The sequence below is a fragment of the Salibacterium sp. K-3 genome (assembly GCF_054052005.1).
In genome coordinates this window covers 747,488-978,173 of the sequence record NZ_JBSVZE010000001.1, presented here as the reverse complement: position 1 = coordinate 978,173, position 230,686 = coordinate 747,488, and the positions used below count along the sequence as shown (strand labels likewise).

Annotated in this window: 234 protein-coding genes, 1 other RNA gene and 2 pseudogenes (1 of these 237 only partly in view); 43 read left to right on the top strand and 194 right to left on the bottom strand. The window is 48.6% G+C overall.

Annotated features, from left to right (window positions below; genetic code table 11):
* Positions 1–184 carry the 5' end (the start) of a TRAP transporter small permease gene (locus tag ACW9JV_RS04660; RefSeq protein ID WP_457331836.1) on the bottom strand. Its footprint begins 359 nt before the window's first position, so the window shows 184 of its 543 coding nt (coding positions 1–184); the start codon lies at positions 182–184; its stop codon lies beyond the left edge, outside the window.
* Positions 185–612: 428 nt separating this feature from the next.
* Between ACW9JV_RS04660 and ACW9JV_RS04655 the strand changes: the two genes are divergently transcribed.
* A complete protein-coding gene (locus ACW9JV_RS04655) occupies positions 613–1,095 on the top strand; it encodes a divergent PAP2 family protein (RefSeq protein ID WP_457331834.1) in 483 nt (160 codons plus the stop codon).
* Positions 1,096–1,147: 52 nt separating this feature from the next.
* Here the strand turns inward: ACW9JV_RS04655 and ACW9JV_RS04650 are convergent, their stop codons facing one another.
* The 4 genes and pseudogenes from ACW9JV_RS04650 to ACW9JV_RS04635 all read right to left on the bottom strand — a co-directional run.
* Entirely contained in the window at positions 1,148–1,756 is a 609-nt protein-coding gene (locus tag ACW9JV_RS04650; protein WP_457331832.1) for a 3D domain-containing protein, read from the bottom strand.
* A 96-nt stretch (positions 1,757–1,852) separates the two neighbouring features.
* A complete protein-coding gene (locus tag ACW9JV_RS04645; RefSeq protein ID WP_457334577.1) occupies positions 1,853–2,182 on the bottom strand; it encodes a YuiB family protein in 330 nt (109 codons plus the stop codon).
* Positions 2,183–2,310: 128 nt separating this feature from the next.
* A complete protein-coding gene (locus ACW9JV_RS04640) occupies positions 2,311–3,519 on the bottom strand; it encodes an NAD(P)/FAD-dependent oxidoreductase (RefSeq protein ID WP_457331829.1) in 1,209 nt (402 codons plus the stop codon).
* A 338-nt stretch (positions 3,520–3,857) separates the two neighbouring features.
* Positions 3,858–3,950, bottom strand: a pseudogene (locus ACW9JV_RS04635) (iron-sulfur cluster assembly accessory protein); the annotation flags it as partial.
* Between the two features lie 262 nt (positions 3,951–4,212).
* Here ACW9JV_RS04635 and ACW9JV_RS04630 point away from each other — a divergent pair.
* The gene (locus ACW9JV_RS04630) at positions 4,213–5,313 is read left to right on the top strand and encodes a flagellin N-terminal helical domain-containing protein (RefSeq protein WP_457331827.1); all 1,101 of its coding nucleotides are present in this window, start codon (positions 4,213–4,215) and stop codon (positions 5,311–5,313) included.
* An 81-nt stretch (positions 5,314–5,394) separates the two neighbouring features.
* On the opposite strand, the gene ACW9JV_RS04625 is transcribed toward ACW9JV_RS04630, so the two are convergent.
* From ACW9JV_RS04625 to ACW9JV_RS04615, 3 genes are all read right to left on the bottom strand, one after another.
* Entirely contained in the window at positions 5,395–5,640 is a 246-nt protein-coding gene (locus ACW9JV_RS04625) for a site-specific integrase (protein ID WP_457331825.1), read from the bottom strand.
* 157 nt (positions 5,641–5,797) lie between these two features.
* Positions 5,798–6,175 carry an iron-sulfur cluster insertion protein ErpA gene (gene erpA / locus ACW9JV_RS04620; protein WP_457334575.1) on the bottom strand — a complete coding sequence of 126 codons (378 nt, stop codon included), beginning with the start codon at positions 6,173–6,175 and terminating at the stop codon, positions 5,798–5,800.
* 54 nt (positions 6,176–6,229) lie between these two features.
* Positions 6,230–6,454 carry a hypothetical protein gene (locus ACW9JV_RS04615; protein WP_457331823.1) on the bottom strand — a complete coding sequence of 75 codons (225 nt, stop codon included), beginning with the start codon at positions 6,452–6,454 and terminating at the stop codon, positions 6,230–6,232.
* 234 nt (positions 6,455–6,688) lie between these two features.
* Here ACW9JV_RS04615 and mqnE (ACW9JV_RS04610) point away from each other — a divergent pair, with 234 nt between their 5' ends.
* Together mqnE (ACW9JV_RS04610) and mqnE (ACW9JV_RS04605) are read left to right on the top strand one after the other, a co-directional pair.
* Positions 6,689–7,768, top strand: a complete 1,080-nt coding sequence (gene mqnE / locus ACW9JV_RS04610) for an aminofutalosine synthase MqnE (RefSeq protein ID WP_457331821.1) — start codon at positions 6,689–6,691, stop codon at positions 7,766–7,768.
* A 27-nt stretch (positions 7,769–7,795) separates the two neighbouring features.
* Positions 7,796–8,893, top strand: a complete 1,098-nt coding sequence (gene mqnE, locus ACW9JV_RS04605; protein ID WP_457331819.1) for an aminofutalosine synthase MqnE — start codon at positions 7,796–7,798, stop codon at positions 8,891–8,893.
* A gap of 332 nt (positions 8,894–9,225) precedes the next feature.
* Here the strand turns inward: mqnE (ACW9JV_RS04605) and dapF are convergent, their stop codons facing one another.
* From dapF to ACW9JV_RS04590, 3 genes are all read right to left on the bottom strand, one after another.
* Positions 9,226–10,083, bottom strand: coding sequence for a diaminopimelate epimerase (gene dapF / locus ACW9JV_RS04600; RefSeq protein ID WP_457331817.1), 858 nt, complete (start codon positions 10,081–10,083; stop codon positions 9,226–9,228).
* 13 nt (positions 10,084–10,096) lie between these two features.
* Entirely contained in the window at positions 10,097–10,336 is a 240-nt protein-coding gene (locus tag ACW9JV_RS04595; protein ID WP_457331815.1) for a hypothetical protein, read from the bottom strand.
* A gap of 115 nt (positions 10,337–10,451) precedes the next feature.
* Positions 10,452–10,688 carry a YuzB family protein gene (locus ACW9JV_RS04590; protein WP_457331813.1) on the bottom strand — a complete coding sequence of 79 codons (237 nt, stop codon included), beginning with the start codon at positions 10,686–10,688 and terminating at the stop codon, positions 10,452–10,454.
* Positions 10,689–10,859: 171 nt separating this feature from the next.
* Here ACW9JV_RS04590 and ACW9JV_RS04585 point away from each other — a divergent pair.
* The 3 genes and pseudogenes from ACW9JV_RS04585 to ACW9JV_RS04575 all read left to right on the top strand — a co-directional run.
* A pseudogene (locus tag ACW9JV_RS04585) lies at positions 10,860–11,018 on the top strand (TetR/AcrR family transcriptional regulator); the annotation flags it as partial.
* Positions 11,019–11,429: 411 nt separating this feature from the next.
* On the top strand, positions 11,430–12,500 hold the full coding sequence (locus tag ACW9JV_RS04580; protein WP_457334573.1) for an NAD(P)/FAD-dependent oxidoreductase: 1,071 nt from the start codon (positions 11,430–11,432) through the stop codon (positions 12,498–12,500).
* 111 nt (positions 12,501–12,611) lie between these two features.
* Complete coding sequence (locus tag ACW9JV_RS04575) at positions 12,612–12,854, top strand: NifU family protein (protein WP_457331811.1); 243 nt, start codon at positions 12,612–12,614, stop codon at positions 12,852–12,854.
* Positions 12,855–12,920: 66 nt separating this feature from the next.
* Here the strand turns inward: ACW9JV_RS04575 and thrB are convergent, their stop codons facing one another.
* The 6 genes from thrB to hepT form a co-directional block, all read right to left on the bottom strand.
* Entirely contained in the window at positions 12,921–13,850 is a 930-nt protein-coding gene (gene thrB, locus ACW9JV_RS04570; RefSeq protein ID WP_457331808.1) for a homoserine kinase, read from the bottom strand.
* Positions 13,840–14,910: a threonine synthase gene (gene thrC, locus ACW9JV_RS04565; protein ID WP_457331806.1), complete on the bottom strand. Its 1,071-nt coding sequence runs from the start codon at positions 14,908–14,910 to the stop codon at positions 13,840–13,842. The genes thrB and thrC overlap by 11 nt, the downstream gene beginning before the upstream one ends.
* Positions 14,907–16,214 (bottom strand): homoserine dehydrogenase, encoded by a 1,308-nt coding sequence (locus tag ACW9JV_RS04560; protein ID WP_457331804.1) that lies wholly within the window; start codon positions 16,212–16,214, stop codon positions 14,907–14,909. Before ACW9JV_RS04560 ends, thrC begins: the two co-directional genes overlap by 4 nt.
* A gap of 107 nt (positions 16,215–16,321) precedes the next feature.
* Positions 16,322–17,362 (bottom strand): hypothetical protein, encoded by a 1,041-nt coding sequence (locus ACW9JV_RS04555; RefSeq protein ID WP_457331802.1) that lies wholly within the window; start codon positions 17,360–17,362, stop codon positions 16,322–16,324.
* 68 nt (positions 17,363–17,430) lie between these two features.
* Positions 17,431–18,210, bottom strand: coding sequence for a TIGR01457 family HAD-type hydrolase (locus ACW9JV_RS04550; RefSeq protein WP_457331800.1), 780 nt, complete (start codon positions 18,208–18,210; stop codon positions 17,431–17,433).
* Positions 18,207–18,662: a type VII toxin-antitoxin system HepT family RNase toxin gene (hepT, locus tag ACW9JV_RS04545; RefSeq protein WP_457331798.1), complete on the bottom strand. Its 456-nt coding sequence runs from the start codon at positions 18,660–18,662 to the stop codon at positions 18,207–18,209. The genes ACW9JV_RS04550 and hepT overlap by 4 nt, the downstream gene beginning before the upstream one ends.
* A 151-nt stretch (positions 18,663–18,813) precedes the next feature.
* Between hepT and glpX the strand changes: the two genes are divergently transcribed.
* Positions 18,814–19,788, top strand: coding sequence for a class II fructose-bisphosphatase (gene glpX / locus ACW9JV_RS04540; RefSeq protein WP_457331796.1), 975 nt, complete (start codon positions 18,814–18,816; stop codon positions 19,786–19,788).
* Positions 19,789–19,879: 91 nt separating this feature from the next.
* A complete protein-coding gene (locus ACW9JV_RS04535) occupies positions 19,880–20,161 on the top strand; it encodes a hypothetical protein (protein WP_457331794.1) in 282 nt (93 codons plus the stop codon).
* A gap of 41 nt (positions 20,162–20,202) precedes the next feature.
* On the opposite strand, the gene ACW9JV_RS04530 is transcribed toward ACW9JV_RS04535, so the two are convergent.
* Complete coding sequence (locus tag ACW9JV_RS04530) at positions 20,203–20,496, bottom strand: YutD family protein (protein ID WP_457334571.1); 294 nt, start codon at positions 20,494–20,496, stop codon at positions 20,203–20,205.
* A 141-nt stretch (positions 20,497–20,637) separates the two neighbouring features.
* Here ACW9JV_RS04530 and ACW9JV_RS04525 point away from each other — a divergent pair, with 141 nt between their 5' ends.
* Positions 20,638–21,249: a YhcN/YlaJ family sporulation lipoprotein gene (locus ACW9JV_RS04525; protein WP_457331792.1), complete on the top strand. Its 612-nt coding sequence runs from the start codon at positions 20,638–20,640 to the stop codon at positions 21,247–21,249.
* On the opposite strand, the gene lipA is transcribed toward ACW9JV_RS04525, so the two are convergent.
* A complete protein-coding gene (lipA, locus tag ACW9JV_RS04520) occupies positions 21,250–22,155 on the bottom strand; it encodes a lipoyl synthase (protein WP_457331790.1) in 906 nt (301 codons plus the stop codon).
* A gap of 186 nt (positions 22,156–22,341) precedes the next feature.
* Between lipA and ACW9JV_RS04515 the strand changes: the two genes are divergently transcribed.
* Positions 22,342–23,331, top strand: a complete 990-nt coding sequence (locus ACW9JV_RS04515; protein WP_457331788.1) for a M23 family metallopeptidase — start codon at positions 22,342–22,344, stop codon at positions 23,329–23,331.
* 304 nt (positions 23,332–23,635) lie between these two features.
* Here the strand turns inward: ACW9JV_RS04515 and ACW9JV_RS04510 are convergent, their stop codons facing one another.
* The 21 genes from ACW9JV_RS04510 to ACW9JV_RS04410 all read right to left on the bottom strand — a co-directional run bounded on the left by ACW9JV_RS04510 (position 23,636) and on the right by ACW9JV_RS04410 (position 42,518).
* Positions 23,636–23,743 carry a methionine/alanine import family NSS transporter small subunit gene (locus tag ACW9JV_RS04510; protein WP_457331785.1) on the bottom strand — a complete coding sequence of 36 codons (108 nt, stop codon included), beginning with the start codon at positions 23,741–23,743 and terminating at the stop codon, positions 23,636–23,638.
* 5 nt (positions 23,744–23,748) lie between these two features.
* Positions 23,749–25,269 carry a sodium-dependent transporter gene (locus ACW9JV_RS04505; RefSeq protein ID WP_457331783.1) on the bottom strand — a complete coding sequence of 507 codons (1,521 nt, stop codon included), beginning with the start codon at positions 25,267–25,269 and terminating at the stop codon, positions 23,749–23,751.
* A 150-nt stretch (positions 25,270–25,419) separates the two neighbouring features.
* A complete protein-coding gene (gene yunB, locus ACW9JV_RS04500; protein WP_457331781.1) occupies positions 25,420–26,262 on the bottom strand; it encodes a sporulation protein YunB in 843 nt (280 codons plus the stop codon).
* A gap of 64 nt (positions 26,263–26,326) precedes the next feature.
* Positions 26,327–26,818, bottom strand: coding sequence for a dihydrofolate reductase (locus ACW9JV_RS04495; protein ID WP_457331779.1), 492 nt, complete (start codon positions 26,816–26,818; stop codon positions 26,327–26,329).
* Positions 26,815–27,609, bottom strand: a complete 795-nt coding sequence (locus tag ACW9JV_RS04490; protein WP_457331777.1) for a thymidylate synthase — start codon at positions 27,607–27,609, stop codon at positions 26,815–26,817. The genes ACW9JV_RS04495 and ACW9JV_RS04490 overlap by 4 nt, the downstream gene beginning before the upstream one ends.
* A 62-nt stretch (positions 27,610–27,671) precedes the next feature.
* Entirely contained in the window at positions 27,672–28,772 is a 1,101-nt protein-coding gene (locus ACW9JV_RS04485; protein WP_457331775.1) for an HD-GYP domain-containing protein, read from the bottom strand.
* Positions 28,773–28,779: 7 nt separating this feature from the next.
* Entirely contained in the window at positions 28,780–30,219 is a 1,440-nt protein-coding gene (locus tag ACW9JV_RS04480; RefSeq protein WP_457331773.1) for a bifunctional metallophosphatase/5'-nucleotidase, read from the bottom strand.
* Positions 30,220–30,257: 38 nt separating this feature from the next.
* Positions 30,258–31,082, bottom strand: a complete 825-nt coding sequence (locus ACW9JV_RS04475) for a sulfite exporter TauE/SafE family protein (protein WP_457331771.1) — start codon at positions 31,080–31,082, stop codon at positions 30,258–30,260.
* Positions 31,083–31,148: 66 nt separating this feature from the next.
* On the bottom strand, positions 31,149–32,012 hold the full coding sequence (locus ACW9JV_RS04470) for a DUF72 domain-containing protein (protein WP_457331769.1): 864 nt from the start codon (positions 32,010–32,012) through the stop codon (positions 31,149–31,151).
* A gap of 80 nt (positions 32,013–32,092) precedes the next feature.
* Positions 32,093–33,490, bottom strand: a complete 1,398-nt coding sequence (sufB, locus tag ACW9JV_RS04465) for a Fe-S cluster assembly protein SufB (protein WP_457331767.1) — start codon at positions 33,488–33,490, stop codon at positions 32,093–32,095.
* 138 nt (positions 33,491–33,628) lie between these two features.
* Complete coding sequence (sufU, locus tag ACW9JV_RS04460; protein WP_457334569.1) at positions 33,629–34,087, bottom strand: Fe-S cluster assembly sulfur transfer protein SufU; 459 nt, start codon at positions 34,085–34,087, stop codon at positions 33,629–33,631.
* Positions 34,074–35,297, bottom strand: a complete 1,224-nt coding sequence (locus tag ACW9JV_RS04455) for a cysteine desulfurase (RefSeq protein ID WP_457331765.1) — start codon at positions 35,295–35,297, stop codon at positions 34,074–34,076. Before ACW9JV_RS04455 ends, sufU begins: the two co-directional genes overlap by 14 nt.
* Entirely contained in the window at positions 35,297–36,607 is a 1,311-nt protein-coding gene (gene sufD / locus ACW9JV_RS04450) for a Fe-S cluster assembly protein SufD (RefSeq protein WP_457331763.1), read from the bottom strand. The genes ACW9JV_RS04455 and sufD overlap by 1 nt, the downstream gene beginning before the upstream one ends.
* Before the next feature lie 19 nt (positions 36,608–36,626).
* Positions 36,627–37,412, bottom strand: a complete 786-nt coding sequence (sufC, locus tag ACW9JV_RS04445; protein WP_457331761.1) for a Fe-S cluster assembly ATPase SufC — start codon at positions 37,410–37,412, stop codon at positions 36,627–36,629.
* Positions 37,413–37,643: 231 nt separating this feature from the next.
* Positions 37,644–37,784 (bottom strand): hypothetical protein, encoded by a 141-nt coding sequence (locus tag ACW9JV_RS04440; protein ID WP_457331759.1) that lies wholly within the window; start codon positions 37,782–37,784, stop codon positions 37,644–37,646.
* 208 nt (positions 37,785–37,992) lie between these two features.
* Entirely contained in the window at positions 37,993–38,412 is a 420-nt protein-coding gene (locus tag ACW9JV_RS04435; RefSeq protein WP_457331757.1) for a carboxymuconolactone decarboxylase family protein, read from the bottom strand.
* 260 nt (positions 38,413–38,672) lie between these two features.
* Positions 38,673–39,557 (bottom strand): MetQ/NlpA family ABC transporter substrate-binding protein, encoded by an 885-nt coding sequence (locus ACW9JV_RS04430; RefSeq protein ID WP_457331755.1) that lies wholly within the window; start codon positions 39,555–39,557, stop codon positions 38,673–38,675.
* A 16-nt stretch (positions 39,558–39,573) separates the two neighbouring features.
* Complete coding sequence (locus tag ACW9JV_RS04425) at positions 39,574–40,242, bottom strand: methionine ABC transporter permease (protein WP_457331753.1); 669 nt, start codon at positions 40,240–40,242, stop codon at positions 39,574–39,576.
* A complete protein-coding gene (locus tag ACW9JV_RS04420; RefSeq protein ID WP_457331751.1) occupies positions 40,235–41,257 on the bottom strand; it encodes a methionine ABC transporter ATP-binding protein in 1,023 nt (340 codons plus the stop codon). Before ACW9JV_RS04420 ends, ACW9JV_RS04425 begins: the two co-directional genes overlap by 8 nt.
* A 493-nt stretch (positions 41,258–41,750) precedes the next feature.
* Positions 41,751–42,134: a glycine cleavage system protein GcvH gene (gcvH, locus tag ACW9JV_RS04415; protein ID WP_457331749.1), complete on the bottom strand. Its 384-nt coding sequence runs from the start codon at positions 42,132–42,134 to the stop codon at positions 41,751–41,753.
* A gap of 24 nt (positions 42,135–42,158) precedes the next feature.
* On the bottom strand, positions 42,159–42,518 hold the full coding sequence (locus ACW9JV_RS04410; protein ID WP_457331747.1) for an arsenate reductase family protein: 360 nt from the start codon (positions 42,516–42,518) through the stop codon (positions 42,159–42,161).
* 121 nt (positions 42,519–42,639) lie between these two features.
* Here ACW9JV_RS04410 and ACW9JV_RS04405 point away from each other — a divergent pair, with 121 nt between their 5' ends.
* From ACW9JV_RS04405 to ACW9JV_RS04390, 4 genes are all read left to right on the top strand, one after another.
* Positions 42,640–42,900, top strand: coding sequence for a hypothetical protein (locus tag ACW9JV_RS04405; RefSeq protein WP_457331745.1), 261 nt, complete (start codon positions 42,640–42,642; stop codon positions 42,898–42,900).
* Positions 42,901–42,914: 14 nt separating this feature from the next.
* Positions 42,915–43,250 (top strand): spore coat protein, encoded by a 336-nt coding sequence (locus tag ACW9JV_RS04400; protein ID WP_457331743.1) that lies wholly within the window; start codon positions 42,915–42,917, stop codon positions 43,248–43,250.
* Positions 43,251–43,516: 266 nt separating this feature from the next.
* Entirely contained in the window at positions 43,517–44,461 is a 945-nt protein-coding gene (gene thpD, locus ACW9JV_RS04395; RefSeq protein ID WP_457331741.1) for an ectoine hydroxylase, read from the top strand.
* A 129-nt stretch (positions 44,462–44,590) separates the two neighbouring features.
* Positions 44,591–46,021 (top strand): DUF2254 domain-containing protein, encoded by a 1,431-nt coding sequence (locus tag ACW9JV_RS04390; protein ID WP_457331739.1) that lies wholly within the window; start codon positions 44,591–44,593, stop codon positions 46,019–46,021.
* On the opposite strand, the gene ACW9JV_RS04385 is transcribed toward ACW9JV_RS04390, so the two are convergent.
* Together ACW9JV_RS04385 and ACW9JV_RS04380 are read right to left on the bottom strand one after the other, a co-directional pair.
* Positions 46,000–46,221: a hypothetical protein gene (locus ACW9JV_RS04385; protein ID WP_457331737.1), complete on the bottom strand. Its 222-nt coding sequence runs from the start codon at positions 46,219–46,221 to the stop codon at positions 46,000–46,002. The genes ACW9JV_RS04390 and ACW9JV_RS04385 overlap by 22 nt on opposite strands.
* A gap of 79 nt (positions 46,222–46,300) precedes the next feature.
* Positions 46,301–46,651 carry a hypothetical protein gene (locus tag ACW9JV_RS04380; protein WP_457331734.1) on the bottom strand — a complete coding sequence of 117 codons (351 nt, stop codon included), beginning with the start codon at positions 46,649–46,651 and terminating at the stop codon, positions 46,301–46,303.
* A 194-nt stretch (positions 46,652–46,845) separates the two neighbouring features.
* On the opposite strand from ACW9JV_RS04380, the gene ilvD reads away from it, so the two are divergent.
* On the top strand, positions 46,846–48,540 hold the full coding sequence (ilvD, locus tag ACW9JV_RS04375; RefSeq protein ID WP_457334567.1) for a dihydroxy-acid dehydratase: 1,695 nt from the start codon (positions 46,846–46,848) through the stop codon (positions 48,538–48,540).
* Positions 48,541–48,960: 420 nt separating this feature from the next.
* Here ilvD and ACW9JV_RS04370 read toward each other — a convergent pair whose 3' ends face one another.
* The 4 genes from ACW9JV_RS04370 to ACW9JV_RS04355 all read right to left on the bottom strand — a co-directional run bounded on the left by ACW9JV_RS04370 (position 48,961) and on the right by ACW9JV_RS04355 (position 52,684).
* Complete coding sequence (locus tag ACW9JV_RS04370; protein WP_457334565.1) at positions 48,961–49,956, bottom strand: siderophore ABC transporter substrate-binding protein; 996 nt, start codon at positions 49,954–49,956, stop codon at positions 48,961–48,963.
* Positions 49,957–50,041: 85 nt separating this feature from the next.
* Entirely contained in the window at positions 50,042–50,797 is a 756-nt protein-coding gene (locus ACW9JV_RS04365; protein WP_457331732.1) for an iron ABC transporter ATP-binding protein, read from the bottom strand.
* A complete protein-coding gene (locus ACW9JV_RS04360) occupies positions 50,791–51,741 on the bottom strand; it encodes an iron chelate uptake ABC transporter family permease subunit (RefSeq protein WP_457331730.1) in 951 nt (316 codons plus the stop codon). Before ACW9JV_RS04360 ends, ACW9JV_RS04365 begins: the two co-directional genes overlap by 7 nt.
* Positions 51,731–52,684 carry an ABC transporter permease gene (locus ACW9JV_RS04355; protein WP_457331728.1) on the bottom strand — a complete coding sequence of 318 codons (954 nt, stop codon included), beginning with the start codon at positions 52,682–52,684 and terminating at the stop codon, positions 51,731–51,733. Before ACW9JV_RS04355 ends, ACW9JV_RS04360 begins: the two co-directional genes overlap by 11 nt.
* A 261-nt stretch (positions 52,685–52,945) precedes the next feature.
* Between ACW9JV_RS04355 and ACW9JV_RS04350 the strand changes: the two genes are divergently transcribed.
* On the top strand, positions 52,946–53,752 hold the full coding sequence (locus ACW9JV_RS04350) for a ZIP family metal transporter (RefSeq protein WP_457331726.1): 807 nt from the start codon (positions 52,946–52,948) through the stop codon (positions 53,750–53,752).
* 341 nt (positions 53,753–54,093) lie between these two features.
* Here ACW9JV_RS04350 and ACW9JV_RS04345 read toward each other — a convergent pair whose 3' ends face one another.
* Positions 54,094–55,677 carry a catalase gene (locus tag ACW9JV_RS04345; RefSeq protein ID WP_457331724.1) on the bottom strand — a complete coding sequence of 528 codons (1,584 nt, stop codon included), beginning with the start codon at positions 55,675–55,677 and terminating at the stop codon, positions 54,094–54,096.
* Positions 55,678–55,750: 73 nt separating this feature from the next.
* Here ACW9JV_RS04345 and ACW9JV_RS04340 point away from each other — a divergent pair, with 73 nt between their 5' ends.
* The gene (locus tag ACW9JV_RS04340; protein WP_457331722.1) at positions 55,751–56,029 is read left to right on the top strand and encodes a hypothetical protein; all 279 of its coding nucleotides are present in this window, start codon (positions 55,751–55,753) and stop codon (positions 56,027–56,029) included.
* Here the strand turns inward: ACW9JV_RS04340 and ACW9JV_RS04335 are convergent.
* The 7 genes from ACW9JV_RS04335 to ACW9JV_RS04305 all read right to left on the bottom strand — a co-directional run bounded on the left by ACW9JV_RS04335 (position 56,019) and on the right by ACW9JV_RS04305 (position 63,714).
* The gene (locus tag ACW9JV_RS04335) at positions 56,019–56,960 is read right to left on the bottom strand and encodes an aldo/keto reductase (RefSeq protein ID WP_457331720.1); all 942 of its coding nucleotides are present in this window, start codon (positions 56,958–56,960) and stop codon (positions 56,019–56,021) included. The two genes, ACW9JV_RS04340 and ACW9JV_RS04335, sit on opposite strands and share 11 nt — an antisense overlap.
* 19 nt (positions 56,961–56,979) lie before the next feature.
* A complete protein-coding gene (locus ACW9JV_RS04330; RefSeq protein WP_457331718.1) occupies positions 56,980–57,999 on the bottom strand; it encodes an NADP-dependent oxidoreductase in 1,020 nt (339 codons plus the stop codon).
* 326 nt (positions 58,000–58,325) lie between these two features.
* Entirely contained in the window at positions 58,326–60,266 is a 1,941-nt protein-coding gene (locus ACW9JV_RS04325; RefSeq protein WP_457331716.1) for a BglG family transcription antiterminator, read from the bottom strand.
* 67 nt (positions 60,267–60,333) lie between these two features.
* A complete protein-coding gene (locus tag ACW9JV_RS04320) occupies positions 60,334–61,722 on the bottom strand; it encodes a glycoside hydrolase family 1 protein (protein ID WP_457331714.1) in 1,389 nt (462 codons plus the stop codon).
* Between the two features lie 17 nt (positions 61,723–61,739).
* Positions 61,740–62,045 carry a PTS lactose/cellobiose transporter subunit IIA gene (locus tag ACW9JV_RS04315; RefSeq protein WP_457331712.1) on the bottom strand — a complete coding sequence of 102 codons (306 nt, stop codon included), beginning with the start codon at positions 62,043–62,045 and terminating at the stop codon, positions 61,740–61,742.
* 28 nt (positions 62,046–62,073) lie between these two features.
* Positions 62,074–63,378, bottom strand: a complete 1,305-nt coding sequence (gene celB, locus ACW9JV_RS04310; RefSeq protein ID WP_457331710.1) for a PTS cellobiose transporter subunit IIC — start codon at positions 63,376–63,378, stop codon at positions 62,074–62,076.
* Positions 63,379–63,402: 24 nt separating this feature from the next.
* Positions 63,403–63,714, bottom strand: a complete 312-nt coding sequence (locus ACW9JV_RS04305; protein WP_457331707.1) for a PTS sugar transporter subunit IIB — start codon at positions 63,712–63,714, stop codon at positions 63,403–63,405.
* A 246-nt stretch (positions 63,715–63,960) separates the two neighbouring features.
* Here ACW9JV_RS04305 and ACW9JV_RS04300 point away from each other — a divergent pair, with 246 nt between their 5' ends.
* Positions 63,961–65,172, top strand: coding sequence for an NAD(P)/FAD-dependent oxidoreductase (locus tag ACW9JV_RS04300; protein WP_457331705.1), 1,212 nt, complete (start codon positions 63,961–63,963; stop codon positions 65,170–65,172).
* A 334-nt stretch (positions 65,173–65,506) separates the two neighbouring features.
* Here ACW9JV_RS04300 and ACW9JV_RS04295 read toward each other — a convergent pair whose 3' ends face one another.
* The 22 genes from ACW9JV_RS04295 to ACW9JV_RS04190 all read right to left on the bottom strand — a co-directional run bounded on the left by ACW9JV_RS04295 (position 65,507) and on the right by ACW9JV_RS04190 (position 83,843).
* Positions 65,507–66,517 (bottom strand): alpha/beta hydrolase, encoded by a 1,011-nt coding sequence (locus ACW9JV_RS04295; protein ID WP_457331703.1) that lies wholly within the window; start codon positions 66,515–66,517, stop codon positions 65,507–65,509.
* A gap of 10 nt (positions 66,518–66,527) precedes the next feature.
* Positions 66,528–66,653, bottom strand: a complete 126-nt coding sequence (locus tag ACW9JV_RS04290) for a hypothetical protein (protein ID WP_457331701.1) — start codon at positions 66,651–66,653, stop codon at positions 66,528–66,530.
* 337 nt (positions 66,654–66,990) lie between these two features.
* A complete protein-coding gene (locus tag ACW9JV_RS04285; RefSeq protein WP_457331699.1) occupies positions 66,991–68,007 on the bottom strand; it encodes a nuclease-related domain-containing protein in 1,017 nt (338 codons plus the stop codon).
* 265 nt (positions 68,008–68,272) lie between these two features.
* Entirely contained in the window at positions 68,273–69,526 is a 1,254-nt protein-coding gene (locus ACW9JV_RS04280) for an ABC transporter permease (protein WP_457331697.1), read from the bottom strand.
* Positions 69,519–70,418 carry an ABC transporter ATP-binding protein gene (locus ACW9JV_RS04275; RefSeq protein ID WP_457331695.1) on the bottom strand — a complete coding sequence of 300 codons (900 nt, stop codon included), beginning with the start codon at positions 70,416–70,418 and terminating at the stop codon, positions 69,519–69,521. Before ACW9JV_RS04275 ends, ACW9JV_RS04280 begins: the two co-directional genes overlap by 8 nt.
* Positions 70,419–70,593: 175 nt before the next feature.
* Positions 70,594–71,619: a hypothetical protein gene (locus tag ACW9JV_RS04270; RefSeq protein ID WP_457331693.1), complete on the bottom strand. Its 1,026-nt coding sequence runs from the start codon at positions 71,617–71,619 to the stop codon at positions 70,594–70,596.
* 29 nt (positions 71,620–71,648) lie between these two features.
* Positions 71,649–72,362 carry an OmpA family protein gene (locus ACW9JV_RS04265; RefSeq protein WP_457331691.1) on the bottom strand — a complete coding sequence of 238 codons (714 nt, stop codon included), beginning with the start codon at positions 72,360–72,362 and terminating at the stop codon, positions 71,649–71,651.
* A 15-nt stretch (positions 72,363–72,377) separates the two neighbouring features.
* On the bottom strand, positions 72,378–72,683 hold the full coding sequence (locus ACW9JV_RS04260) for a hypothetical protein (RefSeq protein WP_457331689.1): 306 nt from the start codon (positions 72,681–72,683) through the stop codon (positions 72,378–72,380).
* 608 nt (positions 72,684–73,291) lie between these two features.
* Positions 73,292–73,591, bottom strand: coding sequence for a hypothetical protein (locus tag ACW9JV_RS04255; RefSeq protein ID WP_457331687.1), 300 nt, complete (start codon positions 73,589–73,591; stop codon positions 73,292–73,294).
* 149 nt (positions 73,592–73,740) lie between these two features.
* Complete coding sequence (locus ACW9JV_RS04250) at positions 73,741–74,046, bottom strand: hypothetical protein (RefSeq protein WP_457331685.1); 306 nt, start codon at positions 74,044–74,046, stop codon at positions 73,741–73,743.
* Between the two features lie 142 nt (positions 74,047–74,188).
* The gene (locus ACW9JV_RS04245; RefSeq protein WP_457331683.1) at positions 74,189–74,494 is read right to left on the bottom strand and encodes a hypothetical protein; all 306 of its coding nucleotides are present in this window, start codon (positions 74,492–74,494) and stop codon (positions 74,189–74,191) included.
* Positions 74,495–74,630: 136 nt separating this feature from the next.
* Positions 74,631–74,936, bottom strand: a complete 306-nt coding sequence (locus tag ACW9JV_RS04240; protein ID WP_457331681.1) for a hypothetical protein — start codon at positions 74,934–74,936, stop codon at positions 74,631–74,633.
* A gap of 10 nt (positions 74,937–74,946) precedes the next feature.
* Positions 74,947–76,494, bottom strand: a complete 1,548-nt coding sequence (locus ACW9JV_RS04235; RefSeq protein ID WP_457331679.1) for a hypothetical protein — start codon at positions 76,492–76,494, stop codon at positions 74,947–74,949.
* Between the two features lie 24 nt (positions 76,495–76,518).
* Positions 76,519–77,241, bottom strand: coding sequence for a pilus assembly protein TadG-related protein (locus tag ACW9JV_RS04230; protein ID WP_457331677.1), 723 nt, complete (start codon positions 77,239–77,241; stop codon positions 76,519–76,521).
* Positions 77,189–77,587: a TadE/TadG family type IV pilus assembly protein gene (locus ACW9JV_RS04225; RefSeq protein WP_380712785.1), complete on the bottom strand. Its 399-nt coding sequence runs from the start codon at positions 77,585–77,587 to the stop codon at positions 77,189–77,191. Before ACW9JV_RS04225 ends, ACW9JV_RS04230 begins: the two co-directional genes overlap by 53 nt.
* A 34-nt stretch (positions 77,588–77,621) precedes the next feature.
* A complete protein-coding gene (locus ACW9JV_RS04220) occupies positions 77,622–77,843 on the bottom strand; it encodes a hypothetical protein (protein WP_457331673.1) in 222 nt (73 codons plus the stop codon).
* A gap of 61 nt (positions 77,844–77,904) precedes the next feature.
* Positions 77,905–78,846, bottom strand: a complete 942-nt coding sequence (locus ACW9JV_RS04215; RefSeq protein WP_457331671.1) for a type II secretion system F family protein — start codon at positions 78,844–78,846, stop codon at positions 77,905–77,907.
* 3 nt (positions 78,847–78,849) lie between these two features.
* Positions 78,850–79,782, bottom strand: coding sequence for a type II secretion system F family protein (locus tag ACW9JV_RS04210; protein WP_457331669.1), 933 nt, complete (start codon positions 79,780–79,782; stop codon positions 78,850–78,852).
* The gene (locus ACW9JV_RS04205; RefSeq protein WP_457331667.1) at positions 79,779–81,131 is read right to left on the bottom strand and encodes a CpaF family protein; all 1,353 of its coding nucleotides are present in this window, start codon (positions 81,129–81,131) and stop codon (positions 79,779–79,781) included. Before ACW9JV_RS04205 ends, ACW9JV_RS04210 begins: the two co-directional genes overlap by 4 nt.
* On the bottom strand, positions 81,128–82,252 hold the full coding sequence (locus ACW9JV_RS04200; protein WP_457331665.1) for an AAA family ATPase: 1,125 nt from the start codon (positions 82,250–82,252) through the stop codon (positions 81,128–81,130). The genes ACW9JV_RS04205 and ACW9JV_RS04200 overlap by 4 nt, the downstream gene beginning before the upstream one ends.
* Entirely contained in the window at positions 82,249–83,034 is a 786-nt protein-coding gene (gene cpaB / locus ACW9JV_RS04195) for a Flp pilus assembly protein CpaB (protein WP_457331663.1), read from the bottom strand. Before cpaB ends, ACW9JV_RS04200 begins: the two co-directional genes overlap by 4 nt.
* Before the next feature lie 17 nt (positions 83,035–83,051).
* On the bottom strand, positions 83,052–83,843 hold the full coding sequence (locus ACW9JV_RS04190) for a hypothetical protein (RefSeq protein ID WP_457331661.1): 792 nt from the start codon (positions 83,841–83,843) through the stop codon (positions 83,052–83,054).
* An 842-nt stretch (positions 83,844–84,685) separates the two neighbouring features.
* On the opposite strand from ACW9JV_RS04190, the gene ACW9JV_RS04185 reads away from it, so the two are divergent.
* A complete protein-coding gene (locus ACW9JV_RS04185; RefSeq protein ID WP_457331659.1) occupies positions 84,686–84,937 on the top strand; it encodes a hypothetical protein in 252 nt (83 codons plus the stop codon).
* A gap of 414 nt (positions 84,938–85,351) precedes the next feature.
* Here ACW9JV_RS04185 and ssrA read toward each other — a convergent pair.
* The 12 genes from ssrA to rpoN form a co-directional block, all read right to left on the bottom strand.
* Positions 85,352–85,693, bottom strand: a transfer-messenger RNA (tmRNA) gene (gene ssrA, locus ACW9JV_RS04180).
* Between the two features lie 83 nt (positions 85,694–85,776).
* A complete protein-coding gene (gene smpB, locus ACW9JV_RS04175) occupies positions 85,777–86,250 on the bottom strand; it encodes an SsrA-binding protein SmpB (protein ID WP_457331657.1) in 474 nt (157 codons plus the stop codon).
* 122 nt (positions 86,251–86,372) lie between these two features.
* Complete coding sequence (rnr, locus tag ACW9JV_RS04170; protein ID WP_457331655.1) at positions 86,373–88,682, bottom strand: ribonuclease R; 2,310 nt, start codon at positions 88,680–88,682, stop codon at positions 86,373–86,375.
* Between the two features lie 59 nt (positions 88,683–88,741).
* Positions 88,742–89,497: an alpha/beta hydrolase gene (locus tag ACW9JV_RS04165; RefSeq protein ID WP_457331652.1), complete on the bottom strand. Its 756-nt coding sequence runs from the start codon at positions 89,495–89,497 to the stop codon at positions 88,742–88,744.
* A gap of 162 nt (positions 89,498–89,659) precedes the next feature.
* A complete protein-coding gene (gene secG, locus ACW9JV_RS04160; protein ID WP_457331650.1) occupies positions 89,660–89,911 on the bottom strand; it encodes a preprotein translocase subunit SecG in 252 nt (83 codons plus the stop codon).
* Positions 89,912–90,020: 109 nt separating this feature from the next.
* Entirely contained in the window at positions 90,021–91,304 is a 1,284-nt protein-coding gene (gene eno, locus ACW9JV_RS04155; RefSeq protein ID WP_457331648.1) for a phosphopyruvate hydratase, read from the bottom strand.
* A gap of 15 nt (positions 91,305–91,319) precedes the next feature.
* Entirely contained in the window at positions 91,320–92,855 is a 1,536-nt protein-coding gene (gene gpmI, locus ACW9JV_RS04150) for a 2,3-bisphosphoglycerate-independent phosphoglycerate mutase (protein ID WP_457331646.1), read from the bottom strand.
* Positions 92,848–93,609: a triose-phosphate isomerase gene (gene tpiA / locus ACW9JV_RS04145; RefSeq protein WP_457331644.1), complete on the bottom strand. Its 762-nt coding sequence runs from the start codon at positions 93,607–93,609 to the stop codon at positions 92,848–92,850. Before tpiA ends, gpmI begins: the two co-directional genes overlap by 8 nt.
* 31 nt (positions 93,610–93,640) lie before the next feature.
* A complete protein-coding gene (locus ACW9JV_RS04140; RefSeq protein WP_457331642.1) occupies positions 93,641–94,825 on the bottom strand; it encodes a phosphoglycerate kinase in 1,185 nt (394 codons plus the stop codon).
* Between the two features lie 168 nt (positions 94,826–94,993).
* Complete coding sequence (gene gap, locus ACW9JV_RS04135; protein WP_457331640.1) at positions 94,994–95,998, bottom strand: type I glyceraldehyde-3-phosphate dehydrogenase; 1,005 nt, start codon at positions 95,996–95,998, stop codon at positions 94,994–94,996.
* Positions 95,999–96,103: 105 nt separating this feature from the next.
* The gene (locus tag ACW9JV_RS04130) at positions 96,104–97,123 is read right to left on the bottom strand and encodes a sugar-binding transcriptional regulator (RefSeq protein ID WP_457331638.1); all 1,020 of its coding nucleotides are present in this window, start codon (positions 97,121–97,123) and stop codon (positions 96,104–96,106) included.
* A 410-nt stretch (positions 97,124–97,533) separates the two neighbouring features.
* Entirely contained in the window at positions 97,534–98,889 is a 1,356-nt protein-coding gene (gene rpoN, locus ACW9JV_RS04125) for an RNA polymerase factor sigma-54 (RefSeq protein WP_457331636.1), read from the bottom strand.
* Positions 98,890–99,279: 390 nt separating this feature from the next.
* Between rpoN and clpP the strand changes: the two genes are divergently transcribed.
* Positions 99,280–99,858 (top strand): ATP-dependent Clp endopeptidase proteolytic subunit ClpP, encoded by a 579-nt coding sequence (gene clpP / locus ACW9JV_RS04120; RefSeq protein WP_457331634.1) that lies wholly within the window; start codon positions 99,280–99,282, stop codon positions 99,856–99,858.
* A gap of 39 nt (positions 99,859–99,897) precedes the next feature.
* Here the strand turns inward: clpP and ACW9JV_RS04115 are convergent, their stop codons facing one another.
* The 26 genes from ACW9JV_RS04115 to ACW9JV_RS03990 form a co-directional block, all read right to left on the bottom strand.
* Positions 99,898–100,155: an HPr family phosphocarrier protein gene (locus tag ACW9JV_RS04115; protein ID WP_457331632.1), complete on the bottom strand. Its 258-nt coding sequence runs from the start codon at positions 100,153–100,155 to the stop codon at positions 99,898–99,900.
* Between the two features lie 23 nt (positions 100,156–100,178).
* Complete coding sequence (gene whiA / locus ACW9JV_RS04110) at positions 100,179–101,156, bottom strand: DNA-binding protein WhiA (RefSeq protein WP_457331630.1); 978 nt, start codon at positions 101,154–101,156, stop codon at positions 100,179–100,181.
* Between the two features lie 47 nt (positions 101,157–101,203).
* On the bottom strand, positions 101,204–102,148 hold the full coding sequence (locus ACW9JV_RS04105) for a gluconeogenesis factor YvcK family protein (RefSeq protein ID WP_457331628.1): 945 nt from the start codon (positions 102,146–102,148) through the stop codon (positions 101,204–101,206).
* Positions 102,149–102,159: 11 nt separating this feature from the next.
* Positions 102,160–103,035: an RNase adapter RapZ gene (gene rapZ, locus ACW9JV_RS04100; protein WP_457334563.1), complete on the bottom strand. Its 876-nt coding sequence runs from the start codon at positions 103,033–103,035 to the stop codon at positions 102,160–102,162.
* A gap of 30 nt (positions 103,036–103,065) precedes the next feature.
* Entirely contained in the window at positions 103,066–103,530 is a 465-nt protein-coding gene (locus ACW9JV_RS04095; protein ID WP_457331626.1) for an NUDIX hydrolase, read from the bottom strand.
* Positions 103,531–103,768: 238 nt separating this feature from the next.
* Entirely contained in the window at positions 103,769–104,713 is a 945-nt protein-coding gene (trxB, locus tag ACW9JV_RS04090; protein ID WP_457331624.1) for a thioredoxin-disulfide reductase, read from the bottom strand.
* Between the two features lie 125 nt (positions 104,714–104,838).
* Positions 104,839–105,891 carry a tetratricopeptide repeat protein gene (locus ACW9JV_RS04085; protein ID WP_457331622.1) on the bottom strand — a complete coding sequence of 351 codons (1,053 nt, stop codon included), beginning with the start codon at positions 105,889–105,891 and terminating at the stop codon, positions 104,839–104,841.
* Positions 105,892–105,993: 102 nt separating this feature from the next.
* Positions 105,994–106,623 carry a bifunctional phosphoribosyl-AMP cyclohydrolase/phosphoribosyl-ATP diphosphatase HisIE gene (gene hisIE / locus ACW9JV_RS04080; RefSeq protein WP_457331620.1) on the bottom strand — a complete coding sequence of 210 codons (630 nt, stop codon included), beginning with the start codon at positions 106,621–106,623 and terminating at the stop codon, positions 105,994–105,996.
* On the bottom strand, positions 106,620–107,378 hold the full coding sequence (gene hisF, locus ACW9JV_RS04075; RefSeq protein ID WP_457331617.1) for an imidazole glycerol phosphate synthase subunit HisF: 759 nt from the start codon (positions 107,376–107,378) through the stop codon (positions 106,620–106,622). The genes hisIE and hisF overlap by 4 nt, the downstream gene beginning before the upstream one ends.
* Complete coding sequence (gene hisA, locus ACW9JV_RS04070) at positions 107,375–108,112, bottom strand: 1-(5-phosphoribosyl)-5-[(5-phosphoribosylamino)methylideneamino]imidazole-4-carboxamide isomerase (protein WP_457331615.1); 738 nt, start codon at positions 108,110–108,112, stop codon at positions 107,375–107,377. Before hisA ends, hisF begins: the two co-directional genes overlap by 4 nt.
* On the bottom strand, positions 108,105–108,749 hold the full coding sequence (gene hisH, locus ACW9JV_RS04065; protein WP_457331613.1) for an imidazole glycerol phosphate synthase subunit HisH: 645 nt from the start codon (positions 108,747–108,749) through the stop codon (positions 108,105–108,107). The genes hisA and hisH overlap by 8 nt, the downstream gene beginning before the upstream one ends.
* Positions 108,750–108,769: 20 nt before the next feature.
* The gene (gene hisB / locus ACW9JV_RS04060; protein WP_457331611.1) at positions 108,770–109,360 is read right to left on the bottom strand and encodes an imidazoleglycerol-phosphate dehydratase HisB; all 591 of its coding nucleotides are present in this window, start codon (positions 109,358–109,360) and stop codon (positions 108,770–108,772) included.
* On the bottom strand, positions 109,357–110,634 hold the full coding sequence (hisD, locus tag ACW9JV_RS04055; protein WP_457331609.1) for a histidinol dehydrogenase: 1,278 nt from the start codon (positions 110,632–110,634) through the stop codon (positions 109,357–109,359). Before hisD ends, hisB begins: the two co-directional genes overlap by 4 nt.
* Entirely contained in the window at positions 110,631–111,269 is a 639-nt protein-coding gene (gene hisG, locus ACW9JV_RS04050) for an ATP phosphoribosyltransferase (protein WP_457331607.1), read from the bottom strand. The genes hisD and hisG overlap by 4 nt, the downstream gene beginning before the upstream one ends.
* Positions 111,266–112,450 (bottom strand): ATP phosphoribosyltransferase regulatory subunit, encoded by a 1,185-nt coding sequence (locus tag ACW9JV_RS04045; RefSeq protein WP_457331605.1) that lies wholly within the window; start codon positions 112,448–112,450, stop codon positions 111,266–111,268. Before ACW9JV_RS04045 ends, hisG begins: the two co-directional genes overlap by 4 nt.
* 188 nt (positions 112,451–112,638) lie before the next feature.
* On the bottom strand, positions 112,639–113,124 hold the full coding sequence (locus ACW9JV_RS04040) for an acyltransferase (RefSeq protein ID WP_457331602.1): 486 nt from the start codon (positions 113,122–113,124) through the stop codon (positions 112,639–112,641).
* Positions 113,121–113,768 carry a pyrophosphatase PpaX gene (ppaX, locus tag ACW9JV_RS04035; protein WP_457331600.1) on the bottom strand — a complete coding sequence of 216 codons (648 nt, stop codon included), beginning with the start codon at positions 113,766–113,768 and terminating at the stop codon, positions 113,121–113,123. Before ppaX ends, ACW9JV_RS04040 begins: the two co-directional genes overlap by 4 nt.
* Before the next feature lie 24 nt (positions 113,769–113,792).
* The gene (gene lgt / locus ACW9JV_RS04030) at positions 113,793–114,668 is read right to left on the bottom strand and encodes a prolipoprotein diacylglyceryl transferase (RefSeq protein WP_457331598.1); all 876 of its coding nucleotides are present in this window, start codon (positions 114,666–114,668) and stop codon (positions 113,793–113,795) included.
* An 18-nt stretch (positions 114,669–114,686) separates the two neighbouring features.
* The gene (gene hprK, locus ACW9JV_RS04025) at positions 114,687–115,622 is read right to left on the bottom strand and encodes an HPr(Ser) kinase/phosphatase (RefSeq protein ID WP_457331596.1); all 936 of its coding nucleotides are present in this window, start codon (positions 115,620–115,622) and stop codon (positions 114,687–114,689) included.
* A gap of 177 nt (positions 115,623–115,799) precedes the next feature.
* Positions 115,800–116,156: a phage holin family protein gene (locus ACW9JV_RS04020; RefSeq protein ID WP_457331594.1), complete on the bottom strand. Its 357-nt coding sequence runs from the start codon at positions 116,154–116,156 to the stop codon at positions 115,800–115,802.
* Positions 116,156–116,356 carry a PspC domain-containing protein gene (locus tag ACW9JV_RS04015; RefSeq protein WP_457331592.1) on the bottom strand — a complete coding sequence of 67 codons (201 nt, stop codon included), beginning with the start codon at positions 116,354–116,356 and terminating at the stop codon, positions 116,156–116,158. Before ACW9JV_RS04015 ends, ACW9JV_RS04020 begins: the two co-directional genes overlap by 1 nt.
* Before the next feature lie 12 nt (positions 116,357–116,368).
* Positions 116,369–117,559 carry a DUF4097 family beta strand repeat-containing protein gene (locus tag ACW9JV_RS04010; protein ID WP_457331590.1) on the bottom strand — a complete coding sequence of 397 codons (1,191 nt, stop codon included), beginning with the start codon at positions 117,557–117,559 and terminating at the stop codon, positions 116,369–116,371.
* A 136-nt stretch (positions 117,560–117,695) separates the two neighbouring features.
* Positions 117,696–120,581, bottom strand: coding sequence for an excinuclease ABC subunit UvrA (gene uvrA / locus ACW9JV_RS04005; RefSeq protein WP_457331588.1), 2,886 nt, complete (start codon positions 120,579–120,581; stop codon positions 117,696–117,698).
* Positions 120,582–120,587: 6 nt separating this feature from the next.
* Entirely contained in the window at positions 120,588–122,564 is a 1,977-nt protein-coding gene (gene uvrB, locus ACW9JV_RS04000) for an excinuclease ABC subunit UvrB (protein WP_457331586.1), read from the bottom strand.
* A gap of 398 nt (positions 122,565–122,962) precedes the next feature.
* Positions 122,963–124,156 (bottom strand): PDZ domain-containing protein, encoded by a 1,194-nt coding sequence (locus ACW9JV_RS03995; RefSeq protein ID WP_457331584.1) that lies wholly within the window; start codon positions 124,154–124,156, stop codon positions 122,963–122,965.
* 30 nt (positions 124,157–124,186) lie between these two features.
* Positions 124,187–125,671, bottom strand: a complete 1,485-nt coding sequence (locus ACW9JV_RS03990) for a S41 family peptidase (RefSeq protein WP_457331582.1) — start codon at positions 125,669–125,671, stop codon at positions 124,187–124,189.
* Positions 125,672–125,870: 199 nt separating this feature from the next.
* Between ACW9JV_RS03990 and ACW9JV_RS03985 the strand changes: the two genes are divergently transcribed.
* A complete protein-coding gene (locus ACW9JV_RS03985) occupies positions 125,871–126,989 on the top strand; it encodes a cysteine desulfurase family protein (RefSeq protein WP_457331580.1) in 1,119 nt (372 codons plus the stop codon).
* A 237-nt stretch (positions 126,990–127,226) separates the two neighbouring features.
* On the opposite strand, the gene ACW9JV_RS03980 is transcribed toward ACW9JV_RS03985, so the two are convergent.
* From ACW9JV_RS03980 to ACW9JV_RS03935, 10 genes are all read right to left on the bottom strand, one after another.
* Positions 127,227–128,480, bottom strand: a complete 1,254-nt coding sequence (locus ACW9JV_RS03980) for a murein hydrolase activator EnvC family protein (RefSeq protein WP_457331578.1) — start codon at positions 128,478–128,480, stop codon at positions 127,227–127,229.
* Positions 128,481–128,520: 40 nt separating this feature from the next.
* Positions 128,521–129,414 (bottom strand): permease-like cell division protein FtsX, encoded by an 894-nt coding sequence (ftsX, locus tag ACW9JV_RS03975; protein ID WP_457331575.1) that lies wholly within the window; start codon positions 129,412–129,414, stop codon positions 128,521–128,523.
* Positions 129,404–130,090: a cell division ATP-binding protein FtsE gene (ftsE, locus tag ACW9JV_RS03970; RefSeq protein ID WP_457331573.1), complete on the bottom strand. Its 687-nt coding sequence runs from the start codon at positions 130,088–130,090 to the stop codon at positions 129,404–129,406. The genes ftsX and ftsE overlap by 11 nt, the downstream gene beginning before the upstream one ends.
* A gap of 386 nt (positions 130,091–130,476) precedes the next feature.
* Positions 130,477–130,809, bottom strand: a complete 333-nt coding sequence (locus ACW9JV_RS03965; RefSeq protein WP_457331571.1) for a c-type cytochrome — start codon at positions 130,807–130,809, stop codon at positions 130,477–130,479.
* Between the two features lie 36 nt (positions 130,810–130,845).
* On the bottom strand, positions 130,846–131,742 hold the full coding sequence (locus ACW9JV_RS03960; RefSeq protein WP_457331569.1) for a YitT family protein: 897 nt from the start codon (positions 131,740–131,742) through the stop codon (positions 130,846–130,848).
* A gap of 16 nt (positions 131,743–131,758) precedes the next feature.
* The gene (locus ACW9JV_RS03955; RefSeq protein WP_457331567.1) at positions 131,759–132,544 is read right to left on the bottom strand and encodes an SDR family oxidoreductase; all 786 of its coding nucleotides are present in this window, start codon (positions 132,542–132,544) and stop codon (positions 131,759–131,761) included.
* A gap of 64 nt (positions 132,545–132,608) precedes the next feature.
* Positions 132,609–133,713 (bottom strand): peptide chain release factor 2 gene (gene prfB, locus ACW9JV_RS03950; RefSeq protein ID WP_457331565.1). Its coding sequence is split into 2 segments (ribosomal slippage): positions 132,609–133,640 and positions 133,642–133,713, totalling 1,104 coding nucleotides; the frame shifts between segments, so codons are not numbered across the junction.
* 25 nt (positions 133,714–133,738) lie between these two features.
* Positions 133,739–136,273 carry a preprotein translocase subunit SecA gene (gene secA / locus ACW9JV_RS03945; protein WP_457331563.1) on the bottom strand — a complete coding sequence of 845 codons (2,535 nt, stop codon included), beginning with the start codon at positions 136,271–136,273 and terminating at the stop codon, positions 133,739–133,741.
* A gap of 419 nt (positions 136,274–136,692) precedes the next feature.
* Positions 136,693–137,292, bottom strand: coding sequence for a ribosome hibernation-promoting factor, HPF/YfiA family (gene hpf / locus ACW9JV_RS03940; RefSeq protein WP_457331561.1), 600 nt, complete (start codon positions 137,290–137,292; stop codon positions 136,693–136,695).
* A 160-nt stretch (positions 137,293–137,452) separates the two neighbouring features.
* Positions 137,453–138,880 (bottom strand): NAD-dependent succinate-semialdehyde dehydrogenase, encoded by a 1,428-nt coding sequence (locus tag ACW9JV_RS03935; RefSeq protein ID WP_457331559.1) that lies wholly within the window; start codon positions 138,878–138,880, stop codon positions 137,453–137,455.
* A gap of 232 nt (positions 138,881–139,112) precedes the next feature.
* On the opposite strand from ACW9JV_RS03935, the gene ACW9JV_RS03930 reads away from it, so the two are divergent.
* Positions 139,113–140,153, top strand: a complete 1,041-nt coding sequence (locus tag ACW9JV_RS03930) for a DUF6612 family protein (protein ID WP_457331557.1) — start codon at positions 139,113–139,115, stop codon at positions 140,151–140,153.
* Between the two features lie 168 nt (positions 140,154–140,321).
* Here ACW9JV_RS03930 and ACW9JV_RS03925 read toward each other — a convergent pair whose 3' ends face one another.
* The 17 genes from ACW9JV_RS03925 to ACW9JV_RS03845 form a co-directional block, all read right to left on the bottom strand.
* Positions 140,322–140,693 carry a hypothetical protein gene (locus ACW9JV_RS03925; protein WP_457331555.1) on the bottom strand — a complete coding sequence of 124 codons (372 nt, stop codon included), beginning with the start codon at positions 140,691–140,693 and terminating at the stop codon, positions 140,322–140,324.
* An 82-nt stretch (positions 140,694–140,775) separates the two neighbouring features.
* On the bottom strand, positions 140,776–141,138 hold the full coding sequence (locus ACW9JV_RS03920) for a flagellar protein (RefSeq protein WP_457331553.1): 363 nt from the start codon (positions 141,136–141,138) through the stop codon (positions 140,776–140,778).
* A complete protein-coding gene (gene fliS, locus ACW9JV_RS03915) occupies positions 141,139–141,696 on the bottom strand; it encodes a flagellar export chaperone FliS (protein WP_457331551.1) in 558 nt (185 codons plus the stop codon).
* A 174-nt stretch (positions 141,697–141,870) separates the two neighbouring features.
* Complete coding sequence (locus ACW9JV_RS03910; protein WP_457331549.1) at positions 141,871–142,710, bottom strand: MurR/RpiR family transcriptional regulator; 840 nt, start codon at positions 142,708–142,710, stop codon at positions 141,871–141,873.
* Between the two features lie 21 nt (positions 142,711–142,731).
* Positions 142,732–143,628 (bottom strand): ROK family protein, encoded by an 897-nt coding sequence (locus tag ACW9JV_RS03905; RefSeq protein WP_457331548.1) that lies wholly within the window; start codon positions 143,626–143,628, stop codon positions 142,732–142,734.
* A 70-nt stretch (positions 143,629–143,698) separates the two neighbouring features.
* Entirely contained in the window at positions 143,699–144,979 is a 1,281-nt protein-coding gene (locus tag ACW9JV_RS03900) for a TRAP transporter large permease (RefSeq protein ID WP_457331546.1), read from the bottom strand.
* Positions 144,980–145,447 carry a TRAP transporter small permease gene (locus ACW9JV_RS03895; protein WP_457331544.1) on the bottom strand — a complete coding sequence of 156 codons (468 nt, stop codon included), beginning with the start codon at positions 145,445–145,447 and terminating at the stop codon, positions 144,980–144,982.
* 26 nt (positions 145,448–145,473) lie between these two features.
* Positions 145,474–146,526, bottom strand: a complete 1,053-nt coding sequence (locus ACW9JV_RS03890; RefSeq protein WP_457331542.1) for a sialic acid TRAP transporter substrate-binding protein SiaP — start codon at positions 146,524–146,526, stop codon at positions 145,474–145,476.
* Positions 146,527–146,560: 34 nt separating this feature from the next.
* The gene (locus ACW9JV_RS03885) at positions 146,561–147,427 is read right to left on the bottom strand and encodes an N-acetylneuraminate lyase (protein WP_457331540.1); all 867 of its coding nucleotides are present in this window, start codon (positions 147,425–147,427) and stop codon (positions 146,561–146,563) included.
* Between the two features lie 5 nt (positions 147,428–147,432).
* Positions 147,433–148,131, bottom strand: coding sequence for an N-acetylmannosamine-6-phosphate 2-epimerase (locus ACW9JV_RS03880; RefSeq protein ID WP_457331538.1), 699 nt, complete (start codon positions 148,129–148,131; stop codon positions 147,433–147,435).
* Positions 148,132–148,701: 570 nt separating this feature from the next.
* The gene (locus ACW9JV_RS03875; RefSeq protein ID WP_457331537.1) at positions 148,702–148,854 is read right to left on the bottom strand and encodes a hypothetical protein; all 153 of its coding nucleotides are present in this window, start codon (positions 148,852–148,854) and stop codon (positions 148,702–148,704) included.
* A 114-nt stretch (positions 148,855–148,968) separates the two neighbouring features.
* Entirely contained in the window at positions 148,969–150,519 is a 1,551-nt protein-coding gene (locus tag ACW9JV_RS03870; RefSeq protein WP_457331536.1) for a flagellar hook-associated protein 2, read from the bottom strand.
* 162 nt (positions 150,520–150,681) lie between these two features.
* A complete protein-coding gene (locus ACW9JV_RS03865) occupies positions 150,682–151,044 on the bottom strand; it encodes a flagellar protein FlaG (RefSeq protein ID WP_457331534.1) in 363 nt (120 codons plus the stop codon).
* Positions 151,045–151,167: 123 nt separating this feature from the next.
* Complete coding sequence (locus ACW9JV_RS03860) at positions 151,168–151,368, bottom strand: YjfB family protein (RefSeq protein WP_457331532.1); 201 nt, start codon at positions 151,366–151,368, stop codon at positions 151,168–151,170.
* Between the two features lie 105 nt (positions 151,369–151,473).
* The gene (locus tag ACW9JV_RS03855; RefSeq protein ID WP_457331530.1) at positions 151,474–152,418 is read right to left on the bottom strand and encodes a DUF2920 family protein; all 945 of its coding nucleotides are present in this window, start codon (positions 152,416–152,418) and stop codon (positions 151,474–151,476) included.
* Positions 152,419–152,469: 51 nt separating this feature from the next.
* Complete coding sequence (locus ACW9JV_RS03850) at positions 152,470–153,615, bottom strand: sulfotransferase family protein (protein WP_457331528.1); 1,146 nt, start codon at positions 153,613–153,615, stop codon at positions 152,470–152,472.
* A 1-nt stretch (position 153,616) separates the two neighbouring features.
* Positions 153,617–154,912: a DUF4910 domain-containing protein gene (locus ACW9JV_RS03845; RefSeq protein WP_457331526.1), complete on the bottom strand. Its 1,296-nt coding sequence runs from the start codon at positions 154,910–154,912 to the stop codon at positions 153,617–153,619.
* A 78-nt stretch (positions 154,913–154,990) separates the two neighbouring features.
* On the opposite strand from ACW9JV_RS03845, the gene pseG reads away from it, so the two are divergent.
* The gene (pseG, locus tag ACW9JV_RS03840) at positions 154,991–156,049 is read left to right on the top strand and encodes a UDP-2,4-diacetamido-2,4,6-trideoxy-beta-L-altropyranose hydrolase (RefSeq protein ID WP_457331524.1); all 1,059 of its coding nucleotides are present in this window, start codon (positions 154,991–154,993) and stop codon (positions 156,047–156,049) included.
* On the opposite strand, the gene pseI is transcribed toward pseG, so the two are convergent.
* The 11 genes from pseI to ACW9JV_RS03785 all read right to left on the bottom strand — a co-directional run bounded on the left by pseI (position 156,040) and on the right by ACW9JV_RS03785 (position 166,951).
* Complete coding sequence (pseI, locus tag ACW9JV_RS03835; protein ID WP_457334561.1) at positions 156,040–157,074, bottom strand: pseudaminic acid synthase; 1,035 nt, start codon at positions 157,072–157,074, stop codon at positions 156,040–156,042. The two genes, pseG and pseI, sit on opposite strands and share 10 nt — an antisense overlap.
* A complete protein-coding gene (locus tag ACW9JV_RS03830; protein ID WP_457331522.1) occupies positions 157,067–157,675 on the bottom strand; it encodes a formyltransferase family protein in 609 nt (202 codons plus the stop codon). The genes pseI and ACW9JV_RS03830 overlap by 8 nt, the downstream gene beginning before the upstream one ends.
* Before the next feature lie 35 nt (positions 157,676–157,710).
* Positions 157,711–158,397 carry a cytidylyltransferase domain-containing protein gene (locus ACW9JV_RS03825; protein ID WP_457331520.1) on the bottom strand — a complete coding sequence of 229 codons (687 nt, stop codon included), beginning with the start codon at positions 158,395–158,397 and terminating at the stop codon, positions 157,711–157,713.
* Positions 158,391–159,194, bottom strand: a complete 804-nt coding sequence (locus ACW9JV_RS03820; protein WP_457331518.1) for an SDR family oxidoreductase — start codon at positions 159,192–159,194, stop codon at positions 158,391–158,393. Before ACW9JV_RS03820 ends, ACW9JV_RS03825 begins: the two co-directional genes overlap by 7 nt.
* The gene (locus ACW9JV_RS03815) at positions 159,188–160,069 is read right to left on the bottom strand and encodes an aldo/keto reductase (protein ID WP_457331516.1); all 882 of its coding nucleotides are present in this window, start codon (positions 160,067–160,069) and stop codon (positions 159,188–159,190) included. The genes ACW9JV_RS03820 and ACW9JV_RS03815 overlap by 7 nt, the downstream gene beginning before the upstream one ends.
* Positions 160,066–161,211 carry a UDP-4-amino-4,6-dideoxy-N-acetyl-beta-L-altrosamine transaminase gene (pseC, locus tag ACW9JV_RS03810; protein ID WP_457331514.1) on the bottom strand — a complete coding sequence of 382 codons (1,146 nt, stop codon included), beginning with the start codon at positions 161,209–161,211 and terminating at the stop codon, positions 160,066–160,068. Before pseC ends, ACW9JV_RS03815 begins: the two co-directional genes overlap by 4 nt.
* Positions 161,208–162,176, bottom strand: coding sequence for a UDP-N-acetylglucosamine 4,6-dehydratase (inverting) (gene pseB, locus ACW9JV_RS03805; protein ID WP_457331512.1), 969 nt, complete (start codon positions 162,174–162,176; stop codon positions 161,208–161,210). Before pseB ends, pseC begins: the two co-directional genes overlap by 4 nt.
* A gap of 13 nt (positions 162,177–162,189) precedes the next feature.
* Entirely contained in the window at positions 162,190–164,058 is a 1,869-nt protein-coding gene (locus tag ACW9JV_RS03800) for a motility associated factor glycosyltransferase family protein (protein WP_457331509.1), read from the bottom strand.
* A gap of 16 nt (positions 164,059–164,074) precedes the next feature.
* Positions 164,075–164,425 (bottom strand): hypothetical protein, encoded by a 351-nt coding sequence (locus ACW9JV_RS03795; RefSeq protein ID WP_457331507.1) that lies wholly within the window; start codon positions 164,423–164,425, stop codon positions 164,075–164,077.
* An 89-nt stretch (positions 164,426–164,514) separates the two neighbouring features.
* Positions 164,515–165,666 carry a flagellin N-terminal helical domain-containing protein gene (locus tag ACW9JV_RS03790; RefSeq protein ID WP_457331505.1) on the bottom strand — a complete coding sequence of 384 codons (1,152 nt, stop codon included), beginning with the start codon at positions 165,664–165,666 and terminating at the stop codon, positions 164,515–164,517.
* 130 nt (positions 165,667–165,796) lie between these two features.
* Positions 165,797–166,951: a flagellin N-terminal helical domain-containing protein gene (locus ACW9JV_RS03785; RefSeq protein ID WP_457331504.1), complete on the bottom strand. Its 1,155-nt coding sequence runs from the start codon at positions 166,949–166,951 to the stop codon at positions 165,797–165,799.
* Between the two features lie 297 nt (positions 166,952–167,248).
* Between ACW9JV_RS03785 and ACW9JV_RS03780 the strand changes: the two genes are divergently transcribed.
* Positions 167,249–167,737, top strand: coding sequence for a competence protein ComK (locus ACW9JV_RS03780; RefSeq protein WP_457331502.1), 489 nt, complete (start codon positions 167,249–167,251; stop codon positions 167,735–167,737).
* Here ACW9JV_RS03780 and ACW9JV_RS03775 read toward each other — a convergent pair whose 3' ends face one another.
* The 14 genes from ACW9JV_RS03775 to ACW9JV_RS03710 all read right to left on the bottom strand — a co-directional run bounded on the left by ACW9JV_RS03775 (position 167,738) and on the right by ACW9JV_RS03710 (position 179,137).
* Positions 167,738–168,436 carry a response regulator transcription factor gene (locus ACW9JV_RS03775; RefSeq protein ID WP_457331500.1) on the bottom strand — a complete coding sequence of 233 codons (699 nt, stop codon included), beginning with the start codon at positions 168,434–168,436 and terminating at the stop codon, positions 167,738–167,740.
* A gap of 208 nt (positions 168,437–168,644) precedes the next feature.
* On the bottom strand, positions 168,645–168,875 hold the full coding sequence (gene csrA / locus ACW9JV_RS03770; RefSeq protein ID WP_457331498.1) for a carbon storage regulator CsrA: 231 nt from the start codon (positions 168,873–168,875) through the stop codon (positions 168,645–168,647).
* A 1-nt stretch (position 168,876) separates the two neighbouring features.
* Entirely contained in the window at positions 168,877–169,332 is a 456-nt protein-coding gene (fliW, locus tag ACW9JV_RS03765) for a flagellar assembly protein FliW (protein ID WP_457331496.1), read from the bottom strand.
* Between the two features lie 29 nt (positions 169,333–169,361).
* Positions 169,362–169,952, bottom strand: coding sequence for a DUF6470 family protein (locus tag ACW9JV_RS03760; protein ID WP_457331494.1), 591 nt, complete (start codon positions 169,950–169,952; stop codon positions 169,362–169,364).
* Positions 169,953–169,971: 19 nt separating this feature from the next.
* Positions 169,972–171,033: a flagellar hook-associated protein FlgL gene (flgL, locus tag ACW9JV_RS03755; protein ID WP_457331492.1), complete on the bottom strand. Its 1,062-nt coding sequence runs from the start codon at positions 171,031–171,033 to the stop codon at positions 169,972–169,974.
* Positions 171,034–171,059: 26 nt separating this feature from the next.
* Positions 171,060–172,610, bottom strand: coding sequence for a flagellar hook-associated protein FlgK (gene flgK, locus ACW9JV_RS03750; protein WP_457331490.1), 1,551 nt, complete (start codon positions 172,608–172,610; stop codon positions 171,060–171,062).
* 30 nt (positions 172,611–172,640) lie between these two features.
* Complete coding sequence (locus ACW9JV_RS03745) at positions 172,641–173,135, bottom strand: flagellar protein FlgN (protein WP_457331488.1); 495 nt, start codon at positions 173,133–173,135, stop codon at positions 172,641–172,643.
* Between the two features lie 84 nt (positions 173,136–173,219).
* Positions 173,220–173,486, bottom strand: coding sequence for a flagellar biosynthesis anti-sigma factor FlgM (gene flgM / locus ACW9JV_RS03740; protein ID WP_457331486.1), 267 nt, complete (start codon positions 173,484–173,486; stop codon positions 173,220–173,222).
* 108 nt (positions 173,487–173,594) lie between these two features.
* Positions 173,595–174,020, bottom strand: coding sequence for a TIGR03826 family flagellar region protein (locus ACW9JV_RS03735; protein ID WP_457331484.1), 426 nt, complete (start codon positions 174,018–174,020; stop codon positions 173,595–173,597).
* A 27-nt stretch (positions 174,021–174,047) separates the two neighbouring features.
* On the bottom strand, positions 174,048–174,767 hold the full coding sequence (locus ACW9JV_RS03730; RefSeq protein WP_457331482.1) for a double zinc ribbon domain-containing protein: 720 nt from the start codon (positions 174,765–174,767) through the stop codon (positions 174,048–174,050).
* Complete coding sequence (locus ACW9JV_RS03725) at positions 174,764–176,281, bottom strand: DEAD/DEAH box helicase (protein ID WP_457331480.1); 1,518 nt, start codon at positions 176,279–176,281, stop codon at positions 174,764–174,766. Before ACW9JV_RS03725 ends, ACW9JV_RS03730 begins: the two co-directional genes overlap by 4 nt.
* Before the next feature lie 16 nt (positions 176,282–176,297).
* Positions 176,298–177,167, bottom strand: coding sequence for a DegV family protein (locus ACW9JV_RS03720; RefSeq protein ID WP_457331478.1), 870 nt, complete (start codon positions 177,165–177,167; stop codon positions 176,298–176,300).
* Positions 177,168–177,200: 33 nt separating this feature from the next.
* Positions 177,201–177,917, bottom strand: coding sequence for a response regulator (locus ACW9JV_RS03715; RefSeq protein WP_457331476.1), 717 nt, complete (start codon positions 177,915–177,917; stop codon positions 177,201–177,203).
* 50 nt (positions 177,918–177,967) lie between these two features.
* Positions 177,968–179,137, bottom strand: coding sequence for a sensor histidine kinase (locus tag ACW9JV_RS03710; RefSeq protein WP_457331474.1), 1,170 nt, complete (start codon positions 179,135–179,137; stop codon positions 177,968–177,970).
* Between the two features lie 229 nt (positions 179,138–179,366).
* Between ACW9JV_RS03710 and ACW9JV_RS03705 the strand changes: the two genes are divergently transcribed.
* Both ACW9JV_RS03705 and ACW9JV_RS03700 read left to right on the top strand, forming a co-directional pair.
* Positions 179,367–180,005: a YigZ family protein gene (locus tag ACW9JV_RS03705; protein WP_457331472.1), complete on the top strand. Its 639-nt coding sequence runs from the start codon at positions 179,367–179,369 to the stop codon at positions 180,003–180,005.
* A 240-nt stretch (positions 180,006–180,245) separates the two neighbouring features.
* Complete coding sequence (locus tag ACW9JV_RS03700) at positions 180,246–181,256, top strand: LCP family protein (protein ID WP_457331470.1); 1,011 nt, start codon at positions 180,246–180,248, stop codon at positions 181,254–181,256.
* A gap of 104 nt (positions 181,257–181,360) precedes the next feature.
* On the opposite strand, the gene ACW9JV_RS03695 is transcribed toward ACW9JV_RS03700, so the two are convergent.
* From ACW9JV_RS03695 to ACW9JV_RS03685, 3 genes are all read right to left on the bottom strand, one after another.
* The gene (locus ACW9JV_RS03695; RefSeq protein WP_457331468.1) at positions 181,361–181,600 is read right to left on the bottom strand and encodes a hypothetical protein; all 240 of its coding nucleotides are present in this window, start codon (positions 181,598–181,600) and stop codon (positions 181,361–181,363) included.
* Between the two features lie 36 nt (positions 181,601–181,636).
* Entirely contained in the window at positions 181,637–182,308 is a 672-nt protein-coding gene (locus tag ACW9JV_RS03690) for a nuclease-related domain-containing protein (RefSeq protein WP_457331466.1), read from the bottom strand.
* A gap of 229 nt (positions 182,309–182,537) precedes the next feature.
* Entirely contained in the window at positions 182,538–183,593 is a 1,056-nt protein-coding gene (locus tag ACW9JV_RS03685; RefSeq protein ID WP_457331464.1) for a glycosyltransferase family 4 protein, read from the bottom strand.
* A gap of 324 nt (positions 183,594–183,917) precedes the next feature.
* On the opposite strand from ACW9JV_RS03685, the gene ACW9JV_RS03680 reads away from it, so the two are divergent.
* Together ACW9JV_RS03680 and ACW9JV_RS03675 are read left to right on the top strand one after the other, a co-directional pair.
* A complete protein-coding gene (locus ACW9JV_RS03680; RefSeq protein WP_457331462.1) occupies positions 183,918–184,136 on the top strand; it encodes a hypothetical protein in 219 nt (72 codons plus the stop codon).
* A 42-nt stretch (positions 184,137–184,178) separates the two neighbouring features.
* Positions 184,179–185,618, top strand: coding sequence for a SpoIID/LytB domain-containing protein (locus ACW9JV_RS03675; protein WP_457334559.1), 1,440 nt, complete (start codon positions 184,179–184,181; stop codon positions 185,616–185,618).
* A 183-nt stretch (positions 185,619–185,801) separates the two neighbouring features.
* Here the strand turns inward: ACW9JV_RS03675 and ACW9JV_RS03670 are convergent, their stop codons facing one another.
* From ACW9JV_RS03670 to ACW9JV_RS03595, 16 genes are all read right to left on the bottom strand, one after another.
* Positions 185,802–186,335, bottom strand: a complete 534-nt coding sequence (locus tag ACW9JV_RS03670; protein ID WP_457331460.1) for a hypothetical protein — start codon at positions 186,333–186,335, stop codon at positions 185,802–185,804.
* Between the two features lie 208 nt (positions 186,336–186,543).
* The gene (locus ACW9JV_RS03665) at positions 186,544–187,326 is read right to left on the bottom strand and encodes an S-layer homology domain-containing protein (protein WP_457331458.1); all 783 of its coding nucleotides are present in this window, start codon (positions 187,324–187,326) and stop codon (positions 186,544–186,546) included.
* A gap of 26 nt (positions 187,327–187,352) precedes the next feature.
* Positions 187,353–188,651, bottom strand: coding sequence for a UDP-glucose dehydrogenase family protein (locus tag ACW9JV_RS03660; RefSeq protein ID WP_457331456.1), 1,299 nt, complete (start codon positions 188,649–188,651; stop codon positions 187,353–187,355).
* A complete protein-coding gene (gene murJ / locus ACW9JV_RS03655; protein ID WP_457331454.1) occupies positions 188,648–190,183 on the bottom strand; it encodes a murein biosynthesis integral membrane protein MurJ in 1,536 nt (511 codons plus the stop codon). Before murJ ends, ACW9JV_RS03660 begins: the two co-directional genes overlap by 4 nt.
* Positions 190,184–190,211: 28 nt before the next feature.
* Complete coding sequence (pssE, locus tag ACW9JV_RS03650) at positions 190,212–190,691, bottom strand: PssE/Cps14G family polysaccharide biosynthesis glycosyltransferase (RefSeq protein ID WP_457331452.1); 480 nt, start codon at positions 190,689–190,691, stop codon at positions 190,212–190,214.
* Positions 190,688–191,164, bottom strand: a complete 477-nt coding sequence (pssD, locus tag ACW9JV_RS03645) for a PssD/Cps14F family polysaccharide biosynthesis glycosyltransferase (RefSeq protein WP_457331451.1) — start codon at positions 191,162–191,164, stop codon at positions 190,688–190,690. The genes pssE and pssD overlap by 4 nt, the downstream gene beginning before the upstream one ends.
* The gene (locus ACW9JV_RS03640) at positions 191,161–192,270 is read right to left on the bottom strand and encodes a glycosyltransferase (protein ID WP_457331449.1); all 1,110 of its coding nucleotides are present in this window, start codon (positions 192,268–192,270) and stop codon (positions 191,161–191,163) included. Before ACW9JV_RS03640 ends, pssD begins: the two co-directional genes overlap by 4 nt.
* A 2-nt stretch (positions 192,271–192,272) precedes the next feature.
* A complete protein-coding gene (locus ACW9JV_RS03635; RefSeq protein WP_457331447.1) occupies positions 192,273–193,631 on the bottom strand; it encodes an O-antigen ligase family protein in 1,359 nt (452 codons plus the stop codon).
* The gene (locus tag ACW9JV_RS03630) at positions 193,624–194,766 is read right to left on the bottom strand and encodes a polysaccharide pyruvyl transferase family protein (protein ID WP_457331445.1); all 1,143 of its coding nucleotides are present in this window, start codon (positions 194,764–194,766) and stop codon (positions 193,624–193,626) included. Before ACW9JV_RS03630 ends, ACW9JV_RS03635 begins: the two co-directional genes overlap by 8 nt.
* A 403-nt stretch (positions 194,767–195,169) precedes the next feature.
* Positions 195,170–196,138 (bottom strand): D-ribose ABC transporter substrate-binding protein, encoded by a 969-nt coding sequence (locus tag ACW9JV_RS03625; RefSeq protein WP_457331443.1) that lies wholly within the window; start codon positions 196,136–196,138, stop codon positions 195,170–195,172.
* A 64-nt stretch (positions 196,139–196,202) separates the two neighbouring features.
* Entirely contained in the window at positions 196,203–197,147 is a 945-nt protein-coding gene (locus tag ACW9JV_RS03620; RefSeq protein ID WP_457331441.1) for an ABC transporter permease subunit, read from the bottom strand.
* Positions 197,140–198,648: a sugar ABC transporter ATP-binding protein gene (locus tag ACW9JV_RS03615; RefSeq protein ID WP_457331439.1), complete on the bottom strand. Its 1,509-nt coding sequence runs from the start codon at positions 198,646–198,648 to the stop codon at positions 197,140–197,142. Before ACW9JV_RS03615 ends, ACW9JV_RS03620 begins: the two co-directional genes overlap by 8 nt.
* A complete protein-coding gene (rbsD, locus tag ACW9JV_RS03610) occupies positions 198,645–199,043 on the bottom strand; it encodes a D-ribose pyranase (RefSeq protein ID WP_457331437.1) in 399 nt (132 codons plus the stop codon). Before rbsD ends, ACW9JV_RS03615 begins: the two co-directional genes overlap by 4 nt.
* Positions 199,040–199,933 (bottom strand): ribokinase, encoded by an 894-nt coding sequence (gene rbsK / locus ACW9JV_RS03605; protein WP_457331435.1) that lies wholly within the window; start codon positions 199,931–199,933, stop codon positions 199,040–199,042. Before rbsK ends, rbsD begins: the two co-directional genes overlap by 4 nt.
* Before the next feature lie 5 nt (positions 199,934–199,938).
* A complete protein-coding gene (locus ACW9JV_RS03600) occupies positions 199,939–200,934 on the bottom strand; it encodes a LacI family DNA-binding transcriptional regulator (RefSeq protein ID WP_457334557.1) in 996 nt (331 codons plus the stop codon).
* A 359-nt stretch (positions 200,935–201,293) separates the two neighbouring features.
* Positions 201,294–202,793: an S-layer homology domain-containing protein gene (locus ACW9JV_RS03595; protein ID WP_457331434.1), complete on the bottom strand. Its 1,500-nt coding sequence runs from the start codon at positions 202,791–202,793 to the stop codon at positions 201,294–201,296.
* 226 nt (positions 202,794–203,019) lie between these two features.
* On the opposite strand from ACW9JV_RS03595, the gene ACW9JV_RS03590 reads away from it, so the two are divergent.
* Genes ACW9JV_RS03590 through ACW9JV_RS03580 form a run of 3 tightly spaced genes read left to right on the top strand, consistent with a single transcriptional unit; the run spans position 203,020 to position 205,174 of the window.
* Complete coding sequence (locus tag ACW9JV_RS03590; RefSeq protein ID WP_457331432.1) at positions 203,020–203,559, top strand: GbsR/MarR family transcriptional regulator; 540 nt, start codon at positions 203,020–203,022, stop codon at positions 203,557–203,559.
* Positions 203,560–203,571: 12 nt separating this feature from the next.
* A complete protein-coding gene (locus ACW9JV_RS03585; protein ID WP_457331430.1) occupies positions 203,572–204,246 on the top strand; it encodes a cysteine hydrolase family protein in 675 nt (224 codons plus the stop codon).
* 1 nt (position 204,247) lies between these two features.
* A complete protein-coding gene (locus tag ACW9JV_RS03580; protein WP_457331428.1) occupies positions 204,248–205,174 on the top strand; it encodes a glycine betaine ABC transporter substrate-binding protein in 927 nt (308 codons plus the stop codon).
* A gap of 1,099 nt (positions 205,175–206,273) precedes the next feature.
* Here the strand turns inward: ACW9JV_RS03580 and ACW9JV_RS03575 are convergent.
* Positions 206,274–207,938 (bottom strand): N-acetylmuramoyl-L-alanine amidase, encoded by a 1,665-nt coding sequence (locus ACW9JV_RS03575; RefSeq protein WP_457331426.1) that lies wholly within the window; start codon positions 207,936–207,938, stop codon positions 206,274–206,276.
* 377 nt (positions 207,939–208,315) lie between these two features.
* On the opposite strand from ACW9JV_RS03575, the gene ACW9JV_RS03570 reads away from it, so the two are divergent.
* Positions 208,316–209,143 (top strand): tetratricopeptide repeat protein, encoded by an 828-nt coding sequence (locus ACW9JV_RS03570; RefSeq protein WP_457331424.1) that lies wholly within the window; start codon positions 208,316–208,318, stop codon positions 209,141–209,143.
* A gap of 391 nt (positions 209,144–209,534) precedes the next feature.
* Here ACW9JV_RS03570 and ACW9JV_RS03565 read toward each other — a convergent pair whose 3' ends face one another.
* Positions 209,535–210,953, bottom strand: coding sequence for an S-layer homology domain-containing protein (locus ACW9JV_RS03565; RefSeq protein ID WP_457331422.1), 1,419 nt, complete (start codon positions 210,951–210,953; stop codon positions 209,535–209,537).
* A 165-nt stretch (positions 210,954–211,118) separates the two neighbouring features.
* Here ACW9JV_RS03565 and secA2 point away from each other — a divergent pair, with 165 nt between their 5' ends.
* Both secA2 and ACW9JV_RS03555 read left to right on the top strand, forming a co-directional pair.
* Positions 211,119–213,488 carry an accessory Sec system translocase SecA2 gene (secA2, locus tag ACW9JV_RS03560; RefSeq protein ID WP_457331420.1) on the top strand — a complete coding sequence of 790 codons (2,370 nt, stop codon included), beginning with the start codon at positions 211,119–211,121 and terminating at the stop codon, positions 213,486–213,488.
* Complete coding sequence (locus ACW9JV_RS03555; RefSeq protein ID WP_457331418.1) at positions 213,488–214,411, top strand: accessory Sec system S-layer assembly protein; 924 nt, start codon at positions 213,488–213,490, stop codon at positions 214,409–214,411. Before secA2 ends, ACW9JV_RS03555 begins: the two co-directional genes overlap by 1 nt.
* Before the next feature lie 228 nt (positions 214,412–214,639).
* On the opposite strand, the gene ACW9JV_RS03550 is transcribed toward ACW9JV_RS03555, so the two are convergent.
* The 3 genes from ACW9JV_RS03550 to ACW9JV_RS03540 form a co-directional block, all read right to left on the bottom strand.
* Positions 214,640–216,862 carry an S-layer homology domain-containing protein gene (locus tag ACW9JV_RS03550; protein WP_457331416.1) on the bottom strand — a complete coding sequence of 741 codons (2,223 nt, stop codon included), beginning with the start codon at positions 216,860–216,862 and terminating at the stop codon, positions 214,640–214,642.
* Between the two features lie 145 nt (positions 216,863–217,007).
* Positions 217,008–217,886, bottom strand: a complete 879-nt coding sequence (gene galU, locus ACW9JV_RS03545; protein WP_457331414.1) for a UTP--glucose-1-phosphate uridylyltransferase GalU — start codon at positions 217,884–217,886, stop codon at positions 217,008–217,010.
* A gap of 30 nt (positions 217,887–217,916) precedes the next feature.
* Entirely contained in the window at positions 217,917–218,852 is a 936-nt protein-coding gene (locus ACW9JV_RS03540; protein WP_457331412.1) for an S-layer homology domain-containing protein, read from the bottom strand.
* A 535-nt stretch (positions 218,853–219,387) separates the two neighbouring features.
* Between ACW9JV_RS03540 and ACW9JV_RS03535 the strand changes: the two genes are divergently transcribed.
* A complete protein-coding gene (locus ACW9JV_RS03535; protein WP_457331410.1) occupies positions 219,388–219,816 on the top strand; it encodes a single-stranded DNA-binding protein in 429 nt (142 codons plus the stop codon).
* Positions 219,817–219,970: 154 nt separating this feature from the next.
* Here the strand turns inward: ACW9JV_RS03535 and ACW9JV_RS03530 are convergent, their stop codons facing one another.
* Complete coding sequence (locus ACW9JV_RS03530) at positions 219,971–221,752, bottom strand: SLC13 family permease (RefSeq protein WP_457331408.1); 1,782 nt, start codon at positions 221,750–221,752, stop codon at positions 219,971–219,973.
* 299 nt (positions 221,753–222,051) lie between these two features.
* Between ACW9JV_RS03530 and ACW9JV_RS03525 the strand changes: the two genes are divergently transcribed.
* The 7 genes from ACW9JV_RS03525 to moaD all read left to right on the top strand — a co-directional run bounded on the left by ACW9JV_RS03525 (position 222,052) and on the right by moaD (position 227,022).
* Positions 222,052–222,291: a DUF362 domain-containing protein gene (locus ACW9JV_RS03525; RefSeq protein ID WP_457331406.1), complete on the top strand. Its 240-nt coding sequence runs from the start codon at positions 222,052–222,054 to the stop codon at positions 222,289–222,291.
* A gap of 191 nt (positions 222,292–222,482) precedes the next feature.
* Positions 222,483–223,499 (top strand): GTP 3',8-cyclase MoaA, encoded by a 1,017-nt coding sequence (gene moaA, locus ACW9JV_RS03520; protein ID WP_457331404.1) that lies wholly within the window; start codon positions 222,483–222,485, stop codon positions 223,497–223,499.
* Positions 223,500–223,512: 13 nt separating this feature from the next.
* Entirely contained in the window at positions 223,513–224,568 is a 1,056-nt protein-coding gene (locus ACW9JV_RS03515) for a ThiF family adenylyltransferase (protein ID WP_457331402.1), read from the top strand.
* Positions 224,562–225,851 carry a molybdopterin molybdotransferase MoeA gene (locus ACW9JV_RS03510; RefSeq protein WP_457331400.1) on the top strand — a complete coding sequence of 430 codons (1,290 nt, stop codon included), beginning with the start codon at positions 224,562–224,564 and terminating at the stop codon, positions 225,849–225,851. The genes ACW9JV_RS03515 and ACW9JV_RS03510 overlap by 7 nt, the downstream gene beginning before the upstream one ends.
* Positions 225,815–226,351, top strand: coding sequence for a molybdopterin-guanine dinucleotide biosynthesis protein B (mobB, locus tag ACW9JV_RS03505; protein ID WP_457331398.1), 537 nt, complete (start codon positions 225,815–225,817; stop codon positions 226,349–226,351). Before ACW9JV_RS03510 ends, mobB begins: the two co-directional genes overlap by 37 nt.
* Complete coding sequence (locus ACW9JV_RS03500; RefSeq protein WP_457331396.1) at positions 226,338–226,796, top strand: molybdenum cofactor biosynthesis protein MoaE; 459 nt, start codon at positions 226,338–226,340, stop codon at positions 226,794–226,796. Before mobB ends, ACW9JV_RS03500 begins: the two co-directional genes overlap by 14 nt.
* Positions 226,789–227,022 carry a molybdopterin converting factor subunit 1 gene (gene moaD / locus ACW9JV_RS03495; protein WP_457331394.1) on the top strand — a complete coding sequence of 78 codons (234 nt, stop codon included), beginning with the start codon at positions 226,789–226,791 and terminating at the stop codon, positions 227,020–227,022. The genes ACW9JV_RS03500 and moaD overlap by 8 nt, the downstream gene beginning before the upstream one ends.
* Before the next feature lie 444 nt (positions 227,023–227,466).
* Here moaD and ACW9JV_RS03490 read toward each other — a convergent pair whose 3' ends face one another.
* From ACW9JV_RS03490 to ACW9JV_RS03480, 3 genes are all read right to left on the bottom strand, one after another.
* A complete protein-coding gene (locus ACW9JV_RS03490) occupies positions 227,467–228,474 on the bottom strand; it encodes a glycine betaine ABC transporter substrate-binding protein (protein ID WP_457331392.1) in 1,008 nt (335 codons plus the stop codon).
* A 94-nt stretch (positions 228,475–228,568) separates the two neighbouring features.
* A complete protein-coding gene (locus ACW9JV_RS03485) occupies positions 228,569–229,411 on the bottom strand; it encodes an ABC transporter permease (RefSeq protein WP_457331390.1) in 843 nt (280 codons plus the stop codon).
* Positions 229,404–230,603: a quaternary amine ABC transporter ATP-binding protein gene (locus ACW9JV_RS03480; protein WP_457331388.1), complete on the bottom strand. Its 1,200-nt coding sequence runs from the start codon at positions 230,601–230,603 to the stop codon at positions 229,404–229,406. The genes ACW9JV_RS03485 and ACW9JV_RS03480 overlap by 8 nt, the downstream gene beginning before the upstream one ends.
* Positions 230,604–230,686 lie beyond the last annotated feature (83 nt).

The following is a 230,686-nucleotide window of genomic DNA, read 5'->3' as shown; positions in this document are numbered from 1 at the left end:
CCATGAAAGTGGCTACATATAAAGAAAGTTCGCTGATTTCTTCGGCAAACGCCCAGCTGTTGCTGAAAAAGTTACGGCTGATGGCATTTCCGGCAACCATGACGGTAATTGTTAATATAGAAAGGCTTAAAATGAGTTCTTCAATGCGGGTCAAACCTCTATCGAGCGTTTTTAATACCTTCATAAACATCAGCATCCATTCTCGAATTACTAATAGTGTGAAAAAAGCAGCATGCTTTTTATCTTACCCGGCTGAACGCATGTATTCAAACTCCGTGAATCTGCAAATGTCCTCATTTCATCGGGTAAACGGAAATAAGCTTGGAAAAGGACTCCATATCTGTAATATAACTGAAACAAAATCGGTCTTCCTCCATGTAAAGGAGTATAAAACGATGGAACGCTGAACGGTGTTCCTGTGATACAATACTATATACCGGATTTTATGCAGCCTTGGATTCTATATGAAGAATGGGGCAATTTTCAAAAATGTGAAAAAATAAAGGTGTTTATAAGTATACCAGCATCCACTAAATTAATAAAGGATGACTTAGTGAAGTTGGATGCTTCCAAATAATACGATGCCAACCAGTGAAAGGACGTACACAGACTATGGAAATACTGCAGAATTTTCCTCTCTGGGCTGCGCTCTGCTCTATTCTTTTCGCGCAGGTCGTTAAGATTCCTCTATCCTATACTGCATCTAAAAAGTGGGACTTCACGCTTGTGACAAGCACAGGCGGCATGCCCAGTTCCCATTCCGCCGCTGTGACCGCTGTCTCCACGGCAATCGGTCTGGAACACGGATTTGATTCCGGGCTTTTTGCCATATGTATGGTTTTCGGCGTCATTGTACTGTTTGATGCCACAGGTGTAAGGAGGCATGCCGGGTATCATGCCACCGTGTTAAACCAGCTGGTTGTAGATTTCAATAAGTTTGTATCGGAAGCCAGGTCCTGGCAGAAAAAAGAGGATACAGAAAAACGGGAAGAGCTCAAGGAACTTCTGGGGCACCAGCCGATTGAAGTTTTCTTCGGCTGCCTCGTGGGTCTTGCTATTGCGTGGGCCGGGCAATATTTCATTCCCGTCTGGTAAGACGGGTTAAAAAAAGACAGCCCGTTCCACCGGGCTGCCGTCTGCGTTGTATTCAGACAGAAGAAGGAGTCCGGTTAAATACCGGTACTCCCCTTCTTTTATTTATCGCTTCCATTTCCGGTTCCGTTAAGGAGCCATCCCCTTTTTTCAGCACAAATACACGTATGTTACGTTTTCCCCATTCTTCATACACGTCTTCCACCGTATCATAGTAAAGATCAATTTTTCTTCCTTTTATAGCTGAGCCGGTATCAGCCACCACTCCGTACCCATAACCCGGAATATACATAACGGTGCCGATTGGAAAAAACGAAGGATCCGCAGCAATTGTCGACACACGGTCTCTTCTGGCTTTCACCCCGGAATAGGTAATGCCGTATCCGGGATGAGACTCCGTTTTTCCGGTGGATTCATATCCTGCCGTATAACCGGTCGCTGTTACCGTTTCCGTCAGTCCGTTCTCTACTTTAAAAAGGGATTCTGCTTCCGGTATCTTCCTCCCGGCATGTTTCACATCCCCTTTCAGCGGCAGCGGCATGCTGGTTTTTTCCGCAGAGGACTCCTGGAAATAGTCGTAAAAATAACGGGGAAGTTCCGCCGCTTGTACATTCGTAATATATGAAACGGTAGTAACAAGCGCTGCTGTAAAAAGAACACACATAAGTAATCTCCTGAAAAAGCTGTTTTGCATGAGACCACTCCTCTCACCAAAACAGCTTTTCCATAAAATCATGCAATTATGCACGCGGACAGTAACTTAAAACATCTGGTACCCGCGGTTCCGCAGCATCTTGATAACAATACCGGCCAATATGGCACCGATCAGTCCGAAGGTCAGAATCAAAATGTCCACCGGCTGAAGGTTGGTAATATGTCCTCCCAACGCGCCGAAGGAAGATACAGGAGAAAATATATAATCAAAAATCCCGACTTCATCAATAATCAGAATAACAATGACAGGATAAGTGACAGCCATCACCCAGGTGGAACGCAGAATCATGTTAAGTAAAAATCCAATACCGAAAAACAGAAGTAAAAACAGCATCATTGAAATAATGAGCTGAGGCAAACTTGCGATCCCGGACACTTCCAGTCTCACCTCCACAGACAACGTTCAGATTTCTTATTATACACAACTTTTTTGACGGTTTTGTGACAGAAAAGCAAAGCCCTGCGGGTGTTGTGTCGTACCGCAGGGCCGGAAGAAAACGTAACCTATAATGGATTTTTTCCTCTTTTCAGCATAAGACCGGTTCCGCCCAGAATCCATAGATACCGGTTGTCGATCATTTTTTTCATGAAATTGGCGGAAGAGCCGTACAGTTTCTTGTTTCCGACTACACCAATAGCTTCTTTGCCGCCAAGGGAAGCCACCGTACCTTTTATATCCGGTTTGAATTCCTTCAGCTCATGTCCTTTGATAAGAGCCAGCAGATTTTCAGCCACAACTTCCGCCTGCTGCATGGCGATCTGCGCGGTCGGCGGATAAGGGCGTTCCGTTTCTTCATTAATGATGAGAGAACAATCACCGATAATGAAGATATTGTCTTCACCAGGAGCGCGAAGGTCGTTTTCCACTTTCACCCGGCCGCGCATGTTTTCAAAGCCGGATTTTTCAATGACCGGATGGCCGCGTACACCTGTAGCCCATACGACCGTCTGGGATTTAATTTCCTCTCCGTCTTTCAGCACGACGCCGTCTGCTGTCACTTCACTGATCGGTTTATTGATTTTAAACTCCACGCCGCGGTTTTCGAGCAGATTCATCGCATACTCTACAAGTTCCGGATCAAACCCAGGAAGAGCTGTAGGAGCCGCTTCAATCACATACATCTTCACTTTGTTTTTCGGAACATCGTAAGCGCGGCAGAGCTCAGGAATCCTTTCACTAAGTTCGCCGATGAATTCCATTCCTGTGAAACCTGCTCCTGCCACGATGAACGTCAGATAATCATCACGCGGTTCCGGTTCATTGTTATATTTGGCAAACAAATATTCAATGTGCTCTTTCATTTCCCGCACACCGTTTACTGTCCATTTGCTGAAAGCATGTTCGAACACGCCGCCGACGCCAAAAGTCTCCGGAACAGCTCCCAGTGCGGTAACGAGGTAATCATATTCCATTTCGCCTGTTTCTTTAAGCAGTACTTTGTTTTCCTCTTTTTTGACCTCTTCGACTTCATCCTGCACAAACTTGATTTTATTTGTGTTAATTACAGAATCGATCGGCATGCGTGTCCGTTCAGGGTCCATGGTACCTGCTGCAGGTTCGTGCAGCCAGGTGGTCTGATAATGATAATTGTGCTTACTGATCAGGATAACGTTCGCATCGTTGGCTCCGAACTGCTTCGCAATTTTTGAGGCCGTCACCATCCCGCCGTATCCGGCACCCAGAATAAGTATGGTCGGTTTCACCGCCGTCATTGTCATCACATCCAATTCCATTTTAAAATGTTACGTATGTTTAGGCTTCCCGTTTCCCTGTATATCTTTACATCCCGCATGTGATTCATTTCACGTATACAGGTTTAGAAAAAACGTCCATGTAATAAGACGAAATAGAATATACAAAGTCCAGAAGAAAAAGCGGGACTACATTAGAACCGCGGATCGTCACACTTCACATTTAACATGATATTTCTTTTTTTGATGTTTTTCAACCGTTTGTTGAAAAACTTCTTACAAAACGTGTGAACAGAATGCCATAAAAAGAAGACGTCCCTGATCAGGTACGCCTTCCTCACATTCCGGTATTATATTTGTCAGCAATCTTCCGGTGTTCCGGCTCTTGTTGCGGTTTTGAACGAGCTTCCGCACCCGCAGTTGGCGATGGCGTTCGGGGTGTCGATCGTAAATTCCTGACAACCTCATAATATTAAAAAACACTGATAAATCAAGGTTTATGAAACATCGAAGGAATTGTTAATTGCAATTGTACTTCATAATTCCTTCCCCTAATAGCGGTGAATTGTGCTTTCATTTCACCCAACTTCTAGCAACTTTTCAACAAAAACCTTTGGTTGTATGTAGGTTGCACTAAAATTATCCAACATCCATAAAAATCCAATGAATATTGCCGATAATAATGATAATTCATGAATTAAAGCAGGTGTACTTATGATTATTAATTCAAACATACCAGCATTGAACACTCTAAATCAATTAAACAAAAACAGTAATGCTCTGTCATCCAAAATGGAAAAGCTATCTTCAGGACAGCGTATCAATAAAGCAGCTGATGATGCGGCAGGTTTAGCCATATCTGAAAAAATGGAGGCGCAAATACGAGGATTGGATCAAGCAAATAGAAATGTACAAGATGGGATTTCCTTAATACAAACTGCTGAAGGAGCGCTTGATGAAACACATAGTATTCTCCAACGTATGCGTGAACTGTCAGTACAGTCTGCTAACGGCACAAACACTGACAATGATAGGGAAAGTTTACAAAAGGAGTTTGGGGAATTAACAAAAGAGATTGATGATATTACTAAAAGTACTGAATTTAATACAAAAAAATTGTTAGACGGCAGTTTCAAAGAAAACATTCAAGTTGGTGCAAATGCTGACCTAAACTTTGAAATCGGAATGAAAAACATAGAATCCACAGAGTTATTATCAATAGAAAAACCCGGAATTGGGATCACAGATGTAGAAGCATCAGACGGATTTGATAATGGTGAGTTCACTATAACCATATCCAAAAATGAAGATGATGATTTTCATTTTAATTTGACTGGTGAAGGTTGGGATACAGGCAGAACAGTGGATAGTAGTGAATCTGATATTACGTGGCACAGAGTGGACGGAACCACCGAAACCCTTACCTCACATTTTAATTACGATGACCTTAAAGAGGGTGAGTTAGATATAACTGTGGATAATGGTGATGTTACTGTTCACGATTCTGAAATGACGTTTATTTCAAATCAAGAGGATGCTGAAAATACTATTTCAGTGGTTGATGACGCTATAGAGACAGTTTCTTCCGAAAGATCAAAATTAGGTGCTTATCAAAATAGATTAGAACATACAATTTCTAATCTTGATAACTCTTCTGAGAACCTACAATCCGCAGAATCAAGAATTAGAGACACAGATATGGCAAAAGAAATAATGGAACAAACTAGAGCAAGTACATTGGCACAAGCATCTCAGTCTATGTTAGCTCAAGCTAATCAGCAACCGCAACAAGTATTACAATTACTTAATCAATAAACCAAGATATCAAAAATCCAGCGCTTCAATAGCTTCATCTTTCATATCTTGGTTTATTCCAATATAACGAAGTATTTCTTTTTATTTGTGCCCTCCATATTTTTGCTTGTCGTACCGCATCCAATGGATATAGTTGCGGATCATGTCTGTTGTGATTTCGGAGACATTTTCAATCTCATAGTTTTCCTGTAACCAATTCTGAAAATAGCTCCACATTTTCACGTAATCTAAAAGCGTTCGTTCTCTTAATCCTTCTGCCCGTTTACCTGAAACAACCATATCAACAGCTTGTTCTAACGTTAATTCCGGCACATTACTTACTGCCACTCTGCGTTTTCTCTTTTTTAACGACAAAAAACCCCTTCTAACGAAATGTTTTTCCGCTAAAAGGGGTTTGAATCATAACCCTATATATCACATTTAAGGGTTGTTAATACTCACCTTAAAAATGATGGATTGTTAGTGTTTTTTGGCTCATACAATATCAGCAATCTTCCGGTGTTCCGGCTCTTGTTGCGGTTTTGAACGAGCTTCCGCACCCGCAGTTGGCGATGGCGTTCGGGTTGTCGATCGTGAACCCTCCGCCCATCATGTTCTGTTTATAGTCAATGACTACTCCCTGAAGAACGTCTGCGCTGTCGCTGTCCACGAGAACTTCCAGGCCGTTCTGTTCCAGTACGTGGTCGCTCTCCTCCACCTCTGTATCAAATCCGAGACCATAGGAAAGACCGGAACAGCCCCCGCCTTTAACGCCGACACGAAGCTTCACGTTCGGGTCTTCTTCCTCTTCCATCATCGTTTTAACCTGCGCTGCGGCGGATTCTGTGATCGTAATCATACCGTATACCTCCTCTTCCTGAATGCTGATTATTGAAACAGGATTGTACTTTCAGTATATCGTTTTTGCCGGCAGGGATCAAACGACCTGCCAGTTTCTCCGCGTCGGATATATCGTTGAAGGGAACCCCTTCTCATGGGACTGAAGCCCAAGCAGGCGGTTGTGTTCCTGATCCACTTCTTTACTGTAATACTGCACCAGCGGATGATGAAAACCATGTGTCCGGGCCGCTTCCATCATTTTAACCCGGAGCAGTTCCAGGTGTTCCTCCTGAAAAGCATGATATACTTGATGATCCCCCAATGTGATTACCTCCCTTACACGGGGATTCCCTTCTGATGAATCATTGAATGGTTGAATGGTTGAATGGGTGATTGTTTCTATTCTACCTTTTTTTCCATAAAAAAACAATTGTTTTTCTGGCAAAGATCAATGTTTATTTCTTCCATTCTCTTTTATTTCCTTTCCTCCGGTAGTATAATGTGATTAATACTAGGGATAAAGGAGGCGGCTCCGATAAAGCTGAAGCCGGATCAAATGCAGTCTGTTGCAGAAAAAGTCCATGCAGGGGAACGCCTTGGTTTTGAAGACGGTGTTTTTTTAATGAATTCGCCGGATCTGCTTCGTATCGGCTCCCTTGCCGACAGTGTGCGGAAAAAGTGGAATGGAAACCATGTTTATTTTATCCAGAACACTCACTTGAATTACACGAATGTCTGTTACCTAAACTGTAAACTTTGTGCTTTTGGTGTCAAACCCGGAGACAGCTCTTCCTACACACTTGATCTACAGGAACTGGAACGTAAGTTCATCGACATACAGGGGAAGGGGTTCACTGAACTTCATATCGTGGGGGGGATTAACCCAAAACTTCCATTTTCGTACTATGAAGATATGCTCGCCCTGGCTAAAAAACATAACCCCGGCATTCATATCCAGGCATTCACTGCCGTGGAGATCCATTATCTTGCACACGTGTCCAGATTGACGGAAACAGAGACCATCAAGCGCCTGCATGCAGCAGGTCTTGACTCCATACTTGGCGGAGGTGCGGAGATTTTCGATCCTGACGTACGGGCAGTTATTTCAGGACACAAAACCGATGCTTCGCATTGGTTTGACATTCACCGCACCGCTCACGCGCTCGGTATGCCTTCCAATGCATCTATTCTCTATGGTCATATCGAACAGCCGGAGCATGTGATCGATCATCTGATCCGGCTGCGGACTCTGCAGGATGAAACGAACGGATTCAATGCTTTTTTCGGATTCGCCTTTCAGCCGGGGCAGACACAGTTAGCCGGGGAATTCAACATCGACAGGACTTCCACCGGCTGGTATGATCTGAAAGTGCTTGCTGTTGCCCGGCTGATGCTGGATAATTTTCCTCATATCCGCGCCTTCTGGATGCTGATCGGGCAGAAACTGGCTCAGATTGCCCTTCAGTTCGGGGTGGATGATCTCGACGGGACAGTGATGGAAGAACAGATCGTTCATGCCGCCGGAAATCAGTCGTCCCAGATGGTACCAAAACAATGGTTCATTGATATGATCAGGGAAACCGGCAGCATTCCTGCAGAACGAGACACGCTTTATCGTATTATACAGACCTATTAAACCGCCCATCCGGAAAGGAAGGATAAAATGGCAGTCACCTTAATGAAAGACACCCGTATGGAGGAAATTGCCGAAAAAGTTCAGACGGGGGAAAGGCTGTCGATCGAAGACGGTCTTTACCTGTATGACACGAGCGACCTGCTCAGCATCGCCCAGCTTGCTGATCAGGTCAATGAACAAAAAAGCGGCAGCAACGTCTATTTTATCGAGAATATGTACATCAATCCGACCAATGTCTGTGAAGCCAGCTGCGGTTTCTGCGGTTTTAAGCGCAAACCCGGACAGGAAGGCGCCTACACCATGCATGAAGAAGAACTGCTGGAATATGTGGAAAAACGGTGGAATGACAATATACAGGAATTTCATATTGTCGGCGGCCACAACGTGGAGGTCGGTTTTGAGTATTATCTGAACACCGTGCGTACCTTGAAAAAACATTATCCCCAGGCTGCCGTTAAAGCTTACACAGCCGCAGAAATTGAGTTTTTCGCGCGTATCTCCGGACTTTCCATGAGAGAAGTGCTTCAGGAACTTATGAAAGCGGGGCTCGACACCCTGCCCGGCGGAGGGGCGGAAATACTGACAGAACGGTACCGGGCTAAAATGAGTCCGGATAAAGCTTCTACCTATGAATGGCTCGAAGCCCATGAAACCGCACATAACCTGGGAATGAAAACCCATGCGACGATGCTGTACGGTTCCATTGATACATTCGAAGAGCGGCTCATTCATATGGACCGTCTCCGGCAGCTGCAGGACAAAACGAACGGGTTTATGGTGTTCATCCCCCTTGCCATGCAGCCCCGCAAACTGAACGCCGGATGGCACCAGCGGACCTCTCCTTACGATGATATGCGCACGGTGGCCATTTCACGGCTGATGCTTGATAATTTTGATCATATCAAAGCGTACTGGATTAACATCGGAGCGCAGCTGACCCAGATGGCGCTCACATTTGGTTCCGATGATATTCACGGTACCCTGATCGAAGAACGGATATCCCACTCTGTCGGAGCACTCACGTCCCAGGGACTTACGCGCAAAGAACTGATTCATTTGATCAAAGGAGCAAATAAACAGCCTGTGGAACGCGACACATTTTACAATACAATCAAAGCATATTAAAAAGAGTGCAGGCGGGCGCGCCTGCACTCTTTTTGGGGCTGTGTCAAAAGATACAGCTCCTTCTCTATTTTCAAGAAAAATCACTTGGGGCAGGAGTGGAAGGCGGCGGCTCAGGGCAAACAGGATGTTGGTCATGCAGGCGTTGCCACAGGATGTGGCGTTTTTAGCCTGCTTCCTTTTCCAAGCATGAGGTGAAGACCCGCAGAATGAGCCGTTATGGCTCATTCGGGGAGGCTGAGGCCATGCCCGCGAAAAGCGTCCGCCTGCAGCGGATGTCCAATTCCTTATAGAGATCCATCTAACTTAAATGAACTTTGATACAGCCCATCCTTTTATATTGACATCCCGTATATACCGCTGCATATTGTTTCAGCCGGTCCGTTCATCCAGACACGGCCGTCGTTGTCCCATGTGATCCGTAAATCTCCGCCTTCAAGATGAACCAGTACCTCGATTCCCTTCCTGCTTCTTCCGGTCAGCACAGCAGCCACGACAGCTGCACAGGCCCCTGTACCGCATGCCTGAGTAACTCCGGAACCTCTTTCCCATACACGGAAATGCATCTCACGCTCCGTGACCATTTCTACAAACTCAATATTGGCCCGCTCCGGAAACATCGTGTGCTTTTCCAGCAACGGTCCGGCAGAGGTCAATGGTGCTTCGCGGACATCCGCTTCAAATATGACGGCGTGTGGGTTACCCATGGAGAGCGCCGTTACATTTAATACACTGCTCCGTACGTCCACTGGTTCCTCCACCGTATGCGAATCAGGATCTCCTTCCATAGGAAGATCTTTTTTCCGAAGTCCCGGTTCTCCCATATCAACGGTGACGTCTGTCGATTTCTGACCGGCAGTACCAGGATCCAGTACAGCCTTCATGATGCCGCCGAGGGTTTCCACCTGGATGTCGAAAGAAGCCACCCTTCCTTTTTCCCAGGCCAGCTTCACGGCACACCTTATCCCATTGCCGCAGTTTTTTGCTTCGGATCCGTCAGCATTAAACACTCTCATCTTTATGTCTGCTGTATGGGACGGGCATATCAGTATCAGGCCGTCGGAGCCGATGCCGGTATGTTTATCAGACACCTCCCGGGCCAGATCAGGCAGCCGATCTTCTTCCAGAACTTCCTCAAACCCATCTACATATACATAACTGTTACCGAGACCGTGCATTTTTGTGAATCTCATCACCTGTTCCTCCTCACCGCCGCAGCTTTTCGGTCGTCCAGAAATAATCATCGTCTGCTTCCACAATCATCATCCGCCCGTGACAACAAGGCATGACAAGGCGTGTTTTTACGCTTTCCTTCGCCTGCTGCAAGTGTTTTTCTTTCATATACGTCAGTACATTACTACTGTGACAGTAAGGGCATTCTTCAATGTAAATGTCTTCCCCCATCTTCTCATAGGGCCAGGAATGATCAAACGGAATGGGTTTCATCCGGGGCCTCCTTTGTAAACTTCATCCTGTAGACGTTTTACGATATACCGCCTTTTGGATAAACAGGGCTGCTTCCAAACAGCTGTTGCTCTGTTAAGAAGCAGCCCCACCTTTATTAAAACATCGGATTTTCTTCCAGATGCTGGTATATATTGCTGACAAGTTCCTGAGCATCGTCTCCTTCGACAACCTCACCGTTCACCAGTGCATACATCGTCATCGCACACTGTGCACAGTTTCCGAGGCAGCCGTATTCAATGATATCGAGGTTTGGATCTTTTTCCAGTTCCTCCATTGCCTTCTGGGAGCCGCCTGCCAGATTACTCATACAGAATTCTATAATCGGCAACATTGGTATTCACCCTTTACATGGTACTCTTATTCATCCTATCTTTGCAGGTGCGATTCGTCAACCAGTATGCCTGAATGAAGCAATCGCACATTGTATTTTCCCCGTGAAATCGTTATAATTTATGTGACCAGGGTCATTTTTTAGTTGAACATCATACCGGAGTGATGCTCCTTGAAACGTACGGAAAAAAAACAACAGACACGCAAGAACATACTGGATGCTGCTTCTGACCTTTTCCGCCGCTATGGATTTGACAATACCACCGTACAGGAAATCACCGAAGCAGCTCAAGTCGGCAAAGGAACTTTTTTTAATCATTTTCCAACAAAAGAATCGATTATGCTGACGCTCGCGGCAGACCGCCTGCTGCATATGGATGAATATGTTTATACATACAGCATGCAGAGACGCCCTTTTCTGTCGAAACTGCGCGCCCATTTCAGCTGTTTTCTCAGTGAATATGAAGGGAACAGAGAAATGACGAAGCGTGCTTGGATGCGTCTTCTGGAAACAGATTCTTATGTTCTGGAAAAATGGGAAAAACTATTGGAAGAAGGGATCGACAGACAGGATATCATACCTGATATTTCTCTGGAGACCTGGGCTTCTGTGATTAACAGTCATTTTTATTATACCTTGGCCGTATGCAGGGAAGAATCAAGAGATGCCTTTCTGGACGAGTTAATGTCACTGCTGCATACAAGCCTTCACAGTATCTTAACGCAAAGGGGACATCGCATGATGAAAAAATTAGTTGTAGTAGGCGGTGGTTACGGAGGAATGCGGATTCTTCAGAAACTGCTTCCAAACGAACTTCCCGACGACGTGGACCTCGTTCTGATCGATAAGCTGCCGTATCATTGTATGAAGACCGAATACTATGCTCTCGCCGCCGGGACAGAATCCGACCAGGAAGTTCGTGTTCCGTTTCCGAAAGAAGAACGGTTGTCTCTCCACTTTGGCACCGTGGAGAGCATCGACAAGGACAACCACCTGATCCATATGCACGGAGAAGAGCCGGTCTCCTATGACTATCTTATCATCGGGCTTGGCTGCGAAGACAAGTACCACGGGGTTCCCGGGGCGGATGTTCATACGTACAGCATTCAAAGCATGGAAAAAACCAGACGTACCTGTGAAGCATTAAACAACCTCCCTCCTAATTCCGTGGTGTCGGTTGTCGGAGCAGGGCTGAGCGGCGTTGAACTGTCCAGCGAACTCAGGGAAAGCCGCGATGATGTATACATTCGTTTGTTTGACCGGGGAGATACCATTCTCCCGATGTTCCCGAAACGGCTCAGTAATTATGTGCAGAACTGGTTCGAAAAACATAACGTGGATGTGATCAGTAATTCCGATATTACCCAGGTCAATCCGGACGGTCTTTACAATCATAATGAGTTTATGCCTTCCGATGCCATTATATGGACAGCCGGCATCCAGCCAAGTAAAGTCGTCCGCGACCTGGATGTAGAAAAAGATGATAACGGTCGTGTCATACTGACCAACCATCATCACCTGCCCGAAGATGAAAATATATTTGTTGTCGGCGACTGCGCCAGCCTCCCTCACGCCCCTAGCGCCCAGCTTGCCGAAGGGCAGGCTGAACAGATTGCTTCCGTGCTGAAAAAGCGCTGGAAAGGAGAAGAACTCCCGAACCGGCTGCCTCCCATCAAGCTGAAAGGGGTTCTCGGGTCCCTCGGGAAAAAACACGGCTTTGGGGTAATGGGAGATACTGCGCTGACCGGCCGGGTTGCACGCCTCTTGAAAAGCGGTGTATTATGGATGTACAAACACCACTCCGGTGTATAAACACCCGCAGGTTCAGTCATTCCATTCTGGTTGCCACGCACCGGTGTTTCATAGTAAAATGTGTAATAAGCCTTGAGATTGGTAAAGGTACACGAAAGGAGAGATTACATCATGCCGCAGACGACGGAAGGTATGTACGCCCAGGTAAATGAAGTTCTTGAAAAACTCCGTCCGTTCCTGCTTCGCGACGGCGGAGACGTTGAATTAGTGGATGTTGAAGACGGTATTGTGAAAGTTCGGCTCATGGGAGCATGCGGCTCCTGCCCATCCTCCACCATTACACTGAAAGCCGGCATCGAGCGTGCACTGCTCGAAGAAGTTCCCGGCGTAGTCGAACTGGAACAGGTTTTTTAAAATACAAAATAAAAAATGGAGTCCGGGGCAGTGCCCCGGACTCCATTTTTTAGCAGGATGTGTCTGCTACATACTCATCGTACTGTTTTCTTTTATATTCACGTATCGAATACTCGAGCCGAATGCATCAGGCTTTGCTGTCTGAACATCGAAATTCGGGAAATCCAGCTGCAGCTGCCTGCGCACAGATTCTCCGTTTCCACGGGGAACGAGACACATAACGGTTGGTCCTGCGCCGCTCAAAGCGGCACCATAGGCCCCGTAATCTTTAACATTGTCCATGATGTCCACCAATCCGGGAACCAGTTTTGCCCGGTAAGGATGGTGGAACACATCCTGGCCCATCATTTTTCCTGCCAGTTCCCATTCGCCTTTCAGCAGTGCCGCAATCAGAACGTTACTGACAGAACTGCCGCGGACCGCGTGATGGTATTCAACCTGTTCAGGCAGGATCCCCCGCGCTTTTTTCGTCATTAATTCTGCAGCCGGAACCGCCATGACGAGGTCGAGATCCGGCACATCGCAGTGCACCATATCCGTTGCATCCTGAGAATGAGTACCTACAATCAGCCCGCCGTAAAGGCAGGGGCCGACATTATCCGGATGACCTTCCCAGAGACTTGCAAATCTCATTTTCTCTTTCCTGGACAGGGACGTGCCTGTCAGCTGATCCGCCAGTTCCACAGCGGCAATGATAGCCGCCGCGCTGCTTCCCAGCCCGCGCGCAAGCGGAATATCACTGGTCATTTTTACCCGGCACGGCGGCAGATCCATCCCAAGCTGACGAGCAAGTTCTTCTGCTACAACGTAGATGAAGTTTTCTTTTCCCGGCGGGATACCCTGCAGTTCCGGAGAATCAGAGGAGAAATGCCATTCTGAAGCCGGTTCTGCTTCGAGTGTTAAATAGCGGTTTACCGCCAGACCGATGGAATCAAATCCCGGTCCGAGGTTTGCAGAACTCGCCGGCACGGTAATGACCAGCTTCTCATCTTCCACTCGCGGCACCTCCTTTTATCTTTTCCAGAAAGGCTTCTTCGCTGTTGGGGATGACGGTCGGTTTCACTGTAACGGTATCAATGGCAGTATTTGGATCTTTCAGGCCGTTTCCGGTCAGAACGCAGACGACCTTCGACCCTTTGGCAATATCGCCGCTTTCCAGTTGTTTTTTCAACCCTGCAATGGAAGCGCAGGAAGCAGGTTCGGCAAAAATGCCTTCTTTCTGTGCCAGCAGCTGATAAGCCTCCAGTATTTCATCATCGGTGACATCATGGATGGCTCCCTTTGATTCTTCCGCCGCTTCGACCGCTTTGGACCAGCTGGCCGGGTTACCGATGCGGATGGCGGTTGCCACCGTGTCCGGATCGTCAATGACACGGTTCTGCACAATCGCTGCCGCACCTTCCGCTTCAAACCCACGCATCTCAGGAAGAGCGGTTCCTTTCTTCTCATGATATTCCTTGAAGCCTTTCCAGTACGCGGTAATATTGCCGGCATTGCCGACCGGGATGGCTAAAACATCAGGAGCATCTCCCAGTGCATCGCAAATCTCAAAGGCGGAGGTCTTCTGCCCTTCGATCCGGTAAGGATTGACAGAGTTTACGAGGGTGATGTTTTCTTTTTCGCTGATTGAACGGACAATCTCGAGAGCGTGGTCGAAATTACCCTGTATTTCGAAGACTTCCGCCCCGTACATAACGGCCTGTGCCAGTTTCCCAAGCGCAATTTTGCCTTCCGGTATAACAACGATGCAGCGGAGGCCGGCTCTTGCAGCATAGGCGGCGGCAGAAGCCGATGTGTTACCGGTGGATGCACAGATAACAGCTTTGCTCCCCTCTTCTTTGGCTTTGGCTGCAGCCATCACCATGCCGCGGTCTTTAAAGGAACCGGTGGGATTGACTCCCTCGGTCTTCACATAAATCTCGGCTCCCCACTCTTCAGACAGGTTTTCCAAACCGATTAACGGGGTGTTCCCTTCATTCAGTGTCAGTTTTGGTGTGTGTTCCGTTAACGGCAGCAGTTCTTCATAGGCATGAAGCAAACCGTTCCAGCTGCTCATGAGACTTGTCCTCCCTCTACGCGGTAGCTGCTTTTAACATCCAGCACAACGTCCATATTCTCCAGTTCGTGATAAATTCGTTCATAAGCGGCCCGGTTCGTCAAATGGGTAATAATGACCACTTCGGATTTCGGATCGCCTTCCTCTTCCAGCGGCCACTGCTGCAGCTTGTCAAATCCGACATCTTCACTTTTGAAGAGGGAAGACAGGTCATCAAAGGTACCGGTCTGATCTTTTACATGAAGCCGGATAAAATATTTCGACTCGACTTCCTCATGGTTCTGAAGAGCTTTTGTATGCAGGGGACGTGAAATGGTCGTTCCGCCGGCGCCGAGCATCATGTTTTTCACGACCGCAGTCAGATCCGATACGATTGCGGTCGCTGTGGGGAGCGATCCTGCCCCGGGTCCGTAAAACATCGTTTCCCCGACAGCCTCCCCGTGAATATAGACAGCATTGTATTCATCCTGTACCGAGGCGAGCGGATGATTATCCGGGATAAGCATCGGCTGGACGGTTAATTCAACCCGGTCTTCCACTCTTTTGGCGAGCCCGATAAGCTTCAGTGTATAACCGAGCTGGGAACAGTATTCCATATCTTCTGTCGTTACCGACCGGATCCCTTTCACTTCCACGTCGTCGAGCTCCACGTTCATGGAAAAGCCAAGCCTGGCCAAAATCGCTGTTTTTCTCGCAGCGTCAAGGCCGTCTACATCAGCGGTAGGGTCACTTTCGGCAAAACCGAGTTCCTGTGCTTCTGCCAGCACTTCCTCGTAGTCCCGCTCATCCTGAAGCATCTTCGTCAGAATGTAGTTCGTGGTCCCGTTCATGATCCCCATGATCCGGGAAATTCTATCGGCTGCCAGGCCTTCCGTCATTCCCCGTATCACCGGAATGCCGCCGGCAACACTTGCTTCATACAGGAGCTGGCATCCATTATTCTCCGCCTCCTGAAGCAGTTCCGTTCCGTGCAGAGCCATTACATCTTTATTGGCGGTAATAACATGTTTACCGCTGCGCAGAGACTGAAGAATGTAGTTCCTTGATTCTTCAATCCCTCCCATAACTTCAATGATGACACTGATCTCTTCATCTTCCAGAATTTCAGCGGCATTTTCCGTCAATGTCAGATTTTCAATGTCTAAATCACGCTGCTTCGAGGCGTCTCTTACCAGTATTTTCTTTGCCGTGATATCACATCCGGTCTGATGCGTCAGTTCCCGGCGGTGTTCCTTTAATAGATGAATCACACCGCTTCCCACGGTACCAAGACCCAATATACCCACGGGGGCTCCTTGTGCCATACTCTCTCCTCCTGCTGATTCAATCTATTTCTCTCTTCATTGTATTGTTTTCACGAGAAAAACAAATGTCTTTTTATAATGGACATTATATAAGGTTTTGCGTTATTTTACAAGTGCCATGCTGACCTCCCGGCGGAAGAAAAAGAACGACCGGACGTTATCCAGCCGGGCATCTCCTGCAGGTCTTTCGGATATAACCATTTTAAATAACGCATCAGTTCCATCCAGTATTCTTCCTGTCCCCACATATCATATAAACGTTGAAGCAGGATATCCATCTGATCTGTCTCTTCAAAAAGCAGCACCTTCTCCATCTGCTCCATATAATAATAAGGGAAAAGAAGGCGTCCTGCAATCAGCTTACGCCCAACCGAAGATAAACCGGTACGGGATTCATAATCGGAAAGAAACCGGCGGATCACGGAAAACGAAACATCCTCTTCACAGATGTTTCGAATCCACTCCGCAATATCTCTCGATGGATGGTCCAGCATCCAGTCCGCCGGCAGCTTATTTGACACTGCTCCTGGAAACGGAACCACCCAGGAAGAAGGAGTGAAACAGTAATGAACAACCGTGCCCTGTTCGTTTTCGAAACCTGTTTCCCGAACATACTGCATCCACTGCAGCGCATTTTCCGATTTTCCCATGTAATAAGGAAATGTCTGCAGCAGCCACTCTTCCGCTTCTGAATGGACCGTTCGTTTTTCCACTTTATGGTACCACGTCTCAAGCTGGCCGAGCCTTTGCTCCCACCATTGTGCCCAGCGGTCTGAAAAGAAGGAAGCCGGCTGGCCTGGAACAAGACTGCGCCCTATTCGATGAAATTCCGCAAGGGCAGCGCCGGGAGGAAGCGCCGTATCCCGGGTCTCCCTTTCTTCCACGAGCTGGAACAGATCCTGCTGCTGCCGCCCGACAACGCCAGACACTTCCGAAACACGCGGAATAACCGGACGTGCGACGGCAGGATGCCCCTGCTCCCGGAACCAGTCAGCCCATTTCTGCTGCTGCAGGCGTGGAGCCGCAGGCTCTCCCGGATGCGGAGCAAACAGATACATGCCGCCCTCTGTATAAAAGCCCTCCAAAGAACCAATCCGGAAAGCATCTGTCATCTCCAGACCGTACTGATACGAAATCACCCGCTTCATGCTTTTATTCCCCCAAGCTCCCTTTTTTAAGGATTGTATGAAGGAACAAAGCAGGTCATCCCCATTGGTTATGCAAGCGGCCAATCTGCAAGACTTGATACATAATGGGACGGTGGAATGGATTTAGAAGAAAGCTCATGCGCCGGTGTCACACCGGTCCCGACATGAAGTGTATCGATACCGGCCCGGATGCCGGCAGTTATGTCGGTTTCATAGTTGTCTCCGACCAGAAGAAGATCTTCCTGCGCCACACCGAGTATCTCCTGTGCCTGATCCACCATCGTACGTTCCGGTTTGCCGATGAATACAGGTTCCACGCCGGAGGCAACAGTAATGACTGAGGTTAAGGCGCCGTTTCCGGGAAGAAATCCACGTTCCGAAGGCAGTGCTTTATCGGCATTGGTGCTGATGAAGACAGCCCCATTTCGGACCGCCAGACACGCTGCGGCTAATTTGTCGTATGTGACATTCCGGTCCATGCCGATAACAACATAATCCGGTCCTTCTTCTTTTTCGATAATACCGGCTGTCCGGACAGCTTCTTTAAGACCCGATTCCCCAATCACATAAGCGCTCGGCCGGGACTTGCGGGAGGTTATGTAGGATACTGCCGCCATGCTTGTCGTCAATACCTGTTCTTCTCTGCACGGTACACCCATCTGCTGCAGTTTTTCGGCCACTGCCCCGGGGGAAGCTGTGGAATTGTTCGTCACAAATAAATAAGGAATTCCCAGATCATGCAGCTTTTGCACGAAGTCCACAGCCTCCGGAATGGGTTCCGTTCCCTTATAGATCGTTCCATCCAGATCGAGAAGGTACGCCTTATACGAAGTACGCAGCCTGTTCATTGACCGTGCTCCTCCTCCGGCAGAAACGCTGAAACCGTTCCTGGTTCAGCTTCAAGAAAACCACGGACGCGTCCGGGAAAATGTTCGAGAGCTTTCAGATGCCGGGATAAGGTGTCATACAGTTTCTGCACATCAATGGTATAGTAATCCTGCAGAAGCGTACGGCGGAATCCGATGATGGCTTTCAGACCTTCGGCTTCTTCCGCGGGAACCACCTTTTCATCCTCGAGAATATCAATAATGTCTTCATAGCTGCCCGGGTCTCTCATTACAAATCCGTCAATCAGCTGGTTTCCTGTATCGGTTACCGCTTCCACCCATCCCTGTGCCATTCTTTCGACTGCCAGCTTCTCCATCCGGGAGTCCACTTTTTCCAGAGTTTTAAATGCTTCAGTCAATGTCTCCATATACGTCAAAATTTCTTCTATTTTTTTCCGGTCAACAAAATACAAGCCGGCACCTTCCCTTCTGACATGTTCTCGTCGTATTATACCACATGTCCTTCCCCGTTTTTCCATGAAAGAAATTATCCAAAGGCCTTTCTTTTGTGGTAGGATAATGACGGATTTATTCTTAATGAACATGGATCGAGGAGGACATACTGTGGATAGAGAATTAGCGCTTGAAATTGTCCGGGTAACAGAAGCAGCGGGGATTGCTTCCGCCCAGTGGTTCGGGCGGGGCGAGAAAATCGAGGCTGACGATGCAGCCACCACCGCGATGCGGAACATGTTTGATTCTGTCAGCTGCAACGGTACCGTTGTGATCGGAGAGGGCGAAAAAGATGAGGCTCCGATGCTTTATATCGGTGAAGAAGTCGGCAGTGGTGAAGGGCCGGAAGTTGATATTGCCGTCGATCCGCTGGAGGGGACCAATATCGTTGCCGGTGGGAGAGCCAACGCGATGGCAGTTATTGCTGCTGCAGACCGGGGCACCCTTCTTCACGCGCCGGATATGTATATGGAAAAGATCGTCGTAAGCCCTAAAGCCGCCGGTTTAATAAGAATTGATGATCCCATTGAAAAAACGATTGAAATCACTGCCAAAATGACTAATAAAAGGGTTCGTGATCTGACGGTCATTATCCAGGACCGGGACCGTCACCAGCAACTGATTGACCGTGTCCGGGCGAAAGGGGCGAGGGTGAAATTATTCGGAGACGGGGATGTCGGCGCCTCCATCGCCACCGCCCTTCCGCAGACAGGCATTGATTTATTTGTCGGGACCGGAGGCGCTCCCGAAGGTGTTATTTCCGCTGCCGCCATCAAGGCGCTGGGAGGGGACATGCAGGCAAGGCTTGCACCGCGCAATGATCAGGAATTACAGCGCTGCCGCGACATGGGCATTGACAATATTGATGAGCCCCTTGAACTTCAGGATCTCGTAAAAGGCGACGACGCCATTTTTGCGGCCACCGGGGTATCGTCCGGAGAACTGCTGGAAGGCGTTCGTTTTCTCGGCGGAGGCTGGACCGAGACGGATTCCATCGTGATGCGTGCCAAAACGAGAACGGTACGTTATATTAAAGCACACCATCATCTCGAACATAAACCCCATCTCGTTATGGAAGACGATTGATACCATAACCGGCTGTTGAGGTGAAAGCAGATATTCCCTCTTATACCCGGGCGTCCTTCCGGGTATTTTACTAACAAGGGAGGGAAACTACATGACAAATCGGTACGAAAAAAACCGTGAACGGCATGAATCCGCACAATACAAGGATTTTGACAATGTAGAAGAAGCCAGGGACACGGTACTTCCAGAAACGTTTCCGGAAGGTCCTTACGGGTCCCCGATAGAGAAAAAACCAGGCAAAAGTACACCATGGAAAAAAGGACAGCATGCCGTGAGCGCGTTCACGTATGAAAACAGAAACCTCCATAACGACAATCCACGGCATTACAAGAACAGCCATCCCGTACATTCCGAGACGCAGAAGAAAAAATAAAAGGAGGAGCAGGCCCATACACACACGGGCAGCTCCTCCTTTTATTCACTCTCCTGTTCTTCTTCTTTTACCTGTTTCAGGACAAAATATGCGCATCCAAAATTGCAGAATTCCAGCAGGTAATCGTGGAGTGTGCTGATTTTTGAATCGTATGACACTTTTTTCCGGGAGTCTTCAAAAAAACCGCGGAGCCGCAGTTGATTATGGCCCCAGTCACCGACAATGTAATCGTATTTATTTAACACATCACTGTAACGATCTTTAAAGACCTGTTCATCCCAGCCGTTGCGTGATTCTTCCACCAATTCATAGTTCCGGCCGTGAACCTGAATCACAATTAACACCTCGCTTCATTCGTCCTGTTCATTGTAGCATATCACGCTTTGTCCGCATATTACCGCTAATTCCCATCTTTCTTTGCCTGAATATCAGCCATACTAAAAACAAGACAGGAAAGAGAGAGGAGGAAACATCCTGTGAAAAAAACGGCTGTCTTTGTCATCATATTCTTTTTTCTGCAGGGATGCAGCGGGTTTACCAGCATGGACAAAGAAGATCTGGCTGCTGAATACGGGCCGGACCATGCCCTGGATTATATATCGGACAATAAAGATGATGCTCCTGAAGGCCGCCGCGCGGGTAATTACTACGGCTTCAAACGCAGCGGCAGTACAGATGCAGATCAGGAGGACGACCTATCCATGCATGATCTCATTAACCGGCAGCGTCTGGCAGAAGGTCTCAGTACATTACTCGTGCGGTCTCCGGACGTAAACAAAGCCGGTGTCCTCATTACCAACGAATACGCCCTGGCTGCATTTGAAGCAGGCACGGAGGAACAGGAGCGTGCAGCCAAACATGTTAAAATGATGCTGGAAGCTGCCGTCCCTTATTTTTACGTTACGGTCGTCACGGATAACCCGGCCATGATCGATGACCTGCAGGCTTATAAAGGGATGGATGCCCGGGCCGGCGAAGGGCGTCAGGCGCTGCGGAGCACCATCGACACCATGCTCGATTATACCGAACAGCCAGTCACACCGAAAGAAAAGGCCGCCTCCATACAGGAGCAGCGGCCTTTTTCGTAATTATGCGCGGTATTTATCGGCTTCTTCGAGTACCTGCGCTTCGTTTACCTGTTCATCCGCATGATAGGACGAGCGGACGAGCGGGCCTGCTTCGCAGTGGCTGAATCCTTTTTCCATCGCAATCTCCTTCAGTTCAGCGAATTCTTCAGGAGAATAATAACGCTGTACTTTCAGATGCTTCTTCGTTGGCTGCAGATACTGTCCGATCGTCAGAATATTAACATCATGGGCGCGGAGATCATCCATCGTTTCAATGACCTCTTCTGTTGTCTCACCGAGTCCGACCATCAGGCTTGATTTTGTCGGAATATCGGGGTGCAGTTCCTTAGACTGCTGCAGAAACGTCAGAGTGCGTTCATATGTAGCTCTGGCTCTTACTTTCGGAGTCAGGCGGCGCACCGTTTCCACATTATGATTCAGGATATTCGGGCGCGCTTCCATTAACGTTTCGAGATTTTCCGGACGTCCCATCATATCAGACGGGAGTACTTCGATGGTTGTCGACGGGTTACGGCGGCGGATCGCCCGTACGGTTTCGGCGAATACAGCGGAACCTCCGTCTTTCAGGTCGTCTCTTGCTACAGCGGTGATTACAACGTGGCGCAGCCCCATCTGTTCAACAGATTCAGCGACCCGTTCCGGTTCGCCCCAGTCGAGTTCGTTCGGCAGGCCGGTTTTCACCGCGCAGAAACGGCAGCCCCGTGTGCAGACATCCCCGAGTATCATAAAGGTTGCTGTCTTCCGTTCCCCCCAGCACTCGTGGATATTCGGGCATTTTGCCTCTTCACAGACGGTATGCAGGTTTTTTTCCCGCATCATCTTCTTCAGGCCTTTATAGGATTCATTGGTATTTAATTTTATTTTGAGCCATTCCGGTTTGCGGAGATACTCTTCCGTTTTAGCCAATCTCATCACTCCTGCTTTTCGTTTCGATAGGAAGAACTTACATATAACGACTTTATCCCTTTTACTTTAACATGTCCGGCATGCCGGCGCCAAATTTCTTTTTTTCTTCCAATACTTGGCGATAATGAAAATCTTCATGTTTCACACACTAAAACCAGAAAATACACGAAGAAAGAATGGTTTAAAATGAAAAAATGCATCCTGATTTCATTATTCATCATACTGGCTGCAGTACCCGGCACTGCACTGGCTGAAAATGAAACGGCAGAGGATATTTATGCCGAACGTATGGCGCTGTATAAAAAAATGGAAGCCGTGACCCACGTTCCGTGGTACTGGCTGGCTGGAGCCGATGCCTATGAGAAAGGCATCCGCCGTGCCAGAAATGACCGGGAAGAAGCGAAGGGAGTCATCAATATTTATTTTTCTCCTAAAGAATGGAGCGGACCGCTCAATCCGGAATGGGATGCCGACGATCCGGTCGCCGTTTCCATGTTTGACGGCGCCGGGCTGGACGGCAATGGCAACGGTACCGCTTCACTTTCCGAAGATGCGGATGTGCTGTACACTTTCGCGGACCGCCTGTCCGGGTATGGATATGATGACAACAACATCCGGCAGGCATTATGGGATTATTATAAAAGAGATCAGGCGGTTAATATCATTACAAATCATGCACGGATTTACCGCCGATACGGGACACTCGATCTTGATGATCATGCTTTCCCCGTACCTCTGGGCTATAATTACAGTTATAACAGTACCTGGGGCGATTCCCGCGGCTGGGGGGGACGCCGCATCCATGAAGGAACGGATATCTTCGCCGATCACAGTACACCGGTGCGGGCAACGGCCTACGGGGTCGTGGAATTAAAAGGCTGGAACAAATACGGGGGATGGCGTCTCGGCATCCGGGATCTCTCGAATACGTACCATTACTACGGTCATTTAAGCAGTTATGAAGAAGGTATCGAAAAAGGAGATATCGTTGCTCCCGGGGAAACGATAGGTTATGTCGGCAGTTCCGGGTACGGCAAGCCCGGGACTGAAGGAAAATTCCCCCCGCACCTGCATTACGGCATGTACCGCGACAACGGGTACAGCGAATGGTCGTTTGACCCCTATCCTTCCCTGAAATCATGGGAAAAACAGGAAAAGAAAAAAGCCGCTGATTAAAAAAAGAGCTTGGGACAAAACATTATCAGAGACAAAAAATCCGAACGATTTATGGAAAAAATCGTTCGGATTTTTGTTTTGAAGTGCCGCTGCGTCAAAATAGGTCGCTTTACGCGGGGTCTCGAGACTCGTGCTTTTCCCGCAGGAGACGACCTATTTTGACTCCGCTGGATTACCGTTTTAAGGTTTAACATATCCATATTACTATTCTTTTTTTCTCAGCGGAGGCCGGCCACGGAGACTCCAATGGGGCGAGGACGGGCTGAAGATCCACTTGGTAGACCTTTTGTCTCAGGCCCCTTTTTTATTTCCGTTGTTTGGCCATTTTGCGTGCATATAGAATGCTTGCAATCAGACCGCCCCAGATAATCACCATACCGAGAATCATCATAAATACAGCGCCGCCTGTCATCGCTATCACGCCTCCTTATCCGCTTCGGTTTCCGGATTATACTTCCAGCGGAAGAGGGCCAGAAGGATGCCTATAATCAGGGCACCGGCAGCTACTGACCACCCATTCGTCAGAATAAAGGAATCCGGATAGCCTTCATAGTTTCCATTGCCGGTATCAAACTGCTTCAGCAGATTCTGACGGAACAGGTCGAACATCATATACCCGAGCACAATCGGAGTAATGACGCCGAGACACACTTTCCACCAGCCGCCGACCCGGATATCGGAAATACCGTTGGCGTGGTCCTGGAACATGCCGAGTTTCCGCATAAACCAGGCAATGGCAATAACTTCCACCAGACCAAGCATGGCTACACCAAACTGGTTGATGAAATAATCCGCCGCATCAAGAAAGTAAAGGCCGCCCCGTGTTGCATAAACGAGGGAAATCAAGGCAGCTGCGCCGCCGCCGAACATAACGGCTTTTCCGCGGGAAATATTAAATTTCTCCGACAGTGCTTTGACGTACGTTTCCGTAATCGAAATTAACGACGACAGTCCTGCCAGAACAAGGGAGGCGAAGAACAGAAAGCCGAACAGCCAGCTTAATGCCGGGAACTGATTGATGATCTGTGGAATAACCACAAAAGCCAGACCGATTCCATCACTTGCCACTTCTTCCACCGATGTCCCGGCCTGGGAGGCCATAAAGCCGAGCGCTCCGAAAATACCGATTCCCGCGAGCAGTTCAAAACTCGAGTTGCTGAACCCGGTAATAAAGGCATTGTTCGTAATATCCGATGTCTTCGGCAGATAACTCGAATACGTGATCATAATCGCAAAAGCGATCGACAAACTGAAGAAAATCTGGCCGTAAGCCGCCACCCAGACATCGCCGGACATGATCGCACTGAAGTCGGGTTCAAAGAATGCCTGCAGTCCCTGGGCAGCGCCTGGAAGCGTGACCGCCCGGATAACAATAATGATAAAAATAATGCAGAGCGTCGGAATAAAAATCCTGCTTGCCATTTCAATACCCTTTTTCACTCCGCGGAAAATAACTCCCAGTGTTACCGCCCAGACGATAATCAACGGAATAAGTATTCCCGGGACAAGACCTCCGAACTGACCTGCTTCTGCGGCCTGCAGGAAGTTTTCAAACAGGAATGTTTCGGTATCTTCCCCCCAGTGCAGGTTAAACGAGAAAATGCTGTACGAAACGGCCCAGCCGATGATGACGGAATAGTATGTTGAAATAACAAACGAAACTAACACCATCCACCAGCCGATCCATTCGGATTTCGGATTGATTCTTGCATAACTTAACGGCGCGGATCCGCGGTATTTATGACCTATTGTAAATTCCATAATCAATAGCGGAATACCGGCCGTAAGCAGGGCAAACAAATAAGGGATAAAAAAGGCGCCGCCGCCATTTTCAAACGCTGTCGCCGGAAAACGCCATATGTTTCCGAGTCCCACGGCGGAACCGACAGCTGCCAGAATGAAGCCGGCACGTGTTCCCCACTGCTCTCTCATACTCATGACTATATCTCCTTCCAATATGTTATGAAAAATCCATCATTCAGAAAATTAATCCGAAGAAACTGTCTCTGCCCTCCTCTTCAACTATTGTCTGATAATTCATTGTATTATTGTAATTTTTTCTATGATATTTGTCAAAAATAGTATTCCTTATTCTGACGACTGTTCTTCGAGGTCCGGCTCTTCTGTTTCTTCACCGTTTCCGGGATTATCGAGATCCTCTTCCTGAATCACAGCAGGGGCAGGCATATCGCCGTCACCCGCGTTGTAAAACTCGGGTACTTCTCCTGATACGAACACCATGCCGACCGGTATGGAAGTCGCTACAACAGCCGTTTCTGTGGCAAATGGGATGACTATCCGTACGTCCACTTCAATATCAATCGATACCTGTACATACGTATTGTTGATTCCCGACTCAATGATCGATTCGCTCATCGAGGCCTTCACATCACCAATGGCGCTGAAACGAACCGGCACACGCGGTCCGAGCTGGGCCAGCAGTGCATTGTTGGTAGCCTGCCCCAGAGGGATGACATGAATAATCCCCTCATCGGTAAATCGTTCGGTCTCCAGTTCCTGTTCCACTTCCTGCGGCAGCCCGAGATCCTGGATGTTTCCTTCCTCCACCATCTGCAGATACCGCTGCACCCGCAGTACTGATTCCGACTGAACCCGGTTATACATTTTCGAGTTAATATTAATGGAGCTTACATTCCCCTGGTCATCATGCTCCATTTCAATAATATCTTCTACGTCAATGTTCTCCACAATTTTATTGGAAATCGCATCATTGATGGCCTGTGTGGCCAGTTTCTGCGTTTCTGTATGAGCAATTGCCATTAAGGTCGGCCGAATTCCCTTTTCAACAAGCCACAAGCCCTGCACTGTAAACAACGCAAACAGCACAAAGGAAATAAGAAATACATAGCGGAAAGGGAGCGGTCCTCCTGGCTGCCGTGATATCTTGAAAAATCGTCCCCGTTTTTTCATGGATGTCCCGTCCTCCTTTGCCTGCTTCATGTATATGCAAAAAAAGACAGGTTCAGCCCATGATTTATCGTTTTCTTTCGAGGGTCAAAAAGGTGTGGGGATACCTGTTTTTCTCTTCGACGGCTCCCTCTTTTTCCTCCACGACGCGCCACTCGTGCTCGTCCCATGCGGGGAAATACGTATCACCTCTGAAATGCTCATGAATAATGGTGAGATACATTCTGGATGCCAATGGAAGCGTCTGCTCAAATACACCCTCTCCGCCAATGACAAATAATTCTTCCTCCGGATTCTTTTCTGCGAGAACCTGCAGCTCTTTCAGTGAATGAAGGATGTCACAACCCGGGGCTTCATAAGATGTATCAGAGGTTAATACCACATTTTTTCTTCCGGGAAGGGCTTTTCCTATCGATTCGTATGTTCTGCGGCCCATAATAACCGGGGAACCATAAGTGACCTGCTTGAAATGCTTCAAGTCGTTTGGAAGATGCCACGGCATTGAGCCATCAGCGCCGATTAACCGTTTTTCATCCATCGCAGCGACAAAACTGATCATATCGACACCTCTCCTTTTATGTGAGGATGAGGATCATAGCCCTGCAGCTCAAAGTCATCAATGGTAAAATCAAAGATGGAATCTACTTCCGGATTGATCTTCATTTCCGGCAGCGGACGCGGTGTCCGCCCGAGCTGCTGTTTCACCTGGTCCACATGGTTAAGATAAATGTGAGCATCGCCGAACGTATGAATGAACTCATAAGCTTCTAGTCCGCATACCTGCGCGATCATTTTCGTCAGCAGCGCATAGGACGCAATGTTGAACGGTACACCGAGAAACATATCGGCACTACGCTGGTAGAGCTGGCAGGACAGCTTTCCGTCATGAACGTAAAACTGGAACAGGCAGTGGCACGGGGCAAGAGCCATGTCCTCAATTTCAGCTGCGTTCCATGCACTCACAATCAGACGCCGGGAATCCGGGTTGGTCCGAATCTGTTCGATGACCTGCGAAATCTGGTCCACCGTTTTTCCGTCCGCCCCTTCCCACGAACGCCACTGTTTCCCGTAAATCGGCCCAAGTTCACCGTCTTCTCCGGCCCAGGGTTTCCAGATACGGACATTGTTTTCTTCCAGATACCGGTTGTTCGTATCGCCCTTTAAAAACCAGAGCAATTCATGAATAATCGAACGAAGATGAAGTTTTTTTGTCGTCACGACCGGAAAACCCTCGTCCAGATTAAAACGCATCTGCCACCCGAATGTGCTGATGGTGCCGGTCCCGGTGCGGTCTTCCTTCTGAATGCCGTGATCAAGTATATGCCGGCACAACGTTAAATACTGTTCCATACCTCTTCCGCCTTTCCCAAATATAGTAGATCCTGTGTCGTAACGTGCTGAAGCCGTTGGAATCAGCCGATATCCTGTTCATCATCTTCACATCCGGTAATTGTGATATCCGGATGAGATGTCAGGTCGATATCATATGGAGAGGAAACAGCCCGGCCGTCCTGTTCTACAATTCTTACGACCGGGCGACCCGGCATGTCCTGATTCTGTTTCACAACTACCGCTTTGCCGCCGTTGCTTAAATCCACGGTGACTCCTGCCGGATAGAGTGCTATCACTTTCTGAAATGCCGTCACCATGTCGTAATCAAACAACGTGCCTGCACCGCTGTACAACATCTCAAGCCCTTCGTGGGGCTGCATGGCTTTACGATATACCCGGTGGGATGTCACCGCATCAAACACATCCGCTACTCCCAGAATTTTCGCATATTCATGCATGTCCTGTTCCGAAATTCCTCTGGGATAGCCGCTGCCGTCGAGCCTTTCATGATGCTGCAGAGCGCAGTGGGCGGCAAGAAGAGGGACATTAGGCAGGTCTTTCAATAGATAGTAGCCGTCTTCGGTATGTTTTTTTACAATATCGAATTCCTCATCCGTCAGTTTTCCCGGTTTGTTTAAAATTTCTTCCGGGATCTTCATTTTTCCAACATCATGCAGAATGGCGCCGAGACCGATTTCTCTCAGTGCTTTGTCGGAATATCCGAGTTCCACCGCCAGTCGAAGCGCATAAACCGTGACCTGCAGGGAATGTGTGAAAATGTACGAATCATAAAGCATCACATCGGAAAGAAGAGTAACAGCTTCATTATGGCTTTTTACGTCATTAAGCACCATATCCACAATATTGGAAAAAGCTTTGCTTAGATTTTCTCCTTGAAAGGTGCCGGCGAGGTTTTCCTCTTTTCCGATCATTTTAAATTCTTCTTTCATGGTCTGCAGTGCTTTTATCCGTGTCTCATCCCGAAGCGGCTGCATGATTTCAATGTCATCTGTGACGGGGTCTTTTACATACACATATGTAATTCCCTTTGCTTTTAACTGTTTTATGAGGCCTGCAGATAATTCAACACCCTGATTCAGAAGTATTTTTCCCTCGTCATTTAACAGGGCTTTTCCTAGTTTCTCTCCTTGATCCAGAGCGTCAACCCGTTTGACTCTCATTCCCGTGTCACTCCTTTTCCTCCCCGTCTGCTTTCCTGATTAACTGCTCCGGAAATTTCTCTTTTTTCAGAGATGCTGCCAGCACATCCCGCATCATTTCCGGCATGTAGTACTGTTTCGGACCGCATTGAGAAAGACCCGGGAATAACGGGCCGAACGTAAACATATCGGCTGTGGCCAGCTGATACGTACGTTTGGAATCCAGCTTTCTGCCGTGAATCAGAATATCTCTAATCTGCGGCTGGGCCCCGGTAGTTTCCCAGACCAGTTCCAGGCCGGAAAAAGCCATCCTTCCCAGTATTTCCCCGCGGAATCCCAGTCCTCTCACCGGTAGATGGAGCATTTTCTCCGTGAAAGCAGCGAGAATTGTTTCTTTCAATACAGCTCCAGGTACCGGCAGGACGCAGGGATTGATCGGATGCGGGCAGAGACGGTGCAGGTCTTTTCTTCTGACCGTACCGGCCGGGAGGGATTCCAGAAGAAGGCCGGAGTTAACCATGGATATTTCTGCACTGCACCATTCTCTCAAACCTTCTGCCATAAAGTCGGCAAACGGGGAGGCCTCTGTCCATGAAACAGGCATCGGTTCTGTAATGGAAGCGACAGCCGCGTCCATCGTGATACCCGCTTCTTCTTTCAACTCATAAAGGAGCCGGTCCGTTGCAGGATCCGGTTCTTCATTACTGATATCGACCGCAGCTCCTTCTTTTTTGACTAGCTTTTTGCTTTGCTTATCGAACTCCAGTTTCACCTGCCCGGCATAATACCCATTCTTGCCGCATTGGGCGATTAATGTATCGTTCAGCAGAATGGATGTTTTCAAAAGGTGATGAGTATGTGCGCCGAGAATCACATCAATATCTGAATAGGAGCGGGCAATCTCTTCATCCTGGGGATACCCGAGATGGGACAGAAGAACAACAGCATCGGCCTGTTTACTCACTTCTGATGCCAGAGCAGGCAGAATATCGGCCGGATCACGAACATCCCAGCCGAGTTCCCGGTAAAACGGATAAAACGGCACTGTCATTCCAATCAGACCGATTCGTATGCCTTCTTTCGTTTTGACAATATCATAGGGTCTTGCCCAGGAAGGAAGTCGGCCATTCTCATCAAACAGATTGGCGAGAAGCACCTTAAATTCCGCTTCTTCATATAAAGACTCTAATTCCTTTTTGGACAGTGTGATCCCTTCATTGTTGCCAATCGATGCATACTGAATGCCGCCCTGGTTAAGCAGGGTGACGTTGCCCTTTCCCCGGGTAGCTTCCGTAACAGGGTGAACCCGGTCGGCATGATCGCCGAGATCCATAAACAGGGACGTTTCGTCTTTTTTTTCATGGAACCGGCCGCGCTGCTTCATATAGGATACTGCGGCGGGCCATTGTTCCAGGTTACTGTGCAGATCATTCGTGTGGTATAAGTAAATGGGTAGCAAAGAAGACAATAACGCGCACCGCCTTTTTCTGTAACTGCAGGAGCGTTTTACATACCGGCTGCTCCCTGCCATATAAGCCGTATCCCGATAATAATCAGAAAAATCCGGAGAATGAAAACAAGCGTATCACTTTTCAGACGCTGATTGACAGCTGCCCCGATTTTCGCGCCGAACCAGGCCCCCGGTATGAGCGCCAGCGCATAGAGCCACTCTACATTTCCCAGCGCTACATGAGAAACGGAACTGATCAGTGCGGATAAAAGGACCAGAAACATCGACGTCGCCACGGCAGTGTGGGGAGGGAATCCAAAAAGCAGGATCATGGCCGGCACCATGAGCGAACCGCCGCCAATACCAAACAGGCCCGAGCACATCCCTACCACAAACGCAATGACAATCCCTGTAACCGGTTGAAAGCCGTACGCCACTTCGTTTCCTGCTGGATCGATGTATGACCTCTTGATTCCTTTCCCTCTGACTTTCAGGGAAGGGAGTCTATGGCGGATAAGCAGGATACAGGATACAAAAATCATGAAAATGCCAAACCAGATAAGGAACGGATCTGTTTGCATATCTTTATTCAACCAGACACCTGCTAATGCTCCAGGGCCGCTTCCTGCAATAAACACCGCTCCTGCTACATAATCGACTGTTTTCTGTTTCATGTAAGCAAGCGTCGACGAGAGGCCGGTAAAAATCATGATAAGCAGAGACGTGCCGACTGCTGTCTGCGGAGTTATATGTGAAAAAAATCCGTGTATGCTGCTGTAGACCATTAATGCCGGTACGACTATAATACCGCCCCCAAGGCCCATCAGGCTTCCCAGCATACCAGCCGTCAAACCTGTCAGCACCAATAGAATCCATACCATACGGAACCTCTTTTCTCTGCCTTGAGGCAGTCTCCTTCCATTAGTAAAACCTATTATCCCATTTTACTATGACTGCATATCATCAAACAATGAAATTTGTTGCGGAGAGAGCCCGTCGTATGATATCCCGGCCATGTCCAGAAAGGTTTTCGCATTCGGCCCGGCGTGCCGTCCTGAATTATTATTAAAAATGAAATAGATCGTATCCGTTTCCTTTTCCAGATATTGCAATCTTTCATGCCATGTTTTCAGCTCTTGATAAGAATAATTGTACAGATACCGGACGCGGCGCCAGTTTTCCCCCTGCACCGGGCGTTTCCACGCTTCCTTGTTACGTCCGTGCAGACGTACCAGCGTTTTTTCCGCATCCGTCGGCCGCAGCACAAGCGGCACCGATCCTTCTTCAATCTGCGGCTCGTCACAGATGCTGTGGATCCACTCTTCCTCCTTCATGAAGGAAAGCGTTTTTTCTTTCCACTCTTCGTTAAACCAGGATTGATGCCGGAATTCAAGCGCACACGGGAAATCCGCCAGCTTTTCACGGACATAACGAAGATAGGCGACATTTTCTTTATTGCATTCAAACCAGGGCGGGAACTGACAGAGCACCATGGCCAGCTTCCCTGCCTGCTGAAGCGGCGCAAGCGATGCGGTAAACGCATCAAACATGTCTTTTTTCGATGAAAAGGGAATGTCTCCCCGCTCATGTCCTGTTATCCCCTGATACGCTTTCACAATAAACGAAAATCGCTCCGGCGTCTGCCGCATCCACTTCTCATAATTTTTTACCGGCTGCACCGCGTAAAAGGATGCATCGACCTCCACAACCGGGAAATGTGAGCTGTATTCCTCCAGTTTTTCCTGCTGACGGATGCCCGGGGGATACAGTAGATCATGATCGCCCCACCCTGTTAAACCTGTAAGAATCATGCCTCTCTCTCCTTATGTATCGTTTGCATGGAAAAAAGCGAACCCATGAACAGGGTCCGCTTTTTGGCAGTGTTCCAGTTTTAGCCGATGGAGCCTTCCATTTCGAAACGGATAAGACGGTTCATTTCGACCGCATATTCCATCGGAAGCTCTTTCGTGAATGGTTCGATGAAGCCCATCACTATCATTTCCACCGCTTCTTCTTCGGAGATGCCGCGGCTCATCAGGTAGAAAAGCTGTTCTTCTGACACTTTGGAAACCGTGGCTTCATGTTCAAGCGCGATGTTATTGTTCATGATCTCGTTATACGGAATGGTGTCTGACGTAGACTCATTGTCCATGATCAGCGTATCGCATTCCACTTTCGACTTGGAACCTTCCGCTTTCCGTCCGAAGTGGGCGATACCGCGGTACGTCACCTTACCTCCGTGTTTGGAGATCGACTTCGAAACGATGGTGGAAGAGCAGTTCGGTGCCAGGTGCATCACTTTCGCGCCTGCGTCCTGATGCTGGTTTTTACCTGCGATGGCGATGGAAAGGATGGTTCCTTTCGCACCTTCCCCGCGCATCAGAACCGACGGATATTTCATTGTGAGTTTGGAACCGATGTTGCCGTCGACCCATTCCATGGTCGCGCCGGCATCTGCGGTCGCACGCTTTGTCACAAGGTTGTATACGTTCGGCGCCCAGTTCTGGATCGTTGTGTAACGGCAGTAGGCGTTACGTTTTACTGAAATCTCAACGACTGCGCTGTGAAGGGAATCCGTGTTGTATACCGGAGCCGTGCAGCCTTCCACATAGTGAACCGAGCTGTCTTCGTCGGCAATAATGAGGGTCCGCTCAAACTGCCCCATGCTTTCCGAATTAATACGGAAATAAGCCTGCAACGGCGTTTCGGTCTTCACCCCTTTTGGAACGTAGATGAAGGATCCGCCGGACCAAACCGCGGAGTTCAGGGCCGCGAATTTGTTGTCGGACGGAGGAATGACTTTACCGAAGTGTTCTCTGAAAAGATCTTCATTTTCTTTCAGAGCTGTATCGGTATCTTTAAATACAATGCCCATTTCCTCCAGGTCTTCCTGAAGGTTATGATAAACCACTTCCGATTCATACTGCGCCGAAACACCGGCAAGATATTTCTGCTCAGCTTCCGGGATACCGAGTTTATCAAAAGTGTTTTTGATTTCTTCCGGTACTTCATCCCAGGATGTTTCCGAACGTTCGGAAGGTTTCACATAATACGTGATATCGTCAAAGTCAAGACCCGACAGGTCACCGCCCCACTGCGGTGTCGGCATCTTATAGAACTGTTCCAGTGCTTTCAGACGGAAGTCCAGCATCCACTGCGGTTCTTCTTTCATGTTGGATATTTCACGAACAACGTTTTCCGTCAGTCCCCGTTCGGAACGGAAAACCGATACGTCTTTATCATGAAACCCGTACTGGTACTCTTCCATTTCCGGCATTTGCTTAGCCATTATTGAATGACCTCCTTTTAGGAAAATCCAGAGAATTTTTCAATCTTCTGCCGCTGTACAAGGGTTATCGGGGTCTTCCTTCCATTATAGGGGGTTTTCCCCCCTAAAAAAAAGGTGTATGGCTGTTTTTCCTGCAAATTAATTCGTTTCTTCCTCTTCCTCTTCTTCATCGAGACCTTTTTCCATGGCCTTCCATGCAAGTGTAGCACATTTAATTCGTGCAGGAAACTTCGTGACCCCCTGCAGGGCTTCTATATCGCCAAGGTCAAATTTTTCGTCATCGTAATCCTCACCCTGCATCATCTGCGAGAAAATATTCGACATATCGAGGGCTTCCTCCACCGTCCGGCCTTTCACAGCTTCTGTCATCATGGAGGCTGAAGAAAGGCTGATCGAACAACCTTCCCCGACGAATTTCGCATCTGAAATCTTATTATCTTCCACTTTCAGCTGCAGCTGGATCCGATCGCCGCAGGTCGGATTATTCATATTGACATGGAGGGTCTCCCCTTCCAAGTCCCCTTTATTCCGGGGATTTTTATAATGGTCCATGATGACCTGGCGGTAAAGAGTATCGAGATTGCTATGCAAAGACATCACCAAAATACTCCTTTGTTTTTATTAAACCTTCCGTGAGGGCATCGATATCTTCTTTTGTATTGTAAATATAGAAGCTTGCCCTTGCCGTTGCCACGACATCCAGCCATTTCATCAGTGGCTGGGCGCAGTGGTGTCCGGCACGGACCGCGATACCCTCGGCATCAAGAACGGTAGCCGCGTCATGAGGATGCACTTCATCCACATTAAACGTTACAAGCGCCGCCCGTTTTTCTGGGCCGTACATATGAATACCGTCCACTTTTTTCAGATTATCCAGCGCATACTGCGCCAGCTCTGCTTCATGGGCTTCGATATTTCCCATTCCGATATCTTCCAGAAAATCGATGGCGGCTCCAAGACCGATCGCCCCCGCGATAATAGGAGTCCCGCCTTCAAACTTCCACGGGATTTCTTTCCAGGTGGAGTCATAGAGGTCTACAAAGTCAATCATTTCCCCTCCGAACTCGACCGGCTCCATTTTTTCCAGTAGACGCTTCTTACCATAGAGCACGCCGATACCTGTCGGTCCGCCCATTTTATGACCGGAAAATGCAAAGAAGTCGCAGTCCAGTTCCTGAACGTCCACCTTCATATGCGGCACGCTCTGCGCACCATCTACAACAGTCACAGCATCATGTTGATGCGCAATCTGCGTAATTTCTTTGATCGGATTAATCGTTCCAAGTACGTTGGAAACGTGCGTAACGGCTACAATTTTTGTGTTGGACGTGATCGTACGGCGGACATCTTCCAGCGACAGCGTACCGTCTTCCTGCATCGGCACATACTTCAGAGATGCCCCTGTCGCTTTGGCCGCCTGCTGCCAAGGAATGATGTTGCTGTGATGCTCCATCGGCGTCAACACAATTTCATCGCCTTCCTGAAGCGCCGTCCGCCCGTAGCTGTAGGCAACGGTGTTGATAGCTGTGGTCGTTCCACGTGTAAAAATGATTTCACGGGTGCTTGGAGCGTGGATGAAGGAACGCACCTTCTCCCTTGCTCCTTCATAACCGTCTGTTGCCAGGCTTCCAAGGGTATGAACACCGCGGTGCACATTGGAATTATAGCGGCGGTAATAATCTTCCACCGCTTCAATCACCTTATTCGGTTTCTGGGAGGTTGCGGCGCTGTCCAGGTAGACGAGCGGACTTCCGTTAACCTCCTGATGCAGGATAGGAAATTGTTCTCTGATTTCCTTTACATCCATCAATACACTTTCCTTTCAATTACTTCCGTCAGACGTTCTTTGACAGCCTGAATGGGAAGTTCATTGACAACAGGGGCGAGGAAACCATGAATAATCAGTCGTTCCGCCTCTGTTCTCGAAATACCGCGGCTCATCATATAGAACATCTGCATCGGATCGACGCGGCCGACGGATGCAGCGTGCCCTGCTGTCACATCGTCCTCGTCAATCAACAGAATCGGGTTGGCGTCGCCTCGTGCGCGCTCGCTCAACATCAGCACCCGTTCAGTCTGCTGTCCGTCTGCTTTTGTGCCTCCGTGTTTGATTTGTGTTACCCCGTTAAAGATCGAGGAGGCATGATCCTTCATTACACCATGGGTCAAAATATGACCGGTGGAATGTTTACCGTAATGAATGATGTTGGTCCAGAAGTTCTGGCTCTGGTCTCCGGTCCCGATCGATACAGCTTTCGTATCCGCATGGGAACCGTCTCCCTGAAGAATCGTTGTATTATCGGAAACGGTATTTCCTTCGTTCATCTGGCCGATCGCCCACTCCAGGTAACCGTCTTTTTCGACACGGCCGCGGCGGTTTACATACGTGGTGACCCCTTTTTCAAAATGATCCACGGCACCGTAGGAAACTTTCGCATTCTGTCCGGTATAGACTTCGGAAATCACGTTGGCCACTGCCGACTGTTCTCTGTTAAAGGAAGCATAGTTTTCCAGGTACGTGACCTGACTGTTGTCTTCCGCAGCGATAATGACATGATTAAAGAGGCCGACTTCCGGATCCTCCTGCCAGTAAATCGTCTGGAGAGGCGCTTCGACGGTAACGTTTTTCGGAACGTAAATAAAGGTGCCGCCGTTCAGCAGTGCTATGTGCAGTGCAGTCAGACGATGTTCATCGACATCTACGGCACTGCCCATAAAATACTTTTTCAAGAGATCACTGTGATCTCTCGCCGCTGTTTCTATATCGAGAAACAGAACGCCCTGTTCCGCCAAATGATCGCTTTCGGTGCGGTAGATCGGCTTACCGTCCCGGAACACAATCAGGTTCTGCTCTTCGGTGCTGCGGTCAATTAATTTCTGAACATCTTCATGAAGGTCATCCACCGAGTCAAGCGAAGACACTTCACCGGGATCGTGTTTGAATTCAGTAAAGTTCCACGTTTTTATATTGGTCTTTTCAGGCTTTGGAAGTTCCAGCTCATCCGCCAGACGGATGGCGGCAAGACGCTGCTCCGTAAGCCACTTGGGCTCCCCGCGTTTTTGGGAGTATTCTTTTACGTAATTTTCATCGTACGTCCATTTCGTATCCACTGACATTCTATTACCTCCCTCGCGATTACGCCTGCTCGCCGACTTTTTCGTCTTCAATGCCGAGTTCTTCTTTAATCCAGTCGTACCCTTCGTCTTCCAGACGCTGTGCCAGTTCCGCGCCACCGGACTTCACTACACGCCCCTGCATCATGACATGGACTTTATCCGGAGTGATGTAGTTCAACAAACGCTGGTAGTGAGTAATGATCAGACATCCAAAATCCGGTGATTTCATGCTGTTGATCCCTTTGGATACAACTTTCAGGGCATCAATGTCGAGACCGGAGTCAATTTCGTCCAGAATCGCGATCCGCGGCTCAAGCATAAGCAGCTGCAGAATTTCATTCCGCTTCTTTTCCCCGCCGGAAAAGCCTTCGTTCAGGTAACGCTGGGAAAAGGACTGATCGATTTCGAGTTCATCCATTTTGTTATCCATCTTGCGGATAAACTTCATCAGCGAAATTTCATCGCCTTCTTCACGACCGGAATTAATAGCCGAGCGCATGAAATCGGAGTTTGTAACACCGCTGATTTCGCTTGGATACTGCATGGCAAGAAACATTCCTGCATGGGCACGCTCGTCCACTTCCATCTCGAGGACGTCTTTGCCATCCAGGTGAACGCTTCCCTGGGTGATTTCATATCTTGGGTGGCCCATGATCGCGGAAGCGAGCGTGGATTTACCCGTACCGTTCGGCCCCATGATTGCATGAATCTCGCCGCCGTTTATTTCCAAATCCAGTCCTTTGATAATTTCCGAGCCATCAATTTCCACATGTAGATTTTGAATCTTCAAGGTTGATCCTGCCATCTGAAATACCTCCATCATATCAATATTAAAGGAACATCCAGGTTCCTTTATGATTCTCAATTTATTCTCATTATTAGTTTAAAACAAATTCAAATAGAGTTCAAGAAACTCGAACAGACCGCCTGCTCATAAGAAAAGGGAGCCGCCTCCTTCAGGCTCAGCCCCCCTTAACCACTCACTTTTTATTGTAACAAAAACGTGCTGCTGTTCAAAGGAAAAGATTGCTTTTCATCAGCTGCCAAACTGCGCCGCCAGCTGACGGCTCTTTTGGTATTCCCTTTCACGGGAAACTTCGACTTCCATGCGGCGCTTCAGGCTGTTATTGTACTCAGCATAACCGATACCGTGGAACTGATGCATGGCTTTTTCCATTGTTTCATTCGTCGTAATGCTGTTCGCGTGGATAATAAATCCATCCTTTCTTTGTGTTTAACACATGATTTACTATACCACGCAGATTTTTTCTCAACAAAACCGTATATTTGTTAAATTTTCTAACAAATATCGTTCAGCCGGATTTCAGCCGGTTTCTTTCGAATAGACGGAAACATTCTTTATATTGCTCGCCCGTTCCTTTCAATCAGTGCTTCTTCTGATTGTCTGTATCCAGCTCCTGGATCGCTTCCCGGACGAGTGTAACGGCCTGGCTCATCGCAGCTCCTCCCCCGAAAGCAGCAGTGACGCCCAGTGTTTCCATCATTTCTTTTTCGGTGCATCCTTCATCGAGGCACCCCTTGGTATGGTAAATAATACAATACTCGTCCTGGGCATACACACTGAGAGCCAGAGCCATTCGTTGTTTTTCCTTTGCCTCCAGTTCGCCGGTTTTAAAGCAGGCTTCGGTAAAAGCATTATACCTCCGCGCAATATGGGGGATTTTTTCCTGAAAGATACCGATCCCTTCTTTATATTCCTGCAACGCCTGCTGAATAAATGAAGACGGCTGCTGTTCCTGAGCCTGAGCTTGATCCTGTTGCTGTTGCTGTTGCTGTTGCTGCATGCCGAGGCCTCCCTTTCTTCCTTTTTTTGTAGTATGTAAAAAGCTGCCGATCTTTATTCCCGCTGCGAAAATGTCCATAAAAATACGGAAGCGGACATGTAACATAGAAATGATGATTCATATGGCCCTTATTCCGTTTTCATGGACTTGCTGCCGATTGCCTCTCCTGATTATGTCTGCTATTTGCTTATTATGGACAGTCGACCGCTGTAAATGTCGGTATCATATAGAAAAAACCCGGCAGAGAGCCGGGTTTTTTCTTATTCAGCCGCTGGAATGACAGCGCCGTCGTATTCTTCTTCGATAAACTGCTTGGTTTCGTCAGACTGCAGCACGTCAACGAGGGTCTGTATGTCTTCATTGTCTTCATCTTCACTGCGTACAGCTACAATATTGACGTAAGGATTATCTTCGGCACTTTCAAGCGCAACCGCATCATCAACAGGGCTTAATCCGGCGTCAATGGCGTAGTTGGAATTGATCAAAACAGCGTCGCCTTCTCCGTTCTGGTATGCCTGCGGAAGCATTGCCGCTTCGATATCCGCACGGAACTCAAAGTTGTTCGGATTCTCTTTAATATCATCAATCGTAGCATCGACTCCGGCATCTTCAGGAAGCGTGATTAACCCTTGCTCTTCAAGCATCTGTAAGATACGCCCGTGATCGGCAACAGAACTGCTCATGAGAATTTCCGCGCCTTCCGGAAGTTCATCGAGGCTGTCGTATTCCTGGGAATAGACACCGATCGGTTCAATATGAACACCGCCGATATTAGCGAAATCGTAGTTTTCATTCTCTTCCAGTTGTCCTTCGAAGTATGGAATGTGCTGAAAATAGTTGGCATCGAGCTCTCCCTGGGCCAGCGCCTTGTTCGGCAGCACGTAATCATTGAAGGTTTCTATTTCCAGTTCAATGTTTTCTTCATTCAGCTGATCTTTTGCAAATTCAAGGATTTCCGCATGCGGTACGTTGGTCGCCCCAACCGTAAGTGTCGTGCTTTCTTCTCCGGAAGCAGCTTCTTCACTTCCTTCCTCGGAACCGGAACCAGAAGATTCCTGTTCTTCCGAGCCGTTATCCTCCGTGCCGCAAGCTCCGAGCAGCAGAATCAAAGATGGAACAGCAATAAGCTGTGCTAGTTTTTTCATGTGTAACCCCTCCATATTATCGTTTATCTACTTTGTTCGTTATCCAGTCACCAATCATCTGGAAAATAAAAACGATGATTAAGACGGCGATGGTTGAAGCAAATGTTACATCGGGCTGCGTCCGCTGAAATCCTTCCCGGTAGGCAAGATCCCCCAGGCCTCCGGCACCGATCGCCCCTGCCATCGCTGTAAAACTGACGAGCGTGATGCCCGTTACCGTAATGCCGGAAACAAGAGCGGGCATCGACTCCGGCAGCAGCACTTTCATGATGATTCTTCCCTGTCCTGCACCCATAGACTGTGCTGCTTCAATAACACCTTTATCCACTTCGCGGAGGCCGATTTCGACCAGTCTCGCATAAAACGGAGCAGCTCCCATTACCAGAGCGGGCAGCGCCGCACTCGGCCCGAGAATGGTACCGAGAATCAGGTTGGTAAAAGGAATCAGAAGAATGAGCAGGATGATAAAAGGAATCGAGCGGAAAATATTGACGACGGCGGCAGTCACCGCGTGCACGACTTTATTTTCCCAAAAATTCCCTTTATCTGTAAGGTAAAGCAGCAGACCAAGAATGATGCCTAATATGAACGTCATGATGACGGCCGCAAGACTCATATAGATGGTCTCGAGCGAAGCAACCCAGATACTGTTCCACTCTACATTGGGAAATAGACGATTAATCATGCTGCAGCACCTCTGCTTCCACCCGGTGTTCCTTTAGAAAGCGGAGCGCTTCATCCATATGCTCCCTGTCTCCCTGAAGCTGGACAAATAATGTGCCGTAACTTCCGTGCCGGGTTTTGGACAGTTTGCCCTGCAGAATATTCACTCCCACCCCGCAGTGACGGATTAATTCCGTCATCACCGGCTGTTCCGCATCTTCACCGACAAATGTCAGTTTGACTACCGGGGCGCTTCCATCACCGGCAAGGTCGTAAACTGCATCCATCGTTTCTTCCGGCTCCGTGATCTGTTTGACGAACTCTTTTGTCATTTCTTCTTTCGGGTAGCGGAATACTTCGAGCACATCGCCCTGCTCCACGATTTTACCTTCTTCCATGACAGCGACACGGTGACAGATTTTGCGGATCACATGCATTTCATGAGTGATCAGAACAATCGTTAACCCGAGCTTTTTATTAATGTCCGTGAGAAGGTCAAGAATGGCGTCAGTCGTTTTTGGATCAAGCGCTGATGTAGCTTCGTCGCATAACAGCACTTTCGGGTTGTTCGCCAGCGCACGGGCAATCCCGACCCGCTGCTTCTGGCCGCCGCTGAGCTGGGAAGGGTAGGCATCCCCACGCCCGGAAAGTCCAACGAGATCAATCAGTTCCTCCACCCGGCTGTTTTTGTCCTGCTTCGACATTCCCGCAATTTCAAGCGGAAAGGCTATATTCTCTTTCACCGTGCGTGACCAGAGCAAATTGAAATGTTGAAAGATCATACTGATTTCCTGACGGGCTTTTCGAAGGTCGCCGCCCCGCAGCTCGGACATGTTTTTATCACCAACTGTCACATGCCCTTCTGTAGGTGTCTCCAGCATGTTCAATAACCTGATCAACGTGCTTTTGCCGGCGCCGCTATAGCCGATAACACCGAAAATTTCGCCCTCCTGAATGGAAAGATCGAGGGTATCGACAGCAGTTATATCCCGGGAAGGAGTACGGAAGATTTTTGATAATTGCTGTATCGTTATCATAAGTATCCCTCTTTGCTAATCCTGATTAAACTTATCAGAAAACTGAATAAATAACCCTATAAAAATCCGGATCAGCACGATCAGAACCGGATAAAATATACCTGCGGATGGTTAGAAACAAGGAAAATAGTAGCATGAATCAGCGAAGGTGTCAATACGAATGTTGACCTCCTCCTTCCATTTACCGTCCTCTTCCCATACTTACGTTTTGACTGCTCCTATGTACGATAAACGTCCCTATGACCTGTTCTATGTTACGTTTAAACGGCACCAGACCATGCAAAACGGTCTTATGAGCGGTTCATCCTTACGTTTTCGATATCCTGCCGCCGCTTTCCGTCCGTATGATGAAGAACCGTAAGTCGCAAGCCTAAACCGTGCACATCCTGTTCGGGCGTCGAATGGACCTGCGGTCTGCAGACCTTCGAGCCGGTTGCACCTAAACCCGTACTAATAAAAAGAAGCTGCCCCTTGTTGGAGCAGCCCTTATGTATTAATCTTCTCCGATCATTTCCTCGTACTGTTCCGCCGTCATCAGATTGTCCGTTTCAGCCATGTCAGCAGGTTCCACCACAATCATCCAGGCTTTTTCATACGGGGATTCATTCACATATTCCGGCGCATCTTCCAGCTCTTCATTGATTTCAACCACTTTTCCGCTGACCGGTGCATAAAGTTCGGATACCGTTTTTACCGATTCCACACTGCCGAATGGTTCATCGGTTTTCACCTCGTCACCGACTTCCGGAAGCTCGGCGAATACGATGTCCCCCAGTTCAGACTGGGCAAAATCAGTGATGCCGATACGGACCTTTCCATCCTCCACTTTCACCCATTCATGTTCCTGCGAATACTTCAATTCCTTAGGCACGCTCATGTGAAAACCTCCTTATACTGAATACTACTTCTTCCATACTTCCTCAAACTCCTCTTCCTTAAACCCAACCGTAACCTTCGTGCCATCTGTCACAATCGGTCGTTTCAGAAGCATACCGTCGGAAGCAAGAAGGTCAAGCAGCTCCTTTTCGTCTGCTGTCTTCATTTTATCTTTTATTCCGAGTTCACGATACTTCTTTCCACTTGTATTAAAAAATTTTTTCAGTGGAAGCCCGCTGTTTTCATAAAGCTTCTCCAGCTTCTGCCGGGACGGGGACTCTTCTACGATATGATATTCCTCGTAAGGTATATTGTTTTCATCAAGCCATTTTTTCGCTTTCCTGCACGTGCTGCAGGGCGGATATCCATAATAGGTGACCGTCATCTTTTTTCGCTCCTTTCTGTTTTCTTTGCCCTATAGTATACCGTAATTTTTATACATAACAACTCCCGCTCCTGCAAACAATACCGGCGAAACGATAAACACGAGAGAGGAGGAGAAAATAATGAGTCCCCAACAGCAGCCGCAGTCTTCGTCGACGAATGTAATGCCCCAGCCGCCGCAGACGGTGACGGTAAAAGACCACCTGTATCTGGAAGACATGATGAGCTGGAACTTAACTGCTGCCAAAAAAGCCGCTTTTTTCTCAAAACAGTGTACGGACATGGAAGTGAAGCAGGAGCTGGAGACGGTTGCCCGTATGCACGAAAGGCACTATCAGCAGCTTCTCACCCATATCCAGTCCGGATCTCAGCCTACAAACTAAAAAGGAGGGATAAAATGCCGTCATCCTCGAGCATTCAGAATCCGGAAACCCAAATTCCAAAAACGCCGGAAATGAACGACCGTGATTTTTTAAATGATGTGCTTTCCACAGAAAAATACATGACGTCTTCCTACGGCTATGCCATGAATGAGGCAAGCCACGAGGATCTTTACGACGATATAGCCATGATCGCTAACGAAACCCAGAACAGCCAGCGCACCCTTTTCAACCTGATGTTCAAAAAAGGGTGGTACAGTTTCAGCGCCGCAGATACAAACACACTCGACCAAGCGTATCAACAGTTCAACGGCTACAAAAATCAACTTCCATCGCAGGGAATGATGAATTAACAAGAAAGGAGCTGTCACAAAAGTGGCAGCTCCTTTATATGTATGTTCAATTTCTCTATTCCTTTATAGGGAAACAATTCAAACGTCTTTTTTATAAAAAAATAAAAATTCTCTATCCCTTGAGATATCTGATTTACAGATGTTCTTTCTTCGTGATATTATTAAAAGTTTTTATTATTATGTTTATTTCCAAATATAGATGGGTAAGAGTCAGACGGACTCGCCATTTCATAAACAGTGAAATAGGGAAAAGGAGTGATGGTGTAATGGCAGTCGATAAGTATCCTTCTAGAAAAGGGCAGGACGCTCGGATTATGGAACGGAAAGACCCTGTGGTTCACCGTAATTCTTCATTCTCGGATGGTCCTCTGGGCGAAAAGGATTTAAACGCCTTTGAGGAAAACGGCTATTTACTGTTTGAGAAATTGTTCAACGATGATGAGGTCTCCATCATGAAAAGTGAACTCCAGCGCACAATGGAGTACAATCAGAGCCGTGACGCCGATGATGTCATTAAGGAACCCGGAAGCAATGAAATACGTTCCGTCTTTGAAATCCATAAAGACAGCGGTTTCTTCCAGGCACTTTCCAAAAACGAACGGATTGTCAAGGCAGCCCAGCAGCTTCTCGGAAGCCAGGTCTACATTACACAGTCCCGGATAAATTTCAAACCAGGCTTTAAAGGTAAGGAGTTCTACTGGCATTCGGACTTTGAGACTTGGCACGAAGAAGACGGCATGCCGGATATGCGCGCAGTCAGCTGCTCGATTGTACTTACCGACAATTATGAATTCAACGGTCCGCTGATGCTGATCCCGGGATCCCAGAAATGGTTCGTCTCATGCCCGGGCTCTACACCAGAACAGAACTACAAGAATTCTTTAAAAAAACAGGAAACCGGTGTACCGGACAATGACAGCATGACCCGTCTTGTCGATCATGCAGACGGACGCATTGACCGGGCGACCGGTCCGGCAGGTTCCGTGCTTTTCTTTGACTGCAACACCATGCACGGATCCGCCGGCAACATTTCGCCTTATCCGCGCAGCAACGTATTTTTTGTTTTCAATTCAATTGAAAACAAGCTGCAGGAACCGTTCTCCGGGCAGGCGCCGCGCCCGGAATTTCTGGCAAACCGGGAAAACATCGAACCGATTCAGCCGAACAAAGACCGGCTTCAGAATTTCTCCCACCGCATCAAACGAAAATAATTTCAAAAAAGGAGCTGCCCCGGCTTTAGAGGGCAGCTCCTTTTTGATATGGAATAAAGCGTTTGGGGAAATACATTTCTGGGTAACGTTAGAACGAAATCACAGGAAAACGTAGAAAGGATTTCTATCATGAAACGAACCATCCTGCCGAATCGGATGCTCAAATTGGTTACGATGTCGAGAAGACAGTTCTGGTATGAGATCCGGGCAAATCTGTGGTTCAGTTCGATTCTGTACGCCGTCTTCGCAGCTGCCCTGGCTGTGTTATCTTACGGGCTCGATTTTGTTGTCGGCGTCCAAAACCACGTACCTGAACTGTTTGTGACAAACTATCAGCTCACCTATATTCTTGTCAGTACGCTGATCGGCGGAATCCTAACGTTAAACGCCTTTACATTCAACTCGATATTAGTCGTGCTGACGACCTTTTCCGGGCAGTTCTCCCCGCGGATGCTGCTCAGTTTTGTCTCGGACCGCAGGACCCAGCACGTCCTTGGTATCTTTAACGCCTGTTTTTTATATGTACTGACCGCTTTTTTTCTGATCAGTGAAGAAGGCAGCAGTGTCTATGTCGCCATCCCGTCGTTCACGGTGCTGGCAGCCCTCGTGACACTTGGTACGTTTGTTTTTTTCATCAACCATGCCGTGAAATGGATGCAGGTGCCAAACCTGACCAACTATATGAAAATAGAATCCAAACAGACGATTCTCCGGACGCTCTTAAAAGACCTGGAACCTTACCGGACAAAGGATCCATCCTATACGATGGATGAACTTCCCGATAAGGACAGCATCCTCAACTGTTCCAATGAAACCGGTTTTATTCAGATTTTCGATTACAAACGCCTGATCAAAGAGGCAAAAAAAGATGGAATTGTTATCCGCCTGGAAAGAAGAATCGGGGATTTCGTGACGGAAGGACTTCCCTTATTACGATATTGGAAAACCGAAGAGAAGGAATTAAATGAGGAAAAATACCGGAAGCTTGTTTATCTCGGTCCTAAAAAAACAGAAGTGCAGGACCTTGAATTCGGTGTTAACAAACTAACGGAAGTAGCTATCAAAGCCATCGGAAACGATGATCCGAATACAGCCAACAATGCCATTTATCAATTGACGGATCTGCTTGTTTCCATTTCGAAAGTAACGCGTTTCACCCCCTATTTGACAGACCGTCATAATCAGCTCCGGGTTATCATTAAAGAGGAATCGTTTGACTATTATTTGTACGCTGCTTTTTCGCAGATCAGCACCTATGCGGTGAAGGATCCGTTTTTAACCGTGAATATTCTGGAGGCATTAACTATTCTTTCGAAAACGATCGATGCGGAAAACCACCAGTGCTGCTGGGACTATGCTTCTGCCATCGCCAGCGGGTATGATGCCGGATTTTTCTACACCTACAACAGGCAGCGTTTCTTCGGCAGTCTGAAAGGGGTGGCCGAGGCGACAGGAAACGAAGAGGCTTATTACACGCTCGAAAAACAGCTCCGCGAAAAACTTCACAACGCCTTTCTTACGAACCCGGAAAACATAGATCAGCCGTGTTCATACGGCTGATCCCCCATCTCTGTTTTCTGTCCGTCCCGGTCTGAATCCCTGGTGAGAAGCATACCGTAAGACAAGGCAAAAACCATTCCTGTAAAACCAATAATCTGCAGGAAATGGCCTCCGGCCCCGCCATACTGGACGGAACTGATAAAAAAGAGCAGTACAAAAACCGTCAGCATAAGAAAAGCCCGGACTACAGGGATATCCAACATCAGTCCTCCCGGAATGGATAATATGATTCATCCTATGCTCCGGACTCTTCCATCATGCATGGATATTTACCGGTCTTTATTCAGATGACCGCCCTCTTTTTTCTCTGCGGCGTATCCAGAGCAGACCTGCCGCCAAAACAAAGACCACGGCCCCTAAGCTGACGGGAAACGATCCAGCCAGCACCAGCGACCCGATAACAAGCAGTACAAGTCCCGTCACTACTGTTACACCGGATTCCGGCCTACGCAGAAGCTGCGCCCCTGCGTAAAAAAGCAGCACCGCTGTCAGAACAGCAGCAATCGTCTTCAGGTCATCCCCCAGCAGCGCAAACAGTCCGACTACCGCAAGAAGCGCTATAATAATATTGTTTCTCCTGCCATACATCATCTGCGACCCGCAACCTTTTTCTCTTATTGACTGTTCCATCTATCTGTAACCGTAACATACATAAACGCCTGCCGCTCTGCCCTGTGATGAAATTTTTTCACCGTTCTAATCAGATATAATTGATACTCTGTCCCACTCCTAGTATCATTAATAATAGGTTTATCTTCATGAGCTTCGAACAGCACCAGTCTATCTATTCATTTTATTACACCATCCTGGAAGGAATGAGAAACATGGAAGACAATAAAGACCTCCGTATCCGCAGTAAAGTAATCAGTGACGATCCCAACCGGGCTCCGAACCGAGCTATGCTCCGCGCCGTAGGTTTTGAAGATGAAGATTTTCAAAAACCGATGGTCGGCGTAGCCAGTACATGGACGGAAGTAACGCCATGCAATATACATATTGACGAGCTGGCGCGTTCAGCAAAAACAGGAGCATCCGACAGCGGCGCCGCCCCGTTGATATTTAATACGATTTCTGTTTCCGATGGTATCTCTATGGGACATGATGGCATGAATTATTCGCTGCCGAGCCGTGACATTATCGCGGATTCCATCGAAGCGGTCACCGGTGCGGAACGTCTTGACGGATTTGTAGCCATCGGTGCCTGCGATAAGACCACACCAGGCTGCCTGATTTCCATCGGGCGGATGAACCTTCCTTCCGTTTATGTATACGGGGGCACGATTCAACCCGGCAAACTCGACGGTAAAGACATCGACCTTGTCTCTTCGTTTGAAGCCGTCGGCCAGTATCAACAGGGAACGATTGATGAAAAGCAGCTTCACCGGGTGGAGTGCAACGCCTGTCCCGGCGCCGGAGCCTGCGGCGGCATGTATACCGCCAACACGATGGCAGCAGCGGTGGAAGCTCTCGGCATGAGTATCCCCGGGTCTTCTTCCACACCGGCCATTTATGATTACAAGAAGGAAGAATGCCGCCAGGCCGGCGCCATGATTACCAACCTTCTTAAAGAAGAAATTTATCCACGCGATATCATGACCAAAGAAGCGTTTGAAAATGCAATCACCGTTGTGATGGCGCTCGGCGGTTCCACCAACGCATTTCTGCACCTTATCGCGATCGCCCGTTCCGCTGATGTCGACCTGACGTATGACGATTTCGAACGCATCCGCAAAAACGTGCCGCATATCGCTGACCTAAAACCGAGCGGCCAGTATGTCATGCAGGATCTGTATGAAGCAGGCGGTGTACCGGCCGTGCTGAAAATGCTGCTTCAGGAAGGACTGCTTCACGGAGACTGCCTCACCGTTACCGGTAAAACGCTCGCGGAAAACCTCGAAGATGCACCGGAACTGAAAGAAGGCCAGGACGTCATCAAACCGCTGCACGATCCGATCAAAGAGCAGGGTCCTCTTGTCGTGCTGAAAGGAAACCTTGCTCCGGACGGCGCCGTGGCAAAAATGTCAGGCCAGAAAATCAGCCGTTTTGAGGGGCCGGCAAAAGTATACGATAGTGAATCTGAAACGACAAAAGCCATTGAAGCAGGTGAAATCCAGGAAGGGGACGTGCTCGTCATCCGTAACGTCGGACCAAAAGGCGGACCGGGCATGCCGGAAATGCTTTCCATCACAGCCATGATTGTCGGACGGGGTCTGGGCGGAAAAGTCGCTCTTATTACCGACGGCCGCTTCTCCGGCGGATCCCATGGTTTTGTCATCGGGCATCTTGCGCCGGAAGCAGCTGCCGGCGGGCCGGTCTCCCTGCTTGAGACGGGAGACAAGATAACGATCGACAGTGAAACACAGGAAATCAATTTTGACGTTACCGACGAAGAGCTGGATAAACGTGCGCAAGGCAAAAAGCCTTTCGAACCACGCTACAAAACCGGCGCACTCGCAAAGTACTCTAAGCTCGTCTCCTCCAGCGCCAAAGGCGCCGTCACCGACGAGAATTTATTCTAGAAAAAAATAGTCTCTCAAGTAGAAAAAACGCTTGCGGATTGTCATTTTTGATAATCCGCAGGCGTTTCTTTTATCCATTTAGGGTTACGTAAACAGACGGAAACTGGTTTTAGTATCTGTCAGGCAGGGCCTTGCGGACACTAAGGCGCTGATACGAGGTGATAATGGTTTCTTGAGGGGACCGGAAACCACTAAACCAGCGGTCCGGTGTTATAGTGTCTCCTTAAACACTTCTTATGGACACTAATAGCTTCACTTCAGTATTTTATGTCCGCTGAACCGGTCCGACTTACGCAGCCGGAAACTGCAGATGAATCCTGATAGACCAACACTAACGTTCCAACATCTAAAAAGAGCCCTCAATGATAAGGGCTCTTTTCCTATAGGGGGGCTTTCCCCTTCTCTTGCCCCGAGATGGTTTTATTCCAGAGCCTCTGATGCCTGCTCGGCCATGGCCGGCACAGACTGAAGGCCTCCTCCGGAAATGTACCAGTACTCTGGGTTAAGATAGATGATATTGTCGTTTTCGTACGCCGATGTGCGCTCGGTCAGCTCATTTTCGATGACTTCCTCGGCCGTCGTGTCTCCTCCGACAACAGCACCCCGGTCAATGACAAACAGGTAATCCGGGTCTTCTTCCTTCACGTATTCAAAGGAAACACTCTGACCGTGGGTGGACGCTTCTATATTTTCATCCGCCTGCGGAAAACCAAATTCGTCGTGGATGACACCAAACCGGGAGCCCGCCCCGTATGCACTGAGTTCCCCGTTGTTGGCAAGTACGACAAGGGCTTCCCCATCGAGGGAGGACGCTTCCTCTTCCAGGGATTCCACCTCTTCCTCAATGGAAGCAAGTTCTTCCTCCACCTGGTCTTCCTTGCCGAATATCTCACCCAGCGTTTGTGCATTGGAGGCAAAGGAGTTCCAGTAATCTTCGGTGTCCACCTGCATGTATATGGTCGGCGCAATCTCACTCAGTTCCTCATAGGCGCCGGACTGTCTTCCCGAAATGATAATGAGCCCGGGCTCCATGGCCGCAATTTTTTCAAAATCCGGCTCTTTGATTCCGCCGGCATTTTCGTATTCAGAACTGTCATACTGGCTCAAATATTCCGGTACGTTCACCTTCGGAACACCAGCTACATCCACTCCAAGTGTATCCAGGGTATCCAGGCTGCCGAAGTCAAAAACAACCACGTCCTCCGGATTTTTCGGAACCGTCGTTTCCCCCAGCTCGTGGGAAACAGTCACTTCTTCGGTTTCTGTACTTTCTTCTTCCGTCGTTTCTTCAGCCGCGCTGTCACCGGATGCATCTGCCGTTTCACCGCCGGAAGCTTCCCCGCTGTCTTCCGATCCGCAAGCAGTCATCCCCAGAACAAGCATTCCTCCTGCCATCATCAATTTCCATTTGTTCATCATTGGTATGATTCCTCCCTTTATAAATATAAAATGTGGTCCGGTATGCGTTACGGCAACGTTCTCTCTGCCCCCCCTTTTGTGTTTAAAAGTAAACACAGATTTTCTGCTGGTTGACATGCTGAATCGTCATATCCAGCTCATAGATATCCCGCAATACCTCGCGATTGATCATTTCATCGGTGGTGCCTTCCTTATACACCCTTCCATCTTTCATCGCGACGATATAGTCGGAATAACAGGACGCAAAATTTATGTCATGAATAACAAGGACCACCGTTTTACCGAGGTCATCGACCAGTTGGCGCAGTACTTTCATGATCTGGACGGAGTGTTTCATGTCCAGGTTGTTGAGCGGCTCGTCAAGCAGAATATAGTCGGTATTCTGGGCGATCACCATGGCGATAAACGCGCGCTGGCGCTGTCCTCCGCTTAACTGATCCAGAAATTTATCCTGCATCTCTTCGAGTTCCATATACGTAATGGCTTCGTTTACATAGGTCCAGTCCTCTTCGGTCAGCCTTCCCTGCGAATACGGAAACCGGCCGAATGTGATGAGTTCTTTCACCGTCAGGCGGACATTCATATAATTGGACTGTTTCAGGATCGCAATCCGCTTGGCGAGCTCTCTCGACGACGTTTCGGAAACATCTTCCTGATCCAGAAGCACTTCTCCGCTGTCTCTTGCGATCAGTCGGCTCACCATGGACATCAGGGTACTCTTGCCGGCTCCATTCGGACCGATAAAGGTGGTGATTTTCCCAGGTTCGATTTCCGCCGATACATCGTTGACTACTGTCTGGTTTCCGTATGTTTTAAATAAACGTTTTACATTTACCATTTTCTATTCTCCTTTAGCAGAAGGTATATAAAGTAGACGCCGCCGGTAAAATTGACAATGACACTTAACGTCGTGGAAAAGGCAAACACCCGCTCCACCAGCATCTGTCCCGCAACAAGCGCGATAATGCTGATCAATACCGCCGCTGTGATCAACGGCTTATGACGGTACGTTTTCATAAACTCATAGGCCACATTGGCAACAAGCAGTCCGAGAAACGTGATCGGTCCGACGAGTGCTGTAGCAATGGATATCAAAACGACGACAATCAGAAGGAGCCGTTTTACGACACGCTTGTATTCCACCCCGAGGTTAATGGCATGTTCTTTGCCGAGAGCGAGAACATCGAGATATTTCGCAACCGGGAGAAAATAAAAAAATACAAGCACCATTCCCCCACACGATAACAGCAGGAGTTCCGTCTGCACGTTGTTAAAGCTGGCAAACATCCGGTCCTGTACAATCAGAAACTCATTCGGGTCAATAAGCATCTGCATGAACGAAGAAATACTTTCAAAAAACGTGCCGAATACAAGCCCGATCAGAAGCAGAAAGTAAATGTTCCGCCCTTCGCCGCGGAATAGAAACTGGTACAAGAGTACGGCAAACAGCATCATCAACACGATGGATAGAAGAAAGTTGACATGCTTATTCGCGATCGTCAGCGTACCGGATCCATAGAAAAAGATAATGCCGGTCTGTGTCAGCATATAGAGAGAATCCATACCGATAATGCTCGGTGTCAAAATTCGGTTGTTCGTAAGCGTCTGAAAAATAATCGTCGAACATGCGATGGCCACACCGGTCAGGCTGATGGCGAACACTTTTTTGCCGCGGCTTTCCAGCACATAACTCCAGTTTCCTTCTACTCCCTGGAACATGAACAAAGCCAGGGAAACTGCAGCAAGCACGGCCAGCACGGACAGTTTGGCCTTATGACTCATAGGCTTTTCTCCTCAACAACAAATAAATAAAGATACCACTGCCGATCACCCCGACCGTCAGGCCGATCGATATTTCGTAAGGAAAGATAATGATTCGTCCGAGTATATCGCAGAACAATACGAAAACTGCGCCAAGCAGCGCTGTATGTGGAAGGTTTTTCCGTAAATTGTCCCCCTGAAAAATCGTAACGATATTGGGAATCACCAGTCCGAGAAAGGGAATCATGCCGGCGGTCAGGACGACAACGGAAGTTACAGCTGCTACGACAATAAGTCCGATGTTGACCACTTTCTGATAATCGAGGCCGAGATTCGTGGAAAAGTCCTCCCCCATTCCGGCAACCGTAAACTTATTTGCATAAGCATAGGCCAGAAGAAGCGCAGGGAGACTGATATAAATCAATTCATACTGGCCGCTGACAATCATCGAAAAATCCCCGTGCAGCCAGGAGGACATATTCTGGATCATATCGTTTTTGTAGGCAAAAAAAGTAGTGATGGAACCGATAATATTGCCAAACATCAAACCGACGAGCGGTATAAAAACCGTATCCCTGAATTTGATCCGCTCCAGAATCTTCATAAACAGAAACGTCCCCGCCAGTGCAAAAGCAAAAGAAATTCCGGCTTTTTCAAGCGGTGATGCATTGGTAAAAATCATCAGGGAAACAAGAATACCAAGCCTCGCGGAATCCATCGTTCCCGCCGTAGTCGGTGATACAAATTTGTTCCGGCTCAACTGCTGCATAATCATACCGCAGATGCTCATGCTCATCCCTGCGATCAGAATGCTTGCCAGCCTGGGCAGACGGCTGACTGCCAGGGTGTGGGCCTGGTCTTCCGTTAAATCAAACAGATCCAGCGGCGATATCGGTGTGACCCCGATAAAAACCGAAGCAAAGGACAGAATAAGCAGTGCTGCTGCCAAATAACTTTTTTTCATACAAGCCCCATACTTTCTCTACTCTTTCAATAAACTTTACATTATCTGCGCGTAGATTCTAACAATGATAATCATTATCAATTTAATTGATAACAGTTCTCATTCTACCATGTCTTTATGTATTGTCAATATCTTCTTCTCATCACTTTCTTTGGCTGGTTTGTTTTCATTGACATCACCGGGTGCGAAGCGTAAGATAAAACAAAAGTTTCCCTTAGGCAAAAAAATATGACGCATTCAAAATATAGGGAGTGGAGAACGATGGAGTATTTTATGTCCCTGCATCCTGTCATGCAGGCATTTCTCGGAACGTTGTTTACATGGGGGATGACGGCGTTCGGCGCCGGAGCCGTCTTTTTTTCGCGCGGAACCAATTACCGGCTCATGGACGGCATGCTGGCTTTTGCCGGAGGTGTGATGATTGCGGCCAGTTTCTGGTCCCTGCTTGCACCTGCCATCGATATGGCGGAACAAAGCATTCTGCCGGGGTATATTCCGGCTGTAACCGGGTTTTTACTGGGCGGGGCACTTCTGCTGCTTGTTGATAAGGTCCTCCCGGCCATCCATCCGGACCGGTATTTTACCGAAATTAAAAATGTGCGGGCAAAGCACCGTACCGCCCTGCTTGTTTTTTCCATGACGTTGCATAATATACCGGAAGGGCTGGCGATCGGGGTGGCTTTCGGTGCGCTGGCAGCGGAATTGGCAAATGCGTCCGTCGGAAGTGCAATTGCCCTTGCCCTCGGTATCGGAATACAGAACTTCCCGGAAGGCATGGCAGTATCGATGCCGCTTCGCCGCGAAGGCATGTCCAAGTGGAAAAGTTTTATGTACGGCCAGTTTTCCGGTATGGTGGAGCCGATTTCCGCGGTCATCGGTGCTTTCGCCATTATTTTGATAGATCCGATTCTGCCGTATGCCCTAAGTTTTGCTGCAGGTGCGATGATTTTTGTCGTCGCCAAGGAAATCATTCCCGGATCCCAGGAGCGCGGCTATGTACAGTTTTCGTCCATCTGTCTCATGTTCGGCTTCGCCGTGATGATGACCCTTGATGTTGCCCTTGGGTGATGCAGGATAAAACACGCCCCCGCCTATCCATATGGCAGGCGGGGACGTGTTTTTTTTTGGCAGAAATATACTTGTCGCTGCGGTGCTTCGAGTGAGGTTCCGGTTCCGGCTGCGTCCACTAACTGTTTGAAATCGGGAATCAGTATCCTTAAAACATGATCCGGGGTAGACTAAGGTGCTGAAATCGATTGTTAGTGGTTTCATGAAGGTGTCCGAGGACACTAACTTCCCAAATCAGTACCGTAGTGTCCACCAAAACAGTATCCGCGCCCACAATCGCGCTATTTCAGACAGATAGTGTACACCGCTCGCTGCACAAAGCCCTCCCATTCTCTATTTTCTTAATACGGATCCGAGACATGCCCGGATTTTTCCGCTTCCAAAACGGCTTCTTCGCTTTCATCGGTCGCAATCGGACCGCTGCTTCCGCCCTTGTCCGCCATTTTCAATCCTTCGGCCACCCGTCTGCCGTACTCTTCGTCACATTCATGAAACAGGGAAATCATCTGTTCCTGAATGTCGCTGTGACAGGTTTTTAACGTAGTAACGAGGTTGTTGATCAGATCGTTTCGTTCCCAGTCGCTGAGACGGCGGTACGTTTCGCCGGCCTGGCCGAAGTTGTTTGTCCGTTCAATCGACTCCCGCTTCAGGTTGCCGGACGCATAGGGCTCATGCTCCGTTCCCGGATTTTTCTGCTCCTTCAGCCCTTCGATCAGCGATGGTTCATAGTTAATATGGGGGTTGCGGTCTCCGGCATAATCGGTCCGGTAATCCATCTGCCCTTTCTGCTGGTTCGTGATCGTTTCCTTGTCCGGGTTGTTGATCGGCAGCTGCAGGTAGTTACTGCCTACCCGGTACCGCTGTGTATCGGAATAGGAAAACGTGCGTCCCTGCAGGAGCTTGTCATCAGAAAAATCAAGCCCGTCGACGAGAACCCCTGTGCCGAAAGCGGCCTGCTCCACTTCTGCAAAATAATTGTCCGGATTTTTGTTCAATACCATTTTTCCGACCGGAAGCCATGGGAACTTATCTTTGTACCAGAGCTTCGTCGGATCGAGCGGATCGAAATCCAGCTCGTCGTGTTCTTCATCACTCATAATCTGCACATACAGTTCCCACTCCGGATAGTCTCCGTTATCAATCGCTTCAAACAGGTCCTGGGTAGCATGATTGAAATTCTTTCCCTGAATGCTGTCTGCTTCGTCCTGCGTCAGATTTTTGATTCCCTGTACCGGCTCCCAGTGGTACTTCACGAGGACGGACTCCCCGTCCGCGTTCACCCATTTGTACGTATTTACGCCGGATCCCTGCATGTGGCGGTACCCTGCCGGAATGCCCCAAGGTGAAAATAAAAACGTAATCATGTGCATCGCTTCCGGAGACTGTGAGATAAAATCAAAGATCCGCTCCCCGTCCTGAATGTTTGTCACTGGATCAGGCTGAAAGGCGTGAACAAAGTCGGGAAACTTGATCGGATCCCGGATGAAAAAAATCTTCAGGTTGTTGCCGACGAGATCCCATATCCCGTCTTCGGTGTAGAATTTCACCGCAAACCCGCGTGGGTCCCGCAGCGTTTCCGGCGAATGCTTTCCATGGTTCACCGTTGAAAAACGCACAAACACAGGGGTCTGCTTTCCTTTCTCCTGGAACACCTTCGCCCTCGTATAGTTGGATGCCGGTTCCGTTCCAACCGTTCCGTAGGATTCAAAATATCCGTGCGCTCCCGCTCCGCGGGCGTGCACGATCCGCTCCGGGATTTTCTCCCTGTCAAAATGGCTGATCTTTTCGAGAAAATCATAGTTTTCAAGCGTCATCGGACCCCGGTTCCCAACGGTCCGCGTATTCTGATTGTCCGTGACAGGGTGCCCCTGCCGGTTGGTCAGCGCCTCTTTCGTTTCATTTTGATACTTGTTTTTATCATACATCGTATTTACCGCCTCCCTCTTTTCTTCATTATTGCCAGGAAGCGCAAGATTATGACAGAGGAAAGAGGGAAAAATGAAGAGACCAAAAACGGTGCTCCCTGCTCACTATTACAGCCATTATACGGTGGAATGTGTTCGTAAAACCAAGATAACAGACACTTTTGGCTTGAAAGGTGTCCAGTATAAAATTTTACTGAACATTTCAATAGAAAATATAAGACAAAATGGTTTGAAACCATTTTTTACAGCCACTCTTCCGGCCATTTTGTCTATAAACCCCATTCCTAGTCATGACGGCCAAAAATATCCCGGATGCCGCTTAAGCATCCGGGATATAGATCTTATGATTTGAAAATACGGTCGATCTCGGCCGTTTCTTCTTCGGTGAGTGACACATCGACGGTTTTCAGGTTGTCTATCACCTGCTCGGGGCGTTTCGCGCCGGGGATTACAGCATCTACCGCGCCGCGTGTTAAATACCAGGCGAGAACAACATGAGCAGTGCCGGCTCCTTTTTTCTCTGCGATCCGGCGTACCTGATTGACTTTTTCCAGGTTCTCTTTATACGTTTCTCCCTGGAACATCGGGCTGCCGGCACGGATGTCGTCCGCGGCGAATGTTGTGTTCTCATCATATTTACCCGCAAGAAGGCCGGAAGCGAGCGGGAAATACGGAATAAACGTGATGCCGCGTTCCTGCACGAGCGGAAGCATATCCTGCTCGGCTCCGCGTTTAAACAGGTTATATTCCGACTGTATCACATCCACGTATCCATCCTGATCCGCGTCTTTCAACTGCTCGACGGAGAAATTGGACACCCCGATAGAGCGGATTTTCCCTTCTTCCCGTAACCGCTGCAGGGCTCCGACGGCCTCCGCTTTCGGCGTGTCTTCATCAGGAAAATGAATATAAAAAAGATCCACATAATCCGTCTGCAGCCTCTTCAGGCTGTCTTCCACCGTCTGCTTCAAAAAGTCCGGATGGTTGCTCACAACCATGTCCCCATTTTTGAATGTATGGGCGGCTTTCGTGGCGACAACTGCATCATGCCGGGTCCCACGCTCTTTTAACGCTTCGCCGATCAGTTCTTCGGATCGTCCCATGCCGTACATATAAGCCGTATCCAGAAAGTTCATGCCATAGTCGAGGGCGTTTTTAATCACCTGTTTTCCCTGTTCTTCATCCAGATCCGGGTAAATATTATGGCCGCCAACCGCATTGGTACCGACGCCGATGGGATGAACCGTGACGTCGGAACGACCAAGGACCGCTTCCTTTTTCATATCGATCCTCCTTTTCTGTCTACGTCGTTGGTTCACTGACTTTAACGAGCTGTTTGCCGAGGTTTTCCCCGGTAAAAAGGCCTAAAAAGGCGTCCGGCACGTTTTCAAATCCTTCCACGATCGTTTCTTCGTACTTCAGCTTCCCTTCCGACAGCCATGCCGCCAGCTTTTCGCTTCCTTCCTGAAAACGGGAAGCGTAATCACCGACGATAAAGCCCTGAATCAAGGCACGGCTTTTGACCAAAACAGGCTGTACTCTCGGCCCTGTATCCTCTTCCGTCTTGTTATAGGAAGAAATCGCGCCGCAGACCGGAATCCGCGCGAAATCATTCAGCTGCGTCATAACAGCGTCTGACACCGGACCGCCGACGTTGTCAAAGTAGACATCCACTCCTTTAGGGCAGGCTTCAGCAAGAGCGGAGGGCAGGTCGGATACTTTATTGTAATTGACGGTTTCGTCAAAACGAAGCTCGTTCTTCAGGTAATCTGTCTTTTTGTCCGTGCCTGCAATTCCTACAACACGGGCGCCGCGGAGCTTTGCTATCTGTCCGGCAGCCATGCCGACCGCGCCTGCCGCCCCGGAAATGACCACCGTTTCGCCGGTTGCGGGCTTCCCGATATCAAGCATACCGAAATAAGCGGTCAGGCCGGTAAGACCAAGAATGCTTAAATAGGCGGAGAGGGGGGCCACGGTATCATCAATTTTGCGCACGGCAGCATCTTCAATCGTATTATAACGCCGCCATCCGAGCATTCCCATTACTTTATCGCCGGGTTCGAACAGGCTCGACTTGGATTCGAGCACTTCTCCGACTACGTTGCCGCTAATAACTTCATTCACTTCAAACGGGGCAACATAGGATTTGGCACTGCTCATTCGGCCGCGCATATACGGATCAACCGATAAGTATATTGTTTTCACAAGAACCTGGCCGTCCTGTAGTTCTTCGATTGGTTCTTCTTCATAGATAAACGTGTCGTGGGAAGGCATGCCTTCCGGGCGTTCCGCCAGCAGAATCTTTTCATTTGTTTCGGGCATGGTATCACATCTCCCTTTTGTAAATTCACTTCCACTCTTATCTTCTCTTACCAGATTCTATTTGTAAAATATTATGATTCCATAAAAGATAACCGGTAACAAACGATGTTTAGCAGCCAGGCTGCAGCTGAAAATGTCCACTACTTCCTGGTAGTGGACATTTTGTAAGGAGTGTGTATGAATTTGTCCAGTATTTTACGTTTCTGCCCATTTTAGAACCTTGAAAGCACCATTGTGTTTATAACCGACGGATAATAGACAGTCTACATTCAAACGTGTCCATAAAAATCCGCACAGACATGTCACCGGACTACGCTACACGCTGCTTAAGGCTGAGAAATAAATAAATGAATGAATTCCTGCCTGGTGCTGCAAGTAACCAGCTGCTGCACGAGGGATAAATCGTCAATGATGGAGCCGAGGCTTTTATATAGTGCCTGCAGATCGTTACTGCTGTTTTTTTCCACACTTAACAGACAGACAAGCTGCACACGTTTATCTTCCCACATGACCGGCTTCTCGAGCGTGCACACCGCGAGAAACGTCGTATCGGTCCGGGGGGTGATGGGATGCGGAACCGCAGTCAGGTTGCCGAAACTGGTCGGTGCCGCTTCTTCACGTTCGTACAGTTTTTCCAGAAAATCTTCGTCTGTGTATCCTTTCTCCATCAATTGTTCATGCAGAAAGTGCAGCACTTCATCCTTGGTGGAAAACCGCTGCTGCAGAAAGATCAGGTCTTCTTTCACATACTCAAACATGCTTCTTTGTTCATCCTGAAACACAGCATGTTCCACATTTTTCAAGTCGTCTCCGCCCAGGATCGTGTTCACCTGTATGACCGGAATGCCGATATCATCCGGAATCGGTATGGTGCTGATAAGAAAATCCAGCTCTTCAAGGGGGATTTGGGAAAGTTTATAATACTCCGTCGTACCGGACACTTCCAGTTTCGAGCCAAACCGGTCCCGCAGTTTATAGTAAATCAACTGGGCACTTCCTGCACCGGAAGCGCAGACAATCATGCACCGCCTCGGTCCTTTTTCCATCTTTTTGCGCTCCATAGCGGCTCCGATGTGAAGGGCAATATAGCCGGTTTCACTTTCTTCCATCTTCACATTCTCTTCGTGTTCCAGCACCATGCCGGCAATGACCGCCGCTTCAAATGCAGCCGGATAATTGGCTTTAATATCATCAAGCAGCGGATTGCGTATGTTCATGCCGTACCGGTATCGATTGACTGCCGGTTTCAAATGAAGACTCAAACCGATCATCAATTCCCGGTCGTGCCGGATGCCGAGGTCCAGTTTCTGTTCAATCGTCTCCAAAATCGCAGACGTAAGGTGCCACGCCCGCTCATCCATCAGGGATTCGATCCGTTCTTCGGTCATGTTCGTTTCGGAAATCATTTTCGTCCCAAGCAGATGCATGGCGATATAGGCAATTTCCACGTCAGGAAACGTGACCCCCAAAACCTGTTCCATCTTCTTTACTATTTTCTCCGCCACTTTGTATTCTTTCTGATCCATAATATCATCAAATTCTTTCCGGTACAGCGATATGTGATGCCCGGACTGTACGCGTTTATAGGTGATGGCGGCATGAATAAACAAATTGTTCAGCGCGATATCCGAGAGCGTGATGGCATGTTCCTTAATTTCTTCTACAATAATGTCCCATATGTCATTCAGATTCTCTTTCACAAGCCAGGGCAGCCGGCTGTTGAATAAATCGACTTCCGTTTTTGTGCTGCGGTCAAATACGTATTCGGACATGCAGAACCGTAGTTTCATCTCACTGCCGCTGACTTTCAGACCGTAATTCGGGCGGTTTTCCATCGTAATATCATACGACTGTAAAATCTCCCGCACATGGCGGATATCATTTTGGATGGTCGAGCGGCTGATGACAAGTTCCTCCGCCAGATCATCCAGCTTGAGATACGTTCCTGCCAAGAGCAGCCGTTTCATTAAATAGTGAACCCGCTCATCCGGCTCATCCGGTATGGAGTGATCGGGGACGTTCTTTTCCTGAAACACTTCTTCCAGATAGTGGCGGAATGTCTCTTCATCCTTGATCCGCAGTTCATACCCTCTGGCACGCAGCGACTGTATGAAAGCCCCATGACCTTCCAGAAGATCATTAAGCTGTTTGATATCATTTCTCGTCGTTCTTGTGGTGACTTCGTTTCTATGGGCGAGATACTGACTTGTCAATGGTGTATCGGCTGCCATAAATTCGCGGAGCAGTGCGGAGCAGCGTGCATTCATATCTTCCCTCCTTTCCTGTTTTTTCGAAAAAAGGCCCTGACCCCGGCTGTCAGCGCCTTCTTTTTTCTTAAAATCCGTTTTGTTCCGCCGTTTCTTTAAACCAGCCTGCACTCTTTTTCGCGGTTCTTTCTTTCGTCTCCAGGTCCACCGCAAAAAAGCCGTACCGGTTTTTGTAGGCGTTCATCCACGACCAGTTATCCATAAAGGACCATAAATGATAACCTTTTGCATTACAGCCTTCCTGAATCGCCTGATGCAGCCACTTCAGATGTCCTTTAATGAAATCGATTCTGTAATCATCCTGGATCTGACCGTTTTCCAGAAAACGTTCTTCATTCTGAACCCCCATGCCGTTTTCCGATATAAACGATTCTATATTCCCATAGTTTTCTTTTAAGTTTATCATTATATCATAGATGCCTTTTTCGTAAATCTCCCAGCCCCGGTACGGATTCATCTTCCGTCCCGGCATTTCATACATATCAAAAAACCAGTCCATCATGAAAGGGCCGTATGGATTCGGCAGGTGTTCTTTTGCTTTGACACGGCGGGGCTGATAATAGTTCACGCCGAGGATATCCGCTGTATGTTCCCGTATCAGGGTGCTGTCCCCTTTCTCCGTTTCCGGCAGCTGGCCGTGTTCTTCAAGGATATCGAGCAGTTCACGGGGGAATTCCCCTTTCACGGCTGGATCGAGAAAGCTTCGGTTAAAGAACAGATCCGCGATTCGGGATGCGCGAAGGTCGGCAGGATTTTCACTTCTAGGATAAGACGGCGTCAGGTTGAGAATGATTCCGATTTTTCCTTCCGGTATCGAAAAGCCCCGAAATGCCTGCACCGCTTTGGCGTGGGCAATGATCGTGTGGTAGGCCACCTGCACCGCCCGCTTAAAATCCACGACATTCGGATAGTGAAAATCGTACAGATATCCGCCTTCCACCGGAACAATCGGTTCATTAAACGTAAACCATGTCGACACCCGGTCCCCGAACCGCTCAAAACACTCTTTGGCAAACGCGGTAAAGGCGTCGGTCACATAACGATTTTCCCAGCCGCCTATCTTCTGCATCTCCATCGGCATATCAAAATGAAAAAGATTCACAAATGGCTCAATCCCCTGGGAAAGGAGCTCGTCTATCACGTTACTGTAAAAGGTCACCGCCTCTTCATTAACCGGGCCGTCCCCGTCCGGAATGAGACGCGACCAGGATATCGAAAACCGGAATGTGTTATGCCCGGTTTCTTTCATCCGCTGAATATCTTCTTTATATCGATGATAAAAATCAGAGGTCATTTCCGGACCGACACCTTCAAAAAAGCGGTCCGGCTCCCGGGAATACCAGTAATCCCATATGTTCCATCCTTTGCCGTCTTCAAAGGCAGCTCCTTCTATCTGGGTGGCGGACGTTGCGCTTCCCCACCAGAATCCTTCCGGAAAACGGTACTCAAGTGCCATTGTTCAATCCCTCCTGCTTATTTATTGCGGTAGATTTCGATAATTTCCACGGCCAGATCCCGTACGGTCATCGAGGTCATGAGATGATCCTGTGAATGGATCAACATCACATTCACAGGCGCATCTTCTCCATTTGCTTCCTGCTGAAGCAGTTTCGTCTGAAATTCGTGGGCTTTGCCAAGCTCTGTGCCGGCATCTTCAATCAGTTCGTCAGCCCGTTTGAAATCTGCCTTTTTCGCTTCCTGGATCGCTTCCATGGCACTGGATTTTCCGTTCCCTGCGTATAGTATAATCTGAAATGCTGTTTCGGTTATTTCTTCCATGATTGGTTTCCCTCCTGCGTTCCACCTTTTATTCTTTTGCTGCTGCGGCGTCCTCCTGCTGTTCGGACTCATAGTACTGTTTATCCATGATTTTCAGGAACGGCCACCATATGAAAAAGACAATAAACATGCTGACAAGCTGCATAACCGCGCCCTGCCATGCATTCCCGGTTGCCAGAAAACCGCTTAAGAGCGGGGGCGTCGTCCACGGTACAATCACACCGGCCGGTTTCGGCACCATTCCAGCCGCCATCGACAAGTACACCACCACTGCTACAACAACCGGTGCAAGCAGCCACGGAATGAGTACCAATGGATTCATGATAATCGGCAGACCGAAAATAATCGGTTCGTTCACGTTAAAGATACCGGCCGGGGCAGATACCCTTCCGACCTGCTTGATCTGACGGCTTCGACCGATCAGAAAAATACCGATGATGACCGCAAGTGTCATACCCGAACCGCCTATCCCGACGATAAACGTATCAATGAACTGCTTCGTCACAATATTGGGAAGTTCCTCTCCGGCCTGGAAAGCTTCAAGGTTCTGGTTGTTCAGCGTATACCAGATCGGGTCCAGCACCGAATTGACAAGAATCTGCCCGTGCAGTCCGAAAAACCAGAAAAGCTGAATCAACAGCACCGCCACAATCGTTGCCGGGAGACCGCCGCCAAGCGCTGTCAACGGCTCCTGGAGCACGGTGTAAATGAAGTTCTGAACGGTGTCAAACGGCGTCAAACTGAAAAGAATTCGGATGATAAGAAAAATAAACAACGTCACCGCGATTGGAATTAAGGCGCTGAACGAACGTGTTACCGCTCCCGGCACGCCGGCGGGCATTTTTATTGTCCAGTCCTTTTCTACGAAATACCGGTAGACTTCCGCCCCCAGAAAGGCGGCCAGAATACCGAGAAACAGCCCTTCTGCTCCAATGCTCGCCGTTGGAATCACACCGCTCGTTTCTTCAACGGTCTGAGGCGTGAGAATCAGAAATCCGGCCAGCGCTACAACACCGCCGTATATTCCCTCTCCTCCGGCGTGTTCCACTAATTTATACCCTATACCGATAATGACAAAAAGTCCCATGATGCTCAGCGTCGCAGCCGACGCCGGGTTCAGCGCATTCTGATAGGCCGCAAATGCTTCTTCACTGAGCAGCTGATCAAGAAACGGAAAATTTGCGATAACAACGAAAATAGATCCGAAAATAATTAATGGAAGAGCAACCAGAAATCCGTCACGAAGAGCAGTCAGGTGCCGGTTATTATTCAGTTTTTCAGCGATCGGCATCAAAATGCGTTCCAAAACGTCCATAAACTTACTGTTATTCACGAAACGTCCCCCCTGTTTCCTAGTTTATTTTTTTCCCAGCAGTTCCAGTGCTTTGTTCAATACAGCTTCGCCATCCACCCGTCCGTAAGCGACAGGATCAATGATATCGAGTGGAATACCGACTTTCTCCGCTATTTTGGAATATTTGTTTTTCATGAACCGCATCTGCGGTCCGATCAACAGCACGTCAGCCTGTTCCATTTCCGATTCCGCCTTATCCTGAGCTACTGCCCAGATATTGGCCTCGAGCCCCTCAGCTTCTGCCGCTTCCTCCATTTTGGAAACGAGCAGGCTCGTCGACATGCCGGCCGAACACGCCAGTAAAATATTTGTCATGATAAGTCCCTCCTCTTTCTGCTTTTCTTAAGCTGTGTTCAGTGTATGAAAATTCCGCTCTCGTGAAAACGCATACTTTTTCCGTTACAAAGCGGAAATCGATTAATGATGAGGGGACGCATTTTGTGAAAGATTTAACATTATTCTCTTTTCTGTTATAATAGTAACAGTTATAATTTGCGTTTTGCTCTTGTTGGAAGATTTATTGTGCATGATTTCACATAACAGCACAGAAAGGTGATACCATTGAGCGGAAAACCAAGAATTGTCATACTCGGAGCCGGATACGCCGGCATGATGACGGCAAAACATTTGACCCGGCAGCTGCAGCCGCAGGAAGCGGATATTATTCTCGTCAACAAACATAACTATCATTACCAGACAACCTGGCTCCATGAAGTGGCAGCCGGTACCATTGACCCGAACCGCGCCCGCATTATGATCAGTGATGTCATCGACACGAAACGAGTGCAGATGGTCTATGATTCCGTAACGGAAATTCAGCCGCAGAACGAGCGGGTGATCCTCAAAAACGGGGAACTGTCCTATGATTACCTGGTGGTTTCTCTAGGTTTTGAAACAGCAACCTTCGGCATACCCGGCATTGCCGAGCATGCCTGGAAAATCGAAAACATCGAAAACAGCAAGGCGGTCTACAATCATATCGAAGCACAGTTCATCCGTTACGCAAGCGGCGAAAACGAAAATGACGACGCGCTGAACATTCTTGTCGGCGGAGCCGGCTTCACCGGCATTGAGTTCGTGGCAGAATTGGCGGAAAAAGTACCGGAACTGTGCAGAAAATACGAAATTGACCCTTCATCCGTACGTATCATTAATGTGGAAGCAGCTCCCTCCATTCTGCCCGGTTTTGACCAGGAATTGATTGATTATGCCGAAAAGACTCTCGCAGAAGAGGGAGTGGAATTACGTACCGGCACGAAAATTCAGGAGTGTACGGCGGACAGCTTTATCGTAGGGGAAGACCGAGAAGAGATTAAAGCCGGAACGGTCGTATGGACAGGCGGCGTACAGGCGAATTCCGTCGTTGGCGAATCCGGTTTCGAACTGACAAAAGGGAAAGTCAACGCACGGGATGATCTCCGTGCCCCAAATCATGACAATGTGTTTATGATCGGGGATACGTCCTGGGTATGGGACCACGAAAACGACAAACCCTACCCGGTCACTGCCCAGAGCGCCATCCAGGAAGCGGAAACCTGTGCCGAAAACCTGCAGGCCCTGCTTCACGGGAAAGAGACAAGCCATTTTGTCTTTGATGATAAGGGAACAGTGGCATCTCTCGGTAAAGGGGATGCGATCGGCACCATCCTTGATAATTACAAGCTGTACGGCAAAAAAGCACGTGCCATGAAAAACGTCATCGACAACCGTTACCTATTCCTCGTCGGAGGACCGAAATTAATTCTGAAAAAAGGAAAATTCCGTTTCTTCTAAACGAACCCTGGAGGAGGAAAGCAATATGAGAAACTGGTTTATGATTGTGTCTCTGATTTCCTTCGGCGCGGCGGCGCTTTATGCCATCGCAAGCCGCTGCATGGAAGGAAGCCGCGATTTCCGCTGAATTTATCGAAAACGGATCCCGGGAAAATCATCCGGGATCCGTTTTTTTATTATCTATGGTGGATTGGGGACGTTAGAGTTTTTTCATACGGATGAAACGTCGCTGTGAATCTTTCATAGCGCAAATGGGAGAAGCATTCAAGTGGAAACGTAAGTATAAGCCGGCCCATGTGACGTTTTTTCTTACTCCTTTGCTTAAAAACGCTGCTTATTTGGCATCAAACATTTCATTTGCCCAATCGGTGAATGCTTGTTTCCAGTGGGCGTAAGCAGCTTTTCCTATCTTTTTCTCCCCGCCCCGCAGTCCGCCGCAGTCTCCAAAGCCGTGAGGAGCTCCTTTCAGCTCGAGCATCTGATTCGGCACCCCATATTGATCCAGCGTTCGTTTGTACCGGCGCACGCTTTCCGGCTGAATCAGCATATCTTTCGTTCCGTAACATAAAAACTGGGGTGGATCACCGGCCCGGACATACCGGGAGAGGGAGTGGGCGTTTAGAAGCTTTTCCCGTTCCTGCTTACCGCCGAGCTGTTTCCCGGGACAGAGCGCGATAAGCATGTTCGGAATATCCCGGCACGAAAGGACTGGATAAATCAAGCCTGCCAGATCCGGCCGGTCATCCACCTCATCCACGGCATCTTTTACATACTTCCCATCATCCACCTGCATATTTCTATGTTTTGTCAGAATAGAGGCGGCGCAGTGCCCACCGGCGGAAAAACCGAGGACGCCGACTTTCCCGGGGTCTATACCGTATTCTGTGGCGTAGTATCTTACATACCGGAGCGCCCGCTGCAGATCTGCGTAGGGCACCGGTTCTTTGTACGGATTCAGCCTGTACCAGAGCACGAATGCTGAAATGCCCGCTTCATTCAATGCGCGGGCCATCCCTTCGCCTTCGTGTCCGGATGATTTATAAATATAGCCTCCCCCTGGTACAATGACTACAGCCCGGTCGCTGTCCGGAACGACAAAGGGGAGAAGATAAGGAACATCATCGTAAGTTTCCATTCCTTCCCCTTTGCTGATTTCTTCATGATAGGTCATTTCATGGATATAATGATGCTGCTTGGTGAACCTGCTGCTTTTCATTTTTCTCATGCAGTGAAAGACCCTCAGCATCCTTGGGCGTTTTTTTCTTATCACCAGCTCATCGAACTTGTTCTCTCCTGTGTTATAGGGAATCTGCGTCCCCCAGATCTTCAGTTTATCCTGTCCCATCTTCGTCCCCCTATCCTTTTTTACGACGGGATACCCCCTGCAGCAGCAGATGGATGTCGAGCGAAAGAATACCAAGGAGTGTCACAGCCCGAAGCGCCGTTTCCTTCCCAGAGGAATACCAGATGTTACGGTTCACACTGATGAACGCCTGTGCGAAATTTTCCGCCAGAATGATATCCTTATTCTCAAACTTTTCCTGTGTCAGTTTCGCTGACGAACATCAGCAAAAGAGGTCAGCTTTTTCATCCGATATATCCGCTTGCCCCTGTTAGTTCAATCACCAGTCACCTTCCGATCAGGCATAGGTAAGAACGTGTATACCTTCTATACCCATTTATATGAACTTTCAGTCTAGGAATCGTATACAAAAATTCGCATGAGGGTTTGTGGTACCAGTCGAATCGCAGCGCTTACCAGTCAAATTCCGCCCATTATCAGTCGTTCTGCATATAATACCCGTCGAATTATACTACTTACCCGTCGAGTGCCTCCAATGATAAAGTATATTTCCGATTTTTAAATGCCCCTTCATATGGAAGTTTCAGATGCTGGAGTAGTTTGTAGGCAACATTTGGGGATTCCAGCTGTAGAAAAGTACGAAACTCTTGATTGGTTATCGTGTCTTTATGGAGAAGAGCATAATCGATGAGGGATACGGTATGAGCCTGGGGATGAAGCGTATGACAGATACCGCAGTACCATCCGCCCCGTTGTCTCGGCAGTGGCAGATGATGACAATCCGGACAGTGTACGCCGGTACGCAACAGACGCGAATCCACTTCACTCGGTGTATCCGGGATATGATGCTGATGGAGTTTCTTTAATTTACGGGTGATCTTCTGCATCTGCTGTTTTGTGAGAGTAACGGCTGCGTATTTTTTCTGAAGCGATTCGAAGGAATAAGGAAGCGATGGGGGACGGATGACAGAGTGGTACATGTCACGGTATGCCGGATCGGTTTTGAGTAAAGCCGAGGCGTTACTGATGACTACCAATCCTGGAACCGGTGCCTGAGGAAGTTTATGCCGGGTCAGCCAATTTTGCAGCTGACTCTGCTGCCTTCGCAGCTGTAGCAGCGGATCGGGAAATGCTTCTTCTTTGTCGTCCAGGGTGCGGATCATTTGTTGAAACGATGGATCAAAGTATAACGTTCCCGCTATATTTTTGATCTCAAGAATTAGTAGAAAATGCGGAGTGATCAGCAGGGTATCGATCTGAAAATACGTATTCCGTTCTCCCGGGAGGCGGAGATCATGAAAAACGTAGCAATCCTGGGAGGGCAGAAAATTCAAGTGATACTCAATCGATGTCTCCCCGCGGTACCCCGCACGACTCATAGCAAGCTGCTCCTCCAGTTTCGCCCGCTCCGGATGAGCAGGCGGCAGCCTCCGCAGTAACGCTTCCCATTTTCTGATTTTCCACGGGACATGTCGTTCTTTTTTAATCAGGCGGATCACCTCTTTCGTTTTTGTCCATCTGTCATTCGACATTTAACGGGGATTCTCCTTTATTGTCTTGAAATGGGCTGTTACTGTCCATGTTTTGTCGAATACGAGCCAAATCCAGGCGTTTACATGCCGGCCGGTCTCAAATACATGCCGATTGATTTCATACAAGCCAAGCGGAAGCCGATACTGTCCAATCTTTATAAAATACATGCCAAATCGACTTCAATACCTGCCGAACCACCAATCAAGCCACCAACCACATCACACCAAAAAAATCCCGCCGTCCTCGCGGCGGGATCAGTTACTTTTATTCTTTTTTCGATAACTGCAGGGCTTTCTTCACGTCTTTCAGGGAATTGGATTTCCCGTACAGCAGCACGCCGCCTTTGTAGACTCTGGCGCCGGCCGCAGCGAGCAGGAGAATCGTGCCGATCATCAATCCAAGGGACAGGACGACTTCCCATGCCGGTATGTTCAACATGGTCACCCGCAGGAACATGATCATCGGTGTAAAAAAAGGAATGAAGGACGTGACCGTTACTAGCATATTGTCTGGTGAATTCAGTCCGAAAATCGCGATGAAAAACGCAATCATGATGAGATAAATGAGCGGTGCCATTAACTGGTTCACTTCTTCGGTCCGGCTCACGAGAGAACCGATGGTCGCAGACAACGTTGCATACAGCAGATAACCGAGCAGAAAGAAGATAATCGCGTAAATGAACGTGCCGGCTTCTGCATTCTGCAGACCGAAATACTGAAACACGCCGCCGGTCAGCTGGTTCTGATTCGTCTGAAGCATCACGTAGCCTGCCGCAAGGATGATGCCGAATTGCGTAAGACCGAGCAGCGCGATCCCTGCAATTTTGGCAAACATCTGCGTCACCGGAGAGACGCTCGAGACCAGGATCTCCATGACCCTTGATGATTTCTCGTTCGCGACGTCCATCGCAATCATATTTCCGTACATAATGACCGATAGATATAATAAGAAGAGCATGACATAAACAAGACCTCGGGCGCTGTTTCTTTCTTCAGCTGTTTGAGCATCTTCCTGCAGAGCCGATGTTTCAAAAGCCACCGGTGACGTAATCTGCTGGACAGCAGCCGAATCAACACCGGCATTGTCGGCAGCCATCCTCATCTTCACCGGCTGCAAGGCCTGCTGAAGGCTCTGGGATATCGCAGAAGGATTGCCCTTCATCGAAAAATAATCTCCCTGCGGCAGTCCGTTCTGCGATGTAATGTTCAGAAAACCGTCGAACGTGCCGTCCCTCACTTCATTTTTCGCCTCCGCTGCCGATCCTTCATACTCCTCGAGTGATATATCGCTCTCCGCGTTCTGCACATTGTCCTGAAAAGCGGAAAACACTTCACCGGTTTCATCGAGAACCGCTACACTCCGGCCTTCTCCCTCTCCTCCACCAAAGGAAGACAGGATCGACGGCATATTGCCCGCAAGAAAAATGAACAAAACGGTGATAATGGTCGTTATGAGAAAGGATTTGGCTTTTACTCTGCTCAGATACGTATGACTTAAAATAATACCGAATTTATTCATACGACGTGCCCGCCTTTTCAATAAAAATATCATTCAGCGAAGGTTCTTCCAGTTCAAATCTGCGTACAAACCCTCTTCCCTGGAGTGTATGAAAAATATGTTCCGCCGTCTCTTCCCGGTCGATCTGCAGCACGCACCCATCCGCTACGTCGGCATAAGATACGACCCCGTCCACCTCATGTAGATACCCGACATCAAAGTCAGCATGAATGCGGAGATTTTTCCGGCCGAAAGAGCGCTTGATTTCTTTCAGGCTGCCGTGGACAATCGGCTGTCCGTGCTGAAGCATGCAGACATGCTCGCACAATTCCTCAACATGCTCCATCCGGTGGGAGGAAAAGACGATACTTGTGCCCATCTTCTTGACGTCCAGCACAGCCTGTTTCAAAAGTTCCACGTTGACAGGATCCAGACCGGAAAATGGTTCATCCAGGATCAACAGCTTCGGCTGATGAATCACCGCGGAGATGAACTGGATTTTCTGTTGATTCCCCTTAGACAGTTCTTCCACCTTCTGATCCATATAATCCGGCACCTGGAAGCGCTCCAGCCAGCCTTCCAGTTGTTTCACAATATCTGCTTTCTTCATGCCGCGAAGCCGGCCGAGATATATCAACTGGTCCCGGACGGTCAGCTTCGGATACAGACCTCTCTCTTCGGGAAGGTACCCGATCATGCCGCTGTCGGCATATGTCATTCTGCCACCGTTCCAGTATACTTCTCCTTCTGTCGCTTCAAGCAGTCCGATAATCATGCGGAACGTCGTTGTTTTACCGGCACCGTTTGCCCCGAGCATGCCGAAAATCTCTCCCTCCGGAATCTCGAGCGAAAGATCACGAACCGCTGTCGTCTCCCCAAATGTTTTCGTAATGTGATCCAGTGTCAGCGTCATCGGCGCCCCTCCTTCTTCTTCCTTTATACTATACTTCTACGCACAATAGAAGGTTTCGTTTCAGAGCGGCAGAACAAGAAAACCGGCAAAATTATCCATCTGCCGGTTTTCTTCCCTCTATTTTCATTACCTCTATTATAACGCTAAGCTTTTACACAATGAAACAGACCATCATTTATTCTGAACTGGCCAACTCAGATATTTTAACTTGCTTGACTACCCTGTACCTATCGGTTGATGTTTCTTTGACCATCGATCCCTGCAGATTTCCTCCGGTTTCCCCGTACACTTCCTGAATGTAGGGTGGTTGTTCATATGCCCTCATCGCCACTTTGACGTACGGATCAGCGTCTTCACCCAGATTGTCTTCCCCTGGAATAGGTGCCCGCATCCGGAAACTTCCGTCCGGCCGAACATCATCGTCGTCATTATAACCCGAAATAATGTAGTTATCTGCATCAATACTGGCTAGTATCCTCGCACCTTGCAGAATGTTACTCTGTCCTTCTATGTATACAAAGTCACCTTTTCTTTCTGCGTCAAAGTCCAGCCATGCTTCCGTCTCTCCATAATCTTCGGGCGGCTCGTTACCAGGAGGTTCTATCGTTATCGTTTGATCTTCTTCCCCCAGAACGTAATCGGTGTAAAGAATATGCTTTGGTTCGCCATTTTCCCGTTCTTCATCCGGGTCGATTCGAACAAACGGTCCTTCCAGGTTTTCTCCGTATTCACCGTAAGCTTCTATTATGTCTTCCTTCTGATCGTCCGGGCTGAATGTAATCATAAGATCCAGCGGTTCATCGAGATTCGGATAGTCTACTTCACCGGAAAAGGATCCATCTTCTTCCACCGTGAGGTCTGTCGAGTTCGCAAACAATATGGTTTTCACTGCATCAAAGCTTACAGACAATTCCGCGCCCGGCATTAGGTTGGTCGTTCCTTCGATTTGGACGGCATCATTATCCCGGCTGAACACAATCTCCCCGTTTATGTCCACTCGAGGATCCCCCTGATTTTCCATCCCTTTTTCTTCTTTTGTACTGCCTTCTTCCTGCTTTTCCGCTTCTTCCTTCTCCGTTACGTCCTCCACTGTTTCTGTCTGATCAGAAGACTCTGTTGCTGCCGGATCTTCTGAACTGCATGCGGTCCCTCCCACAATCATCACGAGCAGGCTCATATAAAGCAAACTGTTTTTTCCCATCGTCTTCCCCTCTCTCCAGCTTCAAAGTTTCATTCCGTCTCTTCTGGTTTAATAATTATTTCCACGCGGCGGTTCTTCGCACGATTTTCTTCGGTATCATTGGAGACAACCGGTTCCGTTTCTCCAAATCCTTTCGTAGAAAAGTTGAAATCGTCCATCGTTTCCTCTTCTAAAAAGTAAGCCTCCACCGCTTCTGCACGTTCCTGGGAGAGCTGCTGATTGTATGACGCATCTCCCTGGTTGTCGGTGTGCCCATGAATCTTGACTTCCCCTGCTTCATATTGCTCCAGCTCCCCGCTGATTTCTTCCAGTAAAGCCAGTGCATCATCTCGAAGCGTAGACTCATCAAAGTCAAACAGGAGATGATCCGGCACGTTAATCGTGATTTCCTCTCCCATACTTATCCCTACTTCTGGAACGGTGATCTCCGGCGCACTCACTTCAGGAGCTGATACTTCAGGTGCAGATACCTCAGGAGCAGATACCTCAGGAACAGACACATCGGGAGGTGAATAATCAAAAGAAGAACCAGAGTCTTCTTCTTTATCTGTTTCCTCCTCTTCTTCCTCTGCTTTCTGTTCTTCCTCTTCCGACTGCGCTTCATCGGTTGACTCCTGCTCCTGCGCTTCTTCTTTCCCCGTGTCGACTGCTGGCTCACCGGATGAATCAGGTTCATCCTCTCCGGTGCACGCAGCCAAAACTATTACGAGTAAAAGGAACGGCATTCTTGATTTTTTTAACATGATATCCTCCCTGTTTTAGAAAAATGAACGGATAATCGGCCAGTCGTTTTTCCATTCATAGAACAAAAGACCGAATATCATTATAAATAGGCCAGTCTGAAAGTGGACAAACCTCACTTGGTCTTCCTCAAAATACTTGCGAACGAAATTGGTAATTGATCCTATACCTACTATAAATAGCAAAATCCTCAAGGATACACTCAACCATGGAATGGCAAAGAGGTCTACTGCTACCTCTAGCATGAAACCAGCCATAAAAAAGGAAATAACTCCCATTCCAATAAATATAACAACACATACATTTAATATCTTCACTAACATACGTATTCCCCCTTATCCTCGTGAACGACTGTTTTTTCATCGAAGTTACGATGAAGTTGTCCGTATCGACGTAGGCCACATCTTCAAGAGGGAGGATGCCGCTTTACTTCTGCTTATTTACAGTAATCACGACAGACGAACAAACTAGAAAATTGAACTGATGACCGGCCACCCGTTTTTCCATTCATATAACAAAAGGCCGAATATCATTATAAATAGGCCAGTCTGAAAGTGGACAAACCTGACTTGGTCTTCCTTATTATACTTTCGGACGGAATTAGTAATCGATCCAACCGCTACTATAAATAAAAAAATCCTCAAGAATACACTCAACCATGGAATGGTAAAGAGGTCTTCTGCTACCTCTCGCATGAAACCAGCCATAGAAAACAAAATAACTGCCATCCCAATAAACAAAACAACACATACATTTAATATCTTTACTAACATACGCATCCCCTCCCTATCCTCATAAACGGCTATTTGCTTTCATTGATGTTTTGCTTAAGTTGTTCCGTATCGACACAGGCCACATCTTCAAAGGGGAGAAAGGGAGAGACTGCCCCTTTACTTCTGCTTATTTACAGTAATCACGACAGACGAACAAACTAGAAAATTGAACTAATAACCCGCCAACCGTTTTTCCATTCAAAGAACAAAAGACCGACTATCGTTATAAATAGGCCAATCCGAAAGTGAACAAGCCTCACTTGGTTTTCCTTGTAATACTTGCGAACAGCATTCGTCACTGTACCGATCAATACTATATATATCAAAATCCTCATGGATACACTCAACCATGAAATGGTAAATATTTCTGCGTCTGGATTAATACCATATATAACAAAGGATGCAACCCCTATACCAAATAGTAATCCAACACACACATTTAATAGCTTCACTAACATACGTATTCCTCCTTATCCTCCTGAACGACTGTTTGTTTTTTCATCGATGTCATGCTGAGTTTGTTCCGTATCGACGCAGGCCACATCTTCAAGAGGGAGGCTGCCGCTTCACCTCTGCTTATTTAAAGCGTTCACGACAGTCGAACATACTAGAAATATGAACTGATAATCGGCCACCCGTTTTTCCATTCATAGTACAAAAGGCCGACTATCATTATAAATAGGGCAGTCTGAAAGTGGACAAACCTCACTTGGTCTTCCTCAAAATACTTGCGAACAAAATTGGTAATTGATCCTATACCTACTATAAATAGCAAAATCATCAAGGATTCACTCAACCATGAAATAGTAAATAAGTCTTCTGCCACACCTGGCATGAAACCAGCCATAGAAAAGGAAATAACTATCATTCCAATAAATATAACAACACATACATTTAATACTTTCACTAACATAGGTACCCTCCTATCCTCGTGAACGACTGTTTTTTCATCGAAGTTACGATGAAGTTGTTCCGTATCGACGTAGGCCACATCTTCAAGAGGGAGGATGCCGGTTCACCTCTGCTTATTAAAGCGTTCACGACAGACGAACAAACTAGAAAATTGAACTAATAACCCGCCAACCGTTTTTCCATTCAAAGAACAAAAGACCGAATATCGTTATCAATACGCCATTGCGAAAGTGGACGAACCTTACCTGTTTTTCTTTATGATGTATACGTAACATATTGGTCACCGCACCGATCAATAATATCAACATCAATAATCCCAAGGAAACACTGAACCACGTAACGGTATAGATATCTTCTGCTACCTCTGGCGCGAAACCAGCTATAGCAAAGCCAGTATTTCCTATACCAAGGAATAATACCACACACACATTTAATAGCTTCACTAACATACCCATCCCCTATACGGCTATTTGTTTTCATCGATGTTATGTTAAAGTTGTTCCGTATCGACGCAGGCCACATCTTCAAGAGGGAGGCTGCCGCTTTACCTCTGCTTATTTAAAGTGTTCACGAAAGAGGAACAAACTAGAAAAATGAACGGATAATCGGCCAGTCGTTTTTCCATTCATAGTACAAAAGGCCGACTATCATTATAAATAGGGCAGTCTGAAAGTGGACAAACCTCACTTGGTCTTCCTCAAAATACTTGCGAACGAAATTGGTAATTGATCCTATACCTACTATAAATACCAAAATCTTCAAGGATTCACTCAACCATGAAATAGTAAATAAGTCTTCTGCCACACCTGGCATGAAACCAGCCATAGAAAAGGAAATAACTATCATTCCAATAAATATAACAACACATACATTTAATACTTTCACTAACATAGGTACCCTCCTATTCTCGCGAACGACTATTCGTTTTTTCATCGATGTCATGCTGAAGCTGTTCCGTATCGGAATGGTCAACACTGCTTACGTTTCCATCTATCAAACGGTTCCATCCATCAGAAATCATCTCTCCCAGTTTATGAAACCCGTTCATTATTGGTTTTTTGAAAGCACCGGAGAATATTGTCTGTTTGACACTGTTCATAGCATTGACAGCAATATTCATATTTTTCTTTTGCGTTGAGGCCATCGTTTTTCCAATAGTCTTATTTGCCACATTCGTCGAAAAAGATCCTAATGGCAAAAAGATTGCAGTAATCAATGCAGTCGTAAGAAATGAAGATGGGGTCACCTCATCGCCCAGCGCCCAGTCACGAAGCATAGAAACACCTCCTGCTATTCCGGAAGCCGTGAATACCCTCTTCAATTTGTTCATTAGACCAAGAGCCATAAATCCGCTTCCTAATGCACCTATAAGCCCACCAGCAATAGCACCTGTTGTGATGTCCACCAGGGCTTCTTTCATATCAAAAGCTGAAGGATCTTCTATTAAAGTAACAAAATGTGGAATAGAAGAAATACCTCCATTTATTAAAGCCCCCCATTTCATTTGACCAAAAAGTCCGGAAAGACTTGCCCAGCCGGCTGATAATTTTGTCATCGCCCATCCGGCAAACCTACTGAGCGCAAGATGAGATCTTGTTCCCAACATGAACGCTGCCCGTGTACTGAGCAATGCTCCGGCCATCTTGCCTGCCAGTGGAATGAACACGGTTCCCAATGCAATGGCGCCGGCGGTGAGCGCATTAAAGTTATCTCCACCGACAATCGCACCATAAATCGCAGCACCAAGTGCTCCAATTCCTGCCAGGATAACAAGCGTTGTGCCCGCAATGCCGAGCAGGAGCGCACCGCCTATAATGGCAGCGGCAATTGCTAATCCAACCCCGAGTCCTTTGAGTAATCCCTGGACCCAGTCAGGCGCTGCATTCCACGCGTCAACCGCACCACTTGATAATAAGTCAGCAAGCATCATGCTCATGCCAGCGGGGGAGAGTGCAAACAGCCCTTCCCCCAATGACTTTAGAAAATCTCCTATTGAATCAGGGTTGGTAAGGCCTTTAATAATGCCTTCCATCTGCTCGCTGTACTCTTTTATTTTCTCACCGAGATTCGGGGCAATTTCTGATACCGCATCTCCCAGCGATTCACCTGCGTTCCCAACAAAATCTCCAAGTGATTCACCTTTGTCGCCTATGAATTCCGCAACCGTGCTGCCGCCTTCTTTAACGGTTTCTTTTCCCCAGTTCCAGAGATTTTCCCAAAAACCAGGGGAATGGTCTCCTGGATTTCCACCGGGTATGTCTCCACCACCATTATTGCCTCCGGAAAAGCCGGTATCTCTTCCTTGATTTTCTGTTTGAGTTAATTTCGGAGCTTCTTCTTCATATTCAAACTCTATGTCAGATGCAAATGTGGTATGAACAGGAACAGCCAGGCGAAAGATCATGCATAACACCATAAGAATAGCTGCGGTTTTGTATAAAGCGGTCAAAATCACCCCTCCTGTCTCCAATTATTAATGGCATGAACCATATTGAAATTGAACGTTTTCCAATTTCGGAATCTCAGAGGACGCTTCGGTACGAATGTCTCTTTCCCCTGGAGCAAATGCTTGATCCGGCACTGTGACAAATGTCGTTTCCGTGTCGACCGATGCAAATACTTCAAATGACTGTCCATACGGAAACTTCATTTCAACGACTTCCTTCGCTCCATTTTCCTGAGCGAAATAGTTGGCTTTGTCTTCAATATCGGACCAATTGGCTTTAATAGCGCCACACATTATATTGGTTATTTCTGCATCGGTAAAAAAGAAGAGCAGCGCTTCATTCGTTAACGTGACATCGTCATCCATGATTTTATCTACGACCACGTCGGGCGCGCCTCTGCTCTCTGCTTCCTCACGGATACTCACCTCTTTATCTCGTGCCGCCTCTCTTACTTCCTTGGCAAAAGAGCTGAACTCTTCTTCAAGGCGTTCCGACAATTCTTCGTCATAGATATCTTTTGCCTCGCTGGCAGCGGCGACTGTTGCGGCATCTGCTGCGTTTTGACCAGCATTTTTATAAGCATAGGTAGAAAATATATCAAAAAATACAAAAGCAAGAAAAACAAAGCATATGACAATAAAAAGGGACAACATCATTGCATTTCCCCGTTCATTTCGTGCATAAGAAAGCTGCGATTTAATCATCTTCTTCAGATTCATAAGGCATTGTGGCGCTTCCGGTAATTTCATAATCCAACTCACCTACATATGGGACATTAATTGTTTTCAGGGCAACGTCCACATTAACGCTGACTTCCTCTCCATAGGAACTAGACATCACATCCTTAGAAATATGAAGAACTTCAAGCCCTCCGGCTGAGTTATGCACACTCGTTTCTATGTCGTCGTATTCACCGGAAACCGAGGCAACTCTTGCTCCATCACGCGCTGCTCCTTCTGCAACAACTACCGTGTACGCTGCCAACGCCATCTGCCAAACAAATAAGAAGGCAAAGATGATGAGGGGAAATGCAGCAACGAATTCAACAAGCTGAGATCCTCGTTCATTTTTCACGTATTTTAATAGATGCCGCATCCCGTCATCACCTCCATGTATTTTCTTTCACTTCTTATTCTTCGGAACCGATACCCTCAACAAATTCTGCAATCTTGTCTACAATCGCTTCTGCAATCGTATTATTACCTTCCATATTACCTAAACTCGTTACAACCATACCCACCAATGCTACGCCCAGCAGTCCCAGCATGATCCATTCCAGCGATACCGATCCTTTTTCATTGTCCATATACGTTCTGAAGAATTGTTGTACTTTCACATACATGCTTACCATGATTCATCCACTCCTTATTGTTTTCAGTTTTGACTTCTGTTCCATTCAGCTGTAGCTTCTCTTAGTTTAAGAAAATATCGAGGCCGAATGCCTCAGGGTTATATAGGAAGTTTAAGAAAAGCAGACCAACAACGAGTATAAATACAGAAGGTACAATGGTCAGCGTTGTAATCACTGTCACTTTCGGACTGGCCTTTGCTGCCTTTTCTTTTGCGCGAAAACCTCTGGTGTTTCTTAGATCATCTGCCTGCACTCGGAATGTACGAGATACTGGAACTCCAAGATCACCTCCCTGAATTAATGATTGAATCAGCATCTCCAGCTCTTGTGCATCATTTCGGTACAGCAGGTTTTCATAAGCTGTCACCCGTGGTACGCCAAGATTAACTTCACTTCCGAGACGTTCGATTTCTTCCCCGAGCGGCCCTCCCATTTGCTTGGCCACCTGCTGCATCGCTCCATCAAGGGACGCACCTGCCTGCAGCGAAACACTTACGACATCAAGAAAATCTGGAATTTCCATGCTGATTGTTTCCTGTCTTTCTTTGGCTTTCACCCGAAGCCAAACATCCGGCGCGAAAAACATCGCCACAGGAAACAGTATCAGTAAATAAACAGCGAATGGAAAGCCGAGTATAAAATAGATCCAGCCAAACACATAAGCAGAAATTCCAAGGATATAGCGCATCCCATAAAAATCCTGCAGCCGCAGCTGAAATGGATTTCCAGCTTTTGCAAGCAAACGTTCATGTTGTTCGTGTTTTCCGAGCAACGGGTACTTAACAGCTGTTGGACCAAGATAGACCGCACCTTTCACCAAAGGTGCCATCAGTAGATCCTTCCATGACTTTTTCCGCTTTTTCTTTTTTTCTTTTGTTCCTACATAGCTGTAGAACTGCTGTTTTTTTGCAACGGCCATCCATATATAAATAAAACCGATTAACAAGAGAAGCAGCACCGCGGCTGTAAGCAGAAAGGCAAAGCTCAGTATCGCATCATTCATTGGCTACACCCTTATATTCGTGACCTTTTTAATCGCGTAGTTACTAATAGCTAATATGATGGCAAAAACGACCATTAAAATGAGACCGGGCAGGGTGAACAGCGGATTCAAAAATCCGGGAATAATTAAATTGAGCATAATGGCTGTTATTATAGGTAAAAGCGGTAATATAAGCGCGACATATTTTGATTCTGCTGTCACGGCATTTATTTCTTTGTAGACCCTCCCTCTTTCTTCCAGCGTTCCTGCCATTACTTCCATAACCTCTGCTAAATTCCCGCCAATACGGCGTTGAATGAGCACCGTGTTCATCATCACTTTCACTTCGCGGCTGTTCACTTGTTCAATAAAGCGGTGGATCACACGCTCGAAGCTGTCACCTAAGCTTAACTGTCTGGACATTTTCGCAAATTCCGGTCCAGCGGGCGCTTTTAATTCTTTGCCCGTCATGGCAATTCCCTGCTGTAAGGTTAGTCCTGCCTTCACCGTGTTACCGATCATTCGGCAAATATCCGGAAGCTGCTGATTAAATGCCTCGGAACGTTTTTCACGCTTCGTTTTCAAGTACACATTGGAACCGATTTTCACCATCACATAAGCAGCGACAAGATCAACCGGGAATATAAGCACTAGTACAAAACGGCTTACAAACCACAAAATAAAGAAAAGCCCAATGCAGATGGCGGCATATTCGGAGGGCATTATCGGGACAGCCCCCTGTTTTAACTTCTTATCCAGTCCCTCCGCCATTAACGACTCATCAAATCGGTCACCTAATAGAAAAATAATACTTCTTCGTTTTTCTTCATCCTGCGTGTGAAACCACGTTTTCACCCTCTTTCGGGGTTTGGCCATCCGGTACATTTTGACGATGTAATAAAGAAAAATCATAAAAGAAAACAGAGCAAGCGACAACACAAGATATAAAGCCATCATGCCAATTCACCTTCTTTAAAGAAGGCATCCGGCAAAGCTTGTCCAAAGGCTCGCAGACGTTCTGCGATTTTTGGAACATAACCTGCCGCTTCAAAGTAACCGGCCACATTTCCTTGATCGGAAAAACCCATCTGTTTAAAACGAAAGATTTCCTGAATCCGAATCTCTCCATCTTCTTCAAACACTTCAGAAATAGCGACAACTCTGCGCGTTCCATCCATTAATCTCTCTGTCTGCACAATCACATCAAGAGCACCTACAAAATAATCGCGGATAACATCTACTGTCAGCGGCAGCCCTGACATAATCACCATCGCTTCCAAGCGTCCGAGGGCGTCTTTCGGAGAGTTAGCGTGAACGGTTGTCAGTGACCCTTCATGTCCGGTGTTCATAGCCTGGAGCATATCCAATGCCTCAGAACCACGGACTTCCCCGACAATCACCCGATCCGGTCTCATGCGAAGCGCGTTTTTCACGAGGTGATTGATGGTAATGGCCCCTTCTCCTTCCATATTAGGCGGACGCGCTTCCATTCGGACGAGGTTGTCGTAGTTAAAACGAAGCTCCGCCATATCTTCAATCGTAACAATTCGTTCGCCTTGCGGAATTGATTCTGACAGAACGTTTAAAAGAGTTGTTTTCCCGCTTCCCGTTCCCCCGGAGACGAGTATATTGGTTTTTGCTTTCACCAAAGTCTCTAAAAACTTACCCATCTTTTCATTTAACGTTCCAAAGTCAACTAAATCCTGCAAAGAAAACGGGTCTTTGTTAAATTTTCGAATCGAAATGATAGGGCCGTCGATGCTGACAGGAGGAATGGCCGCGTTCACCCGGCTTCCATCTGGAAGACGCGCATCCACCATTGGCGAACTTTCATCAATTCTTCGCCCAATTGGTGCGATAATTCGATCAATGATGTGATGGATATGTTCTTCGTTTTTAAAGCGGACTGATGTTTTTTCCAGTTTCCCTTGTCGTTCAATGTAAATATCATCTGGACTATTTACCATGATCTCCGTAATATCATCTCTTTCCAGTAACGATTCCAACGGGCCGAAACCGACCGAATCGTGAATGAGCTGCTGGATAATCTGGTTCATATCGTGACTTGGAATAATTACTTTTTCTTCCTCAATCATTTGCGACACCAGGCGCTCAATGCTCTGCTTTTTTTCCACAGGGGGAAGCGTAATAATTTCTTCTAAATTTGCTTCTTTAATTAACCTGTCTTTGTAGTGCCTCACCCAGTGGTCAACAGTCGTGTCTTTGATCGCATCTTTGTCTGTGTTTGTCCATTCCCTTGAAGACGAAGGTTGTTGAACTTTTTCCAGCCAAGACACAGCAATCACTTTCCTTTCACCTTTACAAGGTTCTTTTGAACGAAACGGTTGATATCCACGGTAAGTTTCGTTTGATTGACTTTCCCTTTTTTCGTATAAAAAGGAAGTCCCATATTAATGAACGGCTGAATCCCGTAAAAGTCGGCTCTCACTTTTCCAGCAGCTTCTACACCGACAATATTTTTAATATCCTTTTCTGTAATCTCGTTTTTTGACTCTGCTTTATTTATAATGAATTGGAAGTTGTCCTTAGATGTAAGGTGCAATCGATCAAGTAAGGCTTTTGTTTGTTTAAACGTGCGAATCGCCATCGTATCCGGTGTTAACGAATAATAGATTTTTGTCGCTTCACTCAGCGCAGTATATGTGACGGTCTGAAAGAAAGAAGGAGCATCTACAATTACATAGTCATAATGTTCTTTACACAGTTGAATAACCTTTCGCACTAATTCCTCTGTTACTTCTTCTGCTTTTTCTGGATCAGACGGTCCAGCCAACACCTCAAGTCCGGTTTGTTCCTGCTCGGTCGTCACGTTATAAATGTGGTGAATCGAAAGTTCATTTAACACAGGCAGAAGGTCACTGTAGTTTCGAACAGGCTCTAATGCCATCAATCCTTCTACACAGCCAAACTGGGCGTTTAAATCGAGAAGAAGAACGCTTTTGTCGTACTGTGTTTTGAGGCATTGACTAAGCACAGACGAAAGGAGCGTTTTTCCACTGCCTCCTTTAGCACTGTAAAAAACCAGTACCTGTCCTCCAATGGAATTTCCATTGGTAATCGTCGTCGCTTGTTCGATTTTTTCGAGGCCGTATTCTATCAGTCCATCCATCCGTTCCCATTCATCTGGTATGAGAACAACATCTTCTACACCCTGTTTCATCCAATACCTTGCATTTTCAAACGAACGTTCCTGAAGCAGCCCAATACATACAGAAGCCCTTTGAAACGTGTCTGGACTTTGCCGGTCAAATACATCTTCTCCAACGAACAAAAAGTGATAAAGTGATGACTCATCGATGGTTGTCCCGTCTGCATCAACGTCCATATCTTTATTTTCCAACTGCTCTTTGAGCGGCTGTTTGATTTGGTCGTTATCTGTTAAGATTGCGGCTCTGTATGTACTCAAGATTCTGCCTTCCTTTCTTCCTGCTGCTCCCCGTCTTCATTATTTGTTTCATCTGCATTTTCGTTCTCATTGTCGGCTTCTTGACCTTCACTCGTATCTTCTTCATCCCCTGCCTCCTGCTCTTCGTTTCCGCTTGGTGCTTGAGGATTTTCATTTGGATTTGTCTGTACTTGATTGACAAGAAGGACGCGTATTTGTTCGGCTGTGTTTTGATAATGAATCAAATCTTCCGCCTCTTCTATCGGTAACGAGACTTTGATACTCGCTGGTATGTCCTCCTCTTCGTCTGGTTCCGTCCGCTGCACCACATCTACCGAAGTAAACAACCTTCTCGTACGTTGATCAGAATTAGATGATGAATAAGAAACGATAATATCAACTTGATCTCCTTCTGCAACCGCCTGGTCCAACACTACGTTCTCCGTCGCATTCAGCCATACGACCCTTTGATCATCTGGTACATCGACGGCTGAGCGTAAAATGTTCTTTGTCATTAGATCTCCTTGTTTTACCGGAACAATACTGATTGAACTTTCCAGTTCTGAAGCTTCTCTTACATAAGATTCAATATCAGTCGAAGCAGGAACTTCTTCCCATGAGATCATGTCTTCATTGATTTCTGTATACGTCGGAATATCTTCATCTGCCACTGCTACCTCAATCGTTTCCCCCAGTGAAGCCTGGACATTTCTTATTTCATTGAGAATAAGAGCCGTTGCTAAAACAGCTAGTATAAAACCAGCAGCAAGAAAAATCATTGCCTTCCTTTTCGCATCCAGCATGTTGTTTCATCTCCCATTCATGTTGATTGATGTCGTCGGGCAGGTTCAAACACTTGCACATACGGTATATTTACCGGAAAAGCCTCATCTTTCAATGTATAGGCAGGCATCTCTTCCAAAGACATTTCCGTCCCTTTTGTCACCACCCAGGCATTGCTTTTGGCCGTGTCTTCCTTTACATCGTCCCAAAGCGCATACAGGGTATCTTTCTTTCGAGCTTCCAACTTACCAGAGTCATGAATGCGGACTTGGGTAAACATATCCCGTTTGTTCTTTCGATAGACTTTATGTAATGATCGTTTCTTAAAGATTGATTTAACATTTGGTGTAAACACCCATCCAGAAGCACCAGCTGTCCACGATTTGATGTGTTGTCTAAGGTCTTGGTACGTGAGCCCTGAGGTTGAAAACTGCTCTTTTTTCTTTACGAGTTGGTTAATAATAAAAAGCGTTTCTGCTCGATTTAACGCAGCAGGCAGCGGATACAGTTTTCTGTCCGGCTGAAAAACATTCTTCACACGGCGAATCACCGGGTGACTCGTATAAGAGGGGTCATAAAAATAAATAACTAGATCCGCGGTCGAATAATGATGAAAGACGTTGGAGAAGAATTCAATTTCGTCTTCCATAGAATACGGGGAAAATCGCAGTTTTTTAGAAAATACAGTCGAAGATTGATCCTTTACATACTCTTCAAACGTTTGGTTTTGCTTTTTTGTTTTCGCAGGCTTTATAACGTAGGAAATATCGTTTTCAGCCTGAAAAGGCAGAGAGCTGAATCCAATAGTCTCGTCCAATACAATAAGCATGTGCATCAACCCCAATTATGGATATGTCTCTAACAAGTAAAAGCAGATTCTATACGTTATTCATTCCAATTAATAGTTTTACCATAGGAAAGTATTTCCTACAAATCCATCATTATTTAAAAAAGTCGCATGAAGATAGAGGTAAGACGTTGGTCTCGTGACCTAAGAAATAAAAAAGGACGTGAATAGTATATATTTATTTTATCTATTGCCCATAAAAACTATTGGGCTCTTTTCTCTCAAGTAAGCTCTATTCTTGAATTTTCCTGTATCAACCATTTTTTATCTATATCTTGAATTGAAGATATTAGAAATATAACAAATTGAATCTGAAGTAATTTTCAAGACCATTTTCGTTTTTTACATTTAAGACTTTATGCCTTTCCTTTATTGCTGTCATTAAAAGAGAATACAGCCCGTCTATTCGGATGTATCGTATAAAAAAGAGCAAAACGCGGGCTGCGTCTTGCTCTTTCTACCTGGTTATTCATTGTTTTAAAAGTCATGGGGCTTTCCTGTTCTCGCATGAAAGCATTCCTGTCATAAAAAACAAAATGAAAGAGGCCACCTTGGTAGTATGTGAGGTGCCCGATACTCATCGACGGCCTGAACGATACGGTCATTGCTTATATAGAGAACAGCTGCAACATCCTCCCGCAAATCTTTGGGGTCCAATACCCCCAATGAAAGTATAAACATGGATTCATCAGCATTATACAGTTATAAATAACGGAGTTCATCTGATTGTGTTATTTATTATAAAACTAAAATTAGATATAATAAGAATCAGCTAGTGTTTCTTAAGCTATAATAAGAAAAAATATTCCCTTGCGGAGGGTAAAATGAATATAACAGAAGCTTCTTATATTGCAGGAATAATAGATGGGGAGGGAACTATTACTTTAACCAGGTGGCACAAGACAGACCCATTTAGACGACCTGTAATTACCATATCGTCTACAGATAAAGAACTACTACTTTATCTAAAATCAATTGTAGGCGGGGTAATTAATAATAAGAGGAACTACTCTAAATATAACAGGCTGGCTGAATCTAAAAAACTAAATTTCGAGTCTGATTTTTTTGAATTTTAGTTCTTATAGAAACATAGCATTACATTCAGTGTTGTTGAAAACTAACATTCTCATGTGAATGTCATTTCCAACTAAATCAAAAGCATAAGCATTCCATCGGAACACTTATGCCGTTCACTATTATGTATGGTGGAGACGGTGGGACGTGTGATTCCATGCTTTCGCTATGGCACTGACTATATCTTGAACCTGAAAAGTTCAGGTCCCCCGGCGTATTATACGGAATTTAAATTTGCGTCATGCAGCATTCCATATCCTAGTACCACCCAGTGGGCGGCCTATAAGTCGATACACGGCTGAAGGATTGCTCCTCATACCGCTCGGTGTTGCCATCCTGCAGTGCCTGCAGTGTCAGGTTCCACCGATTAAGCCGGATTATTCACTTATGTGTTGCCACATAAGGCGACTAATGTCTAATCGAACCCACGTCCAGAGATATCGCTGACTGAGCTTCTACGAGCGTAGTCACTATATTATGATTCGCCGCTGCTTTGGCCTAGTGACAGGCCGCCGCAGGGCTAGTCTGATTGGTCTCTTCTGCCAGCCTCAGACGGTGGCTGGACAGCGTAGCCCACTATTAGTGAGACCCCGTGTCACTCCACATGGGCGATGGAGAGCGGGATCCGCAGAAAACTGGTTATGCAGCTACTGCGAGGTTTTCTTCTTGTTTGCCAGTTATTATTGGCGTGGGCCTTTTTCGAGGCCTGCCCAGCTCGGCTCGCAACTCAGCCTCGACCTATCTCTGTCGAAGCCGTGTCGTCCCCATTTGTAAGAAAGGAGATACGTGTGATCCCCTTTGGACATTTAATTATAACACATGCACGCACAGATGCAAGGGGTTATTCCCCTTTCATCTGGCGCCGCACCGCCCGGTCCATTTCGCGTTTGGCGTCTTTTTCTTTGAGTGCCTGTCGTTTGTCGTATTTTTTCTTCCCTTTGGCAACTCCGATTAAAACTTTGGCAACGCCGTTTTTAATATAGACTTTCAGCGGTATGACCGAGTAGCCGGGTTCCTGGCTTTTGCCTATCAGCTTGTTGATTTCGCGTCGGTGCAGCAGCAGCTTCCGCGTACGGAGCGGATCGTGATTGAACTGATTGCCCTGTTCATAATGGCTGATATGGGCATTGTGCAGAAACATTTCCCCGTTGTCCACTTTCGCAAAGCTGTCCTTAATATTGATCCGTCCCGCGCGGATCGCTTTGATCTCCGTGCCTTTCAGCGCCATCCCGGCTTCATACGTTTCTTCGATGAAAAAGTCATGACGCGCCTTGCGGTTCTGCGCGAGTACTCTTCCTTCCGTTTTTGCCGCCATCTCCCGTTCACCTACTTTACTTCTTCATTCCTACATCGTAGCAAAACAGGATAAATCCCGTCAACACAGGAACGTTTCCCGGGTTCCTGTCGTTCGGTCCCGTCTGAAAACGGAGAAGGCAGTTATTTTTTCTTTTTCTTCCCTTTATTCTTCGGGGCATTCCTGTAAAAAGCTTTATCTCCTTTGTTACCCTCGTTTTTTCCTTTCTGACGGCCTTTTTTCGCTTTCGGATTTTCTTTTTTCGAACGGTCGCCGCCTTCAATAACGGTCGGGCTTTCTTTGCGCTTCCGCTTTTTCGGCGGCTTCATGCCGACAATTTCAAAGTCGATATCGGCCTCTTCGATATTCACCTGAAGCACCCGGACCTCGACCTGATCACCGATGCGGAACACATTGCCTGTACGCTCGCCGATCAAGGCGTACTGTTTTTCATCATAATGGTAGTAGTCGTCGGTCAGGTAGCTGATGTGCACCATTCCTTCGATCGTGTTCTCCAGTTCCACAAACAGGCCGAAGTTGGCAGCGCCGCTGATGAATCCGGTGAATTCTTCGCCGACTTTGTCCTGCATGTACTGCGCTTTTTTCAGGTCGTCGACTTCACGTTCGGCATCGACCGCGCGGCGTTCCATTTCCGAGGAATGCTTGGCGATTTCCGGAAGCTTTTCTCTCCACGCCTCTTTCGTTTTCCCGTCAAGATTTTTATTCACGAGGTATTCGCGGATGAGACGGTGAACGATCAAGTCCGGATAACGTCGGATCGGGGACGTGAAATGCGTGTAGAAATCAGACGAAAGTCCGAAATGTCCGAGGTTTTCGGCGTCATACCTTGCCTGCTGCATGGAACGGAGCAGGACGGTATTAATGACCGCTTCTTCCGGCTCTCCTTTCACTTCATCCAGCACCTTCTGCATCGCGCTCGGATGAATGGTGTTGGCGGTGCCCTTTACGACATAGCCGAAATTCGTGACAAATTCGAGAAACCGTTCGAGTTTCTCCGAATCGGGATCTTCGTGAATACGGTAGATAAACGGTACATTCATCCAGTGAAAATGCTCGGCCACCGTTTCGTTGGCCGCGAGCATGAATTCTTCAATGAGCCGTTCGGCCACAGAGCGGTCGATGAGTTCCACATCCTGTGGTGTACCTTCTTCGTCGACTTTCACTTCTGCTTCCTTGAAATCAAAATCGATGGCACCGCGCTCGAATCGTTTTGCCCGCAGGATGGCCGCGAGCTCTTCCATCTGTTCAAAAAATGGAACCAGTCCGCTGTACTTTTCCCGGGTTGTCTCGTCCTGCTGCTCCAGAATCAGGCGCACGTCGCTGTAGGTCATGCGTTCATTCGTGCGGATGACACTTTCAAAAATCTCATGATCGACGACTTCGCCTTTTTCATTGATTTCCATTTCACAGGACAGCGTCAGGCGGTCGACCTTCGGATTCAGGCTGCAGATGCCGTTCGAGAGACGGTGCGGGATCATTGGAATAACACGGTCGACGAGATACACGCTGGTGGCGCGGTCGTAGGCTTCGGTATCAATCGGAGAGCCTTCCTCCACGTAATAGCTCACATCAGCAATGTGTACGCCGAGCATGTAGTTTCCATTCTCGAGTTTTTTCACCTGCACCGCATCGTCGAGATCTTTCGCGTCGGCCCCGTCTATCGTGACAATCGTTTCCTCGCGCAGGTCCCGGCGCTGGGCAATCTCTTCCGGCCTGATTTCGTCGGGAACGTTGTTTGCATGATCCAGGGCTGCTTCCGGAAAATCACCGGGCAGTCCGTGCTTATGGATAATCGTTAATATGTCAACACCGGGATCATTTTTATGTCCGATAATATTGACTACTTTTCCTTCCGCGCTGAAACGCCCTTCCGGATATTTCGTGATCTTCACAACGACTTTATGGCCGTCTACTGCTCCGTTCTCGGCATCCTGCGGAATAAAGATATCATTATTGACGTGTTTATCATCCACTTCCACAAAGCCGTACGACTGGTTATCAATATAGGTGCCGACAACCTGGGTAATGCCGCGTTCGAGGATACGGACGACGGCGCCTTCCGGTTTGGATCCGGAGGATTTATGCTGCACCCGCACGAGCACGGTGTCTTTATTCATTGCCCCGTTCAGTTCATTCGCCGGAACAAACACGTCGGCTTCCTCTTTGTTTTCCGGCAGAATAAAAGCAAAGCCGCGTTGATGGCTCTGCACCTCGCCTTTCAGGAGGTTCATCTTTTCCGGAATCCCGTAGCGGTTGCTGCGGGTCCGGACAATATCGCCCGTCTCTTCCATTTCATTTAGTGCTTTCATTAGTTGTTTCGTTTCTTCCGCGCCTGTCATATTAAACGCTTCCTGTATTTCTTCCACCGACATGGGTTTGACGGCTTCTTCTTTCATATATTGCAGTAATTGCTGCTTCTCGTGCTCATCCATCTGGTTCATCTCCTTTCGTATCGATGTTTATTTTGATTGTTGATAAGCATGATTTGTTTCTATTTTTCTGATTCCCAATCCAGCCGTTCCAGAAACTGATAAATATCTTCATGGAGCTGTTCTTTTTCGGGACCGTGTGTAATGACATGCGGCGAATCTTCGTACCATTTCAGTGTTTTATCGTCTGCTGCTATTTCGTCATGAATAATGCCGGCACTGTCCGGGTCGACCATTTTATCCTGAACCGCCTGAACGATAAAGGCCGGTGCGTAGATCATATCGAGGGAATTTTTGACTTCTTCGATTGTTTCATTGATGGAATATAGGGTATCGAGTGGCAGCTCTTCAAATGATGCCATTTCCTTTTCAATCTCGTCGTCTTCTTTTTTCTCCAGTTTTTTGAAGTCGCGGGCATACTGAAGTACTCCCTGATACAACCGGTCTTTGTTTTCGGTTGTTATCATCGGGGCGCACATTGGTATAATCCCCTTCACTTCAAACATGTATGCGGTTTTTAATGTCATAAGCCCGCCGAGGGAAAGACCAGCGACGGCGATCTCTTCATAGCCTTCGTTTTTCAGATATTCCATGGCTTTTTCCACATCATACCACCAGGCGTCGGCATCCGCTTCCATCAGTTCCTCCGGAGGCACCCCATGTCCGGATAAAATCGGTGCGTGACAGGTATATCCCTTTTTCTGCAGAAATCTGCCGAGCATGCGGACGTCTGCTGAATTTCCCGTAAAGGCATGAAGCAGCAGGACAGCCCGGTTTCCTCCTTCAAAGGTAAATGGTTTCGGCGGTACTATTTTCATTTGTGGTTTCCCCTTTCTCTCTCTATGATTCCTATCCTTCAGGTATCAATATACCCTGTTTTACGTGATTCAAGCCGTCTTTGCACAGGAACAGCATTAAAAAAAGCAGCAAGACCTGTGTGATCCCGCTGCTTTCGTTTATCCGTATCCGATATCTTCTGTTTACAGAAAAAAACCGAGTAACAGAGTAAGCACAAAAAACAATACGGCCAGTACAACGGTGGCGCGGCTCAAAAAAGCCTCCACCCCGCGTGCTTTCTGTTTCCCGATCATCTGTTCCGCTCCGCCGGAGATCGCTCCTGACAACCCTGCGCTCCGTCCGGATTGCAGCAGGACTACCGCAATCAGCGAGAGTGAGACGATAATCAGCAGCACATAAAGCAACGTTTCCAAACCTGACACCTCCACGTCCATTTCACACTATTCATAATGTAACACACCCCTGTCCAGTTGGCAAATATTCCATAAAGGGAAAAGCAGAGGCCGCAGCAAAAAAGAATGCTGCGGCCAATGACACGGATGCTTATTTGTTCAGGTTATAAAAGGCATTTTTTCCTGGATAGATGGACGTGCTTCCGAGCTCGTCTTCAATCCGGATCAGCTGGTTGTATTTTGCGACACGATCGGTACGGGACGGTGCTCCGGTTTTGATTTGTCCGGCATTGACCGCTACAGCAATGTCTGCGATCGTGGCATCTTCGGTTTCACCGGAACGGTGGGAGACAACTGCTGTGTAGCCGGCGCGTTTCGCCATTTCCATCGCGTCAAACGTTTCCGTGAGTGTACCGATCTGGTTCACTTTGACAAGAATGGAGTTGCCGACTCCTTCTTCAATGCCGCGGGACAGCTTATTGGTGTTTGTCACAAACAGATCATCCCCGACGAGCTGGACTTTATCACCGATAGCGTCGGTGAGCTTCTTCCAGCCTTCCCAGTCGTTTTCGTCGAGGCCGTCTTCAATGGAGACAATCGGATATTTCTCGATCAGATCCTTATAGAAGGAAATCATCTCATCAGCCGATTTAACAACGCCTTCGCCTTTCAGGTTGTAGCTGCCATCTTCATAAATTTCCGAAGAAGCGGCGTCCATCGCGAGCTGGACTTCTTCTCCCGGCTTGTAGCCGGCCTTTTCGATCGCAGTGACGATCGTCTGAAGCGCTTCTTCATTGGAACCAAGGTTCGGGGCAAAGCCGCCTTCGTCTCCCACTGCGGTGTTATACCCTTTGTCTTTCAGCACTTTTTTCAGATTGTGAAAGATCTCGGCACCCATACGCAGCGCCTGCGGAAAACTTTCCGCGCCGACCGGCATAATCATGAATTCCTGGATATCCACGTTATTGTCGGCATGCTCGCCGCCATTTAAGATATTCATCATCGGAACAGGAAGCGTTTTGGCATTGAATCCACCAAGGTATTCATAGAGCGGAATGCCGAGGTCGTCCGCTGCAGCGTGGGCTGCTGCCATGGAAACACCAAGGATCGCGTTCGCTCCGAATTTTTCTTTATTGTCCGTGCCGTCGAGCTCAAGCAGCAGTTCATCAATCCCGGTCTGATCACTCACTTCCATACCTACAACTTCCGGAGCGATGTCTTCATTGACATGGTCGACTGCTTCAAGAACGCCTTTGCCCATGTAGCGGTCCCCGCCGTCGCGCAGTTCCACGGCTTCATATTCCCCGGTGGACGCGCCGCTTGGCACGAGGGAGCGTCCAAACGCTCCTGTTTCGGTATATACTTCTACTTCCACGGTTGGATTTCCGCGGGAATCCAGCACTTCGCGTGCGTATACATCTGTAATCATACTCATACGTGCATGACTCCTTTACGATTGTATTAATGATGTTCCAGTCATTTCTTTTGGTTTATCCATCTGCAGGAGGTCCACCGCAGTCGGGCACAAGTCGGCAAGAATGCCTTCCTCCCGGAGCTTCGCCCCCTGCTTCGTTACAATAACAGGTACCTGGTTGGTGGTATGGGCGGTCATCGGTTCATTTTCAAGCGTCATCACTTCGTCGGCATTCCCGTGATCAGCCGTGATAATCGCCTGTCCGCCTTTTTCGGTAATCAGGTCGACGACACGTCCAAGGCATTCATCAACGGCTTCCACCGCCTGAATGGTGGCATCGAGCTTTCCGGAATGACCGACCATATCCGGATTGGCAAAGTTCAGCACGATAAAATCGTGGCGGTCCGCCCTGATTTCTTCGAGCAGCGCATCTGTCACCTGATAGGCGCTCATTTCCGGCTGCAGGTCATACGTGGCCACTTTCGGAGAATCAATCAGAATGCGGTTTTCCCCGTCGAATTCTTCCTGCTGACCGCCGTTGAAAAAGAACGTGACGTGAGGATATTTTTCTGTTTCTGCGATCCGAAGCTGGCTCAGTCCCGCTTTGGCAACGGATTCCCCCATCGTGTTCTTCAGATCCTGGGGAGGATAAGCGACTTCCGCCTGCACAGAATCACTGTAATTGGTCATCGTCACATAATGCAGATTCTCCGGTGCGTTATCTCCAGTATCAAATCCGTTGAACGCCTTGTTCGTAAATACCTCGGATAACTGGATCGCACGGTCGGGGCGGAAGTTGAAAAACACAACGGCGTCATTGTCCTGAATGACAGCGGTCGGATCCCCATTCTCATCTTTCAGCACACACGGCTCCACAAATTCGTCCCAGACTTCATTGTTGTAGGACTGTTCGATCGCTTCTTCCGGGCTGTTAAACGCAGGACCCTCTCCGTCCACGAGCACCCGGTATGACTTTTCAAGACGCTCCCAGCGCTGGTCGCGGTCCATCGCATAATAACGGCCGTGAAGGCTGGCGAGCCGGCCGGTGCCGATATCTTTCATTTTCCGCTGAAGCTGTTCCACATAGGTCTTTGCCGTTGTCGGACCGACATCACGGCCGTCGAGAAATCCGTGTACATAGACCTTTTCTATACCGCGTTTTTTCGCAGTGTCGAGCAGGGCAAACAGATGCTCGATGTGGCTGTGGACACCGCCGTCGGACAGCAGGCCGTACAGATGCAGGCTGCTGTTATGTTTTTTGGCGTGTTCCACCGCGCCGGTCAATGCTTCGTTCTTCTGAAACGTGCCTTCTTCGATGGCCTTGTTGATTCTAGTCAGGCTCTGGTACACGATTCGGCCGGCGCCGATATTCATATGCCCGACTTCCGAGTTCCCCATCTGCCCTTCCGGCAGCCCCACGGACGTTCCGCAGGCTTCCAGCCGGGTGTGGGGGTACATATTCCAGTACCGGTCAAAGTTTGGAGTGTCGGCCTGGGCCACCGCATTTCCTTTCGTTTCCCCGCGAAGGGCATAACCGTCCAGAATAATCAGTGCAACCGGTGCCTTACTCATTCTGTCCGGCCTCCACAAGCTGCAGAAACGCATCCGGCTTCAGGCTGGCGCCACCGACAAGCGCACCGTCAATATGTTCTTTTTTCATGTAGCCGTCGATGTTCTCCGGCTTCACACTGCCGCCGTACTGAATCCGCACCTTTTCCGCGGTCTCCTCGTCATACAGCTCTGCCAGCACTTTGCGTACGGTACCGCACGTTTCATCGGCGTCTTCCGCGCTGGAGGATTTACCGGTTCCGATCGCCCAGATCGGCTCATACGCCACGACAACCCCGGGAGCCTTTTCGGCACTGATGCCTTCAAAGCCTTTCGTTACCTGTCCGCGCACCACCTGTTCGGTTTCATTGTTTTCCCGCTGCTCAAGCGACTCGCCGCAGCACATGATCGGGGTGATGCCGTAGTCAAACGCGGCATGAACCTTCTGATTTACGCTTTCGTCCGTTTCATTGAACATCTCGCGACGCTCGGAGTGGCCGATAATGGAATACGTGATTCCGAGATCTTTCAGGGCGGCCGGGCTGATTTCGCCGGTAAATGCGCCGCTTTCTTCAAAGTGCATCGTCTGGGCGCCGATGTGCACATCCGATCCTCCTGCTTTATCATTCATTTCTTTTAAAAACAGAGCCGGTGCGCACACCACTGTTTCTACTTCGTCAGCAGAAGGCACATGTCCTTTGATTTCTTCAATAAAGGACACCGCTTCTTCGTGGGTTTTATTCATTTTCCAGTTTCCTGCAATGATCGGCTTTCTCACACGTAAAACTCCTTCCTGTTAACTGTGGATTCTATCTGTCATCGAGTGCCGCGACACCCGGAAGTTCTCTTCCTTCCATGAACTCCAGGGAAGCTCCGCCGCCGGTCGAAATATGGCTCATCTGATCAGCAAATCCGAATTTCTCCACAGCAGCCGCCGAATCGCCGCCGCCGATGACAGAATACGTATCTTCCGCCTTGGCCAGTGCTTCGCCGATGCCTTTCGTCCCTTTGGAAAACAGCTCGAATTCGAAAACACCCATCGGTCCATTCCATAATACCAGTTTGGAGTCCTGAATAACATCCGTATAGGCATCCAATGTTTTCGGCCCGATGTCAAGGGCTTCCCAGTCGGACGGGATATTGTCGATATTGACGACTTGTGTATTGGCATCGTTGCTCAGATCATCGGCAATCGTTACATCAAGCGGCATGTAAAACTTGACGCCCTGATCTTCCGCCTTTTTCATGAAATCTTTTGCCATTTCCATTTTATCTTCTTCAAGAAGGGATTTACCGATTTCGTATCCCTTCGCCTTGACGAACGTATAGGCAAGTCCGCCCCCGATAATGAGGTTATCCACTTTATCCAGCAGGTTATCGATGACTCCGATCTTGTCTTTTACTTTGGCGCCGCCGATGATGGCGGTAAACGGACGGTCCGGATCTTCAAGTGCCTGTCCGAGCACATCCAGTTCTTTTTCCATCAGGAGTCCGGAGACCGATGGCAGATGACGGGCAATGCCTTCTGTGGAAGCATGGGCACGGTGGGCGGCGCCGAATGCATCATTGACATACACGTCGGCAAGAGAAGCCAGATTTTTGGCGAGTGTTTCATCATTTTCTTCCTCGCCAGCTTCAAAACGGAGATTTTCCAGAAGAAGCACTTCCCCTTCCACGAGATCTGCGGCCGCTTTTTCCGCTTCCGGTCCGAACACTTCATCGACTTTCTTGACGTCTTTCTGGAGAAGGCTGCCAAGACGGACAGCTACAGGGCCGAGACGAAGTTCATCGTGGGCTTCTCCCTTCGGACGGCCGAGGTGGCTTCCGAGAATGACTTTCGCCCCTTGGTCGATCATATGCCGGATGGTCGGCAGAGCGGCACGGATCCTTGTGTCATCGGTGACTTCTGCGTCTTTCATTGGAACGTTAAAATCGACCCGGCAGAATACTGTCTGCCCTTTCAGGTCCATGTCCCGTATTGATTTTTTATTCATGAGAAGGAACCTCCTTTGCTTAGTACCTGCTGATTGATTTCCCGGAGAAAAAGGATAAAAAACCGGAAGACTGCGGAATCCTCCGCAGAATTCGTCTTTTACATGGAAAAGAAAGGGAGCGAAGAAATTGACTTTCCACTCCCTTTCCACTGTTTCCCGGTGTGTGTTTTACTGCTGTTTGGCCATGTAGGCAACAAGGTCTACAAGACGGCTGGAATAGCCGAATTCATTGTCGTACCATGAAATGACTTTTACCATGTTGTCTTCCATGATCATCGTGGAAAGAGCGTCCACTGTAGACGATGTTGGTGTGCTGTTGTAGTCGCCGGATACGAGCGGCTCTTCACTGTATCCGAGAATACCTTTCAGGTCTCCTTCGGATGCTTCTTTCAGAGCATTGTTCACGTCTTCTGCTGTTACATCCTGTTCAAGTTCAGCAACGAAGTCGACAAGGGAGACGTTTGGTGTCGGCACGCGCATCGCAGCGCCGTTCAGCTTCCCTTCGAGTTCCGGCAGCACAAGAGCAACCGCTTTGGCAGCGCCGGTCGATGTCGGGATGATGTTCTGGGCGGCTGCGCGTGCACGACGGTAGTCTTTATGCGGCAGGTCCAAAATCTGCTGGTCATTCGTGTAGGAGTGAACAGTGTTCATCAGGCCGCGCTTCACACCGAACTTGTCGTGCAGCACTTTGGCAACCGGTGCAAGACAGTTTGTCGTGCAGGACGCGTTGGAGACAACGTCATGGCTGGCCGGATCGTACGTGTTTTCGTTTACGCCCATAACAAATGTAGCGTCTGTTTCTTTACCAGGTGCGGAAATGATGACTTTTTTGGCGCCGGCTTCCAGGTGTTTCGCCGCGTCATCGCGTTTCACAAACAGGCCGGTCGATTCAACGACCAGTTCTACGCCGGCTCCGCCCCAGTTGATCTCGGCCGGATTCTTTTCGGCCGTAACACGGATTTCTTTGCCGCCGACAACAAGATTGTCGCCGTTTACCTTCACTTCTTCTTCCAGTCCGCCGTGTACAGAGTCATGACGGAGAAGGTGCGCCAGCATTTCCGCGTCTGTCAGGTCGTTAATCGCTACGACCTCCACGTCGTCATTTTTCAGGGCAGCACGGAATACAACACGTCCAATTCGTCCAAAACCGTTAATACCAATTTTTGTTGCCATAAATAAAATCCTCCCTTTAGGAATAATCAATATAGTTTTTCATTCCGTCGGCACTCCCGGCGGAAGCACCGGCAGAAAGCAAGCAGGATCAACATCCGGGCCGGGTTATTCCCCAAGTACCGCCATGGCGGCCCCTTCATCTGTGATCAGCACGTCACTCGGCCTGTAATTCATATAGGCGATGATGGCTTCCGCTTTGGAAGCACCGCCTGCCACCGTCATTACTTTCTGGTTTTCCTGGAGATCGTCGAGCTGGAGACCGATCGTTTTTTCCTTATGGACAATACGGCCGTCCCGGTCAAAATAATATCCAAACGCTTCGGCCACTGCCTGCTTTTCCCTCAGCGTGTCCAGAATACTGTCCTCTGTTCCGCGCCGCTCGGCCATCGTCGAAGCTGCACCGACGCCGTGAACCACAATTCCGGCACGCCGGATCAGGCGGAGTAGTTCTTTGATTCCCGGTTCGAGCACGAGCGATTCTCTTGTTTCCCGGCTCAGCTGGTCCGGTACGTGCAGAAGCCGGTAGTTTCCATTCGCTTTAACAGCCATGGTCGAACTGATGGTGTTCGACTGGATTTCCACTTTTTCACCGAGGCCGCCGCGGGCCGGGACGAAAGTGACGGAACTGAATTTTTCATCCGGTGTCATCATCTCCGCCACATCCGCCAGCGTTGTTCCGCCGGCGACGGCGACGATATCCTCCGGCTGCAGCATGTCTTTCATCTGCTGGATGCAGGCTCTTCCTAATTCTTTTTTTACCCACGAATAGCGGTCACTATTCCCGGGAACAATAATCACCCGTTCCACCTGAAGGGTCTCGGCGACCCGCTGTTCCCGGTCGGCCAGCCCGGTGACGGATTTCATCGTTTCTTCCAGGCCTTCCAGAAGTGATTCTCCGTCTTCGGTCAGCACCATCCCGCCGGAACCGATGTGAAGCAGGCTCTGTTCTTTTAAAAACAGCACTTCACTTCGGAGAACGCGCTCCGAGATATCGAGGCTTCCCGCAAGCGTCCGCCTGCCGACCGGCTGCATGAGACGCAGGTACTGAAGGATCCGGTACCTTTTTTCCATCACCTCGAGAACATCCGGCTGCAGCTTTTTTTGTAGTTCGATTAATTGTCGCATATGTACCTCATCGTAAGATCTGCCTTCGGGACGTAATTTGTCCCAGGGTGACATTTTCAGTCCCGCCTACGGAATAAAAAAAAGCTCCCTGCTTCTTTCCCTTTTATCTTATCAAGGAATATTCCGGCAGGCAATAAAAAGTTTTTGTATCTTCATGTATCATTTCCCCTGTCCCCCATACTATACCCTTTTTCTACAGTAAAATGTCCATAAAAACATGGAACGGGACATTTCTGAGTATATCGAGGAAAAAATGGCCGGTATATAAAAATATTGGACATTTTCCAGACCGGTTTCGCGAAAAGTGGCTGCATCCTACGTTTTATGGACAGTCTGCCGTCCAAACCGTCCGCTTAATCTTACAAAAAAGAAGGAGCTGTCTCATTGTACAGCACCCTCCCTCTTGTATTTCAGGTATACCGTTTCCGTTTGGAGGAAGATGGAATATGCAGTTCCTCCCGGTACTTTGCGACCGCGCGGCGCGAAACGGATATTTCTTTTTCCGCTTCCATCAGAGAAGCGATTTTCTGGTCGGAAAGCGGCTTCTGTTTGTTTTCTTCTTCCACTTTCTCCCTTATCAGGTTTTTGACCGCATAAGCGGAGGTCCAGCTGCCGTTCTGACCTTCAATTCCGGTAGTGAAAAAGTACTTCAGTTCAAACAGGCCGTGCGGAGTCTGGACATACTTATTGGCGGTCGTCCGGGAAACAGTGGATTCGTGTACACCCGCTTCTTCCGCGATATCTTTCAGCGTAAGCGGCCTCAATGCCGACGAACCGCGGCGGAAAAATTCTTCCTGGTGATGGACAACGGCTTCAGTAACCGCCCGGATGGTATGCTGCCGCTGATCGATGCTTTTCAGCAGCCACACCAGCTGCCTGTATTTCTTCTCTGCGTATTCCGCCGCTTCTCCTTCCGCTTTCTGTTCAAGCAGGTGTCGGTATTGGCGGTTCATCCTGATTTTCGGCAGGCTGTCGTCCCGGAGACGTACCACAAAGCTGTGCCCTTCCCGCTCCACATACACATCAGGAATAAGACGAACCGGTGATTCTCCGCCAAACCCTGCACCGGGATGGGGATCCAGCTGTTGAATGTCATCATGGACAGCCTGGATATCCTCCAGCGTCACGTTCATCCGGGAAGAAAGCTCTTTCCATTTCCGCTCCCCGAAATCCTGGAGATGCTCTGTCACGATTTTTTCGGCCAATGGATGCCGTGGCTGCCTCCGCTTTAGCTGTAGAAAGAGGCATTCCCCAAGTGAACGTGCCCCCACTCCCGCCGGCTCCAGAGTCTGAAGTTCTTGCACCGCCTCTTCATACGTTTCGCGGGCAACCGGAAGCACTGCGGCCGTTTCTTCATATGTTCCTTCAAGATATCCGTGATCATTGACGTTGCCGGCCAGATAATACAAGAGCTCCGTTTCAAGCGGTCCGGTCTCCAGCATCCGTATCTGTTCTTCCAGATAACCGGTAATCCCCGCTGCCGCGTTCTGGAGGCGGTCAAACGGCGATCCGTCCCCTCCGTCCTCCTGCATCCCGTTTCCGGACGCTTCATCTTTCCACATTACCGGCATGTCATAGCCGGAATCTTCCTGCATACCCGAAGACGTCTCTTCCATTTCCATCAGCGGATTCTCCAGCGCTGTCTCTTCTATATATTTCGTTAACTCGATCGTCGAAAGCTGTAATAAGGAGATAGCCTGGCGAAGCTCCTGCGTCATGACGAGGTTCATTGTTTGTTTCTGGTGCAGGCCCATTTCCAGGTTCATTAAAATTCCTCCCTTTTTCGTTGAAAGCGTTTACCTATTATATCATATGTGAAGGCGCTCGTACGTTATCTCCTCAAATTTTTCTATACTTCTTATTATATCGCGGAATCAGTGTCGTTTCTCTTTCCTTGTCCGTTTTTTTAACGAAGTTTGAATCCTTGAAAAAACGGGTAAAATACAGAAGGAATTTCGTTGTACATAACGAAGAGAAACACAAAGAGGAGGTCCGGCTGTAAATCATTCGAGGTTTTTTATTTTATCATGTACAATGAGAGACGGACATGATGCAGTAGCCGGTTCTTTTTATTTGACCATTATTGACCATTGGGGTATGATGGAATCAACAGCTGAGCAAGAGCTGCACGCATTTAAAGAAGGAGGATGTAACACATGAACTTGATTCCAACAGTTATTGAACAGACCAACCGCGGAGAACGCGCGTATGACATTTATTCGAGGCTGTTAAAAGACCGTATTATTATGCTCGGTTCCGGCATTGACGATAACATTGCCAACTCCGTTGTCGCCCAGCTGCTGTTTTTGGCTGCGGACGATCCGGATAAAGATATTTCCCTTTACATCAACAGTCCGGGAGGTTCGATCACAGCAGGCATGGCCATCTATGACACCATGCAGCACATTAAACCTGAGGTTTCCACTATCTGCGTGGGAATGGCTGCTTCGATGGGATCCTTCCTGCTTGCAGCAGGAAAAGAAGGCAAGCGCTATGCCCTGCCCAACAGTGAAGTTATGATTCACCAGCCGCTCGGCGGTACCCAGGGACAGGCTACGGATATTGACATTCATGCCCGCCGGATCCTTGAAATCCGCGACAAGCTGAACAACATTCTATCAGAGCGCACCGGCCAGCCGAAAGAGATTATCGAGCGCGACACCGACCGCGACAACTTTATGACGGCCGAAGAAGCGAAAAACTACGGCCTCGTCGACGACGTTCTGTACAAATAATGCAAAAAACCGGCACCTTGGAAAAGGATGCCGGTTTTTTTATTCTTCTTTTTCCACAAAGCGGACCAGTTCCTCGGACGCTTCCTGTTCATCCACCCCGTCCACCGTAAGCTTAATCGATTCTCCGCTTCTCGCGGCCAGGCTCATAATCCCCATGATGCTTTTCGCGTTCACCTTTTTGTCTTCTTTTTCAATAAATACATCGGATTGAAAGCGGTTTGCTTCCTGAACAAATAAAGCAGCAGGCCTGGCCTGCAATCCCGTCTTTAAACGCACTTCTGCTGTTTTTTCAATCAAATGGTTGTTCCTCCCTTTTTCCTTTATTCTGCATGAATCCCGTTTTCCGGCAGTACGACATCTTCACCGTTGCGGATCTTTTCAGCAAGCTGGTCGATTTTGCGGAGCCTGTGGTTGACGCCGGACTTGCCTACGGGGCCGCTTGGCACCATCTCTCCGAGTTCTTTCAGGGTGACATCCTGGTATTTCACTCTAAGCTCCGCCATTTCGCGTACTTTCTCAGGAAGGTTTTCCAGTCCGATCCTGCCGGCCACAAGTTGAATATTTTCCACCTGGCGGAGCGCGGCTCCCACTGTCTTGTTCAAGTTCGCCGTTTCACAGTTCACAAGACGATTCACAGAATTGCGCATGTCTTTCATGATCCTCACATCTTCAAAATAGAGAAGTGCCTGGTGAGCACCGATGACATTTAGAAATTCTGTTATTTTTTCACTTTCTTTAATGTACAGGATAAATCCTTTTTTTCGCTCCAAACTTTTTGAAGAAAGATCGAATTCCTGCAGCAGTTCCCGGAGAGACCGGTTATGCTCTTCGTACAGGGAAAACACTTCGAGATGGTACGAAGACGTTTCCGGGTGATTGACGGATCCTCCGGCAAGAAAGGCTCCCCGCAGATACGCGCGCTTGCAGCAGGTGTCTTGCAGAATATCCCGGGAAATGGTCCGGACAAAATGGTAACCGTCTTCCATAATACTTAAATCGCGGAGCATATCCCGCGTCTCCTCCACGATGCGGACGAGGTATACGTTGTTTTTTTTCAAGCGCATTTTTTTACGGACCATTAATTCAATGCCGGTCTCGGGATATACTCTTTTTATAAGCTGGTAAATGCGGCGTGCGATGGCCGCATTTTCTGTAGAAACATCAAGAATCAGCTCGCCTCCGCTGAAAGAGATGACCCCGTTCATACGGACAAGAGCGGCAAGTTCCGCCTTGGCACAGCATTCATCCGATTCAAACTGAGTCAGTTCTTTTTTGGTCATAGCTGCAAAAGATGACATCCTACTACTTTCACCGCCTTTCATGTTCCACCTGTATCTCCATTCATTTACATTTCCGCCAGCAGCGACTGCGAGACTTTGAGGGCGTCATGGCGGAACAGATTGTCCCGGTAGTGCATAAACGCATCCCGCACGACACGGCAGCCGAGACGCTGCAGCCGGTGTTCATCAAAAGAGACAGGATAGGCTGATTCTTCCGCATATTTGGCAAGAATGTCCGTCGGTATTTCGGTATTATTTACGAGCACCGTTTCAATCAGGGTGCAGCCGGTGTGATTATGAATGGCTTCCACATGGTCGGCAGCCGTAAAGTCATCCGTCTCCCCCGCCTGGGTCATCCCGTTGCAGATATACACCTTCCGCGCGTCAGCCTGTTGGATCGCTTCAGCAATACCGGGGACAAGCAGATTCGGTATGACACTTGTATATAGACTCCCGGGCCCGAGTACAATAAGATCCGCTTCATGAATCGCTTCGAGGCTTTCCGGAAGGGGCTGAACGTTGTCCGGAGTTAAAGATACCTTTTTGATTCTTTTTCCTGATTTCGGGATGTTGGACTCTCCGGATGTAATGGTGCCGTCCGTCATTTCCGCGTGAAGTTCGATGCTTTGATTCGCTGCCGGAAACACACTGCCTTTCACGTTCAGCACCGCACTTAATTCACTGATGCCTCTTGCAAAGTCTCCCGTGATGGACGTCATTCCAGCAAGCAGAAGGTTTCCAAGTGAATGTCCTGTCAGGCCGCTTCCGTTTTCGAACCGGTGCTGAAACATCTGCTCAATCATTGGTTCCACTTCGGCAAGTGCCACGAGAACATTACGTACATCTCCCGGCGGGGGAATATTCAGTTCTTTCCGTAGTCTCCCTGAACTGCCGCCGTCGTCAGCCACCGTCACGATTGCTGTAATGTTGACCGGAAAGGTCTTCAGTCCCCTTAACAGAACAGAAAGCCCTGTGCCTCCGCCGATTACGACGATATTTGCTTTATCCACGATGATTATTCCTATCCTTTCCCCATATCCCGATGGCTTTTATGCACAGCATATTCACCAGCGAAATAATCGGCTACATATTCGGCCAGTGTCACCGAGCGGTGTTTACCGCCGGTGCAGCCGATGGCAATGATCAGCTGGCTTTTTCCTTCCCGTTTATACTGGGGCAGCATGTAACTTAATATATCAAGCAGTTTCTCAATGAATTCTTTCGTCTCCGTCCATTTTAACACATAGGAAGATACTTCTTCCTCCAATCCGGTTTTCGGTTTCAGATGGTCAATATAATGAGGATTGGGGAGAAAACGGACATCAAACACGAGGTCGGCATCGATCGGAAGGCCGTATTTATATCCGAAGGACAGGACATTGACCGAAAAGGCGTCTTTTTCCGGCCCTGAAAAGGACTGGATGATCCGTTCCCTCAGCTGCTTGGGATGAAGGCCGGTCGTATCGATAATCTGACGGGCCCGTCCTTTCAAATCCTCCAGTATCTCCCTTTCCTGATGTATTCCTTCCAGCGGTGTTTCTTCCGCCGCCAGCGGATGGGACCGGCGTGTTTCTTTATAACGCTGGACGAGCACCTCATCTTTGGCATCCAGAAATAAAATGTGGGTGCTGAGATGGGATTTCAGACGCAGGTTGTCCACGGCTTCAAACAGGTGGTCAAAAAATTCCCGGCCCCGCAGATCTATAACGAGCGCCACTTTATTCATCTGGTCTCCTGAGTTTTCAATCAGTTCTACAAATGTCGGGATCAGCGCCGGCGGCAGATTGTCGACACAATAATAGCCCATGTCTTCAAAACTCTGTACGGCAACGGTTTTTCCCGCTCCGGACATACCGGTAATAATCACGACATGAATATCTTCCTGTGTCTGTGCCATTCGTCCATCCATCCCTTCGTGTCCTTCCATTTACAGCTGCTCCTTTTTAAAACCGGAACCGAGAAGAGTAAAACGGCTGTCATAACGAAACGTTCCGTAGAGTATTCCTTTATCTTCCAGTACATGACGAAAAATCGTCCGGTCTCCTTCCGCCATTGGGAGGCCGCCTGCTTCATCCACCGGAACCCGTGAGAGCTCTCCTTCCGGCGACGTTTCCAGCATGGTGCCCTGACCAGCCGCTGCCTCAAAGGTGAACATCATCCATTCCGACAGCAGCCGGTTGTCTTCCATGATCAAAAAAGTGAAGATCCCACGGAGTACCGGCTGCAGCAGGGTAATGCCGGTCTCCTCCCGGTATTCCCGCAATACTGCGTCCCGGACGGTTTCGCCGGTTTCCATTTTCCCGCCCGGTGCCACCCACCAGTTCCGGCTTGGTTTTTGAAGTAACAGAACTTCCTTTGTATCATGAAGAAAACAGTTTGTCACCCGCTGCATCGTTCTCCCTCCGCTCTATCTCTTTCCAGTATACTATGCCGGAGGGGGCCGGCTCAATTTTTCAGTCTGTTGAAAGCGTTATTACATTTTATCAAAAAAAGAACACAGGCAGCAGCCTGTGCTTCTCCATATATACTATATAAAAGGGGGTCAATTACTGAATCCATCATACCACGTACATTGTTTCACATTGGTTACAACCGGGTTAAGATCGATTTAAGTTTCCCCGCAAAAACAATCAGACATTGACCGTGTTCTTCAGTTCTTCGACATACTGCTGGGCGGTCTGAGCCGCTACAGAACCGTCTCCGGTCGCTGTCACAATCTGTCGCAGCGATTTTTCACGGAGGTCTCCCGCTGCAAAAACGCCCGGAATGTTCGTTTCCATTTCTTCGTTCGTTTCGACATAGCCTTCTTCGTTAATAATGTCGTGGCCTTTCACCGCATCATTCAACGGAATCATCCCGATGTAAATAAAAGCGCCCTCGGTTTCAAATTCATAATCTTCACCGGAGTTCAGATCGGTCAGGGTCACACTGCCGACTTTGCCGTCTTTGTTGTTGATTTCTTTCACGACGTGACTCCATTTGAATTCGATTTTGTCGTTCACAAAGGCGCGCTGCTGCAGAATCTTCTGAGCACGCAGTTCATCACGGCGGTGGATCACCGTTACTTTTGAAGCAAACCGGGTCAGGTATACGGCTTCTTCCACCGCAGAGTCGCCGCCGCCGACAACGACGATTTCCTTATCGCGGAAAAACGCCCCGTCACATACCGCACAGTAGGATACGCCGCGGCCGCCCAGTTCCTGTTCACCCGGAACGCCGAGCTGCTTGTATACAGCTCCGGTGGCCACAATGACAGAACGGGCTTTATATTCCTTGTTTCCGGCCCGGACGATTTTATATTCTTTTCCTTCCTCAATCTCTTTTACATCACCGTAGGCATATTCCGCCCCGAATTTCTTCGCGTGGCTGAACATTTTATTGGAAAGGTCCGGCCCGAGAATGTGATCAAAACCGGGATAATTTTCGACGTCTTCGGTGTTTGCCATCTGTCCGCCGGGAATCCCGCGTTCGAGCATCAACGTCGACATCTCCGCCCTGGCTGTATAAACAGCGGCGGTCATCCCCGCCGGTCCGGCTCCTGCAATGATCACATCATAAATTTTTTCTTCTGACATGATGATTCACTCCTCTTTCTCCTCCATAATATCCCCTTATTCATACATACAAATGCATTCACATCTGCTGATTTACCGCCATCATAAGCGATCCATCTGCATCCGTCCAGTTATCTGCTTACGGATTACAGCGAATGCGGCTTCCATATTTCGCGGCTCACATCACTGGAGAATAACAGATGATGCTGCATCTTTTCCAGCAGAACATCTGCTCCGGTGTGATGTCTGGTGCTGGCAGCGGCCCATCGTTTTTCCGCTTCGCGCAGCCGTCCGGCCTGGTAGGCAGCGGCCCCGTCATAAAAGAAGAAATCGGCTTTTTCCGGAACAAACCGCTTCCGGAATCTGCAGAACAGCAGAAAAGCGTCTTCTCCTTCCTCCAGCATTGTCAACGTAACCGCCGTCCGGTAGAGATGATCACGGTCCACCGGTATAATCTGTTTGAGCATCCCTGCCATCGCTGCCGCTTCCCTGCTCCGCCCGGCTTCCTGATACAAAAGGGCAAGGCGGCATCCTGCCGGAACAAAATAATGCTCCTGCCATACTTCTTTTGCATAAACGAGAGCTTCTTCCACCTGTCCCTTCAAGTAAAGCACCCGGGCCAGTTCCGTCTGCGCCGCAGGGTAATACGGATAGGCAGCGATAATATCCTCGAGTGTATTCTCCGCTTCGAACAGGCGGTTCTCTTCTATCATACGAAGTGCCCGTTCATACGTTATAATCAGCTCGTCATCCTCTTTTGAACCGCCGGAGGAAGTATCACTCTCTTCTTCTGTCTCCATATCCAGCATCTCCAGAAGTTCTTTGGCATCGTCTGCGAAATCACCTTCCGGAGCCAGCACGAGATACTGTCCCACCGTCTCGCCTGCTTTATCAAACAACCCTTGGTAGGCATAATTATTGGCCATAAAAAAGTAGCATTCATACAGTGTTTCATCCACGTTTTCGAGCACGTGCCACAACAGATCATTGGAGGCGGTATATTCCCCCATGTCGGAGTAGATGGCTGCCAGCTGGCACTGAAAAACCCCCTGATCCGGATTCAGTTCCACGGCACGCCTCACATATTTAACGGCGCGCTTCAGCTCCTGTTTCTGATAAGCATGAACGCCCCGCTTAAAAAAGTAGTCACTATTCTGAATGAATGGGATAATTTGTCCCTGGGATGGCTGTGTTTTCATCGTATCCCCTCCAACGGAGAAAAACAGTTCACAATATGATTAGTATATCATCCACGTAAACGGAAAAAAAGAGAGCCGCTTGGACGGCCCCCTCTCCCTGTTTTATTTTCCGTGACGCTCGTTCAGGACACCCAGCACATCGTTGAGCGGGAGGTTCTGTTCACGAAGCAGGACGAAAAGATGGTACAATAAGTCGGCGCTTTCCATGCTCAGCTCCTTTGGATCCCGGTTCTTGGCGGCGATAATCACTTCACTTGATTCTTCGCCGACTTTTTTCAGAATCTTGTCCACACCTTCATTGAAGAGATATGTTGTATACGCTCCCTCCGGCATCTCGGCTGCGCGCTTTGCGATCGTTTCCTCAAGGGTATTCAGAATGTCAAAACGGTCCCCAGCCGTTGCGGCTGCTTCTTCCTGAAGAAGAGAGGAGGAAAAACAGCTGTACGTTCCTTCGTGGCAGGCCGGTCCTTTCGGAATGACTTCCACGACAAGAGCATCCTGATCGCAGTCATACCGTATATCGGTAACCTGCTGGGTATTGCCGGAACTTTCCCCTTTATGCCAGAGCCTGTCTTTGGAACGGCTGTAAAACCACGTTTCTTTTGTTTTGATTGTTTTTTCGAGCGATTCCTTATTCATATAAGCCAGCGTCAGCACTTCCCGGCTCCCCGTATCCTGTACGACAGCCGGAATCAGGCCGTTTTCGTCAAATTGCAGTTCCTCTATGTTCATCGCACCCGCACTCCTTTTCCGCGTAAATGCTTTTTCACTTCTTCGACGGACGTTTCCTTGTAATGAAAAATGGAGGCAGCCAAGGCGGCATCGGCGTTCGTCTCTGAAAACACTTCGCTGAAATGTTCCTTCGCGCCCGCCCCTCCGGACGCAATGACCGGTACGGAAACGGCGTTGTTAACGGTTTCGGTAAGAGAGAGGTCAAAACCGTTTTTGGCACCGTCCTGATCCATGCTCGTAAGCAGAATCTCGCCGGAACCGCGCTTGACCACTTCCTGCGCCCATTCTGTCACTTCCCATTCCGTCGGAGTCCGCCCTCCATGGGTGTAAATCCGCCAGGAATCCAGTGTTTCATCGAATTTGGCATCGATGGCTGTCACCATACACTGCGAACCAAAATAGTCCGCTCCTTCACTGATCAGTTCCGGCCGTTTTACCGCAGCGGTGTTCAGCGATACTTTATCCGCCCCGGCTCTGAGAATCGTGCGCATGTCATCAAGCGTGTTGATGCCGCCTCCCACCGTAAAAGGAATGGCGAGCGTACCGGCAACCTCCCGGACAACATCCACCATCGTTTTCCGTCCTTCATGAGACGCGGAAATGTCGAGAAAGACGAGTTCATCGGCCCCCTGTTCATCGTAAAACGAGGACAGTTCCACCGGATCACCGGCATCGCGCAGTCCGACAAACTGCACCCCTTTCACGACGCGTCCTTCCTTCACATCAAGACAAGGGATAATCCGTTTCGTAATCACGATCTGTCCACCTCCTGCAGCGCTTCTTCCAGATCCAGTTTTCCGGTGTATACCGCTTTTCCGGTAATGGCTCCGGCGATGCCTTCGCCGTGGTGTGCCGCAAGCTCTCTGACATCTTCCAGGCGGCTCACTCCACCGGAAGCAATCACCGCCGCCCCGGTTTCACGGGCCAGTTCTGCCGTCGCTTCCACATTCGGGCCTTCCATCATGCCGTCTTTGGAAATGTCCGTAAAAATAAACGTTTCCGCCCCGTATTCCACCATTTTTCTGCCAAGGTCCACTGCTGTTACATCAGATGTCTCAAGCCATCCGTTGACCGCAATGCGGCCGTCCCTGGCGTCGAGGCCGATGGCAATGCGGCCGCCGTAACGGGCGAGCATCTCTTTGGCAAATTCAGGATTCTGAAGCGCCACGCTTCCAAGAATCACACGGTCGACGCCGTTTTCCAGGTAGTAGGACACATCATCTTCCGTCCGGATGCCGCCGCCGGCCTGGATATTCACGTCCAGAGAACGGGCGGCTTCGATGATATGCTCGTGATTGACCCGTTTCTTTTCTTTCGCGCCGTCCAGGTCGACCATATGTATCCAGGAGGCGCCGGCTTTCTGAAATCGTTCCGCCATCGCCGCCGGCGAATCGCCGTAGACGGTTTCTTTATCGTAATCACCCTGAAGGAGGCGGACGCATTTGCCGCCGCGGATATCAACCGCCGGATAAAGGTCGAATCTACTCATACGTATTTCTCCCTTCCGCTACGATCGTGCCGAAGTTTTCGAGAATCTTCATGCCGATGGTGCTGCTTTTCTCCGGATGAAACTGCGTCCCGAGCACCCGGCCTCTGCCGACGACCGCCGGCACTTCCTGATGATAATCACTGACAGCGATCAGTACGTCATCGTCTTCGGTTTCGATGACATAAGAGTGCACGAAATAAACATGCCCCGCTTCTGTATCTTTCAGGAGATCGTGCTGCGGCTGCCTGAAGGATAGCTTGTTCCATCCCATATGCGGTACCTTATACGACGTGCCGTCTCCCGTTTTTCCAGGAAAAAGCCTCGCATAGCCGGGAAGAAAACCAAGCCCTGCCGTGTCCCCGTTTTCTTCACTTCCGTCAAACAACAGCTGCATACCGAGACAGATGCCGAGCAGCGGTCTGCCGTCGGCTGCCCATTTCTTGATGAAATCTTCCTGTTCTTTTTCCTTCAGCAGATTCATCGCATCATGAAAAGAACCGACTCCGGGAAGGATCAGGCCGTCCGCCTGTTCAAGCTCATCCGTACGCTCGGATAAAAAATACGGGAGATCCAGCCGTTCCAGTGCTTTGCTGACGCTGTGGAGATTGCCCATTCCATAATCAATAATGCCGATCATGTGCTGTTTCACATCCTTTTTTACAACTTTCCCTTGGTCGAGGGGACCCCTTTTACCCGGTCATCGATCTGTACTGCTTCATCGAGTGCGCGGCCCATCGCCTTAAATACCGCTTCCACGATGTGATGGGTGTTATGGCCGTAATGAACGATGACATGCAGATTGATTCTCGCTTCCAGTGCGAATTTCCACAGAAATTCATGCACGAGCTCGGTGTCGAAGGTACCAATTGACGCAGCAGGCAGCTCCGCTCTGTACTCCAGATGGGGGCGGTTGCTCAGATCTACGACAACCTGGGCGAGCGCGTCGTCCATAGGCACCATCGCCTGCCCGTACCGGCGGATTCCTTTTTTGTCCCCGAGGGCCTCCTGAAAAACATGGCCGAGACAGATGCCGATATCTTCGGTTGTATGATGATCGTCCACTTCCGTATCGCCGTCCGCGTCTATGGTTACGTCAAAATGGCCGTGTTTGGTGAATAGATCAAGCATATGAGTCAAAAAAGGGACGCCCGTTGAGATGGAGCCGCTGCCCTCTCCGTCCAGATCCATCTCAAGGCGGATGGCTGTTTCCTTCGTGTTCCGTTCGATCGAACTGCTCCGTGTTGTCATTCATTTTCTCCTTTCCCGCGCCGTTCCACCGCGCGCGCGTGGCCTTCGAGTCCTTCCAGGCGGGCGATATCAGCAATATCGGCGGCATGCTCCTCGAGCGCTGTCCGGCTGTAGGAGATAATGCTTGATTTTTTCGTGAAATCGTCCACACTTAACGGGCTTGAAAAACGGGCTGTGCCGTTGGTGGGAAGGACATGGTTCGGACCTGCGATATAATCACCGACGGGTTCTGAACTGTAAGGACCAAGAAAAATCGCACCGGCATGGCGGATGCTTCCGAGCAGGGCATGAGGGTCCTCCACAAGCAGTTCCAGATGTTCCCCCGCAAGCTGATTGACGGCTTCCACCGCCTGTTCCATCGTATCCGCCACATAAATGGCGCCGTGGTTCTCAAGCGAAGTACCGGCTATCTCCTTTTTCGGAAGGGTTTCGAGCTGGTTTTCCACTTCCGCTTTCGTGCGTTCGGCCAAGTCGCGCGATGTCGTCACAAGGACAGCGGATGACATTTCATCGTGTTCGGCCTGGGAGATCAGATCCGCCGCGGCAAAGTCCGGACGCGCACTTTCATCTGCAAGGACTACGATCTCACTGGGACCAGCTATCATATCAATGTCCACCTGTCCAAATACCGCCCGTTTCGCAAGAGCGACAAAAATATTGCCGGGACCGGTAATTTTATCGACCCGCGGAACGGTTTCGGTTCCGTAAGCCATAGAAGCCACAGCCTGCGCGCCTCCCGCTTTCAGAATGCGCTGAACGCCGAGTTCCGCTGCGGTCACAAGGACAGCGGGCGTCAATTTTGCGTTTCTGTCCGGGGGGGAAGCCATGATGATATCTTTAACGCCGGCGGCCTGGGCCGGGATCACGTTCATCATGATCGTGGAAGGATACGCCGCTTTTCCACCCGGCACGTACACGCCGGCCCGGTCGAGCGGTGTGATTTTCTGCCCGAGCATCGTCCCGTCCTGCTGCGTTGTGAACCAGGACTGCTGCACCTGTTTTTCATGAAAGGAGCGTATGTTTGTGATGGCCCGGCGCAGCACATGCAGGGATGCCTCGGGAAAATCCCGGTACGCTTCGTCTATTTCGTCCCGGGTCACAAAGAAGGAGGCCGGGCGCGCTCCGTCATATAACTCCGTCAACTCACGAAGCCCTTCGTCCCCTTTTTCCCGGATGTTTTTAATAATCGCTTCGACCGATTCGCGTTCTTTTTCCGTATCCTGTTCCAGATGCCGTTCCAGACTGACATGATGGTTCAGTTCCACGATCTTCATCGCCCGTCCTCCTCTATCACTTCGGCAAGGCGTGATGCCATGTCGTCAATTCTGGCATCCTTCATCCGGTAGCTGACCGGGTTAACGATCAGGCGGGAGGTGATCGACACAATCGTCTCCAGTTCCACAAGGCCGTTTTCCTTCAGCGTCTGCCCACTCGAGACGATATCGACAATCCGGTCGGCAAGACCGACAAGCGGCGCCAGTTCAATCGACCCGTTCAGCTTGATAATTTCCACCTGTTCGCCCTGTTCTTTGAAATACCGGGTGGCAAGATTCGGGTACTTGGATGCCACTTTCGGATTGATATCTGTTTTTTCATATCCCGGGAGCCCGGCCACCGCCATATAACATGGACTGATTCCGAGATCCAGCACTTCATAAACATCCCGTTCTTCTTCCAGCATGGTATCTTTTCCGGCGACTCCGATATCAGCCACCCCGTGTTCCACATAGGTCGGTACGTCCATCGGTTTGGCAAGAATAAAACGCATCTGTGCTTCCGGCACATCGACAATTAATTTCCTTGAATCGTCAAATTCCGGGGGAAGGGAAAAACCGGCACGGCGGAGCAGATCCACCGCTTCTTCAAAAATCCGCCCTTTCGGCATCGCCACTTTTAATAAGTCTGTCATCTATCTCCGCCTCCCTTCTTCGAGCCGATTAAATCAATCACTTCACTGAACGCACCGGTTAACTGATCGACGTTTTCGACTCCTTCCAGATCCTGCAGGACAATCCGTTTCCCGAGATTACGCTGCCTGCGTGCTTCTTCCACCGCTTCGCTGCGTCGTTCACGGCTGAACAGAATACATGTCTGTTCCGGTGTCCGGCTGTTCTGTCCGAGCGCTTCGACGAGCAGGTCGAGGCGTATACCGAATCCGGTAGCCCGGCCGGGACGCTCAAACTTTTCAAGCAGCTCATCGTAACGGCCCCCGCTCGAAAGCGGGAAGCCGAGCCGGCTGCCGTATCCTTCAAAAACAACCCCGGTATAGTAGCTCATATGAAGCACAAGATTGAAGTCAAAGGTAATATGCTTTTCCACCCCGTAGCACTCCAGGACATCCCGAATCTGCCGCAGGTTCTCCAGCGCTTTGGCCGCTTCACCGTTGTCGACTAGCGTCTCGGCTTCGTCCAGTTTTTCAGGACCTCCGCGGAGCTGAAGAAGACCGAAGAGCCGTTTTTCATCAATCGAGGATAACCCGAGCGATTTCACGTGCTGGCGGAATCCGACGTAATTTTTTTCATATAAGAAGCGGCGCAGCGTGTCAGCGCGTTCTTCACTGCCGAGCACGTCGTGAAGCAGGGCATTCACATAACCGATATGGCCGACGGCGACCTGAAAGTCTTCCAGACCCGCTTCTTTCAATGCTGCCGCCATCAGCGCAATGACTTCTCCGTCTGCGCTCGCGGTACCGTCCCCGACCAGTTCCACGCCCATCTGCTCAAACTCCGCCGGACGTCCGCCTTCGCGCTGCTGGGCGCGGAAGACATTCGTGTGGTAGGAGAGGCGCATCGGGAACGATTGATCTTTCAGGCTCGATGCGGCCACCCTTGCAATCGGCGCCGTCATATCGGGACGCAGTACAAGAGTGTGCCCCTGCTGATCGAGCAGTTTGAAGAGCTGTTGGTCGAGAATGGCCGAGGCACGTCCGACCGTATCATAATATTCGAGAGCAGGTGTCTCGATGGGGAGATACCCCCAGCTTCCAATTTCCGCTTCCATCCGATCCGCTGCGTGTCGTTTCGTCTGGTAGTAAGCCGGCAGGGTATCCCGCATTCCTAATGGTTTTTCAAACATAAATGGCTGAGTCATGGCGGGAACTCCTTTCATACCGTATTGATATCTCCGTTATGTACTTTAGTCTGCTAATGCAATAGAGAGATAAAGTGTATATCGTGTAGTTTACACCCGATTGCAGGCGGCGTCAATCCGGAAAACAATCCCTTCGGCGGCCTTCATAAAAAACCCTTTTCCGGTGCATCAACCTGCGCGGAAAAGGGCTATTTGGAAGGATGAAGGAGCTGAAGCGGATTACCGCCGACGACGGTTCCGGGGTCCACGTCTTTATGGACGACTGACCCGGCTGCGACCACCGCGTGATCCCCGATGCGTACGCCCGGTAGAATGGTTGTATTCGCGCCGATCATCACATGATTGCCGATTTCCACCGGACCGAGGCGGTATTCGGTGATCAGGTATTCATGCGCGAGAATCGTCGTATTGTACCCGATGACGCTGTTTCTGCCGACGGATATTTTTTCCGGATACATCACATCCGGCATCATCATCAGTGCAAATGCTGTCTGATCCCCTACTTTCATGCGGAGAAAGGTTCGGTACATCCAGTTTTTCAGCGGCAGAAAAGGGGTCAGGCGGGCCGCCTGTATCACGATGAAATTTTTGACGACTTTCCAGAAAGACACCGTTTTGTACATCTGCCAGAGCGAATTCGAAGATTCCACCGGGTACCGCTCCGTCCTTCTCATGTCGTTTTCACTCCAAGATGGTCCAGAATATCGGGCATTTTCTTCAGCATGATATCCGGGTTCCAGAACTGAAGATTTTCTTCTCCTTTTATCGTCCAGGCCACTCCTGCTGTGGCCGTACCGGCATTTTTACCGGCAAGGATATCATACTTGCTGTCACCCACCATCATCGTTTCATGCGGCTGTGATCCAAATGTCTCCATCGCTCGCTGCAGCGGCTCCGGATCGGGCTTGGCAGAGGTTACGTCCGTCAGCGTTATAACTGTTGGAAAATAGGGAGCCAGACCGGATGTTTCCAGTCCCATGAGGGCAGTTTCTCTACGCTTTGTCGTCACGACGGCGAGATGGTATCCCTGCTCATGCAGCTTCTGAATCGTCTCCGTTACGCCTTCGTATTCCGCCAGTAACTCATTATGATGTTCCAGCGTGAACTGCTGATACATCCGGATCATCTCTTCGGCACGATCCGGATCAATGCTGTGGAAATTATCGGGAAGAGGGGTGCCGATAAGGCCGATGATATCCTCCCGCGTGTACCGGCCCGGAAAATAGGACTCCAGCACATGCTCAAACGAGGAAATAATTAATGTGTTCGTATCAACGAGCGTGCCGTCGAAATCAAAAAGGACCGTATTTATAGTCATAAGCTGTCTCCTTCCAGGCCGGTTCTATTTTTTCTTTTTCTTCTTCTTCGACGGTGCGTTCTTTTTCTGCCGGGGTATTCCGCTCCCATCGTCATCCAGATAGCGGGCGGAGGATAGCCCGGTTTTTCTCCGGTACATCCACAGCAGTACCGCCCCGATAATGAGTACGACGGAAATCACCTGGGCGGCCCGCAGAACATCGCCGATCATTAGGCTGTCCGTCCGCATTCCTTCAATGAAGAAACGGCCGGCGGAATACCAGATGACATAACTCAGGAACAGTTCGCCCCGCTTCAGGTTCACACGACGGAGAAGGAGCAGCAAGATAAGACCGAGCACATTCCAGAGCGATTCATACAGGAACGTTGGGTGATAATACGTACCGTCGATGAACATCTGCTCGATCATGAACTCCGGAAGCTGTAAGTTTTCGAGAAAACCGCGCGTGACGGGTCCGCCGTGGGCTTCCTGATTGACGAAATTGCCCCAGCGTCCTACAGCCTGACCGAGAATAATACTGGGTGCCGCAATGTCCGCCATTTTCCAGAACGATACACCGCGCTTTCTTGTAAATACAACGGCAGTGAGGACAGCCCCGATCAGCCCTCCGTGAATGGCAAGACCGCCTTCCCAAACTGCCAGTATTTCACCGGGATGATCCGCATAATATCCCCATCGGAAAATAACGTAATAGAGTCTTGCACAGACAATCGAAATCGGAATCGCAAAAATAAGTAAATCAGCAAAAATATCTTTTGGAAGACCGCGTTTTTTTGACTCCCGGTTGGCAAGAAGAAAGCCGAGAAAGGCACCGAGCCCAATAATAATTCCGTACCAGTATACCGGCCAGGAGCCGATTTCAAACGCAACCCGGTCAATCGGTGGTGCAGCAAATATCATATGTGTTCTCTCCTATCCTTAAAACTCTTCCCGGTCTCCCTCTTCAATCACATCCGTCAGCCGGTCGGAAAACTGCTGGGCTGTATTAATTCCCATCCGTTTGAGGCGGAAGTTCATCGCTGCCACTTCAACAATAACAGCAAGGTTCCGTCCCGGACGGACTGGAATCGTATATTTTGGTATCTCCGTATCAATGATCTGCAGGGTCGCTTCTTCCAGGCCCAGCCGGTCATAGGCTTTGTTTTCATCCCACAGTTCAAGGTGGATCGTCAAACCGATCCGTTTAAACGGGCGTACTGCCCCCGCCCCGAACAACGTCATCACATCGATGATGCCGAGTCCGCGTATCTCAAGCAGGTGACGGATCAGATCAGGTGCACTGCCGACAAGGGTATCTCCGTGCTGCTGAAAAATCTCAACCGAATCGTCCGCAACGAGGCGGTGTCCGCGGCGCACCAGGTCCAGTGCCGTTTCGCTTTTCCCGACACCGCTGGCCCCGGTCAGCAGCACGCCGATACCGTAAATATCGATCAGGACGCCGTGCACGGCTGTTGATTTGGCAAGCCTGGCTTCGAGAAAGTTGGTCAGCTGGCTGCTCAGGCGCGTCGTCGTCACATCCGCCCGCATCACCGGGACGCTCATATTTTCAGCGCTTTCCAGTAGTTCCGGCGGCGCAATCAGGCCACGGGAAATAATGATGCCAGGGGTGTCATATGTACAAAGGTTTGTCATCCGTTCTTTCTTCTCGTCTTCCCCCAACTGCTGAAAAAAAGAGAGCTCTGTACGTCCCAGCAGCTGCAGGCGTTTTGCAGGATAATACGTGAAAAAACCGGCCATTTCGATTCCCGGCCGCGAAATATCACTTGTCGTGATTGCCCGGTAGACGCCATCGTTTCCCGCGAGCACCTCCAGGTTAAATTGTTTGACTAAATCATTAGCGCTTACTTTCGGCATACATACCCCTCTAACCTCTTCCGCCCCGGATCAGAGTCCAGTTGGAATCATCAGAATTTTTCTATTTATGCTTGTATTATTGTAGCACGATTTCACCGTCTAATGGAAATCGGCGTTTAGAAGAAAAGACCAAAAAAAGACCAGCTTCCATAAGAGCCGGTCTGCTGCCGCTGCAGATTAATCTTTCCGCAGCGGTTCTACGATGAAATTATTGATGAGCACGTTCAGCAGCGCAATAATTACCGCTGCCAGAAGCGCCATGCCGAAACTCGAAATCTGAAAGGCATCTCCCATCAGTCCGGCTGTCAGCATTAAAAGTGCTGCGTTAATGATAAATACGAACAATCCAAACGTCACCACCGTGATCGGCAGCGTCAGAATGACCAGCAGCGGCCGGATAAGCATGTTAATGATGGATAACAGCAGGCTCGCCGTAAACGCCGAAGCGAGGCCGTCCAGTTCAAAGCCGGGAAAAAATCCAGCGACGACCATAAGTGTTACCATATTAACGAGAAACGGGACAAGACAGCCCATTATTCGGCCGTGTCTCCTTCATTCGGCATAATTAACGCGAGCACAATGTAGGCGATAGGGATCGGGAAAACGGCTGTTACAAAAAATAGAACAACCGTAATAATGCGGATCAGCGTCGGATCTACATCAAAATAATCGGCAATGCCGCCGCAGACGCCGGCGAGCATCCGGTTACGCCGGCTTCGAACTAATTTTTTCATCCTTTTTCCTCCTCAGCTGCTTTCCGGTTTTACAGAAATCGATCCCGTCTTTGTGTCTGCACTCAAACGCAGACGTGGGGAAGCTGCATCATTGGAAGTAAAGCGCAGCGATTTCTGAATAAAGTCTTTTTTCTCCTCGTGAATGTCGATATTGTTCAGGGAATAATTATAATTGCCGACATTTGTACGGAGGTGGCCTTCCGTCCGGATGTCAGGCGGAACGGTGACAAACACACTCCCCGTCGTCGCTGAAAGGGCAGCTCTCGCATCACGGCTTACATTCAGCAGCGCATCAATGGTACCGTTAACCGATTCTGCCTCCAGATCCCTGATATCCGACTGCAGTTCAATGGTACCGTTCATAGTCTTTATATCACCGATATCGATGCGGCCGCCTGTCACTTTGACCGGCCCGTTCACCGTTTCGAGATGGCACTTCATGATATCCGGCGAGTCGATCGTCAGGCTGCCGTTCACCGCTTTGGCGGAGAAGCTGTTCACTTTGACATCTTCCCCTTTCAGATGCCCGTTAAACGTGTACAGGTTCATGCTTTCATACGTCTGACGCGGCACATACAGCACCGCATTCACTTTCATCGTTTTCGTTCTCGTGTAAAAACGGAGGTGGGTATCGTCCACTTCAAATGCCGTTTCCTTCAGAAATTCCCGGCGCGCTTCTTCTTCGGTCCTGCTTTTGTAGACTTTGACGTCACATTCCAGTTTGACATCCGGCCTATCCCAGGGTTTCCATTCGAGCGAACCGTTTTCCAGAGAAATATCGAGGACGGTCTGCTCCACGTTGTTATGCTGGAACGTATGGTGGACTTCCTGGTACGGACCGAAATTAAAGTCCAGATCCAGCTCTTTTATTTTCCGGATCGCGCTGTCAATAAAATCAGAAAAACCGGTCGCTGTACCAGATGCACTGCTTCTTTCTTCCTGTTCCCATTCCGTGTAACGATCCGACCGGCTGTCCTCCTCCCGGTTGATGCGGGTGGACAAACTGGTTTCGGCGGAGGCGTCTCTGTTTTCCTCTTCCTCGCGCGGACGTGCCGGCTCCGGTTCAGAAACCGCACTGGCGCTGTCCCCATTCTGCTTTTCTCCGCCATCAGAATTCAACGCCTGCAGAAGTTTGGATCCATCTTCAGGTGAAATCTTCCCATCTTCCACCATTTTCAAGATCAGTTTGCGTTCTTCCTCCATCTTTGATCCCTTCCTTTTTTAGAATGTAAAGGGCACTGCGCAAACATACCAGCTTTCTATCCTTCTTCTACGAAAACGGTGCCTTGCCGGTTTCAGTTTTACCGGGAATGGATCGACGTTTCCCGCCGGCTTCTTTTTAAAAGGAGGAGGGTTCGGCTACCTGCTCCGCAGCTGCCATCCGGTCGGCCATCCGTTTCTGTTCCCGCTCCAGAATCGGTTTAAGGTAATAACCGGTATAAGAGCCGGCATCCTCCGCTACGGTTTCAGGGGCACCGGATGCTATAATCCGGCCGCCGCCGTCTCCTCCTTCCGGACCGAGATCGATAATATGATCCACCGTTTTTATCACGTCAAGATTATGCTCAATAATAATAACGGTATCCCCGTTATCCACGAGACGCTGAAGAACGTTCATCAACCGGTCAATATCGTCCACATGAAGACCGGTCGTCGGTTCATCCAGAATATAGAGAGACTTTCCTATTGAACGGCGCTGCAGCTGGCTGGCAAGCTTCACCCGCTGGGCTTCCCCGCCCGACAGTGTGGTCGCCTGCTGTCCGAGCGTGATATAACCAAGGCCGACGTCATACAGTGTCTGGATCTTCCGCTGGATTTTTGGAATGTTTTCGAAAAAGGCGAGCGCTTCTTCGACCGTCATCGCGAGCACATCCGCGATATTTTTACCTTTGTAGCGTATGTCCAGTGTATCGCGATTATACCTTGTGCCGCCGCATTCTTCGCAGGTGACGTAGACGTCCGGAAGAAAATGCATCTCGATCTTCAGAATGCCGTCTCCTTTGCATGCTTCACAGCGTCCGCCTTTCACGTTAAAGCTGAATCTCCCTTTCTTGTATCCTCGCGTTTTCGCTTCATTGGTCATCGCAAAAACGTCCCGGATGTCATCAAATACCCCCGTGTAGGTGGCCGGATTGGACCTCGGCGTACGGCCGATCGGCGACTGATCGATATCGACGACTTTTTCGAGCTGCTCAATCCCTTCCACCTTTTTGTGGGCGCCCGGTTTCTCTTTGCCGCGGTGCAGTTTCTGGGACAGGGTTTTATAGAGAATATCGTTGATCAATGTACTTTTGCCCGATCCGGAAACACCGGTCACCGCCGTTAACAGGCCGAGAGGGATCGAGGCGTTCACATTCTGAAGATTGTTCTCTCTGGCTCCCTTAATCTTCACCTGCCGTTTTTCCGGTTTGCGCCGCACAGCCGGCAGTGGAATGAATTTTTTCCCGGAAAGATACCGACCGGTGAGGGAGGTGTCGTCCTCTTTGACCTCCTCCGGCGTTCCTTCGGACACGACATAACCGCCGTGGACCCCGGCTCCCGGTCCAATGTCCACAATATGGTCGGCAGCGAGCATCGTGTCTTCATCATGTTCCACAACGATCAGTGTATTGCCGAGATCCCTCATTCGTTCCAGCGTCTGAATCAGACGGTTATTATCCCGTTGATGCAGCCCGATGGACGGTTCATCCAGAATATAGAGAACTCCCATCAGCGACGACCCGATCTGGGTGGCAAGACGGATGCGCTGTGCTTCCCCGCCCGACAGCGTTCCGGCGGAGCGGCTTAACGTTAAGTAATCCAGGCCGACATTAATCAAAAATCCAAGCCGTTCTTCAATTTCCCGCAGGATCAGCCGGGCGATGGTAAGCTCTTTTTCCGTCAACTCCAGCTCTTCAAAAAAGTTCTTGGCATCCTTGATTGAAAAGTCCGCCACCTGCCCGATATGACGCCCTGCCACCTTTACGGCCAGGCTTTCTTCGCGGAGCCGGTTTCCTTTACATGACGGGCAGTTCGTCCTGGCCATGTACTGTTCCATCTGTTCCCTGATAAAATCCGAAGATGTGCCGTAATACCGGCGTGATATGTTATTCAGCACCCCTTCAAAATAAATATTCCGTTCCGTGATCCCGCCCCGGTCATTCTCATACCGGAACGTCATACGCTCCTCACTGCTGCCGTACAAGAGCACGTCAAGCTTCTCTTTTGGCAGCTCTCTTACCGGAATATTCATATCAATGTCAAAATGGCGGCACACGGAAGCCAGAAGCTGCGGGTAATAGTTCGAGCTGGTCGGTTCCCATGCCGCAATCGCATGATCGTTCAACGTCCGGTCCCAGTCCGGAATGACAAGTTCCTCATCCACTTCCAGACGGCTTCCGATACCATCACAGGCAGGGCAGGCACCGAACGGGCTGTTGAATGAAAACAGACGGGGTTCCAGTTCTCCGATCGAAAATCCACAATGCGGGCAGGCATGATGCTGATTAAACAGCAGCTCTTCTCCGTCAATGACATCCGCCATGGCTTTGCCGCCGCTCAATTCCAGCGCGGTTTCCAGAGAATCTGCCAGTCTCGTTTCAATGCCTTCCTTAATCACAATCCGGTCGACAACCACTTCAATGTCATGTTTTTTATTTTTCTCCAGGTTGATCTCTTCACTGACTTCCCGCATCTCCCCGTCTACACGCACACGGACGAATCCTTTCTGCTTCAGGTCTTCGAGAAGTTTTACATGCTCTCCTTTACGCCCGGAAACGACAGGAGCGAGAATCTGCATCTTGGTCCGTTCCGGAAAATCCGTCATCCGGTCCACCATCTGCTGGACGGTCTGGGAGGAAATCTCGACGCCGTGTTTCGGGCATATCGGGCGTCCCACCCTTGCAAAAAGCAGGCGCAGGTAGTCATAGATTTCGGTGACCGTGCCGACGGTGGAACGCGGGTTACGGCTTGTCGTTTTCTGATCAATGGAGATGGCCGGAGAGAGCCCTTCAATTGAATCCACATCCGGCTTCTCCATCTGGCCGAGAAACTGACGCGCATAAGCGGACAGGGATTCCACGTAACGGCGCTGTCCTTCGGCGTAAATCGTATCAAACGCCAGAGAAGACTTCCCGGATCCTGAAAGTCCTGTCAGGACAACCAGTTTATCACGGGGAATGGTCACATCTATGTCTTTCAGGTTATGGGAGCGGGCTCCCTTGATCTGTAGATTTTCTACCGGCATGGTACGTCATCCTTCCGCTTTTAATTCAAGTAACATATCACGAAGTTCCGCCGCCCGTTCGAACTGGAGGTCTCTGGCGGCACTCTTCATTTCTTCTTCCATTTCGTCGATCACTTTCTGACGCTCTTTTTTGCTCATCTTATCCAGCGCCGGTTTATCGAAGTCTTCCTGCTCCTCGGAAGAGATCGTTGCCTGGATCAGTTCCGGAATGTCTTTCTGAATCGTTGTCGGTGTAATGCCGTGGGTGTCATTATATTCTTTCTGGATCGCCCGGCGCCGGTTTGTTTCCTCAATCGCAGTATTCATCGAGCGGGTCATCCTGTCGGCATACATGATCACATGGCCGTTTGCATTTCTCGCGGCACGCCCCATTGTCTGGATGAGGGACCGTTCAGCACGGAGAAAGCCTTCCTTATCGGCATCAAGAATGGCAACGAGGGATACTTCCGGAATATCGAGGCCTTCCCGGAGCAGGTTGATGCCGACGAGTACGTCAAATTCCCCTAGCCGCAGCTGCCGTACCACGTCAATCCGCTCCAGCGTTTTCACCTCGGAGTGAAGGTATTTGACGCGGATGCCGACTTCTTTTAAGTAGGAGGTTAAATCTTCGGCCATTTTTTTCGTCAGGGTTGTGACCAGCACCCGTTCTCCCCGCTCCCGACGCTCATGAATCCGGCCGATGAGATCGTCAATCTGGCCTTCAATCGGCTCCACTTCAATCGTTGGATCGAGCAGACCGGTCGGACGGATGATCTGTTCAATGACACCCGGTGAATGTTCCAGTTCATACGGTCCCGGTGTCGCCGATACGTATACAGCCTGCTGCAGCCGGTCTTCAAACTCCTCAAACTGCAGGGGCCGGTTGTCCATCGCCGAAGGCAGACGGAATCCGTGGTCCACCAGCACCTGCTTCCGGGCCCGGTCGCCTTTGTACATGCCGTTCACCTGCGGCAGGGTGACGTGTGATTCGTCGACAATCAACAGAAAGTCTTCCGGAAAAAAGTCCATCAGCGTATACGGGGATTCTCCGGGCTCCCGGAAGGTCAAATGGCGGGAATAGTTCTCGATCCCCGAACAGAATCCCATCTCCCGCATCATTTCAAGGTCATATTTCGTCCGCTGTTCAAGCCGCTGCGCTTCGAGTTCCCGGCCCTTGTCACGGAACGCCTGCAACTGCTCTTCCAGCTCTTTTTCAATGTTTTCGATGGCGCGCTTCATTTTCTCCTCACGCGTTACAAAGTGGGAAGCCGGAAAAACCGCCACATGCTGGCGTTCGCCGAGAATCTCCCCGGTCAGCGCATCCACTTCCGTAATCCGGTCAATCTCATCACCAAAAAACTCCACCCGGACACAGTGTTCATCCCGGGAGGCCGGGAAGATTTCCACAACGTCCCCGCGCACCCGGAAGGTACCGCGTACGAAATTGATGTCGTTGCGTTCATACTGGATATCGACAAGCTCCCGTAGCAGGGCATTGCGTTCCTTTTCCATATCCTTGCGGAGCGACAGAACAAGCTCCCGGTATTCTTCCGGAGAACCAAGGCCGTAAATACAGGAGACACTTGCCACAATAATCACGTCATTCCGTTCGAACAGTGCGCTTGTAGCCGAGTGCCGGAGCTTATCAATTTCATCGTTGATACTGGCATCTTTTTCTATATACATATCAGTCGAAGGGACATAGGCTTCCGGCTGGTAATAATCGTAGTAACTGACAAAATACTCTACGGCATTATTCGGAAACAGTTCCTTGAACTCATTATACAGCTGGCCGGCAAGTGTTTTGTTATGAGCCATCACGAGAGTAGGTTTATTGACACGCTGAATGACATTGGACATCGTAAATGTCTTTCCCGTTCCGGTAGCACCGAGCAGCGTCTGATGCCGCTGTCCCTGCTCGATCCCCCTCGTCAAAGCTTCCACCGCTTCCGGCTGGTCCCCCTGGGGGGAGTAGCCGGAAACGAGTTCGAACGTTTCGTTCATGGTTTTATCCCCCATTTTATCCACGAAGGTTTATTCCTTTTTTCGTCTATTACCGCTTATACATTATACCACATTTTCCATCAATTTAAACGGCTTATTCGAATATATGTTCGTTTTTGGGGAGGGAGGTGGGCAACCTGATCAGCGGACGTTCCGTTAAAACCACCTCGTCCTGCATGGTGGTCGTCGAGCTGGTCCACTATCAAACGGACATTGCCAATTAGTGTCTGATAGGAGGTGTCTACCGGATACCAACGAGCAGAAACAAGACAACAATGGTTCCTTGAGACTTCCCATAGCCACTTACTGAAAGCTCCAGCATTCCAGTGTCTTCTAAGAGAACTCTACAGGACACTACACCAAATCCCCGCTCCAGAACGGAGCGGGGATTTGGTGTCTCAGCCCTCCCGGCTGGAAGCCGGCAGATCATCATTTTCCTTGACCATCAGCACCCCGATTTCGTGGTGCTCATTATCATATACCGCAGACTGGACACGGCGCAGTTCACCGTTTGTGTCCATCACTTCCAGCCTGCAGTGCGCGGAATTTTTCTGGAGGGCATAGTAAAATTCTTTTTTCGTATGAACCGGGATATTATTTACTTTCATGATGGTTTCTCCGGCAGACATCCCCATCTTGGAAGCCGGGGATTCCGGAAGTACAGCCAGAATCTTGACCCCGAGGGGACTCGGCTGGAAATACGTCGGCTTGTTGTTCTCTTCTGAATGCTTCCATACCTGCAGGACTTCCCGCAGCACAAACACAGCAGCCGCGGTATAAAGAACAGCTTCAGGATACACGTAGGCAAGCGCCGCTCCTCCTCCGGCCAGCACACCAAGCAGAAACAGGCGCCGGCCCATCATGTTCAGCGCCGGCTGGGGCAGGGAGTGATAAACGGTATAATCCCCGCCGACAGCCAGCGGAAGCAGAAACAGCGCCAGGCCGCCGTCTCCGACAGGAAGCAGGGGCCACCAGGAAACGGCCTCCAGCATGCCGCCGGGAATAAACAGCACCGACGGAAGAAGCCAGACGCGGCGCATACGGTGCGCTCCAACCCACTTCCCACGGCTGCTCCTGACTGTCAGCGGAGAAGTAAAAAACGTACCGCTCCGGGAAACGAGAAAGCTTTCCAGTATAATCAGTACAGCCATCCAGATGAGCACCGACCGGTAATCGGATTCTCCCAGTGCCTGGAACCAGACGTCCACCCGGTCGTATCCCGTTTCCCAGGCAGGCAGGAATAGTGCCAGAAGTACCGCCGCGCTGACAGTGAAAGCCGGGGAGAGCCACTGCATCCTCCCGCTGATTAAGACGAGCCCGGTAACCAGGGAAAGCAGCACGAGAAAGGAAAACGGAACCGTCACACCGAGAAGGGCGGCCGCCGCCGATCCGGCAAGGCCGGCGGCCAATCCCGGAAGGAGCGGGGCGGTGACATCAAATGCCGCCCGGAACACTCTCGTGTGGAAAGACCGGCGCTCCCGGATCACTCTCCTCCATCCAAGAATCAGCATGACAACCGGAATCAAATATGTCAGCGGATGAGCGAAAAAACGCCCGATCCCATAAAGCAGTTCCCAGCCGATATCACCCATGCCGTTCCTCCTTTCCTTTGCAGCTGCCTTTTATCCCTGTGAACCGGAGATTTTGTCGTTCATTAACTCAAGGGCTTTGTTCAACTGCCTGTCATTCTCCCGGTTCTGGATCTTTTCCATGAGATCCTGGTTCATCCGGCCGGCTGTTTCTTCATCGATCGAACCGGTGACAGACAGGTCTTCTGTTTCCTCCTGGTAACTGCGCACCGCTTCTGCTGTCTGTTCAATAAAATACCCGTCGGTCCGCCCCGGATTATAGCCGAAAGCTTCAAGCATCGTCTGTGCGATTTTTACCTGTTCGCCGTTTGATTCTGTGCTCAGTTCCGCTTCCGGAGACAGGACAGCGGAATAAAAGTACTCCGGCTGCTTCACTTCAACCGTAGGTTTGACGCCTTTTTCGTTAATCCAGTTTCCGTCGGAGGTGAGCCATTTAAACATGGATAACTTCAGCTGGCTTCCATCCCCAAGCCTCTTCGTCTGCTGGACCGTTCCTTTTCCATATGTCGTCTGGCCGACGAGTTCATATTCTCCTGCCTCTTTCAGAGCGGAAGCAAGAATTTCAGAAGCAGATACACTGCCTTCATCAATTAAGCCGATGATGGGGTAGTCCTTTTTCTCCTCCAGCGTGGAAATCGATCGTGTCGTTTCTCCGTTCGGATCTTCAATCTGAACGATCGGCTCATCCCCCGGGATAACAAGATCTCCGATATCTTCCACACTGTTCAGGTAACCACCAGGATTGCCGCGCACATCAATCAACAGGCCGTCGATACCTTCTTTTTCAAGGGCCGTTAACTGCTCTTCAAACTCCTGCGCTGTATTTTCAGAAAAAGAGGTCAGTTCCAGTAGGCCGATTGTCTGACCGTTCTGTTCTATCGTGTCGGACGTCACCGTTTCAATTGGAATTTCGTCACGTACCACATCCACTTTAAACGGTTCCGACGAACCCTGACGCTGGATCGTCAATGTAACAGTGGTTCCTTTTTCCCCGCGGATTTTCAGAACGGTTTCATTTAATGTATCGCCTTCCGTGCTCTCTCCGTTCACCTCAAGAATCTGGTCATTTGGCTGCAGACCGGCTTCCTCTGCCGGGGATCCGCCGAACGGCGATACAATGGTCACCGTGTCATCGACCATACTAACTTCTGCACCGATCCCTTCAAAGGACGATTCCAGGGACTGGGAGAACTGGGAGGCCGTTTCTTCATCCATATAGGCGGAATGGGGGTCATCCAGCTCATCCACCATCCCTTTCAGTGCCCCTTCCCAGAGCGCTTCTTCATCCACATCCTTAATGTATTCTTCCTCAATCGTCTGATAAACCTGTTTCAGCTTCTCCATTTCATCCATGGATTCCTGCTGTTCTGTGTTTTTATCCTGGCCGGATATTCCGGAGGCGGCAGATGGACCGCTGTCCGTCTGTTCATTTATATTAATTCCGGCATATACGCCGCCGACTCCTGCTATAAGTACGGCACCGGTCACTACTGAAGCTAATTTCACTTTCCATTCCATATTTACACCTCAGCTCCATTATTAAAATCATTCCGGTTTAGACAGTTTTTTGATCGTCCCTTTTATTCTAGCATGAATCCGCGCATTCCAAAAATATATTTTCCTTTCTGCGGCGATCTGTCGATATTTCTTCTTATCCTTGTTTTCATGGATGTTTTCTTTTATCGTTTATGGTAACAAGGGCGAAGGAGGATCAGAATTGGCTCGTATATATATGGATTACAATGCAAGCACACCGACAGCTCCGGAGGTGAAAGAGCGAATCATGCGGGCGCTCGAGCACGGATACGGGAATCCTTCCGCTTCCCATTGGGCTGGATCTCCTGCTAAAGAAGAAGTGGAAAAAGCGCGCCGCCAGATCGCGGAACTCGTTCAAGCCGACCCCGGCGAAATCGTGTTTACAAGCGGAGGAACAGAATCAAACAATCATGTGCTGAAAGGGGTGTTCGAAGCCGCCGGATACCAAGGGCACATTATTACATCCAAAGCCGAACATCCTGCCGTTCAGGAACCATGCCGGTATCTGGAAAAACAGGGGGCACGTGTCACCCGGCTGGATACGGATGAATACGGTATGGTTCATCCGGAAAACGTAGAGGCCGCCATCCGGGAAGATACGATTCTCGTTTCCATTATGCACGCGAATAATGAAGTAGGAACGATTAATCCTATCCGCACTATTGCCGACGTGGCTCACCGTCATGATGTGCCGGTACATACTGATGCCGCCCAATCACTCGGAAAAATCCCCGTTCATGTCGAAGAACTGGGAGTGGATTACTTGACCATTGCCGGCCATAAACTGTATGCGCCAAAAGGGATTGGCGCGCTCTATATGAGAAACGGGCGTACGCTGCCGTCTTTCATGCATGGGGCCGGGCATGAGCAGGGGCGCCGGGCCGGTACGGAAAATGTTGTGCTTGCCGCTGCGCTTGGAGAAGCGTGCGAAAGCGCCCGCCACTTCCCTTTTTCAGAAGAGATCCTTCCGCTGCGCCGCCTTTTCTGGGAAGAACTGCAACAGATATCCGGCCGTGGTGTCGTCTTGAACGGACACCCTGCAGAGCGGCTGCCTAACACACTGCACGTCAGCTTTGCCGGAGCAACCGGAGCAGACATTCTTGATGGTATTCCCGATGTGGCCGCCTCCACAGGTTCGGCCTGCCACGCCGGAATGGTTGAGCTTTCTCCGGTCCTGAAGACAATGGGAGTGGATCCTGAAATAGGAAAGGGAGCCGTCCGTTTCAGTCTCGGCCGTTATTCCACAGAAGAGGAAATTCTCCGGACCGTCGAACTGCTCCGCCGTACAGTAACGACATAGGACTGTAGAAAGGATATTGATTGGGCCGGCGTCCCGTGCAAGGTGTCCATAAAAGGACGGAACGGGACATTTTCGAACCCGAGCCCGTCTCCTTTGTCCAGTATTCCCAGGTTATAGACATATTGGAGGAGGGATGCCCCAATAGTGTCTACTACTTTCGTTTTATGGACAGACCACTGCAATGATGTCTATAAAGAAAGAGAGAGCTGTCTTTTCTTTGAGACAGCTCTCTCTATTTTATGGCAGGTAATTTCTTGGATTAACGGCATTGGATTTGGCGCCGTTCCAAGGTCCTTCGTGCACCTCAAAATGAAGATGTTTACCATGTGATGCGCCGGTGTTCCCCATCATACCGATGTTTTCACCGCGGGGTACGCTCTCTCCGCTCGACACGTTAAGAGAGGACATGTGGCCATACAATGTTGTAAGCTGCTGTCCGTCCACCTGATGGGAAATCATGACAGTATTGCCGTAACCGTTGATATAGCCGGCTTTCACCACGGTACCACCTGCCGCTGCGACAATCGGAACGCTGGCACGGCCGCCGCCTCCGATATCAATACCAAAATGCATCCGCCCCCAGCGCTGTCCAAATTCGGACGTATAGGTTCCCGTTGTCGGCTTCATAAGCGTTCCACCGCTGTCTGTCGGGGTTTGCCCTGCACTTTGACCACCAGCGTTATTCTGCTCGTCGGCTTCATGCTGGCGCCGCTGTCGTTCTTTATAATTTTCAAGTTCCTGGCGGGCTGCTTCTTCCTGCTTCTGCAGAAGGTCTTCTTCGTCTTCCAGGGAAGTCAGTGTATCTTTAAGGCTGCTTTCCTCGTCTTCCAGACTTCCCAGTATGCTGCTCTTTTCCTCTCTGCGCTTCTCCTGTTCCGCCTTCAGTTCTTCCAGTTCCGCGAGGGAATCTTCAAGCGAGCTGCGCTGCTCTTCCACTTCTTTCTTTGCATCCTCGAGGTCATTCTGGTCCTTCATATGGGCTTCCAGAATTTCTTTATCCTGATCAGCGATCGTATTTAAGGCGGTCACCCGGTCCAGAAAATCACCGAAGCTCTTCGCGCCCATCAATACTTCCAGATAATCGACCGATCCGCCGTTTTTGTACATGGCATTGACGCGGTCTTTTAACAGCTCGTCCCGTTCTTCAATCCGCTTCTGAAGTTCATCGATCCGGGCTTCCAGCTCTTCAATACGCTGTTCCGTTTCATCGATTTCTTCTTCTTTATTCTGGATTTTTTCATTGGTATCGGTCAGATTTTTGTCCAGCTCACGGATCTCATCATTGATCTCCTGAATGTCTGCTTTCAATGCTTCGATTTCTTTCTGCGTTTCTTCCGAATCCGCCTCGTTGCTTTCCTGCTTCTCCTGAAGTTCATTGATCTTGGAGCGGAGTTCATCCCCGTCCGCCGCTGCTGCAGGGACGGAAACAGCGAATGCGATACCGGAAGCGGTCAATGCTGCAGCCAATGTCTTCATGAATCCCATCTTCATCCCGACAGTTCCTCCTCTATCTCTTTCCATCTGTATCTATCTAGACTTTTAAGAATTTACGAACGGACGTAATGCTTCCCCAGACCCCGACCAGGATCCCGATCCCGACCAGGACGGCGGACACCTGAAGGGTCAACGGATACACAGGGAGCAATTCGGCAAAGTCAACACTGAGCCTGTCCGCGTAACTGTTGTAAAGGTAGTGATATCCTGCTGTGACAGCGGCAGTAGGAATGACCGCACCCAGGATACCAAGCAGCAGCCCCTCCACAAAAAAGGGCCAGCGGATAAATCCATTCGTCGCTCCCACCAGTTTCATGATCTGAATTTCGGTCTGCCTGGCGACGATCGTCAGTTTTATCGTGTTGGATATCAGAAACATCGCGGTGAACATCAGACCAAGAACAAGTACCACGCCGATAACCCGCAGAATTTTGGTTACACTGAACAGCTGCTCAACGACCTGCTGCCCGTAATCCACCGAATCAATGTAGGAAAGTCCGGATGCCGCTTCTGCCACCTGTTCCGTCTGCTTCGGCTCCGACGCCTGCACAACAAACGCATCGTTCAGCGGATTTTCGTTCCGGAGTGATTCAAAAGCTTCGCTTTCTTCACCAAGACTGTCGATCAGCTGGTCCAGCCCTTCGTCTTTGCTTAGATATGTAACGTTCTCCACATGGTCCAGATTCTGAAGTTCTTCTTCAAGCTGCGTCTGTTCTTCATCAGATGTTCCACGTTCGACATATACCCGTACTTCGACATCTTCTTCGACCGAAGAGATAAAATTGTTCATGTTGATAATCAAAAGAAGAAAGACACCTACGACCAGCAGCATAATGGTTACAGCGCTGATGGAGGCAAAACTCATCCAGCTGTTCCGGCCGAGGTTTTTCAGGCCTTCTTTACTGTGACGGGCGAGGGTTCTACTTTTCATAGCCGTAGTCCCCCCTCCATTCATCACGGACGATTCTTCCCGCCTCAATGGCGATGACCCGTTTCTTTATGGCGTTTACAATCTCGCGGTTGTGGGTAGCCATAAGAATAGTCGTTCCGTTGCGGTTGATGTTTTCAAGAATCTCCATGATTTCCCATGATGTGTCCGGGTCGAGGTTTCCGGTAGGCTCGTCCGCAATCACCACCCGCGGATGATTGACAATCGCCCTTGCAATCGAAACACGCTGCTGTTCTCCGCCCGACAGTTCATCCGGCAGAAACCGGGCTTTGTTTTTCAGCCTGACGATATCAAGCACCTCCATGACCCGCCTGCGGATCACGTCCCTAGGTTCTTCTATCACCTCAAGGGCGAAAGCCACATTTTCAAAGACTGATAGTTTCGGGAGCAGCTTGAAATCCTGAAAGACAACGCCGATTTTCCGCCGCAGATACGGCACGTGCTTCTCTTTCAGGCTCATCAAATCCGTGCCGTGGATCTGAATCGAGCCTTCGCTGGGCTTCTCTTCGCGGTAAATCATTTTAATAAACGAAGACTTCCCGGCACCGCTCGGCCCTACAACGTAGACAAATTCTCCCTTTTCGATGAGAATGTCGATGTTATTCAACGCGTTCACACCGTTGCTGTACGTTTTCGATACATTATTCATCTCAATCAATACAATCACTTCCTGAAGCAAACATTTTCTTGGTTGTTTCTTTCATGATGGCTGTCCACTTTTTACATGAAAAGATACTTGGACCAATAGACCAAGCATTTCTGGTTGTTTTGTCCGGACGCTTCCGGATTCGTGTTGAAAAACATAAAGTTTTGTCACGTTCCATCAAACATTATATCATCTATAAAGCGTGTTAGATGCTAAAAAAGTATTACATTTTTATTTCAATGAAAACAGCTGGCGTTTTTCATGAAAAGACAATACTGATAGGACAGGGGATAGAGGAAATTTGAAATGTAATAAAAAAACGAAGAAATTTTACTGTGAGGCAAAAGTCCTGTAAAAAATAGAAATAAAGGACCGGACTGCTCCGGTCCCGTTCGATGTTATTGATCCGCGACCCAGGCGGCAAGGTTTTCTGCCTCTGAGCCTTCCACGAGGTTCGCCGGCATGCCGTTTCCTCCGTTTTGAATCATGGTCAGAATTTCATCCTGGGATAAGTCGCTGCCTGCCAGCGCGGGGCCGTTCTTTCCTTCCAGATTCTCGCCGTGGCACTGCAGACAGTTTTGATCATAGAGATCCTGAGCCGCACCTGCGTCATAAGAAGCATTTTCTCCACCGCCGCTGTCGCCGGTGTCTTCACTGTCACCGCCGCCTCCACCACAGGCACCGAGTACAAGCACGAGTGAGCCGGCAGCCGCTATAAACATTTTCTTCATCATCATGACCTCCTTGAATGTCTATCTTCACCTATTTTACGTTAGATTATTATACCCCGGGGATTCGTTTTTAAAACCCTTCCCCAGCACTTCCGCGGCGTCCGTCACAATAACAAACGCATCCCGGTCCGCCGATTGGACCCACTGCTTAAGGGAAGCAACTTCGTTGCGGTTGACGACACATAGAAGAACAGGCCTGGCGTCGTTCGTGTAGCCGCCTTCTCCCGGAAGGCGGGTGATACCGCGGTCCACGCACTCCAGAATAACACGGCGGACGTCTTCTTCTTTCTGTGTAATGATAAGCGCCACTTTCGCATAACCGATGCCTGCCTGCACGATGTCGATCGTCTTACCGGTCACAAATAAGGCGATCAACGCATACAGCGCATATTCCAGACTGAATACAAACGCGGATGTTGTCACAATCAGCCCGTCCATGATAAACACGGAAGCCCCGAGCGAGGCGCCGGTATACTTATGTATAATCTGGGCCAGAAGATCGGTTCCGCCGGTGGATGCCGCCGCCCTGAAGACAAGGCCGAGTCCCGCACCTACTCCGATGCCGCCGAACAAAGCAGCAAGAAGCGGATCATCGACGGCTGCTTCGATATTTCTCGTCACATAAATGACAAGCGGAACAAACAACGTGCCCGCCAGCGTTTTGCCGCCGTACTTCCATCCGCCGAGCAGCAACATCCCTGCAATAAACAGCGGGATATTCAATACCCACAAGGTCACGGCCGGTTCAATTCCGGACACTTCATAAACAATCGTCGCGAATCCACTCAAGCCGCCGGAGGCAATCCGGTTCGGGAGCAGAAACAAATTGTAGGACAACGCCAGAATCGTGGATCCCGCCAGAATATAGACTGTCTGCAGCAGCATCCACAGCCTGCGCGGCATTGGTTCCCGCTGCTTTCTCCAGTTCATCATCCCCGTCTCCTCCTGCTTAATATGCTTTCACCATTCCGCCTTCGACAAGAAGCGTCTGCCCGGTGACATAGGTATTCGCCCCGGAACCGAAAAACACCACCTGGCGGGCGAACTCTTCCGGCGTACCATACCGGCCGGCGGGAATATCCTCCGCACTGCGGGAACGTACGTCTTCAAACGTCGTACCAAGCCGTTCCGCCTTCGCCTCATCCAGCGCTTTTGTCCGGTCGGTCGCAATTCTTCCAGGGCCGATCGTGTTAATCAGCACTCCGTCTCCGGCAAATTCCCGGGCCAGGCTTTTGGAAAGTCCCGCGATACCCATACGGAACGTGTTGGACAGAATCAACTGATCAACGGGTTCTTTCACGGACGAAGAAGCGATGTTAACAATCCGGCCTTCGTTTTTCTTCAGCTCCGGAAGCGCCGCACGGATGGCCCGGATAAAGCTGAACAGCGTCAGCTCAAAAGCATGCTGCCAGTCTTCATCTCCCATATCTTCAAACAGCCCGGCCTTCGGACCGCCGGCATTATTGACGAGCACATCCAGGCGTCCCATCTGATGGAGCGCTTCTTCCATCAAAGTATGGATTTCCTCCGGCTTCGTAATATCACAGACCTGCGCATGGACAGACGCACCGGTTTCGTTTCTGATATTTTCGACCGTCTGCTGCAGTTCGTCTTTGTTCCGGCCGGTCACCATCACCTGTGCGCCTTCCAGTGCAAACTGCCGGGCCGACTCTTTTCCAAGTCCTCTGCTGGATGCAAGCACGACCACTCCTCTGCCTTCGAGACCCAAATCCATTTCTTCTTCCTCCTTCTGCACAAACCGGGGGTGCCCCTCCTTGAGGAGACACCCCCATTTTCCATTAAATATTCATGCTGGAACGCAGGTAATCATCAATGAAAGGATCAATATCCCCGTCCATCACCGCGGACGTATTTCCGATTTCTTTATTCGTGCGGTGGTCTTTTACCATATTGTACGGATGGAATACATAGGACCGGATCTGGCTGCCCCAGCCGATCTCTTTCTGTTCGCCGCGTATTTCATCGATTTCCTTCTGCTGTTCTTCAAGCTCGCGCTGATACAGTTTCGCTCGCAGCATTTTCATGGCGGATTCCCTGTTTTTCAGCTGGGAGCGTTCGTTCTGGCACGTCACGATGATATTGGTCGGATAGTGGGTAATCCGGACAGCCGAGTCTGTCGTGTTGACATGCTGACCACCCGCGCCGCTGGAGCGGTACGTATCAATACGCAGATCTTCATTGTTTATTTCCACTTCCACCTCATCATCCATTTCCGGCATCACTTCACACGATGCGAAAGAAGTATGACGGCGACCGGACGAATCAAACGGCGAAATGCGGACGAGCCGGTGCACCCCTTTTTCGGCTTTCAGGTAGCCGTAGGCATTGTGGCCTTTAATGTGCATGACCGCGCTTTTGAGCCCGGCATCGTCTCCGGCCAGATAGTCAAGCACATCCACCGTGTAGCCTTTTCCTTCCGCCCAGCGCTTATACATGCGGAACAGCATTTCCGCCCAGTCCTGGGATTCCGTTCCCCCGGCGCCGGGATGCAGTTCGAGAATCGCACTGTTTTTATCGTAAGGTTCACTGAGCATCATATTCAGTTCGAAATCATTCACACTTTTCGTCAGGGACTTCACGCCTTCTTCGAGTTCTTCTTTCAGCTCTTCATCCTCTTCTTCTTTCACAAGGTCATACGTCAGAGCCAGGTCATCATAGGAATCGGCCAGTTCCTTGTAACCTTCCACCGAGCTTTTCAACGTGTTCGATTCATCAATCACTTTTTTCGATTCGTCCGGATTGTCCCAGAAATTGGGTTCCGTCATTTTCTGTTCAAGCTCGGCGATACGTTCCTCTTTTTCAGCGAGGTCAAAGAGACCCCCTGAAGTCCGCCAGACGCTGGCGGATATTTGTCAGTGCATGCTGAATCTCAGCCATATCCATGCTGCGTCACCTCTGTTTTGAGAAATTACTGCGCCTGCTCGGCGCGGCCGTGGCAGTGCTTGTATTTCTTTCCGCTGCCGCACGGGCAGGGTTCGTTACGCCCGACATTCTCCGTTTTACGGATCGGGCGTCGTTTATTGTTCTCGTCATCGCGTTCGGTATTCTCCCCGTGGACCGCCTTGCCTTCTGCGACTTCTTCCCGTTCAAGGTTGCTGCGGACCTGGGCCTTCACCATGTACATGGCGACTTCTTCTTCGATCGAGGCCACCATGTCTTCAAACATGTTGAAGCCTTCAAATTTGTACTCACGGAGCGGATCGTTCTGGCCGTAAGCCCGCAGGTGGATGCCCTGACGGAGCTGGTCCATCTGGTCGATATGGTTCATCCATTTGCGGTCGACAGCGCGGAGCAGAACCACCCGTTCGAACTCTTTCATTGTCTCTTCAGGAAGTTCTTCCTGTTTCTGTCTGTAATGGGCGTATGCTTTTTCGAGCACGGTTTCGGTGATTTCTTCCGGTTCCATGCCGCTGACGTCTTTCACTTCCAGATCGTCCGCCCAGAGCACGGTTCCTTTCAGGTAGTTGACGAGCCCTTCGAGGTTCCATTCCTCGGGCACGGACTCTTCCGGCGTATATTGGGCAACTGCCCGTTCCACGACGGACTTGATCATCGGCGTGACGATTTCTTCCAGGTTTTCGGAGTCGAGCACTTCCATCCGCTGCGCATAAATGACGTCACGCTGCTCGCGCATCACATCATCATACTGCAGAATCTGCTTCCGTGCATCAAAGTTATGACCCTCGACGCGCTTCTGTGCCTGTTCGACCGCACGGCTGACGAGTTTGCTTTCGATCGGCTGGTCGTCTTCCATGCCGAGTTTCTCCATCATGCCCCGCATATTATCAGTACCGAAGCGGCGCATCAGGTCATCTTCCATGGAAAGATAAAACTGCGAGGCGCCCGGATCGCCCTGACGTCCTGAACGGCCGCGGAGCTGATTGTCGATACGACGGCTCTCATGGCGCTCCGTACCGATGACAAACAAGCCGCCGAGATCGACCACGCCATCTCCTAGTTTGATGTCGGTTCCGCGCCCGGCCATGTTGGTCGCGATCGTAACCGTTCCGGGCTGCCCGGCGTCTTCAATGATTTTTGCTTCGTTCTCATGGTGCTTTGCGTTCAGCACATTGTGAGGAACGTTCCGTTTTTTGAGAAGCTGGGAGATCAACTCGGACATTTCCACACTTACCGTCCCGACGAGTACCGGCTGCCCTTTTTGATAAAGCTCTTCCACCGTATCGGCAATCGCCCGGTGTTTGCCCTCTTTTGTCTTGTAAATCATATCCGGCTTATCATCACGGATAATCGGTTCGTTCGTCGGAATCGAGGTAACGTTCATGCCGTAAATGTTGCGGAATTCCTCTTCTTCCGTTTTCGCCGTTCCGGTCATGCCGGCGAGCTTTTCATACATGCGGAAAAAGTTCTGGAAGGTGATAGACGCAAGCGTCATACTTTCTTTCTGCACTTCGAGCCCTTCCTTGGCTTCGATCGCCTGATGCAGCCCGTCGCTGTAGCGGCGCCCTTTCATGAGGCGGCCGGTGAACTGGTCGACGATGACAACCTGTCCTTCTTCCACGACGTAATCGGTATCCCGGTGCATGGTGATATGGGCTTTCAGGGCCTGGTTGATATGATGGATAAGCTGGACGTGCTTCTGGTCGAAAAGGTTATCGATCCCAAACGCCTGCTCTGCTTTGTTGACGCCTTCTTCGGTCAACTGTACGTTTTTCGTTTTCTCATCGTACGTGTAGTCTTCTTCCGGCTTCAGGCGGCGCACAAAGGCGTCCCCGGCCATATACATTTTCGTCGACTGCTGCACGGATCCGGAAATGATGAGCGGCGTCCGTGCTTCGTCGACAAGGATCGAGTCCACTTCGTCGACAACGGCAAAATGAAGCGGACGCTGCACCATCCGCTCTTTGTACAGCACCATGTTATCGCGGAGATAGTCAAAACCGAATTCATTGTTCGTGCCGTACGTTATGTCAGCCTGATAGGCTTCGCGTTTTTCATCTTTGGTCATGCCTTTCTGGTTGAGGCCGACCGTCATTCCAAGAAAACGGTACAGTTCTCCCATGTCTTCGCTGTCACGTCCGGCAAGGTAGTCGTTGACGGTAACAACGTGTACGCCTCTGCCGGTGAGGGCATTCAGATAAACGGGCATGGTTGCCACCAGGGTTTTCCCTTCCCCGGTCTTCATTTCCGAAATATCGCCCTGATGCAGTACGATGGCCCCCATCAGCTGCACCCGGAACGGTTTCATGCCGAGCACCCGGTACGCCGCTTCCCTGACGACCGCGAACGCTTCCGGAAGCAGATCTTCAAGCGTTTCTCCGTCCTTGTAACGCTGTTTGAACGTTTCGGTTTTGCCGGTTAACTCTTCATCGGAAAGCTTCTGCATCTCCTCGTCATACTGTTCAATCTGTTCCGTTGTTTTTTCCAGTTTTTTTACACTTCGTTGGTTCGTATCGCCTATTACTTTCTTTAATAAGCCGATCATGCCGCGATCATCGTCCTCTCTTTTTGGTCGGGAAATCTATATCGTGTGGCCGGTTTCGTTTTTCACAGTTATTGTTATTTTATCAGTTTCCACTGCTGCTTACAACGTAGAGAGGATCCGGCAATAAAAAAGGGATGGGCTGACTGCGGACAGTAAAAATCCGGATGTTCTTTTTAGTGTACGTAAGGAATGTCTTTGGGGAGACTAAGACTCTATACACAGACGGTTAGTGGTTTCAATCGTCTGATAGAAACCACTATTGCCTCTTTTCTGCGTCCTAGTGTCCACAGGACATTGTATTGGGTACACTAACCTCTGATTTTTGCATGCTGGTGTACACATTTCCAGTCCCAAAACATGGCGCTTCCGATGACCGTAGTTGATCATCGGAAGCGCTTTTTATACCGTTTCATTTATTCTTATTCCGGTTCAATGAGCCCGTAGCGGCCGTCTTTGCGGCGGTAGACGACGTTGGTGTCGCCGTTGACGGAGTTGGAGAAGACGAAGAAGGCGTGCCCGAGCATGTCCATCTGCAGAATAGCTTCTTCCGCATCCATCGGTTTCAGGTTGAACCGCTTCGTGCGGACAATTTCGTAATCATCGACATCTTCTTCTTCCTCTTCCACTAATGTATCACCGTTGGCAAGGTCGCCATTGGCAATCTCTTCGTTGAGTGCTTCAATGTTCTCTTCCTTAAACATATGCTTACTGCCGCCGTTTTGACGGAATTTTCGGTTAACTTTCGTTTTATGCTTACGTATCTGGCGCTCCAGTTTCTCCACAACCAGATCGATTGCTGCGTACATATCGGCATGTTTTTCTTCCGCCCGCAGGAGCAGCTGAGGCATCGGAATCGTTACCTCTATGTTATTTTCGCTGTTATGGGACTGCATTTTGACATGGACATCCGCCACCGGGGTCGTATCAAAATAGCGTTCCAGCTTTCCAACTTTCTTTTCCACATAGCTCTTCAATGCCGGAGTCACCTCTAGGTTTTCACCTCGAATGTTATAATTCATCAAAGTCAACTCCTCCTTTCCTTACTTCTACTTTTCTATATTCACTTAACATTTCCCTTCTAAAACTCAAATTTCGTCAAAATTTTTTACAATTCGTTCACATTATTCAGCATCGACAAAAAACACGCTCCATACCGTGGTACGAAGCGTGTTCACCTGTTTACAGACCAATCGAGATATATTTTGTTTCAAGAAACGGCTCGATGCCTTCGTGACCGCCTTCGCGGCCGATGCCGCTCTGTTTCCAGCCGCCGAACGGGGCCTGCGCGGCAGACGGGCGTCCATCGTTCCAGCCGACGATTCCGTATTCAAGCGCTTCGGCGGTTTTCATACCGCGGCTCATGCTTTCGGTGAAAAAGTAGGAAGCCAGCCCGAACGGCGAGTCGTTCGAGAGCCGCACAGCTTCTTCGTCCCCGGACACTTTCTGGACAGGAGCGACAGGTCCGAACGTTTCTTCTTCCATGATAATCATGTCACTCGTAATATTTTTCAGCACCGTCGGCTCGTAAAGATAAGCGCCGTTTTCTTCCCAGCCTCTGCCTCCGGTGACGAGTTCAGCGCCTTTATCGAGCGCGTCTTTCACGTGGCGGTCGACTTTTTCCCAGCCTTCTTTGTTGATCATCGGGCCGATGGAGGTTCCGTCGGCGAACCCGTCGCCGACCTGAAGCTTTTCGACTTCCTCTTTCAGACGGTCGACGAACGTATCATAGATTGCCTCTTCCACATAGACCCGGTTCCCGCAGACACACGTCTGACCGGCGTTCCGGAACTTCGATGCAACGGTGCCGTCGACGGCTTTTTCCATATCTGCGTCATCGAGCACAATAATCGGGGCGTGGCCGCCCAGTTCCAGAGACAGTTTCTTGATATCAGAGGCGCCCTGTTCCATCAGTTTCTTCCCAACCCCGGTGGAACCGGTGAACGTCACTTTCCGTACGGCCTGACTTCCCATCAGTTCACCGCCGATGGCTGCCGCGTTTTCGCCGGTGATCAGGTTGAACACGCCGTCCGGCAGACCGGCTTCTTCGCAGATTTCAGCGAACCGTACCGCGGACAGCGGCGTGTCTTCCGCGGGCTTAAGCACGACCGGGCAGCCTGCCGCAAGCGCCGGAGCCACTTTTCTAGTTACCATCGCCTGCGGAAAGTTCCACGGCGTAATCGCGCCTGTCACGCCGACCGGCTGGTGGATCACCATCATCCGTTTGTCCGGAGAGCCGGCCGGAATGGTTTCCCCGTACACCCGCTTTCCCTCTTCGGCAAACCATTCGAGAAATGATGCGGCATAGGCCACCTCTCCTTTTGCTTCGTGGAGCGGCTTTCCCATTTCCCGGGTAATTAATTCTCCGAGTTCGTCCTGTTTTTCCATCATGAGCCGGTATATTTCTTTTAAGTATGACGCCCTGTCAGCGGCTGTCCTTTTCGACCAGGACGGAAAAGCGGCCTCTGCTGCTTCGACGGCTTCTTTCGTTTCACCGGCGCCGCCGTCCGCCGCTTCACCAATCGTTTCATTCGTTGCCGGGTTTTTCACCGGAAATGTGCCATTGGCTGCCTTTTTCCAGGTCCCATTTATAAAAAGACGTGTTTCCATTGGGGAATCTCTCCTTTCCATTTTCTCATTGTTCTTCATACCCGCCAGCGGACGTTCCTATGCAGATCCCCTCCAATTATTTTCAAATCAGCTGTCCAGCTTTCTTCGCGTGCATCTCCGTTCATCAGGCTGCCCAGGGCGCTTACGTTTTTCTTATCTGTCAAGTCTATCCAATCCAAGTTTCATATGATACTATGTTGAATGACAGGCTCATGCAGGAGGAGGAAAAACCATGCATCGAATCCTTTCAGGCATGTATAGTCTCCTGATCGTCCTGCTTCTGGCATCTTGCATGTCGGAGGCCGACACGGATGAAAACGGGGAACAGCAAAGCCCCCCTTCAGAAGAAGAAGCGGATAACACGGAAGAATCTGATGAACCTGAAGAAGAGGTCATGCCGGCCGGGGACGTTCTGCAGCGTTCCATAGAAAAGATGAAAGATATAGAGTGTTATACGATTTCGACGAATATGAACCAGCACATTGAACTGGATCAGGAAAACACGCTCGAAAACAGATACCGTTCCGAAACCCTCGTCAATCTTGATCCTGTGCGGTACCACGAATCTTCCACCATTGAAAAAAACCGCACCAGCCCGGACGACACCAAGAACAACATCGTCGCACTGGAACGTTATTTTACCGAAGAAGGGTTTTATATGTTTGATTCGACGGAAAACCGCTGGATCCAGTTTCCGGAACAATTTACCGAAGACTTTAAGTCCTTTGATAAGTCGTATGAAAACCCGGCCCGGATTCTGGAAATGATAGAAGCGTACAGCAGTGACATCACGATCGTGGAGGGCAACCGCCACTACGAGCTGACGTTCCGCGGCGGTGATGGACAAACACAGGAGATTGCCCTCGAGATGATGGGGATGGTCAATGCCGATTTTTCTTCTTCGATGGAAGATATGATGTACATGGCGGAAATGGACGCATTGACCTATGAACTGCATATTGACAAGGAAACGTTCTATCCGAAGAAGCTGAAAATGAATCTCGACATGAACATGAATAATGAAGAAGGCGAGCCGGATGCATCGAACCACCTCGTCGTCTCCCGCTATTCTGATTTCGGGGAAACCGAAGAAGTGGCCATTCCGGTGGATGTCCTCGACCGGTCCGAAGAAATGGAACTGGAGGAGTTTACCGGTTTTGAAGAGATGGAGGAATTTGACTCCATTGACGGCATAAATATGGATGAAATTTATGAAGAGGACGCGACGGGCAAAGAAGAAGAACAGGCAGAAATGAATGAAGAAACGGAGTAGAGGAGCACCTTTTTACGAAAGGTGTTCTTTTTTGTTTTGCGGCGCGAAAGCCCGTTTCTCTATCGATCCGGCGTGTTATTGCATCGTTCAGGGAGTTTCTGCATTGATTCTCCCGGTTATTCTGGATTTCTCTATCGATTCTCCGGATATCTGCATCGATTCTCCTTGTTACTGTCTCGATACTCCCGTTTGTACGATCAGCTTCCATCGTTGAAAGGCCGGAATAAAATCGGTGGTGAGCGCCTTCAGCTTCCAGGACGCCGAATCCATGGCCGGGATGGCGCGGGCTTCTTCGAGCTTCTCATGAAAGGCTGCCATTTCGCCGCCTCGATCCGCTTTCTGTACGAAAAGGTGCGTCATCGTGGCGTTATACCCGGACAATGGTGCGAAGCCGTCCAACATCTCAGCAAGGAGCCGGTCCCCGTTTTCTTCCAGGCCTTCCCGGTAAAAATACGCCACCGAGGCAACGCCTTCCTGCACCGTCTCCAAATACCTGCTGTACGTCTCCAGAAAATCACGTTCCGCCTGTTCCAGATGCATCGTCTCCCCACCTTTCCTGTCCATTCGAGCATAACACAGCACGCGCAGAAAAAAACAGCCGCGCCGAGGCAGCTGTTCTCCATTAATTTTTCTTGTCAAAAAAGACACCGTCGACGGTCGTTCCCGAATACGGGCGTTCATAGCGCCGGTTGGATTCCTTTTTCTTCTTTAACTGCTGCATGCCGAGGCGCAGTTCCCCGCGGGAGGCCTCCATCCAGCGCTGGATTTCTTCGTTCATTTTAAACATAGCCTCACCGAGCTTCTGCTCCTCTTCGGAGAAGGACTCCTGTCCTTCCAGCTGCTCGAGTAAAGCCGCCCGGTCTTTTAAATGCTGTTCCAGCTGTTCGACATACGTGCCGCGGTCTTCCAGGTCTTTTGGGAATGGTTCAGCCATATGGTCATACAAGGCTTTCGTCACGCGGTACAGCTCTTCGACCAGCGCCATTTATGCCTGCCCTCCGTCACCAAACCGCTCCTGCCGGTCCTTTTTAATAACCTCTTTCCATGTATCCCGAAAATCCACGACAAACTCGCGTGCTTCCTGCAGTACATCCCGGTCATTCTGGACGTTCGCATCAATAAGACGGCGGTGGATGTAGTCATACAGGCTGTACATGTTCTGCCCGATTTCCGAATCGGTGCGCAGCGTCACCATCAATTCCCGTATAATATCCTGGGCCCGCTTGATGAATTTATTTTTTTCCTCGATATGCTTCTGCTCCATCGCCTGGTCGGCTTTATCAATAAACTTCACGCAGCCATTGTACAACAGCAGCGTCAAATCGCCGCTCGACGCGGTCTCGAGCGCATTCTGCTGGTACGGGTTGGACCCTTGAGAAGGCTGTGCGTCCGGTTTGATACTGCCAAGCGCCGCGCCGCCACCGCCGGCCGGTGCCGCCCCCGGCGTAAATGTCTTATTTGTATTCTTCCCTGTCGTTTTTTTATAGTCTTCCGCCTGCTTCATTGTCTGCTGGTAGGCCGTCTGTGCGTTTTGAAAGGACATGATGCCGTTCCCCCATTTTCTTAATGAAAAAATGTTCTAAGCCTTATATCGGCGGGTACCCGGAATGCTTTAGGAGAAATTTTCGGGGATTCAGTTTTGCATTTGGTTAATGCAAGGAATACTGATATCCCTTTCGAAAACCATAGAACAATTCATGAGTGGTGGCTGTCATGATTAATACAGTTTACCCGCTGTATTTTTACTTATCCCCATCTTGATTTGTTCGGAATTCTCGTAATTCTTGATGGTAAGCCCAGTGCAGATGAGATCAATCAAAAACAGTTGGGAAACTTTAGCTACTAAAGAACCACTGTCCAAGGGACTTTCTTTAGTCGAGGAAAGCAGGACATGATCAGCATATTGTGTCAAAGGGGATTTAATATAATTGGTTAACGCAACAACCGTTGCGTTACTCTCTTTTGCAATTTTTACTGTATCTACGATATCTTTTGTGCTGCCGGTAAGACTGACAGCGACCACTACTGTATTTTTATTCATCGATGAAGCACGCATAAATTGGAAATGAGGGTCAGTAACAGCATTAACATGTTTTCCAATCCGCATCAGGCGATTCTGCATGTCCAATACTGCTATGCCGGATGAGCCTACTCCAAAAAGTACAACATCTTCTGTTTGATCAATAAGGTCAATACAATATTCAAGTTCATCCATATCAATTATTTCATTAGAATTTGTAATAGCCTGTACCATATTATTTTTTATCTTTTCAACATAGGTTTCATTTTGATCATTGGCCTCAGGAACTGTTACTTCCTGAGCAAACAAAAATTTAAAATCCTGAAATCCTTTGAAACCTAATTTACGAAAAAAACGCAGCACTGTCGCTTCAGCAACGCCGCTGGCCTCCGATAGTTCTGTCAACGAATAATATAATATCTGCTGGCTATTGGATTGAATATATTCGTATATTTTCTTCTCTGATTTCGTAAAACTGTGTTTGTATTGTTCCATCGTAATGGAAGGTTTCACACCATTGAACGGATGTTGCTCCAAAAAATCACCACCCTGATCATCCTATGTTTTCATGAAATGCACCGCTGCCCCTAATAAGTTGGCCTTATTTTCATACGCTGCCATCTTTACGTCAAGATGCCGTGCATGACTCGGCATCACCTTTTGCATTAATGAGTGCTTGATTGATGCCTGCAGAAAGTCTCCCTGTGCTGAAATACCACCGCCAATGATGACCACCTCCGGATTCAGCATATGTACCATCGATTTCAGGCCTGTTGTTAAGTCTTCCAGCCACTGCTCATACACGGCCGTGTATTTTTGTTCCCCGGACCGCACTCGTTTAAAGAACGTCTGCAGCTCCACGGGATATCCAGTTGCTTCGGTTATAATCTCCTGAAGTGCGGCACTTGAAGCATATCTTTCCAGGCAGCCGGATCCTCCGCAGGTACAAGCTTTCCCGTTCGGATACAAATGAATATGGCCGATTTCTCCGGCAGCAAATCCCGTCCCTGTATACAACTCCCCATTTATGAACAGGGCACCTCCAATTCCTGTACCGATGGCGACACAGAGAAAGTTATTCACATCCCTTGCTGCACCTTTCCAGTGTTCTCCTAAAGCCATGCAGTTCACATCATTTTCCATTTGGACGTCCAGTCCCGTTGCTTCCTGCATACGATTTTTTACCGGAAGTCCTGTGTATTCGGGGATCGTATCCGTCGCATGAACGATGATACCTTTCGTATGATCTACCTGACCAGCCGAGCTGATGGAAATACCTGAAAGATTCCACGCTTCCTGCAGTTCTCCCACTTTGGAAATCATCTTTTGAACAATAGTTCGACCGCCTGAATGAGCTTCAGCCGGAAAGGCCTCATGCAGTAGAATGGTTCCTTCTTCATTTACAATACCATATTTTACGGACGTTCCGCCGACATCAAATACAGCTATCAGCATATTTTTTCTCCTTTATGTATTATAGTAAAAGAAGAAAAGCCCACAGTATAGTGGCTTTTCCCCTTTCATGTTATGAACTTAATAGATTGGGAAGGAACAGGACGAGCTGCGGAAAAAGGGTAAGAATAAACAGGGTGATAATCAACGGCAGCCAAAAGGGAAGCACCCCTCTGGTAATGACGTGTACAGGGATATTTCCCGCCTTGGACACTACGAAGAGGGCCATGCCCATCGGAGGCGTCAGAATCCCGATCATCAGATTTAAAATGACAATAATACCAAAATGAATCGGATCCACTCCTGCTGCCATTACAACCGGTACAAGAATTGGAACCACCAGAATCAACAGCGCTAATGCTTCAATGAAAGTGCCCAGGAATATGAGCAGCACGTTGATTAATAACAGCAGAATCACAGGGTTTTCTGTGATGTTCAGGAAAAAGTTCGACAAAGCCATCGCCACTTGTTCATGGGAGATCATCTGTCCGAAGAATTCAACGGCGATAATCATCAGGGCGGCAACACCTGTCAATTTTAATGAATCTACCACATTATCAAAGAATTTCTTCCACGTTAGTTCCCGGTAAACAAAAAATCCAAGTATCATGGCATACACCGTTGCCACCACTGCCGCTTCCGTCGGAGTGAAAAGGCCGGAAAAAATCCCGCCGATAATAATAACCGGGGTAAGCAGTGCCCAAAAGGACTCTTTGAAATAAAAAGCCCGCTGTTTATAGTTGGACTTTTCCTCCTTTGGAAACCCTCGCTTTTTTGCAAAAACATTCGCCGTTACCATTAAAGAAACAGCCATGATCAGGCCCGGCACCGCACCGGCGAGAAATAACTGCGCAATGGACTGATCTGCGGTCACTCCGTATATAATCAACGGAATACTAGGTGGAATAATTGGACCGATAATGGCAGATGCCGCCGTCAATCCGCCGGCATAGTCGTCATCATATTTTCCATCCCGCATCGATTTGATTTCAAGCTGCCCCAGACCGCCGGCATCAGCCAGTGCTGAACCAGACATCCCGGAGAACATCAGGCTGGCCATAATATTGACATGGCCGAGTCCACCTGTGAAATGACCGACAATTGATTTGGCAAAGTTGAAAATCCTTTCTGTAATGCCGGAAGAATTCATCAGGGTCCCGGTCAATATGAAAAAAGGAACAGCTAGCAGCGAAAACACATCAAGACTGTCCACCAATTTGGCTCCGGTAAAATAAGCGAGACTCCAATCGTTGGTGATGAAATAAACGAATGTTGCGGTCAGCAGCGTGAAACCGACCGGCATGCCGAGCAGCAGCAATACAATCCATAAAATTAAAATAAACAAGACATCCATTTATTCCACCTCCCTCTTATGCTTTATATTTTTCACATTTCTTTCTGCCAGTCTATAAAGCATAAGGACAGCGAGGATGGGAAGTGCCATATACATATAAATATAGGATATGTTGAGAGACACGATTTCCACCGGTTCTTTCCGCATCGCCATATCATAACCAACATAGATGATCAATAGCAGTACACCGGCAGTCATCATCTGAAAGATGTAATGAAGCATGGTTTGTAATGATTTCGGAAGTTGATTAAAGAAATAATCGATTCGGACATGCCCGCCATTTTTGATTTCAGAGGATATAGCGAGATAGGCCACATAAACGAACAGAAATCGTGCCAGTTGTTCAGACCAGGTGATGGGACTGTCCATCACCTGGCGTGAAAATATCTGAATAACCAGCGCAGCCAGCATAACAATAAACAACGAGCCGCCGATAATTTCCTCAAAGTGGTTCAAAAACTTTTTCATCGATGCTCACCTAAATTACAATAAAATTATTGTGCCTCTTCAATCTGCTGCATGTATTTCTCTGCATCTCCTTCAATATCTTCCATATATTTTGGATAAGCTTCGGATACAGCTTCTCTAAATTCATCCATATCAGGTTCGGTTACGGTCATGCCCTCTTCCTTAAATTTATCTACAAGTTCTGCTTCTTCCTGTTCAAACATTTGGGTGTGCTCTTTCACCGCTTTATCGATGCCATCCTCGAGAATCGTCTGCAACTCTTCCGGCAGTTCCTCATACGTGTCGGTGGATACCACGTAGCTGTTATCATTAACAACATGGTTGGTCAGAGCTAAATAGTCCTGCACTTCAAAAAACTTCTGCGCATCAATGGTGGATAAAGGATTTTCCTGTCCGTCCACAGAATTGGTCTGCAAGGCCATATATACTTCTGAAAATGCCATCGGTGTAGGAGACGCTCCGGTATATTCTGCATAATCGAGCAGCGTATCCGCTTCCGGCACTCGCAGTTTCAGCCCTTCCATATCCTCCAGGGATTCAATAGGTTTATTGGAGGTGGTTTGACGCGTACCATTGTAGGCAACTCCCATCACTTTCCAATTGTAATCCTCTTCCAGTTCCTGATGGAGATTCTGCCCGTATTCCGAGTTATAGATCACGTTTTTTAACTGGTCGAAATCATCTACAATATAAGGAAGAGCCAGCAGTTCAGCTCGTGGAACCCAAATACCGAATCTTCCGGTTTCAGCGAGGGTGATATCGAGCGAATTCTCTCTTACCTGTTCGAGCATCGCCCGGTCATCCCCGAGCTGGGCGTCAGGATAAAGACTGATTGACAGCTGTCCATCGCTCTCTTCTTCCACATAATCAGACAATGTCTCTGCCGCTTTGTATTCATTCTGCGCGGTTCCAGGCTGCATGCCGAATTTTAATTCATAATTTTCCTCCCCGGACTCTCCGGAAGAAGTTGGTTCTCCAGAGGACGATCCTCCACCCCCGGACGAAGATGTTTGTTCCCCCGAGCAGGCAGCTAACACAGCAAACAACAGGACGATGATTCCAAGATACAATTTCTTCATAATTAAACCCCTCTCCTTTTCACCATATACATGTTTACAAGAACGTCTCCGCGATGTTCTCAGCCTTTTTCACCCCTTCATCCGTGAGCGGTTTCATCGGTTTGCGGCACGTTCCGGCTTCGACCCCTTTCGATTTCAGGATTTCTTTAATCGTTGGATAAAGACCATTATCCAGAACCTCAGAGATCAGATCGTTTGTCACCTTCTGTAACTCCCTGGCGTCAGTAATATGTCCGCCCCTAGCGAGATCAAAAATCTGCCTTGCCCGCTGCCCATTGATATTGAACGTACTGCCAATAGCACCGTCAACCTGCAGTACACTGGCAGACAGAAGCATCTCATCAAAACCGGAATAAATGAGTTTATCCGGAAATGTATGTCTGATTCGTTCCAGGAGAAAGAAATCCGGATTGGTAAATTTCACACCGATCACTCTGTCCTTTTCAAACAGTTCTCCAAACTGTTCCAGGTTCATGTTCACCCCTGTCAACGCCGGAATAGAGTAAATGATTAAATCGTTGTCAACGCTTTCAAGAATTGTATTATAGTAGTTTTTTATTTCTTCAAAGTCAAACGGATAATAAAATGGAGTCACTGCCGATATGGCATTATAGCCCCGTTCGGTGGCATAAGCAGCCATCTCCACCGCCTCATCTATATTCAGGGCGCCGATTTGTGCGATTAGTTTGACCTCATCCCCCGCTTCATGTTTCACTATGTCAAAAATCTGCTTTTTCTGTTCTTTCGATATTAAGAAATTTTCTCCAGTGCTTCCATTCACGTACAAACCATCCATCTGTTGTACGTTGATGTTATATCTGACAATCTCCCGCAGTCCTTTCTCGTTGACATGGCCCTGTTCATCAAAGGAGCACATCAAAGCGGTATATAACCCTTTCATTTCCATCACCTCTTGCAAGCAGACCCCTGAAATGCATTTACAGCTTCTGCAAATTTGTTTGTTATGACCTGCGGCCTCGTAATCGCACTTCCAACTACGACCGCATGAGCCCCGGCGCAAAGTGCTTGTTTCGCTTTTTCCGGGGTGTCAAAATTGCCTTCTGCGATAACCGGAACAGATAAGTGTTCCTGTAATTCTTTCACCAGGTGGATGGGAACTTCATCCCTCGAATAGGAAGTATATCCTGCCAATGTAGGTGCTACAATATCCACCCCATTCTTCTCCGCTTTCACCCCCTCTTCCAATGTGGAAACATCGGCCATAAATAATTGATTCGGATAGGCTTCTTTCAGTTCGGTGAAAAATTGTGAAAAACTTTTTCCATCAGGCCTCCTCTGTGTTGTAGCATCAAAGGCTATAATGTCTACTCCTTCCTGGTACAGGGCGTCCACCTCATGAACAGTGGGTGTAATAAAGACGTTACTTCCAAGGAAGTCCTTTTTGATGATACCTATGAGTGGAAGATCCACTTCTTTTTTTATAGCTTGTATGTCCTGCACCGTATTGGCGCGAATGCCGGAAGCACCACCCTGTTTGGCAGAAAGTGCCATTTTCCCCATTATTTTAGATCCATACAACGGTTCATCCTCTAAAGCCTGGCACGACACAATCAATTTCTTCGTCAGCTTCTCCAGTACGTTCATATCCAGTCCCCTTACAGTGTCCTATTCCTCTGAGTTTGTAATGGCTTACATATACTATAAACAATTTGACAGTATATTGTCAAATTATTTTTTTAAATGATAATAAGCGTTCAAAATATAACTTCCCCTTCTTTTACAGTGACATTTATTGTCCCATTAACAAATATGACTAGCACATAAATGGTAGATGTTTTGTGATATATGACCATAAAAAACACGCAAACTCCCTTTATTCTTTATCCTATATTATTCACACAGGATAAAGATCGGGGTTGCGTGTTTATTAATAAGCTCATGTAAAAAAGAACCGACTTACAGAGCTCATGCTAAACCACTGTACTCCAGACAGAATGTAACCTCTTATTATTCCAAGCTTTGTTTTTCGACATCCCATATCTTAAAATATCCAATAAACAAATATACCAAACATTTAATGCTGAAGGACGAGCTATTTTGTCCATTATCTCTTGCGTTCGAGCCATTTTCACTTCCGGGAGAAACATATATGGTTCATATCCGGCTTTTACGGACAGTCTGCTTCCGCTTGTGTCCACAAAACAGTTCCCGCTCCTACCGCTCCTCCCAATGCGGCCCGGCAAGCATCGGGGGCAGACGTGTCATAGATCCGGTACAGGCCGGCCGCTGCCTCCTGCTTCTACCGGGATACAACCTGCCGCCGCCCCCTGCGGAATTCACCGCTTCCTCCGTTAGGAAGGTTTTCATGCCGGGCACACCTAAAAAAAGCTTTCCGATGAGCAAGTCATCGAAAAGCTAAACGAAAAAGTATGTCATGTTACGGTAACGACAATCAACTGTCTTCCTTGTTTATAAAAAATACTACATCATCCCAGTGAGCTGCTGCTGGAGCTGCTGGGCCTGGGAGTTCGCCTGCGCGATGGCTTCTTCCATACGGGTGAACTGATCCCAGTATCGGTTTTCGGTTCGAGTCAGATGTCGTTCAAAGTCACTCATTTCATCATCCAGCTGATTCATTTCACGGCCGATCGTAAACTGGCTCGGATCTATTGTCGTCGGGCCGCCGGCGCGCTCCGAAATGTTGTCCACTGTCCGGTCGACGCTTTCCCGGAGACGGCGTGCCAGTCCTTGATCTTCCCTATTCTCACCATCTGCGGAAAACAGCTGATACACCGACTCCGCATCCTGGGAAATCGCCTCCTCCAGTTTATCTTCATCCACTTCCAGTTTCCCGCCGTCCTGGTAGTTGCTTGTGGTAGTAATGCCCAGTTCCGTCAACTGGTTAAACGAACCGCCGGTATCCACCGTTTCATACAAACTCCGTCTCATTGAATTTACAGCCCCGGATAAAATATCATCACTTCGCAGATACCCGCTTTGGGATTTCTCTTCCCAGTTTTCGATCTCCTGTTCGCTCATCTCACTGCGCTGGTCATCGGTCAACGGCGGATATTCACGATACTGTTCTTCGCTCAGTTTGTCACCAGTTTTTTCAATCAAACTGTTGTATTCATCAACAAAGTTCATTACCGTTTCCTTGATGCCTTCTGTATCCGGGCTCACCTCAATTACAGCGGAATTGCCGTTATTAGCACTCGTACCGTTCAACGTAATCTCGGTACCATTTTCCGTGAACGTATTGGATGTTCTGTTGGTCTGAATTCCATTTAATGTGAATTCGGCATTTTGACCTGTTACTTCATTCGCTTCATCCAGGTTTAACACGCCGGATAGGAAGTTTCCTTGCGTATCTGTAAACTCCATTTCCGTACCGCCTTCATTTAACACTCCGGTTTCACTCCGTGTCATGGAGACCTTTCCGGTCTGTTCGTCATAGAAGGCATTCACCCCTGCATCAGATCGATTCACTTCCGTCAGGACATCATTGAGGCTGTCCGATCCGCTGAATTCAAAGTCAACTGCGTCATTTGCCACCCCGCCTTCACTGTACGTCTGAATGGAGAAAGAAATCGTATCTCCTTCCGCGTATTGATCCAACTGATTTGCAAGCGTTGCTTCAGGATCCAACGGTTCGCTTGAGTTATTCAGAACAGCATCCGTACTTTTATTAGAAGCCGCTTCCGCTAGCTGAGTAACATCTGATACCGTATAACTTCCAGTTTGAGCATCCGCCGGTGCCGATGCTGACGCCAGGCTTTCATTGCTGCTGGAAGTCTGTTTCGCAGACAGACTCGACCGCATAAACATATTATCAAAAATGGACTGGCTGAACGAACGGTATTCCCGATTCATCTCCCGGTAGTCTTCCATTTTGTACTCTAATTCCATCTGTTCCTGCTGCATCTTGATCATAGGCTGGCGTTCCGCCTGCATTAACTCTTTTACTGTCTGGTCAATGTTCATGCCGGATGCAAATCCCGTGATTCGATTAGTGCTCATGCTACTATCCATAATTTTGTCCCTCCTCTATGCTAGAGAACATCATAACCTGCTTTTATATCTGTCTGTAATATCGGACAATTCTTCAAAAAATGAAGGGCAGAAAAGAAAATAGGTGAAAGGTCGGAACGTAGAAAGAGGAACAGTTTTCATAAACTGTTCCTCCGCGGCCGATCATGCTTTTTCGTCCACCAGCAGGCCCACCTGCTCCAGGATAGCGGCCTTCATATCAAGAAACTTCTCCGGAGGGATTTCACGGATAACTTCATCCGTATCCCGCTCCAACACCTGAACATACACCCGTTCCAATTTATCATGAACGTTGAATTTCAAGTCTGTGAACGTAGCCTCCAGCATTTCATTGATACCATCCGCCTGCTTTTGCAGGGATTCCATATCGGGCATCATGGAAGATTTCTCTTCAAATTCTTCAGCATATGTCCGAGCGTCCAATCCACCGGCGGACGCCTGTCCCCCTGCAGCATGACCGGCCCGTAAAACATCGGATACAGCCGTACCCGACACGTGAGCACCCATAACCCTTCCTCCTCCCTATACAGGTTCACTTTTTATATCGGACAACAGCGGTAATGTTCCACAATTTGTCACAAAAAAAGAAGCCCTCTCTCATCATGAGAAGACTTCCTGACATCGGGCGCGTTACACCGATGTATCGATCGATGCACCCTTGTGCGGCTGCGCCGCCTGCTGAATAGCCTGGGCGCCGGACTTATCAAGCATGTCGTTCAGCAGATTACCCTGCTGTTCACTCGTATCCATCGCTTTCTTCATGATCGACATGCTCGCCTGCTGCTGCACCTGTGCCTGACTATGTGCGACTGAAGTTCCTGCTATGTCCATTATCACACCTCCAATTTGGGAAATACTAGGTAACATTCTTAATATCGTCAATTCAATTTAAAAATTAAATCACCAATTCAATAATTATTTATACATTACATTAATTTAATTGTTGTCAACTTTTAATATAGGAACTTTCTTACTGTAATCAAAATCATATTTATATTTGTTAGTGTGAATTATTTGATTATTAAAATTAATATCTTTTATATTATTAGAAGTCTTATTTATACGCGAAAATGTAAAATTAAATAATTCAATAAAATCTGCTTTTAACCCATGTCCAGTTGAGTAGAATACATAATTATCAATTTTTGCTTCATCTATTTCAAAAATAGATGAGTGTGGTACCTTTTCAATGAACTCCTTTTTCTGAGATAGACTAATTAAATTATCATTAACCCCATGGAAAGAATAAATCGATGAAGTATTGTTTAATTCTTCATATAATAATGGCAAATGTAAAATATCAAAATCGTCAATAATAGATTTTGCACGGTAGTCAAAAATTTTGTGATTGCCGTTCATGTTCAACAGCCTGTTACTTTTTAAGTATAATGGAAAAAGCCACGAAGAATTATCAACTATTGTTGAAAATAAAAACGGCGCAAAAGCATTACACAAATAAGCTAAGTAGGCACCATGAGAATGTCCATAACCAATAATATTTCCCGCATTATACGATAAGCCATTATCTTTTAATATTTCAGCAACCGCTATTACTGAAGTGATATTGTCAATTGCTTGTAGAAGACCCATATCATTAAAATTAGCAATAGATTCCTCGAGGATGTCACTCTGCATGAATTCCCAACCGAAATAATCACATTGGACTGTAACAAAATTATAATTATCAGCCAGCTCAGATCGCATTTTTTTATACACATTAGCATTTGCGTTTGCTCCAAAACCTGCAATCAATAATAATATCCCTGTGTTTTCATTCACCCCTTCATTTGGTTCATCAAAATAAACATTCAATTCTCTAGAAGACCATTTATTATAAATATTAGGGTGTCCATTAATTTTAATTTTGTATTCTTCAGCCAAATAATCATCCTTTTGTTAACTTCAATGAAATAAATTATAAACTTTATGATATTACTTTATTTTTAAAAAGTCTTGGAAGAGAAACAAATCTTCTAGAAGTTCACCATTACAGTCCTCAAACTTATCATCGTTAGCAATGTAATTTTTCAATATCTCCATTTTTGCACGATCGTCTTTAATATTATGTATTTTATTAATCCATTCTGAATCGTGATTTTCAGTATTAGGAGAATAAAAAGCTGATTCTTGAATATTATTATTTGTAACTCTTTCATATCCTAATAATTTCATTTCCACTTCACATAAATCTTCTATATACTGGACTTCTTTTAACGACAGTTCTGTCTTCCATTTATCAGTGAATTCTTGTGAAATACTATTGGTCTCTTTGTAGGCTGAATTATTGGTCCACTGATTACCTTTCCCATCTCTGAAATTACGGACATCTACCATATGTTTTTGAAAAGGCAGATTCAAAACTTCACATATTTTTTTTACTTCGTATTCAGTATTACTAACTAAATCTTCGTATTTTACTGTGTATACATTGTCACTATAATGATTAGAATTATAAAGTCCATATGCAGCGGACTTCCGCCAGTTTTTAACTAAAAAATCAAAAGGATAATCGTGGCGCAAATGTTTAGTGGATTTTAAACGTGATGCAATCAAAGCCCTTGGATCACGTATGATATTAATAAATTTCATATCATCTAATGACCGTGAAAACGGCAGATAGAATTCTTCCACCCACGCTGTTTTGAACCCTACATGAGTAGTATCCTGGTTTCCGTAAGCTTTGTGAAGTGCTTCATATAACTCTATTAACAATTCCTTAAAGTTACCAGCATTAGTTTGCTCGATATATGGAACAGCCAACGGTGAAGCCGTTTGGGCAAAGCCAATGATAGTTTTTTTGACTTTATCTCTTTTCTCTGTTGGTATATCAATATTTAAATTCCCTTCGAGAATAGCATGTTTTTTATCTTTATTGATTCCATTAAAATAATCAAACAAGGGTTCATCTTCTACGCAATCAAGGTTATGTTTTTCAAACAATGAATTTCTGAACTCTCTAAAAAAACCAAAATAAGGATCAGGTGGAGCTACAGAATTGGTATGTGCATCCAGAATTCTTGAAATTAAAGTAGTACCGGACCGAGGCATTCCTGCTACAACAAATGGTTTGATATTCATATTATCTTCCTTTCCCTGAGGTAATAAGCAGGCTGTGTTCTTTTAGTATTTCTGCAAGATCTATTATCTCTGTTGTTGATAGCCCAATGTGATCACTGATATCAATTAAATCATTGGAACCATCTGCATAAGCCAAAAAATTAGTGATGTTTTTTATGTTTGCAGCTGACCCTTTAGTACTTAATGTCGGATATAGTCCTCTTTTTCCTAATTGAGGCTCTCCCAACGTTGAACTTCTGTATACATTATTATGTTCCAATAATTCGATGCAGGATTGATACACTCTATAAGCTCCTTCCAATCCTTCTTCCGAAACAAGTTCCAAGTTGTCGAGGGAAGTGTGGTATTCAGGATACTCTCCATATTTCGTTCTCATTAGACTAACTAATGGTAAGTCTACACCCGGACTGCAGTACTGGCGTTCATCACTTCCTCGATCCAGAAAAGAGTAGTGTTCAAAGGGAATTCCTTTTTCCTCTAATACCTTAAGGGCTATTTTATCTGCCAGTGTATGCCCGTACCGGGAAGGAAGAAAAGAGTATTGTTGATCGTCACCTACACACGTGATATTAAAACCTGCAACTACTTTTTCTTTCAAATCATGTAGGTGGTGATGAATGTAGGTAATCGATCCTATTGTTTCCGGGATAAAAACAATGCGGTATGTATATTTTAAATTCGTTTTACTCATGAGCCATTTTGCCAAATATGTAGTAACAACAGGCCCGGATAATTCGTTATTAGCCATAGAAGGGTGACAGATGTAAGTGGATAAGAAAACCTCTTCTTCTGATACTCCCGGTATAATCAACTCCCCATATGTAAGGCTTCCCTCTTTCAATTCACTATCAATATAAACATAATAAGTATCATCTTTCAGATTGAGCCTTTGATGATGAGATAGGCAAAAACCCCAGCGTTCTTTGTAATACGAAGTCACGTAAGGTATAGCGTCCGGCTGCTCCTCTAATGAATATAAGTGACTTTGCAACTCCTCAAGCGTAATATATTGGTTGACCGGAATCGAATAACCGACCACATGTAAATTATTATTCCTGAAATTAATAATTTCATTTTCACTGGAGTCCAAAACATATGCTTCGTTTATGTTCCATTCTTTTGGCACTTGCCAATCCAGTACTTGAGTACCACTAGGCACCTCGAACTGCTGCACCGGTATTATTTGTTTCATTATTTGTAATGTCTGTCTAACACCGTTTCCAGTAATACTTCGGCATATCGGGAATAGTTGTTGTAATAAACTGTACATTTCTCTCCCTGTGTTCACTTCCTTCACATTCCCACACCTTTACTTCATTATTTTAATAAGGCATTCTTAAGATAAAAGAGTTTTCATAGAAAGTAGCGTGTAATTATGAATATTTTAATCAGGACAGACAGTTCCTTTTCCATTGGATCTGGTCACGTCATGCGTTGTATTACATTAGCCCGTATTCTAATCAAACAAGGCCATTCCATCGTATTTGTCTGTAGAGAATACGATGGGAGTTTAAATGACTTAATTGCGTCTGAGTTTCAACTTGTCACCCTCCCATACTCCAATGAAGGATCTTCGAATTCGAATGTTCTCCACGAAGAATGGCTTGGGAAAGCCCCGTATGATGATGCGAGGGAAACGTTACATATTATAGAAAAACGTAATATGACTGTCGATTGGATTATTGCCGATCATTACGGCATCGATGAATCGTGGGAATCCATCCTGCGACCATATGTGAAATTTATTCTTATTATTGATGATCTTGCCGATCGCGCTCATGATTGCGATATTCTGCTTGATCAAAATTTCTATCAAAACATGCAGCATAGATACAATAGTCTGCTCCCAGACTACACCCTACACTTACTTGGGCCTCGGTACGCTTTATTACGAGGTGAATTTTTAAAAGAATACCCCTCCACGGATGAACAGTCATTATTGATTTTCTACGGAGGAACAGATCCAAGCAATGAAACAATGAAGGCATTGAAGGCTTTGGAAAACACCTCCATGTTTCAACGTGTAGACGTGGTCGTCGGCCCTTCCAACCCAAATAAGGAATATATCGAAGAATACTGTAATGCCAGCAGTTATTCGTTCCATTATAATATCCGATATATGGCGGCTCTTATGGCGAAGGCTGATATTGCTTTATGCGCAGGAGGGTCCACTACCTGGGAACGGTATGCTATGGGAACACCGGGCTTCGTGACTTCCATTGCCCCGAACCAGGTTGAATTATGCAGAAATGCTGAAACACTGGGTGTTGATAGATATTTGGGGCATTATAATCTTGTATCCGAATTGGACATTCAAAACGCTATTTTCGACTTAAGCAGTATCAAAGAAAGACAACAGACTGCCCGGGAAATCGTAGACGGTAAAGGCGCTGTCCGGGTAATAGATTACATAAATCATTTATCTTACCAATGAATCGGATCTCCAAAAGCGAAATCCTTGTGTGAGCTTTTTCCGAGCAATTCTTTATAGTACTTCGGCTGCATCCCATACCCGGGACGAATCACGCGGATATTCTCTTTCGTAAAAGGCTCACCCTGTTTAATATCCTTAGCTGCATAAATGGAACGACGGAATTTTAAAGAGTTCTCCTCCGCTTTAGTCGGACCGTATGTTACTTTTCCGTATGCCTGCCAAGCTCTATTCGTTTCTTCCACCAGCGTTTTCATTTCCTCCGGTTCTATCGAGAACGCAGCATCCACGCCGCCTTCTGAACGGTCCAAAACAAAGTGCTTCTCAATGACAGTTGCCCCCAATGCAACACTTGCCACTGCCACTCCAGTACCAAGAGTATGATCGGAGAGACCAACTTCACAATCAAACATTTCCTTCATATGCGGGATAGTGGCAATATTCGTATTTTCAGGGGATGCCGGATAGGTGCTCGTACATTTTAACAGCACCAAATTTTCACACCCGGCACGACGTGCAGTTCGGACGGTTTCATCTAATTCAGCAGCTGTGGCCATACCAGTTGAGATGATCATCGGCTTACCGGTAGCAGCCACTTTTTCAATAAGTGGGAGATCATTATTCTCGAAAGAAGCAATTTTATAAAAAGGAACATTTAATTCTTCCAGAAAATCAACCGCTGTTTCATCAAATGGTGTGCTGAATGGAATCAAACCTAATTCCTTTGCCCGTTTAAAAATAGGCTCATGCCATTTCCAGGGAGTATACGCTTTTTGATACAGACTATGTAGAGTTTCTCCGTTCCAAAGATTATCTGGATCATCAATTTTAAAATCATCCATATCAGCATTCAGTGTTAACGTATCCGCTGTGTAGGTTTGAAGCTTTATCGCATCAACACCTGCTTCAGCGGCTTTCTCTACTATTTCCAACGCAGTATCCAGAGATTGATTGTGATTCCCGGACATTTCGGCGATGATGAAAGGAGTATTAGAATTTTCATTGATACATAGAATCGAATTATTCATTGGTGTCAACATGATCACCTCCTTGAGCTTCTAACGCTTTTCCTTTTAATTTTTGTACCTTAGTGTCCCATCCTTCTGTCAGTAGTGACAAATAAGGTTCTTTATCTATTTGCTTATGGTAAGTACCTTGGAGGTGGTTTTGTTTTATGCTATATATTTTTCCACTACTTATTAAATCCCAGTTTTCAATAAGTAATGTTTCTACTTTTTTTGAAAGGCGCTCATACGTTGTTCTTAATGTATCATCTGAAAAGACTTGTATTTCTTCCTGTATAAATATATTTCCAGTGTCTAGTCCAGAGTCAATCTCATGAATCGTTACACCCTTTATTGTGTTTTCCAAAAAACTCCAAAGGTTAGGGTCAGCACCACGATTCCATGGAAGATATGAAATATGAAGATTTATTATCCTGTTTGGAAAACGACGAATCACAGATGGTTTAAGTATTTCACGGTATCCATAACTCACAATATAGTCCACTTCATCAAGCCAAGTCTCATAACCTGTTAATTTTTTATCATACGTTAGTACATTTTCACCTTTTTCCGTTATGTTTTTTTCAAGACTATTGTGCTTAGAACCTAATAACAATATGTTCATATGATCACCATTTATAAAGTTGACGTATAACAAATTTATATATTTATTTTATGGTAATAAGAAATAGCTTCTTTTAAATTAAGTTGTTTATTGTTTTGAACTAATAAGTTGTGTAATTTATACATCCTAACATAGTCACTTAATGTATCTATCGTTAATCGTGCATCTTCGTCCATATACTTAGTATTAGGAGATAGTGTTTTTATGTTAAAAATATGACTATTATTTTTTATATATTTTGTCACATGTTCCAATTCAGTTTCATCACTCGTATTTATCAAAGAATTAATTAAAGCGTCACTATGAATAACTTCTATACCACTTCCGTAAGGTATATTATTAAAATTCAAATAATCATAATCATTCATTATCAATTCTTTTATTCCATTATCAATCAAAGTTGATTCCGTAAATGGGTTATCGGCTGTAACCCTTACAACTATATCTGCAGCGGATTTTTCGATCACATCACAATAACGTTGTAATACATTTTCCAAACTACCTCTATAAACTTGAACACCTGTTTGTTTTGCAGCTAAGCTTATTATGTCATCAGATGGGCTAGTAGAAGTAGCAACCCATACTTCTTCTAATTCTTCTGATTTGTTCACTTGATCTATTACACGTTCTAGCAACGTCTTCCCCGAAAGATCTTTCATTACTTTCCCTGGCAACCTTTTAGAACTAAGTCTAGCTTGGATTATTCCAATTTTTTTCACCATATGGTCCAACCACCATCGACACTTATATTTTGACCAGTTACAAAACTAGACGAACTAGAAGCTAAATATATTATTATTCCTTGCAATTCTTCAGGATAACCTATTCTTCCTAATGGATTTTTTTCACTGAGTTTATCTATAAACTTTGAATTCTCTTGAACTTGGTAATTGGGAAAAGGACCAGGAGAAATTGCGTTAGCACGAATACTATATTCCCCATAATAACTTGCTAAATACTTAGTAAATTGAATTATTGCTGCTTTTCCAGCCCCATAATTTGCTGGATTATCGAATTCAGTCTCTTCATAAACATTGGGATTAGGAGATACAATCCCATACATGGAAGCTATATTAATAATATTTCCAGACCTTTGTTCAATCATTTTAGGTAATACAGCTTTTGTACACATAAAACAATTATTTATAGTCCCGTCAATACCTTCTTTCCATTCTTCTTCTGAAAAATTTAAAATATCCTTTTGTATACCATAATTTGCATTATTTACGAGCACATCAATTTTGCCTTCGTTATCTAAAATTTGTTGAAATACCTTTTTAGTATCTTGAGAAGAAGATAGATCCAAATCATATCCTCTACAATCACAATTATATTTATTTTTCAACCTGTTAATAAACTTTTTATTTTTTTCTTTATCTTGACTTATAACAATAACGTTAGCTCCATAACATGCTAGCGCTTCACACATAGCTTTTCCTAAATGACCGGTTCCCCCTGTTACTATTACTTTTTTTCCTGTTAAATCAAATAAATTAATTTTCTTTCTCCCCTTTACCACAGTCTTGGATCAATAAGACTTTTATTGGGAATGGCCAGTTCGTTCCAACTTATTTTTAACAAATGATGCAATGATTTGATTTTGTTAAAACTTTTTATAATCTCTTCTAGTTGTTTACTGTTATTAATACCAATAATCATTTCATCTAATTGGTCAACTTGAAAAATAAATAGCAATGCAAATTCCAATTGGGATAACTGGTGCTCTGCAGATATTTCACCCAATATTTCGTGATACTTTTTATAAGCAGGATGATTCTTTATAATTTTTGTGCTATTTTCAAGTAATAAGCCTTGTAAAAAAACGGATCTTGCTTGAATCGTGATATTATTTTTTTTAATTTGATTTAATATATCTGATTGTAATAATCGTTGATCAAAAATGTTTATCGGAAGCTGTATCAAATCAATTGGGAAAGAATTACTTATGATTTGGTTGATTTCTTTCTCTTCATAAACTGATACACCAATTTTATTAATGTATCCTTCCTCTTTCCATGAAGATAGCTTCTCTATAATGGTTCTATCATTTATTAAATCATTTGAATCATGTATAAACATACCTTCAATTTTATTACATTGCAAATTTGATAAAGAATCTATAAAAGTATATTCTAAAAAATTTTTAGCGACACCTGAAACAGGCGGTATTTTTGTGTTAATAAAATAGCTTTTTGTTTTATTAATATTTCCCAAAATACTTTCACTATTTCCGTAAATAGCTGCTGTATCAAGTTTTTCAATTCCGTGATCGTAAGCTTTATTCAAAATTTCAGATACTTGCTTTTTATCTGTTTGTCCCTCCTTATTTGTTATTCCATAGTTCATACCAAATTGAGCAGTTCCTATAACAATTTGATTTATGGAACGAATCATAGATTGTTGCTCACTTTCCGAACAGTACTAATGACATACTCAATATCATTTTTACTCATGGAGGGGTGAAGAGGGAGTGTAATTAATTGTTTATATAGTTCTTCCGACACTGGATACATACCCCATTTTAAATTGAAATGTGTTTGGTAATATGAAAACAGATGAACAGGTATATAATGAACATTTACTCCTATATTCTTATTTCGCAATTGTTCAAATACCTTTTTTCGATCCAAATCCTCTTTTAGCTTTATTATGTACAAATGCCAACTGGATTCGCCTCTTAGATCCTGGTAAGGCGTTATAATTTCTTTTTCGTTTGAAAAAGCCTTATTGTATGTTTCAGCTATTTGTTTTCTTCGTTCAATAAATGCATCCAGCTTTTTCAGCTGGCTTAATCCCAAAGCAGCCTGGATATCTGTCATTCGGTAATTAAACCCAAGAAACTGCATATCGTAATACCAGGGTCCGTGATCCTCTTCTAGTTGTTTACGGTCTCGTGTTATCCCGTGAGAACGAAACTGTTTTAACTGTTCAACAAATACAGGATCATTCGTTGTTATCATCCCGCCTTCCCCCGTGGTGATATGCTTGACTGGATGGAAGCTGAACATCGTCATATCTGAAATGGAACCTACTGGTTTATTCTGATAAGTCGCTCCAATAGCATGAGCGGCATCTTCAATTACAATAAGTCCGTAACGTTCAGCAATGTTTTTAATCGTGTCTAATTCAGCAGGCTGGCCGGTATAATCAACCGGAATAATAGCTTTCGTTCTGGATGTAATCTTTTTTTCTATTTCTTCTGGATCAATAGTATAGGTGTCCGGGTCAATATCGGCAAATACAGGAACACCTCCCTGGTATAGTACACAGTTAGCACTTGCGGCAAATGTCATGGGCGTGGTGATCACTTCATCTTCTTTGCCTACACCTGCCGCGAAACATGCAGCATGTAAGGCAGCAGTACCGTTGGAAAAAGATACAGCATAAGACGCACCTACATAATCTGCTACAGCCTGTTCGAATGCATCTACTTTCGGTCCGGTTGTTATATAATCACTATGCAGCACATCGTTAACAGCCTCAATATCTTCTTCATCAAGGGCCTGTTTTCCATAAGGAATAAAAGAATGAGTCATTCTATTTCCTCCACTAGTTCCTGAAGTTCTTCCACCGATAACCACCTATCATTATTGTTACTGACGTAACTGAAGTCACTGGAAACACTTGTACCATTGCCGCGATACTCTTCTTTCCAGAATGGAAATTCAGGTTGAATCACATAATATTCTCCCCTGTCCAGTGTGCGGCGGGCATCATCAGATGTGATCATGGCTTCATGCAGTTTTTCTCCGGGACGTATACCAATAACCTTTTGTTCACAATCCGGCGCGATCGCTTTCGCCAGATCTGTTACATTCATGCTGGGGATTTTGGGGACGAAAATCTCCCCACCGTACATGCGTGTAAGGCTGTCTATGACAAACTGAACTCCTTGATCCAAGGTGATCCAGAATCTTGTCATATTATTATCCGTAATTGGAATTTCTCCTGTTTCCCTGACACGTTTAAAGAACGGTATCACGCTGCCTCTGCTGCCAACGACGTTTCCATAACGAACAACGGAAAATCTTATATCTTTATGACCTACGTAGGAATTGGCTGCTACAAAGAGTTTATCTGAAGCGAGTTTGGTTGCCCCGTATAGATTCACAGGGCTGCAGGCCTTGTCCGTACTGAGTGCAATAACTCGTTTCACACCGCAGTCTATAGCAGCGTCTACAATATTCTGACCGCCATCAATATTGGTTTTGACTGCTTCAAACGGATTATACTCACAGGCCCCAACATGTTTCATGGCCGCAGCATGGATAACAATATCGACTCCATCAAATGCCCGATACAACCTTTTTTGATCTCGTACATCTCCAATAAAAAAACGCAACCGACTATCAGAGAACTCCTGCTGCATCTCATACTGCTTCAATTCATCCCGGCTGAATACTATAATTTTTTTTACGTTATACTCCAGGGCTTTCGTTACAAACTTTTTCCCAAAGGAGCCGGTTCCCCCTGTAATTAAGATCGTTTTATTATCCAGCATTTAACAACTCACCTTAAGTTTCTAGTTTTACCGTATTTATGTTGTCCTTTAATTCATTCAAAAGAAATTCAATATCCTCATCCGCATTTAAGCAATGTTTAACGAATGGGTATAAAATTTCAGTAGAATGCGTCGCTTTTTCTTCCAGGCTTTTCCCTTCTTTAATCTTATAGTCATTGCGTACTACTTTCTGATAGGCCGTTTTTATATAAGGGTTAATACAATAAATAAAGTACTCGTTCTTCTGTAGTTTACTTATATACTTTTCTAAATTTGTAAATTGCGTCTGTAATTTGAGATTCTTTGATTCACCTTTTACAAAGGTACTTATTTTAGACAGGATACTATCCAATTGTTCCATGATTTCAACAGCATCCTGCCTTTTTTTCATTAGTTCATTTAATCTTTGTAAAACAAAATCAATTTCATATTCATTTGGTGGTAAATCTATGTTTTCAACATTTAAAATAACATCATTGGTTTGCAAATCATCGAGCATTACATTGGACAAGTGGCCAAACATTGTGTGTTCAATCTTCGCCCCGCCTTTTGTCACATTTATTATCTTCCGCCCCTCGTCTTCAATTAGGCGGCATATACGTTCTAAATGGCGTTTCATCGTAAGAAATTTGGGTTGGGTGGATATTTCAACTCCTTCCACACTCTCCACCTTCACAGCATTTTTTTGCTGCTGTTCCTTAACCTTCTGTCCCTGTCTTATATTTTGTATATCTACGGCATAAAAATCATCGTCCCTGAATGCTAAATTCTGTCCTGCCAATATAACAGGATCAAAGCCTAATTTCATAATCACTTCCAGTGTGACGATAGCGATTGTAGGAGCATCACTGACTTTGTTTATCTTTTTTTCCTGTGTGTTCAATAAATAGTCTGATATAGGATCAGCACTTGTTATCATATGAAAAGAGTTACCAGGATACTTTTCCACTGTTTTATAACCTACACTAGATCCAAAAACTAGAGGTACAGATGATAATTCCTGATCAATGATATCTTGATAAACAGTGAAATTATGAGGTTGGGGGTCGTAGCTAAATACAGCATCCGGCATAATACCATTGTTAATCAATGTTTTATTCGCAGATCCTACAGCAAATATATAGGCAGATGCATCTTCTTTTATTTTTTTTAGATTATCCAACTCATCACTCAAAGAGGGTCCAGCTGCTGCCATAATAACCGGTTTTTCTTTAAAAAATTCCCTGAATTGTTCATTTAAAATGTTGTTGGTGTGTAACACATATGGGAAGTTTTTAAAGCTGTTTACTGCCCAGAACTTTTCAAAACGCTTGTTTGTATGAACTGTCCTTTTAACGTGCTGTAAACACTCTTCAAATATTTTCAGAAAAGAATTATAGTCATCCGGAAAAATTCTTTTGTAAGCTGGCAGCATAACAAGCAGTACTCGTTTATTGGAATTCATTATGTAATTGCTGAGCCATTGCTGCAATGAATGTATTTGCGGCTTGGTTATCAGATTATTAATAGCAAAGTAATTTAACTTTTTGTATTCTACGTGAGAAAGAAAGGCAGTGAAATCCGGTTCATATATCGTATATGACATTTCTGGGTGGTGTTTTATAAACGTTTCTACATGGTATCCCATGCCTAAACCGTAGAAAAAAATATGATCATACTCCTGGATCTGTTCTCTATACTCTTCGTACAATGCTTCAGCTTCTCTGTAGGGAGCAAATTTACTATGCAGTAAAACATGTTTTTCATTTACCGGTATCTTTATACTCATTTGGCCATCTTTAGTGTTCACTGACTCATATGGCATTTCTCCATTTTGAATTGCCTGCTTGTATTTCTGATATAATGTGTTATTCTTTTTTCTTAATAAGCTCTCATTATCCAAGATCATACATCCTCTTTTAATGATTTGTCATGTTTTTCTCTACGATAGTATGCCATTCTTCAAAAACAGCTGCCAACTCGTATTCTAATAAATCTGCAAGTAATATATAATCCTGCGCTTCCATGGCTTCTTCCAGTTCACTTAATGGCTCACGAACGGCATTTACATTAATCTCAAGTAACTGGTTGTTTTTCTGCAATCCTTCTACAGCTTCCAAAGACCATTGGACAGCTCTCAGTAATTCATCCAACACATGAAAATCTATGCTCTTTCCCTTTTTCGCATCATCTGCGAAATTCTTTGACGCTGCAATCATATTTGGAATCAATGTTTGAAGGGAATGAAGGGTTTCGTCAATTATCTGCATGGTATCAGCATCCTTTATTTCTAATATCGGCAGTTTTAACTAGATGTTAATACATTAAAAAACCCCGGTAAATACCGGGGTTAATAACCTTATTGAAGTAGCTGAAGAACCTGTTGCGGCTGCTGGTTGGCTTGTGCGAGCATGGACTGGGAAGCCTGTGCCAATGTGCTTGCACGGGTCTGCTCCATCATTTCCTTCGCCATGTCTACGTCGCGGATACGGGATTCCGCAGCCTGTAGATTTTCGGAGGAGTTATCCAAGTTGGAAATGGTATGATCCAACCGGTTCTGACTCGCACCAAGTTTGGAACGTTCTGCTGACACTGATTCAATAGCGTTATCAATTGTTGTGATAGCTCCTTCAGCGTCTTCCACAGTATTGATATCAATTCCTTTTGAAGCTGATACGTCAAAATTACCAGAAGTACCTTGTTCTAATGAAACAGAACCATGTGTGAATGATTCTCCCAAGTTAATAGCATCTGAACCAGCTACGCCTGTACCGCTTGCGAGATCTTCTTCAGCTGTTGCAGATGATAAAGTATCGAAACTTGTACCGCCGCTGCTTACAGCCACTACATCGCCTTCATCATTTTCCAAGCCATAATTAGCTGTAGTTCCACCACTACCACCGACTTGGACGCCTTCTTCCAATGATACTACATTGTACGACTCACCTGCTGCCATTGTACCTTCATTACCACCTGACAGCCCATTTTCCTGATTAATCTCGGTGCCAACCTCAAGAGCATCAGATCCCATGTCCTTAATGTTCAGAGAAATATTCTGTCCTTCATTGGCACCAGTCTGGAACTGCTCTTCAAAACTTCCGTCCAGAAGTTTCTTCGTGTTGAATTCGGTATTCTTTGAAGTCTGAGTAATCTCTTCAGTAAGCTGGTCTACTTCTTTCTGTAGTTCAGCACGGTCTGCGTCAGTGTTGGAGCCGTTGGCGGACTGTACAGCAAGTTCACGCGTGCGCTGAAGCATGCTCTGTGTTTCAGAGAGGGAGCCTTCCGCTGTCTGAATCATGGAGATGCCGTCCTGAGAGTTACGGCTTGCCTGGTCCAGGCCGCGGATCTGACCGCGCATTTTTTCGGAGATCGCAAGACCTGCTGCGTCGTCCCCTGCTTTGTTGATGCGTTGACCGGAGGAGAGTTTCTCCATCGAGTCCTGCATGTCATTGTTGTTCTGGGTCATCTGATTGTAGGTATTCAGCGCCGGAATATTACTGTTAATAATCATAAAATAGCTCCTCCTTGAATTGGGGTTTTACGTTCCGCTGCCACGTCCCTGTGGCGGAAACAATTTTTGGATTTTAATGAATAAGTTATGCCTTGATTCCGAAAATAATTCATTAGCTTCTCTAAAGCTCTTATTGTAACAACTGCAGAACTTGCTGCGGCTGCTGGTTGGCTTGCGCCAGCATAGACTGGGAAGCTTGTGCCAATGTGCTTGCTCGGGTCTGCTCCATCATTTCCTTCGCCATGTCTACGTCGCGGATACGGGATTCCGCAGCCTGTAGATTTTCGGAAGAGTTATCCAGGTTGGAAATAGTGTGATCCAGTCGGTTCTGACTTGCACCAAGTTTCGAACGTTCTGCTGACACTGATTCAATAGCGTTATCAATTGTTGTGATAGCTCCTTCAGCGTCTTCTACAGTGTTAATATCAATTCCTTTTGATGCTGAGACATCAAAAGCACCCGAACCACCATCTCTATCTATCGAGACAGATCCATGTGTGAATGATTCTCCCAAGTCAATAGCACCTGCACCTGCTACGGAAGTGCCGCTACCAAGATCCCCTGCAGATGTACCAGATGATAAAGTGTCGAAACTTTGACCTCCGCTGCTCACGGCTACAATATTACCTTCATCATTTTCTAAACCATAATTAGCTGTAGTTCCGCCACTGACTGAGGCGCCTTCTTCCAGTGATACTACATTGTATGATTCGCCCGCTTCCATTGCGCCTTCACTACCACTTGCCAATCCACTACCACCGGTTAGATTTAGCTCGGTTCCTACATCAAGAGCATCAGAGCTCATATCCTTAATATTAAGAGAGATGTTCTGCCCTTCATTGGCGCCAGTCTGGAACTGCTCTTCAAAACTTCCGTCCAGAAGTTTTTTCGTGTTAAACTCTGTATTTTCCGAAGTCTGAGTAATCTCTTCAGTCAGCTGGTCTACTTCTTTCTGAAGTTCAGCACGGTCTGCGTCGGTGTTGGAACCGTTGGCAGACTGTACAGCAAGTTCACGTGTACGCTGAAGCATGCTCTGTGTTTCAGAAAGGGAGCCTTCCGCTGTCTGGATCATGGAGATGCCGTCCTGGGAGTTACGGCTTGCCTGGTCCAGGCCGCGGATCTGACCGCGCATTTTTTCGGAGATCGCAAGACCTGCTGCGTCGTCCCCTGCTTTGTTGATGCGTTGACCGGAGGAGAGTTTCTCCATCGAGTCCTGCATGTCATTGTTGTTCTGGGTCATCTGATTGTAAGTATTCAGCGCCGGAATATTACTGTTAATAATCATAAAATAGTTCCTCCTTGAATGTGTGTTTTACGTTCCGCTGCCACGTCCCTGTGGCGGAAACGTCCGCTTGGGCAAAAAGGAATCTGTCGGCCGCCAGAATCCTTCTCTGCCCTTACATGTCTTATATCGTCACATCCTCTGCATCTTTAAGAGGTTTCGTGAATTTTTTTGGAAAATCTGCTCAGCACTTTCGTTAGCAAAATATATATCGAAAAGAAAATACTGGATTTTCCTTCAATGTATAGAAACGGCATCAAGACCTTTCACCTATTACAATAATATGGAGGAACGTCTATCGTGGAAAGCATCTTGGAATTCAGGAAAACATATCAGGTTCATACAGGAAGTATCGGGTTGGTACCGGTAATGGAAGGTGAGGCGAGAACGAAAGTATACGAGAGAGGGGGCGGGCTTATCCTGACCGGACAGACGATAAAGGAGATTATGCAGGAAGCCTGCCTGGACGGCGGTTCTTCCATGGAAGGGCGGCTTACATACGTTACCGAAAAGCTCGGGCTCAAATACCGGAGGCCCATTCCGGTGAATGAAAATAAAAAGATCTATGCGTTTCCGCTGCATGGGGAGAAAGACAACCGGCACTCGTGGTTTTTTTACCAGCACGTGCTGGACGCGGAAGCGGGGAAATATGATGGATGGACCTATCTGGTATTTCGGGACGGACAGCGCATCCCGGTCGACGCATCCCTGAATCACGCGAAGCAGCAGATTATGAAAGCCAGCCGCGTCCAGACGATGTTTGAAGGGCGCGACGATTATTTGGACTAATCAGGAGATTCGTACCCAGTCCTTTTCAATCGCCCGTTTTATCGTATGGGTGCGGTCATTCGCGCCCATTTTTCTCGTTAAATGGCTGACGTGGTTGTTTACGGTTGCTACTGCGAGAAAGCTTTCTTCGGCAATCCGGCGGTTGCTTTTGCCTTCCACGATTTTTTCAAAGATTCTAAGTTCCGCGTCTGACAGCACAGTGCTGAGCTTTTCCATGTTAAGATGAAGCTCACGGATTTTTTCCTCCCGTTCCTCGTGCAGTTCCCGGTACCGTTCCACGAGATGGGGCTGGAACCATGGGTCAATGTAAAAGACAAACTGCTGGGAACGCTGAAAATGATCGTGCCACTGCATATCGGTACGATCCGAAGCGAGGACGATCGATACGTTATGAGGCAGCAGCTGCTCGAGCAGCTGCGTATTCTCCGACGGAAGATTCACGCCGAGACGGAAAAACGTCTGCACGGCCTGCAGTTCATGGACTTTTTCGTACAGTGTTTTTTCATCACACGCGGTGTGATAGATGGTGTCTTTTTTCAAACCGTTTTCGAACAGCCGGCTGAGGGAAGAAGCCTCTTCTTTGACAACCGTCTTGCCGAGCTGTTCCGCGGAGTATTGCAGATTTTTCGTGCCGGCCGGATCCAGAAATAATGTCGGCAGCCTTGCTCCGTGCTCATTTTTGTAATAGGTCTTGACCATGGTTGGATTCCTCCTGGCTGGATCATTCTACCCTGTTGATCTATTTAAACTTGCATATTATTTGACAGGTTTTATTCTTTGTTAGTAAATCTTACCTTCCAGCCAAAATTTGTGCAAGGAGCGGGAGTACCTTTCTTACTCGACACAAGTCGTTTATGTTCGAAAAATTCCTACTTCTGTCCTGTTGAGAAAGGGATTGGCCATTTTCCTATTTTTTCATCTGTTCAGAGAGGGCTTCCAGAATCGATAGATTATCGTCTCCGGCCGCTTCGTTGTTTTCCTGCTGAATCGATAGATAGATTTCGCGGCGGTGGATATCGACATGAGAGGGTGCGTTAATACCGAGTTTGACCTGCTCGCCTTCGATGGCAATGATCTTGATTTCAATATCTTCCCCGATCTGAATCGATTCGTTCGGTTTACGTGTTAATACAAGCATCTCAGCGCGCCCCTTTCTGCGCCGCACGGTCGTCCTGCGGAAAGATAAAGTGCTTTCTATCGTACGGCGATTCGCTGAGAATGTGCTGCTTGCCTTTCTGCTGGGTCATGTTGATGACAACCGGGGCCTGCAGGTTGGCCGTCGTTTTCGAAAATGGTTCTTCGAGCGTCAGCATGACAAACAACGCGACGTCTTCCTGCTTTTCAATATCCAGTTGTTCGACGACCGTATCCGGTACGTCGACCTGGTAGTCCTGGAAAAACTGGAATGGATCGGTGACGACAAAGGCGAGCTGCGGGGTATGAATGGACTGTAATATAAAAAATACCTCATCGCTGCTGAAGGGAAGCAGCACGAAGGCTGTCTCGTCTTCAAACGCGGGGAGGCCGTTGTCAAAACGTATAATGCTGTCTTCTTGGACAGTGATGTCTCCAAAGTATTTCGTTTGTAATTTCAAGGGGGACCACCTTTTGTATTGGATTAATGTTACAGCGTACGATTTACTTCCAGACCGCGGACATCAATAGATATATTGGAACGCTGGCGCAGGTAGTGCTGCACTTCCCAGCGCGGGATGTTAATCTCCGGCTCGTGGGTCTTTACATCAAACCTTGCTTCCGCTCGTTCCACATCAAAACGGACCTCGTGCGGTTCAACATCAAATTTCACCGATTCGATGCTTTCCGGGATCCATCCGGGTTCCAGTTCGTATTCAAACATGCGGCTGTTTTCTTTAGCGAGCTGCGCAAAGATTTTTCCGCCCCCGCCGTTTTCGTGGATAGCTTTTATCCGCTCGCCTTCCCGCGCGGTTTTCGCCATGTATTCGGAGACAGACTGCGATGTTTTTTTTGCAGACTGCAGGTATTGCTCCACCGGCGGAAGGAAGCCTTTTTCCCTACGAGCTTCGGACTGGTCGATGTGCACCTTGGCCGGCTTGATCGAAATATCTACGGTGTCCCGGAAGTTCTGTTCGATATTGACCTCCGGCGGAGGCTGGCGTAACTGCATCGGCGGTCTCGATATATTCGTGCCGATTTTGGCATCTGTTGTACGTATTTCTACCATCGGCATATTCATGACGCCGCCTCCTTTCCGTTTAGCGCAGGAAGTCCATCAATGTAGGCTGGATAATGCGCGCGCCGGAAGACAGGGCGGCCTGATGGACGTTTTCCTGGCTCATCAGGTTCATGATCACTTTCTCCATGTCGGCATCTTCGTTTTCCGACATGATTTCCTCCGCCGTCACTTCCTGCTGTCCGAGCCGGTTTTCGATCATATCGACCCGGTTTTGTCGGGCTCCAACTTCAGCGCGCTCATTCACAACATTATTGATATGTTCATCAACGGTGTCAAGGTAGTTTGAAATTTCTTCGCCGCCTGCATCGTCATTACGGAGGGTGGCGCTAAGGCTGGTGAGATCTTGAAACATATTGTTCTGGAATGTATTCGCCGGATTGGAGTTGACTTGCATTTCAACACCATCCATGACTTCCATTTCCACTGCATTTGTGTTTGTGTCTGCACGTGTCATGACGATTTCTTCTTTATCAATAGCAGTGCCGTTCTTCTCGACACTTGACAAGTTGTCTCCATTATAAATCAACTCAATCGTATCCCCAGCACCATTTTCAAATGTAGTGCCCCCGGTATGTCCGTACTCGTCACCGTCATTGATGACCTGGTAGTCTGCAAGATCAGCATCTACACCCTTTTCCGGGTCAAGAACGGGTGGATTCGTAGTCTCTGTGCCATTGAATATATACTTGCCGTTCACTTCTGAGTTAGCCATGTCCGCAATGTGCTGTGTCAGCTGCGTAACTTCTTCGGCCATATTTTCGCGCTGTCCTTCTTCATAGGAGCCATTGGCTGCCTGCGTCGTCAGTTCACGGATCCGCTGCATAGCTTCCGTTGTTTTGTCGAGGGCGGAGTCCGTCGAGTTCATCCAGTTATTCACTTCCCCGACATTACGCTGAAACTGCTGGATCTGGTTCGTTTCGCCGCGGTAGCGGATCCCGCTCATCGCAACGACCGGATCCTGGGAGGCTTTTGTTATCTTTTTGCCGGTGGAGAGCTGTTCCTGCAGGACGCCCATTCGTTCATAGCTCTGCTGCAGATTCCGGAGGGAATTCTGTGCCAACATGGATTGTGTTACCCGCATGAGGTTCACCTTCCTCTATTTCTTATTTATCTTCCTACAAGACCCATGTTGTTGATGACACGATCGAGCATTTCATCGACAGCTGTGATATTTCTTGCTGCTGCGTTATAGGCCTGCTGGAATTGGATCATGTTCGTCATTTCTTCGTCGAGGGAGACGCTGCTCACTTCCATCCGCCGGCTGTCGACATTGTCCCGGAGCGTCGCGCTGTTATCCATCATCTGCTTGGCTTCCGCTGTCTGCACCCCGTATTCGCCGATTAGAGACTGATACTCTTCATCAAAATGATCTTCTTTGATGTTCGAAAGCTCCGTTGCGTTAGACCCGTCTCCGGCGTTGCCGTCCAAAGAAGCAGCTATTTTATCTGGATCATTTTTAATGGGTTCCGCAACATCAATAAATCCAGCTAACCCTTCCTTATCATTCCCATCTACAGTACCATCACCGGTTGTGTCGATCTGGAAAAAGTTTTCTCCTTGTGTTCCTTCCAAATCGTATCCCTTTTTATGCTGCTCATTAAATGCAGTGGCAAAATCATAAGCAAGTTGGTCGAGTTGATCTTTTAAGTCCGGATAGGTGCCACTCATATCGTCGCCGGCAGCGTTCTTTCCATCATGCATTTCCAGCATGCCGGCAAGGGAACCCGGCGAATTTTTCATATCCAGGTCGTCCAGGTTATTTCCAGTTCCCGTTCCTTCTTCCCAATTCAGCGAGACATTACCAATTGTGTCAGCATCTTCATCAATATCAATGGTGCGATGATCAAGATTTTCCCCGTCAATCAGCTTGATATCATTACCAGCATCGTCTGTCATCCGCTCTCCTTCGTCGTTGAGAAGATAAACATTGACTTTGCCTTCCGCGGCATCTTTTGCAAGGCCTTCCGGTTCAAGGTTTTCCACTTCAATGTTCATCCGCTTTGACAGATCGTCCAGCAGACGGTCCCGTTCATCGTACAGGTCATTCGGCATTTGGCCGTTCGGTTCGACACTGCCGATCTGCTTATTCACACTGTTTAAATTACTGAGCAGTGAATTTATCTCGTCTTCGTTCGTCCCAATCTGGTTGGCGAGGTCGGACTTGTTCGCCTCGAGTGTGTCCGACATGTAATTGAACGTATCCGCAAGCGCGATACCGCGTTCTTTCACGACTGCGCGGGCACCGGAGTCTTCCGGATTCGCCGATAGATCCTGGAGCGCATCATAAAAGCCGTTCATCCGGCTGGAAAGTCCTTCGTCCGACGGTTCATTCAGCAGTTCTTCCATTCGCTCCAGGGAGGAATGACGCGATTCCCAGTATCCGGACTGGGCGTTTTCGCCGCGGAACTGCTGGTCGAGATACCCTTCGCGGATGCGCTGCACAAAGTCCGCCTGCACCCCGGTTCCGATCTGTCCCGGCATCTGCGGCGCATTCCGCGCGGGCGCCGGGTACGGCTCGGTCTGGCCGAAATTGACACGCTGGCGGCTGTACCCTTCAGTATTGGCATTGGAAATGTTATGGCCGGTTGTGTGCAGCGCCGCCTGCTGGGTGGTCATCCCGCGAAGCGCTGTTTCTAATCCGTGAAACGTCGACGTCATACTTTCTCCTCCTAAGATGTAAGGGTTGGGTCATGCTCTCGAGTCAAAAATGGAAAAGCCGTTCCGGCGCTCCCGGCTGTTATCTTCGGGATGGCTGTAGTGCACGGCTTCCGGGTCCGGCTGGATCATATCGAGCGTCATCTGAACGAACTGGCGCGAATCCTCCACCATCTGACGGTTCAGCGCTTCTCTGCTGCGCAGCGATGCCATTTCCTGAAGCAGTCCTTCCTGCAGCTGTAAAAGCGGATCGTGATGGTCTTCAGGAAGGTAATAGAGCAGATCACTTACCGTGCCTTCCGTTTCTCCGGCTTCTTTTGCTTCAAGGTAGGACGCCACGGCTTTCTGCCGTTCATTTTCCGTCTGTTCGATCGCGCGGATCTGCCGGCTCTCCTCTTTCAGCAGTTCGGCCAGTTCCTGCGTCTGATTGGCTTTTATCAGTTCCGTTTTCCGGCCGGAAATCGTGTTCAGTTCTTTATGCTGCTGCACAAGCCGTGCCATCGTTTCAAAAATGGCTTTCACGGACATAGCTTTCCCCGCTTTCTATATCGATACCAAGGGCCGCAAAGGACAGACCATCTCTATTCGAAAGATCTGTCTCAAAACGGCTGCTTATTTTCCGGACCAGAAATCCAGGAACTTCCGGGCAGATTCCTGCGCATCGAATTGGTAATTGCCGGAGCGCACTTCGTTTTTCAGTTCTTCGATCCGTTCGCTTCGCGCCGATTCGATGTCACCGCTCTGCTGCATCTGCTTGGCTTCGTTTGATATTTCGACCTTGTCTTTCTCGTGCTGAGGAGTTTCCGTTTTGGCCTGACGCTGAACGTCGGCCTGTTTCTGATACGGGTTGTTGACCGATCCTAATGGATTGATATTCAACGCGTTCACCTCCCTGTATCGGTTCATCTATAACGATTTGTGTTGTTTTCATGTGGTATCATCTATTATATCGGATACATGACGCCCGCTTTAACCGGTACAAATGTCTCATTTCAGCCGGCTGTTCATGGAATGGTACGTCTGATACCTGTTACGCTCCTCTTCCTTCACTTTTTCGGCACGTTCCTTCTCCCGCGCTTCCGCCTGCAGACCGCCTTCGATGTTATCCTTGCAGCTTCCGCAGATACGGCCTTCCCGGATAGGTCTTCCGCATGACTCACACGGGTATTCCAGATTGGGAAACTGATTTAAATGGATACGTCCCTCTTTTATAAAATAAGTAATGTCTTCTTCAGACACCCCGGTTGCTTCGACGACTTCGCTCATCTCCGCCTGCCGGTTTTCCCTTTTCCGGATAAAGTTATACACGGTCTGGAATTTCTTCTCCACTTCTTTATGGCACTTATTGCAGACAGGCCGCAGCGATTTCACAAACAGTTCGCCGCAGCGCGGGCAGTTCTCGAGGTTCTGCATGTCCCTTCCTCCTTCATCTATCTTCCTCTACCCTCTTATCAACGTGATGGAACATACATCGGCGGCGCCATTTTCGATAAGAGGTTCGGCTGCTTTTCTCAGCGTTGTTCCTGTAGTATAAATATCGTCAAAAAGAACGAAACGTTTACCCTCTACCGCACTTTTTTCTGTGTTCAGGGTGAACGGACGGGAGATGGATGACAGGCGCTGCGCTCTCGATTTTTTACTCTGTTTTTCTTCGTGGGTCGTGCGGACGAGGATGGAAGACGGAGTCGGAGGCCGGCGCAGGGAGAGGCCGGAGGCAGAGGTGAAGGAGGCAAGAACGGCCGCCTGGTTAAATCCGCGTTCCTTAAGGCGTTCCCGGCTGAGGGGAAGCGGAACGGGTACCGCTCCGGCGGCATGCTTTCGGTACAGTTTTCGTATGTCCTGCCGGAATGCTTCAGCCAGCACCGCATCGCCGCGGTATTTCCAGAGCGCCGTCCAGTCTTTCATCGCATTGTTGTAAGAAAACAGAGACACATTGAAGCGCAGCATCCCCTGCCAGCGCGTGTCCATTTCCCAGCGCTCACAATCCGGACACCGTCCCGCTTTTTCCATCGGCCGGCTGCAGTTCACACACACCGGACCTTGAATGGGAGAGAAAGCATTCCGGCATGCTTCACACAGTCTCGTGTCATCCGCAAACAATAGTGTTTTCCAGGTCGATACAGCTGTCACAGGCGTTCCGCAGTAAAGACATTCCGTCATTCCACCGCCTCCTCTCTGTTCATCGCAAGGATGTGTCGTCTTGCCGCAGTCATGGCTTCGGTTCTGCCGGCATGAAAAAAGACAACATCCCCATCCGGATGAGCGGCGCTTCTTCCCGCTCTTCCTGCGATCTGAACAAGCGCGCTTTCGGTGAAAATGGCAGCTTCCGCGCCGAGCACTGCCACATCCACGTTATCAACTGTCACGCCTCGCTCCATAATGGTCGTTGTCACAAGCAGCGGAATCTTTCCTTCACGGAAACGGCGGACGTTATCGTGGCGGAGCTCATTTGCGCTATGCACCCCTTCCACGGCTGGATCGATGGTTTTCAGAAAGGAAGTAACGAGTTCGAGCACGTTCACGGAAGGAACAAACAGGAAGGCGGGAGTGCCGTGCTGCATCCGGTTCCGGCACCACTCTGTCACGACAGCGGGCAGGCGGCCCTTCTCAAGCTTCCGCTTCCAGGAAGATGCCCACTGAAAACGCGGCACGGACAGCGGGTGGCCGTGATAGCGGCGCGGAATGCGCACACAGGGGAGTATGTTCTTTTTCACCTGTTTTTGAAGGAAGTTCGGCGGGGTGGCGGTCAGACGGATAACAGCGGCGTCCGGGCGGGCCGCCTTTTCGACGGCATGAACAAGAGCGGCATCGGCGGAATATGGAAACGCGTCCACTTCGTCGATGATGACGGTATCAAACGCTTCCGTGAACCGCATCGTCTGGTGGGTGGTGGCGGTGACCAGCTGCGCCGGTTGCTGCTTTTCCTCACTGTCTCCGTACAGTGCCGCGATGCGGACATCCGGAAAGACCTCGCGAAGCCGGGGAGCCAGTTCAAGCACCACATCGGTACGCGGGGCGGCGATCAGAATCCGCTCCCCTCGCTGCACGGCGCGCTCGATACCGGCAAACAGTACCTCCGTTTTGCCTGCACCGCAGACAGCCCAAATAAGCACCTCCGTTTTCTCTTCGACTGCACGGATCACCGCGTCGGAGGCCTTCACCTGTCCCTGGGAAAGAGTTCCCTGCCACTGCAGTACCGGCTGTTCCATCGTTGGAAAAACGCCAGGAGCCGTCCAGGAGAATAAAGGTGTACAGGCGCTGATCCGTCCCATCCGCACGCAGTGCCGGCAGTACACACACTCCCGACCGCAGCGGGCGCATGAAAAGCTCCCGAAACGACGGCGTTCCGTATTGCCGCAGCGCCGGCATCTGTACCCATATTTCAGCTGGACAAGGCCCGGACGCATCTGTATCCAGCCTGTGAGGAGAAGAGATTTCAGGGCAGCGGTATCGGTGTCCATTTCTTCAAATAACAGCTCTTTTCCACTGCTTTGTTCATGGAGGGTCTTGCAGGATAAAGGCAGGGAAGCATGGGGTGAAGGAGAGGAGGATAATAGGGGGAGACGGCTGATCACGTCTGGTCCGGCAGCAATCGTCATCGATTCATCCGCCCAGGCTTCAGGCAGACAGACGACCTCCGGATGGCCGGGAACAGCCGCATGAATCACATTCATCGGCAACGTCCTTTTTTTATTGGGATACGTGGGAGCCTGGGGGAAGGCGGCACCAGCCGATGCCGAGTCCGCCTTCGCCGAGGTGGGTGCCGATGACGGGACCGAACCAGCCGGTATCCATTTCCACATTCGGATAAGAGTCGGCAAGCTGTTGTTTGATGCGCTCTGCTTTCTCCGGCCGGTTCGCGTGTATGACGGTCGCCCGCACGCGCGCACCGCTGCCGGCATCTTCATCAAACAGCTGCAGCACCCGGTTCAACGCTTTCTTCTCCGTACGCACCTTCTCAAACGGTACGATAAGCCTGTTTTCAAAATGCAGTACCGGCTTAATCTGAAGCAGGCTGCCGACAAGCGCCTGTGCCCCGTTCAGCCGGCCGCCGCGGTGGAGATGATTGAGGTCGTCCACAACAAAATAGGCGCGCGTCCGCTTCTTCATTTCGTCAAGCCGTTCGAGAATCCGGTCCGGAGAAGTTCCTTCCTCCGCCATCGCCGCCGCTTCGAGCGCAAAATAACCCTGCGGCATACAGCTTATCTCTGAATCAAACACATGCACGTCCGCCCCTTCGATGCCTTCCGCAGCTGAAACGGCGGTTTGATATGTACCGCTGATGCCGCTCGACAGTGTAATTACGATAATGGCATCGTGGGTTTCCGCCAGTTTTTCGTAAACTTCGATAAACAGACCCGGCGGAGGCTGTGACGTCGTCGGCAGCTCCGGGGACGTTTTCATTTTTTCATAAAAAGCGTCCGTGGACAGTTCGCATTCTTCCTGAAACGCCTCCCCGCCGAAAATGACGTGCAGCGGAACAACCGTAATTCCGGTTGTTTCCACTGTGTCTTTCGGAAGGTAGGCAGTACTGTCTGTCACAATTGCAGTTGCAGTCATACGGCTGATCCTTTCCTTCTTCTACCGCAGCTGTTACCTTACTTTAACCCAGCCCTTTTTGATCGACTCGACAACGGCCTGGGTGCGGTCATTGACATTCATTTTCTGCAGGATATTACTGACATGGTTTTTGACGGTTTTTTCACTGATATAAAGCGTTTCGCCGATCATTCGGTTGCTGTAGCCGTCGGTCATCAGCTGCAGCACTTCGCATTCGCGCCGGGTCAGGATGTGGAGCGGCTTCCGGTATTCCACTTCCTTGTAGCCGATCTCCGCGTTCGACGTCTCCACATCGGCATCGCCGTATGCCAGACGCCGGTATTCCTTAATCAGGTTATGGGTGACTTTCGGATGGATATAGGCACCGCCGCGGCCGACAACTTTCACCGCTTCGATCAGCGCATCGGCATCCATTTCTTTCAGCAGGTAGCCCGCCGCGCCTGTTTTCAGGACATGGGTGACGTAAGATTCATCGTCATGGATGGAGAGAATTAATACTTTCACGTCCGGATATTTTTCGATCAGATCGCGTGTTGCTTCCACCCCGTTTGTCCCCGGCATGTTCACATCCATCAACACCACATCGGGATCATTTTCCTCCACCAGAGAAACAACTTCATCCCCGTCATCGCCTTCCGCAACGACTTCGAAATTCTTTTCCATATCAAGGATCCGCTTCACGCCTTCCCTGAAAAGCTGGTGGTCATCTATAAGTATTAATCGTATGTTCTGTTCTTCGTGTTCCTGCATGAATGTTCATCCTTTCCCGTTTTCTTTTCCTTATTTGTATTGTTTTCAGGTTACACCGAATCGCTTCCCTGCTCCGCAGGGCCGTCCGCAGTGCCGTCAAACACCACATGAACCATCACAACGGTTCCTTTGCCAGGTGCGGAGTCAATCGTCAATTCCCCGTTCAGGGCGTTGATACGTTCTCTCATTCCCATCAATCCGAATGAATCTTCGCTGCTCACGGATGGGTCGAACCCTATTCCGTCATCCTTTATGACGATAGAAACATACGAACGTTTCATTTCGATTTTTACCTGAACCTCCGTTGGATTCGCGTGTTTACGGGCATTCTGCACCGCTTCCTGCACGATCCGGAACAACCCGGCTTCCAGGTTCGCGGAAAGCCGCAGGTCATCCTGCCCCAGCGAAGAAAAACGAATAGCAAGGTTCGTATTTTCTTCGATGTTGTTTAAATACTTGTTTAGTGTCGGCACGAGCCCGAGGTCATCAAGCGCCATCGGGCGTAGATCATAAATGATCCGCCGCACCTCGGCAAGACTCGATTTAATCATCGACCGCAGATCCTGAATTTCCTCAAGGGCCTTGTCCATGCCCTGCTCATCTTTAACCCGTTCGACGAGTTCCGAGCGGAGCAGGACGTTGGCGATCATTTGCGCCGGGCCGTCATGAATCTCACGTGCCACGCGTTTTCTTTCTTCTTCCTGGGCTTCTATGATTTTCAGGCCGAACTGCTGCTTTTCTCTCGCATCTTCGACCATTTCCCCAACTTCCTTGAGATCTCCGGCCAGAAAATTGTACACGACCGTCACCTGGCTGACAAGCGCTTCTGCCCGCTCCATTGTGCCTTCGAGCTGGAGAAGGCGCCGTTCGATCGTGTCCCGGCGTTCGCGGAGCTGCTTTTCCTCCTGCTGCAGCACGGCCAGATTTACCTGCTGCTCATTCGCCTGTTCATAGGCTTTTTTTACATCTTCATTACTGTAGCTTTTAAAATGGCGGCTCACCTCGGCAAGACGGTTCCTCGCGAACCGGGCCTGCAGCTCAGTATGCTCCGACTTGTCAATCACCGAAGCCACTTTTTCCCGCACTTCATTCAGCTCCTGCTGGAGAGATTCATATTCCCGCCTCGACCGTTCACTGATTTCAAAAATCTGCTCCTTGCTGTCGCCGACGGTGTTCAGCATTTTATCAATGATCTCATCTAATGAAAGCTTTGTTGACAAGAGTGTCACCACACTTTTATGGTTTGACAGAAATTCTCGTTTCGTTATGATTATTTTAGCACACTCAGAAGGGCCTATAACCCTTTATCCGGAAAAAATCATACATTTACATATTCCGGGGCGATTCGAAACGTCTCGTGTTCCTCTCCCAGCATATCATGTTCTGTCCCTTTAAAGTTTTACAATATGATTATAGAATAGTTACACCATAAGGAGGATTCTTTCTGTCATGCCCGATACCTATTATACAGTAAAAATGAGTAAAACCGGTGAAATAACCATCAATAAGTCCCGTTTTCTTGCCCACGCTGCTCGTGTTACAACCGAAGAAGAAGCCCAGGCATTCATTGATATGATCAAAAAAGAACATGCCGGCGCCACTCACAACTGTTCCGCTTATCTTATAGGTGAAAATGATGACATCCAGAAAGCTAACGACGACGGCGAGCCGTCCCGAACGGCCGGAGTTCCGATGCTTGAAGTCCTGAAAAAAAGAGAACTGAAAGACACCTGTGTCGTTGTTACACGCTATTTCGGCGGAATTAAACTCGGTGCCGGCGGCCTGATCCGCGCTTACGGACAGGCCGTGACTGCCGGATTGGAAGCAGCCGGTATTGTCGAACGGACACGCATGAAAGTGATAAGCGCGGCGGTGGATTACACGCTGCTCGGCAAAATGGAAAACGACATCCGGCAGTCTTCCTATTTACTGAAAGATATCTCCTACGAAGAAGCAGTGACGTTTTACGTGTACGTTCCGGCCGGAGAAGAAGAAACGTTTACCTCGTGGCTGACGAATATCTCAAACGGACAGGCGTCCGTCAATGAAGAAGAGGAAACCTATCTCGAACAGGACGTCCCCTCCTGACAGACGTTTCCTCTTCCTTCAACTTATTCTGCCGTATTTCTTTCTTTTTCCCGTATTATTTCCCCGGAAATAATTTTTTCCGCATTAATGTAACGACACGCATAGAATCATCGTCTCATGGAGAGAGACGTTTACACGTCGTCTTCTGAAAAATAATAAATATATTTACGAAGCGGGAGCGGTTATGTAAAATGATGGGGACAAGACAACCGGGATGTTACATGAGTGAAGGAGAATAGTATGGCAGATAAAGAACCAAATACAAGACTGCGGCGACGCAAACAGCGGACCCGCCGGATTTTTAAAACATTTATGATTCTTGGATTAATTTCCTTTGTCGTGCTCGGGGCGGTCATCGGCTACTTTGCCTGGAAGTTCACCACAGTTGCCGCCGATACTCAGGAAGCACTGGACCGCGGCGATAAGTCGGAAAAACGCGAAACCGCCGTCGATCCAAATGAAGACAACTTTTCCGTCCTGTTCCTGGGTGTCGATGACCGTGAAGGCGAACTGGAAGGCCGTACCGACGCCATGATCCTCGCCACCTTTAACCGAAGCGAAGAATCAGTGAAAATGACGAGCATTCCTCGTGACTCCCTCGTCGATATCCCAGAGCACGGGGAAGATAAAATCACACACGCCCATGCCTTCGGAGGTACCGACCTTGCCGTGGAAACCGTCGAAAACACATTCGATATTCCGGTCGACTATTATGTGAAGCTGAATTTTGAAGCCTTCATTGAAATCATTAACGCCCTGAACGGCGTCGAAGTCGACGTGCCGTTCGCTTTCTCGGAACAGGACAGTGAAGGCAACGATAATGCCATTCATCTCGAAGAAGGCACCCATATGTTAAACGGCGAAGAAGCCCTTGCATTCGCACGCATGAGAAAACAGGACCCGCGCGGAGATATCGGGAGGGGCGACCGCCAGGAACAAATCGTTTCCGCTTTAATCGAGCGCAGTGCCTCCATCGGCTCCATCCATAAATACGATGACGTGCTGGACAGCGTGCAGGATCATATGACGATGAATTTCGATGTCGGAGATCTCGTTTCCTTCCGGAAGTACGCGGGATCGGTTGATGACATTGAGCGCCTGCAGCTGCAGGGTGCTGATGTGCGGTACAGCGGCATTTATTATTACCAGCTCGATCCGGCCGTCACCGAAGACGTGTCCCAGGAAATGCGGAACCATCTGGAACTTGATGAGCAGGATTCATCGGAAGGAACGCAAGCTGAATCTCCTTAAGGAGGTTCAGCTTTTTTCTATGCCAAAGGCGGCCGGGGCCGCCGTTTCTCTATCGATTCCAGGCATTTCTGCATTGATTCTCGGAGTTTCTGCCTCGATTCTTCTTATAGATGGCTCAAATGGTAGATTCGTCCTTTGTTTTTCCGGTTGTGGGGAACGCGCAGTGAGCTTAGCAGGCGGAGGGTGACCTGGCTGGAAGGAAGGCTTAGAAAATCGCGGCACTGCTCGGTAGTGAGAAGGGGACTGATTAATTCTTTGTAATCCTGGAGGGCGCAGCGGGGTGCGTCTTTCGTGCGGGAGCCGCAGCTGCTGCAGCCCCAGAAGCCGTTCTTGCTTTTGTGCATCGGCAGTCTGCCGCATTCCGGGCATTGCACTCCTTTTTAGATATCGTCCATGGTCAGCCCGAATTCTGCTAGAATATCGACCTCTTTTGGCCGGCATTCCTGAATCAGGCGGTCCGCTGCCGTTTGTAAACGGTGAAAAGGCATCGTCGTTTTCGCTTCTTTATTTTTGAGTTCCTCTATGTCATACGGAAGCTGGGCGGCATGAATGACATTGGTTGACGCGGCTTGAATGATGGTAGTGGGAAAACTGATGACAACCAGCGTATGAATGGGAGGCAGGACGAGAGAGTGATGCTTCAGCCACTCTTCCAGCTGCAGCTTATGCCGGTGCACCTGAAGCCGCGGGTCCGGGAAGCCTTCCTCTTCCCCATGGAGAGTCCGGGTCATCTGATACCGATGTTCGTCAAAAATCAACGTGCCGGTGAGATTTTTCACTTCGATGATCAGGGAAAAAGACGGGGTGAGGAGAAGGGTGTCCATTTGGAAATGGGAAGAGCGGACGGAAAGACGTAGGTCGTGTAAAAGGAGATACGGAGGATGGAGAAATGAGAGATGGTAATCGATGGCCTTTTCTCCGCGGTATCCTGCACCGTAGCGCCGTGCTTCCTGTTTCACCTGGTCCCGCTTTGGGTGCGGGTCTGGAAGCCGGCGCTGCAGTATATCAAGTTTCTTGAGAATATCCGGTGTGGTCCGGTGTTTTCTGATCATGGCATCTTCTCCTTTTGGTTATCTCTTACGTATTCGAGGGATTTTTGGCAACTCCTTCTTTTTTCTCTATCGATTCCGGATGTTATCCATCGATTCTCCGGGTTTTTTTCATTTTCTCAATTGATTCCAGAGATTTCTGCATCGATTCCCGGAATTTCCGCCTCGATTCCTGCCATTTCTGCAATGATTCAGTCAAAAAAAGCTCCCTGCTGGAAGCAGGGAGCGGATATTAAGGACGTCTTGGTGAATTAAACTTGTTCATGAGACGCATGACCGGCCGGTACTGGGAGTTGACCAGTCCGACCAACTCGGCCATCAGCTCGATGCCGATGAGAAGGACCATCATGATCACCAGTGACACCCACAGCGTCGAAATCGTAAACATCAGCGCTGACATGCCGAAAAACAGGCTCAGCGCGTAAATAATCATGACTGTCTGCCGGTGGGAATAACCGAGCCGCAGCAGGCAGTGGTGCAGATGCGACTTATCCGGCGCAGATAACGGCTGCTTGTTGACAACCCGGCGGATGATCGCAAAAAACGTGTCCGAAATCGGGACCGCCAGTATAATGACCGGCACGACGAGAGAAAATATGGTTACGTTCTTAAAACCTAACAGCGAAATAACACCAATCATAAATCCGAGAAAGAGCGCTCCGCTGTCCCCCATAAAAATCTTCGCCGGGTTGAAATTGTGCACGAGAAAGCCGAGTGTTCCGCCGAGCAGTGCAATCCCGAGAGCGACGATAAAAATGTCCCCCTGAATAATGGAAAGCACCGACACCGTTGCCAGTACGATGGAAGAAACGCCGGCGGCCAGACCGTCGAGGCCGTCAATCAGATTAATCGCGTTCGTGATACCGATAATCCAGACGAGCGTCAGTGGAATGCTGAACCATCCCAGATGCAGCTGACTGTCGAATGGAAGGTTGATGAATTCAATCTGAACGCCGCCCATAACAACGATCACCGCTGCAATAATCTGACCGAGCAGCTTCCATTTTGCGGATAATTCCGTGAGATCATCGAGAAACCCTGTAATAATAATGATCGTACCTGCCGTCAAAATATACGGCATATACGCATTTTCCGGCTGCAGAATGAGCAGTCCGACGAGAAACGCCGCATAAATCGACAAGCCGCCTAAGCGGGCCATTGCTCCCTTGTGTACTTTCCGGTGATTCGGCTGATCCGTCGCGCCAATTTTAAACGCCAGTTTCTTCACAAGCGGCGTCAACAGGAGCGAAAGCAGAAAACAAGTGGTCAGCGCCAGTCCAGTGATCATTTTGAACCTCCTTCATTACCGTTACCTATTCTTCGATGTTTTATGTATGATATATGAACCGTGGTGAGCTTTCCTGTTTTTCCTTCACAAAAACGCATTCCACCGAATTATATCATATTTTGCATAAAACCATACCGTTTTCTTTAAAAATCTTTTATTTCGTTTTCCTGTATATTGGACGTGGTTCCCCCGTTTCAGGTTGCATATTTTTTTAGGTCGGAAGAAATCTTTTTTCCGGCTTCGAAAATTGGTATAATTTTCTCCAGAACATGTTTCCTATGCCACGCATTTCAAAGTTTCATAGAAAAGGAGGTCTCTGACACAATGAACCGATATTTTCTGGCAGGAGCGGCAAGCTCCCTTTTGGCTGTCGGCGCCGTCGTTACAACACCGGCTCTTGCGGAATCCGAACCGGTACTCGCCAGTGTAGACTGGGTCGTTTCCCAGATTGAACCGCTGGAAGAACGAATCGACGGGCTGGAAGAGCGTATTGATGAACTCGAGAGTGACGTTGAAGAGCTGAAAGAAGAGCAGGAAAACTAGGAATCTACTTGAATCTGTACATAGAAAGAAGGATCTTCAGTGATGTATAAAAAATTAACGGCAGCACTTCTGTCCGTGCCGCTCGCTGCATTCGCCGCTTCTTCGGCATCTGCAGAAGAGCCGCAGGACCTGTATGATGAGCCGATGACGATCAAACTCGTCCCTTCTTCCAATTTTAATGCCGAGATTCACGGTTCCTACCAGCTGATCGATCAGGCGGACGGAGAAACCGTGGAAATGGATAACGACATCCAGTTCCGGTACGGCGAAGAGGAGGTAACGGTGAAAGTTTCCGATGATGACAGCGATATGTATACATCAACGGAAGGTTTTATCCTCCAGGAAGACGGTGTGTCGAGCAGTAATTATGTGTCGCTGAGCTCCGTGGAGCGGGCCGGCACTTCTTTTCAGACAACAGCGTACCGTGGTTCATTCGTCGTTGAACCGGAAGAAGCGCAGAATCCGGAAGGAGCGGACGATGCAGAAGAACAGGACCCCGGCAATGAAGATGAAGATGACACCGTCGGACGCCTCCAGCTGTTCAATGTACTCGATATCGAGGATTACTTAAAAGGCGTCGTGCCGAAGGAAATGTCGGCATCCTGGCCGTTGGAAGCGTTAAAGGCGCAGGCGGTGGCAGCGCGCAACTACGCCAAAGTGAACATGAATTCCAATGAATTTCTGTATGATACAACCACCCATCAGGTGTATGTCGGCCGCTCCGGAGAAGGCAGCCGAAGCAACCAGGCGGTCCGGGAGACGGAAGGCATCTACGCCGAGCATAACGGCAATCTGATATACGCCTACTTTCACGCGAGCTCCGGCGGACACACGGATGACAGTGAAAATGTCTGGTCCAATGAAGTCCCTTATATCCGCGGAGTGGACGACCCATACGACACCCACAGCGGCAATCCGAATAATGAATGGACCGAAGAAATAGACCAGGAAGCCATCAGCGACGCTGTTTTTCCGGACAGCAGCTATGAATTGTCCGACCTTGAAATTGTCGAAAAAAGTGAAGCCGGGCGGGTGCAGCAGCTGCGGGCCGTCGGTGTGAACGAAGCAATCGGGGAAACGCAGGAAAAAATACTGCCGGACGGATCCTCTCCGGATTCGATCCGCTGGAACCTCGGTTCCACGCTGAAAAGCACCATGTTTGATGTTTCCAAAGATACAAACAGTGTCTCCGTAAAAACGGCCGACGGCTCCGAGCAGTCGTATGAATCCGCCCTCGGCATGAAGGTCCGCCAGTCCGACGGATCCGATGAAGTGGTCGCTTACGATAACTTTGCCGTACAGACAAGTTCCGGCGTCGAATACCTGAAAGCAGCCGCCTCTTCCTATCAGTTTTCCGGAAGCGGCTGGGGGCACGGACTCGGCATGAGCCAGTGGGGCGCTTATGAAATGGCGCAGCAGGGCATGAGCTATCGCGACATCCTCACCCACTATTACACCAATATTGATATTGTTCAGCGGTAAGAGAGAACCCGGTGCTTTTAGACAGCACCGGGTTTTTCGTATTGTTTTGCGGTGGAGTTATCTATCGATTCTGCTGATTTCTCTGTTGATTCCAGGCTTTCTCTATCAATTCCAACTCAATTTCTGATTTTCTGCATCGATTCCCACATTTTCTCTATCGATTCTCCGGATTTCTGACTCGATTCATTCATTAATCGCCTCATACCAGCGGACTCCTTCATTACCGATATCCTCTTCCAAGTCCGACAAACGCTCACGAATATCCGATGCCAGGGCTGCGGCTGCTTTTTTATGCTGCTCAGCATCGGCCTCATTTTCTGCATCAGATAATTGCCGGAGTTCTTCCTCCAGTTGTTCCCATCCATCATGATACGAAGTGTCCATCCCTGCTTTTTGCAGCTCCGTCATGTGTTGTGTCAGCTCTTCCGTATAACGGCCCCGGTTGAATGGGGACATTGATTTTCTTATATTGCTTTCTTCGAGCATCGACTGCGTTTCCCTGACTGTGACCATATAATCCGTACCAATCGAAGCCTTCATCGATTGATTTTCATTGTACAACAGGCATCCTGCCCCCGCGCCAAGACAAAGAATGAAGGAAAGTCCACCGATTATCAGTTTTTCCCTGCGAAAGGATACTGTTTTTAATAGAGCAGGGATAATAAGGAAAAAGAAAATGATTCCAAGAACCAGAAGGATACCACTGCTTTCTGACATTCTGCTCCCCTCTCTCCGTTGAATTTTATCTATCGATTCTGCTGATTTCTCTATTGATTCCAAGCTTTATCTATCGATTCCAGCTCAATTTCTGATTTTCTGCATCGATTCCCCCATTTTCTCTATCGATTCTCCGGATTTATGCATCGATTCTCCGATTTATCACATCAAAAATCCCGGCAGTCCTTCCGCCGGGATCTTCTATCTCCTATTCTTCCTGCTCTATGAAATAATCATCCATCGTGCGCGACATGAAGAGAGCGAACTGGGCGCGGGTGGTTGTTTCGTTCGGACGGAAGTCGTCTCCGGCTTCCGATGTGATCTGCTGGTCGGCGATAATATTGATTTCCTCAAAGTTCGGATAATCTTCGCCGATGTCGGTGAATGAATGCACCTCTTCCGCGTCCGGGAGATCATACGCTTCTACGAGCAGCGCCGCCATCTGCGAACGCTTCAGGCCTTCTCCGGCCATCATTTCTCCGTTGCTCCCGGTCATAATCCCGTGGTATTCGAGCGCGGCGAGCGCATCATAGGCATGATGGTCCGGGCTGACGTCATCCACCTGGATCTCGTAATCCTCCGGTGCTTCCAAATCAAGCTCCGCGGTCAGCATTTTAGCAGTCTGGGCGCGGGTGATTGTTTCGCCGGGTTCAAATTTTCCGTTCGGGTAACCGCTGATGACACCCTGATCGGATAAGTACTGAATTTCTTCAAAGGCAAAGTAATCGGCGCTGACATCCGGGTAGATCGGTTCTTCCGGAATCTCCGGTTCCCCGGCGCCAAGCTCGCGGATATCGCTTTCGAGATCATCCACACGCTGTTCTGTTTCATCGATACTTTCTTCCGTGTCAGCCAGCTGTTCTTCCGTCCAGTCCGCAGCGGCGGCATCCTCGGATTGATCGGCCTGGGCTCCGTTCCCGGAACATCCGGCAAGTACGGTCGCTCCGAGCAGGCTGCCACTCAGCACTGCATACTTCCATCGCTTTCCCATTGGTATATCCTCTCCCTTCCAGACGATTATTTTCTTCCAATTCCGTGATAAATGATTCCTTCGGCTTTCATGGTTTCAGGATCCAGGGCATTTCGTCCGTCAATGACAACCGGACGTCTCAGCTGTTCCTTGAACTGGGAGGCAGTGAGTGTTTTGCATTCCTGCCACTCTGTCACAAGAAAAGCGGCATCTGCGTTCTTCAATGCTTCAAGCGCTGTATCGGCGTACTCAATGTCAGCGGTGATCGTCTGTCTGGCGTTATCTGCCGCAACCGGATCAAACGCCTGTACCCGTGCGCCTTTTTCCGTTAGATCTTCAATAATTTTCAGAGCCGGCGCCTCCCGGATATCGTCCGTATTCGGCTTGAACGCAAGACCGAGCACTGCAATGGTCAGCCCTTCAATGTCTCCGTCAAAAATCCGCGTCAAGTGTTCAATCATGCGCCGGTTCTGCTGTTCGTTCACGTCATTGACCGCCTGCAGCAGAGGGGGATGGTAATCCTTTTCTTCGGCCAGATACTTGAGCGCCTTGACGTCTTTTGGAAAACAGGAACCCCCGTAGCCGATACCCGCCTTCAGAAATTTCGGCCCGATCCGGTGGTCCAGGCCCATGCCCCGCGCCACCGCATTCACATCGGCATCATAAATGTCACAGATGTTGGCCATTTCGTTAATAAATGAAATCTTGGTGGCAAGAAATGCATTGGACGCGTACTTGATCATTTCCGAACTGCGCGGATCGGTAACGACAATCTGATCGGTGAGCCCCTGGTGAAGCTCTTCCAGTACTTGTGCCGCACGCCTTGATGAAGCGCCGATGACGACACGATCCGGGTGGAACGTGTCTTTGACGGCGGAGCCTTCCCGCAGAAATTCCGGCACCGAGCAGACATCAATATCAGCGGCCGGCTGCCGTTTCTGAATAATGCCTGCCACCGCTTCGGAGGTACCTACCGGAACGGTTGATTTATTGACGATCACTTTATACGCATCATCCACCGCTCCTCCGATTTCTTCTGCCACTTTATAGACAAACGACATGTCCGCAGCGCCGGTCTCGGTTTCCGGGGTGCCGACGGCAATCAGAATAATGTCGGAATGGCGGACCGCCCGGCCGATGTCGGTAGTAAATGTCAGTCTGTCTTCTGCTTTGTTTTTGCGGACCAGCTCTTCCAGTCCCGGTTCATAAATGGGAATCTTGTTTTCATTTAACCGGTCCACTTTTTCCTGGATGTTGTCGACACAGATCACCTGATTGCCAAGATCTGCAAAACAGGTGCCGGACACAAGGCCGACGTACCCTGTTCCAATAACGGCTACATTCATTTTATTTTCACAACCTTCTTTTTTGCATAATCCAGCAGGTCATCGATTTCCTGGAACCGCAGCAGTTTCATGAAAAAGAAAAGCAGGACGGCTGCGGCTGCGCCGCCGGACAGTAAAGATATGTATGGATTAAAGTCCCCTACGGCCTGCTTTACAATGTACAGCCCGGCCGCCATCATGGCAAGGAGGGCGGCAGGTCTGCCGACCGCGCTCATCCAGGGGATTTTCGTCACCTGATGTAATTTTAACACAGATCGGGTGCCGAACAGGAGCAGACAAAAGTTGCATATCGACGCGATGGATGTCCCCCACGCCACACCCGCGGCACCGAGTGGATCCAGAAGCAGCACCGCGATGCCTGCGTTGATACCGAGCACCGACAGAAGGCTGACGGCGACCGGATAGATGGAATGTTCATAGGCATAGAAAAAACGGGTCACATAGACATTTGCCGCATGGAAAAACATCCCGATCACCAGAATCTGGAGCAGCGGTACCGTCATGGATGTTGACTGATCGGTGAAACTGCCGTATTGAAATACGACGCGGATAATATCCTCCGCAAAAAAGACGACAAACACCGCAACAGGCAGAATCGACAGCGCCATCCAGCGAAGCCCCCTGCCGTAAAGCGCGCTGATGCCCTCTTTTTCACCGGCTGCCACTTTCCGGGACAGCATCGGGTACACGACGGTGGTGACCGCCATCATCAACACACTCTGTGGCAGCTGTACGATTTTTGCCATGTAGTTGAGTGCGGAAATGCTGCCTTCTTCCAGAAAGGAGGCAAACACCCGGTGCAGCAGAAAATAAAGCTGCAGGGTGGCACCGCCGAGAAGAATCGGCACTGCCAGTTTAAAGGTACGCCACGTTTCCGGGCTGCGGCCGAAACGAAAGCCGAAGTGGAAAAAGTTTTCCCGGCGGATGAGACAGACGAGATACACGCACATCAGCGCTGCGCTGATGACCGCTCCCCAGGCATGGGCGAACGCTCCAAACCACGGGAAAAAGACAACCGCAATACCGAGAAAGGAGCCGTTCAGCAGGAGTGTGGCAGCCGCCGCCCTTGAAAAACGATCATTCACGTTTAAAATACCGGTGAGCCACATCGAGAGCATTAAAAAGAACGTGGCCGGCGCCATAATTCGGAACAGGTCCGTCGTTAACTGGAACTGATCCGCAGAAAGCCCGGAAAACAGCATCCCGATCACCTGGTCCGAAAACAGTACGAGAGCGCCGCTGAACAGCACGAGGGCTGTCGACAGCCACGCAAATACCCGCTCCAGGTACTCCCGTCTCCCCAGCGGACCGTCGATTTTCGTATATACCGAAATAAAGGCGGTCGTTACCGCCCCGCCGACGACGACATAAAAAAAGTTCGGAAGGGTGTAGGCGGTAATCACGCTGTCGGCCGCTTCATTGGTCCCAAACTGATAACCGATCACGATTTCCCGGAAAATCCCGAGAAACCGGGACAACAGATTAATAAAAGCGACCGCGCCGATGACCTGGATGAGCCTTTTGCCTTTCATCGTATACACATTCCTTTCGAAGCAGCTGTCACACCCGGTCGATAAAATTGCGGAGTATATCGAGAATATTGTCCCGTCCGCTCACAAACGGCTCCGGTTCAAATGTTTCCGCCTGCGTCAGTGCTTCGGCCAATTCGGATGGGTGTTCCATGCCGATAATATGGCCGGTCGACTGAAACTGCTCCACGATTTCGGTCTGATGGTTGTCATTGTGCTCTCCGTATTCGGCAAGCCGCGGAACGGCAATTACCGGTTTTTCTTTTTTGACACCGGTGATAATCGATCCGGTCCCGCCGTGGCAAATAACGATACGCGCCTCATCAAACGTCCGGTCCATTTCCTCAAACGGAAGAAACGGCGTCAAGCTCATATCCTCCGACGTGTAGTCCGTATGACCGGACTGGACGACCACGTTGTCGGTGATCGTGCCGTTATCGATGAGCCGCTCGGTTTCATCGAGCAGCCGGGTGAAGGGAAGTTCATGTGTGCCGAGTACAATAAAAATCAATAGATCGACCCTCCATGCACCGCTTTCGGGTAAAATTTGAGCATCGGCTCCCACTGCACAATAAACAGATCGGCAATGGGATAGACGAGACGGCCGGATAACGTCGGCGACGACGTCTTGGCGAAACTTTCAAGAAAAACAACCTTGCGGCGGAACAGTTTCGCGATATAACACATCGGCACAGCCGTATGCACTCCGGTTGTGACCACCACATCGGGTCTTTCTTTCAGAAAGATACCGAGTGATTTCAGGCAGTTGAAGGAAAACTTAAACAGATAACGGATCGGATAGTTCCGGGCTCCGTAAACGAGAAAAGACATCGGGTGGTCTTTTCTCATTCCTTCTGTGACGACTGTCTTTTCGGTAACGAGATAATAATCGTATTCCTGAAAGAGCGGCTGCAGCTGCATCAACTGCGTTAAATGACCGCCCACGGAGGAGATAAACAATACTTTTTTCTTTGTTCTGCTCATACAGTTTCGTTCCTTTGCCCGGCGTTTCGGTAAATGGCAAGGACCTGATCGGTAACGGCTTCGGCATCGTTTGCCGCTGCCTTTTCCAGACCCTTTGCTATCATCGTTTCGCGCCTGCTTTTATTTTCGAGAACATCGGTGATCTCTTCGGCAAGAGAGGCCGGATGCTGCGGCTCCGTCATTGCGCCGGCGCCGTCCCCGAGTACGTCGGCGAGGCCGCCGGTGTTTGTCCCGACCACCGGGGTTTTGCAGGCCATTGCCTCCACCGCTACGAGACCGAATCCTTCCAGATGCGAAGGAAGCACAAACAGGTCCGCGGCTGCCATCCAGTCCGCCACCTCACTCTGGGATTTCACACCCTGAAACGTAACGGCTTCTTCCACACCGAGCTCTGTGATTCTTGCTTTCAGCTGCTGCAGGTAATCTTCCTGCTTGGCCGGCCCGACGACATGAAGACGGACATTCGGCAGTTCCTTTTTCACGTTGGGAAGAGCCTCCACCAAATCGCCGATCCCTTTTTCCTCAATAATATTGCCCACGTAGAGAATATGTTTTTCGTAGGGAGACAGCTGCAGGACTTCCTGCATGTCGATCTGCTGCTTCGGGTAAAACACTCGGCGGTCGACGCCCATGCTGAACATCGATACCTTTTCCGCGGGGATACCGAAATCCCCCACTACTTGCTGTTTCAGGTCTTCCCCTACCACGATGACCTGTGCGGCGTCCTCTAGAATCTTCCGGGTCTCTTTTTGGAAAAAGCGGCCCTTTTTCGCCATTTTATTCAAATCGCCGCCGTGGCAGGTGACCACGTAGGGAATACCAAGCCGTTTGGCATACATGCGGGCCGGAATGCCGGAAGGAAACGCGTAGTGGGCATGGATCATATCATAATCACGGCCGGCTTTACGGAGGCGCCGCAGCGTACTCCACATCCAGGAGCTGTATTTTTTCAGGGCATTCTTTTTTCCCATGGCAGGATTGGTTACCGCCGCGACATCCACCTGATTGCCTTTGTTCATTAGCGCCTCCACCTGGTTTTTGACGAATATGCCGAATGTCGGCGCGGAAGCAGAAGGATACATATTACTGATGACAAGAATCCGCATGGCTATTCCTCCGTCTTATCGTATTGATACCAGTTTACCGCAATGGCGAGAAACAGCCAGAAAAACAGGGCGATCTGATGGTTTTCCCAGGCTGTGGACAAGGTCCCCATTAACAGCCAGGCAACCGTGAAGGTAATAATGAACAACCCGGCCCACCGATGTTTCGGATCAGACGACCCTGCCATTTTGGCCATTGTTTTTAAAATCGCGACAAAAATAAGAGCCAGCAGAATGACACCGACCACCCCGTATTCGACGAGAACATACAGAGCGTTATTGTCAACCGTTCCCATTGTGGTCGGCAGATCTTCGTGCATGAACTGATGCATTTTGGAGTTAAACACGAAGGCGGCATTGCTTCCAAACATTCCCGGACCGACTCCAATGACCGGACTGAACGTAAAAACGAGCAGGCCGCTCAGCACAATCAGATACCGGTAATTGCTGGACAGATCAAAGGTGTTGGCGTTGCGCTGCGCAAATCCTTCAAACATGAACAGCGCCGCCCCGTATGCCGCCGCAAAAATGACGAACAACCCGATGGCTCCGTATAACATGATCCGGAACGCTTTGTTTTTTCTAAAAATCAATCCGACAAGTCCGAAACAGCCGATCATGGCAAGAAACGCCTGGCGGGAGAAAGTCAGACCCAGTCCCGTTAACAGGAAAAGCCCGATCAGGCTGTAAATGAGAAGCTGTTTTTTCGTCAGGTGCGCCCGGTACACAAACATGTAAATCACAAGCAGCAGAATGACAGCCATTAAATAACCGCCGAGAGTGTTACTGGAATCCATGAATCCGAATGCGCGCACTTCTTCCCCGATCGAAACACTCCGGCGTTCTTCCACGTCGCGGAGCGGAAGCGGAATTTTGTACAGAATTTCGAACATGCCTGCAGCCGACTGAAGCACAGCCAGACCGAGAATGACATGAAACAGCTGCCGCACCCATTTGCCCGGAATGTCCACCGCAAGCAGAATGAAAAACAGGATGACAAACTGAAACAGGGCGCGTACCCCGAATACCCCCTGGGCAAACGGCACATTATTCACAAACATGCTGAACAGCGCAAACAGGAAAAACACAAACAGACTGGTGTTCAGCGGGTTTTTCAGGCGCTCCAGCAGACGGCGTCGTCCAAGCTCCGGGTGAAGTACGACAACGGCCGCCATGGTGAGAAGCAGTAATTCCCCTCCGTAACTTAGAAGGGTTGGAACGATGGGCAGCCAGTCTGACCAGATCCGAGTGAACAGCAGTTCAAAAGACGTCCATATGACAAGCACCATGGTTGCCAAAAGAAGCAGATGATTCGTCCTCTCTGCCGGGAGGTATTGATAAAAGATGTTATTCAGCCTATTCATCCTCGTTTCGTCCTTTCAGGCGGAGCAGATTCATGCCCTCGGCCGCCTGCTCTTTCAGCGTTTTGGAAACCGCCCGGATATCGGCCTGCAGGCGCGTCCATTCATGTTCCGCTTTCTCAAAAGCCGGCAGAATCTGTGTGAGATCTTCTACATCCGCTGTATAGTCCTGATAATTAATTTCTTCCATAAAGTCTTTCACTTTCTGATGGTAGGCAATACCGATGACCGGAGTTTCCGCATTCACCGACAGTATCAGGGAATGGAGCCGGGTTCCGATCACAACGTCCTGCGCGGCCGCTTCCGCTGCTATCTCTTCAGGGGAAAGATTGGCCTCCTGAATATGTACCTCATTCCGGTGCTCCATCCGTTCGGCAATATGTCTGGTTACCTCCACATCTTCCGGATATTTTGTGGAAAAGAAGGTAACCTCCACGCCCTTTTTATCGATCAGTTCATCAAGGGAAGCAGCCATCCCCTCGAGGTATGCCTCATGTTTTCCGGGATCGGCCTCGGGCCAATACCTGCTGCTGAAATAAGGAACAGCCGTGACCCCGACCCGCTGCAGCACTGCTGACGTTTCATGCACAGCTTCTACCGGCACTGAAAACGCCGGATCATAAATAACATGGATGTCGGAAGGCGCGCCGATCTGTTGCAGAAGCCGGCGCGATTTTTCATCACGGACCGAGACCGAAGAAGCCGCACGGAGCAGCCGCTTGATAAAAAAGGCGCCCGTTTTCGTCGTGATCGGACCGGCGCCTACGCCGTGCACCGCCACGCGGCAGCCGGCGCGTTTAGCGGTCAGTCCGAGGACACTGTAGAGCGGGGCATCTCGTTTATACATATCCATCAGGAGACCGCCGCCTCCGATGATCACAAGGTCGAGATGCTTCATTACTTTCCGGCTTTCGCGGATCGTTTTCAGTCCTGATTTCAGCGTGCTTCCTTCTTTATATAAGAGCGGATAGGACACGGTGCCGTGACGCTCTTTCGTATTCGCAGGATCATTGCTGAACACGACGATATTTTCTTTGGCCACGCCTCCTTCTGTCGTCAGCTGATGGAGGATCCCGGCCAGAATCGCTTCGTCGCCGATGTTATTATGCCCGTAATTACCAATAATTCCAACCTTCATATGTATACGTACCTGACCTTTTCTTATGTGTAGGGTCGCAAGACAATGCTGCGTGCAGTTCCAGGCACGCAGCACATCCATTCACCTTTTTTCCTATTATACACCTGAAGCCTTCTCAATCCTAGTTTCGATTTTTTTACAATACGGAAGAATAAGGAGAAACGTTTCAACAGACGCAGTTTGCGATACTGAACATATGCATTCAGAAATTGTCTCTTAAACCGGTGTTATAGACACTTTTTTTATAGAAAGAGAATATTTTGTCCCCTAAAAATATTTTCTACCCATTTTCAACCTCAGAATTACAGAAGGTGGTTCAAATCCTGAGATTGCAGACATTTTCCAGCGGAGCGTGTCCGTAAAAAGAGCTGCCCCAGTTTGTTGGAGCAGCTCTGTACCACGATTATTCGGTGATCAATTCCAGGTCGACCGGAATCGAATCTTCCACTTCTTCTCCACTGTCCACGCTGACCGCCGTTTCAACGGCTGTCTCACCGATTACCTGCGGCTGTTGGGCAATCGTGGCTGCCATGCTTCCTTCTTCAATGGCTTCGACCGCATCATCAATCGCATCAAAACCTACCACCATCACATCCTCCATGCCTGCGGCCTGCAGTGCCTGAACAGCACCGAGGGCCATTTCGTCGTTATGGGCAAACAGCGCGTCGACTTCCTCCGTGCTCTGTAAAATATTTTCGGTAACCGTCAGTCCTTCCGAACGGTTGAAATTCGCTGTCTGGTTGGCAACAACTTCGATGCCGTCTTCTTCATCGACAATGTTATGGAACCCTTTGCCTCTTTCATTGGCAGCCGAAGATCCTGGACTTCCCGTCAGCTCAATGACATTGCCGGAACCACCCAGCTCTTCTACGATAAATTCCGCTGCCATTTCGCCGCCTGCCACATTATCAGAGGCAATATGGCTGACTATTTCGCCGCTTTCCGCACTGCGGTCCACGGTAATAACTGGAATATCTTCTTCATTTGCCGTTTCAATAGCACTGCTGACCGCAGAGGAATCTACTGGATTCACAAGCAGTACGTCCACACCCTGCTGAATAAAGTCTTCTATATTACTGGTCTGGGTCGCCGAGCTGTTCTGGGCATCCGCAACTTCGAGATTTACGCCGTCCTGCTCTTCAGCTGCCGCTTCTGCCGCATCCGAAAGCGTAACAAAAAACGGGTTATTTAACGTCGACACTGACATCCCGATCGTCATGTCACCGCCGCCTTCTGCCTCTTCCGAGTTCCCTTCGCTGCCGTTCCCTTCGGATTCATTTTCCGAGCCTGAACCCGGTTCTTCGGTGGAACAACCTGCGGCCATCATCAGCACTGCTGCCGAAACACCCATCGCCTTCATCCATTTTCTCATCATTTCTTCCCCCTTAAATTTTATAATAAATATATACTGAAAGCCTCGCAGGCTTTGCAGCCGATCATGCATCTTTTTTACGGTCCAGGATGACAGCCAGTAGAATGACCGCGCCTTTAACGACCTGCTGGTAAAAAGAAGCCACATTCAATAGATTGAGTCCGTTGTTCAGCACCCCGATGATAAGGGCACCGACAAGTGTCCCAAAAATCCAGCCGCGTCCTCCGGTCAGACTGGTGCCGCCAAGCACAACGGCGGCAATGGCATCAAGTTCATACATCGTCCCGGCAGTAGGCTGAGCTGAATACAGCCGCGACGTTAAAATGATGCCGGCCAGAGCGGACAACATCCCTGTCAGGGAATAGACACCTATCTTGATGCTGTCGACCTTTAACCCGGAAAGGCGGGAGGCTTCTTCATTGCCGCCGACCGCATACACTCCTCTGCCGAACGTCGTCTTTTTCAGAATGAAATACAGCACCAGATACGCTGCAAACATCGTCACAACCGGAAACGGGATCATAAACAAATACCCCTGCCCCATCATTTCAAAGCTGAAATGCTGAGGAATATCCGAAATCGGCCGACCGTCCGTATAAACAAGGGTCAGCCCCCGGAAAATAGTCATTGTCGCCAGTGTGGCAATAAACGGCGCTACGTTTCCTTTCGTTATCACCACGCCGTTGAACGCTCCCATCAAAGCTCCGGCAAGAAGCCCGCACAGCATGGCCAAAACCGGATCCATGCCGCCGGCCATAAAGCCGGCCGTCAGCGCCCCGGCAAGGGCAAGCGTGGAGCCGACAGACAGATCGATACCTCCGGTCAAAATCACAAATGTCATCCCAAATGCGATCAACGCATTGATGGAAACTTGACGGAATACATTAAAAATATTATCCAGAGATAAGAACGATGGATTTAAAATCGTCAATACGATAACGAGTAACACCAGCCCGAGCAGCGGACCGATTTTTTGAAGCGTTCCTTTTAGTGAAGCGCCGTTATTCATTGGAAAGACCTCCCCCTGTAGCTGCCTGCATAATGTTTTCCTGATCAGCCTCTTCTCTGTCAAACACAGCGCTGATTTTTCCTTCATGAAGGACGAGAACACGATCGCTCATTCCGAGAACTTCCGGGAGTTCAGAAGAAACCATAATGACCGCCACCCCCTGTTCCGTCAATTCATTCATGATGTGGTAAATTTCTTTCTTCGCTCCGATATCCACCCCTCGTGTCGGTTCATCAAGAATTAATATGGAAGGTTCAATCCCCAGCCATTTTCCGATAACAATTTTCTGCTGATTCCCCCCGCTCAATGTTTTTAATTTCTGTTCCCTGCCGGATGTCTTGACCCGCAGTCGTTCAATCGTGTTGTCGGTGAAATCCTTTTCTCTCGTGTTTGACATCAAACCTGCTTTCGACAGTTTTCCAAGATTCGGGATCGCCAGGTTTTCACGGACGGAAAGATTCAATACCAGCCCTTCTTCTTTGCGGTCCTCGGTAATAAATCCAATACCGGCTTTTCTGGCGTCATAAGGCGTGCGGATACGGAGCCGCTCTCCATCCAGGTACACATTGCCGGATCTCTTTTTTCTTGCTCCGAAGAGAAGCTGCATCAGTTCGGTACGTCCTGCCCCCATCAGCCCGGCCAATCCAAGTATTTCACCGCGCCGTAGCTCAAAGGAAGCGTTTTCAAAAATACCGCCTGCATCCGACAGGTTCTCTACCCGAAGCCGTTCTTCACCGGGTACTGTGCTTCGGGGAGGATACTTCTCGCCAATTTCACGGCCGACCATTAATTTAACAATTTCTTCATAACTGGTCTCCGACACAGCTTTGGTTCCGGCGTATCCGCCATCCCGAAGGACGGAAATGCGGTCGCACAACTGAAAAATCTCTTCCATCCGATGAGAAATGTATACAATCCCGACCCCGGAATCTTTTAAGTGGTTGATCACCTCAAACAATGATTCGATTTCCACCTCGGTAAGAGCAGCGGTCGGCTCATCCATCACAATCACTTCCGCTTCCGTCGAAACGGCTCTCGCGATTTCGATCATCTGCTGCTGACCGACCGACAGGCGGCCTGCTTGCCGGTCCGGGTTAATATCAATGCCGAGCCGCTGCAGATACTCTGTGGTTTTCTGCCGCATTTCACTGTTCCTGTTTATGCCCCATTTTCCGTAGGTCAGCGGACGGCCGAGAAACATGTTCTCGGTGACCGATAGATTGGGGATGATATTCAATTCCTGATGAATGACGGCAATGCCGGCTTTTTCTGCTTCTTTTGGATGGGAAAACGTAACCTCTTCTCCTTTCACCCGCACGGTTCCCTCGTCACTAGCATAAATCCCTGTAAGAATTTTCATTAACGTGGACTTGCCGGCCCCGTTTTCACCCATCAACGCGTGAATCTCACCAGCCCGGACATTAAAGTCGATCCCGTGCAGAACATTCACACCATAGAAAGACTTATGAATTTGTTCCATTTCAACCAAAGGTACTGTCATGAAAAAATCACCCCCGCCTGTAAGATGACATTGGCAAACGGTGTCGCTTCACCGGTTCGAATGACCGCTTTAGCGTACTCCGTTTCTTTTTTGAACGTTTCATGGGAAAGGTACGTCACCTGTGCTTCTTCCGCTTTATGGAGAACTGCCCTGTGAAGTGTCTCATTCTGCTTCCGTATCTCTTCGGCCAGCGTATATTGTTCCACTTGCATATCTTCAAGTACCGCTTCGAATGTATCTAGAAAAGAAGGGGTTCCGAGTCTCAGCGCAAGGTCTATTTTTTTGACCCCTTCCGGTACCGGCAGTCCACAGTCCGAAATAACGATGGTATCGGTATGGCCCAGATCTGAAAGAACCCGGGAAACCGGCCCATTCAGCATTCCCTGTTTTTTCATTCCCGGTCCCTCTTTTCTTTCAGGAATTCATCCACTTCCTCCTGACTCGGCATGCCTCCCTGGGCCCCCATTTTCTGCACGGACAGGGCGGCTGCGGCATTGGCCCGGCGGCAGGCATCGGCCAGCGAACGTCCGCCTGTCAGCGCGGCAGCAAGTGCGCCGTTAAACGTATCGCCGGCGCCTGTCGTATCCACCGGTTCCACAGGATAACCGGAAATATGGCGTTCTTTGTTGTCTTCGGTGAATAACACGCCGTCCGCCCCTTTTGTCATGATGCAGCGGGGATGATACAACGCCTTATCGGCTTCATTCTGAAAAAGATGCAGGAGTTCGTGCTCATTGGGCGTGAAATAGTCGGTGTTCTGGAGAAGTTCTCCGGGGAGTTCCTGAACCGGAGCCGGGTTCAGGATAACCGTGGTCCCGTGTTTTGCTGCCAGTTCGGCCGCTTTCGCCACGCTTTCAACAGGAATCTCCAGCTGCAGCAGCACAATGCCGCTTTCAGCGATAACATGTTCATGTGCTTCTACAACCTCCGGCGTCACAGCCTGGTTCGCACCGGGAACAACAATGATGCGGTTATCCTGTTCGGACAGAATGATGGATGCCGTTCCCGACGGCATGTCTGTAACCGGTTCCAGATACCGTACAGAAACGCCCTGCTCCTTCATATGTTCCGTTAACCGCCCGCCAAACACATCATTTCCGACGCGTCCGATAAAATCGACTTCCGCCCCGAGTTTTGCAGCAGCCACCGCCTGGTTTGCCCCTTTTCCACCGGGGATCGTGGCAAAATCTTCACCGAGCACTGTCTCTCCCTGCGCCGGCATTCGTTCCGTGCTCGTCGCCAGATCCATATTAATACTGCCGATTACTGTAATTTTCTCCGCCATCGCTCTCACCTCTGTTCCTTTCTGTTCTTTGTTGAGCTTCGTTCGATCAACTCTGCCCGGAATGGTTCGGGATCACCCGGGCTCGAGACTCCCTGGATCAGTTCGAACAGAAGCTCGGACGCTTTTCGGCCCATTTCATACATCGGCTGGCTCATTGTCGTTAAACCGGGGGTCATCATCTCGCTTAAATGTATCCCATCAAAACCGATGACCTGCAGATCATCTGGAATGCTGCGCCCGGCTTTATCTGCGGCTTTCATTACTCCGAAGGCCATGACATCACTGCCGGCAAAAATACCGTCCACATCCGGATGTGCATCCAGCAGCGAGGCGGCCGCTTTTTCTGCGTCTTTCCAGTCGTAATCTCCGTCTACGATCAGCTCTTCCTGATACATGTCCGCCTCTTCCATGATCTGTTTGTATCCTTCAAAGCGCTGCTTCGCGTTTGTAACGTGCTGCGGGCCCCGGATATGAGCGATACGGCGGCAGCCGAGAGCCAGGAGATACCGCACCGCCTCCTGTGCCCCCTGTTCGTTATCGGAATACACGGAGGGAGCAATATCTCCAAGTGGTCTATCCAGGCCGACGAGCGGAAGTTTCCACTCTGCGATATGCCTGCGCTCGAGCGTATTCGTCACGATGATGACGCCATCGACGTATTTACGCTGCAACACATCGAGATAGTGGGCTTCTTTCTCCGGATTTTCATCGCTGTTACACAGAATGATGGTATAACCGTGGTCGTTCATCACGTCTTCCACGACACGGGCGAGTTCCGGAAAGAAGGGATTCATAATATCCGGAACAATGAATCCAATCGTATTGGATTCTTTTTTAAATAAACTTCTGGCAACGGAGTTTGGTTTATATTCCAGCTCCTCCATGGCCTGCATAACCCTTTTTTTCGTATCTTCATTGACATATCCGTGGTTATTGAGCACGCGGGAGACCGTCGCCACCGATACTTCTGCGTATTTTGCTACATCCTTGATTGTTGTCATCATCATGCCCCTGGTTTCCTGTAACGGGTTACACAGGTTCTGTAACCCGTTACATGTTATAGTTTCATCCTACCTTTCTATGAAAGCGGTGTCAATGATTCATTTTTACTGGTAGAAAGTAACACCACGCAGCGGGGTGCATTTTTTTATGGACACTTTTAAACCCATACTGGCTGAAACCCCCGGATAGCAGACAGAATAATAGTCTGTGAGTTTCAAAATGGCGAGTAATTAGAAATACTGGACTATATCATGATCGACCCTTATAAAAATGTCCACTATAACTATTTTGTGGACACTTTCAGGCGCAGCATGTAAAAAAGAGCTGTCTCCGTTTGAGACAGCTCCAACATATCTTTTTATTCCGGCGTGTAAAAATTCTGGGTGTAGTACGGCTGCTTGCGCACTTCATCAAAAGCCACCCCTACACCGAGGCGCTCGTATTCTCCGAGTAGTGCTTCGCGGTGCCCCGAATCGGAATTCATCCAGCTTTGATGCGCCTTGATCGGACTCACCTGTCCGTAAGCGATATTTTCCGCTGCATTCCGGTAATCGATACCGTCACTGGTCATCCGGTCAAACGGGTCTTCTCCGTTCTGATTTTCGTGAGAGAAAAAATGATTCGATGCCATATCGACACTGTGCGATCTTGCCGTCGATGCAGCCTGCCCGTCCCATGCCAGGATGCCTCTGCTGTAGCGCTGCCTCTGTGCGTTTGCCAGATGGAACGACAGCCGTTCGTAGCTTTCTTTCAGACGCTGATCCGGCTCAGCATAATACTTCCGGAAGTTTTCTTCCACTTCTGCGTCTATGACAAACACGGCGGTGACGCGGTAATCCCGGTGGCTGTCATAGAAAAAGGTTTCATACCGGCCGTCTTCTTTATATGTACCGGATGTTTTCGTATCAATACTGAAACGGGAACCGCCTTTTTGAATATCGGCAAGCGGATCTCCGTATGCGTCAATGACATCCGGTTTCGTATTGTCCATTTCGATTTGATGTGCGCCCTGCCAGGTATCCTGGTTCGAATAGGCAGCTACGACTTCATTGTTCTGGATGCCAAACTGTACGTACTCATCGTACCGGGTATGATACAGGTACCAGTCAAATCCGTAGCGGCTCTCAAGGACCGCTTTTTCTTCACCGAGTGTCTCCTGCATGGATGATTTGGAGTCACCAAGCCCCACCCCGCGGAAATGCCAGACTTCCTCCTCACTGTCTACGCCGGATGACGGCATATGAACCTCATCAACGCGGAACGATTCATCTAACGTCCGGGCCAGAAAGACAGAAAACTGAGCTCTTGTCGTATGTTCACCGGGATCGAAACTTCCGTCTTCCCTGCCGCTTGTAACCCGCTCCGCACCCAGATTTTCAATGGAGGCAGCGGCCCAGTAATCATTGGAAACATCGGAAAACATTCGTTCCATGCTGCCCTCCAGGCCGAACGCGTTCGCGAGAACCACAGCCATTTCCGCCCTTGTCAGAGAATCATCCGGCTCGAAGGAATCCCCGCTTCCGGTCATAATTCCTGCCTCGGCGACCGCGGCGATATAAGGATACATCGCCGCCCCTTCCTCAACATCCCGGAACTCGGGACCACCTTCTTCCACCGGCTCCAGATCAAGCGCTTCTGTCAGCATTTTGGCAGTCTGTGCGCGGCTTACATCTTCCTGGGGCTGGAAAGATCCGTCTTCATATCCGTTTATAATATCCCGGTCCGCGATATATTCAATTTCCTCCGCCGCCCAGTAGGAATTATTCACATCATCAAAAGTCTCCCCGGCCGACGCTGAAAAAGGAGACAAAGCCAGCACAGCGGCAGTTATACAAGATACATAGGTTTTTGTTCTCATCTGTATTTCCTCCGTTTCCCCACTTACAATCTATTTTCTTCTCTCTTCAGCCTTTGTTATGTAATATTACCTTCATTTTACCATTAATAAACAGGAAATGGAGGTTGATTTCCCGTATTTTTCATTAATTTATCTAAATCTGTTGACTTTTCGAACAATTAGTTTAAAATTAATTATACAAATTAAACAAACTGAACAAATTATACAATATATAAGGAGGGAGTTCATGTCTTCAGAATGGGATAAGCTCGAGGAAACACGCGATGTCATGGAGAGCGCCATCGCCCAGTCGATGGTCATTTACGGGGTCACCCCTTCCGTCGGACGCATCTACGGTGTGTTATATTTTGCCGGCGAACCGCTGTCTATTGATGAAATTAAAGTCCAGGTTGCCATGAGTAAAGCTTCTGTCAGCAACGGACTCCGCGAGCTGCAGGAAACAGAAATGGTGACCAAAGTGTGGAAAAAGGGAGAACGAAAAGATCATTTCATTGCGGAAAAAGATTTTCTGCGGAATTTCATCAATTATTTTGTCAAAAAGATCCGGCAGGAACGCAATCTTCTGATGAAAGCGGCGGAACAGACGAAACCCGCCATCCGTGAAATCGCGGAAACGACCGATGATGAAACGGTGCGGGAAACAGCCCGTCAGGACCTGGAACTGATTCAGGAATCGCAGGATTACCTGGATTGGACGACCCGCTTTGCCAACACGCTGGAATCCAGAGAAATTCTCGACTACGTTCCGCCGGTAAAAAAGAAATAAAGGAGTTCAGCTATGAATAAACAAAAGTCCGCTCTCGTACTGATCGATTTACAGAAAGAAAGCAATTTCGGCTTGATCCAGATGGATGACGTCATCGCCAATGCCCGGCATCTGATTGACGCCTGCCGCCGGGAAGGCATTCCTGTGATTTATACACGGCAGATTAACCGGAGTGATCAGGCCGGGCTCTCCAAAAATGAACCGTTGAATGAAGACGGAACGCCTTATTATTACGCCTCCCATACTGAAAACATCGAGATAATTGATGCCATTGCACCGGAAGAGGACGATATCGTCATTGATAAATACCGCTGGAGTGCCTTTTATGAAACAAGTCTCGACCTTATGTTAAAAGGCCTTGGCGTGGATGATCTTATTATAGGGGGTGTCGTTACCGATGGCTGCTTGATGACTTCAGTGTTTGACGCTTACTTCAGGGATTATCATGTCCACCTCGTGAAGGACATCTGTACGTCTTCCAACGAAGGATCCCACATGGCGGCGATGATGATTATGGCCAACTGGGTGTATAACCTGGAAGTCTATGAAACACGGGAGCTTATCAAACGACTGCATAACGAATCCTATCATCACTGGACCTGCGGACGGCCGGATTCCCTGCCGTTCACACCGGAAACGATGAGGGAAACGTTTGAACAGCTACAACCAGGAAAGGAAGTGCAATAACATGAAACGTTTACTACAATTATCCACTCTGGCAGCACTGACTACATTGGCAGCCTGCGGCGGAGGCGGAGAGGAAGCTTCCGGCAGCGCCGATAATGAAGGCCAGTCTGAAGAATCGGAACAGGACAGCAGCAATGACAAAGGAGAAACCATTACGTTCGGGAAAACCTCCTGGACCAGCACCGCAGCACCGACTCAGATAGCAAAGCAGATGCTCGAAGAAGCGGGATATAACGTAGAAGTTGAGCTGCTGGATCAGCCGGTGATCTGGGAAGGCATGCAGTCCGAAGAAATTGACTTCTTCATGGACGCCTGGCTCCCTTACACCGAAGAACAGCTTTGGAATGAATATCAGGACGACCTGCAGAAAGTAGCCACCAGTTATGAAGAAGTTCCGACCGGCTGGGTGGTTCCGGAATATGTAGAAGCCGAATCCATTTCGGATATTAAAGAAAATCCGGAAAAGTTTGACGGCAAAATTTACACAATCGGCGCCGGCGCCGGCATTGTCAACACATCGGAAGAAGTCATGGCTGATTACAACCTCGAAGAAGCCGGATTTAAACTGATGCCTTCCAGTGAAACAGCAATGATCAGTGAATTGGAATCAAAAATCAGTAACGAAGAACCGGTGATTATTACCGGCTGGCGCCCGCACTCCATGTTTGTGGATTATGATCTGAAGTTTCTGGACGAGCCGAAAGAAAACTTTAAATACGACAACGTATATGTCCTTTCCTACAACGGCATCGAAGAAAAACATCCGAGAGCCTATGAGATTCTCTCCAACTGGAGCATCAGCGTCGATGCACTGGAAGAAATGATGTATGAGTACTCCGAAAATGATACACCGTTTGAAGAACTCGCCGCCGACTGGATCGAAGAAAATCAAGATAAAGTAGATGCCATGATGGAAGGGCAGGAATAAGAAGAGTCAGAGACAAAAGGATATAGGTTATATAAAACCCGGACGATATCTGTCATGCTGCTTGAAGAATCCGACATCGTCCGGGTATTTTGTGTGGCACCAGGCATCCCGCTGCAATGGTAACAACCAGGTGCGTGCAAGGAAGCAGGGCATTGACAGGGTTTTTGGAGGAATTAGAGGGATAGGGACACTGGATATTCATGTGGTGCTTTTAAAGTCCGCAAGAGGTGTGCTTGAAGCCAGTGTGTTTCTATTACGGGCGGTTAGTGGCTCCAAGCATCCTCTTGAAACCACTATAGTTAATTCTTAACGCCGTAGTGTCGCCAAAATGACTTCATGCGGACACTATTCCTTCAATTGAGGCTGCTGATGGACACATCTGGAGAGAGACAAGCGTCTCTTTCAGTCAAGTCCATAATTTTGTGTAAAAATACCATCTACCGTTTTTCGCTTATGTTAAAGGCTGTATCGTAAACAGCCGAAACGTTTTACGCTGCGATTGGGGGCATACGCTGCAGGCGGACGCTTTCCGCGGGCAGCGCCTCAGCTTCCTCAAAGGGGGTGAATCCCCCTTTGAGGTGATCTTCGGCTGCTGCTTCGACGAACAGGATGTTCTAGTGCCGGCGTTGGTCACAGGACGTGGCCGCTTTTAGCCGGCGATCAACAAAAGAGTCGCCGCCTTCCGCTCCTGCCCCCGGGTTGAATGTTCTTCGCATAGGGAAAAACGGTATCTTTTGATACAGGGCTGCGGGTCCCCTGAGCAAAACACCTCTGAACAGGAAGGGCCGTACTCTTTTCGTCATTCAAGTGTTGGGCAAAGGTGTTTCGTTTTGCCCCGCCCCATTTTTTCATGCTGGCGGCCTGCAGGGTGGTTGTTGTAAACAAAGCTACCGGTACACAGACCATCTTATCGTCTCTGTTACTGATCAATCTATTTCCGTTACTGGCGGAATCACACCCGATACCTGCCAACGCTGCAGGAGGACGCTTCAAACGCAGCCGTTCTCCCCCTTTATGGAACCGGGAAAGAAAGAGAGACCATAAAAAATACCCGTCTGGATGTTTTATGCTTCATCCAAACGGGTATTTCTAGTTTCAGTTACCATTCATAATAGTCTTCAATGCCGTTAACGACAGCCTGTGCTGCTCTGTTTTCATAGCCGGCCTGTTTCATGCGGTTCGCGTCTCGTGTGTTTGTCACAAATCCGAGTTCAATAAGCGTGCTCGGCATGGTTGTATTGCGGATCACATAAAATCCTGTATCCGCAACACGGCGGTAATTCATTCCTGTCTCCTGAACGAGACGGTCCTGAATCGACTGAGCCAGCTCCCGGCTTTCCCGGGATTTGTAACTGCTGTCGTAAAATGTCTCGGCACCATTGGCAGATGGTGTCGCGGCATTGGCATGAATGCTGACAAACGAATCGGCGTCCGCGCGTTCGGCAATATTCACCCGGCCGCTGAGGCTTACAAATGTGTCATCGTCTCTCGTCATAACGACATTGACACCCTGGTCTTCGAGTTTGGACTGCACACGCAGTGCTACATCCAGGACGATATTTTTTTCGACGAGACCATTACCCTGTGCCCCTGGATCGTGATCACCATGCCCGGCGTCTATCACAATCGTTTTATTGCTCAAGGCACTTTCGCCGGCCGGCTTTTCATCCAGATATCCGCTGTGGGTGTAAGCCCAGTCTCCGTTATACTTAATAAGCACCCAGCTTCCGTTGGTTTCCTCATAAATTTTCACCGTGTCGCCCTGGCTGAGGCGTCCGATAGAATCATGGGAAGCATTTGGGCCGTCTCTTACCACCAGCGTGGAAGAGTTAACTTTTCCGTCTGCAATCGCTTCTGCAGTTTTATCCTCATTGTCCTGATCCGAATCCACTTCATCTACATTGGTTACATAATTGCCGTGAACATAACCTTCCCCGCCGTGGCTGCTGATTTTCAGCCAGCTTCCGGTCTGCTCGTACACATCAACCTTTGTTCCGTCCTGAAGCGTATACAGCACCCCGTTTTCTGTTCCAGGGCCGCTCCGGACATTCAATGGTGTGGACGCATCGACAACACCTTCATACAGAATACGGCTGCCGGTGTCTTCTTCCGATTCTTCCGGACTGTTGTCCCCCCCGCCGCGGAGATCTTCATTCATGGTGCGGGCGAGATAAGCGGAAAATTCCGCCCTGGTTGCTGCTTCGTTTGGTTCGAATTGTCCTGTATCTTCTACTATATTGTGGTCAACGAGGGTTTTTATGTACCCCTTTGCCCAAAAATCATCGTCTATATCGCCAAAATCGACCGACCCTGCTGCATCTTTGGATTCCGACCCAAAAAATGCGCGGGCTGCTACTGCTGCGACTTGTGCTTTTTCAATGCTTCCATTCGGGTTAAAGTTTCCGTTCTTTCCCTGAAAAATCTCCATCTGTGCTGCCCGTTCAATGCTTGCATAGGCCCAGAAGTCACTGTCCACATCAGAAAACGACGCAATACCGGGATACAGCCCGTCCTGGTCCAGTGCGCTCGTGATCATCACCGAGGCCTGAGCTCTGGTGAGAGGCTCGTCCGGGCGGAAGTTGCCGCTTGCATCACCGTCCGCTACGTTTTCTTCAGCCAGATACTCAATTTCATCTGCTGCCCAGTGGCTGTTATCGACGTCGGAAAACCTGTCGACCGCTTCGGCCGTCTTTCCCCCGATAAACGGCTGAACAGCGAGCAGAACGGCAAACATAAGCACCATATACATGTTTGCTTTCTTCAAAGACTGGTTCCTCCTCTCTGTTGTTTTCCCCTTTTTTCTGTTTCAGGGAATGTCTTTGAGTATGAAGTACTGGTTTTTTACAGGAAAAATTCCAGACAAGCGAAATGTCTGGCATCATTCTCCAACCCGTTCCTTCTGTTCCATAGAATATCATGTGTCCCCCCGGGAGACCAGCTGATTTTGAGAAAAGATAGAAAATGGTAAAATATTATCAACTCAGGTTACATAACTGTTACAAATGTGATGATTCTGTAATGCACGTCCCTATTTCTGTTCTTTTTTTTCTTCCCTTTTTCGTTTAAAATGAAGAAGTTACGATATAAATTGAAACTTCCATCGCGAAGGTTTTATGAACGATTAAATAAGGTGATATGACTATGAAAAAATGCATGATTGGCTTTTTGGGCTCCGTCCTTATTCTGTCCGGGTGTTCGACCTACGGCATGAACCAGCATCTGGAAGAAGAACAGCGAATCAACACAGACAAGTTCGCCTATGACGACGAAAATTTTGTCTATGACCGGGAAACGCTGCAGGACCTTGCGGAACGTTTCCGGCTGGAAGAGCTGACAGAAAACAATATTAACAGCATCATGGAAGAAGAAATTGAAAACGGGAATTTTAATGAGATTATCATTTACCTGCGGGAACTGCAGGCTGAGGAGGAGGAAGAAGCTGCCGCCTATTCCGAGCGGTATACCGAAGCCCTGCAGGCTCATATCGAACAGAATGATGACCCGGCCGCAGCCCTTGTAGAAGATGCTGCAGCCCTCCTGCAGCAGCGGTATGAGCTGAATCCGGAAAGCGAAGAAAATCTGATCGACTACGCGACAGTTCTGATTGAATCAGAATACAATGTGGAAAAAGGGACCCAGCTGCTCTTTGATCTTGAACAGAAACTGGAGGAAAACAATGAACAACCGGGACGGGATCTCCTGCTGGCTCTGGCGCGTGCTTACTATGCAGCCGGGGATTATGAAGAAAGCCTGGAGCGGTATGAGACGTTAACCGCCCTGGATGCCGAAAATCCCACCCACTATTACCGGATGAGCGAAGTTTATGCGGCAATGGGAGATGAAGAAGGGAAACGCGAAGCCCTGACCCGGGCCTTTGAGCCAACATCCGACTTTCTCGACAATTACGGCGACGATTCCTACCATCTGTACAAAGATTATCTCGATTCCTCGATCGAAGGTGAATCATAAAATACGGGTTTGGAAAAAACATGGGGGATTGTAACCCCGGACAACAGGCTCTCATTCTGCTGGAAGAAGCCCATTGTCCGGGTTTTCGTATGACAGTTTCCCGGCTTGAGGACAAAAAAAGATTCGCGCGAAGCTTTTAGTGTCCTCAAAGCGAGTTCCTGAAAACGCTGTATTTCCATATCCGACGATTAGTCTTCTCAAACGTCCCGCTTGAGACCACTGCCGTATTGTTTCCATACCATAGTATCCTCAAGTCGGCTTATCCTGCCATACAAAGAGCCTCTGCTTTGTTTCTACAAAAAAGGTACGGAACAGAACAAAACGCTCCCGGCATATCCTTGGGATAAACGGGAGCGTTTTTACTATTTAAGCCGGGCCTCTCCCCCGTTTTTTATTTCTCCAGCGCTGCTTTTAAAAACAGGGCAAACTGGGAACGTTTCAGTTCTTCATTCGGCCGGAAGGCTTCGACGGTTGTGATTCCGTTATGATAGAGGGTGTTGATCGCCTCATAGTTCCAGAAGTCCTCCCCGATATCTTCAAACTGGTGGGAATCTGCCGGCTCACGCAGGGTATCTTCCAATCCGGCAGCCAGAATCGAAGCGGTCTGCGCTCTCGTCATGTGTTCGTTCGGACGGATGTTTCCGCCGCTGCCTGTCATGATCCCGTGATATTCGAGAATCCTCATCGCGTCATAGCCGCGGTCCTCCTCTTCCATATCCGAGGCCTGAAGAGCGTAATCTTCCGGCGCCTCCAGCTCAAGCGCATCCACCATCATGGAGGCGGCGTGCCTGCGCAGAATCGATTCATTCGGCCGGAACTCTCCGCCGGGATAACCACTTAAAATACCGCGTACTTCCAAGTAACCGACAGCTTCCGTTAACGTCTCCCCTCTGACATCATAGAAGTTGGTCACTTCTCCTTTTCGGGCATACGCGCTTGCCATATACCCATGAATATCCGCGTAATAGACAGGGTAATATACAAAATGGTTCACCGGACTGTTATCATGCGCCGCCGCTCCTTCCACCTGCAGCGGCGTATAGAGGGAAATATTTCCGACGGTTCTCGAGTCCGTGGAAGGTCCTTCCCGGAAATTCACCTGAAAGCCCGATTCCTGCCCGTAAGTGTAAATAGCTGTACCTTCCCCGTACATCTGCGTGGAAGGCGTTGTTACCGCTGTCTGCACATTCATTTCCTCGAAACGGATCCGGTCTTCTCCATCTTCATAGAATGCTTCCCATTCCGGCAGCTCCAACGTACTGCTGCCGAGAAGACTGTTGTTTTCGATAACGTCGAAGACTTCTTCCTGATAGGTGTCATCTGCTTCTGCCGGATCATTGCGGCGGTCTAGTCCGTTGTAGGCAAGCACCGCAAAATACCAGTTTTCAAGCACCGACTTACTCCCATCATTCACCTTCGGAAGAATGGATCCGGACCAGCTCCATTTTTCGTCCAGCAGGTCCACCCCGATTTCAATATTGTACGCTGTATCGTTTTCGAGCCTTTCACGGTCCACGCCACGGTTTTCCAGATCGTTCTCATCCAGCGTTACCTGCATCAGGCCGATCCCGCCGTCCTCGTTTTCATTCATGACGGGGTCTCCGTTTTCATCAAACTGCCGCATGCCGGTTTCTTCATAGGCGATCGCCTTTACGATTTCAGGAGGTATATCATGCTCGAGTGCAGCTTCGGTGAGCAGCTCCTTTTTTTCCTTAAAGGACAATGCCTGTGTTTCATTGTCTGCCGCGGCTGCCGTTCCTGCAACTGTGATACTTCCTGCCAGAACGAGGCCTGTCATCCATGTTTTCATGAGTCCTCCCCTTTCTATGTATCTATCTTCTATTGTAATAGAAAAACCTGAATCTTCCAATTTATTTTTTCCTACGGAAGAAGTAATGAAATAGTCGGGGGTTTAATGATATACTGTGTGGGTGACTTTCCAGAAGGCAGGAATAATATAAGGAGAGAGCGCTGCATGATAGCTTCCCTGAAAAAGATTATCGGAGACGAACAACAACGAAGGTTGAAAAAATATAATAAAATCGTTGAACGGATAAACAAGCTCGAACCTGACATCGAAAAACTGAGCGATGAACAGCTGCAGGCAAAAACCGGCGAATTCCGGAATCGTCTCGACAAAGGGGAGAAACTTTCGTCCATCAGAGAGGAAGCTTTTGCCGTCGTCCGTGAAGCCTCGCGCCGGATTATCGGCCTGCGTCATTTTGACGTGCAGATTCTCGGCGGTCTCACGTTGAATGACGGGGATATTGCGGAAATGGCAACCGGCGAAGGGAAAACGATCGTGGCTTCGCTCCCGAGTTACCTGCGGGCGCTCGAAGGAAAAGGGGTTCACGTCATTACCGTCAACGAATACCTGGCCCGCCGCGACAGCGAGCTTATTGGTCAGGTGCATGAATTTCTCGGGCTTACCGTCGGTCTGAATGTGCCGAAACTCGCCAAAGACGAAAAACGGAAAGCCTACGAAGCAGATATTACATACGGGGTCAGCAATGAATTCGGATTTGACTACCTGAAAGACAACATGGTGCAGAGCACGGTTGAAAAGGTGCAGCGCCCGTATCACTTCGCGATTATTGACGAAATCGACAGTGTTCTCGTCGACGAAGCGAAAACGCCGATGATTATCGCCGGGAAAACAGAAGTCAATCCTGGACTTTATCAGATCTGTGCCAAGATGTCCCGCAGTTTCGATCCGGAAAAAGACTACCTGTTTGATCCCATCACACGTTCTGTCAGCTTAACAGACTCCGGCATTACAAAAGTAGAGCGCGCATTCGGTGTCGACAATCTGTATGACCTGGAACACCATACGCTCTATCATTTTGTGCTGCAGGCGCTGCGCGCCCGTGTCATGTTCAAGCGCGATGTCGATTATATCGTGAAAGAAGGCGAAATCAAGCTGATCGACATGTACACCGGCCGTATCATGGAAGGCCGGACGTTCAGCGACGGCCTCCACCAGGCGCTTGAAGCCAAGGAAGGGCTTGAGATCACCGAAGAGAACAAAACCCAGGCCCAGATTACCGTACAGAACTATTTCCGCATGTATCCAACGCTCTGCGGAATGACCGGAACGGCGAAAACGGAAGAAGAAGAGTTCCGCAGCCTGTACGGCATGGACGTTATCCAGATTCCGACCAACAAACCGAGAATCCGGGAAGACCGGGACGATCTCATATTTGCGACAGCCGAAGACAAATACCGGGAAGTCGCCAGAGAAGTGGCCAAGCGTCATGAGAGAGGACAGCCCGTTCTGATTGGTACAACGTCCATCATCCAGTCCGAAACGATGGCACGCTATCTTGACGAGTGGAAAGTGCCGTATGAGCTTCTCAACGCTAAAAGCGTCGAACGGGAAGTCAAACTGATCTCTCTTGCCGGGCAGAAAGGCCAGGTCACTATCGCCACCAACATGGCCGGCCGCGGGACCGACATTATGCTCGGCGAAGGGGCAGCCGAAGCCGGCGGCCTCTTTGTGCTCGGGACGGAACGCCACGAAAACAGACGGATCGACAATCAGCTGAAGGGCCGTTCCGGACGGCAGGGCGATCCCGGTGAAACGCAGATGTACATTTCTCTTGAGGACGAAATGCTGCTTCGTTTCGGCGAAGAAGATATCGAAGAAATGAAAGAAAACCTGAAAACCGACGAAAACGGCGTCGTGCTGAATGACGAGGCCCATACGATCGTCAACCGGGCCCAGGAAATGTGCGAAAACGCCAATGCTTCCCTTCGTGAATTCACATTAAAACTCGATGATATCGCCAATGAGCAGCGCAACGTGATCTATACGCTCCGCAACCAGATTCTCGAGAGCGAAGATCCGCTGCAGTCCTGGATGAACATGGTTAAATCCAGCACTAAAAAGCTGGTCGAGTCGTACTGCGGTGATGAATATGTGCCGGAGGAATGGAATTTGCGGGATCTTGAGACAAGACTGAACCGCATCATTGTCACACCGGGGATCCGGCTTCCGAAAAAAGCGGAAAACCAGAAAAATATTATGGATCTCGTCGAAGAAAAGACGGATGCCTATCTCGAAGAAGTGGAGGCGCTCCGCGGCCGCAACGGTGTCCAGAACCAGGCCCGCAAAGTGATGCTGACCAACATTGACCGGCACTGGCTCAGCCACCTGGAAGAAATGACGCGCCTGAAAGAAGGTATCGGGCTGCGCAGCTACGGACAGGAAGATCCAATGCGGGTTTACACAAGAGAAGGCTATGAGCTGTTTTCGCGGATGTATGATTTAATTGAACAGGACGCCTCCGTCCATTTATCGAAGCTGATCCGCCCGTTAGTCCTACCGGAAGAGGTGAAAAAATAATGCTCCCTTTTTTTCGCAAAAAACGTGACGGCAAACCGAAAATGGAAGGAACCGAATCCACCGTTTCCTCCGAAGAATTATTGAATGAGACCAGTGATGAACAAACCCGGGAAAAACATATCGATACGGAGCTGTCTTTCCATCCGGATTGGAATGTATCTAAAGAAGACCAGTATTCCTTTCAGTTTCTGAATATGGAGTGCCCGGCGCTTGAACCGAATCAGATCTCGCTGTCGGGAATCAGCCTCCAGCAGAACGAAGAAGATGAATCGGTCCAGATAACGGCTTTCATCCGAAGCAGCCTGAATAAAACGATCAAGCTTCATGAAACGACACTGGTGCTTCTGGACAGTTCCGATCAGGTGCTCGGCCGCAAAACGATGGATCTCGAAGAAGCCGGGGACATCCCGCCGCGGAGCAGCCGGCCGTGGAACATTACGTTTACGGAGCAGGATCTGTTCACTTCGGATGTCCCGTCGGAGGGATGGAAGGTTGCGTTTCAGCTGAAACCATCCTCCCGCAAGCACAGCCTTGATCTGCAGAACAGCTGGGAACAGTCGCTGGCCGAAAAAGACAAACACGAACTGCAGGACATGGTGGAACGGCTTGATCCACCAAAACCCGGGGAAGTGAATTTCATGGGGCTGAAAGCCGTCCAGAAGGATAACGGCGATCTGCATGTGACGCTTCTCATCCGTAATGGCAGCACCAAAAACATCACCCTTGAACAGATTCCGCTTCAGGTCGAAGATGCCAACGGAACAGTGGCAGCCAAAGGCGGTTTCACGATGAATGATTTCGGCGTGAAAGCCAACACAAGCAAACCATGGACCTTTATTTTCCCAAGCAGCATGGTGCTGGAAGACGACATTGATTTGAGCAGCTGGAAGGCCTATCCGATCCAGAAAAACGCCGCCCATTAATGAGCAGAACCGGAGGACGCATCCTCCGGTTCTTTTTAGATCGAGTTCCTGTGTTTTTGTATCGATTCTGCGGTGATCGTGTGATTTCTGCATCGATTCTCTGCATTTATCCATCGATTCAGGTGTTTCTGCATTGATTCTCCATTTTTATCTATCGATTCTTCCTATTATCGAATCTATCAAAAAAGCTTTCTCCAGATGTAAAGGAGAAAGCTTTTTTGTACTGTATTATAAATCTTCCAGTGCTCGTTCCATAAAGACAGCGAACTGGGCTCTTGTGACTGCTTCGCCGGGCCGGAAGCTGCCGTCGCTGCCGCGGGCCACTTCATAGGAAGCCAGCGTCTCAATAGCACCCTGGGCCCAGTAATCTTCATCGACATCATCAAAGGAGCTGTCGGCCTCTCGTTCTTCCAGATCAAAGGCACGAACAAGAATAACCGCCATCTGCGCCCGGGTCAGCTGTCCGTTCGGACGGAACTCGTCGCCGCTGCCGGTCATCAACCCTTCATCGGCCACGGCGGCAATGTCCTCTATCGCATGAAAATCACTTGGTGTATCCGAAAACCCGGGATCCGGACGGTCTCCACGGTCCAGATCAAAGGCACGGACAAGCATGCTGGCTGTCTGCGACCGTTTCAGCTGTTTACCGGGACGATACGTACCATCATCATACCCGTTGACGATATCCCGTCCGGCGAGATATTCAATGCTTGCTGCCGCCCAGTAATCACGCGGGACATCATGGAAAGAAGCAGGCTCATTCACTTCCACCGGAATCTCTTTCTTGTTTCCGGCAAGTTCCACCGTAATCGTACCGGAAGCACTCTCTCCGGCTGCGGTAAAGGTACCGCTGCTGTCGATCGTCCCTGCATCTCCTTCTACACTCCAATTGATCCGGCCGGCATCAAACAATAGAGTCTGACCGTCCGCAAGCGCAGGATTGGCGGAAAGATCGACCGTTTCCCCGGTTTCCAGGTTTACTTCCGAATGAGACAGATTCCAGGAATCAAACGTATCGGTTACCGTCACGCCGGTGGAACCCACCTGTTCTCCGTTGAAAGACGCCTGAATTCTGCCTTCGCCGGCCTGTTCAGCTGTAAAGGTCATGCCTTCCATACTGCCGGCATTGCTGTTGACACTCCAGCTGATATTGTCAGGATTCACGTTGACCGGGTTAAAATACTCGTCCATGCCGTACATCGTAGATACCTGCATCTCATATCCGGTCAGCAGTACCCCGTCCTCTCTGGACAGCAGCAGCTTGTCCAGGTCCGACAAAGGAGCGGTGCTGACAGCCTGCAGCGTGGAGGAAACAGCCCGTTCGCTGCCTCCTGCAAGGTTGTTCATCACGTCCGCATATTCATCTCCATGCTGCCGCGCTACCATTGTCGAGGAACCGCCTCCGTCAAAATTCAGGGCACGATCCGCCCCGATGTCACGCATGTATCTTGCAATGTCCCGGATGTTGGCATTATCCATCGTTACCATATAGACGTTTTCGCCGGTTTCATCCACCCCGACGGCTGTACGTGCCGTTTTGGATGTGTAGCGCCAGCTGTCGGAATCCATCGTAATGGCTACTTCCCCGTTTCGGACAAGCTGCGGACCGCTGCCGAGAATGAAAGAGGCATCTTTCCACTTATCGTTGATCGAAGCACTCACCGTCAGGTTATCCCCGACGCTTACATCCTGCAGCTGATCATAGCGGTTCCCGCGGGCGGATAACACGAATCCGTTTTCCGGGATCGGGGCATTCCCTGCTTCACTGTAAGGGCGTATGGCTGTCACTTCACCGCTGATTTCATCCCCGAATGAAAAGCTTCCCGGACTGCCGGACGCTGATTCCACAATAATCTCCATCCCGTACTGATTGGTTCCGGTGCGGTCATTGATATAAGAGGACGTAAACAGTACCGCTTCATTGTCACGACGCTCCGTGTTAATGTTATCCACCGTGACAGAAGAGCCGTTCACCTTTGCCGAAACTTCGGCATTATACTGACCGACTGCCGCTTTTCCATTGCTTTTTTCCCCGAATACAATCGGTTCACTGCGGTAATGTTCCCTGGAATCAGAGATTCTTCCGAAACTGATAATCTCATTTTCTTTTGTAATAATACTGAAAGGCAGCTGCGTGGAACCGGACCCCATATCAAAAAATGAAGCATTGACTGCACCTACGACACGATTTCCATCCCTTGTCGCATTTCTCGCCTGCTGGGATGTGGTACGGAGCTGATCGAGCGGTTCCGGTACGTTCACATCAAGTTTGCTGTATTCTTCATTCAGATGCACCTGCAGAATATCCGCGCCTGCGCCATCGTCGCTTTCATACGTTACCCCGGGGCCGACTTGAAAAGAAGATGCCCCCGCTCCCTGGGCCGCCGTAAAAAAAAGCGCACCCGAAACCACGGACACCATTCCCCGCTGGATATACTTTCGCATTTTCATTATGTAGGATCCTCTCCTGTATCTTATTCTATGAAGCTATGACATTCACACTAATTGTAGATTATTCCAATTGCCGAAACGTGTCAATCCGATGCCTGTAAGTTAGGAAAAAAGAACCGTGCCTGTTCCGGCACGGTTCTGCATATTACCGTTTATGATCCAGAACCTGTTCAAGATAAGCGTGAACCGGTTCATTCAGATCCTGACGGCCGAGCGCAAAATCGATGGTAGCTTTCACAAAACCGAACTTGTCTCCGACGTCATAACGAATACCGCCGAATTGGTAAGCCAGCACATCCTGATCCTGATTTAACTGCTTGATCGCATCGGTCAGCTGTATTTCGTTGCCGGATCCCGGTTCCAGCTGATGCAGGATATCAAAGATTTCAGGGCGGAGCACGTAGCGTCCCATAATCGCATAATTGGAAGGTGCTTCTTCCAGCGCTGGTTTTTCTTTTAAATCCGCCAGATGAAGAACACCGTCTTCCCCTTCCTCTCCTTTCGGTGTCACGATGCCGTATTTAGATACGTCTTCATCCGGCACCTGCTGCACACCGACAACGGAAGACTCATGGGCCTCGTATGCATCGATTAACTGTTTCAGACACGGGGTCTCGGATTTGACAATGTCATCCCCGAGCAGCACCGCAAACGGTTCATTTCCGACAAACCGGCTGGCGCACGCTATTGCATGCCCAAGCCCTTTTGGTTCTTTCTGGCGGATGTAATGGATATTGGCCATATTGGAAATCTCCTGGACTTCCTCCAGCTGCGACCATTTTTCCTTCTGGGCGAGTGTTTCTTCCAGTTCATACGATTTATCAAAATGGTCTTCAATGGCGCGTTTGCCGCGGCCGCTGACAATAATGATATCCTCAATCCCGGAAGACATGGCCTCTTCGACAATATATTGAATGGTCGGCTTGTCCACAATCGGAAGCATCTCTTTCGGCTGTGCCTTTGTTGCCGGCAGAAACCGGGTGCCAAGACCCGCTGCCGGAATAATGGCTTTTCTTACTTTCACTCGCGTCACTCTCCGTTCTATGTCCTGTTTTTACTGCTGCTCATCCCAAAGCAGAAATACATCGCTTGGACGCGGAACAATGTCCACTCCTCCAACGGATTGGCGGTCTCCGCTTTCATCGGCAGCTGTCACCCCTTCCAGAATGGCTGTCGAACTTTCCGGAGCGCCAAGAGCTTCCGCCGCCTCGGCGGCTAACTCAAAATTCCGCTCTGATGTCCTCGCCACCGCAAATTCCCGCCTTTCTCCCTGATAGGCCTGGAATAGATGATAAAATTCCTGGTCGGCGGTGCCGAAGCTGTTTTCATTCCGGGCGTACAGGGTCACTCCCGCTTCTTCGTAGAGCGGGCGGACCATCTCGGTGTACTCATTGGAGCCGGCGGAGGTAAGATCGAGCAGTTCCTCTGCTTTCCAGACCGTATATCCATTGTCATGAAGCCGCTTGAAGAATACCGCGGCCTGGGCTCTGGTAAGTTTTCCGTTCACATCAAAGCGCTCTGTCTGCGTTTCTCCGTCCTGGCGCCCCGTTGTCAGATCCTCTTCAAACATCCAGGCTACGGCGTCCTGGAGGCCCGGATCTTGTGCCTGGGAATGCGCGATCACCCGCGCGATCGTTCCCCGGGTGACAGCCCGATTTTTCACTGCATTTTCACGGAGTCCTGCCATTCTCATCCGGTGCTCAGATAATGTCATATAAACAGGCTGCGCCCAATGCTGCAATTCCCCGGGTTCGTCTGTTTCCATATCAAAGTGCCTTGTCAGTATGACAGAAAACTGGGCTTCCGTCATTTCGTCCCCCGGATGAAAGGAGCCGTCATCATATCCATTGATCAGGCCTTCCTGCTCGGCCCACTGGATCTCTTCAGCCGCCCAGTAATCATGATCCACGTCCGTGAATCCGGCGGCGCCTGCCGGTGTTATTATGTACAGAAAACAAGCCGCTGCCATCATCAGCCCGGCCGTCCACATCTTTGACATCCATGGTTTACAGATCTTGCATCCACCTCCTGACGTTTACGTCTGTTTTATTATACCGTGTCTTCTGCCGCCGTGGCTACCATTCATATTGAATGAGACATTCCTCCTCTACGGGATATACCGCAGCTGAAAATGTCTACTATATGTATATTGGAGACATTTTAGCATGGAAATTGATTATGTTGTCCTTTATCCATATTTTCCTGCCATCTTTGACGCCCCTGCGTCATTTCTTGTCTGGTATTCAGAAATTGCAGACATTTCGCCGTATCAATTGTCCACAAAAGCGCTATGCCGCGGAATATGTCGAATACTTGTTGTGGATTTTTTCTTAAAATCTGGTATATTTAAGTTATTCTAGGACGGAAGGAGGACCGTTGTTCTAGTTATTTTATCACCTATCAGGAAGCCCCCTAATTTCTTCACAAATTGGGATTCTCCATCCCAGACTTTTTCCTGAGAACGCTGCACCATACCACACCGTTACTTCCGCTATGGATACAATCTACTGCAAAGGAGGGAAGCTATGTTTAACCAAGTAACCCTGGTCGGCCGCTTCACCCGTGATCCGGAGCTGACCTATACAAAAGACGGCATCGCGGTCTGCAATTTCACCCTGGCAGTGCAGCGGTCTTTCCGAAACATGCAGGGCGACTTTGATGCTGACTTTATTCCTGTCACCGTTTGGCGGAAGCAGGCTGAAAATACATCTATCTACTGCCATAAAGGAGCGCTCGTCGGCGTGAACGGTAGAATCAATACGAGAATCTATGAAAATAAAGACCAGAAGCGGATACAGATGGTGGAAGTCAACGCGGATCAGGTCCGGTTTCTGAAACTGAACAGCTCTTCCGACTCCCGCCGCTCTTCTCCCGCATCAACAGCCGGCACAGAGGAGAAGCCTCTGTCTCCCATGACACCGGCTGAGGCTGCCACCCTTCATGAAACAACATAACTTCTGAATTTTGTCCTGCCCAAGCAGGGGATGATATCCTTTCCTCTCCCGTTTTATCCCTCTATCTCTCCCTCCTCTTCATACCGCTGATTACCCCTGGATCAGCGGTATTTGCGCGTTCGTCCCCGTCTGCACATGTTCCCTTCTTTTTTTCTCACACCCATACCAGCCAGGTGATACTGATTGTTACACTCATGACGATCAGAGAGACCGGTGCCCCTGTTTTCAGAAAATCAACGAAACGGTAGCCACCCTGTCCGTACACGAATAAATTGGTTTGATACCCGATCGGTGTCATAAAACTCGCCGATGCTGCCACAGCCACGATAACAGCAAACGGGGTGATCCCGGTATCAAGCAGGTGGGCCGTTTCCAGTGAAACCGGAAGCATAATGAGCGCTGCCGCATTGTTCGTAATCATTTCGGTACACACATTCGTGATGATGTATAATAAAATAAAACTGCCCAAGAGGCCGAAGGGAGCTGTCCATGCCATCAATGTTTCTGCCAGATAGGCGGCTGCCCCTGTTTTCAGCATCGCTTCCCCGATACCAAGAGCCGCGGCTATCACAATCAGCACCTGGAATGGAATATACTCTTTCACTTCCCCGGGCGGAACAATCTTCAGAAGGAGCACGAGAAACACTGCAGCAGATGCAGCTGCGAAGATGGAAATAACCCCTGACGCCGCAGACAGCACCATGGCTGCAAGCAGAAAGACCGGCAGCATTGCTTTCCACGACGGCAGTTTCTCAAAAGGGTTTCCTCTGCCGTGAAGCACCGTGAACTCATTACGCGATCCCGTTTTTCTTTCAAAATCCGGACCTGCCAGAAGAAGCAGGGTGTCCCCCGGTTTGATCGTCACATCTTTCATCCGTTCGGCAGGTGTTTCCCGGTGCCGGTGTACTCCAAGCAGCGCTGCATCGAACTGCCGGGGAAATAAAATGTCTTTCACCTGCTTAAACAAGATGGATGAATAGTGGGTCACTACCACTTCCAGGAGCCGGTTCTCCCCTCGCCGCAGGCCGTCCAGTTCATAGGAGGACCCCGTATCAAGCCGGAAGCCGTCTCTTTTTTCGAGATCTGCGATATCATGCAGGCTGCCGCTGAGAAGGAGCCGGTCTCCTTCTTTGAGAACATAGTCATGCCGAATGTCCGTCACCACCTTTTTTTCGCGGATGATGCCGGTCAGACGAAGACCGTTCTCCTGATAAAGACCGGCCTGCCGGAGCGTTTTTCCTTCAAAGGCGCCTCCTTTCTGGACAATCATTTCCGCTGAAAACCGCTTCTGCCCGCTGTCCCCGCTGTAGTAAGGCATGGAAGGCACACGATCAGGAAGCATATTCATTCCAACCGTTGTCATAAACAGGATCAACACCACCGTGACCGGCACACCGATGACCGCAAGCTGAAAAAAAGAAAAGCCGCCATAGCCCTGCTCCACAAGCATCCCGTGGATAACAAGGTTGGTGGATGTTCCGATCAGCGTCATCGTACCTCCGGCAATCGTGGCATATGAAATCGGAAGCAGAAATTTCGAAGGCGCTGTATCATGTTTTTCACACCACTGTCTGACAATAGGAGTGAAAGCCGCGACAATGGGTGTATTGTTGAGAAACGCCGAAAAAACGGAAGACGGCACCAGAATGCGGAACAGTGAACCGCGGGCGGTGCTTCCTTTATTCATGACATATTCTATAAATCTTTCGGCCAGCCCTGTTTTCTGTACGGATCCCGCCACAATACAGAGAAGACCTATCGTGAGCATGCCTTCATTATAAAACCCCCGCACCGCTTCCGCCGGCGTCAGAATTCCCGTCACAAGAAGGACGCCGAGTGCCCCGAGTAAAATATAGGAGGGAGGAGCTGCTTCTTTGACAAGCAGTGCCATCATCACCGTGATAACAAGCATTACAACTGCCATTTCCCATGTCACAGCTTTCTCCTCCTTTTCAACACTATTTAATCCTGAGTAATTATATATGTTTTATCAACTTCATACATACATTATATCTTTCATGTCGGAATTGTAAAGATTATTTGTTAAAATGGAGAAGAAGGGACGGTGCTTATCAAAAAAGCATGTCCGTCCTTCCAACATCAAAACGTCAGCACCCGCGTCCCCCTCTGCCTGTACGGACGGATTGAACAATCCTTATTCAGGTTATATAATGGGGAAAATAGAATCACTATTTGCAGCCGGGACACGGGCTATTTTATAAGGAGGTGGAACGTATGGCATTTGTTATCACTCAACCATGCCAGGACGAAAAGTCCGGGGATTGTGTAGACGTTTGTCCAGTCGACTGTATTGAAGAAGGGCAGGATCAGTACTACATCGATCCGGACGTCTGCATCGACTGCGGCGCGTGCATTGTCGTATGTCCGGTCGAAGCTATTGTGGAAGATACAGAACTCACGCCTGAAACGGAACCTTTTCTGGAAAAGGCGAAGCAGTTTTACGGCACCACATAAAAATAAAGCAGCACAAAAGGGAACTGTCTCAAAAAGGGGCAGTTCCCTTTTATGCTTGTGCCGGAAGATTTTCTGCCAGACTGTATGTTTTTTTACGCTCCCCCATCCTGTCTTGTCCTGCCATACATGTTAAAATGATAAAAACATATGATGAGCATGAGTGCATTTATTTTCCCAGTAGGAGAGATAGCATGGAAAGACATCCTGTAACGGATACGAGAAACCGGCCCCTGCGGGATTTACGTATATCGGTGATTGACCGATGTAATTTCCGCTGCACTTACTGCATGCCTAAAGAAATATTCGGGGACGACTACCCTTTTATGACCGAAAAGGAATTATTATCTTTTGACGACATCGAAACCATCGTCCGCTCCTTCATTACGCTCGGTGTCGAAAAATTAAGAATAACGGGCGGGGAGCCGCTTCTCCGCACGGATCTCCCCCATTTAATTGAAAGACTGTCTCCGCTCCCGGGAATAACGGATACCGCTTTAACCACCAACGGTGTTTTTCTTGTTAAACACGCCGAAGCGCTGAAAGCAGCCGGTCTGAACCGTGTGAATATCAGTCTTGATGCGGTGACCGAGTCCATTTTCCAAAGTATGAACGGCCGCAACATGAAGCCTCGTGCCGTGTTGAACGGTATTGATGCCGCTCTGGAAGCCGGCCTCGGCGTGAAAGTGAACATGGTCGTCCAGCGCGGGGTCAATGACGGGGATATCCTTCCCATGGCGCGTTATTTCAAAGAAAAAGGAGTCACCCTCCGCTTTATTGAATATATGGATGTCGGAACGAGCAACGGCTGGAACTTTTCTGATGTCGTAACCAAGAAGGAGATTTACGAAAAACTGACGGAGCTGTCTGTCCTCCATCCTGTCGAAGAAGCTTATTTCGGGGAAGTGGCGAACCGGTACCGTTATGACGGCACCAATACGGAAGTAGGGTTCATTTCCTCAGTATCCGATACGTTCTGTTCCAGCTGCACCCGGGCCCGTATTTCGGCTGACGGCAGGCTCTACACCTGCCTTTTCGCGGAAAACGGACACGATCTCCGGCCGTTCGTCGGGGATCAGCCCGACCCGGCCGGACTTGAAGACCGCCTTGCTTCCATATGGCGGCAGCGCAGCGACCGGTACTCCGAAGAACGGACGGAAGAAACCGTACGGAACCGCAGGAAAATCGAAATGTCCTATATCGGAGGGTAAAGGAGGGATACGAATGGAACACCGTTACGTGAGACAGGAGCAGTTTTCCCCTGTCGGCAGAGAGGGCCAGAAACGCCTATCGGCTTCGCACGTCTTCATCATGGGGTGCGGTGCGCTCGGCAGCGCCTGTGCGGAAATGCTTGTCCGCGCCGGCGTGGGAGAAATCACCCTGATCGACCGGGATGTCATCGAACCTTCCAATCTTCACCGCCAGAACCTTTATACCGAAAAGGAAGCCGACGGATCAACCCCGAAGGCGGAAGCCGCAAAAGAGCGGCTCCAGCAGATCAACCGGGAGACCATCATTCATTCCTATGTCCTCGATGCCGGTCCGGAGCAGCTTGACAAGCTTGCCCGCACCTCTGATGTGATGGTGGACGGAAGCGATAATTTTGATATCCGTTTTATCCTGAATGACACGGCGGAAAAGCACCGTATTCCCTGGGTGTTCGGGGCAAGTGCGGGCAGCTTTGGAATGAGCTGTTTGTTCCTTCCCGGCGAAACCCCATGCCTGCACTGTCTCATGCAGGGCATGCCGGAGGGCGCCATGACCTGCAGCACCTCCGGCATTATCGCCCCGGCCGTGCAGATGACGGCTTCCTTCCAGACAGCAGAAGTGATGAAACTGTTAACAGGAAACAGGCAGGCTCTCCGAAGAAAATTGATCCTGTTTGATCTTTGGAACGGAACCCAGCAGGAGCTTGGTTTCTCATCCATGAAAAAAGAGAACTGTCCCTCCTGTGGTGCCCGGCCGGAACACCCCTGGCTGCATCAGGATAACAGAACCCGTATCCGCACGTTATGCGGAAACAATACGGTACATATTCACCCGGGCCGCACGGTGTCCTACAATTTTGAAAGGCTTGAACAGGATTTGCAGCCTCACGGCCGGGTCAAACGAAATGAACATGTGCTTACCTGTCTGCTTCCCTCGTTCAGACTCGCTGTGTTCGCCGACGGCCGCGTTTTAATCCACGGCACCAGCAGCCGGGAAGAGGCAGCATCCATTTACCATCACTATCTGGGAGAAGCTGTGTATACTCCCGCAAAGGAGCCGGAAACATGGTAGAAAAAAGAACCCCGCTTCCCGTCGCAGAAGCGGTCTCCACCATCATGGATTATACAGTGGAACAGCGGACCGAATGGACCGCGCTGGAAGAAGCATCAGGACGCTTCCTGGCTCAGGATATTGAAGCGGACCACGATATTCCTCCTTTTGATAAATCCCCGTACGACGGCTTTGCTGTACGTGCCGAAGACACAACCGGAGCATCACGTGACCATCCGGTTTCATTGAACGTCGTCGGCGAAATCGGGGCCGGTTCGGTGTTTGAGCAGTCCCTGCAGAGAGGAGAAGCCCTACGGATCATGACAGGAGCGCCGATTCCGGATGGCAGCGATGCGGTCATCATGCTCGAACTGGCTCGTGAATTTGAATCCGGCGGCCGGACATATATCGAAGTGAAGCGACCGTTTCAGACCCATGATAATATTTCCTTTCAGGGAGAAGACACAGAAAAAGGGACCTCCCTGATTCCACGCGGTACGGTTATCCATCCCGGCATCACGGCCGTTCTTGCGTCTTTCGGCTATGCACAGGTACCCACCGCCGAAAAACCCCGCATCGGTGTGATTGCCACCGGCAGTGAATTGCTCGATATCCAGGAACCGCTGCAGCCGGGAAAAATACGGAACAGCAACGCCTATATGATCATGGCCCAGGTGGAACAGGCCGGCGGAGAAGCTGTTTCGTTCGGGACCGTTCCCGACGATTTTAATCAAACATTGACCATTATACAAGATGCCCTGCAGTCGGTGGATATTCTTCTTACTACCGGCGGGGTCTCGGTCGGAGACTACGATTATATTCCGGACATTCTGCATGACATCGGCGCTGAGGTTCTTTTTAACAAAGTAGGCATGCGCCCGGGCAGCGTCACCACCGCTGCTTCTCTTGGTTCACAGATGATTTACGGACTATCCGGCAATCCGTCCGCCTGTTATGTCGGATTTGAACTGTTCGTCCGGCCGGTGATCAGGAAGGCTCTCGGATCCAGCACCCCGCACCTTAAAAAAATAAAAGCGGAACTTGGAGCGGATTTTTCGAAACCCAATCCGTTTATGCGGTTTGTAAGAGCGGAGCTGAAAGAGGAAAGCGGGCGCTGGAGTGCGTATCCTGCCGGGCTTGATAAATCCGGTTCCATCACCTCCCTGTCGGAAGCATCCGCCCTGATTGTCCTTCCCGGCGGTACAAGAGGGTACGAAAAAGGGATGGACGTCGATGTCTTATTACTTCATACAGACGAAGGCAGTGAATGGCCATGGGAAAACATTGTCCCGTCCTACAGGTAGTCGGTTTTCAGAACAGCGGGAAAACAACCGTCACGGGTAAACTGATCCGGCGCGCTTCACAGATCGGTCTTCAGACGGCGGCTTTGAAACATCACGGACATGGCGGGGATCTGGCGTCTTCTGCTCCGGCCGGCAAAGACAGTACCTGTCATAAAGAAGCCGGTGCGTTTCTTTCGGGGGCTGCAGGCAGCGGTCAGTTCCAGCTCGAAGCCAATGCAGCTCTTCCGCTGTCCGGCCTGATCGAACTCTATCAGATGTTTGAGCCGGACCTGATCGTGGTGGAAGGGTACAAACAGGAACATCATCCAAAAGTCGTTCTGCTTCGGGACACGGAAGACGTATCTCTGCTTCGCACATGCACGAATATTTTATGTACTGTTTCTCCATCGGAGATCGTTCCGGACACGAAGATACCGAATTTTCCTCCGGACAGGGAGGAACGTTATCTTGATTTTATTCTGAACAGGACAGGGGTGCTGGACGAAGATGGGACTTTTTGAAATTACCGGACAGCCGATTGACGCCGAAGATGTAGCAGCCAAAGTGAAACGTCCGGAAGCAGGAGCTGTGGTTACGTTTTCCGGCACCGTCCGGGAGTGGACGAACGGCCGGCGCACGCTGAAACTGAAATACGAAGCTTACCACAGCATGGCTGTCAAACAGCTTGAAGCAGTGGGACGGGAAGCGGAGGAAAAATGGCCGGATATCTTAACTGCGGCCACCCACCGCACCGGTGAACTGAAAATTACCGACACGGCTGTCGTTATCGCCGTTTCCTCCCCGCACCGCCGCTCTGCCTATGAAGCAAGCGAATATATGATAGAGCGCATCAAGGAAATCGTGCCGATCTGGAAAAAAGAGTACTGGGAAGACGGCACCGCGTGGGTTGGTGACCAGCTTGAAACGACAGCTTATCCAAAAGGAGGACCGGATTCCGATGATTAAGATTCTTTTTTTTGCACGGCTTCAGGAAGAATTCGGCCGGGAACATCTGGAGGCCGAAAAGGCAGGCAGCACGATAAAGGAACTGAAAGAGTGGCTTGCCGCAGAATACCACCTTACCGGACTGGAGCGGACGATGAGCGCGTTGAATGAAGAATTCACCAGTGATGACGCTGTGACGGCCGAAGGGGATACCGTAGCGTTCATCCCTCCAGTGAGCGGAGGGTAAACAGGTAAGGAGCTGGGACAAAATAATATATAAAAACCCGGACAATGGTCTGCCATGCTCTTTCAATAGGTCGACATCGTCCGGGTTTTTGTGCTGCAGCCGCCGAAATGCTGAAAAAAAGCAGCGTGGCGAAGCATTACATTTTAGAGTATGTTGATTGAGAGGGGATAGATACACTGGATGCCCGCACAATGCCTTTAGTATCCACAAGATAGTTTCTTAAGGACACTATGACTCTGTCACGGGTTCTTAGTGGCTCCAAGCCATTCACTCGAAACCACTATTTCCAAATTTGCATGAAATAGTCTTCCCAAGACAACGTTTTGCAGACACTATTCCAGACTTCAAATGGAAAAGTGCCTGCTGATTTCTCTCGGGGTCAAAGTATCCGATGCTTCCTCGCAAAAAAAACCGCCCGATTTCCGGGCGGTTTTTGTGTGCTTATTATTCAGCTGGCTGCAGATCTTCGATGGAGTCTACATCCATGTATTCCGGAACAACCAGGCCGATTTTTGCACCTTCAAGGTTGGCACCGAGATCTTCCACGCTGTCCTTATGCTCAGCATAAAGGTCTTCGTGGGTAGCAGGGAGCCATGCAGCAACCATGCCATCTGCCTCTCCGCCGGCAACAGACTGCCACATTACAGCATTGTCAAGCGGCGTCAGTGTAACGTCAAAGCCAAGGTTGGACAGTACTTCCCCGACAACGTGAGTCGAAGCAACCTCTGTGTCCCACTCTACATAAACAAGCTCAATTTTTTTGCCGTCTACTTCTTCAGCACCTTCTGTCCATGAATCAACCATGTCCTGGTTTTCTTCTACGAAAGAAGCAGCCGCATCTTCCGGTGAAGTACCTTCGTTGATTTCAAGCATTGTGCTGTTCATCTGGGATTCTTCCCACTTGAACTGATCCAGAACCGTGTAAGCGTTCGGCATGTCTTCTTCAAGACCCTGGCGGACCATCGTCTTGATTTCTTCTGCTTCACCGAAGACACCTTGAGGATCTTCCAGATATTTCAGATCATATTTTTCAAATTTCCAGTGAGGGCTCCAGCCTGTAACCGCAATCGGTTCTTCATTTTCAATGGCTTGGCCGAGGGCTGTTGCCATCGCACCGCTGGAAGATGTTTCCACTTCCCAGCCGGCAAGACTGTCATATTCTTCTACTGCTGTTTCCGCAGCACCTACAACACCTGCTCCCGGTTCAATACCGGTGATTGTATAATCCATTTCTTCACTGTAGTTGGCGGAATCTCCGGAACCTTCTTCTCCGCTGCCGCCTTCTTCAGAGCTTTCTTCGCCGGAACCGCTGTCTTCTGTCGTTTCCTCTCCGCCGCTGTCTCCTTCTGTGTCACCGGATCCTTCTTCTTCTCCGCCGCCGCAGCCTGCAGCAACTAGAGTCAGAGATAATCCAGCAGCGAGTCCTAGACGTTTCCAGTTAAATTTCAACATAACTGAAATTTCCCCCTTAAAAATGTTATATATGGTTAACTTTTCTGTGAAGAAAAGCTGCCACCTGTGTCATGGAATACCAAAAACCTTCAGATTATTTATTCAGGCTCTGTGTAAAGCGGTCGATAATGATCGCAAGAATAACGATCCCGAGACCTGCAACAAAACCTGTGCCGACTTCAGCGCGCTGCAGGGAGGACAGAACGTCTCTTCCCAGTCCCGGCGCACCGATCATGGAAGCAATAACAACCATCGAAAGCGCCAGCATGACGGTCTGGTTGATGCCTGCCATGATGGTCTGCTTTGCCATCGGCATTTCCACTTTGAATAATTTCTGTGAACCGGTACTTCCAAAAGATTCGGAAGCTTCTATCAGTTCCTGCGACACCTGTCTGATACCGAGGTTCGTAAAACGGACAGTCGGCGGTGTCGCAAAGACGAGTGATGCAAAGACGCCGGGAACCATCCCGATACTGAAAAAGGCAACCGCCGGTATCAGATAAACAAAGGCCGGCATCGTCTGCATGAAATCAAGTATCGGGGTGATAATGGCCTGTGCAATTCTGCTTTTCGACATTAAAATGCCGATAGGAACGCCGATGATAACCGATAATATGCTGGAAATAAGAACAAGAGTAAAAGTAAACATTAACTGCTCCCATAACACCTGATTGTAAATCAGGAGCAAACCGATCAGGGTAAATGACGCCAGCCCGAATTTTTTGCCACTCGCAAAAAAGGCGCCGATAACAACCAGAATAATGATAATGACCGGCGGGATGGAAGCCAGCTGGTCTGCCGTCCATTCCATGAATGTGCCGAATTGATTCTGAATCGGGTCAAACAGAAAGGAGAACGTATTCGTAATCCAATCTGTTGTATTACTTGTCCATTCCGCTAATGGTATTTCTGGTACGTTTTCCATAAAGTCAAGCATTTTCCGTTGTCACTCCATTCTCTCCTGCAAGCGCTCCTATGACTGCTCCCCGGACAATCACTCCGAGAAGTTTTCCATCTTCTACAACGGCAATAGGTACCGGTGAATCATAAATCTGTTCAAAAATATCGTTCAATGGTTTATCTTTCGAGACGGTCGGCACCTCTGTAATGAGTATTTCATTGATATCACGGGTATCCTCATTCCGCGCTTTCGACGCAGCATCTGCCGTAACATAGCCTTTCAGTGCACGTCTGCGGTCGGTAACGTAGATGCTCGAAAGTCCTTCTTCACGCATCCGCTCGAGCGCGACCCGGGGTCCGTGTTTTTCAATATCAATCGTTTCCGGCCGTTTCATAATATGTTCCGCCGTTAAGACCTTCGAACGGTCGACGTCCTCCACGAATTTCTCTACGTAATCGTTGGCAGGGTTGACGAGAATGTCTTCCGGCGTGCCGATCTGTACGATGGAGCCGTCTTTCATCAAGGCAATGCGATCTCCGATCCGGAGGGCTTCATCCAGGTCGTGCGTGATGAAAATGATGGTTTTTTTCATTGTTTCCTGGAGATCGAGAAGCTCGTCCTGCATTTCTTTACGGATGAGCGGGTCAAGAGCCGAGAAAGCTTCGTCCATCAACAGCACCTGCGGGTCATTCGTAAGGGCGCGGGCCAGACCTACACGCTGCTGCATTCCGCCGGAAAGCTGCCCGGGAGCCTGATTCATATAGCCTCCAAGACCGACCAGTTCCAACGCCTTTTCCGCTTTTTCACGGCGTTCTTCTTTATCCACACCCTGAATTTCAAGGCCGAATTCGGCGTTCGAAAGTACACTTCTGTGAGGAAACAGCGCGAAACGCTGGAATACCATGCTCATTTTTTCGCGCCGGATTTTGCGGAGAGCCTCTTTATCCATGGTCGCAAGATTCTCTTCTTCCACATAGACGTTGCCTTCCGTCGGTTCAATCAGACGGTTCAGCAGACGGACCAGGGTGGACTTTCCGCTTCCGGATAAGCCCATGATCACAAATACTTCGCCTTCTTCCACTTCAAACGATGCGCGGTTCACCCCGACCGTGTTCCCGGTCTGCTCTAAAATTTCGTCCTTGGACTTCTTTTCGTCCAGTAATTTTAGTGCTCGCTCGGGGTGCTTTCCAAACACTTTTGATAAGTTTTCCACTTTAATGACGGGCACTATTTTCCACCTCTTTGTTTGTTATAACCTATTGTATCTGTACGTCATCATCATAAAGATACAATGATAACCCGAAATAGTTT

Bases quoted from the DNA above. Each gene is read 5' to 3' on its own strand.
- ACW9JV_RS04475 (WP_457331771.1), bottom strand. From the start codon at position 31,082: ATGGTATGGATTCTATTGGTGCTGACAGGTTTGACGGCTGGTATGCTG.
- ACW9JV_RS04410 (WP_457331747.1), bottom strand. From the start codon at position 42,518: ATGACGGTCACCTATTATGGATATCCGCCCTGCAGCACGTGCAGGAAA.
- smpB (WP_457331657.1), bottom strand. From the start codon at position 86,250: ATGGCGGCAAAAACGGAAGGAAGAGTACTCGCGCAGAACCGCAAGGCG.
- ACW9JV_RS04285 (WP_457331699.1), bottom strand. From the start codon at position 68,007: ATGTCGAATGACAGATGGACAAAAACGAAAGAGGTGATCCGCCTGATT.
- ACW9JV_RS04315 (WP_457331712.1), bottom strand. From the start codon at position 62,045: ATGGAAGAAATAACCGAAACAGCATTTCAGATTATACTATACGCAGGG.
- sufB (WP_457331767.1), bottom strand. From the start codon at position 33,490: ATGGCTAAGCAAATGCCGGAAATGGAAGAGTACCAGTACGGGTTTCAT.
- pseC (WP_457331514.1), bottom strand. From the start codon at position 161,211: ATGACTCATTCTTTTATTCCTTATGGAAAACAGGCCCTTGATGAAGAA.
- gap (WP_457331640.1), bottom strand. From the start codon at position 95,998: ATGGCAACAAAAATTGGTATTAACGGTTTTGGACGAATTGGACGTGTT.
- ACW9JV_RS04390 (WP_457331739.1), top strand. From the start codon at position 44,591: ATGAAACGAACCATCCTGCCGAATCGGATGCTCAAATTGGTTACGATG.
- ACW9JV_RS04510 (WP_457331785.1), bottom strand. From the start codon at position 23,743: ATGACAGGCGGCGCTGTATTTATGATGATTCTCGGTATGGTGATTATC.
- ACW9JV_RS03745 (WP_457331488.1), bottom strand. From the start codon at position 173,135: ATGTCCGTGAAAGCCATTTTTGAAACGATGGCACGGCTTGTGCAGCAG.
- rnr (WP_457331655.1), bottom strand. From the start codon at position 88,682: ATGGATGAGCACGAGAAGCAGCAATTACTGCAATATATGAAAGAAGAA.
- eno (WP_457331648.1), bottom strand. From the start codon at position 91,304: ATGAGTATGATTACAGATGTATACGCACGCGAAGTGCTGGATTCCCGC.
- ACW9JV_RS03700 (WP_457331470.1), top strand. From the start codon at position 180,246: ATGGCAGATAAAGAACCAAATACAAGACTGCGGCGACGCAAACAGCGG.
- mqnE (WP_457331819.1), top strand. From the start codon at position 7,796: ATGGCAGTCACCTTAATGAAAGACACCCGTATGGAGGAAATTGCCGAA.
- ACW9JV_RS03675 (WP_457334559.1), top strand. From the start codon at position 184,179: ATGTATAAAAAATTAACGGCAGCACTTCTGTCCGTGCCGCTCGCTGCA.
- ACW9JV_RS03680 (WP_457331462.1), top strand. From the start codon at position 183,918: ATGAACCGATATTTTCTGGCAGGAGCGGCAAGCTCCCTTTTGGCTGTC.
- rpoN (WP_457331636.1), bottom strand. From the start codon at position 98,889: ATGAACCTGGAAATGGGCCTGCACCAGAAACAAACAATGAACCTCGTC.
- ACW9JV_RS04440 (WP_457331759.1), bottom strand. From the start codon at position 37,784: ATGGAAAAAGCCATGCATCAGTTCCACGGTATCGGTTATGCTGAGTAC.
- ACW9JV_RS03510 (WP_457331400.1), top strand. From the start codon at position 224,562: ATGGTAGAAAAAAGAACCCCGCTTCCCGTCGCAGAAGCGGTCTCCACC.
- flgK (WP_457331490.1), bottom strand. From the start codon at position 172,610: ATGACGTCGACGTTTCACGGATTAGAAACAGCGCTTCGCGGGATGACC.
- yunB (WP_457331781.1), bottom strand. From the start codon at position 26,262: ATGAAAAAACGGGGACGATTTTTCAAGATATCACGGCAGCCAGGAGGA.
- hisG (WP_457331607.1), bottom strand. From the start codon at position 111,269: ATGACAGACTTATTAAAAGTGGCGATGCCGAAAGGGCGGATTTTTGAA.
- ACW9JV_RS04490 (WP_457331777.1), bottom strand. From the start codon at position 27,609: ATGGAACAGTATTTAACGTTGTGCCGGCATATACTTGATCACGGCATT.
- thpD (WP_457331741.1), top strand. From the start codon at position 43,517: ATGGCAGTCGATAAGTATCCTTCTAGAAAAGGGCAGGACGCTCGGATT.
- ACW9JV_RS04425 (WP_457331753.1), bottom strand. From the start codon at position 40,242: ATGATTAATCGTCTATTTCCCAATGTAGAGTGGAACAGTATCTGGGTT.
- pseI (WP_457334561.1), bottom strand. From the start codon at position 157,074: ATGAATAATTCGATTCTATGTATCAATGAAAATTCTAATACTCCTTTC.
- ACW9JV_RS03490 (WP_457331392.1), bottom strand. From the start codon at position 228,474: ATGTTGAAATTTAACTGGAAACGTCTAGGACTCGCTGCTGGATTATCT.
- ACW9JV_RS03550 (WP_457331416.1), bottom strand. From the start codon at position 216,862: ATGAAAATGCGAAAGTATATCCAGCGGGGAATGGTGTCCGTGGTTTCG.
- ACW9JV_RS04280 (WP_457331697.1), bottom strand. From the start codon at position 69,526: ATGAATAAATTCGGTATTATTTTAAGTCATACGTATCTGAGCAGAGTA.
- ftsX (WP_457331575.1), bottom strand. From the start codon at position 129,414: ATGAAAAGTAGAACCCTCGCCCGTCACAGTAAAGAAGGCCTGAAAAAC.
- ACW9JV_RS03500 (WP_457331396.1), top strand. From the start codon at position 226,338: ATGGGACTTTTTGAAATTACCGGACAGCCGATTGACGCCGAAGATGTA.
- cpaB (WP_457331663.1), bottom strand. From the start codon at position 83,034: ATGCTGGATGCGAAAAGGAAGGCAATGATTTTTCTTGCTGCTGGTTTT.
- ACW9JV_RS04505 (WP_457331783.1), bottom strand. From the start codon at position 25,269: ATGAGTATGAGAGAGCAGTGGGGAACACGTGCCGGCTTCATTCTGGCA.
- pseB (WP_457331512.1), bottom strand. From the start codon at position 162,176: ATGCTGGATAATAAAACGATCTTAATTACAGGGGGAACCGGCTCCTTT.
- thrC (WP_457331806.1), bottom strand. From the start codon at position 14,910: ATGAGCAGCTGGAACGGTTTGCTTCATGCCTATGAAGAACTGCTGCCG.
- ACW9JV_RS04040 (WP_457331602.1), bottom strand. From the start codon at position 113,124: ATGAGAAGGACGGAGCGGTACCCGGTGGAATCTTCGAATTCGCTCTGG.
- gpmI (WP_457331646.1), bottom strand. From the start codon at position 92,855: ATGAGTAAGGCACCGGTTGCACTGATTATTCTGGACGGTTATGCCCTT.
- ACW9JV_RS03630 (WP_457331445.1), bottom strand. From the start codon at position 194,766: ATGAAGGTTGGAATTATTGGTAATTACGGGCATAATAACATCGGCGAC.
- secG (WP_457331650.1), bottom strand. From the start codon at position 89,911: ATGGACGTGGAGGTGTCAGGTTTGGAAACGTTGCTTTATGTGCTGCTG.
- ACW9JV_RS03900 (WP_457331546.1), bottom strand. From the start codon at position 144,979: ATGGATGTCTTGTTTATTTTAATTTTATGGATTGTATTGCTGCTGCTC.
- ACW9JV_RS04455 (WP_457331765.1), bottom strand. From the start codon at position 35,297: ATGGATGTAAAGGAAATCAGAGAACAATTTCCTATCCTGCATCAGGAG.
- ACW9JV_RS03875 (WP_457331537.1), bottom strand. From the start codon at position 148,854: ATGAAAACCTTCCTAACGGAGGAAGCGGTGAATTCCGCAGGGGGCGGC.
- ACW9JV_RS04320 (WP_457331714.1), bottom strand. From the start codon at position 61,722: ATGGCACTTGAGTACCGTTTTCCGGAAGGATTCTGGTGGGGAAGCGCA.
- ACW9JV_RS04220 (WP_457331673.1), bottom strand. From the start codon at position 77,843: ATGGTAAGCATGTATGTGAAAGTACAACAATTCTTCAGAACGTATATG.
- ACW9JV_RS03515 (WP_457331402.1), top strand. From the start codon at position 223,513: ATGGAACACCGTTACGTGAGACAGGAGCAGTTTTCCCCTGTCGGCAGA.
- ACW9JV_RS04245 (WP_457331683.1), bottom strand. From the start codon at position 74,494: ATGTTAGTGAAGCTATTAAATGTGTGTGTGGTATTATTCCTTGGTATA.
- ACW9JV_RS03570 (WP_457331424.1), top strand. From the start codon at position 208,316: ATGAAAAAATGCATGATTGGCTTTTTGGGCTCCGTCCTTATTCTGTCC.
- ACW9JV_RS03980 (WP_457331578.1), bottom strand. From the start codon at position 128,480: ATGAAGATGGGATTCATGAAGACATTGGCTGCAGCATTGACCGCTTCC.
- hisA (WP_457331615.1), bottom strand. From the start codon at position 108,112: ATGAGTAGATTCGACCTTTATCCGGCGGTTGATATCCGCGGCGGCAAA.
- clpP (WP_457331634.1), top strand. From the start codon at position 99,280: ATGAACTTGATTCCAACAGTTATTGAACAGACCAACCGCGGAGAACGC.
- ACW9JV_RS03585 (WP_457331430.1), top strand. From the start codon at position 203,572: ATGAATAAACAAAAGTCCGCTCTCGTACTGATCGATTTACAGAAAGAA.
- ACW9JV_RS03815 (WP_457331516.1), bottom strand. From the start codon at position 160,069: ATGATTCGTTCCATAAATCAAATTGTTATAGGAACTGCTCAATTTGGT.
- ACW9JV_RS03580 (WP_457331428.1), top strand. From the start codon at position 204,248: ATGAAACGTTTACTACAATTATCCACTCTGGCAGCACTGACTACATTG.
- hisD (WP_457331609.1), bottom strand. From the start codon at position 110,634: ATGAAGATCGTGGAACTGAACCATCATGTCAGTCTGGAACGGCATCTG.
- ACW9JV_RS03705 (WP_457331472.1), top strand. From the start codon at position 179,367: ATGCCCGATACCTATTATACAGTAAAAATGAGTAAAACCGGTGAAATA.
- ACW9JV_RS03660 (WP_457331456.1), bottom strand. From the start codon at position 188,651: ATGAATGTAGCCGTTATTGGAACAGGGTACGTCGGCCTTGTGTCCGGC.
- ACW9JV_RS03715 (WP_457331476.1), bottom strand. From the start codon at position 177,917: ATGCAGGAACACGAAGAACAGAACATACGATTAATACTTATAGATGAC.
- hisB (WP_457331611.1), bottom strand. From the start codon at position 109,360: ATGACAACACGGAGCAGTTCGATCGAACGGAACACGAAGGAAACAGCC.
- ACW9JV_RS04210 (WP_457331669.1), bottom strand. From the start codon at position 79,782: ATGATGGCTTTATATCTTGTGTTGTCGCTTGCTCTGTTTTCTTTTATG.
- ACW9JV_RS03640 (WP_457331449.1), bottom strand. From the start codon at position 192,270: ATGCGGATTCTTGTCATCAGTAATATGTATCCTTCTGCTTCCGCGCCG.
- ACW9JV_RS04095 (WP_457331626.1), bottom strand. From the start codon at position 103,530: ATGCAGCGGGTGACAAACTGTTTTCTTCATGATACAAAGGAAGTTCTG.
- pseG (WP_457331524.1), top strand. From the start codon at position 154,991: ATGAATATTTTAATCAGGACAGACAGTTCCTTTTCCATTGGATCTGGT.
- ACW9JV_RS04515 (WP_457331788.1), top strand. From the start codon at position 22,342: ATGAAAAAATGCATCCTGATTTCATTATTCATCATACTGGCTGCAGTA.
- ACW9JV_RS04575 (WP_457331811.1), top strand. From the start codon at position 12,612: ATGCCGCAGACGACGGAAGGTATGTACGCCCAGGTAAATGAAGTTCTT.
- mobB (WP_457331398.1), top strand. From the start codon at position 225,815: ATGGCCATGGGAAAACATTGTCCCGTCCTACAGGTAGTCGGTTTTCAG.
- ACW9JV_RS04400 (WP_457331743.1), top strand. From the start codon at position 42,915: ATGCCGTCATCCTCGAGCATTCAGAATCCGGAAACCCAAATTCCAAAA.
- ACW9JV_RS03635 (WP_457331447.1), bottom strand. From the start codon at position 193,631: ATGAATAGGCTGAATAACATCTTTTATCAATACCTCCCGGCAGAGAGG.
- ACW9JV_RS04580 (WP_457334573.1), top strand. From the start codon at position 11,430: ATGAAAAAATTAGTTGTAGTAGGCGGTGGTTACGGAGGAATGCGGATT.
- ACW9JV_RS03685 (WP_457331464.1), bottom strand. From the start codon at position 183,593: ATGATCACTGGACTGGCGCTGACCACTTGTTTTCTGCTTTCGCTCCTG.
- ACW9JV_RS03565 (WP_457331422.1), bottom strand. From the start codon at position 210,953: ATGAAAACATGGATGACAGGCCTCGTTCTGGCAGGAAGTATCACAGTT.
- ACW9JV_RS03485 (WP_457331390.1), bottom strand. From the start codon at position 229,411: ATGCTTGACTTTATGGAAAACGTACCAGAAATACCATTAGCGGAATGG.
- ACW9JV_RS03600 (WP_457334557.1), bottom strand. From the start codon at position 200,934: ATGACAACAATCAAGGATGTAGCAAAATACGCAGAAGTATCGGTGGCG.
- murJ (WP_457331454.1), bottom strand. From the start codon at position 190,183: ATGAAAGGCAAAAGGCTCATCCAGGTCATCGGCGCGGTCGCTTTTATT.
- ACW9JV_RS04335 (WP_457331720.1), bottom strand. From the start codon at position 56,960: ATGAAAAAGGAAGCGGTCCTTGGTCGTTCCGACGTCACGGTTCATCCC.
- whiA (WP_457331630.1), bottom strand. From the start codon at position 101,156: ATGTCATCTTTTGCAGCTATGACCAAAAAAGAACTGACTCAGTTTGAA.
- ACW9JV_RS04325 (WP_457331716.1), bottom strand. From the start codon at position 60,266: ATGAATGCACGCTGCTCCGCACTGCTCCGCGAATTTATGGCAGCCGAT.
- ACW9JV_RS03695 (WP_457331468.1), bottom strand. From the start codon at position 181,600: ATGCACAAAAGCAAGAACGGCTTCTGGGGCTGCAGCAGCTGCGGCTCC.
- ACW9JV_RS03540 (WP_457331412.1), bottom strand. From the start codon at position 218,852: ATGTGGACGGCCGGGCTGATGATGGCAGCGGCTTGTTTTCTGTACATA.
- ACW9JV_RS04255 (WP_457331687.1), bottom strand. From the start codon at position 73,591: ATGTTAGTGAAGCTATTAAATGTGTGTGTTGGATTACTATTTGGTATA.
- ACW9JV_RS04185 (WP_457331659.1), top strand. From the start codon at position 84,686: ATGAATATAACAGAAGCTTCTTATATTGCAGGAATAATAGATGGGGAG.
- trxB (WP_457331624.1), bottom strand. From the start codon at position 104,713: ATGTCAGAAGAAAAAATTTATGATGTGATCATTGCAGGAGCCGGACCG.
- ACW9JV_RS04295 (WP_457331703.1), bottom strand. From the start codon at position 66,517: ATGGGACAGGATAAACTGAAGATCTGGGGGACGCAGATTCCCTATAAC.
- ACW9JV_RS04595 (WP_457331815.1), bottom strand. From the start codon at position 10,336: ATGAAACCCATTCCGTTTGATCATTCCTGGCCCTATGAGAAGATGGGG.
- sufD (WP_457331763.1), bottom strand. From the start codon at position 36,607: ATGTCAGTGGATACGAAATGGACGTACGATGAAAATTACGTAAAAGAA.
- ACW9JV_RS04010 (WP_457331590.1), bottom strand. From the start codon at position 117,559: ATGGAGGAAGAACGCAAACTGATCTTGAAAATGGTGGAAGATGGGAAG.
- ACW9JV_RS04430 (WP_457331755.1), bottom strand. From the start codon at position 39,557: ATGAAAAAACTAGCACAGCTTATTGCTGTTCCATCTTTGATTCTGCTG.
- secA2 (WP_457331420.1), top strand. From the start codon at position 211,119: ATGATAGCTTCCCTGAAAAAGATTATCGGAGACGAACAACAACGAAGG.
- ACW9JV_RS03620 (WP_457331441.1), bottom strand. From the start codon at position 197,147: ATGAATAACGGCGCTTCACTAAAAGGAACGCTTCAAAAAATCGGTCCG.
- ppaX (WP_457331600.1), bottom strand. From the start codon at position 113,768: ATGACTATAAATACGGTCCTTTTTGATTTCGACGGCACGCTCGTTGAT.
- rbsK (WP_457331435.1), bottom strand. From the start codon at position 199,933: ATGGCGGAGAAAATTACAGTAATCGGCAGTATTAATATGGATCTGGCG.
- ACW9JV_RS03990 (WP_457331582.1), bottom strand. From the start codon at position 125,671: ATGGAATGGAAAGTGAAATTAGCTTCAGTAGTGACCGGTGCCGTACTT.
- ACW9JV_RS03890 (WP_457331542.1), bottom strand. From the start codon at position 146,526: ATGAAGAAATTGTATCTTGGAATCATCGTCCTGTTGTTTGCTGTGTTA.
- ACW9JV_RS04555 (WP_457331802.1), bottom strand. From the start codon at position 17,362: ATGAAGCGGGTGATTTCGTATCAGTACGGTCTGGAGATGACAGATGCT.
- ACW9JV_RS04550 (WP_457331800.1), bottom strand. From the start codon at position 18,210: ATGAACAGGCTGCGTACTTCGTATAAGGCGTACCTTCTCGATCTGGAT.
- ACW9JV_RS03785 (WP_457331504.1), bottom strand. From the start codon at position 166,951: ATGATTATTAACAGTAATATTCCGGCGCTGAATACTTACAATCAGATG.
- ACW9JV_RS03955 (WP_457331567.1), bottom strand. From the start codon at position 132,544: ATGGATTTGGGTCTCGAAGGCAGAGGAGTGGTCGTGCTTGCATCCAGC.
- mqnE (WP_457331821.1), top strand. From the start codon at position 6,689: ATGCAGTCTGTTGCAGAAAAAGTCCATGCAGGGGAACGCCTTGGTTTT.
- ACW9JV_RS03930 (WP_457331557.1), top strand. From the start codon at position 139,113: ATGCATCGAATCCTTTCAGGCATGTATAGTCTCCTGATCGTCCTGCTT.
- ACW9JV_RS03720 (WP_457331478.1), bottom strand. From the start codon at position 177,167: ATGACTGCAACTGCAATTGTGACAGACAGTACTGCCTACCTTCCGAAA.
- ACW9JV_RS04045 (WP_457331605.1), bottom strand. From the start codon at position 112,450: ATGACTCAGCCATTTATGTTTGAAAAACCATTAGGAATGCGGGATACC.
- ACW9JV_RS03670 (WP_457331460.1), bottom strand. From the start codon at position 186,335: ATGTCAGAAAGCAGTGGTATCCTTCTGGTTCTTGGAATCATTTTCTTT.
- uvrA (WP_457331588.1), bottom strand. From the start codon at position 120,581: ATGCCGGTAGAAAATCTACAGATCAAGGGAGCCCGCTCCCATAACCTG.
- ACW9JV_RS03995 (WP_457331584.1), bottom strand. From the start codon at position 124,156: ATGGGTGATATCGGCTGGGAACTGCTTTATGGGATCGGGCGTTTTTTC.
- ACW9JV_RS03865 (WP_457331534.1), bottom strand. From the start codon at position 151,044: ATGGGTGCTCACGTGTCGGGTACGGCTGTATCCGATGTTTTACGGGCC.
- ACW9JV_RS04630 (WP_457331827.1), top strand. From the start codon at position 4,213: ATGATTATTAATTCAAACATACCAGCATTGAACACTCTAAATCAATTA.
- moaA (WP_457331404.1), top strand. From the start codon at position 222,483: ATGGAAAGACATCCTGTAACGGATACGAGAAACCGGCCCCTGCGGGAT.
- ACW9JV_RS04230 (WP_457331677.1), bottom strand. From the start codon at position 77,241: ATGAAATTACCGGAAGCGCCACAATGCCTTATGAATCTGAAGAAGATG.
- ACW9JV_RS04640 (WP_457331829.1), bottom strand. From the start codon at position 3,519: ATGACGGCGGTGAAACCGACCATACTTATTCTGGGTGCCGGATACGGC.
- ACW9JV_RS04140 (WP_457331642.1), bottom strand. From the start codon at position 94,825: ATGAATAAAAAATCAATACGGGACATGGACCTGAAAGGGCAGACAGTA.
- rbsD (WP_457331437.1), bottom strand. From the start codon at position 199,043: ATGAAAAAACAGGGAATGCTGAATGGGCCGGTTTCCCGGGTTCTTTCA.
- ACW9JV_RS04260 (WP_457331689.1), bottom strand. From the start codon at position 72,683: ATGTTAGTGAAGATATTAAATGTATGTGTTGTTATATTTATTGGAATG.
- ACW9JV_RS04590 (WP_457331813.1), bottom strand. From the start codon at position 10,688: ATGTTGCCGATTATAGAATTCTGTATGAGTAATCTGGCAGGCGGCTCC.
- ACW9JV_RS03535 (WP_457331410.1), top strand. From the start codon at position 219,388: ATGTTTAACCAAGTAACCCTGGTCGGCCGCTTCACCCGTGATCCGGAG.
- ACW9JV_RS04190 (WP_457331661.1), bottom strand. From the start codon at position 83,843: ATGCTTATTGTATTGGACGAGACTATTGGATTCAGCTCTCTGCCTTTT.
- ACW9JV_RS04275 (WP_457331695.1), bottom strand. From the start codon at position 70,418: ATGACGCTGACACTGGATCACATTACGAAAACATTTGGGGAGACGACA.
- ACW9JV_RS03860 (WP_457331532.1), bottom strand. From the start codon at position 151,368: ATGGACATAGCAGGAACTTCAGTCGCACATAGTCAGGCACAGGTGCAG.
- ACW9JV_RS04020 (WP_457331594.1), bottom strand. From the start codon at position 116,156: ATGGGCTGTCTTGTCCCGTTTCTCGTTAATATGGTAACACTTATGGTC.
- ACW9JV_RS04250 (WP_457331685.1), bottom strand. From the start codon at position 74,046: ATGTTAGTGAAAGTATTAAATGTATGTGTTGTTATATTTATTGGAATG.
- ACW9JV_RS04470 (WP_457331769.1), bottom strand. From the start codon at position 32,012: ATGATTCTTACAGGTTTAACAGGGTGGGGCGATCATGATCTACTGTAT.
- ACW9JV_RS04240 (WP_457331681.1), bottom strand. From the start codon at position 74,936: ATGTTAGTGAAAGTATTAAATGTATGTGTTGTTATATTTATTGGAATG.
- ACW9JV_RS03665 (WP_457331458.1), bottom strand. From the start codon at position 187,326: ATGGGAAAGCGATGGAAGTATGCAGTGCTGAGTGGCAGCCTGCTCGGA.
- ACW9JV_RS04265 (WP_457331691.1), bottom strand. From the start codon at position 72,362: ATGTTAAAAAAATCAAGAATGCCGTTCCTTTTACTCGTAATAGTTTTG.
- ACW9JV_RS04305 (WP_457331707.1), bottom strand. From the start codon at position 63,714: ATGACAAATATTTTACTGGCGTGTTCGGCCGGCATGTCGACGAGCCTG.
- ACW9JV_RS03590 (WP_457331432.1), top strand. From the start codon at position 203,020: ATGTCTTCAGAATGGGATAAGCTCGAGGAAACACGCGATGTCATGGAG.
- sufC (WP_457331761.1), bottom strand. From the start codon at position 37,412: ATGGCAGGATCAACCTTGAAGATTCAAAATCTACATGTGGAAATTGAT.
- ACW9JV_RS04650 (WP_457331832.1), bottom strand. From the start codon at position 1,756: ATGTGTGTTCTTTTTACAGCAGCGCTTGTTACTACCGTTTCATATATT.
- ACW9JV_RS04360 (WP_457331730.1), bottom strand. From the start codon at position 51,741: ATGAGTCATAAGGCCAAACTGTCCGTGCTGGCCGTGCTTGCTGCAGTT.
- ACW9JV_RS03615 (WP_457331439.1), bottom strand. From the start codon at position 198,648: ATGACAGTACCTTTGGTTGAAATGGAACAAATTCATAAGTCTTTCTAT.
- ACW9JV_RS03870 (WP_457331536.1), bottom strand. From the start codon at position 150,519: ATGGATAGTAGCATGAGCACTAATCGAATCACGGGATTTGCATCCGGC.
- ACW9JV_RS04535 (WP_457331794.1), top strand. From the start codon at position 19,880: ATGACAAATCGGTACGAAAAAAACCGTGAACGGCATGAATCCGCACAA.
- dapF (WP_457331817.1), bottom strand. From the start codon at position 10,083: ATGAGATTCACAAAAATGCACGGTCTCGGTAACAGTTATGTATATGTA.
- rapZ (WP_457334563.1), bottom strand. From the start codon at position 103,035: ATGGCACAGACACAGGAAGATATTCATGTCGTGATTATTACCGGTATG.
- ACW9JV_RS03690 (WP_457331466.1), bottom strand. From the start codon at position 182,308: ATGATCAGAAAACACCGGACCACACCGGATATTCTCAAGAAACTTGAT.
- ACW9JV_RS04270 (WP_457331693.1), bottom strand. From the start codon at position 71,619: ATGGGAAAAAACAGTTTGCTTTATATGAGCCTGCTCGTGATGATTGTG.
- ACW9JV_RS03850 (WP_457331528.1), bottom strand. From the start codon at position 153,615: ATGAATATCAAACCATTTGTTGTAGCAGGAATGCCTCGGTCCGGTACT.
- ACW9JV_RS04340 (WP_457331722.1), top strand. From the start codon at position 55,751: ATGAAGAGACCAAAAACGGTGCTCCCTGCTCACTATTACAGCCATTAT.
- ACW9JV_RS03725 (WP_457331480.1), bottom strand. From the start codon at position 176,281: ATGAATGTGATTCATGCGGCTGTTCCCGGCCATCCGGAGGTCGTCTGT.
- ACW9JV_RS04330 (WP_457331718.1), bottom strand. From the start codon at position 57,999: ATGCCCGAAACAAATGAAAAGATTCTGCTGGCGGAACGCCCGGAAGGC.
- ACW9JV_RS04165 (WP_457331652.1), bottom strand. From the start codon at position 89,497: ATGAAAATAGTACCGCCGAAACCATTTACCTTTGAAGGAGGAAACCGG.
- fliS (WP_457331551.1), bottom strand. From the start codon at position 141,696: ATGTCCTTTCAAAACGCACAGACGGCCTACCAGCAGACAATGAAGCAG.
- ACW9JV_RS03905 (WP_457331548.1), bottom strand. From the start codon at position 143,628: ATGCTGATAGCTGTATTTGATGTCGGCGGAACGTCCGTAAAATATGGT.
- ACW9JV_RS03595 (WP_457331434.1), bottom strand. From the start codon at position 202,793: ATGAGAACAAAAACCTATGTATCTTGTATAACTGCCGCTGTGCTGGCT.
- ACW9JV_RS03925 (WP_457331555.1), bottom strand. From the start codon at position 140,693: ATGCATCTGGAACAGGCGGAACGTGATTTTCTGGAGACGTACAGCAGG.
- hisIE (WP_457331620.1), bottom strand. From the start codon at position 106,623: ATGAACATAGAGGAACTGCAATTTGACGAAAACGGCCTGATTCCGGCT.
- sufU (WP_457334569.1), bottom strand. From the start codon at position 34,087: ATGTCTTTGCATAGCAATCTCGATACTCTTTACCGCCAGGTCATCATG.
- ACW9JV_RS03960 (WP_457331569.1), bottom strand. From the start codon at position 131,742: ATGATGAACTGGAGAAAGCAGCGGGAACCAATGCCGCGCAGGCTGTGG.
- ACW9JV_RS03525 (WP_457331406.1), top strand. From the start codon at position 222,052: ATGGCATTTGTTATCACTCAACCATGCCAGGACGAAAAGTCCGGGGAT.
- uvrB (WP_457331586.1), bottom strand. From the start codon at position 122,564: ATGAACGAAACGTTCGAACTCGTTTCCGGCTACTCCCCCCAGGGGGAC.
- ACW9JV_RS03825 (WP_457331520.1), bottom strand. From the start codon at position 158,397: ATGGTGAAAAAAATTGGAATAATCCAAGCTAGACTTAGTTCTAAAAGG.
- ACW9JV_RS04215 (WP_457331671.1), bottom strand. From the start codon at position 78,846: ATGAATGATGCGATACTGAGCTTTGCCTTTCTGCTTACAGCCGCGGTG.
- secA (WP_457331563.1), bottom strand. From the start codon at position 136,273: ATGATCGGCTTATTAAAGAAAGTAATAGGCGATACGAACCAACGAAGT.
- ACW9JV_RS03730 (WP_457331482.1), bottom strand. From the start codon at position 174,767: ATGACGGAATGTCTTTACTGCGGAACGCCTGTGACAGCTGTATCGACC.
- ilvD (WP_457334567.1), top strand. From the start codon at position 46,846: ATGGAAGACAATAAAGACCTCCGTATCCGCAGTAAAGTAATCAGTGAC.
- moaD (WP_457331394.1), top strand. From the start codon at position 226,789: ATGATTAAGATTCTTTTTTTTGCACGGCTTCAGGAAGAATTCGGCCGG.
- ACW9JV_RS03790 (WP_457331505.1), bottom strand. From the start codon at position 165,666: ATGATTATTAACAGTAATATTCCGGCGCTGAATACCTACAATCAGATG.
- ACW9JV_RS03830 (WP_457331522.1), bottom strand. From the start codon at position 157,675: ATGAACATATTGTTATTAGGTTCTAAGCACAATAGTCTTGAAAAAAAC.
- ACW9JV_RS04405 (WP_457331745.1), top strand. From the start codon at position 42,640: ATGAGTCCCCAACAGCAGCCGCAGTCTTCGTCGACGAATGTAATGCCC.
- ACW9JV_RS04130 (WP_457331638.1), bottom strand. From the start codon at position 97,123: ATGCGACAATTAATCGAACTACAAAAAAAGCTGCAGCCGGATGTTCTC.
- ACW9JV_RS04435 (WP_457331757.1), bottom strand. From the start codon at position 38,412: ATGCAGCAACAGCAACAGCAACAGCAACAGGATCAAGCTCAGGCTCAG.
- hpf (WP_457331561.1), bottom strand. From the start codon at position 137,292: ATGAATTATAACATTCGAGGTGAAAACCTAGAGGTGACTCCGGCATTG.
- ACW9JV_RS03795 (WP_457331507.1), bottom strand. From the start codon at position 164,425: ATGCAGATAATTGACGAAACCCTTCATTCCCTTCAAACATTGATTCCA.
- ACW9JV_RS03555 (WP_457331418.1), top strand. From the start codon at position 213,488: ATGCTCCCTTTTTTTCGCAAAAAACGTGACGGCAAACCGAAAATGGAA.
- ACW9JV_RS04560 (WP_457331804.1), bottom strand. From the start codon at position 16,214: ATGGCACAAGGAGCCCCCGTGGGTATATTGGGTCTTGGTACCGTGGGA.
- ACW9JV_RS03935 (WP_457331559.1), bottom strand. From the start codon at position 138,880: ATGGAAACACGTCTTTTTATAAATGGGACCTGGAAAAAGGCAGCCAAT.
- ACW9JV_RS04495 (WP_457331779.1), bottom strand. From the start codon at position 26,818: ATGATCAGTTTTGTCGCTGCGATGGATGAAAAACGGTTAATCGGCGCT.
- ACW9JV_RS04350 (WP_457331726.1), top strand. From the start codon at position 52,946: ATGGAGTATTTTATGTCCCTGCATCCTGTCATGCAGGCATTTCTCGGA.
- ACW9JV_RS04420 (WP_457331751.1), bottom strand. From the start codon at position 41,257: ATGATAACGATACAGCAATTATCAAAAATCTTCCGTACTCCTTCCCGG.
- ACW9JV_RS04085 (WP_457331622.1), bottom strand. From the start codon at position 105,891: ATGAAAACACAGCCATCCCAGGGACAAATTATCCCATTCATTCAGAAT.
- ACW9JV_RS03760 (WP_457331494.1), bottom strand. From the start codon at position 169,952: ATGAATATGCCGATGGTAGAAATACGTACAACAGATGCCAAAATCGGC.
- ACW9JV_RS04345 (WP_457331724.1), bottom strand. From the start codon at position 55,677: ATGTATGATAAAAACAAGTATCAAAATGAAACGAAAGAGGCGCTGACC.
- ACW9JV_RS04355 (WP_457331728.1), bottom strand. From the start codon at position 52,684: ATGAAAAAAAGTTATTTGGCAGCAGCACTGCTTATTCTGTCCTTTGCT.
- ACW9JV_RS04370 (WP_457334565.1), bottom strand. From the start codon at position 49,956: ATGAACAAATGGAAATTGATGATGGCAGGAGGAATGCTTGTTCTGGGG.
- csrA (WP_457331498.1), bottom strand. From the start codon at position 168,875: ATGCTTGTATTAACACGTAAACCGAACGAATCGATTCAGATCGGGGAA.
- ACW9JV_RS04485 (WP_457331775.1), bottom strand. From the start codon at position 28,772: ATGAGAGTCAAACGGGTTGACGCTCTGGATCAAGGAGAGAAACTAGGA.
- ACW9JV_RS04015 (WP_457331592.1), bottom strand. From the start codon at position 116,356: ATGAAAAAATTAGTTCGAAGCCGGCGTAACCGGATGCTCGCCGGCGTC.
- pssD (WP_457331451.1), bottom strand. From the start codon at position 191,164: ATGAGCAGAACAAAGAAAAAAGTATTGTTTATCTCCTCCGTGGGCGGT.
- hisH (WP_457331613.1), bottom strand. From the start codon at position 108,749: ATGATCGGCATTATTGATTATGGAATGGGCAATCTCCACAGCGTCAGC.
- ACW9JV_RS04225 (WP_380712785.1), bottom strand. From the start codon at position 77,587: ATGCGGCATCTATTAAAATACGTGAAAAATGAACGAGGATCTCAGCTT.
- ACW9JV_RS03880 (WP_457331538.1), bottom strand. From the start codon at position 148,131: ATGAACGTACTGGAGAAGCTGACGAAGAAATTGATTGTGTCGTGCCAG.
- gcvH (WP_457331749.1), bottom strand. From the start codon at position 42,134: ATGAGCGTGCCTAAGGAATTGAAGTATTCGCAGGAACATGAATGGGTG.
- hprK (WP_457331596.1), bottom strand. From the start codon at position 115,622: ATGCCGAAAGTAAGCGCTAATGATTTAGTCAAACAATTTAACCTGGAG.
- flgL (WP_457331492.1), bottom strand. From the start codon at position 171,033: ATGCGGGTAACACAATCCATGTTGGCACAGAATTCCCTCCGGAATCTG.
- ACW9JV_RS03895 (WP_457331544.1), bottom strand. From the start codon at position 145,447: ATGAAAAAGTTTTTGAACCACTTTGAGGAAATTATCGGCGGCTCGTTG.
- ACW9JV_RS04655 (WP_457331834.1), top strand. From the start codon at position 613: ATGGAAATACTGCAGAATTTTCCTCTCTGGGCTGCGCTCTGCTCTATT.
- ACW9JV_RS03775 (WP_457331500.1), bottom strand. From the start codon at position 168,436: ATGGTCAAGACCTATTACAAAAATGAGCACGGAGCAAGGCTGCCGACA.
- ACW9JV_RS04365 (WP_457331732.1), bottom strand. From the start codon at position 50,797: ATGGTAAATGTAAAACGTTTATTTAAAACATACGGAAACCAGACAGTA.
- ACW9JV_RS03920 (WP_457331553.1), bottom strand. From the start codon at position 141,138: ATGGCGCTGGTCGAAGAGCTGTACCGCGTGACGAAAGCCTTGTATGAC.
- ACW9JV_RS04380 (WP_457331734.1), bottom strand. From the start codon at position 46,651: ATGGAACAGTCAATAAGAGAAAAAGGTTGCGGGTCGCAGATGATGTAT.
- ACW9JV_RS03735 (WP_457331484.1), bottom strand. From the start codon at position 174,020: ATGCAGAACCTCGAGAACTGCCCGCGCTGCGGCGAACTGTTTGTGAAA.
- ACW9JV_RS03625 (WP_457331443.1), bottom strand. From the start codon at position 196,138: ATGAGAAAATGGATGAAGGCGATGGGTGTTTCGGCAGCAGTGCTGATG.
- ACW9JV_RS03885 (WP_457331540.1), bottom strand. From the start codon at position 147,427: ATGAAAGGGTTATATACCGCTTTGATGTGCTCCTTTGATGAACAGGGC.
- ACW9JV_RS03965 (WP_457331571.1), bottom strand. From the start codon at position 130,809: ATGAAGAAAATGTTTATAGCGGCTGCCGGCTCACTCGTGCTTGTACTC.
- lgt (WP_457331598.1), bottom strand. From the start codon at position 114,668: ATGATATTTGCTGCACCACCGATTGACCGGGTTGCGTTTGAAATCGGC.